At 34.0% G+C, this 230,686-nt stretch carries 205 protein-coding genes and 2 pseudogenes (2 of these 207 only partly in view); 128 read left to right on the top strand and 79 right to left on the bottom strand.

All coding sequences use genetic code 11. From position 1 onward, the window contains the following. The 4 genes from BUR19_RS10295 to BUR19_RS10280 all read right to left on the bottom strand — a co-directional run. On the bottom strand, positions 1-674 hold the 5' portion of the coding sequence (locus BUR19_RS10295; protein ID WP_074235638.1) for a GLPGLI family protein. Its footprint begins 157 nt before the window's first position; the window shows 674 of its 831 coding nt (coding positions 1-674); the start codon lies at positions 672-674; its stop codon lies beyond the left edge, outside the window. Between the two features lie 13 nt (positions 675-687). Then, on the bottom strand, positions 688-1,605 hold the full coding sequence (locus BUR19_RS10290) for an alpha/beta fold hydrolase (RefSeq protein WP_074235240.1): 918 nt from the start codon (positions 1,603-1,605) through the stop codon (positions 688-690). Between the two features lie 96 nt (positions 1,606-1,701). Continuing rightward, the gene (locus tag BUR19_RS10285; protein ID WP_074235239.1) at positions 1,702-3,429 is read right to left on the bottom strand and encodes a PspC domain-containing protein; all 1,728 of its coding nucleotides are present in this window, start codon (positions 3,427-3,429) and stop codon (positions 1,702-1,704) included. A 4-nt stretch (positions 3,430-3,433) separates the two neighbouring features. Then, on the bottom strand, positions 3,434-3,775 hold the full coding sequence (locus tag BUR19_RS10280) for a PadR family transcriptional regulator (protein WP_027382663.1): 342 nt from the start codon (positions 3,773-3,775) through the stop codon (positions 3,434-3,436). A gap of 333 nt (positions 3,776-4,108) precedes the next feature. On the opposite strand from BUR19_RS10280, the gene BUR19_RS10275 reads away from it, so the two are divergent. The 6 genes from BUR19_RS10275 to rpsO all read left to right on the top strand — a co-directional run bounded on the left by BUR19_RS10275 (position 4,109) and on the right by rpsO (position 11,407). Further along, positions 4,109-5,098 carry an SDR family NAD(P)-dependent oxidoreductase gene (locus BUR19_RS10275; protein ID WP_074235238.1) on the top strand — a complete coding sequence of 330 codons (990 nt, stop codon included), beginning with the start codon at positions 4,109-4,111 and terminating at the stop codon, positions 5,096-5,098. 27 nt (positions 5,099-5,125) lie between these two features. Beyond that, a complete protein-coding gene (locus tag BUR19_RS10270) occupies positions 5,126-5,944 on the top strand; it encodes a helix-turn-helix domain-containing protein (RefSeq protein ID WP_074235237.1) in 819 nt (272 codons plus the stop codon). 235 nt (positions 5,945-6,179) lie between these two features. Further along, positions 6,180-8,624 carry a bifunctional aspartate kinase/homoserine dehydrogenase I gene (gene thrA, locus BUR19_RS10265; protein WP_074235236.1) on the top strand — a complete coding sequence of 815 codons (2,445 nt, stop codon included), beginning with the start codon at positions 6,180-6,182 and terminating at the stop codon, positions 8,622-8,624. A 125-nt stretch (positions 8,625-8,749) separates the two neighbouring features. Continuing rightward, positions 8,750-9,679: a homoserine kinase gene (locus BUR19_RS10260; protein ID WP_074235235.1), complete on the top strand. Its 930-nt coding sequence runs from the start codon at positions 8,750-8,752 to the stop codon at positions 9,677-9,679. Between the two features lie 78 nt (positions 9,680-9,757). Then, positions 9,758-11,053, top strand: a complete 1,296-nt coding sequence (gene thrC / locus BUR19_RS10255; RefSeq protein WP_074235637.1) for a threonine synthase — start codon at positions 9,758-9,760, stop codon at positions 11,051-11,053. A gap of 84 nt (positions 11,054-11,137) precedes the next feature. Beyond that, the gene (rpsO, locus tag BUR19_RS10250) at positions 11,138-11,407 is read left to right on the top strand and encodes a 30S ribosomal protein S15 (RefSeq protein WP_072999133.1); all 270 of its coding nucleotides are present in this window, start codon (positions 11,138-11,140) and stop codon (positions 11,405-11,407) included. 61 nt (positions 11,408-11,468) lie between these two features. Here the strand turns inward: rpsO and BUR19_RS10245 are convergent, their stop codons facing one another. From BUR19_RS10245 to BUR19_RS10215, 7 genes are all read right to left on the bottom strand, one after another. Beyond that, complete coding sequence (locus tag BUR19_RS10245) at positions 11,469-11,906, bottom strand: hypothetical protein (protein ID WP_074235234.1); 438 nt, start codon at positions 11,904-11,906, stop codon at positions 11,469-11,471. Positions 11,907-11,983: 77 nt separating this feature from the next. Further along, positions 11,984-14,521: a YfhO family protein gene (locus BUR19_RS10240; protein WP_074235233.1), complete on the bottom strand. Its 2,538-nt coding sequence runs from the start codon at positions 14,519-14,521 to the stop codon at positions 11,984-11,986. A 102-nt stretch (positions 14,522-14,623) separates the two neighbouring features. Further along, entirely contained in the window at positions 14,624-14,857 is a 234-nt protein-coding gene (locus tag BUR19_RS10235) for a hypothetical protein (protein WP_074235232.1), read from the bottom strand. A gap of 18 nt (positions 14,858-14,875) precedes the next feature. After that, complete coding sequence (locus BUR19_RS10230; protein WP_245799055.1) at positions 14,876-15,928, bottom strand: DUF6263 family protein; 1,053 nt, start codon at positions 15,926-15,928, stop codon at positions 14,876-14,878. Positions 15,929-16,087: 159 nt separating this feature from the next. Further along, the gene (gene rlmB, locus BUR19_RS10225; RefSeq protein ID WP_074235231.1) at positions 16,088-16,840 is read right to left on the bottom strand and encodes a 23S rRNA (guanosine(2251)-2'-O)-methyltransferase RlmB; all 753 of its coding nucleotides are present in this window, start codon (positions 16,838-16,840) and stop codon (positions 16,088-16,090) included. Between the two features lie 222 nt (positions 16,841-17,062). Then, a complete protein-coding gene (locus BUR19_RS10220; RefSeq protein ID WP_139297310.1) occupies positions 17,063-17,461 on the bottom strand; it encodes a hypothetical protein in 399 nt (132 codons plus the stop codon). A 52-nt stretch (positions 17,462-17,513) separates the two neighbouring features. Further along, on the bottom strand, positions 17,514-17,990 hold the full coding sequence (locus tag BUR19_RS10215) for a DinB family protein (protein WP_074235229.1): 477 nt from the start codon (positions 17,988-17,990) through the stop codon (positions 17,514-17,516). 188 nt (positions 17,991-18,178) lie between these two features. On the opposite strand from BUR19_RS10215, the gene BUR19_RS10210 reads away from it, so the two are divergent. The 5 genes from BUR19_RS10210 (at position 18,179) to BUR19_RS10190 (ending at position 23,344) form a co-directional block, all read left to right on the top strand. Then, positions 18,179-19,183, top strand: coding sequence for an AAA family ATPase (locus tag BUR19_RS10210; RefSeq protein ID WP_074235228.1), 1,005 nt, complete (start codon positions 18,179-18,181; stop codon positions 19,181-19,183). Positions 19,184-19,448: 265 nt separating this feature from the next. Then, positions 19,449-20,309, top strand: a complete 861-nt coding sequence (locus BUR19_RS10205; protein WP_074235227.1) for a DUF58 domain-containing protein — start codon at positions 19,449-19,451, stop codon at positions 20,307-20,309. 56 nt (positions 20,310-20,365) lie between these two features. After that, positions 20,366-21,310 (top strand): BatD family protein, encoded by a 945-nt coding sequence (locus BUR19_RS10200; RefSeq protein WP_074235226.1) that lies wholly within the window; start codon positions 20,366-20,368, stop codon positions 21,308-21,310. 32 nt (positions 21,311-21,342) lie between these two features. Then, positions 21,343-22,332, top strand: a complete 990-nt coding sequence (locus BUR19_RS10195) for a VWA domain-containing protein (RefSeq protein ID WP_245799054.1) — start codon at positions 21,343-21,345, stop codon at positions 22,330-22,332. Between the two features lie 4 nt (positions 22,333-22,336). Then, entirely contained in the window at positions 22,337-23,344 is a 1,008-nt protein-coding gene (locus tag BUR19_RS10190; RefSeq protein WP_074235224.1) for a VWA domain-containing protein, read from the top strand. A 32-nt stretch (positions 23,345-23,376) separates the two neighbouring features. Here the strand turns inward: BUR19_RS10190 and BUR19_RS10185 are convergent, their stop codons facing one another. Continuing rightward, positions 23,377-25,863, bottom strand: coding sequence for an AsmA family protein (locus BUR19_RS10185; protein ID WP_074235223.1), 2,487 nt, complete (start codon positions 25,861-25,863; stop codon positions 23,377-23,379). 79 nt (positions 25,864-25,942) lie between these two features. Next, entirely contained in the window at positions 25,943-26,377 is a 435-nt protein-coding gene (locus BUR19_RS10180) for a type I restriction enzyme HsdR N-terminal domain-containing protein (protein ID WP_074235222.1), read from the bottom strand. An 8-nt stretch (positions 26,378-26,385) separates the two neighbouring features. Here BUR19_RS10180 and holA point away from each other — a divergent pair, with 8 nt between their 5' ends. From holA to BUR19_RS10155, 5 genes are all read left to right on the top strand, one after another. Continuing rightward, complete coding sequence (gene holA, locus BUR19_RS10175) at positions 26,386-27,423, top strand: DNA polymerase III subunit delta (protein WP_074235221.1); 1,038 nt, start codon at positions 26,386-26,388, stop codon at positions 27,421-27,423. Positions 27,424-27,453: 30 nt separating this feature from the next. Beyond that, positions 27,454-28,149 (top strand): hypothetical protein, encoded by a 696-nt coding sequence (locus BUR19_RS10170; protein ID WP_074235220.1) that lies wholly within the window; start codon positions 27,454-27,456, stop codon positions 28,147-28,149. Positions 28,150-28,313: 164 nt separating this feature from the next. Beyond that, the gene (trxB, locus tag BUR19_RS10165; protein ID WP_074235219.1) at positions 28,314-29,282 is read left to right on the top strand and encodes a thioredoxin-disulfide reductase; all 969 of its coding nucleotides are present in this window, start codon (positions 28,314-28,316) and stop codon (positions 29,280-29,282) included. Positions 29,283-29,418: 136 nt separating this feature from the next. Continuing rightward, on the top strand, positions 29,419-29,733 hold the full coding sequence (locus BUR19_RS10160; protein WP_074235218.1) for a hypothetical protein: 315 nt from the start codon (positions 29,419-29,421) through the stop codon (positions 29,731-29,733). Between the two features lie 133 nt (positions 29,734-29,866). Further along, positions 29,867-30,385, top strand: coding sequence for a hypothetical protein (locus BUR19_RS10155; RefSeq protein ID WP_139297309.1), 519 nt, complete (start codon positions 29,867-29,869; stop codon positions 30,383-30,385). Positions 30,386-30,492: 107 nt separating this feature from the next. Here BUR19_RS10155 and BUR19_RS10150 read toward each other — a convergent pair whose 3' ends face one another. From BUR19_RS10150 to BUR19_RS10130, 5 genes are all read right to left on the bottom strand, one after another. Next, a complete protein-coding gene (locus BUR19_RS10150; protein ID WP_074235216.1) occupies positions 30,493-31,341 on the bottom strand; it encodes a YoaK family protein in 849 nt (282 codons plus the stop codon). Between the two features lie 47 nt (positions 31,342-31,388). Next, positions 31,389-31,880, bottom strand: coding sequence for a hypothetical protein (locus tag BUR19_RS10145; RefSeq protein ID WP_074235215.1), 492 nt, complete (start codon positions 31,878-31,880; stop codon positions 31,389-31,391). Positions 31,881-32,188: 308 nt separating this feature from the next. After that, entirely contained in the window at positions 32,189-33,580 is a 1,392-nt protein-coding gene (locus BUR19_RS10140) for a sensor histidine kinase (protein ID WP_074235214.1), read from the bottom strand. Positions 33,581-33,583: 3 nt separating this feature from the next. Continuing rightward, positions 33,584-34,285: a response regulator transcription factor gene (locus tag BUR19_RS10135; protein WP_074235213.1), complete on the bottom strand. Its 702-nt coding sequence runs from the start codon at positions 34,283-34,285 to the stop codon at positions 33,584-33,586. A 691-nt stretch (positions 34,286-34,976) separates the two neighbouring features. Beyond that, positions 34,977-35,786, bottom strand: coding sequence for a LexA family transcriptional regulator (locus tag BUR19_RS10130; RefSeq protein ID WP_074235212.1), 810 nt, complete (start codon positions 35,784-35,786; stop codon positions 34,977-34,979). 73 nt (positions 35,787-35,859) lie between these two features. Between BUR19_RS10130 and BUR19_RS10125 the strand changes: the two genes are divergently transcribed. The 9 genes from BUR19_RS10125 (at position 35,860) to BUR19_RS10090 (ending at position 41,485) form a co-directional block, all read left to right on the top strand. Then, positions 35,860-36,066, top strand: a complete 207-nt coding sequence (locus tag BUR19_RS10125; protein WP_074235211.1) for a hypothetical protein — start codon at positions 35,860-35,862, stop codon at positions 36,064-36,066. Between the two features lie 145 nt (positions 36,067-36,211). Continuing rightward, on the top strand, positions 36,212-38,266 hold the full coding sequence (locus BUR19_RS10120) for a hypothetical protein (protein WP_139297308.1): 2,055 nt from the start codon (positions 36,212-36,214) through the stop codon (positions 38,264-38,266). Then, positions 38,250-39,200, top strand: a complete 951-nt coding sequence (locus tag BUR19_RS10115; RefSeq protein WP_074235209.1) for an AAA family ATPase — start codon at positions 38,250-38,252, stop codon at positions 39,198-39,200. Before BUR19_RS10120 ends, BUR19_RS10115 begins: the two co-directional genes overlap by 17 nt. Then, the gene (locus BUR19_RS10110) at positions 39,197-39,826 is read left to right on the top strand and encodes a P-loop NTPase family protein (RefSeq protein ID WP_074235208.1); all 630 of its coding nucleotides are present in this window, start codon (positions 39,197-39,199) and stop codon (positions 39,824-39,826) included. Before BUR19_RS10115 ends, BUR19_RS10110 begins: the two co-directional genes overlap by 4 nt. Positions 39,827-39,841: 15 nt before the next feature. Beyond that, positions 39,842-40,132, top strand: a complete 291-nt coding sequence (locus BUR19_RS10105) for a hypothetical protein (RefSeq protein WP_074235207.1) — start codon at positions 39,842-39,844, stop codon at positions 40,130-40,132. Positions 40,133-40,137: 5 nt separating this feature from the next. After that, positions 40,138-40,329, top strand: coding sequence for a hypothetical protein (locus tag BUR19_RS10100; protein WP_074235206.1), 192 nt, complete (start codon positions 40,138-40,140; stop codon positions 40,327-40,329). After that, positions 40,313-40,477 carry a hypothetical protein gene (locus BUR19_RS18960; RefSeq protein WP_175565894.1) on the top strand — a complete coding sequence of 55 codons (165 nt, stop codon included), beginning with the start codon at positions 40,313-40,315 and terminating at the stop codon, positions 40,475-40,477. Before BUR19_RS10100 ends, BUR19_RS18960 begins: the two co-directional genes overlap by 17 nt. Next, positions 40,461-41,126, top strand: coding sequence for a DUF3164 family protein (locus BUR19_RS10095; RefSeq protein WP_074235205.1), 666 nt, complete (start codon positions 40,461-40,463; stop codon positions 41,124-41,126). The genes BUR19_RS18960 and BUR19_RS10095 overlap by 17 nt, the downstream gene beginning before the upstream one ends. Before the next feature lie 140 nt (positions 41,127-41,266). Then, positions 41,267-41,485: a hypothetical protein gene (locus BUR19_RS10090; RefSeq protein WP_139297307.1), complete on the top strand. Its 219-nt coding sequence runs from the start codon at positions 41,267-41,269 to the stop codon at positions 41,483-41,485. A gap of 294 nt (positions 41,486-41,779) precedes the next feature. Here the strand turns inward: BUR19_RS10090 and BUR19_RS10080 are convergent, their stop codons facing one another. After that, on the bottom strand, positions 41,780-42,265 hold the full coding sequence (locus BUR19_RS10080) for a hypothetical protein (RefSeq protein ID WP_139297306.1): 486 nt from the start codon (positions 42,263-42,265) through the stop codon (positions 41,780-41,782). A 13-nt stretch (positions 42,266-42,278) separates the two neighbouring features. Continuing rightward, positions 42,279-42,569, bottom strand: a complete 291-nt coding sequence (locus BUR19_RS10075) for an oxidase (protein WP_074235202.1) — start codon at positions 42,567-42,569, stop codon at positions 42,279-42,281. Positions 42,570-42,927: 358 nt separating this feature from the next. On the opposite strand from BUR19_RS10075, the gene BUR19_RS10070 reads away from it, so the two are divergent. From BUR19_RS10070 to BUR19_RS09970, 21 genes are all read left to right on the top strand, one after another. Further along, the gene (locus BUR19_RS10070) at positions 42,928-43,431 is read left to right on the top strand and encodes a lysozyme (RefSeq protein ID WP_083600737.1); all 504 of its coding nucleotides are present in this window, start codon (positions 42,928-42,930) and stop codon (positions 43,429-43,431) included. A gap of 26 nt (positions 43,432-43,457) precedes the next feature. Continuing rightward, positions 43,458-43,943, top strand: coding sequence for a hypothetical protein (locus tag BUR19_RS10065; protein ID WP_175565893.1), 486 nt, complete (start codon positions 43,458-43,460; stop codon positions 43,941-43,943). Then, positions 43,921-45,093: a DUF2586 family protein gene (locus BUR19_RS10060; RefSeq protein WP_074235200.1), complete on the top strand. Its 1,173-nt coding sequence runs from the start codon at positions 43,921-43,923 to the stop codon at positions 45,091-45,093. The genes BUR19_RS10065 and BUR19_RS10060 overlap by 23 nt, the downstream gene beginning before the upstream one ends. Positions 45,094-45,095: 2 nt before the next feature. Beyond that, the gene (locus BUR19_RS10055) at positions 45,096-45,515 is read left to right on the top strand and encodes a hypothetical protein (protein ID WP_074235199.1); all 420 of its coding nucleotides are present in this window, start codon (positions 45,096-45,098) and stop codon (positions 45,513-45,515) included. A gap of 72 nt (positions 45,516-45,587) precedes the next feature. Beyond that, positions 45,588-46,133: a hypothetical protein gene (locus BUR19_RS10050; RefSeq protein ID WP_074235198.1), complete on the top strand. Its 546-nt coding sequence runs from the start codon at positions 45,588-45,590 to the stop codon at positions 46,131-46,133. 200 nt (positions 46,134-46,333) lie between these two features. After that, positions 46,334-48,202 carry a hypothetical protein gene (locus BUR19_RS10045; protein WP_074235197.1) on the top strand — a complete coding sequence of 623 codons (1,869 nt, stop codon included), beginning with the start codon at positions 46,334-46,336 and terminating at the stop codon, positions 48,200-48,202. Next, positions 48,202-48,825, top strand: a complete 624-nt coding sequence (locus BUR19_RS10040; protein WP_074235196.1) for a DUF6046 domain-containing protein — start codon at positions 48,202-48,204, stop codon at positions 48,823-48,825. The genes BUR19_RS10045 and BUR19_RS10040 overlap by 1 nt, the downstream gene beginning before the upstream one ends. Continuing rightward, on the top strand, positions 48,825-49,796 hold the full coding sequence (locus BUR19_RS10035; protein ID WP_074235195.1) for a late control protein: 972 nt from the start codon (positions 48,825-48,827) through the stop codon (positions 49,794-49,796). Before BUR19_RS10040 ends, BUR19_RS10035 begins: the two co-directional genes overlap by 1 nt. Next, a complete protein-coding gene (locus tag BUR19_RS10030) occupies positions 49,796-50,278 on the top strand; it encodes a hypothetical protein (RefSeq protein WP_074235194.1) in 483 nt (160 codons plus the stop codon). Before BUR19_RS10035 ends, BUR19_RS10030 begins: the two co-directional genes overlap by 1 nt. A 14-nt stretch (positions 50,279-50,292) precedes the next feature. Then, positions 50,293-50,484, top strand: a complete 192-nt coding sequence (locus BUR19_RS10025; protein WP_139297305.1) for a hypothetical protein — start codon at positions 50,293-50,295, stop codon at positions 50,482-50,484. Positions 50,485-50,486: 2 nt separating this feature from the next. Next, on the top strand, positions 50,487-51,035 hold the full coding sequence (locus BUR19_RS10020; protein WP_074235192.1) for a phage holin family protein: 549 nt from the start codon (positions 50,487-50,489) through the stop codon (positions 51,033-51,035). Next, entirely contained in the window at positions 51,004-51,306 is a 303-nt protein-coding gene (locus BUR19_RS10015; protein WP_074235191.1) for a hypothetical protein, read from the top strand. The genes BUR19_RS10020 and BUR19_RS10015 overlap by 32 nt, the downstream gene beginning before the upstream one ends. A gap of 1 nt (position 51,307) precedes the next feature. Further along, positions 51,308-52,195, top strand: coding sequence for a nucleotidyltransferase (locus BUR19_RS10010; protein WP_074235190.1), 888 nt, complete (start codon positions 51,308-51,310; stop codon positions 52,193-52,195). Next, positions 52,185-52,661: a hypothetical protein gene (locus BUR19_RS10005; RefSeq protein WP_074235189.1), complete on the top strand. Its 477-nt coding sequence runs from the start codon at positions 52,185-52,187 to the stop codon at positions 52,659-52,661. The genes BUR19_RS10010 and BUR19_RS10005 overlap by 11 nt, the downstream gene beginning before the upstream one ends. Next, the gene (locus BUR19_RS10000) at positions 52,658-53,536 is read left to right on the top strand and encodes a phage baseplate protein (protein ID WP_074235188.1); all 879 of its coding nucleotides are present in this window, start codon (positions 52,658-52,660) and stop codon (positions 53,534-53,536) included. The genes BUR19_RS10005 and BUR19_RS10000 overlap by 4 nt, the downstream gene beginning before the upstream one ends. 10 nt (positions 53,537-53,546) lie before the next feature. Then, the gene (locus BUR19_RS09995; protein ID WP_074235187.1) at positions 53,547-55,193 is read left to right on the top strand and encodes a hypothetical protein; all 1,647 of its coding nucleotides are present in this window, start codon (positions 53,547-53,549) and stop codon (positions 55,191-55,193) included. A 67-nt stretch (positions 55,194-55,260) separates the two neighbouring features. After that, the gene (locus tag BUR19_RS09990) at positions 55,261-56,886 is read left to right on the top strand and encodes a hypothetical protein (RefSeq protein WP_074235186.1); all 1,626 of its coding nucleotides are present in this window, start codon (positions 55,261-55,263) and stop codon (positions 56,884-56,886) included. Between the two features lie 117 nt (positions 56,887-57,003). Then, positions 57,004-58,518, top strand: a complete 1,515-nt coding sequence (locus tag BUR19_RS09985; protein WP_074235185.1) for a hypothetical protein — start codon at positions 57,004-57,006, stop codon at positions 58,516-58,518. Between the two features lie 2 nt (positions 58,519-58,520). Then, positions 58,521-59,801 carry a leucine-rich repeat domain-containing protein gene (locus BUR19_RS09980; RefSeq protein ID WP_074235184.1) on the top strand — a complete coding sequence of 427 codons (1,281 nt, stop codon included), beginning with the start codon at positions 58,521-58,523 and terminating at the stop codon, positions 59,799-59,801. 754 nt (positions 59,802-60,555) lie between these two features. Then, positions 60,556-62,697: a catalase gene (locus BUR19_RS09975; protein ID WP_074235183.1), complete on the top strand. Its 2,142-nt coding sequence runs from the start codon at positions 60,556-60,558 to the stop codon at positions 62,695-62,697. A gap of 27 nt (positions 62,698-62,724) precedes the next feature. Further along, on the top strand, positions 62,725-63,891 hold the full coding sequence (locus tag BUR19_RS09970; RefSeq protein WP_074235182.1) for a zinc-dependent alcohol dehydrogenase: 1,167 nt from the start codon (positions 62,725-62,727) through the stop codon (positions 63,889-63,891). A 62-nt stretch (positions 63,892-63,953) separates the two neighbouring features. Here the strand turns inward: BUR19_RS09970 and BUR19_RS09965 are convergent, their stop codons facing one another. From BUR19_RS09965 to BUR19_RS09940, 5 genes are all read right to left on the bottom strand, one after another. Beyond that, on the bottom strand, positions 63,954-64,412 hold the full coding sequence (locus BUR19_RS09965) for a PA2169 family four-helix-bundle protein (protein ID WP_074235181.1): 459 nt from the start codon (positions 64,410-64,412) through the stop codon (positions 63,954-63,956). Positions 64,413-64,611: 199 nt separating this feature from the next. Next, complete coding sequence (locus tag BUR19_RS09960; protein ID WP_074235180.1) at positions 64,612-65,271, bottom strand: hypothetical protein; 660 nt, start codon at positions 65,269-65,271, stop codon at positions 64,612-64,614. 119 nt (positions 65,272-65,390) lie between these two features. Continuing rightward, positions 65,391-65,981 carry a helix-turn-helix transcriptional regulator gene (locus BUR19_RS18715; protein WP_083600736.1) on the bottom strand — a complete coding sequence of 197 codons (591 nt, stop codon included), beginning with the start codon at positions 65,979-65,981 and terminating at the stop codon, positions 65,391-65,393. Positions 65,982-67,236: 1,255 nt separating this feature from the next. Beyond that, the gene (locus BUR19_RS18820) at positions 67,237-67,614 is read right to left on the bottom strand and encodes a hypothetical protein (RefSeq protein ID WP_139297304.1); all 378 of its coding nucleotides are present in this window, start codon (positions 67,612-67,614) and stop codon (positions 67,237-67,239) included. A 700-nt stretch (positions 67,615-68,314) separates the two neighbouring features. After that, positions 68,315-69,616, bottom strand: coding sequence for a chloride channel protein (locus BUR19_RS09940; protein WP_074235177.1), 1,302 nt, complete (start codon positions 69,614-69,616; stop codon positions 68,315-68,317). A gap of 357 nt (positions 69,617-69,973) precedes the next feature. Between BUR19_RS09940 and BUR19_RS09935 the strand changes: the two genes are divergently transcribed. The 3 genes from BUR19_RS09935 (at position 69,974) to BUR19_RS09925 (ending at position 72,169) form a co-directional block, all read left to right on the top strand. Further along, complete coding sequence (locus BUR19_RS09935) at positions 69,974-70,849, top strand: AraC family transcriptional regulator (RefSeq protein WP_175565892.1); 876 nt, start codon at positions 69,974-69,976, stop codon at positions 70,847-70,849. A gap of 112 nt (positions 70,850-70,961) precedes the next feature. After that, the gene (locus BUR19_RS09930) at positions 70,962-71,387 is read left to right on the top strand and encodes a YybH family protein (protein ID WP_074235633.1); all 426 of its coding nucleotides are present in this window, start codon (positions 70,962-70,964) and stop codon (positions 71,385-71,387) included. A 29-nt stretch (positions 71,388-71,416) separates the two neighbouring features. Beyond that, positions 71,417-72,169 carry an SDR family oxidoreductase gene (locus BUR19_RS09925; RefSeq protein ID WP_074235175.1) on the top strand — a complete coding sequence of 251 codons (753 nt, stop codon included), beginning with the start codon at positions 71,417-71,419 and terminating at the stop codon, positions 72,167-72,169. Positions 72,170-72,803: 634 nt separating this feature from the next. Here BUR19_RS09925 and BUR19_RS09920 read toward each other — a convergent pair. Beyond that, on the bottom strand, positions 72,804-75,857 hold the full coding sequence (locus BUR19_RS09920; RefSeq protein ID WP_074235174.1) for a DNA polymerase III subunit alpha: 3,054 nt from the start codon (positions 75,855-75,857) through the stop codon (positions 72,804-72,806). Between the two features lie 20 nt (positions 75,858-75,877). Continuing rightward, positions 75,878-77,020: a DNA polymerase IV gene (dinB, locus tag BUR19_RS09915; protein ID WP_074235173.1), complete on the bottom strand. Its 1,143-nt coding sequence runs from the start codon at positions 77,018-77,020 to the stop codon at positions 75,878-75,880. A gap of 61 nt (positions 77,021-77,081) precedes the next feature. Between dinB and BUR19_RS09910 the strand changes: the two genes are divergently transcribed. After that, positions 77,082-77,858, top strand: coding sequence for an XRE family transcriptional regulator (locus BUR19_RS09910; protein WP_074235172.1), 777 nt, complete (start codon positions 77,082-77,084; stop codon positions 77,856-77,858). Positions 77,859-77,974: 116 nt separating this feature from the next. Continuing rightward, positions 77,975-78,586, top strand: a complete 612-nt coding sequence (locus tag BUR19_RS09905) for an alpha-ketoglutarate-dependent dioxygenase AlkB family protein (protein WP_074235171.1) — start codon at positions 77,975-77,977, stop codon at positions 78,584-78,586. A gap of 42 nt (positions 78,587-78,628) precedes the next feature. On the opposite strand, the gene BUR19_RS09900 is transcribed toward BUR19_RS09905, so the two are convergent. The 7 genes from BUR19_RS09900 to BUR19_RS09870 form a co-directional block, all read right to left on the bottom strand. Continuing rightward, the gene (locus tag BUR19_RS09900; RefSeq protein WP_074235170.1) at positions 78,629-79,777 is read right to left on the bottom strand and encodes a cytochrome-c peroxidase; all 1,149 of its coding nucleotides are present in this window, start codon (positions 79,775-79,777) and stop codon (positions 78,629-78,631) included. 3 nt (positions 79,778-79,780) lie between these two features. After that, the gene (locus tag BUR19_RS09895) at positions 79,781-81,298 is read right to left on the bottom strand and encodes a DUF6850 family outer membrane beta-barrel protein (RefSeq protein ID WP_074235169.1); all 1,518 of its coding nucleotides are present in this window, start codon (positions 81,296-81,298) and stop codon (positions 79,781-79,783) included. A 24-nt stretch (positions 81,299-81,322) separates the two neighbouring features. Further along, positions 81,323-82,534 carry a DUF4876 domain-containing protein gene (locus tag BUR19_RS09890; RefSeq protein ID WP_074235168.1) on the bottom strand — a complete coding sequence of 404 codons (1,212 nt, stop codon included), beginning with the start codon at positions 82,532-82,534 and terminating at the stop codon, positions 81,323-81,325. 12 nt (positions 82,535-82,546) lie between these two features. After that, positions 82,547-85,285: a TonB-dependent receptor plug domain-containing protein gene (locus tag BUR19_RS09885; RefSeq protein ID WP_074235167.1), complete on the bottom strand. Its 2,739-nt coding sequence runs from the start codon at positions 85,283-85,285 to the stop codon at positions 82,547-82,549. Between the two features lie 311 nt (positions 85,286-85,596). Then, entirely contained in the window at positions 85,597-87,351 is a 1,755-nt protein-coding gene (locus BUR19_RS09880; protein WP_074235166.1) for an FAD/NAD(P)-binding protein, read from the bottom strand. A 161-nt stretch (positions 87,352-87,512) separates the two neighbouring features. Next, positions 87,513-89,711 carry an ATP-binding protein gene (locus tag BUR19_RS09875; RefSeq protein ID WP_074235165.1) on the bottom strand — a complete coding sequence of 733 codons (2,199 nt, stop codon included), beginning with the start codon at positions 89,709-89,711 and terminating at the stop codon, positions 87,513-87,515. 628 nt (positions 89,712-90,339) lie between these two features. Continuing rightward, positions 90,340-91,167: an alpha/beta fold hydrolase gene (locus BUR19_RS09870; RefSeq protein WP_074235164.1), complete on the bottom strand. Its 828-nt coding sequence runs from the start codon at positions 91,165-91,167 to the stop codon at positions 90,340-90,342. A gap of 314 nt (positions 91,168-91,481) precedes the next feature. Here BUR19_RS09870 and BUR19_RS09865 point away from each other — a divergent pair, with 314 nt between their 5' ends. Beyond that, positions 91,482-92,009: a DUF421 domain-containing protein gene (locus BUR19_RS09865; protein WP_074235163.1), complete on the top strand. Its 528-nt coding sequence runs from the start codon at positions 91,482-91,484 to the stop codon at positions 92,007-92,009. Positions 92,010-92,044: 35 nt separating this feature from the next. Here BUR19_RS09865 and BUR19_RS19275 read toward each other — a convergent pair whose 3' ends face one another. From BUR19_RS19275 to BUR19_RS09840, 4 genes are all read right to left on the bottom strand, one after another. Further along, positions 92,045-92,362: a CPBP family intramembrane glutamic endopeptidase gene (locus BUR19_RS19275; RefSeq protein ID WP_379955526.1), complete on the bottom strand. Its 318-nt coding sequence runs from the start codon at positions 92,360-92,362 to the stop codon at positions 92,045-92,047. Between the two features lie 351 nt (positions 92,363-92,713). Next, entirely contained in the window at positions 92,714-93,199 is a 486-nt protein-coding gene (locus BUR19_RS09855; RefSeq protein ID WP_074235161.1) for a DUF4385 domain-containing protein, read from the bottom strand. Between the two features lie 328 nt (positions 93,200-93,527). Further along, entirely contained in the window at positions 93,528-93,977 is a 450-nt protein-coding gene (locus BUR19_RS09850; protein ID WP_074235160.1) for a ferritin-like domain-containing protein, read from the bottom strand. Between the two features lie 665 nt (positions 93,978-94,642). Further along, positions 94,643-95,071 carry a hypothetical protein gene (locus BUR19_RS09840; protein ID WP_074235158.1) on the bottom strand — a complete coding sequence of 143 codons (429 nt, stop codon included), beginning with the start codon at positions 95,069-95,071 and terminating at the stop codon, positions 94,643-94,645. Positions 95,072-95,393: 322 nt separating this feature from the next. Here BUR19_RS09840 and BUR19_RS09835 point away from each other — a divergent pair, with 322 nt between their 5' ends. Both BUR19_RS09835 and BUR19_RS09830 read left to right on the top strand, forming a co-directional pair. Continuing rightward, complete coding sequence (locus tag BUR19_RS09835) at positions 95,394-95,807, top strand: T9SS type A sorting domain-containing protein (RefSeq protein WP_074235157.1); 414 nt, start codon at positions 95,394-95,396, stop codon at positions 95,805-95,807. 22 nt (positions 95,808-95,829) lie between these two features. After that, positions 95,830-97,653, top strand: coding sequence for a collagen-like domain-containing protein (locus tag BUR19_RS09830; RefSeq protein WP_083600732.1), 1,824 nt, complete (start codon positions 95,830-95,832; stop codon positions 97,651-97,653). A 129-nt stretch (positions 97,654-97,782) separates the two neighbouring features. On the opposite strand, the gene BUR19_RS09825 is transcribed toward BUR19_RS09830, so the two are convergent. From BUR19_RS09825 to BUR19_RS09815, 3 genes are read right to left on the bottom strand one after another with little or no spacing between them, the layout of a single operon-like run. After that, positions 97,783-98,265 carry a cupin domain-containing protein gene (locus tag BUR19_RS09825; RefSeq protein ID WP_074235155.1) on the bottom strand — a complete coding sequence of 161 codons (483 nt, stop codon included), beginning with the start codon at positions 98,263-98,265 and terminating at the stop codon, positions 97,783-97,785. A 24-nt stretch (positions 98,266-98,289) separates the two neighbouring features. Beyond that, positions 98,290-98,709 carry a Dabb family protein gene (locus BUR19_RS09820; RefSeq protein ID WP_074235632.1) on the bottom strand — a complete coding sequence of 140 codons (420 nt, stop codon included), beginning with the start codon at positions 98,707-98,709 and terminating at the stop codon, positions 98,290-98,292. Positions 98,710-98,723: 14 nt separating this feature from the next. Then, positions 98,724-100,052 carry a hypothetical protein gene (locus BUR19_RS09815; protein WP_074235154.1) on the bottom strand — a complete coding sequence of 443 codons (1,329 nt, stop codon included), beginning with the start codon at positions 100,050-100,052 and terminating at the stop codon, positions 98,724-98,726. A gap of 161 nt (positions 100,053-100,213) precedes the next feature. Between BUR19_RS09815 and BUR19_RS09810 the strand changes: the two genes are divergently transcribed. The 7 genes from BUR19_RS09810 to BUR19_RS09780 all read left to right on the top strand — a co-directional run bounded on the left by BUR19_RS09810 (position 100,214) and on the right by BUR19_RS09780 (position 108,521). Then, complete coding sequence (locus tag BUR19_RS09810) at positions 100,214-100,906, top strand: response regulator transcription factor (RefSeq protein ID WP_074235153.1); 693 nt, start codon at positions 100,214-100,216, stop codon at positions 100,904-100,906. Next, positions 100,903-102,288 carry a sensor histidine kinase gene (locus BUR19_RS09805; protein ID WP_074235152.1) on the top strand — a complete coding sequence of 462 codons (1,386 nt, stop codon included), beginning with the start codon at positions 100,903-100,905 and terminating at the stop codon, positions 102,286-102,288. The genes BUR19_RS09810 and BUR19_RS09805 overlap by 4 nt, the downstream gene beginning before the upstream one ends. 376 nt (positions 102,289-102,664) lie before the next feature. Continuing rightward, positions 102,665-103,645, top strand: a complete 981-nt coding sequence (egtD, locus tag BUR19_RS09800; RefSeq protein ID WP_074235151.1) for an L-histidine N(alpha)-methyltransferase — start codon at positions 102,665-102,667, stop codon at positions 103,643-103,645. Between the two features lie 15 nt (positions 103,646-103,660). Beyond that, positions 103,661-104,851, top strand: coding sequence for an ergothioneine biosynthesis protein EgtB (gene egtB / locus BUR19_RS09795; protein ID WP_379955383.1), 1,191 nt, complete (start codon positions 103,661-103,663; stop codon positions 104,849-104,851). A 6-nt stretch (positions 104,852-104,857) separates the two neighbouring features. Further along, complete coding sequence (locus tag BUR19_RS09790) at positions 104,858-105,775, top strand: ABC transporter ATP-binding protein (protein WP_074235150.1); 918 nt, start codon at positions 104,858-104,860, stop codon at positions 105,773-105,775. Continuing rightward, positions 105,772-107,337: an ABC transporter permease/substrate-binding protein gene (locus BUR19_RS09785; protein WP_074235149.1), complete on the top strand. Its 1,566-nt coding sequence runs from the start codon at positions 105,772-105,774 to the stop codon at positions 107,335-107,337. Before BUR19_RS09790 ends, BUR19_RS09785 begins: the two co-directional genes overlap by 4 nt. A gap of 11 nt (positions 107,338-107,348) precedes the next feature. Further along, positions 107,349-108,521, top strand: coding sequence for a MalY/PatB family protein (locus tag BUR19_RS09780; RefSeq protein ID WP_074235148.1), 1,173 nt, complete (start codon positions 107,349-107,351; stop codon positions 108,519-108,521). Between the two features lie 823 nt (positions 108,522-109,344). Here the strand turns inward: BUR19_RS09780 and BUR19_RS19065 are convergent. The 4 genes from BUR19_RS19065 to BUR19_RS09760 form a co-directional block, all read right to left on the bottom strand. Then, a complete protein-coding gene (locus BUR19_RS19065) occupies positions 109,345-109,581 on the bottom strand; it encodes a hypothetical protein (protein ID WP_221407779.1) in 237 nt (78 codons plus the stop codon). A 6-nt stretch (positions 109,582-109,587) separates the two neighbouring features. Further along, positions 109,588-109,986: an SDR family NAD(P)-dependent oxidoreductase gene (locus BUR19_RS19060; protein WP_221407778.1), complete on the bottom strand. Its 399-nt coding sequence runs from the start codon at positions 109,984-109,986 to the stop codon at positions 109,588-109,590. 137 nt (positions 109,987-110,123) lie between these two features. Then, positions 110,124-111,242 carry a DUF4236 domain-containing protein gene (locus BUR19_RS09765; RefSeq protein ID WP_074235147.1) on the bottom strand — a complete coding sequence of 373 codons (1,119 nt, stop codon included), beginning with the start codon at positions 111,240-111,242 and terminating at the stop codon, positions 110,124-110,126. Between the two features lie 204 nt (positions 111,243-111,446). Beyond that, the gene (locus tag BUR19_RS09760; protein WP_074235146.1) at positions 111,447-112,364 is read right to left on the bottom strand and encodes a hypothetical protein; all 918 of its coding nucleotides are present in this window, start codon (positions 112,362-112,364) and stop codon (positions 111,447-111,449) included. Positions 112,365-112,897: 533 nt separating this feature from the next. Between BUR19_RS09760 and BUR19_RS09755 the strand changes: the two genes are divergently transcribed. The 4 genes from BUR19_RS09755 to BUR19_RS09740 all read left to right on the top strand — a co-directional run bounded on the left by BUR19_RS09755 (position 112,898) and on the right by BUR19_RS09740 (position 116,650). After that, positions 112,898-113,257, top strand: coding sequence for a response regulator (locus tag BUR19_RS09755; RefSeq protein ID WP_074235145.1), 360 nt, complete (start codon positions 112,898-112,900; stop codon positions 113,255-113,257). A 31-nt stretch (positions 113,258-113,288) separates the two neighbouring features. Next, positions 113,289-115,496 carry an ATP-binding protein gene (locus tag BUR19_RS09750; RefSeq protein WP_074235144.1) on the top strand — a complete coding sequence of 736 codons (2,208 nt, stop codon included), beginning with the start codon at positions 113,289-113,291 and terminating at the stop codon, positions 115,494-115,496. A gap of 73 nt (positions 115,497-115,569) precedes the next feature. Then, positions 115,570-115,929, top strand: coding sequence for a response regulator transcription factor (locus BUR19_RS09745; RefSeq protein ID WP_074235143.1), 360 nt, complete (start codon positions 115,570-115,572; stop codon positions 115,927-115,929). A gap of 145 nt (positions 115,930-116,074) precedes the next feature. Beyond that, complete coding sequence (locus BUR19_RS09740; protein ID WP_083600729.1) at positions 116,075-116,650, top strand: CinA family protein; 576 nt, start codon at positions 116,075-116,077, stop codon at positions 116,648-116,650. A 116-nt stretch (positions 116,651-116,766) separates the two neighbouring features. Here the strand turns inward: BUR19_RS09740 and BUR19_RS09735 are convergent, their stop codons facing one another. Together BUR19_RS09735 and BUR19_RS09730 are read right to left on the bottom strand one after the other, a co-directional pair. Then, positions 116,767-117,912: a serine hydrolase domain-containing protein gene (locus BUR19_RS09735; RefSeq protein ID WP_074235142.1), complete on the bottom strand. Its 1,146-nt coding sequence runs from the start codon at positions 117,910-117,912 to the stop codon at positions 116,767-116,769. A gap of 71 nt (positions 117,913-117,983) precedes the next feature. Further along, complete coding sequence (locus tag BUR19_RS09730) at positions 117,984-118,184, bottom strand: hypervirulence associated TUDOR domain-containing protein (RefSeq protein WP_074235141.1); 201 nt, start codon at positions 118,182-118,184, stop codon at positions 117,984-117,986. Positions 118,185-118,327: 143 nt separating this feature from the next. Here BUR19_RS09730 and BUR19_RS09725 point away from each other — a divergent pair, with 143 nt between their 5' ends. After that, positions 118,328-119,590, top strand: a complete 1,263-nt coding sequence (locus tag BUR19_RS09725; RefSeq protein ID WP_074235140.1) for an exodeoxyribonuclease VII large subunit — start codon at positions 118,328-118,330, stop codon at positions 119,588-119,590. 55 nt (positions 119,591-119,645) lie between these two features. Here BUR19_RS09725 and BUR19_RS09720 read toward each other — a convergent pair whose 3' ends face one another. Beyond that, on the bottom strand, positions 119,646-119,957 hold the full coding sequence (locus BUR19_RS09720; RefSeq protein ID WP_074235139.1) for a hypothetical protein: 312 nt from the start codon (positions 119,955-119,957) through the stop codon (positions 119,646-119,648). A gap of 840 nt (positions 119,958-120,797) precedes the next feature. On the opposite strand from BUR19_RS09720, the gene BUR19_RS09715 reads away from it, so the two are divergent. The 5 genes from BUR19_RS09715 to BUR19_RS09695 all read left to right on the top strand — a co-directional run bounded on the left by BUR19_RS09715 (position 120,798) and on the right by BUR19_RS09695 (position 132,089). Then, positions 120,798-122,387, top strand: coding sequence for a T9SS type A sorting domain-containing protein (locus BUR19_RS09715; RefSeq protein ID WP_074235138.1), 1,590 nt, complete (start codon positions 120,798-120,800; stop codon positions 122,385-122,387). Positions 122,388-122,391: 4 nt separating this feature from the next. After that, positions 122,392-125,388: a hypothetical protein gene (locus tag BUR19_RS09710; protein ID WP_139297303.1), complete on the top strand. Its 2,997-nt coding sequence runs from the start codon at positions 122,392-122,394 to the stop codon at positions 125,386-125,388. Between the two features lie 127 nt (positions 125,389-125,515). Next, on the top strand, positions 125,516-127,009 hold the full coding sequence (locus BUR19_RS18955; RefSeq protein WP_074235136.1) for a tetratricopeptide repeat protein: 1,494 nt from the start codon (positions 125,516-125,518) through the stop codon (positions 127,007-127,009). A gap of 28 nt (positions 127,010-127,037) precedes the next feature. After that, positions 127,038-131,375, top strand: a complete 4,338-nt coding sequence (locus BUR19_RS09700; protein ID WP_074235135.1) for a DUF6443 domain-containing protein — start codon at positions 127,038-127,040, stop codon at positions 131,373-131,375. A gap of 24 nt (positions 131,376-131,399) precedes the next feature. Further along, positions 131,400-132,089, top strand: a complete 690-nt coding sequence (locus tag BUR19_RS09695) for a hypothetical protein (protein WP_074235134.1) — start codon at positions 131,400-131,402, stop codon at positions 132,087-132,089. A 112-nt stretch (positions 132,090-132,201) separates the two neighbouring features. On the opposite strand, the gene BUR19_RS09690 is transcribed toward BUR19_RS09695, so the two are convergent. Next, complete coding sequence (locus tag BUR19_RS09690) at positions 132,202-132,435, bottom strand: NAD(P)H-dependent oxidoreductase (protein ID WP_083600727.1); 234 nt, start codon at positions 132,433-132,435, stop codon at positions 132,202-132,204. Between the two features lie 85 nt (positions 132,436-132,520). On the opposite strand from BUR19_RS09690, the gene BUR19_RS09685 reads away from it, so the two are divergent. Then, positions 132,521-132,892 carry a winged helix-turn-helix transcriptional regulator gene (locus tag BUR19_RS09685; protein ID WP_074235133.1) on the top strand — a complete coding sequence of 124 codons (372 nt, stop codon included), beginning with the start codon at positions 132,521-132,523 and terminating at the stop codon, positions 132,890-132,892. A 64-nt stretch (positions 132,893-132,956) separates the two neighbouring features. Here BUR19_RS09685 and BUR19_RS09680 read toward each other — a convergent pair whose 3' ends face one another. The 8 genes from BUR19_RS09680 to BUR19_RS09645 form a co-directional block, all read right to left on the bottom strand. Beyond that, positions 132,957-133,391 carry a RidA family protein gene (locus BUR19_RS09680; RefSeq protein ID WP_074235132.1) on the bottom strand — a complete coding sequence of 145 codons (435 nt, stop codon included), beginning with the start codon at positions 133,389-133,391 and terminating at the stop codon, positions 132,957-132,959. A 165-nt stretch (positions 133,392-133,556) separates the two neighbouring features. Further along, on the bottom strand, positions 133,557-134,576 hold the full coding sequence (locus BUR19_RS09675; RefSeq protein WP_074235131.1) for a S41 family peptidase: 1,020 nt from the start codon (positions 134,574-134,576) through the stop codon (positions 133,557-133,559). 109 nt (positions 134,577-134,685) lie between these two features. Beyond that, on the bottom strand, positions 134,686-135,744 hold the full coding sequence (locus tag BUR19_RS09670) for a hypothetical protein (RefSeq protein ID WP_074235130.1): 1,059 nt from the start codon (positions 135,742-135,744) through the stop codon (positions 134,686-134,688). Between the two features lie 818 nt (positions 135,745-136,562). After that, the gene (locus BUR19_RS09665; protein ID WP_221407777.1) at positions 136,563-136,766 is read right to left on the bottom strand and encodes a winged helix-turn-helix transcriptional regulator; all 204 of its coding nucleotides are present in this window, start codon (positions 136,764-136,766) and stop codon (positions 136,563-136,565) included. A 35-nt stretch (positions 136,767-136,801) separates the two neighbouring features. Next, positions 136,802-138,313: an MFS transporter gene (locus tag BUR19_RS09660; RefSeq protein WP_245799069.1), complete on the bottom strand. Its 1,512-nt coding sequence runs from the start codon at positions 138,311-138,313 to the stop codon at positions 136,802-136,804. A gap of 77 nt (positions 138,314-138,390) precedes the next feature. Beyond that, positions 138,391-139,440, bottom strand: coding sequence for an HlyD family secretion protein (locus tag BUR19_RS09655; RefSeq protein ID WP_074235129.1), 1,050 nt, complete (start codon positions 139,438-139,440; stop codon positions 138,391-138,393). A 10-nt stretch (positions 139,441-139,450) separates the two neighbouring features. After that, complete coding sequence (locus BUR19_RS09650; protein WP_074235128.1) at positions 139,451-140,785, bottom strand: TolC family protein; 1,335 nt, start codon at positions 140,783-140,785, stop codon at positions 139,451-139,453. After that, the gene (locus BUR19_RS09645; RefSeq protein ID WP_074235127.1) at positions 140,772-141,032 is read right to left on the bottom strand and encodes a hypothetical protein; all 261 of its coding nucleotides are present in this window, start codon (positions 141,030-141,032) and stop codon (positions 140,772-140,774) included. Before BUR19_RS09645 ends, BUR19_RS09650 begins: the two co-directional genes overlap by 14 nt. 88 nt (positions 141,033-141,120) lie before the next feature. On the opposite strand from BUR19_RS09645, the gene BUR19_RS09640 reads away from it, so the two are divergent. Then, positions 141,121-141,900, top strand: a complete 780-nt coding sequence (locus BUR19_RS09640) for an AraC family transcriptional regulator (protein ID WP_074235126.1) — start codon at positions 141,121-141,123, stop codon at positions 141,898-141,900. Positions 141,901-142,001: 101 nt separating this feature from the next. Here the strand turns inward: BUR19_RS09640 and BUR19_RS09635 are convergent, their stop codons facing one another. Genes BUR19_RS09635 through BUR19_RS09625 form a run of 3 tightly spaced genes read right to left on the bottom strand, consistent with a single transcriptional unit; the run spans position 142,002 to position 143,523 of the window. Beyond that, the gene (locus BUR19_RS09635) at positions 142,002-142,388 is read right to left on the bottom strand and encodes a VOC family protein (RefSeq protein WP_074235125.1); all 387 of its coding nucleotides are present in this window, start codon (positions 142,386-142,388) and stop codon (positions 142,002-142,004) included. 29 nt (positions 142,389-142,417) lie between these two features. Beyond that, positions 142,418-143,182: a helix-turn-helix domain-containing protein gene (locus tag BUR19_RS09630; RefSeq protein ID WP_074235124.1), complete on the bottom strand. Its 765-nt coding sequence runs from the start codon at positions 143,180-143,182 to the stop codon at positions 142,418-142,420. Positions 143,183-143,196: 14 nt separating this feature from the next. Beyond that, positions 143,197-143,523 carry a winged helix-turn-helix transcriptional regulator gene (locus BUR19_RS09625; RefSeq protein ID WP_074235628.1) on the bottom strand — a complete coding sequence of 109 codons (327 nt, stop codon included), beginning with the start codon at positions 143,521-143,523 and terminating at the stop codon, positions 143,197-143,199. 118 nt (positions 143,524-143,641) lie between these two features. Between BUR19_RS09625 and BUR19_RS09620 the strand changes: the two genes are divergently transcribed. Continuing rightward, the gene (locus BUR19_RS09620) at positions 143,642-144,415 is read left to right on the top strand and encodes an SDR family oxidoreductase (RefSeq protein ID WP_074235123.1); all 774 of its coding nucleotides are present in this window, start codon (positions 143,642-143,644) and stop codon (positions 144,413-144,415) included. A 263-nt stretch (positions 144,416-144,678) separates the two neighbouring features. Here the strand turns inward: BUR19_RS09620 and BUR19_RS09615 are convergent, their stop codons facing one another. Next, on the bottom strand, positions 144,679-145,203 hold the full coding sequence (locus BUR19_RS09615) for a GNAT family N-acetyltransferase (protein WP_074235122.1): 525 nt from the start codon (positions 145,201-145,203) through the stop codon (positions 144,679-144,681). 82 nt (positions 145,204-145,285) lie between these two features. Then, positions 145,286-145,849, bottom strand: a complete 564-nt coding sequence (locus BUR19_RS09610) for a Crp/Fnr family transcriptional regulator (protein WP_074235121.1) — start codon at positions 145,847-145,849, stop codon at positions 145,286-145,288. Between the two features lie 421 nt (positions 145,850-146,270). Between BUR19_RS09610 and BUR19_RS09605 the strand changes: the two genes are divergently transcribed. From BUR19_RS09605 to BUR19_RS09540, 14 genes and pseudogenes are all read left to right on the top strand, one after another. Beyond that, positions 146,271-147,974: a T9SS type A sorting domain-containing protein gene (locus tag BUR19_RS09605; protein WP_074235120.1), complete on the top strand. Its 1,704-nt coding sequence runs from the start codon at positions 146,271-146,273 to the stop codon at positions 147,972-147,974. Positions 147,975-147,981: 7 nt separating this feature from the next. Continuing rightward, positions 147,982-151,566, top strand: coding sequence for a DUF5977 domain-containing protein (locus BUR19_RS09600; RefSeq protein WP_139297302.1), 3,585 nt, complete (start codon positions 147,982-147,984; stop codon positions 151,564-151,566). A 24-nt stretch (positions 151,567-151,590) separates the two neighbouring features. Next, a complete protein-coding gene (locus BUR19_RS09595) occupies positions 151,591-155,256 on the top strand; it encodes a DUF5977 domain-containing protein (RefSeq protein WP_074235118.1) in 3,666 nt (1,221 codons plus the stop codon). Positions 155,257-155,264: 8 nt separating this feature from the next. Next, on the top strand, positions 155,265-159,017 hold the full coding sequence (locus BUR19_RS09590) for a DUF6443 domain-containing protein (protein WP_083600723.1): 3,753 nt from the start codon (positions 155,265-155,267) through the stop codon (positions 159,015-159,017). Position 159,018: 1 nt separating this feature from the next. Next, the gene (locus BUR19_RS09585; RefSeq protein WP_074235116.1) at positions 159,019-159,531 is read left to right on the top strand and encodes a hypothetical protein; all 513 of its coding nucleotides are present in this window, start codon (positions 159,019-159,021) and stop codon (positions 159,529-159,531) included. A gap of 67 nt (positions 159,532-159,598) precedes the next feature. Next, the gene (locus BUR19_RS09580; RefSeq protein ID WP_074235115.1) at positions 159,599-160,555 is read left to right on the top strand and encodes an RHS repeat-associated core domain-containing protein; all 957 of its coding nucleotides are present in this window, start codon (positions 159,599-159,601) and stop codon (positions 160,553-160,555) included. 10 nt (positions 160,556-160,565) lie between these two features. Further along, positions 160,566-160,979 (top strand): hypothetical protein, encoded by a 414-nt coding sequence (locus BUR19_RS18810; protein ID WP_139297301.1) that lies wholly within the window; start codon positions 160,566-160,568, stop codon positions 160,977-160,979. A 59-nt stretch (positions 160,980-161,038) separates the two neighbouring features. Beyond that, positions 161,039-161,224: pseudogene (locus tag BUR19_RS19270) on the top strand (RHS repeat-associated core domain-containing protein); the annotation flags it as partial. Positions 161,225-161,910: 686 nt separating this feature from the next. Then, complete coding sequence (locus BUR19_RS09565) at positions 161,911-162,282, top strand: hypothetical protein (protein WP_074235113.1); 372 nt, start codon at positions 161,911-161,913, stop codon at positions 162,280-162,282. After that, a complete protein-coding gene (locus BUR19_RS09560; protein ID WP_074235112.1) occupies positions 162,257-162,454 on the top strand; it encodes a hypothetical protein in 198 nt (65 codons plus the stop codon). The genes BUR19_RS09565 and BUR19_RS09560 overlap by 26 nt, the downstream gene beginning before the upstream one ends. 498 nt (positions 162,455-162,952) lie before the next feature. Further along, entirely contained in the window at positions 162,953-163,936 is a 984-nt protein-coding gene (locus BUR19_RS09555; protein ID WP_074235111.1) for an RHS repeat-associated core domain-containing protein, read from the top strand. A gap of 1 nt (position 163,937) precedes the next feature. Continuing rightward, the gene (locus tag BUR19_RS09550) at positions 163,938-164,441 is read left to right on the top strand and encodes a hypothetical protein (protein ID WP_074235110.1); all 504 of its coding nucleotides are present in this window, start codon (positions 163,938-163,940) and stop codon (positions 164,439-164,441) included. Positions 164,442-164,469: 28 nt separating this feature from the next. Then, a pseudogene (locus BUR19_RS19305) lies at positions 164,470-164,655 on the top strand (RHS repeat-associated core domain-containing protein); the annotation flags it as partial. Between the two features lie 656 nt (positions 164,656-165,311). Then, the gene (locus BUR19_RS09540; RefSeq protein ID WP_074235108.1) at positions 165,312-165,590 is read left to right on the top strand and encodes a hypothetical protein; all 279 of its coding nucleotides are present in this window, start codon (positions 165,312-165,314) and stop codon (positions 165,588-165,590) included. Positions 165,591-165,635: 45 nt separating this feature from the next. Here the strand turns inward: BUR19_RS09540 and BUR19_RS09535 are convergent, their stop codons facing one another. The 4 genes from BUR19_RS09535 to BUR19_RS09520 form a co-directional block, all read right to left on the bottom strand. Continuing rightward, a complete protein-coding gene (locus BUR19_RS09535) occupies positions 165,636-166,040 on the bottom strand; it encodes a hypothetical protein (protein ID WP_139297300.1) in 405 nt (134 codons plus the stop codon). A 524-nt stretch (positions 166,041-166,564) separates the two neighbouring features. Beyond that, positions 166,565-167,473 (bottom strand): hypothetical protein, encoded by a 909-nt coding sequence (locus BUR19_RS09530; RefSeq protein WP_074235106.1) that lies wholly within the window; start codon positions 167,471-167,473, stop codon positions 166,565-166,567. A 10-nt stretch (positions 167,474-167,483) separates the two neighbouring features. Continuing rightward, entirely contained in the window at positions 167,484-167,957 is a 474-nt protein-coding gene (locus BUR19_RS09525) for a hypothetical protein (RefSeq protein WP_074235105.1), read from the bottom strand. A gap of 16 nt (positions 167,958-167,973) precedes the next feature. Beyond that, the gene (locus BUR19_RS09520; RefSeq protein WP_074235104.1) at positions 167,974-168,282 is read right to left on the bottom strand and encodes a hypothetical protein; all 309 of its coding nucleotides are present in this window, start codon (positions 168,280-168,282) and stop codon (positions 167,974-167,976) included. Positions 168,283-168,627: 345 nt separating this feature from the next. Here BUR19_RS09520 and BUR19_RS18800 point away from each other — a divergent pair, with 345 nt between their 5' ends. The 5 genes from BUR19_RS18800 (at position 168,628) to BUR19_RS09500 (ending at position 178,059) form a co-directional block, all read left to right on the top strand. Continuing rightward, a complete protein-coding gene (locus BUR19_RS18800; protein WP_139297299.1) occupies positions 168,628-168,825 on the top strand; it encodes a hypothetical protein in 198 nt (65 codons plus the stop codon). Between the two features lie 347 nt (positions 168,826-169,172). Beyond that, positions 169,173-169,493, top strand: a complete 321-nt coding sequence (locus BUR19_RS09515) for a JAB domain-containing protein (RefSeq protein ID WP_245799051.1) — start codon at positions 169,173-169,175, stop codon at positions 169,491-169,493. Between the two features lie 16 nt (positions 169,494-169,509). After that, entirely contained in the window at positions 169,510-169,587 is a 78-nt protein-coding gene (locus BUR19_RS19140) for a hypothetical protein (RefSeq protein WP_317041450.1), read from the top strand. 706 nt (positions 169,588-170,293) lie between these two features. Then, positions 170,294-171,526: a DUF3945 domain-containing protein gene (locus tag BUR19_RS09510; RefSeq protein ID WP_139297298.1), complete on the top strand. Its 1,233-nt coding sequence runs from the start codon at positions 170,294-170,296 to the stop codon at positions 171,524-171,526. Between the two features lie 461 nt (positions 171,527-171,987). After that, positions 171,988-178,059 (top strand): NACHT domain-containing protein, encoded by a 6,072-nt coding sequence (locus BUR19_RS09500; RefSeq protein WP_074235101.1) that lies wholly within the window; start codon positions 171,988-171,990, stop codon positions 178,057-178,059. 74 nt (positions 178,060-178,133) lie between these two features. Here BUR19_RS09500 and BUR19_RS09495 read toward each other — a convergent pair whose 3' ends face one another. The 5 genes from BUR19_RS09495 to BUR19_RS09475 form a co-directional block, all read right to left on the bottom strand. Then, the gene (locus tag BUR19_RS09495; protein ID WP_074235100.1) at positions 178,134-179,897 is read right to left on the bottom strand and encodes an ATP-binding protein; all 1,764 of its coding nucleotides are present in this window, start codon (positions 179,895-179,897) and stop codon (positions 178,134-178,136) included. After that, positions 179,887-181,173, bottom strand: a complete 1,287-nt coding sequence (locus BUR19_RS09490; protein WP_074235099.1) for an SIR2 family protein — start codon at positions 181,171-181,173, stop codon at positions 179,887-179,889. Before BUR19_RS09490 ends, BUR19_RS09495 begins: the two co-directional genes overlap by 11 nt. Before the next feature lie 71 nt (positions 181,174-181,244). Continuing rightward, positions 181,245-182,393, bottom strand: a complete 1,149-nt coding sequence (locus BUR19_RS09485) for an SIR2 family protein (protein ID WP_074235098.1) — start codon at positions 182,391-182,393, stop codon at positions 181,245-181,247. 60 nt (positions 182,394-182,453) lie between these two features. Next, positions 182,454-183,218 carry a hypothetical protein gene (locus tag BUR19_RS09480; protein WP_074235097.1) on the bottom strand — a complete coding sequence of 255 codons (765 nt, stop codon included), beginning with the start codon at positions 183,216-183,218 and terminating at the stop codon, positions 182,454-182,456. Between the two features lie 293 nt (positions 183,219-183,511). Then, complete coding sequence (locus BUR19_RS09475; protein WP_221407776.1) at positions 183,512-183,844, bottom strand: hypothetical protein; 333 nt, start codon at positions 183,842-183,844, stop codon at positions 183,512-183,514. A 320-nt stretch (positions 183,845-184,164) separates the two neighbouring features. Between BUR19_RS09475 and BUR19_RS09470 the strand changes: the two genes are divergently transcribed. Next, positions 184,165-184,377 (top strand): hypothetical protein, encoded by a 213-nt coding sequence (locus tag BUR19_RS09470; RefSeq protein ID WP_074235096.1) that lies wholly within the window; start codon positions 184,165-184,167, stop codon positions 184,375-184,377. Positions 184,378-184,427: 50 nt separating this feature from the next. Here BUR19_RS09470 and BUR19_RS09465 read toward each other — a convergent pair whose 3' ends face one another. Continuing rightward, positions 184,428-184,742, bottom strand: a complete 315-nt coding sequence (locus tag BUR19_RS09465) for a helix-turn-helix domain-containing protein (protein ID WP_074235095.1) — start codon at positions 184,740-184,742, stop codon at positions 184,428-184,430. A 655-nt stretch (positions 184,743-185,397) separates the two neighbouring features. Here BUR19_RS09465 and BUR19_RS09460 point away from each other — a divergent pair. Genes BUR19_RS09460 through BUR19_RS09450 form a run of 3 tightly spaced genes read left to right on the top strand, consistent with a single transcriptional unit; the run spans position 185,398 to position 192,241 of the window. Next, positions 185,398-188,403, top strand: a complete 3,006-nt coding sequence (locus BUR19_RS09460) for a SusC/RagA family TonB-linked outer membrane protein (RefSeq protein WP_074235094.1) — start codon at positions 185,398-185,400, stop codon at positions 188,401-188,403. Positions 188,404-188,415: 12 nt separating this feature from the next. Then, on the top strand, positions 188,416-189,786 hold the full coding sequence (locus BUR19_RS09455) for a RagB/SusD family nutrient uptake outer membrane protein (protein ID WP_074235093.1): 1,371 nt from the start codon (positions 188,416-188,418) through the stop codon (positions 189,784-189,786). After that, positions 189,773-192,241: an alpha/beta hydrolase family protein gene (locus BUR19_RS09450; protein WP_074235092.1), complete on the top strand. Its 2,469-nt coding sequence runs from the start codon at positions 189,773-189,775 to the stop codon at positions 192,239-192,241. The genes BUR19_RS09455 and BUR19_RS09450 overlap by 14 nt, the downstream gene beginning before the upstream one ends. Before the next feature lie 46 nt (positions 192,242-192,287). Here BUR19_RS09450 and BUR19_RS09445 read toward each other — a convergent pair whose 3' ends face one another. The 3 genes from BUR19_RS09445 to BUR19_RS09435 form a co-directional block, all read right to left on the bottom strand. After that, entirely contained in the window at positions 192,288-192,560 is a 273-nt protein-coding gene (locus BUR19_RS09445; RefSeq protein ID WP_074235091.1) for a DUF6520 family protein, read from the bottom strand. 24 nt (positions 192,561-192,584) lie between these two features. Next, positions 192,585-194,129, bottom strand: coding sequence for a MauE/DoxX family redox-associated membrane protein (locus BUR19_RS09440; protein WP_074235627.1), 1,545 nt, complete (start codon positions 194,127-194,129; stop codon positions 192,585-192,587). Positions 194,130-194,331: 202 nt separating this feature from the next. After that, the gene (locus BUR19_RS09435; RefSeq protein WP_175565890.1) at positions 194,332-194,508 is read right to left on the bottom strand and encodes a hypothetical protein; all 177 of its coding nucleotides are present in this window, start codon (positions 194,506-194,508) and stop codon (positions 194,332-194,334) included. A gap of 440 nt (positions 194,509-194,948) precedes the next feature. Between BUR19_RS09435 and BUR19_RS09430 the strand changes: the two genes are divergently transcribed. The 13 genes from BUR19_RS09430 (at position 194,949) to BUR19_RS19265 (ending at position 205,079) form a co-directional block, all read left to right on the top strand. After that, entirely contained in the window at positions 194,949-196,556 is a 1,608-nt protein-coding gene (locus tag BUR19_RS09430) for a helix-turn-helix domain-containing protein (RefSeq protein WP_175565889.1), read from the top strand. 42 nt (positions 196,557-196,598) lie between these two features. Next, entirely contained in the window at positions 196,599-197,447 is an 849-nt protein-coding gene (locus BUR19_RS09425; protein ID WP_074235088.1) for an RteC domain-containing protein, read from the top strand. A gap of 156 nt (positions 197,448-197,603) precedes the next feature. Continuing rightward, on the top strand, positions 197,604-197,861 hold the full coding sequence (locus tag BUR19_RS09420; RefSeq protein ID WP_074235087.1) for a helix-turn-helix domain-containing protein: 258 nt from the start codon (positions 197,604-197,606) through the stop codon (positions 197,859-197,861). 16 nt (positions 197,862-197,877) lie between these two features. Next, the gene (locus tag BUR19_RS09415; protein ID WP_074235086.1) at positions 197,878-198,408 is read left to right on the top strand and encodes a hypothetical protein; all 531 of its coding nucleotides are present in this window, start codon (positions 197,878-197,880) and stop codon (positions 198,406-198,408) included. A gap of 8 nt (positions 198,409-198,416) precedes the next feature. Next, entirely contained in the window at positions 198,417-198,668 is a 252-nt protein-coding gene (locus BUR19_RS09410; RefSeq protein WP_074235626.1) for a DUF3853 family protein, read from the top strand. 3 nt (positions 198,669-198,671) lie between these two features. Continuing rightward, positions 198,672-199,280 (top strand): hypothetical protein, encoded by a 609-nt coding sequence (locus tag BUR19_RS09405; RefSeq protein ID WP_074235085.1) that lies wholly within the window; start codon positions 198,672-198,674, stop codon positions 199,278-199,280. Between the two features lie 57 nt (positions 199,281-199,337). After that, positions 199,338-200,423, top strand: a complete 1,086-nt coding sequence (locus BUR19_RS09400) for a hypothetical protein (RefSeq protein WP_074235084.1) — start codon at positions 199,338-199,340, stop codon at positions 200,421-200,423. Positions 200,424-200,433: 10 nt separating this feature from the next. Continuing rightward, positions 200,434-201,273 carry a toprim domain-containing protein gene (locus BUR19_RS09395; protein ID WP_074235083.1) on the top strand — a complete coding sequence of 280 codons (840 nt, stop codon included), beginning with the start codon at positions 200,434-200,436 and terminating at the stop codon, positions 201,271-201,273. 420 nt (positions 201,274-201,693) lie between these two features. Beyond that, entirely contained in the window at positions 201,694-201,885 is a 192-nt protein-coding gene (locus BUR19_RS18950) for a hypothetical protein (RefSeq protein WP_074235082.1), read from the top strand. Between the two features lie 594 nt (positions 201,886-202,479). Continuing rightward, positions 202,480-202,875, top strand: a complete 396-nt coding sequence (locus BUR19_RS09380; protein WP_074235080.1) for a single-stranded DNA-binding protein — start codon at positions 202,480-202,482, stop codon at positions 202,873-202,875. A 40-nt stretch (positions 202,876-202,915) separates the two neighbouring features. Then, the gene (locus BUR19_RS09375; protein ID WP_074235079.1) at positions 202,916-203,989 is read left to right on the top strand and encodes a DUF932 domain-containing protein; all 1,074 of its coding nucleotides are present in this window, start codon (positions 202,916-202,918) and stop codon (positions 203,987-203,989) included. Between the two features lie 739 nt (positions 203,990-204,728). Next, positions 204,729-204,908, top strand: coding sequence for a hypothetical protein (locus BUR19_RS09370; RefSeq protein ID WP_074235078.1), 180 nt, complete (start codon positions 204,729-204,731; stop codon positions 204,906-204,908). Positions 204,909-204,926: 18 nt separating this feature from the next. Beyond that, positions 204,927-205,079 carry a hypothetical protein gene (locus BUR19_RS19265; protein ID WP_139297334.1) on the top strand — a complete coding sequence of 51 codons (153 nt, stop codon included), beginning with the start codon at positions 204,927-204,929 and terminating at the stop codon, positions 205,077-205,079. Positions 205,080-205,207: 128 nt separating this feature from the next. On the opposite strand, the gene BUR19_RS09365 is transcribed toward BUR19_RS19265, so the two are convergent. Further along, on the bottom strand, positions 205,208-205,459 hold the full coding sequence (locus BUR19_RS09365; RefSeq protein ID WP_074235077.1) for a hypothetical protein: 252 nt from the start codon (positions 205,457-205,459) through the stop codon (positions 205,208-205,210). 189 nt (positions 205,460-205,648) lie between these two features. On the opposite strand from BUR19_RS09365, the gene BUR19_RS19215 reads away from it, so the two are divergent. Then, a complete protein-coding gene (locus BUR19_RS19215; RefSeq protein ID WP_262494431.1) occupies positions 205,649-205,771 on the top strand; it encodes a hypothetical protein in 123 nt (40 codons plus the stop codon). 360 nt (positions 205,772-206,131) lie between these two features. On the opposite strand, the gene BUR19_RS09360 is transcribed toward BUR19_RS19215, so the two are convergent. Beyond that, complete coding sequence (locus BUR19_RS09360; protein ID WP_074235076.1) at positions 206,132-206,629, bottom strand: hypothetical protein; 498 nt, start codon at positions 206,627-206,629, stop codon at positions 206,132-206,134. Between the two features lie 453 nt (positions 206,630-207,082). Between BUR19_RS09360 and BUR19_RS09355 the strand changes: the two genes are divergently transcribed. The 17 genes from BUR19_RS09355 to BUR19_RS09280 all read left to right on the top strand — a co-directional run bounded on the left by BUR19_RS09355 (position 207,083) and on the right by BUR19_RS09280 (position 228,285). Then, positions 207,083-207,850 (top strand): Fic family protein, encoded by a 768-nt coding sequence (locus tag BUR19_RS09355; RefSeq protein ID WP_074235075.1) that lies wholly within the window; start codon positions 207,083-207,085, stop codon positions 207,848-207,850. 153 nt (positions 207,851-208,003) lie between these two features. Beyond that, the gene (locus tag BUR19_RS09350; RefSeq protein WP_074235074.1) at positions 208,004-211,135 is read left to right on the top strand and encodes a type III restriction-modification system endonuclease; all 3,132 of its coding nucleotides are present in this window, start codon (positions 208,004-208,006) and stop codon (positions 211,133-211,135) included. A gap of 6 nt (positions 211,136-211,141) precedes the next feature. Continuing rightward, the gene (locus tag BUR19_RS09345) at positions 211,142-213,025 is read left to right on the top strand and encodes a site-specific DNA-methyltransferase (RefSeq protein ID WP_074235073.1); all 1,884 of its coding nucleotides are present in this window, start codon (positions 211,142-211,144) and stop codon (positions 213,023-213,025) included. A 16-nt stretch (positions 213,026-213,041) separates the two neighbouring features. Further along, positions 213,042-214,142 (top strand): hypothetical protein, encoded by a 1,101-nt coding sequence (locus BUR19_RS09340; protein WP_074235072.1) that lies wholly within the window; start codon positions 213,042-213,044, stop codon positions 214,140-214,142. Between the two features lie 10 nt (positions 214,143-214,152). Next, positions 214,153-215,364, top strand: a complete 1,212-nt coding sequence (locus tag BUR19_RS09335) for a DGQHR domain-containing protein (RefSeq protein ID WP_074235071.1) — start codon at positions 214,153-214,155, stop codon at positions 215,362-215,364. Between the two features lie 57 nt (positions 215,365-215,421). Continuing rightward, positions 215,422-216,204 carry a hypothetical protein gene (locus BUR19_RS09330; RefSeq protein WP_074235070.1) on the top strand — a complete coding sequence of 261 codons (783 nt, stop codon included), beginning with the start codon at positions 215,422-215,424 and terminating at the stop codon, positions 216,202-216,204. 16 nt (positions 216,205-216,220) lie between these two features. Continuing rightward, positions 216,221-217,654 (top strand): DUF262 domain-containing protein, encoded by a 1,434-nt coding sequence (locus BUR19_RS09325; protein ID WP_074235069.1) that lies wholly within the window; start codon positions 216,221-216,223, stop codon positions 217,652-217,654. After that, positions 217,644-219,482, top strand: a complete 1,839-nt coding sequence (locus BUR19_RS09320; protein ID WP_074235068.1) for a DUF262 domain-containing protein — start codon at positions 217,644-217,646, stop codon at positions 219,480-219,482. The genes BUR19_RS09325 and BUR19_RS09320 overlap by 11 nt, the downstream gene beginning before the upstream one ends. 3 nt (positions 219,483-219,485) lie before the next feature. Beyond that, on the top strand, positions 219,486-222,716 hold the full coding sequence (locus BUR19_RS09315; RefSeq protein ID WP_074235067.1) for a helicase-related protein: 3,231 nt from the start codon (positions 219,486-219,488) through the stop codon (positions 222,714-222,716). Between the two features lie 8 nt (positions 222,717-222,724). Then, a complete protein-coding gene (locus BUR19_RS09310; RefSeq protein WP_074235066.1) occupies positions 222,725-223,369 on the top strand; it encodes a DUF4391 domain-containing protein in 645 nt (214 codons plus the stop codon). Between the two features lie 248 nt (positions 223,370-223,617). Beyond that, positions 223,618-223,974: a hypothetical protein gene (locus BUR19_RS09305; protein WP_074235065.1), complete on the top strand. Its 357-nt coding sequence runs from the start codon at positions 223,618-223,620 to the stop codon at positions 223,972-223,974. 245 nt (positions 223,975-224,219) lie between these two features. Beyond that, entirely contained in the window at positions 224,220-224,348 is a 129-nt protein-coding gene (locus BUR19_RS19210; protein ID WP_262494430.1) for a hypothetical protein, read from the top strand. A 74-nt stretch (positions 224,349-224,422) separates the two neighbouring features. Continuing rightward, complete coding sequence (locus BUR19_RS09300) at positions 224,423-225,724, top strand: hypothetical protein (protein WP_074235064.1); 1,302 nt, start codon at positions 224,423-224,425, stop codon at positions 225,722-225,724. A gap of 43 nt (positions 225,725-225,767) precedes the next feature. Next, the gene (locus tag BUR19_RS09295; protein WP_074235063.1) at positions 225,768-226,460 is read left to right on the top strand and encodes a hypothetical protein; all 693 of its coding nucleotides are present in this window, start codon (positions 225,768-225,770) and stop codon (positions 226,458-226,460) included. Between the two features lie 343 nt (positions 226,461-226,803). Next, positions 226,804-227,016: a helix-turn-helix domain-containing protein gene (locus BUR19_RS09290; protein ID WP_074235062.1), complete on the top strand. Its 213-nt coding sequence runs from the start codon at positions 226,804-226,806 to the stop codon at positions 227,014-227,016. Next, the gene (locus tag BUR19_RS09285; RefSeq protein WP_074235061.1) at positions 227,013-227,348 is read left to right on the top strand and encodes a HipA N-terminal domain-containing protein; all 336 of its coding nucleotides are present in this window, start codon (positions 227,013-227,015) and stop codon (positions 227,346-227,348) included. The genes BUR19_RS09290 and BUR19_RS09285 overlap by 4 nt, the downstream gene beginning before the upstream one ends. Continuing rightward, positions 227,341-228,285, top strand: coding sequence for a HipA domain-containing protein (locus BUR19_RS09280; RefSeq protein ID WP_074235060.1), 945 nt, complete (start codon positions 227,341-227,343; stop codon positions 228,283-228,285). The genes BUR19_RS09285 and BUR19_RS09280 overlap by 8 nt, the downstream gene beginning before the upstream one ends. 97 nt (positions 228,286-228,382) lie before the next feature. On the opposite strand, the gene BUR19_RS09275 is transcribed toward BUR19_RS09280, so the two are convergent. Together BUR19_RS09275 and BUR19_RS09270 are read right to left on the bottom strand one after the other, a co-directional pair. After that, positions 228,383-229,081 (bottom strand): DUF1826 domain-containing protein, encoded by a 699-nt coding sequence (locus BUR19_RS09275; protein WP_074235059.1) that lies wholly within the window; start codon positions 229,079-229,081, stop codon positions 228,383-228,385. Positions 229,082-229,107: 26 nt separating this feature from the next. After that, a protein-coding gene (locus tag BUR19_RS09270; protein ID WP_074235625.1) for a B12-binding domain-containing radical SAM protein crosses the window boundary here: on the bottom strand, positions 229,108-230,686 show its 3' portion. Its footprint extends 614 nt past the window's final position; 1,579 of the gene's 2,193 nt are visible here — the last part of the coding sequence; the start codon falls outside the window, past its right edge; it ends in the stop codon at positions 229,108-229,110.

Here is a 230,686-nt window from a genome sequence, read left to right as displayed (position 1 = left end):
AATTTCTCTCTCAGTTCTTTCATTGGATCATTGTAAAACTGTAGCATCATTTTGTGCATATCAGTAATTTTCAGATTCAGCGGTTTTTTCCCTCCAAAACTTTCCAAAAAGTCTGATGTATCATAGGTTTTTTCTAGTTTTTGACTTCTAACTAACTTGAAAATGAAATTATCATTGTTATCATTCAACTCAAATATTAATCCAGGTAAACCTCGGAATTTATAAGGCCCTTCTGAAATATTAATATCCTTACAAAACCAGGCAGTCCATTCTCTTCCTCCAAAATCCGTAGTTGCTTTTTGCAAAGTATATTGCCCGGAAGTTTTTGTTTCGTTTTTAAGTTTCCAATCCATTTTGTCTGAGGTTTGGTAAGAAAAATAGTCCATCATCATCTCGTAATTGGTGTTTTGATAAGAATTTTTCTTTCTTGTGATGACAGGTGATCCGGTCCAGTTGTAATTTCGTCCCCCTTTTTTGTTGATAGAATCATTCAAAACACTTTCATAATCATAGAACTTTACATCGGTTGGATTGATGTCCAGAGCCATATTCACGTTTCTGTAATTGGTAGAAGAGGAGTCAGGTTTGAATTTGTACTCGTAAATAAAACGATGCGTTTGTGCTTTTGATAGATTGGTGAGGAATATCAAAAGTAAAAAAGTATAGAGTTTCATATTAATATAAATTTTATTTAACATAACTTTTGTAATTCTCCACAATAAGTTTTGCAACTAATTCCGGATTTTGGTAATGTATGCCATGAGAATATTTTGGTAGCAGAATGATTTTGCTGTTATCGTTATCTTTGATCAGGTCAGAAAAATGCTCTATTCTGAGATTATCATATTCTTTCCACCAAGCTTTAAAATTGATTCCCAAATTTAGATTTTTGTTCATCTCTTCATCCGGAGTTTCAATATATTTGTTGTACGAAATGATAACAGTTGTAGCAATCTTTTTATTCAGTGCTGGCAGATCTGTATATTCAATAAAAAATCCCTTAGAATTGGAGTTTAATGCTCTTGCCGCATCGTTTCTGGTTCCCTGGCTAACATTTTTATTCTGTGACAGTGATTTTATTATGATAGTAGAAATTTCCTGATATCCAGTTTTGCTTTCAGATTTTATCTTTGCTCTTTCATCTTCCTCTTTTGTTAACATAAAATCTGTTGGGTCTGATAAAACAAGGCCGGAGACCTCGTTTGGAAACTTTGCTGCAAATAGCCTGATGTAAGGTCCCCCAATAGAATGTCCAACAAGCAGGTATGGAGGTTTTATGTTGAGTGATTGCAACATACTATGCAGTCTTTCTACAACCTGAGAATCTGAGAGGATCTTAGAATCAGCTTCAGAATTTCCAAGTCCATTTCTTTCATATTCTATTCCTCCAATGTTAGCTGGTAGATACGGGAGGATCGGATCGAAGGTGCCACCTCCTAATCCAGCTTCGAACACCAAAATAGGTTCTCCATCTTTTCTGTTTTCAAGATTAAAAGTTTTGTAAGACATTTTTTTACCTTCAACAGATACGAGCTTACTACCGTTATGTTGAGCCGAAGTTGGTAAATAACCAATTATCAAAAGTAAAAAAGGAAAGAGTCTCATATTAAATTTTGTGATTCGATGGTTTTAAAGAACTAGGAGAAAAGCGGAGATCCGAAGATCTTTTGACCCGCTTTTCAACTAATCCACTCTCAATTTTTAATTAGTTTTAATATGGATTTCTTTTTTGCCATCTTTGATATTGATGTTCATATCTTTGATGCTTTTTTTCACCTGCTGGTCAATTTTCATTCTTTCCAGAACGATATCTGCAGAATCTTTGGAGTAGTTTTTACCATTGATTTTTACACTGTCACTTTCATCGGAATTATATTCGATAGTTGTTCCGTTGATTTTGATTTTATTTTCTTCAACAGTGATTCCATTATTGTTATAGTTATCATCTTCGTGGTCATCCTCATTTTGTCCATCATCGCCACGGGTGCTTACTTCATATTCTTTTTCATTAATAACTTTCATTTTAGATGGAATTACCAACTCATAATCTAATCTGTAATCTCTGAATCTGTATTCATAAGGATATTCGAAATAATTTGGAAGAAGAATTCTATTACCTCTGATCTCCACAGGAACTTTCATCTTAAGAGGCTGGTTGTAGCCGTCTGCTTCTTTCTTAATGATGATGTAAGGTGTTTTGATATCTTCTCTTCTTGTAATTTCTACACTTGGCCAATCTCTTTTATAAATTGTTGCTTTATCAGAATAGATTTTACCAAAGTATGCTTTGAAGTTTTCAGGAATTGCCACTTTCTTGCTGTCAAGATAAATCGTGTCGTTTGTAGCAGAGATAGAGATATTTTCATAATCTTCATTTTGTCCACTATATCTGAAGTTGAAACTAGATGCGCTTGCAGCCAAAACTCCGATTAAAATAATCCAGATAATTCCTAATGTTCCAAGCACTGGCCCAACATAATTGAATTTTGATTTTGGAGAGAATAATTTGATTGATAATAATAAGAACGCAACTCCGAAGATAATAGTTGGCAAGGCTGCAATTGCAAGCAACAGATAACCAAGATTGTTTTCTTCCAGATAGAATCCTAGATTATTGTCCATCCCGAATTTGTCAGAACCATATGCAAACATCATTGCGAATAATCCGATGAAACATCCTGCTGCCATCAATGCTAGCAAAATAGCAAGACAATATTTCAGAACTTTCAAGAAAGAATCTCCTGCAGAACCGATTTTCGGACGATTCTCGTTATAGATTTCTCCTGCTCTTGTAGTTGTCTCATTGGCAAACTGTACTATTTTGCTGGATTCTTCCTTTAGGTTATCAAAGTTTAAAGGCTTTCCTTTCATCTTCAAAAAGTCAGAAGCTGATTCTGCTTTTGGTAAAACGGCCCAAAGGATGAAGTACAAAATCACTACCAAGAAAGATGAGCCCGGAGCGACCCAAAGGAACAAAAATGCACCAACCCAAATCAACCTCATCCAAGTGATATCCATTCCAAAATATGATGCTAAACCTGCACAAACTCCTGCAATTTTTTGTTTTTCCGGGTCACGGAACAGTTGTTTCTGAGAATTGCTGCTGTAACTGCTGTAGCTTGTAGAAGACTTTGATTTACTTTGTTTTCCTTCAGAGAAATATGCTTCTTCCTGCTCATCGATTTGTTCAGGTGTTCCGATTTGAGCAATTACTTTTTCTACGTCAGAGTCGTTGATAACTTCTCTTTTAGAAAGTACTTCTTTGAAAATCTCGACCATTCGGATTTCAATATCGTGCATTACTTCGTCTGCTTCCTGAGCGTCTAGAGAATTTCTCAAGGCATTCAGATAATCGCTAAGCTTGATATAAGCGTGTTCATCTATCATAAAAGAGAACCCTGCGAGTGCTATAGATAATGTCTTGTTCATAATATTAGTTTTGAGAGTGAGAGTTTGATGTGATTTGGTTGACGGAATCTGTCAATTCCTGCCAAGTGGTTTGTAATTCTGCTAGGAAGAGACTTCCTTTTTCAGTAATCTGATAATACTTTCTTGGCGGTCCGCTTGTAGATTCTTCCCATCTGTAAGCGAGGAATTCGCCGTTTTTCAATCTTGTAAGGAGAGGATAAAGAGTTCCTTCCACTACATCCAGTTTTCCTTTTTTGAGAGATTCTATCAGGTCGGAAACATACATTTCGCGTTGTTGGATAAGGCTCAAAATACAGAATTCCAGAATTCCTTTACGCATTTGCGCTTTTGTGTTCTCGGTATTCATATTAATTGTTTGGTTAAAATTCAAATAATTATAAAGTTTAATGTTCTTGCTTTCTCATTTTTTAAGTCGGCTTCAAACTCGCTTCTCTAACTTTACATTGCAAAGATATATAAATAGAATGGTATTATGCAATACAAAGTAGTAAATATTTTTTAATTTTATATTTAAGTATTTGATTTTCAGTAATTAAAATTTTAATCCAAAAATTGTTGATTATTAAAATATATCAGATTAATTTTAAAAATGGACTTTTAAACAAAGTCTATTCGGACGTTTAAACAAAATTGATGAAGATTATGTGGTTTAATTTTGCTTTAATAAAATATTTAAACAATGAACAATTATCAAGGCACATTACAAAAGCCGATTAATTCTGGCTTTAATGCAAAATCAACAACAGAAGACGTAATCAAAGGAATTGATCTCGAAGGAAAGATTGCAATTGTAACAGGAGGAAATACAGGAATCGGATTGGAAACTGTTAAAACCTTATCAAAAGCTGGTACAACTGTAATAGTTCCTGCAAGAGATATTGAAAAAGCAAAAAGAAATCTAGCAGGAATTCCTAATGTAGAACTGGAAGAATTAGATTTGGCTAATCCTGATTCGATAGATAAGTTTGCTGAAAAATTCTTAGAATCGGTGAGACCACTTCATTTATTGATTAATAATGCCGGAATTATGTGGGTTCCGCTTCGCAAAGATAGTCGTGGTTTCGAATCTCAATTGGCTGTCAATTATTTGGCTCATTTTCAGTTAACAGCGAGATTGTGGCCCGCATTGAAAAAAGCAAACGGCGCAAGAGTAGTGAATGTATCTTCCGGCGGACATCAATTTTCAGATTTCAATTTCGAAGACCCAAATTTTCTCAATCGAGAATATGAAACATTGTTAGGTTATGGACAATCAAAAACTGCAGTCAATCTTTTCTCGCTGGAATTGGATAATCGTGCAAAAGAATTCAAAGTGAGAAGTTATGCTTTATGCCCGGGCGCAGTCGGAGAAACCGAATTATCGAGAGAAGCGCCTTTGGATTTATTTCAAAAATTAGGTTATGTTGATTCTGAAGGGAATTTATTGCCGGAAGTTAAAGCTTCTCTGAAAACCATTCCCCAAGGTGCTGCAACAACAGTTTGGTGTGCGACAAGTCCTTTGCTTAATGATTTGGGAGGAGTTTATTGTGAAAATGTTGATGTTGCACAATTGAGTTCTGATGTCTCGATTATCGGAGGCATCAAAACTTATTCTTTGGATGAGACCAATTCAAAAAGATTGTGGAAGCTAAGCGAAGAAATGATAGGAATGACATTTGAACTGAGTTGATATTTGTAACTTTGTGTGACAAGCAATATGGATTATCAAGTCAATTATATCAACCCGGAAATTAAACTTTCCTGTTATGAAGGTAAGTTGTTCAAGACAGAAGCAGCATTCGACGACCATTTGCTGGTTTGGCTGATTTCCGGTGAAACAAAAATTATTCAGGCGGATGAGAGTTTTGTGTTTGGAGCAGGAAGTACTTTTTTGATTCCTAGAAATCAGTTGGCAACAATCATCAATTATCCAAAAGATGAATTGCCTCACAAAGCTGTTGCAATGCATTTGTCATCAAAAAGACTTAGAGAATTTTACACAGATAATCCCATAAAATCAAAAATTGTAACAGAAAAAATCATTAGTTTCGAAAAACATCCGTTGTTGGAAAGTTGCCTCGCTTCACTGATTCCGTATTTTGAGATGCAGAATAATTTCCCGGAAAATATTGCGTCGCTGAAAATCAATGAAGCGATTAATATTCTCAGAACAATTAATGGAAATATAGATTCTGTTCTGAATAATTTTGATGAACCCGGAAAAATTGATTTGGTGGCTTTTATGGAAAAGAACTATATGTTCAATATGCCGCTGGAGAAATTCGGATATTTGACTGGCCGTAGTTTAACGACTTTCAAAAGGGATTTTTACAAAGCTTTCAACTCCACACCGCAAAGATGGCTGACGAAAAAACGGCTGGAATTAGCGCATTATGAAATTGCCGAGAAACATAAGAAACCTGTTGATGTCTATTTCGAAACCGGATTTGAAAATCTGTCCCATTTTTCTTTTGCTTTCAAAAAACAGTTTGGATATGCACCGAAAAATTTGGTTAAATCGTTATCGATTCTATGAAAAATCTAAATTAATCTAAAAATAATTGAATAAAAATTGGCAGGTGAGAAATGTTTTCATACTTTCGTTAAAGATTTTACAAGACAATGAATTTCACATTCACAACAACAACGATTTCTACAACAACTACAATTAGTAGTTGCAGAAAGGTGTGTTTGTGATATTGAAAAAAATAAATAATTAACAAAAGCCTTTCTGATTTCAGAAAGGCTTTTTTGTTTTTAAAATATAACTAATGAAAATTTTAAAATTTGGCGGAACTTCAGTCGGAAGTGTGGAGGCTTTACAAAATGTGAAGCTAATTGTAGAAAAAGAATTTAATAAAAAGGAACCTTTAATCCTGGTCTGTTCCGCTTTGTCAGGAATTACGAATGCGCTTTTATCGGCATCAGAAGAAGCTTTGAAACAAAACGATTTCTCAGAAATCCTGAAATCTGCGGAAGAAAAACACTATCAGATTATTTCGGAATTATTGCCAAGAACAGCTCAGAATCCATTGTTGATGATGGTGAAAGTAAGTTTCAATGAGATTGAAGATGTTTTATTCAGCGTTAAAAATCTTGGCGAATTATCAGACAGAATCAAGGATAGACTGCTTTCTTACGGAGAACAGATGTCAAGCAAGATTGTTTCAGCTTTTCTTCAATCTGAAAGTTTCCCTGCGGTTTTCCAAGATTCAAGAGAATTGATTGCAACGGATTCTCACTTCGGAAATGCGAATGTTGATTCTAAAAACACAAATGAAAACCTCAAAAACTGGAAATTAGAAAATCAAATCTATGTTGTTACGGGTTTTATTGCAAAAGATAAAAATGATGATACAACAACTTTGGGAAGAGGAGGTTCTGATTACACTGCTGCAATTCTGGGGTCTGGTTTGAAAGCGGACGAAATCCAGATTTGGACAGATGTTGACGGTTTCTTAACGGCTGACCCAAGATTAGTAAAGAATGCATTTTCTCAGTCAGAACTCAGTTATCAGGAAGCGATGGAAATGTCCTATTTCGGTGCAAAAGTGATTTATCCACCAACAATGATTCCTGCCATTGAAAGTCAGATTCCGATTTACATTAAAAATACTTTTAAGCCGGAAAATGAAGGAACTTTGATTCATCAAAAATCTGAAATTTCAAAAGGTTTAATCAAAGGAATTGTTTCTATCGAGAAAACTTGTCTCATCAATATTACCGGAAACGGAATGATTGGAATGAAGGGTTTAAGTGGGAGATTGTTCAATGTTTTGGCGCGGTATGACGTGAATATTATTCTCATTACGCAGGCAAGTTCGGAACACAGTATTTCGTTTGTGGTTGCTTTTGATGATGAGAAAAAAGCGAAAACAGCAATCTATGAAGAATTTGATTTTGAAATCAATTCCAACAAAATTGATGAACCGCAATTCGATAATGAATTAAGCATTCTTTCTGTCGTTGGCGAGAATATGAAAAAAACGAGAGGAATCAGCGGTAAATTTTTCAGTGCTTTGGGTAAAAACGGAATCAACATTATTGCGATTGCGCAAGGTTCATCTGAGCTCAATATTTCTGCCGTGATTGAAAGAAATGAACTTTCAAAAGCGCTTAATGTTGTTCACGATTCGCTATTGCTTTCACCTGTAAAAACCTTTAATGTTATGTTTGCAGGAACAGGAAATATCGGAAAAGAATTGTTCCGACAATTGGAAAGAGAACAGAAAAATCTCGAAGAAAACCATCAGATTAAAATCAATGTTGTGGGAATCACCAACAGTCGGGAAATGAAAATTTTCGATAATCCGGAATCTAATTTTGATTTCAATAATAACTTTAGTAATGATTTACAAAAATCAAATTTAAAAGAATTTATAAACTACATTTCAGATAAAAATTTACCTAATTTAGTTTTTGTAGACAATACTTCCAGTGAAGATGTTGTTGCAGAATATCCGTTGTTATTTAACAATAATATCTCGATTGTAACTTGCAATAAAAAAGGAAATTCTTCGTCTTACGAGCAATACAGTAAGTTCAAAAGATTGGCAAAAAAGAACAATGTGAGTTTCTTATACGAGACTAATGTTGGAGCCGGACTTCCTATCATCAAAACACTAAATGACCTCTGGATTTCCGGTGATGAAATTCTGAAAATCGAAGCGATTTTGTCAGGAACAATTTCTTATATTTTTAATAATTATGTTGGCGGTAAAACTTTTGCTGAGGTTGTAAGAACTGCTCAGGAATTAGGTTACACAGAACCGGACCCGAGAGATGATTTGAACGGAATGGATTTCTCCAGAAAGATGCTGATTTTGGGAAGAGAAATCGGATTGCCGTTGGAAATGTCTGATGTCAATATCAAAGATTTCCTTCCGGAAGCTTGTCTCAAAGCTGAATCAATTCCTGTATTCTACGAAGAGCTGGAAAAACACGAACCTTACTTTTCATCTTTCAAAAATGAAGCGGAAAGTTCTGGAAGAAAACTGAGATTAATTGGTGTTTTAGAAGACGGAAAAATCAACATCGAAGTTCAGATTGTAGATGCTAATCATCCATTCTTTGGATTGTCCGGAAGTGATAATATCATTTCGTTCACGACTTCAAGATATAAAAATACACCGTTGGTTGTGAAAGGTCCGGGCGCAGGTGCGGAAGTTACAGCAGCTGGTGTTTTTGCAGATTTGGTAAGAGTTACAGCGCAATAATAATTACAGTTATGGCTCGCTGATTATGCAAATTTTGCAGATTCAAGAATTTAATTTAAATATCTGCAAAATCATTTAAATCTACGAGAGAAAAAATTAATTATTCATTTTTAATTATTTATTAGATGAGAGATACTATAAAAGTTTTTGCTCCGGCTACAGTTGCTAATGTAGTTTGCGGTTACGATGTTCTCGGTTTTGCGATACAAGAACCCGGCGATGAAATTATCTTGAAAAAGAACGATTCCAATCAAATCGTCATTACAAAAATCGAAGGCGATAACGGGAAACTTCCGAAAGACCCAAACAAAAATGTGGTTTCACACGTCATCCGATTATTTCTTGAAAAAATAAATTCTAATCAAGGAATTGATATCGAATTATATAAAAAAATGCCACTCAACAGCGGAATGGGTTCCAGTGCAGCGAGCAGTGTTGCTGCTTTGGTTGCAATTAATGAATTGATGGGGAAACCGTTTTCCAAACAAGAATTGTTGCCTCTTGCAATGGAAGGAGAACGAATTGCTTGCGGAAATGCACACGCCGATAATGTTGCTCCGGCACTTTTGGGCGGCTTGGTTTTGGTCAGGAGTTACGAACCATTGGACGCGCTCAAACTGCCTTATCCAAAAGATTTGTCGGTGGTTTCAGTTCATCCGCAAGTAGATGTTCCGACAGGTGAAGCCAGGAAAATTATCAAGGAAAGAATCAGTCTCAAATCTGCTGTTCAGCAGTGGGGAAATGTTGCCGGTTTGGTTGCCGGATTTTGCAACAACGATTTGGATTTGGTAGGTCGAAGTATGGAAGATGTTATTATAGAACCGGTTCGCGCGATGCTGATCCCGTATTTTTACGAGATGAAACAGTTGGCTTTGGATAACGGTGCGATTGGTTTTGGGATTTCCGGTTCCGGTCCGTCGGTTTTTGCGTTGTGTGAAAAGAAGGAAATTGCGGAAGAAATTTCACAAAAAATCAAGGAATTACTCAATCAGAAAAATATAGAAAGCGAAGCATTCGTCACTAAAATCAATGGCGAAGGTGCGAGAGTTATTTAAAAGTCAAAAGTTGGAAGCTGGATGTTAGAAGTTTTTTTAACATCCAGCTTCCAAAACCCAACATCTAACAAAAATAAAATGAAATACATATCAACAAGAAAACAAGAACAAACCAATATAAAAACAGCTATTCTAAAAGGTTTAGCAGATGACGGCGGACTTTTTATGCCGGAATATATTCCACAATTGGATTCTGAATTTTTTGAAAATTTACCCAATTTAACGTTGCAGGAAATTGGTTTTCGAGTGGCAAAAGAATTTCTCGATGAATCCATTTCCGATGACAATTTGAAAGAGATCATCGATGAAGTTTTAAACTTTGAAATTCCTGCAGTGAAAATTTCAGAGGATATTTATTCACTAGAGTTATTTCACGGACCAACAATGGCTTTCAAAGATGTTGGCGCAAGATTTATGGCAAGAATGATGTCTTACTTCTCTGGAGGGAAACCAATGAAAGTGATTGCAGCAACTTCTGGAGATACGGGAAGTGCAGTTGCGTCTGGATTTTTCGAAGTGCAGGGAATCGAGGTTTATATTCTTTATCCGAAAGGAAAAGTAAGTCCGTTGCAAGAAAAACAGCTTACAACTTGGGGTGGAAATATCAAAGCTTTAGAAATCGATGGAACTTTTGATGATTGTCAGGCTCTGGCAAAACAAATTCTGTCCGATGAGGAACTGAATCGAAAATTCACTTTAACATCTGCGAATAGTATTAATATCGCAAGATTGATTCCTCAATCTTTTTATTATTTCTGGGCTTTTGCTCAATTACAAAAATTAGGAAAACCAATTGTTTTCTCTGTTCCGAGTGGGAACTTTGGGAACTTGACAGCGGGGCTTTTTGCCAAGAAAATGGGATTGCCTGTTCATCAATTCATCGCTTCAACAAATTCAAATGATGTCGTTCCAAATTATCTGGAAACCGGAAATTACGAATCAAAACCTTCAAAGCAAACCATCAGCAACGCAATGGACGTTGGCAATCCAAGCAATTTTGAAAGAATGAAAAGTCTTTTCAATAATGATGTTTCAGAATTCAAAAAAGAGATCGAGTCTTATTCTTTTTCAGATGAAGAAACAAAAGATACGATGATTAAAGTTAAGAGTGATTTTGGCTATACTTTGGACCCACATGGCGCAGTTGCTTATCTTGGTTTAGAAAAATATTCTAAGAAATCGAATGAAGATTTTGTTGGTGTTTTATTAGAAACAGCCCATCCTGCAAAGTTTGTAGAAGTTGTAGAAGATGTTCTGAAGGAGGAAGTTACCATTCCAGAGAAATTAGAGGCATTCAATAAAAGAGAAAAGCGATCTGTGGAATTTTCTGTTGATTTTCAACAGGTGAAAAGTTATTTGATAGAAGAGAGGTGATAATTTTTGATTTACAGTTTCTAATCCGAAAATAAATCCTATCTTTGCACCCGAATTACATAATAATCATTAAACAATATTGGAATGTATTTAACAACAGAAAAAAAAGCAGAAATTTTCGCAAAGCACGGTAAATCTGCACAAGACACAGGGACTGCTGAAGGACAAGTTGCTCTATTCACTTTTAGAATCAACCACTTGACTCAGCACTTGAAAGCTAACCACAAAGACTTCAACACAGAAAGATCTCTTGTAAAGTTAGTAGGTAAAAGAAAAGCTCTTTTAGACTATTTGAAGAAAAAAGATATCAACAGATATAGAGCAATCATCGCTGAATTAGGAATCAGAAAATAATTCCAAGCTCACGCAAAAAAAATTAAAGCAACTCAATTTGAGTTGCTTTTTTATTTTGCGATTATTGAGGTGGATTATAATATTTTGTTTTTAAATTCTCAACTTTCAAAATATCGCATCCTAAAATGAAAGTTCTGTAAGCTGGTTTGTCATGATAATAAGAAATTTGATCTTGAAAATATTCAATATTCATCTCAATAAGAATATTTGCTAACCGTTCTGCTTCATTTTTGTCGAATCCAAAACCTATACAATGCGTTTTCGCCCATTTATCCGTATTTAATTGATTGTATATAAACTCAATAATTTCCTGTTCAGTTCGGAAGGTTTTAAGTATGTTTTTTTCTCCTCGTTCAGTATAATACCAATGAAAAATAGATCCGTTTTTTTCGATTCCAAAACCTTCCCAAATAAGACTTTCATTAATAGAGTAATTATTGAAATTATAGCAATTATTCTTCATCCAATTTTCTAGCTCAATTTCGGTTTGTGGAATCATTGATTTAATTTTATAATTCAAATCTAATAAAAAGCAACTCGACTTGAGTTGCTTTTTTATGTTTTTATCTAATATTTTTAGGCTTGAACAACCTCAGACTTCCTAAAATCTTTAAACAGAAAATAACCACCAATCAAACTCAATAAAATAAACAATCCAAAACTTATCAAAGAGAATAATTTCCCTTTTTCGATAACAGCTGGTTCAAATTTCATTTCGATTTTATGTTTTCCTGCAGGAACATAAAGGGCTCTCAAAAGGTAATTTGCTTTGATGTGATCCACTTTGTTTCCGTCCAAATAAACATTCCAGCCGTGTGGATAATAAATCTCTGAAAATACAGCCAATTGAGGCGTTTTAGAAGATGAATCAAATGATAATTCGTTTGGCTGATATGTTTTTAAATCCAAATAAGCGGTTGAATCTTTAACCAAATTTTTTCCGTTGAAATAAGCTTTGTCATCTTTAGAAATCACAGCAATTTTTTTAGTATCAAAATTTCCGGTTTCGTTAATTTCTTCATTTGGATTATTTACAAATTTTACATCAGAAACAAACCACGCATTGCCATTAGCTTCAGGATTGGGTGTGATTTCTGGTTTTTGCTGGTCGCCAACTAAGAAATATTTGGTGTTCAGCATGTTCAGGATTCTAACTGTTTTCACTTGGTCGGTTGTTGAGAAATATTTGTTGATTAAATCATCATAACGTCTCAATTTAACAGCGTGATAACCACCAATTGACGATTTGAAATAAGATGTATTAGTCTCGCTGAAAGTTGAGAGAATATTATTGAAAATTCTGTAATGGTCTTTATCTTTTTCAGCAATCGTTTGTAAAGCTTTATTAACTTCAGTCTGTTGCAAAAGACTTTGAACAAAAGAATCGTTGCCGGCTTTACTCATCAGATATTCCGAATTTTCTGTCTGAAACGGCGAATCAGCAAATGTTTTATCAACAAAATTATCATCGTTCAGATAACGTCTGTTAACTGTCCAAAGGTCAAACAAACTCACGAATCCGATAATTAATAAAACGATATTGACGTTCAGTTTTTTCTTTAATCCTAAAAATAATGCACCTGCTGTAATCAAAACATAAATAATTGCTTTGATTGCATCAGCTTGGAACATTGATGCTCTTTCGCCTACCAAATAATCCAATAAAAATGGTGGAAGATAAGTTTTCTCAGTCGCTGTGTAGAAGCCTAAAATTCCTTTTCCGAAAAGAGTCAGAATCAGTGTGATTCCTAGAACCGTTCCTGAAACATAAATCAAAGTTTTCTTTTTATATTCTTCGGTCAGATTTTCATCAGTAAAGAATTTGTACAATCCAAGAATCGCAATAAGCGGGAACAAAAACTCAACAACCACCAAGATAGAAGACGGTGCACGGAATTTATTATATAAAGGAATATAATCAATGAAAAAATCTGTCAGGATTGCGAAATTACTTCCCCAGGCCAATAAAACGGTCAAAATCGACGCGCCTAAAATCCAATATCTGTACTTTTTTCCGGCAAAGAAAAACCCTAAAATCGCCAAGAAACAAACAACGGCACCTTGGTAGGCTGGTCCAGATGTGCTCGGTTGGTCGCCCCAATAAGTCAGGCTTCCAAAACCTTTCATCATCATTTCGTATTCTTGCTGGGATTTGATATTTTCCTGAGCTAATTCCTGTACGTGTTCCATCATTTTGTCTGAACCTGGTTCCTGACTTCCTCCTCCCATTAATCTCGGAATGAATAAGTTAAGTGTTTCTAATTTTCCGTAGCTCCACATTGTGATGCTTTCTTTGTCCATTCCGGATTTTCCTGCTGTATGGGAACCTGTATTTAGGATTTGTTTTCCACGAACGGTTTCTTTTACATATTCGGCATTGGCCATAATTCTTTGGGAATTCATTCCAACACCAATGATTACTGCTAATCCCACAATTCCGGAGGAAATTAGGAAATGTTTCCATTCAATTTTTCCTTTGATGGCTCTTATCAATTCGGACAGGAATAAGAATCCTAATCCAAGAAACAAATAATAAGTCATTTGTGGGTGATTCGCACAAATCTGCAAACCGGCAAAAAGCGCTGTAACAATGAATCCGAGAATGTATTTTTTTCTAAAATAAACGAGTATAATTCCGGCTAAAAGTGGTGCAAAATAAGCAATGGTATGAACTTTTCCATTGTGTCCGGCGGCGATAATTATATAAAAATAAGTTGATAATCCGAAGAATGTTGCGCCAAGCAAAGAATATTTCCAATTCCTAACGGCAACCATTCCTAAAAAGAAAAACCCTGCAAACAATAAGAACAGATAATTCGCAGGTTTTGGAAGAAACAAAAACAAATCATCAATTTTTTTGATGATATCACCACGGAATTGTGCCCCGGTTTGATAAGTCGGCATTCCGCCAAACATTGCGTCGCTCCAATACGTTTCGTTTTCGTTATTTGCACGGTATTGCAAAAGTTCTTCTGCACCACCTTTGTAAAATACGATGTCGTGCTGCATCAATCGCTTTCCTGAGATAACAGGATTTGCGTAAACCACCGCCAGCAAAATGAATAGAACAAGACTTGCAAGAACGAATATTAGATTTTTATTGTTTTTGAACATACAATGATTGCTTTAAATTTTCGAATTTCAAATTTAATATTAAAAAACCTTTCAGACTCAAAAATCTGAAAGGTTTTGCGTTTATTTTAATTAAGAGTAAAACTAAGTTTTTTTCTCTTCTTTTATTTCCTCATAATCTACAGTTTCTGCATCCCATTTTACCTTTTGGTTAGGCATTTTTTTAGAGTTGCTTTGCTGTTGGTTCTGCTGCTGATTTTTAGGATTCAATGCGGGAAAATTTTTATAAAACGCATTGAAAAACAATCTTTTCAAAATATTCCAAACGAAGAATATAATGATAACTGCTAATATGAATTCAAAAATGTGTTTCAACATTTTAATAATTATTTTAAATTAATTAGCCTCTTTATAAGAAGGATTAATGATAATAGACGTTGTAGAATTTTTTGTCATACTTTGCGTCTGTTTGCCGTCTGATAAAGTCTCTTTCTGATTCGTTTTCACAGAAAGATTCTGATTCAGAAGCCAGCCTGTATTTTCATCGATGATGATTTTTCCACTTTCAGAACCGCCCATACTCATCGTGTGCGTCATTCCGTCTTTGGATTGCTTGTCGGATTTGGAAGGAATTACACCTGTTACGTTGATTTCTGCTTTTCCGTCTTCAACTTTCACCAAAGTGAATGTCAAAGTCTGCTTCAGTTTTCCACTTGGGTCAATATCTTCGGAAGTTGACCATTTTTCTCCAATTTTAGCACCTTTTGAAGGTATCAATTTAAGGTTTTTACCTAATTGCTCCTTCATCATTTCCTCATTGAAACCAGCTTTGAAGTTCTCAATAATGGCGTCTTGTTGTTTTTTGTCTTTGATTGTTCCTGCGATGGCTTTTCTTAGATTATTATGAACAGTTTCAAAACCGGTTACGGATTTGATGTTTCCAAAAGCGTCCATTTTTACATTCAGTTTATTGCCTGCAAGACCTTTGCTGATCATATATTCCATTTTCAAACCTTCCTCTTTTGGAGCAGCTTGTTTGGTGTCAATAACCATTGTTTTTCCGTTGGCTGAACTTGACATTCTTTTCCCAACCATATTAAGAGTCAGGTCGTAAATGTTGTCCTTGAAATCATTGACGGTAATGGACATTTCGTCTGTAGATTCGCTTGTTCCGGATACTGTTTTTCCATCAGGCGAAGTGAGTTGCTGAATTTCTCTCTGGTAAGAAACTAAAGGATAAGTAGTTCCTTTTTCCAAAATGAATTTTTGTTTGTAAATGCCACTGCTGTCAGCAATAGCTTTTGGTTTTGCAGCTTCTTCCGGAGAAACTTCTACAGTTACAGTTTCTGTTTTTCCTGTTTTTGGGTCAACTCTTGTAACGGTTTTTGTTTCTTTTTTACAAGCTACTAATGTTATCGCAATTAGCGCAAGCGCTGTTATTTTTTTCATAATTGATGTTTGATAAAAGATTTTTATTGGAACACTGAATTGCAGCAACCCGACTTGAGCGGAAATCCTTTTTTGCTTGTTCTCAAGTTCTATTGAATTTGAAATTTTCTGCAAAAAATATTTGGAGCGGAAGGCGGATAAGTTGCCCAAATAAATCTTTTAGTTATTAATAATTTTCTGTCTTACGGCTTCATAAAGAATTGCACCACACGCTACAGAGACGTTCAGAGATTGGGTTTTACCTTCTATCGGAAGTTTTATTTTCTCATCCGAATGATGAAGTACTTCTTTCGAAATCCCCGTTTCCTCATTTCCCATCACGATTGCGCACGGTTCTGTGAAGTCTGCATCGTATATCAATTTCTGCGCCTTTTCTGTTGCAGAAAACACTTTGATGCCACTTTGTTGTAAAAAATCCACCGAATGAGCGAGATTTTTTTCTTTACAAATCTTAATGTTATAAATGGCTCCAGCCGAAGTTTTAATCGCGTCTGAGTTGATTGGAGCACCACCTTTTTCAGGAATCAGAATTGCATCGATTCCAACACATTCTGCAGTTCTACAAATGGCTCCAAAGTTTCTGACATCGGTCAATCTGTCAAGAATCAGGATGAAAGGCGTTTTTCCTTCTTCGAAAAGTTGAGGCAGGACATCTTCAATTTTATAAAAAGGAACGTCAGAAATGAAAGCAACCACACCTTGATGGTTTTTTCTTGTAAAACGGTTGAGTTTTTCTACAGGAACATAGTTTGGACGCAGGTTGTGTTTGGCAAGAAGTTGTTTCAGTTCTATATAGATTTCGCCTTGCAAAGCATTTTGGACAAAGATTTTATCCACTGTTTTTCCAGCTTCCAAAGCTTCCATTACAGGTCTTAATCCGAAGATGAAATCATCTTTTTTCTGTTCGTTCATTTATAAAAATTTGTTTTGCAAAAGTAAGGTTTTTGAGATTAGTTTTATCTTAAGAAAATTGTAAAGTTCTGACTAACCACAAAGTTTACAATGATTTTCGCAAAGGTCACAAATAATTATATAGTAAATATAGTTGCGAAGTATAAACCTTGTGACCTTAAAACATTTGAATTTTAAAAAAAACTTTGTGGACTTTGTGTTAAAAATTTTTGTGGTTCTAATTCACTCCAGAACAAAAACCAGAAACTCATCATTCTCAGTTTTGAATTTCAAATCACCGGTTTTTCTTAAATCTTCGAAAAGTGGTGTAGGGAAAGTGTCGTCAAACTGTTTGGTTTTGTAGAATTTTCCTTTTAATGTGAGTGGAATTTTCTTAATCAATTTATCTGTCGTAACCGGAATTTTGAACTTTCTTTTTTCCGGATCTTTGGAATCAACATAAAAACAATATTCAAACAACTCTGCTTTGTCCACATATTTTTGATAATCGGAAACTTTTATAAAGTTTGGAAGAGAAGTATCATCCCAAGTCAGATATAAAACTTCGATTTCCTGAGTCTTACTGATTGGCTGATAATATTTGAATCGCTCATTTTCGGATTTTGAAAATGATAAAATCATTAAAATTAAAATCGGAAAAATATATCGCAGATTCATTGAAATCATCTATCAATTACAAGCTCAAACCTTCTCCAATCAAAGCTCGTTTCTGAGCCAAAATATAACCGTAATGGATACTTTCGTGCATATTATTAAAAATGATCGCATCCTGAATATTCTTTAAATCAATTCCGAAACTTGTGGAATAAGGTGTGTAATCTGGGAAAAAATCATTATCAAAATCTTTCATCAAAATCTTTGAGGTTTCAATTAAGAGATAGGCCAAATCCTCCATTTCAGAAGATTTCACATCCACGTTAGCGAAAGTTCCTTTTTTGTAAGTTTCCACCCAATATTTGTCGATTCGGAATTGGTTTCCGCTCAGATAATAACAAAGCAATTGCTGTTGAGCAATGCAATGCGCAATGTTCCAGTAAATATTATTGTTAAATCCGTCGGGAATCGCCAACAAATCTTTTTCGGATGTGCTTTGTAAAATGTCTAACAAGTTTTTTCTGACTTGTCTATGATTGGCAAAATGATAATTCATTTTTGAATTTTGATATTAATTGATAAATGTAAGAAAAATGTGTGTAACACTATTTTATTAACGTGTTTTTGTGGATTTTTTACATCAATTTGTGTTTTAACAAATATTTAACGCAAGATTAGCAATTATTGTGTTTGCTGTTGCGGGTTTTTATATGAAATTTACCAATTATATTTTTAAGATTTACTATGTCAGAATTGAATCAAGCAGAAGATATCAGACAACTTACCGAAAAAGTAAAAGAACAGAATTACTTTTTTTCTATTTTAAAACAAGAAATCAACCGCGCTATTATTGGTCAGGAATATATGATTGATCGTCTCTTGATAGGACTTTTGGGCAATGGTCACGTTCTTTTGGAAGGTGTTCCAGGATTGGCTAAAACTTTAGCAATCAAAACTTTGTCAGAAGCTGTTGACGGTGAGTTTTCCAGGATTCAGTTCACGCCGGATTTGTTGCCTGCAGATGTTGTGGGAACAATGATTTATAATGTTAAAGATAACGATTTCTCCATAAAAAAAGGACCTGTTTTCGCCAATTTCGTTTTGGCAGATGAGATTAATCGTGCGCCAGCGAAAGTTCAGTCTGCTTTGCTTGAAGTGATGCAGGAAAAGCAAGTGACAATAGGTGATGAGACAATGCTTTTGCCAAAACCATTCTTAGTTTTAGCGACTCAAAACCCAATTGACCAAGAAGGAACTTATCTTTTGCCGGAAGCGCAAACTGATCGTTTTATGCTGAAGTGTAAAATCGATTATCCTGAGTTTGAGGACGAGAGAAAAGTAATGCGAATGATTTCTACGCAGGATATTCCGCAAATCAGAAAAGTGGTGGATTTGAATCAAATTGTTGAAGCCAAGAAACTCATCAATCAAATTTACCTTGATGAAAAAATCGAAAAATATATTCTGGATATGGTTTTTGCAACCCGTTATCCTGAAAAATATGGATTGTCAGACATCAAAAATTATATCAGCTTTGGAGCGTCGCCAAGAGCAAGTATCAATTTGGCAATCGCATCCAGAGCGTATGCTTTCATCAAAGGAAGAGCGTTTGTGATTCCGGAAGATGTGAAAGAAATTGCAAAAGATGTTTTGAGACACAGAATAGGATTGAGCTTTGAAGCTGAAGCTGAGGAAGTTTCTCAAGATGATATCGTCAATAAAATTTTAGGGAAAATACAAGCTCCCTAAATGAGTTGGAGGGTCTGAGAATTTTTGAGTTTGAGAAATAAGAAGTTCCGTAGGAACGAAATGTTTGTAGAGACTATAATTCCTCGAGACGGCTCCGTAGGAGTCGAACTTGGAAATGTAAAAAATAATTTAGGACAAATTTTGTTTTGAAATCTGGTTAATCTGTTGATAGTGGTCACTCGTCGAATTCTTTTATAGATGAGATGTCTGAAAACTATCAACCGATGACCGCCAAAGCATTCCAACTAAAAAATATCAATTTAAATTGCAAATAAAAGACATTGTCAAAAAAGTAAAGCAGATAGAAATCCGAACTCGAAAGAAAACGGAAGCATCGCTTATGGGACAATATCACAGTGCTTTCAAAGGTCAGGGAATGACGTTTTCAGAAGTGCGACAATATCAATTCGGAGACGATACAAGACGAATCGATTGGAACAAAACAGCACGTTTTCGCGAACCATTCGTCAAAGTAATGGAGGAGGAACGCGAACTGACAATGATGTTGGTTGTCGATATTTCCGCATCGATGGATTATGGAACCAAAACCCAGCTGAAAAGAGAATATGTTGCCGAAGTTTGCGCATCTCTAGGATTTTCGGCAGCTGGAAACAACGATAAAGTTGGACTGATTTTATACGCTGACAAAGTTCTGAAAGTAGTTCCGCCACAGAAAGGCAGAAAACACGTTTTGTCGATTATCAGCAATATTTTGTCCGCAGATTATGTTCCTTCAAAATCTAATTTGGATGTCGCTTTCAATTATATGATGAGTGTTTTCAAAAGGAAATCTCTGGTTTTCCTTTTCTCTGATTTCGAAGATGAATTTGACCAAAAAATCCTGAATGTAACTGCCAGAAAGCACCAATTGTTAGGGTTAAGGATTTACGACGAAAAAGATATGGAGATTCCAGACATCGGTTATGCGCTTTTTCGGGACTCAGAAACCGGAAAAGAAATCTGGGCCAATACTTCCAGCGCAAGGTGGCGTTATAATTATGCAGAGCAACAAAAGCAAAAAATGCGACAGGTGAAAGATGAATTCGAGAATTCTTCGGCTCATTTTTTAGATATCAAAACGTCTGATGATTACAGCAAATCTTTGTATCAATATTTTAGGAAATAGATTTTAGAATCAAGTCAAAAAATCAAAACACAAAATACTATCAACTAAAAACAATAATGTTTAAATATCTTCTTTCACTTTTCATTTTCATTTCTACTTTTGGATTTAGTCAGACTTTAACTTCAAGTCTTGATAAAACCACTTTGGCTTTGGGCGAGGTTGCGGTTTTCAAGATTCAGATTTTGGATTTGGATGGGAAGAATGTTCAGATTGCACCACGAAATGAGTTACTGCCTTTTCATTTTGAGATGGTGAATGACAGTATTGCGGTTCAGAAAGATATTTATCTGCGTTCTGTAAAATTTGCAGTTTTTCAGGAAGGTAAATTTACAATTCCGGAAATCGAAATTAAAGTTGGTGATGAAATCCTAAAAACCATTCCATACGAAGTTGAAGTCATTAATACAGCCAAAAAAGGCGACCAGATAAATGACATTATGAAGAACAAAGAAGTGGAACTGAATGTCCAGGATTACTGGGAAATGTATAAATTCTATGTTCTTTTAGCTCTCCTCATTATTGCAATCATTATTTTAATCATCGGTATCGTAAAATGGGGAAGAAAACGCAAAGATAGTCCTGCGGTGACAACCAATCAGACTTTGAAAGATTTAGAAAAACTAAGAAAGAAAAACTATATCGAAAACGAAAATTTCCGTGCTTTCTATGTGGAGTTAATTGAGATTACCAGAGGATTTATCACTAAACAATATCAGATTCCTGCAGATGTTTTGTTGACAGATGATTTGGTGGATTATATGAAAAATACCAATGCGATTTCTCAGGAAAATGAAAAAATAGTGGAAGATATTTTCTTACGAAGTGATTTGGTTAAGTTTGCGAAAACCATTCCTACAAAAGAAATAATGTCAAAAGACTTCACAGAAATCAGAGATTTTGTAAAACGTTCTACCAAAGATGTAGAGGCCGAGAATCTTCGGAATGTTTCTGTTGAAGAACTTTCAGAATCAGATAAATCCAAAATTAGAAAGCTCAAATAAATCATTTATCAACCATCATTTATAATCAATCCGTGAATTTCGAGTTTTACAGTCCGTGGTTTTTATTGCTTTTTATTTTGTTCATTCCTTTGTTGATATTGGATTCTGGCAAGAAAAAGAGTAGAGGAATTGCCGTGCCTTCTGTGAGTAATATGCGACCAAGCGGAAATATTTCGTTGGTGATGAAGTTTCTGAAAGTCTCAAAATATTTCATTCTTACAGCGTTAATTATTGCTTTGGCAAGACCAAGAACTTACACGGTTTCACAGGACAGAGACGAAACCAAGGGAATTGATATTATGCTTTCCGTGGACGTTTCACTCAGTATGTTGTCCAAAGATTTGGATCCGGACAGACTCGAGGCTTTGAAGAAAATCGCCATAGATTTCGTTAATAAAAGAGAAAATGACAGGATTGGATTGGTCGCCTATTCGGGAGAAGCTTATACTAAAGTCCCTTTGACAACCGATCATCAAGTTGTTGTAGATGAATTGAATCAATTAAATCCTCTGGAATTACAGCCTGGAACTGCAATCGGAGAAGGACTTTCTGTAGCTGTGAATCACCTTAAAAAGAGCAAGGCCAAGAGTAAAATCATCATTTTGATGACCGATGGTGTGAATACCGTTATAAATGCAATGCCACCACAAATCGCTGCAGAATTGGCGAAAAATAACAGTATCAAAGTTTATACTGTGGGAATCGGGAGTAATGGATATGCAGCAATGCCAACGGCGACCAACATTTTTGGTGAATTGGTTTTCACGGAAACTAAAACTCAGATTGATGAAAATACGTTGATGGATATCGCACAACTAACTGGCGGAAAATACTTCCGAGCGACTTCTAACAGCAGTTTGCAAACGGTTTATGACGAAATCAACCAATTAGAAAAATCCGAAGTCAAAACTTCCAAATTATATAATTATGAAGAATATTTCAGGATATTTCTTTGGGTAGCATTAGGATTCTTGTTGTTGGATGCGTTATTGAGATGGGTAATTTTTAAAATTTTGAATTAAGCAGATGAATTGGTATTTAGGAAATTACTGGTATCTTTTTTTACTTCTTTTGTTGCCTGTCATTGGTTACTTTATCATCCATTATGTGCGTTGGAAAAACCGAAAGCGTGATCTTTTTGCAGAAGGTAGATTTCAGGATGTTTTGTTTGAAAAAACGTCTTGGTTCGCCAAATTATTTCCGTTGTTGTACTTGCTTGGTTTTTTATTTCTGATATTTTCAATTGTTGACCTTTTAGCTGGGAAAGAAGAAATCAGCGTGAAACAAAATGTAAGCAGTACGATTTTCGTTCTGGATGTCTCCAATTCTATGAATGCCCAAGACGTTCAGCCAAGCCGATTGGAAGAAGCTAAGAATATTATCATCAATTCACTTCAAAAACTCACTAACGATAGAGTAGGAATTATTGTTTTTGCAGGAGATTCTTATTCTGTGATGCCTTTGTCCAGTGATTATTCGGCGGCGGAAAATTATCTTTTGGGAATTGAAACGAGCGTTGTTCAAAACCAAGGAACGGATTTCCTTAAACCAATTCAAATCGCAGCTCAGAAATTTAAAAATATTACAAAAGGTTCCCGAAATATCGTATTAATAAGTGATGGTGAGGATAATGAAGGTCACGAAGATGAAGCGATTAATTTGGCGAAAAAAGAAGGAATAAGAGTGACGACGATTGGTGTCGGAACAGAGGAAGGTGCACCAATTCCAGAGTATTATTTTGGTCAATTGATGGGTTACAAATCCGATATTTATGGCGAAACTGTAGTGTCAAAATTACAAACAAAAGCACTTAAGAATATTGCTTCATCAACCGGAGGAAATTATCTTGACGGGAATAATCTGGACAATGTGATAAGCAATCTGGTAAACGAACTTCACAAATCCACAAGTTCTACTTCTACAACAATTAGTTCGCAGTCTGCGGTTCATTACTACCAATATTTCTTAGCGGTTTCTGTATTCTTTTTCTTTTTGATTTTCCTATTTAATCCGAAGAAAGATTTTAATCTTTAAGTAAATATTTTGTGGGTAAGGTTCAAAAAAAACTAAATCACATACTTCTTCAAGCCTTCCATAATCCCTTGCCAAAGCATATTGAAAAAGCTTCTTTCCGGGTCACGTTTCTTTTCGATATTCACGTGTTCTGGTTCGCCGGTCGATTCGTTTCTTACAAACCAATTGGCAACAGTGGTTAGAACTTTTCGTTCTTTTCCATTTTTTTTGTTGAGGAAATTCACGTACATATCTTTGTATTTAAAATAAAATTTTCCCGCAATTCCTGCGCTAGAACCATAATAATCAAACTTTACATAGTCTATTTTTCCATCCAAAGTCACATTCAGATAAGGTCGTACAAAAAGATTCACGTTATCAGCCGATAACTTCTGAATATTCCCAACAATCGTAAATTTATCATCCAAATCTTTTACATCAAATTTCCAAGTCACAATCGTTGGCGCAGTTCCATAAAATTTGAAATCAGAATCAACCGTGATTAAGGTTGGCAAACCTTTGATTTTTGTATTATTCACATTTTTGATGGTGGCATTGAAGTTGTCAAAAGTCAATTTCCCCGGTTTATTCGCATTTTCAGCGTCTTCTTCATAAGTCAAATCCGAATTTCGAATCTGAATTTGATTCACAAAAAGAGGAAATTTCACATCTCTTAATTTTTTGCTAAACATATATCTCACAGCATTATCATCGGGTGGCGCCAGGTCGTGGTAGATGTTGCAATCCAGATGATTGATGATGATTTTATCCAGATTAATCACCGTATTTTCCCCAATTTTAGAATCTTTGTCCGTAATCGCAATATGTTTTGTTCGGATGGTGTAAAGATCTTCTTCCTTCGCAATCACTTTACTGAAAGCCTTTCTGGAATATTTTGGAAGAAATTCGAAATTCTGTAAATCGGTTTGTTTGCTATGATTTTTAAAAGAAGCCACTTTCAGACGGTAATGTTTTCCCGCATCCAGATTGATGTTTTTTGCTGTAATCAGTCGGCTTTTGATTTCGAACGGAATATCTTGTTTGAGGATGTTTTTATCTGATTTTATTTGATTCAAATTCACGTCAAATTTTGCCACAGACAATTTTTCTTTCCCATCAGAATATTGTCGGAATTGCCCATTGATGATATTGAATTTCCCAATCAAAGCCTGGAAATCTGGTGTTGCTTCTGCTTTCTTTTTTTCAATTGATTTATATTTAGAAGAATGAATTATGATTTCCGGATTCACAACATCGATTCCTGCAAAATTGAGATTCAGTTTTTGACCAATATATTTGGATTGATTTTTTGTGATTAAAATTTTATCGGTTTTGATATCAAGAATATCTTTGTGAATACTTTTCCCCAAAGGAATCATCTGAAATTTATCAATCGTAATATCTTGATTTTCAGACTTGATTTTTTCTATTTGCAAAGCCTGAAATTGGTTCGCTTTAAGATAAATATTTTCTGCTTCGATATTATGATTTGTGAACCTGAACGGGATTTTTTCCTTCACTGTCTTTTTATCAAAAACAATATCACTGAGTTTGAAATTGAAGTTATCAATAGAAGCCGTTTTCTGCAAATCAGATTGTAAAACGAGTATTTTACCTTGATTGAAATTGATGTTTTTCAAGCCGATTTTCAGATTCATTTCTTTTTTCTTATCTGCTTTTTCCTCAACTGTTTTTTTTCCGGTAGAAGTGACTTTCAAGTCAGGTTTCACAAAATCGATTTCATCAACAATCAAAGAATCTTGGTTGATGACAAAATTCTTAGCAGAAAGTTTCTCAGAAGCAAAATCAAAAATATTCTTGGCGTTATAATTTTTAGCATCCTCAATTGGATTAAGATGAAATCCCAGAATCTCCAGCGTTTTATTTTTAGCTGAGATTTTTTCGGCATTGATTTGATAAAAATCGTTAGCTGTGATGATTACATTTTGCGCATCGATTTTGAATTCTTTGAAAGCAATCGGGATTTTAGAATCATCTTCACTTTGCTGAATATCTGTGAGTTTGATATTCACATTTTGTCCGTTGAATAAGGTTTTTCTGTTCTCATTCTGAATTTGTACATTGCCATTTGAAACAATAATATTTTCCAAAGCAATATCCAATTTTTTCTTCTTCTTATTTTTTTTATCCTTTTTCGGAGCGAAAACAATGGCGATATTTGGGTCACTCAAAACCACATCTTGGGCTTTATAAGTTTTACTGAAAATCGCTTTCCAAATACTAAAATCCTCGATTTTCAATTCTTTCACAGTTCCATTAATTTGGGTGACCGTAGAATCTTTAGCGTTTTTATTATTAATGAAAATATTGTTAGCCGTTAAATCACCTGAAAATAAACTCAGATTAAAATTGTCTAATTTTAAGTTGTAAGCAGTTTTATCATTGATGAGGTCAGGTAATTTTCTTTTCAGGTAAAAGTCCAGCGCAAAAGGAAAAATTAACAACATTAAAAGAATAATGCCGGCGATAATCATCAATTTTTTTTTCAGTTTAGATGGTTTGGTAGTTTTTTCAATCATTCTTTTTTGGATTAAGAATTATATGCAAATTAGTCATTATCAATACTTATTCCAAAATTATAAATCATTATTGTTTAGATTATTCCATCTCTTTTCGGAACTTGTAACCGTTTTCAGTATACTCTGCGAAAATATGATGCAAACCGTTGCTAATGATGATTTGTTCCGCTCCAAGCAAACTGTTGTAACGCGCGATTTGCTCAAAATGAATTTGCTTCAAAGGAACATTCGGCGCTTTACATTCGATGAGGATTTTTGGTTTAGTTTTTTCCGTGATGAGAAGGTCAATTCGTTTCGTTGTTCCATTCAGTTCCAGCTTTTGTTCAAGGATTAGTGAGGACAAATTTTTCTTCTTCACAAACCGAAAATAATGCAACCAATGCTGTCTCACCCATTCTTCCGGCGTGAGTACAAGCCAGCTTTTCCGAACCAAATCATAGATAAAAAATGTATCTTTGTCTTGTTTGATTTGAAAATCGAACGTGTTATCAAAATTTAGCTTCGGAACCTGCATACTTTAAGATGAAAGAAATAGATATTATCCTCAAAAATATTAAAAATAAAGAACTCTTACCGGTTTATTTTTTTCAGGGTGACGAGGCTTTTTATATTGATTTGGCAGTCAAGCATTTTGAGCAGGATGTTTTGGAAGAAGACGAGAAAGCCTTCAACCAAACGGTTGCTTACGGTCGTGATACCAACTATCTCGAAGTTCTTTCTCTGGCGAGACAATATCCGATGATGGGAGACAAACAGCTCATCATTGTGAAAGAAGCGCAGGATATGAAGTTGAATGAAGAAGAATCCAAAGCTTTGGAAACTTATCTGGAAAATCCTGTTCCTTCTACCATTTTGGTTTTTGCTCATAAACATAAAAAGTTGGACGCCAGAAAAAAGGCCGCGAAAACTCTGGCTAAATCCGGAATGCTTTTCACCAGCGAGAAGATGAAAGATTATCAACTCCCGACTTGGATTCAAGGGGAAATGACTATAATGGGAATCAAATCTGCTCCCAATATCAGCCACCTTTTGGCAGAATATCTCGGCAACGATCTTTCCAGAATTGCGAACGAACTTAACAAATTAAAAATTGTTCTAAAAGATGGCGCTATTCTGGATGGAAAAATCATCGAAGAACATATCGGAATCAGTAAAGATTTCAACATCTTCGAATTGCAGAAAGCATTAGCAACAAAAGACCAGGCAAAAGCCTTCAGTATTGCTTATTATATGGGAAAGAACAAAAAATCCAATCCTGTGCAAATGGCTTTTGGTGCGCTTTACAACTTCTTTTCCAATATCGTTATTTATCATACTTTATCAGGACAATCGCCTCAAACAATTGCTTCTACGATGGGTGTAAATCCTTATGCAATTAAAGATTATTCGGAAGCGGCAAGATTTTACCCATTGAAGCACGCTACAAGAGTGATTTCCGTTCTTCGTGAGATGGATTTGAAATCCAAAGGTCTTGGCGTAAGACAAATGGAGGATGAAGAAATTTATAAAGAGCTTGTTTACAAAATTATAAAAATTGATGAACTGAAAATGAAGGTTTAAACTAAATTATAAAACTAAAACACAAAACGAATGAAAAACGAAGCATCAAGTAACATCAAATTGTTCGGAAAAATTACAGCAAAATCATTATTTGCTTGGATAAAAGTCGCTTTTATTGGGGTTTTGATTATGATTACCAATATTACAATTGCTGTCATTTTATTTAGTGATAATCCAGGTGGCGGTTTTCCGGCTGCGGGACATGCGGGAATTTTAGGTGCGATTTTAGGATTTTTTTTTCTTTTTATGGTCGAGTTTTGGTCGGCTTTGTTATTAACGGTCGGAATTCTCGCACCAGTTCTGTTTATTATTTTAGCTAATAAAAATGCAATTGCTTCCGCTATTTATAATGTCTGGAAATTCAAAATTGCTGATTTTGTGGAACCTAAAATTGAGTTTTATGTTGATAAAATTCTTCAGAAACAACCAGATTTTCTAAAGAATATTACAGATTGGAGCGTTGTAAAAGTAAAACTGCTGGATACAATTAATAATGATTCGCAAACGCCTAAGCTACAGAAGAGAATAATCAAATTTATTCTGAAAAAAATCAAAATGGATGATGTGGATTTTAAAAATCCGAATACCAATCTGAGCAGTATTTTATCTTTTAAAATAAGACAATTCATAGAAGGTTTTGCAGAACCAGACCTCAAATTAGTTTGGATATTGGTAGCCATTGATATTGTGTTGATTATTCTGGCTTTTGTTTTCAATAAACATTAATTATTTACCATTCATATATTTCACATTGACAGTTTAGATAGGTTCTGAATAATTAATTCCCGAAATTTGTACTCGATTTTTCAAACAAAGAATTATATTTGAAAATTCCAATTTTGAAAGAAAATGGCATTTATTCCTTAAAATAAAATAATTTAATAATAGAAATGGAGAACAATATCTTAGACTGTGTGATTGTAGGTTCTGGACCAGCTGGTTTTACAGCAGCAATTTATGCAGCAAGAGCAAGTCTTAAACCTGAACTTTTTACAGGACTAGAACCCGGAGGACAATTAACAACAACAACGGAAGTAGAAAATTTTCCTGGTTATCCAGATGGAATTACCGGACCGGAAATGATGCTTCACCTTCAAAAACAAGCGGAACGTTTCGAGACTAAGGTTCATTATGAAATGATTTCCAAAGTTGAGTTTTCCAAAGTAAGAGGCGGGATTCATAAATTGAGTACAGGTTCTCGTGAGATTTTGGCGAAAAGTGTGATTATTTCTACAGGTGCAGCTGCAAAATATTTGGGTTTGGCAGATGAGAAAAAATATGCTGGTGGTGGTGTTTCGGCTTGTGCAACTTGTGACGGATTTTTCTACAGAGGAAAAGATGTAATCGTTGTGGGAGCAGGAGATACAGCGGCAGAAGAAGCGACTTATCTTTCCAAAATCTGTAACAAAGTAACTTTGTTGGTAAGAAAAGACCATTTCCGTGCTTCAAAAGTGATGGTGGACAGAGTTCTAAGCACTTCTAACATCGAAGTAAAATATAACCACGAACTCATCGGAATCGAAGGTGAAAACTCCTTGGTTGAAAGAGCTAAAGTGGTTAATAATTTGACAGACGAAATTTCTACAATTGATGTTCACGGAATTTTTATCGCCATTGGTCACAAACCAAACACAGGAATCTTCAAAGGGCAAATCGACTTGGACGAAAACGAATATATCATTACAGAAGGTAAATCTGCAAGAACAAATCTTCCTGGAGTTTTCGCGGCAGGCGATGTTCAGGATCATCATTACAGACAAGCGATTACGGCTGCAGGAAGCGGTTGTATGGCGGCAATGGATGCAGAGAAATATCTTGGTGAATTGGCTGGAGAAAACCATACTTGGGTTGAACAATAATTGTTGAACTTAACATAACATAAAAACATCGGGATACCTCTCGGTGTTTTTTTTGTTATAATATTTAAATTAGAGATGATTCTTATTTGATTAAAAGTAGAATTAACTTAAAATTGTATTCTTAAAAACACAACTAATGAAACTGATTTCAATCTTGTTTACTTTAATAGTAATTCAATTTTGTGAATTCAAAGCGCAAGAAAAAGTAACTAAGCTCCCTAAAGAAGACCAAAAATTAATCACTAAAGCATTGAGTAATGATAAAAATTTTGAATTACAATACATAAAGAAAATAGATTCTTCTCAAAACCGAAATGTAATTTCTCATTATAACAGCGATTTCTTTCTGTCGAGTAAAAGAATTTACTCTTACAACGATAATAAACTACAGCTGGTTCGATATTTTGATTCTTATTTTGAAGATGATACTAAAATTTTTATCATTACGTAGTGAATCAAAATATTCGTATTCAGATGGATATGAAAAAATCGTGTCAACATTTTTGAAAAACGGTAAAGAATCAGGGAATGAATTGGTTGAAAAAAACTTTGATGTACAAGGAAGAATATTTCAAAAAATATCGATGTCCCATAATAAAAATGGTGATTTGAAGATTATTGAAACTTACAAATATAATAAGGATGATGTAATGGTTTGTGTAGAAGAGTATAGTGACACAAGAACTCCAAAATCATTTGAATCTTGTACAACTTATCTCATTGAAAATGGAAAAATCACCAATAAAATACTTGGGATAGAATATGTTTATGATAACAAAAATAGATTGATACAAGAAGTCGCATTCACTGATGATGGCAAACCTAATTTTGAGAATCTGTATATCTATGATGATAAAAAAAATACAATGGAACATCAGCGATATAGATTCAGCGATTCAAGATTTTTGGTTGCAAAAGAGCAAACGTTTTATAATACCGACGGTTTACCACAAAGGATCATTTATTTTGGAATGAGCGAAGATGACAGAATGCTTCCAGAGAGATTATTCCTCATCTTTTACAATGAGAATAAAAAAGAAAAAATACAGGTCGAGCTGAAATCCAAAATCTTTGTTCAAAAACAACCTTCGCCTCCAATGTAATAGAAGTTATATCACAAATCAAAACCGCTGAAGCATTTCTCCGGCGGTTTTTAATAAAGAACTATTACAAAAAATTGATTTATGATGAAGTGTTTTTAGAGGAATAATTACTTGTCGCTAAAGGCCAATTTTGCATTAGTATTAGGTCTACTTACAGTTCTTTTCTCGTCTTTATTGTGAATTTTGTAGTACAGAAATGCGATGAAGGTTGGCTTGTGATAGATTTTATAATATCTATATTCTGTATGGAAATGTCTGAGGTTAATTTTGTAGAAATCATAACCGATTACAACCAAAAGACAAATGCTTATCACATAAAAAACTCGGAATTCCAGATGATAATAGGTCAATCCAGAGAACACAGCACCAAGAACATAAGCCGTCATAATGCTTAGTAAAAGTTTCGCTTTACCCATTAATTCAGGGTTTTTTCTGAATTTTTTCTGAGTAAACATCGATGCCAAAATTCCCAAATCTGTAGTTGTTCCTGTAAGGTGCGTTGTTTTTACAGAGAAGTTCGAGATACTCGCTGTTAAACCGTTTTGCAAACCAGTTGCAAATAACATCAGTGCTACCAAAACTTCGGTTTCTCCCAATGTTTTTTTATAATAAAATTGTCCATAGATTCCCACTGCTAAAAGACAGAGTATTTCTAGTATAATTGGAAAGGCATGAGCGAAATATTTACTTTTCTTATTAAAATTGATAACACTTAAGTTGGCTACAAATCCTCCAAAGAAGAATAGGAAAATCCATCCTGCAACTACAGCAACCTGTGCCCAGTTTCCTTGGCTAATTTCTGCTGCAAAAATCGCATAATGTCCTGTTACGTTGGACGTAAATGAGAGAAATATCAATAGAGATGCTATATTTATAGTCCCTGCAGTGAATGCAGTCAGCGTCCCCAGTCTAATGTTGTCTCCCAACGTTCTGCTGTTACTATAATTCCTTAACATAATTTATTATTTAAAATTGATTTGATGTGTTTTTTGAGTATGTTTTTTTACAAGAAAACTTCAGCCAATCTTCCTTTTTCAGGAACAAATTCTGGCGTTTGAGTTAGAACTTCGATAGCATTGATGTTTTTGCACTTTTTCAGATAAGGCGTCAAATCAAATTGTCCTTTGCTGAGATTTTTACTTTTCACAGAAGAGAAGTAAGCCTCGTCTATCGCAGCAGTTTCGATATAACTGTTGAAAGTTCTCTGGAAGCTTCCTGTGAAAATGTCACAAGTGATTTTGTTGATCAGGTTTGGATATTTGTTGTTGATAATGCTGTAGGCATCGCAAAACTCCTGAGATCTTATTTTTCCAAAAATTGTACTTTTGGTCGTGAACAAAAGATCTCTGATAGAGTCGCCCATATCATATCCCGAAACGAAAAGGATATGATATTGGTTCTCATCATTCTGTTCCGTTTTATTTTTTAAAACTTTTTTCAATACGTCTAGAGACTCTAAAGAAAAATCCGTAGCAATTAAAATGGTTTTGATCATAACTATATAATTTTGTGAGTTGTTATTTTTTGATAATACAAAACTATACTCACCAAATTAAAAAGTCTTTGGAACGAAATTAAAATGTAATTAAAGAGATTAAAATGAGATTAGAATTTTATTTAAGGAAATTAATTTTGGAACAAAATCTAATTTAAATAAATAACTATCTAAGGTAAATAATGATTTGGGCAGCTTTTCCGCCTTCCGCTCCCAATCTTTTTTGCAGAAGCTTTTTCTCTTAATAGAACTTTAGTACAAGCAAAAAAGGATTTCCGCTCAAGTCGGGCTGCGAGTGATTCAACGTTTTATTCCGTGGGAACATAAATAGGAAAACGAATTTGAACCGTGGTGCCAACATTTTCTTTAGAATTCACAATCAGTTCACCATTATGGATTCTGATAATGTTTCTGGCCAAAGGTAAACCAATTCCGTAACCTTCATAGTTTTTCGTATTAGAAGCCCGGAAAAAGGGGTCGTAAATTTTATCCATCTCAGAATCCGGAATCCCGATTCCCTTATCTTTTATAATCACATAAACGTGATCATCTGTTGCACCAAGAGAAACTTTAACCTGTTGAAAATTAGAGTATTTGCAACCATTATTGATGATGTTCGCCATTGCGAGGTGCAGAAGCTGCTCGTTACCTTGGACTTTCAGTTTTTTAGGATTTTCGGGCAACATACTGATATCCATAAAAACATTATTCTTAGAATTAATTCTTGTCGCAGTTTCGATAACATCCCAAAGCAACTGATCCATCCTTACTTTATCCATTTTCTGGATTTTACCATCAAAACCCGTTTGGGCTATCATCAGTAAAGCCTTGATTTTCTTATCCAGTTTTTCGGCTTCATTCAGAATAATCTGAAGTGTTTCCTGATAATGTTCCTCCGATCTTCTGATTGAAAGTGCAACATCCGCTTCACCCATAATCGAGGTCAAAGGTGTTCTCAATTCGTGAGAAACATTCCCAATCAAGTGGTTTTGTGTTTCAAAAGACGTTTCAATTCTATTCAACATATCATTGAAGGTATCAACCAATTCATTCAGTTCAGTATTTCCTGGCTGAGGCTCCAGTCTAAGATGCAGATTTTCTGAACTTATTTCTTTTACTTTACCCGTAATTTTAAGAATCGGGCGGAATAAAGTCTTCGATAAATAGAAAGAGAAGATCATCGAAAAGAATAATGCTAAAACCATACAAGTAATCAAAGTCCTTTTCAGGTAGCCCAAATAATAAACTACATAATGGTTTTGCGCAGAGGCTATTGCTATGTAAGTTTTGTTGTTTGAGGTGAAAGATTGTCCTATATAATAGAACTCTTTATCGTTAAAATTAGCTTCACCTTTTTTTACAATGCTTTTGAAAAAAGTATCAGGAATATGAATTTGATTCGAAATCTGGCTGTAATTAGAATCCTTCGGAACCTCGAAAACATAATCTTTTTCCATCGGGAGTTCTTCGTCATTCAAGCTATTCAGAATATGATTTTCAGGAATATCAAGATGTTCTTTACTTTTCTCAATTTGGACAATTGTTGTAGCTCTGATTTTCAGTAATTCGTAAAACCGTTGATGCGAAAAATTAACAATGGAAAAATATACCAATCCACTGAACAGCAGAATTACAACTGTAAAAACCAGCATAAGAAGAAGCATTGTTTTCGTTTGGTTGGTAGGATTTCCTTTCAGCATTTTTTAAGATTTTTTTAGAACATAGCCCATTCCTATGACAGTGTGGATCAATTTGTCATCATCCTGATTATCGAGTTTTTTTCTGAGATAATTAACGTAAACATCCACAACATTGGTTCCCAGTTCATAGTTCACTCCCCAAACTGCTTCCAGTATTTCTGCTCTGGAAATTACTTTTTCCGGATTATTCAGAAAATAGAGTAGAAGCTTATATTCTGTTGAGGTTAATGAAATTTCTGCTCCAGCGCGGGTTACTTTTTTGGTGTAATCGTTAACGGTTAAATCTGAAAATTGATAAGTATTTTCATCATCGATTTCGTTAGATTCAGTTCCGTTGCTATGTCCACTTCTTCTTAAGAGAGATTTGATTCTTGCCACCAATTCTATGAATTTGAAAGGCTTCACAAGGTAATCATCGCCACCACTTTCTAGTCCAAGAACAATATTCTCGGAAGAATCCAAAGCGGTTAAAAATAGAATAGGAACGGTTTTATTCTTTTTTCGGATTTCTTTACAGACTTCCAAGCCGTTGATATCAGGCAACATAATATCCAAAATGATCAGATCAAAATCGTTGTCTTCGACCAATTTGATACCTGTGGAGCCGTCCAAAGCTACGGAAATCTCATAATCCAATTCTTGCAGTCCTTTTTTGATAAAGGAAACAACACTGGATTCGTCTTCTATCAGAATAATTTTTTTCATAACTAATTCTACAAAAATATAAAATTACGGTTATTAGAAAAACTTTGCTGGAGTATAATTAATCTCTTCTGTTGGATGTTGATAAAAGTGCAAGGCCTAAAACAACAATAGCTAATAAACCAAAGTAGTTGGAAGATGTATCGTGCTTTGCATCTAATAGAAAAAATAATAATCTACCCAATTTATTGATATCTCTTTTTAAGGTTAAGAAATAACAGAATTAGATTAATTATTACAAGCGAAATAATAATATAATTGTCGTAGTCGCCAAACATAAATACTTTTTAGTGTGGCAAAACTAGTTTTAAAGGGGGAATTGGGATTCAGTATTAATACTTAAATAGTTTTAGTTTATATGATTAAAAACAAAAAGTCGAATAATAAGATGTTTAAAATGGTGATTTTTAGTTTGTTTTAATTTCTGATAAAATAACTAAATGTCAAATTTTTATGAGTTCAAAAGAAAACAAATACTCTATATGTATCTGTCACGGAGATATAATTGATAGCATAATGGATTTACGCATCCCTTTAGATAGACCTTAAGACTTACTTTTATTAATTTAAATAATATATTCTAGTATACGTATACTGATTATATAATTAACAAAATGGTACTAAATTTATAAACTGAACCCCCTATTTATTTTTATAGTGCTTCACTAATTAGTTGAGTTTTAGTTAAATGATGTTATTTGAGTAAGTTTCTTTTAAGTTGTTCCATTTCTGCCTCAAGATCATCTAATCGACTAAATAAATTAGATGGATCCGGAAATTCAAATGTAAAAGCACCTTTTAGCTCCCATACTTCTTTTATATATATAGGATTAAGATTAATATTGGGGTAACTAACTCTATCTATATTATCAGACTTACAGAGTAAATTGTTGTATTTTGAAATTCTATTTAAACATCTTTTAATAAGAACACCGTCTTCAGATTCTTCCCAGTCGTCATGAACGATAATATATATTCTTCCATCTCTTATATCGTCTTTCCAGTTTTCCACCCATTCTCCAACTGCAATACTTCTATTGGGTAATGTTGGGTGCATAGAATTTCCTTTATTCTCAAACATACGAAATGTGCCATTATTTAATCCAGGTACTCTGTATGTAGGTAATGTTCGCATAAATTTTGGTTTATAATAACCGTCTAGATATCCAGCTCTTGCTTTAACAGGAACTAGCGGGATGTTTTCATCATTATTTGAGTCTACTACAATGACTTGAGGTAAATGGTTGTTTTTATTAGTTCCTTTCTTCGCTTCAAAAGCTGAATTTACCTTCAACATAGGTTCTTCTCCAGATATAATGAAATTACCATCTATATCTTCACATTTTGTGAATATTCTTTCTGGGTCAAATGTGTTTCTAATGTACCAATTGGATAAAGTATTAGGTTTGATATCGAGAAATCGTGCAAAATCGGCATCGGTATTAAAACCGTAATGTGATTTTATTTTATTGAGTATTAGTATTTTATCAATTTTAGACTCCATATCTTTTATTTTTTTTGAATATATTCACAAATTGTGTTTATATTTGTTCACACAATAGGAACAAATTGAACAGATGAACAAAATTACACAAAAAAGGAACAAGTATAATACTGCTGTTCTGAATGAGATAGGCAAAAAGTATGCAATAACTCCTAGATATGTACGGCAATGCATTACTGGAGACAGAGTAGGAATTTTTCCAGATAAAATAAAAGCAGAATATAAAGCTATCGAATTGAAAATGAGAACAACTTTAGAAAACGAAATAAATAAACAATGACATGAGAAAGTTTATCCATTATTTTTTTTGTTACAAAAAAATAGATGTTATAGATCCAAAAACGGGTAACAAGCAACAAGCAAAATACATTCTGTTTTTTGGACTGCCTTATAAAATAATTTATAAATGATATCAACGCTTAACTATGTATCAATTCTATAATAATATTTTAACAATACCAGGACGTGCTTTGTATGATGGTTTGAATATTATGACTAAGTCTAATTATGATAAACATTGTCGTTTGAATAAGTTCAATCGGGTGAGAATGGGAAAAGGTTTGAATAATACTGCTTTAATAGAATTCGAAAGTATACCAGAAAAATTCAGAACAAAAATTATTAAAAAGATAGGTTATCCGAGTAAACCTAAAGTTAAAAATCAAATTTTTAATTATTACAAAGATGATTATGATGCCCAAGAGTTTTTTACCAATTATTTATTAGATGATTATAAATCATTATCAAAAGAAAAACAGGATGAATATTCAATAAATGCTCAAATGTTAAATGCTTTGGATATCTATATTTTAGAAATGATAACATTCCGAAAAAGCAGAGGCGGGAAAGCAATGTTAACAATGGTTTGGCAAGATGCAGCAAAAGCTAGTGAAGATGTGAAAAATGAAATAGGACATACATTACCAAAATCGATAAGACGATTAAAAGAAAAACTGGATGTTTATAAGGTTGAAGGTTATAAAAGCTTGGTTTCAGAAAATTTTGGAAATAAAAAAGCTGCTAAAATAAAAGATCATAAACAAGAAGCTGTTTTAAGACAATTACTTAGGGATCATAGGAACTTAGATAATGAACAGATTGTGACTATTTATAATTCGGTTGCCAAAATCCAAGATTGGGCAGAGCTTTCTGCGAGTACAATTGGTAATTATAGAACGAAATGGAGTCTTTTAACTTTTGCAGCAACCAACGGTGAAAAAAGATTTGATAACAAAATATCAATGCAGGTAAAACGAGAGACACCATCCCTGCCCCTTATTTATTGGACTATCGATGGATGGAATGCTGAACTTCTTTATCAGAAGACAGGAAATGGATTAAGAGGCCAGTCTGTTACAACATATCATAATAGATTAACAATGGTTGTTGTGCTAGATCCCTTTATCAAATATCCTGTGGGTTATGCAATTGGAACACAAGAAAATGCAACATTAATAAAAGCAGCTTTGAGAAATGCCGTACAACACACAGAAGAACTATTTGGAGAAAAACACAAAGTTCTACAAATACAGGCAGATAACTACGCAAAAAAAGAAATGACATCTTTTTATGAAATAGTCTCAGAAAAATTTACGCCTGCAAAAGTGGGTAATGCAAAGTCGAAAGTTATTGAACCTTGGTTTAAATATTTTAATAAAACATATTGTCAATTATCCCCAAACTGGAGCGGTCAAGGAATAAAGTCAAGAACTCAACCTAATGGCGAATATTTAAATAAAATACGTCACTCATTTCCAAGTCAAAATGAGTGTGAGAAACAGCTAATCCAAATGATAGAAACCGATAGAAACAAACTCAGAGAAAAATATTTAGAAGGATATGGCAGATTACCTGAAAATGCAAAAAGGCTATTTAACAAAAAGGAATATCTAATGCATTTTGGTGAGACAACAGGATTTACAAATAAGGTTAGTCACAATGGTCTTCATATATCTATTAATGGTAGAAAGAGAGAATATGACAGTTTTGATATCAATTTTAGAATGCACTCTCATCTGGATTGGATAATCAAATTTGACTCAAATGATTTAAGTGAAGTGTTAGCGTACAATGAGGATCAAAACTTAAACTTTATTCTTTTACAAAAACATATACAGCCTATGGCTTTGTATGATCGTAAAAAAGGAGACACTGAGGAATTAAATAAAATTAACCAGTTCAACAGAAACACAAAAAACTTCATTTTGGAAAATCAACTTAAGGATTACAACACAGTTAATCAGTTATTTATTAGTAATCCTAATCTGGACAACACATTAGCGAAAATGCTGATTATGGACAGCAAGGGACAACATAAGAACAGGTTAAATGAAGAAAAAATACTAAATGCCAGAAAAAAATTGGAAACCCAAAATAAAGTGATTGAAAAGAAAAAAGACAAAACGTGGCAAAATGATCAAAAGGATTATTGGTCTAACAAAGTAGATATCAACAAATACATTAATGAAGAAAATGAATAAAGATTTAAAGTTAAATATAACAGAAAAACTTGAAGATTATTTGAAAAAAAATGAGATGTCTGCCAATGAGTTTTCCGATTCTTACAATATTCCTTCAAATTATATCAGCCAAATAAGAAATGGGAAAGATTTTGTGATGGCAGGTGAAGATAAAAAAGTGATGATACACCCCAAATATTACCGACAAATCGCAAAAAGCATAGGCTTTAAAATGGAAAAAGAATATTGGAGAACAAAGGTTACACCTCAGTTTAATCAAATTTTAGGAGTCTTGGAAGATGCTAAAGAATTCGGATATACAAATATCATTATCGGAGAAACCGGATGTGGAAAGAGCTATTTGTCTGATCTTTTTGTGAAGAGCTATATCAAAGATGCCTTCAAAATAACAGTAGGATCTATGGATACTATTTCTGATTTGTTAGATAAGATTTGTGAATCATTAAAAATCCAATCAGGAACAAGTAAATCAAAAAGAATTAAGGATATCATCAAAAAGCTTACGAGTCTAAAACTTGAAGGATATGAACCTATTTTAATTTTTGATGAAGCAGAATATCTAAAACAATCCACACTTTGTAATATGAAAGAACTACACGATCATCTAAATCAACACTGTGGGCTTATTCTAATTGGAACCGATCAATTAATCAAAAAATTAGAACAATTAAGGAAAAAAAATAAGGATGGGATGCCGCAATTTTATAGCCGAATCAAATTCGGGATTAGATATTTGAAATCAATTGATACCAATTTTTCAGAATTTGTTGGCGGTTTTCAAGATAAAGACTTAGTCAAATTTCTTCAGAATTATTGCACAAGTTATAGAGAGTTGCATGATGTTTTAGTTCCGGCTATGCGAGAAGCAGATAGGCTGCGAGAACCATTAACAGAGAACCTGGTAAGAAAAGTTTTAAATCTTCCACCATTATGAAAAAAGCATTATCATCAACAGATATCCTTACAAAAAAATATAATCTGATAAAATGGGACGGCAGCTGGTACGACAATTTTAAACACCCAGAGTCTAGAGGGGTATGGTTTATTTCAGGTAATTCGGGTAATGGTAAAACGGCTTTTATGTTACAATTAGCAAAAGCTTTATCAAAATACGGACGAGTCTTGTATAATTCTTTGGAAGAAGGCAATTCTCTTACAATGCAGGAAGCCTGGAAACAACAAAATGTAGCAGAATGCGGCAGAAGAATTCAATTGATTAATGAAAGTATATCGGAGCTTGAAATAAGATTGGATAAAAGACAAAGCCCGGATATTATTATCATAGACAGCTGGCAATATACAGACCTCAACTGGGAAAGATACCTCCTACTAAAAAGAAAATACCATAATAAGCTTTTCATTTTCAATAGTCAGATGGATGGTAGCAAGCCAATGGGGAAAACAGCTCTCAGAGTGCAATACGACGCAGACTTGAAAATCTGGGTAGAAGGGTTCAAAGCATTTTCAAAAGGACGTTATCTGGGACCAGAATGGGAAAAAGGATATATCATATGGAAAGAAGGTGCAATAAAATACTGGGGACAATCAACAAACAATTAAAATATCAAATACAACATGAACAAAGACGTACTTTTCAAAGTATTACAGCTAGACAGCATTTTTGAAGTTCTGGATTGGGCGGAACGAGTAGCAATCCATATTTACATTGCCGGAAAAGAAAAAAGTACCACTTCTAAGATTTTTGACATCTATGAGTGGATTCTTACAAACAATTGGGAATCACCAACAATGAAATATGGAGATGACAGATTACAGTATTTCTTAAAAAATGAAATATGGGAACCTCTGGAAAACTATAAAAAATATAATCCCGAGATTGAAAAAGCATTAAATCAATTAAAATAAATAACATGAGTGAAGACGGAAGAAAATTAACAACCAATGAACAGAAACAAATAGAACTGAATAGAGCAATAGATACTCTAGCTATAGCAAAGAAACAACAATCACAGAAAATTGGTAAATATGTATATGACCCAAGATTGAATGCTTATTTTTTCAAAGAACATAAAATCATCAATAAAAATGAAACCGAATATTGAGATAGAAGCCGAGTTGAAAGAAACAGTAGTAAATCTGGAAAGCAAAATAGAAGAATGTGATGATAATGAAGAGAGAAACTTATTAATGATAGACTTATATAAAATAAAAAGAAAATTAAAAAACATACAAAATGGAAACAGTAATTGATATCAAATCTTTATCAGCAGAAGAACGCAAAAAAATAATTCAGGATGCTAGAGAATTAGATAAAATAGAGAGAGAAAACAGAAGTAAGAATATACAGACTTATAAAGAACTTTCTTCCGAGTTTGTAAACAGTAATATTGATGATTTGGTTTTACATCATAATATCACGGATAGTTTAATAAAAAAACTATGGAACGATTATAAACCTCTACAAGCTTTGAAAGCTTCTGTTTATGGTACAAAAGTACATCAACAAGACAGCCATACATCAACATTAGAAGATGGCAGTGCAAGTATTACCATTGGATACAACGTTACTATAGGATTTGATGGTACAGAAAGCCAAGGTGTCGAGAAAATAAAAGAGTTTATCAACTCCTTATCAACAGGTGATGATAATAATAAGAAATTATCTGCTGCAGTTAATACTTTCCTGAAACCTAATTTTAAAACAGGAATGCTAAATCCAGCCAAGATTATTGAGTTATCCAAATTAAAAGATCAGTTTAATGACAAAAGATTTGATGAAGGGCTGAAGATTATCTTTGATGCACAACAGAGAAGACAAAACAGTATGTATATCAGTGGCTGGAAGTTTATAGAGATAGATTCGGTGCCAAGAAAATTGGAATTTAGATTTACAATATGATGACAAATTCACAATTAGATATAGTTGTTTTGATATCAGGTGTTTGTTTCATCTTTGGAGTTTCTGTAGGTATAATTGTTTACAATATAACAATCAGAAAACCGTAAGACTGTACCAGCTATATTCTAACAAATAAAAAGATGATGAAAATTAATTCATATTGGTACTCACTTGATGAGCTCAAATCTGCATTAGAAAAAAAGGGCTATACCATTTTGACTTTGGAGATTAGCACAAGTGCTAGAGATTATCCTCTTTACGAGACATATGCGCTTAAGGATTATGAAGATGCCAATTGCTTGAACACAATAAAAAGCGTTGCTCTAAAAGAGTTTGATGTTAAACCAAAATTAGTTTAAAGAGTTAGTATGAAAACCCAACTTGTGAAAAAGAAAATAACTTTTTATTTTTGTATTAATGTCTGATAATCATAGATTTTTAAAGCGTAATGTAAAAGTAAGAACATTCTTTACTGAGTTGGAGAAAAAAAATCCACAATGGAGGATTAGTGCCCTAGAAAAAGAAACAGCTGATCATTTTTTTATTAGTGAAAGGACAGTTAGAGCAATCATAAAAGGTACAGGTATCTATTCTTCCGAAACTTAATCTTAACAAAAAGACCAAAATATAAATTATTTTGGTCTTTTTTATTATTAATTAATATTCTTTAAACTCTGATACTGATATCTCTGTTTTAATTGATGATAAATAGTTGTACTGAATAATTGATGATACGCAACAACCGACTCTGTAAGTTTTATTTCGGTGTTATCCCAAGACTCATCTTCAATACCTTCTCTCAATAATTGGATTGGTTTAAATTGAATACCTTTTAAAAACTGCAACTTTTCTGCAATAGCATCCAATAAATCAATTTCCATAAGTTCATTATTATATTGCTCGATCCATCCTTCTTTACAATATAGAATCACATCCAATTTTACTTCTCCTTCCAGAAATTGTTCTGTCATAGTTTCATATTCAATAGAACGAAATCTGATAAGCGCAGAAGTCCAATAATTTAATACCGTCTCATTTGGATAATTAAACTGTTTTCGAAAAATGTCAACATACTCTATTCCCTCAATGCCGTTTAGTGCATCTTTTACTGCTAAAAATAATTCTTTTCTAGGTGTCATAATTTCTATCTTGTTAATTATTTTTTTTGTAATTCCCATCAATAACCAACCTTCCCTCATCTGTGAAATAGATGTTCTTCACATCCACACCATCATACTGAAGGTTTTTCTTCGCTTCAATCAATACCGGAGTAATGTCATCGTCTTTTAACATTTGCTCTATGCCCACACCTAGTTCAGGTGATTGCTTGTATTCTCCCTTGTAAGCTACTAAAATGTGTTTCTGATGTTGGTTGTCGGAATAATCAACAGCAAAATCACCATTTTTAATAACTAAATCGTCTGTAAATAAAAAGTCTTTCATTGACACAAAATTCGTTTCTCTACAATTTGTATGAAACCTTTGAAACGCTCATTTCCAAAAACTGAACTGCTTTTTCCAGAATATTGGCAACCATTGTTTGGCGATTTCTTTTCGATAATAAAATCCGGCAATTTTGTATCGAAGATTTAGGCAGTAGAATATGAAATCATAGTCACCGGTGACGAAGTTATCAGTTATTCTTCTAAAACTTTTAATAGATAATGTGATATCAGACAAAAGAATGGTAAACATTTTTTGAATGGCAATTATTCTGTCAATGGTTATTTATTTATAAAAAGGACGAATGCTTATAAACATGATTTGGTTGCCTATTTAAACATCAAATTAAAGCTTAAAAATGATTGTAAACAACTTTGGTATTCAACTAATTCAAGAAGAGGAAAGTAAAAAAATGTTTGATTTATCAGGCCAGAAATTTCTTTCCGATTTAGAAGGCGTTAGATATACCTCTTACAAAGACACAGGAGGAGTTTGGACGATTGGACGAGGAATCATCAGGTATGAAGACGGAAAAAAAGTACAGCCCGGCGATACAATTACAAAAGAAAGAGAGCAAAAACTCTTTATGAATACGCTGCAGGGATATGTCGATAACGTCAATAAAAATGTAAAAATTAGCCTTAAGCAAAATCAGTTCAACGCTTTGGTGTCTTTTTGTTACAATGTAGGAATAGGCGCGTTTAACAAATCTACACTCTTGAAGAAGGTCAATATTAATCCGAACGATAAGGAAATAAGAGCCCAATTTATGAGATGGATTTACGATAACGGAAAACCAATTCTCGGTCTCAAAAACCGTAGAAAAAAAGAAGCCGATTTATATTTTTTAAACACAATATGAAAATATATAGTACCATATCTTGTCTCATGATGTTACTTGTTTTGAGTGCCTGCCGTACCAATCGGCAGGTAACCCAAACCAGCGAAATTGTAACAGGAACTAGTTCTGTTAAGATTACAAAATATCGTGATACAATCTTGTTTACTCCTAAGGCTTCAACAAGTTTACAAATCCCTTTAAATGCTATTTCAAAATGTGAAGATGGAGATGTTATTACTAGAATGTCTAACACTATGATCCAAAAAAATGGAAATGCGAAGGTCGTTTTGAAGATACTTCACGACACCATACGAGTAAGTGCAGAGTGTGACAGTTTAGCCTTGACAGCAAACATCAGACAGGATTTTGAAAGCCAAAAAACGGATACTAAAATCAATAATAAAAATGTAACAACCGATACTGGCTATACATTTTGGGATTTAGTAAAAGCTTTTGGACTAGGTATATTGGTTTGTTTTATCATTTTATTAATTATAAAATTTTTTTTAAATGTTACCATACATAAAGTTTAATATTTCAACAAATGGACTTGGCCAAAGTCAGGCCGACATCCAAAAAACACCAGGACTACTTGTTACAGGTGTAACTGTAACTGGAGATGATAAAGTATTTGCTGGTGAATCATACCAAATTTTTTCTTTGCAAGAAGCTAAAGATTTAGGTATCGAAGCATCAGGAGTAAATTCATTTGCTTACAAGCATATCAAAGCATTTTATGACTATGCGGGAGAAAATGCAGAGTTATGGTTTATGCTGATTACATCTACTATGAAAGATGCCTTGGACAAGGACATAGAGCCAAATTTTGCAAAAAAATTAATTTCTGATGCAGCCGGCAAAATACGCGTACTAGGTGTTGTCAAGAAATTTGAAGGAACAGTAACTCCCTTAGAAAGTTTAGATAAAGATGTTATTGATGCGGTGGAAAAAGCGCAGGAATTAGCTGATTATTTTACAGGTAAGTATATGCCATTCAGAGTTGTGCTTTCCGGAAATGCTTTTACAGGTAATTTCACGACTCTTAAAAATTATTCTTTATCTAATTACAATCGTGTTTCTATCTTGTTAAGTAATACAGATGGCCAAAAAGATGCTTCTGTTGGTTTAGCTCTAGGTAGGTTGGCAAGTACGCCTGTTCAGAGAAACATCGGACGTGTAAGAGATGGTGCTGTAGAAAATAACTCTGCTTATTTTACAGATGGTAGCAAAGTAGAATCTCTATCAACTCAATGGAGTTCTATCGACGGAAAAGGCTATATTTTCTTGCAAAATTATGCAGGAAGAAGCGGATTCTATTTTTCTGATGATGTTACTCTTACCAAACCAACAGATGATTTTAAATCTTTAGCAAATGGTTTTGTTATGGATAAAGCAATGCTTATTGCTTATGATATGTTGTTGGAGTTTTTAAAAGACGAGGTTCCTGTAAATACAGACGGAACTATTCACCCTTCTATTATTAAGTCTTGGCAATCTGCAGTAGATACTCAAATTAGATCTTTAATGGTTGAACCTGGTAATCTAAGTGATGTTAATGTAAATATTAACCCTAATCAAAATGTAGTTTCAACAGGTGAAGTTGTAATGCAGGTTGCACTATTGCCAGTCGGATACGCAAAATATATAACCGTAAATATTGGATTTACAACTAACGCTGAATAATTATGCCAAATACTTTTGATTCAAAACAATACAGTTGGTCTGATCTCTCTATCGTAATGGGTGGGAGAATCGTAACAGGAGCAACAGCCGTAGAATACACAAAAAAACAAGAGAAAGAATTGTTATACGGTAGAGGAAACACGCCACATAAAATTACCCGTGGTAATAGATCTTGCGAAGGAAAGCTGACTCTATGGCAATCTGAGCTAGAAGCTATGATCAGAGATGCTAAAGATAAGGATATCTTGAAACTGAACTTTGATCTAGTGGTTTCTTATGTACCAGAGGATGGAGGACAAACGGTTGTTGATATCTTGAAAGGATGTGAATTTACCGAGGTGAAAAAAGGAATGGCTCAAGGAGACAAAAATATGTCGGTTGAATTGCCAATCATCTTCCTTGATGTGAAACCACAATCCTAACTCTATATAAATTCTAACTCGAATAAAGACCTGTCACAAGGCGGGTCTTTATTTAAAAAAACAAACAAAACAATGACAGTAACAGCAGAACAAATTCAAGAATGGAAAGAAAAATACGGAGGTGTGTATGAACTACCTATTGAGGACAAATCTGTATTTCTAAGAGAACCGAGAATGCCAGATTTTAAAAGAGCTTTTACAGCCATGCAAAAAGGTGGCGATATTGCTTTTGGAGAAGATATGCTTAATACTTTGTGGTTGGAAGGTGATGAAGAAATTCGTAAAAATGACGAGTACTTCTTGCCGGCTCGTAAAGAATTAGTAGACTTTTTTAACTATCCCGATGCCGTAACTAAAACAGTGAAAAATGGCACCGAAATCACTGTGGAAGATTCCAAATGTACTGTGAGAGTGATTACAAGGGAAGATATCAGAATGGCTGAAAAAAGAAACCCATCTGGCAAACCTTTCCAGACACAAGAAGCATTATTTGATCAAATTGTTTTATCAAAAGATGCTGCTTACAATGATAAGGATAATCCACAAATCAGATTTCCTCTATACCAAGCAATTGAGAAGTTGCAAAACAAAAAAATTGCAAGCTTAAAAAAGCTTTAAACGATGCGGTTATCGATACAGATGACGCATCGGCAAGAGATTATTCTCAGATCATAGATCTTAGGCTCTACAATGCCTATATCAATTACTACCTGCATATTCCTAATCCTGATTTATTGAGTGATGAAGAGTGGGCAGAAAAAATACAAGACCTGCACTTTATACGCCAGCAGGAAAAGAAAGCATCAGAAACTAAATAAATGAACGCATTCAATTTTATAGCAACACTTAAGGATCAAGCCAGCTCTCAACTAAAAAAGGTTGCAGATCTTTTTGGTGTAGTTACAACCAAAGCGAAAGGTTTTACCGATAAATTAAAAAATATAGTATTAAGTGACAAAGTTTCTTCTAAGCTGATAAGTATGGGAGAAAAATTGGACGCAAATATTCAAAAAATAAGCAATTTTCGAAAGAAAGCCGGTGAAATTGCAGGTGTTGGTTTTGAAAAATTAACAGGAATAACATCAATGTCCGATTTTATAGATAAGGCAATTGAGGCTCGAAACGAATATAAAAAAATGAGTAATGAGCTTAATAACGCTTTAGGAGATAAAATTGGTTCGGGGGCTATGGCTATGCTCACAGATTTTGCAAAAAATACGCCTTATCAGTTGAACGATGTCGTGGGAAGTTTTACAAATCTTACCAAAAATGGAATATATCCTACTTATGATGAAATGATGAAGTTAGGTGATTTGGCAACCTCACAAGGCAAATCCTTTGATGATTTATCAGGAGCTATTCTAGGTGCGCAAGGAGGACAGTTCGAAGGTCTGAAAGCATTGGGTATCGACGCTTCTAAACAAGGTGATAAAATCAGAATGACTTTCAAAGGCGTTACCAAAGAAGTTGCAAATAATGGACAGGCAATTAAAGATGCTGTAGCAAGTTATGGCGCAATGGATGGTGTGTCTGGCTCTATGGAAAAATTTTCCCAAACTTCTGCAGGTCAGATTGCGAATATTAAAGAAGAATGGTGGAATTTTCTAGTAACAATTGGAGGTTATTTTGAAGTCTTCGGTGCTTTGGCTATGCAATATTTATCACCAGTTATTGATTCAATAAAAGAGTTTATTGATGTAGCATTTGGAAATGGTATTGGAGAACCAACAGATCTTTTCGGAGGTATGCTTTCAGGTTTGCTCGTAGTTATTGATTTGTTTTCAACAGGTTTAAGTGCTGTTATAGAATTCTTAAAACCATTGGCGCCTTATATTTTGGATGCTGCAATTGCTTTTGGGATTTTCAACTTGGTTATGGCAATTAGTCCAATAACCTGGATTATTATAGGAATTGTTGCATTGATATCAGTAATAGGGTTGTTAATTAAATATACAGATGGTTGGGGAGCAACTTTTACAGCGCTTGGGAGTTTGATCAAACTTTGGTGGCAACAGGTGAAAGCAGATTTCACAATGGGAATTGATATTGCAATTTATTTATTCAATAAGTTACGGTACACCGCTTTTGAAATATTTGATAAGATTGGTCAGAAAATAAGCAATGTAGGAGAAGCGGTCAAGAAGGCTTTAAGTTTTGATTTTAAAGGAGCTTATGAATCATTAAATAAAGAAGTTACATCTGAGTTTACAGCCAAACTTCAGGAAAATGAAAAATCTCTTCAAAAAAATGGGAAAACATACGTCCAAGGTACTTTAAATCGTGGTCACGATGCAGCAAAAGCAGTTGGGCAAATGGGATTAAGTATTAATGGAAAAAAAATATTAAATGATTTCAACAATACGCTCGAAGCTTTTAAAGGATCTACTGGTGATAAAAAAGGTAATGCAAAAGATTATAATGATGGAATAAAAGATCTGTTAGGTAATGGTGATAAAAAATTATCCAAAACTCCTGCAAATCAAGTTGCAAAAAACAGAGCGCAAGGAGATGGTATTACAGAAGGGGGTAACAAACAGACCAATATTGTAATCAATATAGGCAAGCTACAAGACCAGACGGTAATACAAGTTAATAAGACAGAACAAGGGCTGTCTAACTTAGGAGATAAAGTACAAGAAATACTGTTAAGAGCAGTAAATAGTGTTAACCAAATGCAAATAGGATAATGGCAGAATTTGATTTTAAAGAGTTGGTTGCAAGAGCACATTTTGATTATGTAGGTCCGGCATTTCCGAGCTGGTGGCTTACAAACAAAACTAAATTTGTTTTTCCATCACTTAATAATATAGGAAAGGATCTTCTTTTAGGTGGACGGTATTTTACAACTTTAAAAGTTGCTGATAAAAAAGGAAATCAATTCGTCTTTCCAAATGAACCGTTGATCTCCCTGCAACGTGATAAAAAGATTGTTGAAACTACAACGGTAGGTAAAGAACGAAAAGGATCTGTGAAAGAATATATATCGTCTGAAGATTATAAAATCAGTATAAAAGGTGTTTGCGTTAATGAAAATGATTGGGACTCTTATCCTACAGAACAGGTTCGTGAACTGAAGAATATGTTTGATCTGAGCGAAGCTTTAGAAGTTATTTCGAATCCTTTTCTGGAACTCTTCGAGATTCGAAATATGGTTTTGACAGATATCAAGTTTGATGAGATGTCAGGAGAAGCAGGAATGCAGAGATACAGTATTAGTGCAGTGAGTGATCAGGATTTTTATGCTGATTTGAAAGACAGATCTAAAATAATAGATACAGTAAGTAATCTTAATCTAGCAACTCTTATCTAATGTATACTCTCTCTGCAAAAATAGAAATTGGAAATTTTGTCTTTGATTCGGTTAATGATGTGGAGATAACAAAATCGGTAGAAGAATTATCAGATACAGCAGTTATCAAAGTTCCCACAAAGTTCAAAATCAAAGATAATAATGAGGAAAAATATATTGAAGAAGTTATCAAGGTTGAGGATTCTGTAAAGATAATATTAGCCTATGACGGAAAATATGAAGGAGTTGAGTTTGTTGGATATGTAAGCAAAATTAATCCAAAGACACCTATTGTTGAGATTCATTGTGAAGATGCAATGTGGTTGTTGAGAAGAAAAAGTGTTAAGGGTAATTGGGGTAAAACAACCTTAAAAACAATTTTAGAAACAATTGTTTCCGGCACAAAAATCCAGTTATCCACAAAAATCCCGAATTATGAGATTACAAAATATACCGTCAAAAATAAGAATGGCGCGCAGGCTCTGCAAGAACTGAAAGCAAATGTTAGTCTCTCGGTATTTATAGATGATGATTACAGTCTGTATTGCGGATTAGAGCAGGCAACCAATATTGGAGAGAGAGTAATATATGATCTTAACTATAATCTGGTTGAAAATAATCTGCAGTTTATATCTAACGAAGACAAAAAAATAAAGATTGTAAGGACTTGGATAGACAAAAAAACCAATAAAAGAAAAACATATACTACCGGTGATAAAGATGGAGAAGAGAATACAATGAATATAGATGGTGTTGTGAGTGAAGCGGTTATAAAAGAGATGGCGGAGAAAGCTTTCAAAGACGCTAAAAATGGTGGATTCACAGGTGATTTAACCTCTTTTTTGATTCCTTTTGCAACAAGAGGTATGGCAGCTGAAATTATAGATACTGAACACAAAAACAGAGAAGGAAACTACTTTATAAAAAAAGTAGTGACCACATTTGGAACCAGTGGAGCCAGAAGAAAAGTAACATTAGGAAATAAATTATAATGAACGATTTACAAAAGGCATTTGCAGCACTCAAAGCCAGGTCCATTTCTACTTTTCCTGCAGAGGTTATAAGTGTAGACAAAGAATCAGGCACTTGTACGGTAGATGATGGAGAAATCCAATATGAAGATGTACAGCTTTCTTCTATCGTTGATGGAAAAAAAAATCAATTATTCATTTTTCCACTTGTTGGCTCATCGGTTTTGGTATCGCCTATAGAAGAAGATATTAATTGGTTGTATGTAGAAGTGTATAGTGAAGTAGAAGCAGTTGATTGGAAGATTGATAATGTTAATTTCAATATTGATAAAGATGGCTTTTTGCTCAAAAAAGAAAATGAAACGCTGAAAAAACTGATGGTTGATTTGATTACAGCTATTCGTCAGATGAAATTCACGACCAATACAGGGAGTACAATAACACTAGTTAATGATCTTCAGTTTGAAAGTGTTGAAAATAGATTTAAAAACTTTTTAAAATAGGTTTAAATATGCCAATGTCCGAACAAATACTAGCAGATAAAATTGAAAATGTAATGTTAGAATGTGCTGATGAAACAGACAATCCCGAATCATCAAGAAAGAACTTTTCATCAAAATTAGCAGCCGCAATTATAAATGAAGTGAAAAAAATGACAATTATGGCAACTGCGCCTAATGGTCCAGTTACAGTTACAAGTATTGAATAATAATGAAAGAATTTATAATTTATAAACAACATCTTGTAGCAATTCTGGCGACTATCAAAAAGCCTTCGGTATTGATTCCTGCTGTTGGAGTAGTAAGCTTATCCAATTTTGAAAAAGCATTTTTTCTCTTATTGATTTTGATGCTTGCAGATTATGTCACAGGAATAATGGCTTCCTGGAACCAATGGGAAAAATCAGACAAGACAACAAAGTTTTGGAACACAGGATTTACCAGCGAAAAAACAAGACTTTCAATAATAAAGAGTGTTACTTATTTCCTTTTTATCATTCTTACTTACGGGATAGAGATTATTTTCAAAATCAAATCTTTTGGGAGTAACCAATATACAGAACACGAGGTAACTCTTACTTTGGTTGCAATTGCAATCAGTTGTGCGATAGAGTTTTATTCAATCTTTTTTGAGAATCTCCCCAAAGCAGGATTTGATATCTGGAATTATTTAAAAAAAATGACCGGCAAAGCAAAAAAAACGGTTACAACTGTAAAAGAAATTACCAATGGCAACAACGACAATAGCAGTTCTACATAATCAATCACTTTTAGACTTTGCTATACAGCATACGGGAAACGTTTTGAACGCATTCGATTTATCAATCGCAAACGGAATAAGCATCACAGATGATCTAACTGTAGGAATGTCTCTTCTGATTCCGGAAACAATAGTAAAAGATCAGGAAATATTAGATTTTTATACTGCAAAAAACATAAAACCTGCAACTGCATTGACAGTTGATCCGGAAGAAGAAATATTAGAAGGTATCGGTTACTGGTACATATATTATGATTTTAAAATAAGTTAAAATGGCAAGAACATTACAGCAGATCCAGGACTCGATCTTAAGCGCTAAAGAAACTCAAACCGAATTATCAGGCTTAACGGACTCGTTAACAACCAATAGCAAAACATCAATTTGGAAACTTTTTATTTATGTTGTTGCTTATGCGATTTGGGTGTTAGAAACTCTGTTTGATACTCATAAAGCTGAGGTTTTAGATGCATTAACTCAATTAAAACCTCATACTGCGAGATGGTATAGGAATAAAGCTTTGGCATTTCAATATGGTGTAGGCTTGGATTTTAAATTAATTGAGGATACAGACCAATTCAATAATGCAACTTACACTGCGGAGCAGATTGCAGCTTCAAAAATTATTAAATATGCGGCTGTTACAGAAAGTTCGATTGAAAGTCGATTGATTGTAAAGATTGCCACTGAAAAAAATGGACTCTTGGAACCAATTGGTGAAGATGAAAAGTTCAGTTTCGATGCATACATTAATGAGATTAAAGATGCCGGTGTGAAAATTACAGTTCTCAATTATGTGCCAGATCGACTTCAGTTAAAACTAACAATTAAAATTGATCCCATGGTACTAAACAGAAATGGGATGAAGATTCTAAAATCAGATGGTGGAGAATTCCCAGTAGTTGAAGCTATTTCTGCCTATATGAAAGAGTTACCATTTAATGGGATGTTAGTTCTCAATCACCTTGTAGATAAACTACAGGCTGTAGAAGGTGTATTGGACCCACGATTAGAATATGCAAAAACTTCTTGGATTGATACAGCTTCTAATGGTTACGGAAGTTTGAAAGATATCAAAGGAGAAACCCTGCCGGTAAGTGGATATTTTACCTGGTCGCTCTCAAATGAAGAATATAAAACAATTATAGAATATGTGGTATAATATAGATATTGATAAACTGGCTTTGCTGCTATTACCAACTTTTCTTAGAGGTAAAAAGATGAAAGCTTATCTCAAATCATTGATCTTTCCAATTTCTAAATTATATGACTCCTTTATAATTAATCGTGAGGACAATTTATTCAACGTCAACCATAATGGACAAAAATGCTACTTAAGAGCGGTACTGAATGAGGAATACGATCGACAACTTAGAAGAATAGAAATAGATGATGGGAATCTGCATGATCGCATTTACATCTATCCGGAAGTGCAAATCATCGGTCAATTAGATCTTATTAAGAATCTTGGGACATTATATATTTATAGTGATGATGATTATGGTGATACTGGAGTGGATTTTTATGTTAGAGTTCCATCAGCTGTCGAATATGATGCTTACAAAATAAAATACTTAATAGATTTTTACAAATTAGCGACAAAACGCTACAAAATAATTACGATATGAATTATATCAATTTTAATCAAACAGGTGGTTTTCCACTCTCTACTAATATTCTAGACGCCTTACAAACTTCATATAATCTTTTTAATCAATTAGGAAATTTGGCTGGTGATTTTGCTATTATTTCTGGATGTCAGGTTAATGGATCTTCAGTTACAGATGGTACAGTATTTTTAAATGGTGAACTATTACCGTTTCAGGCAGGTAATTTATCAGATACGGTTATTATTACTGTAGAACCTGTTAAAGCAACTTTCCAGGATGCAGAACAAAGAGATGTTATTTACAAAAGGCAAGTAAGATTTGGAACAGCAGGCCCAGAAGATACTTATGCTTGGTCACGTTTTAAAAGAATTTTTAAGACAACAGAAATTGAGGCTTTTAAACTAAGCCATGATAATAGTATTGCTAATCACAGCACAAGTCTTTCTAATCACGAAGCGAGAATCGCTAGTCTTGAGGCAAAAGTTGCAGCATTAGAAATTAAACCATCTGCAATACCAATTGGCATGATTGCTATCTGGAATAAGCCTTCAACAGTTGCTATTCCTAAGGATTGGCAAGAATGTACAGATTTAAAAGGACGTGTACCTGTAGGTTGGTTGCCAAACGATAGTGATTTCGGTTCTATTGATAATTACAAAGTAGAAGGTGGAGAAAGAACTCATATATTATCAAAAGATGAAATGCCAAGACACAGCCATAGATTTTTATATGGTTCGTACACAAGAGGGACAGGTAGTTCCAATACTCCCATAGCAGTAAATGGTACAGCCGGAACATCATACACAACTGAAGAAGGTAGCGGTCTACCACATAATAACTTACAACCTTACAGGGTAGTTAGATTTATAGAATATATCGGTCCGACAAACTAAAATAACAATTATGGCACTAGATACTGGTAATAATCCCGATCAATTAATAATAATTCCTCTTACAACACTTAAAAGTTGGTTTGTGACAGGTGCAAAGCCTACGCAATCTCAATTCCACGGCTTGCTGAACAGCTATTATCATAAGAGTTCACAAATACCAATGAGTGGTATTAGTGGTCTGTCTACAGTGTTGGGTAACAAAGCAGATGCTTCACAATTGCAATATTATGCAAAAACAGATGCGTCTAATATCAATGCTCAAGCTTGGAAAGATGCTCTTAATGTTGGAGAGTTGCCGCCCAATGTAGGAACTATAGATTATGTAGATGAAAATGGGTTTACTCATAATGGTAATGCCTATAAAAAAGTAGATAATCCGGATAATGGAGAAAGGGGAACTTATGTTTTAGGGATAGATGGAAGAGCGGTTGCAATAGATGATTTTGGAAAAAACGTAACTAATTCCGATAATACAACAGATGGCAGTTATGTCCAAACCCAAAGTGATGGAGACTCCTGGACTTGGGAAACGAACGGTAATCCTTGGTTTTTGAAAAATTTGCCGGATAAATCAAATGATACTTTATTCACAGATTTTGTAGGAAAGAATACAGCAGGACAATTCGGGAAAATAGGATTTCAAGCATTTAAAGCCACTGCTCTAACTTGGTCTCAGGCAGAAGCATTGGAATTTGGTCAGATACTCAATGGGGGAGCAGGAAGTGCAGGTATGATGTCGGTAAATACTATTTCGCCTCCTTTGTTTGAGAGAGAAGACAATGATGTGTACCTGGTTTTGAGAGGGGCTAATTTGTATCTTAATGCAGATTCTATGTCTATAGAAATATTAAGAGCCTCGGATAATGTAGTTCTAGCAACTGTACCCAATTCTCAAATTAGTTTATATGCTGATGGATTATCTTTGGTTTTCTATTATAACTATAATGCTCTATCCATAGGAGACTATAAATTGAGGCTTAAAAGTGGTGCAAAAATATTAACGACTTCTTTACAATTTAAGATAGTTTCCTCAGTAGAGAATATCGATATTTCTTCAATTACTTGGAACAAGTTGGTTGATAGTACCTATATTACAAATGATATGAGTACAGGAGCAGGCGCACAGGTTAATATGATTGAAAATAAAGTAAATCAAGTAACGGCAACGCCAGTAATATCTTTTCTATCTTCAAAAATGTTTGATCAAGGTGATGACTGGTATGTAGAATTACAAGTTACAACAGGTGCTATACCTATAGACAGTAGCATTGGAGTCTACACGGCGGTAGAAATTTTAAGAATAGGTGTATGTTATTCTAACGTACAAAATTCTTTATCTTTTATACCTATTCATTTTTGGAGATATTTAAAAACTTGGGCTGGAGGTACATTGTCAACCAACATTAATCCTAATACGGGGAATACTGATTATTCGGGTCAGAGTACCATTTCTAAAACAATAGTTTTAAGTATTACTAAATTAGGCAACTTGCTTACTATTACTGATGGTTCTCAAGTGGGTTTCATTACTATATCTAACAATTCAGGGTATGCTTTATCGGCACAATTAAAAGGTATAGGAAGTAATAATACAGAAAGCCCAAATCAGGCAGAAGCTCCAACATTAATTATAACTAAGGCATTTAAAATTATATAATAAATATTTAATAACAGTGACTAAGAATTCTATTAATTTAAAATTACTAGTCATTTAAAAACAAAACATGGCACTTGACAACAATAATACACCTATGGAATCGGAAGTAGTAGAGCTTTCGAGACTTAAGAGCTGGTTTGTAACAGGCGCAAAACCTACGCAATCTCAGTTCCACGGCTTGCTGAGCAGCTATTATCATAAGAGTTCGCAAATACCAATGAGTGGTATTAGTGGTCTGTCTACAGTGTTGGGTAACAAAGCAGATGCTTCACAATTGCAGTACTATGCAAAAGTAGATGCATCCAACATCAATACACAAGCTTGGAAAGATGCTCTTAATGTTGGAGAGTTACCAGCTAATATCGCGACCATAGATTATGTAGATGAGAATGGGTTTACACAAAATGGTAATGCTTATAAAAAAGTTGATAATCCGGATAATGGAAAAAGGGGGACTTATGTTTTAGGGATAGACGGAAGAGCGGTTGCAATAGATGATTTTGGAAAAAACGTAACTAATTCTAATAATACGACAAATGGCAGTTATGTCCAAACCCAAAGTGAAGGTGATACTTGGGTGTGGAATACTAATGGAGAACCATATTCCATTACAGAATTACCAAATAAAAGTGATGATAGTCTATTCACAGATTTCTTAGGGAAGAACTCTGATGGACAAATAGCAAAAGTTGGATTTTCAGCTTTTAAAGATACAGCAAACAGTTGGACGAATGCTCAGAGGTTAGAATTTGTAAGAATATTGAATGATAACGCATCGCAAGAAGCCATGTCTATTGGTGCAATATACCCTTCAGTAATGCCTCTGGAAAATTATGATACTACATTTATTATTACAGGAGCAAATTTGAATTTATCCCAGGTTAGTAGAAAAGTTGAGATTTTAGATTTAAATTATAATGTTTTACTCACAGTTGAAGGAGATAAAATAACTGTGATTTCTCCAACTGAATTAACCTTTACTAAAAATATCTACGAATTAGGAGAAGGTGAATATAAAATAAAAGTGTGGAGTGGAGTGGCAAATACTACTTCTGAAATGTCTCTTCAAGTTTTAGTTGGATTATCGCGCAAAGATTTATCTGGTTTAAGTTGGAACATCCTTACTAATTCTAATTATAGTAATACATTATCTGTAGGTGCTGGCGTAACGGGTATTATAAAACAAGAAAATGTTTCTTCGGTTCCCAGTTTATCTACTTTTATTTCGATGAAATCTTCTCCGGCGTTTCTAGCTGGTGAAGACTGGTATGTTGAAATCCAATTGACGGATGCTATTTCGACAGATGCCGGTATGAGAGGATATAATAGTACATTAAAAAATACTTTTGGGGTAATGTATAATTCAACTGCGAATAATTTACTTCCATTAGGCTTAGTGTATTATGGGCAATCATTTCTTTACTATGCGGGAGGAACGGTTGTAGCGTATAATTTTACTCTAAATAACAATCAGTTTAAAATGACCACTGGTTATTCTACAACTGTAGATTCTACTATTGTTATTTTAAAACAGGGCAATGTTTTGAAAATTACAGGTGAGGGTAAAACGTCTACTACTATTATAAGTAATAATGAAGATTATTCATTTGTAACTCAGTTGATATCACACTCGTCTGGGGTTTCAAATAAACAATTGTCTTGGAATATTATAAAGGCATACAAATTAAATTAAAACTTTATATCATTTCAAAAATTTGGTTTCTTAGTAAAGAACACTTAAATAATTCACTAGATACATAAAATTTAAATATCCACCACAAATGGATTTAACATATAAAACCAAAAATAAATGGCAAACAACACTAATATACCTATGGAATTGGAAGTAGTAGAACTTTCAAGACTTAAAAGTTGGTTTGTGACAGGTGCCAAGCCTACACAATCTCAGTTTCACGGCTTGCTGAACAGTTATTATCATAAGAGTTCACCGATACCTATGAGTGGGATTGATGGTTTATCAATAGCATTATCAAAAAAGGCAGATTTGGTCAATGGTTTGATTCCAGAATCTCAACTTCCTTTCACAGTCAATTCCAATGAAGTTCTCTCTATCGGAAATATTTCCATTAACAGTGGAAATGTTACTATCGGAGTTAACGCAGAATTTGGAATTAACAAAGTCAGAATCAATGGTCAAATCTTAACAAATAATTTTCCTACAACTTTGTCATTTATGCCAGTTTCTGGTGGCAATAAGTTCCTTCGTATTGTTGCAAGAAATGAACCTGGTTTATTTTTTCTAAAAGAAGGTAACGAAGGAGATGATCCTCAGGAGCCCGCGCTTGCTCCTGGAGAACTGCATGTAAGATTAATTTTGCTGACCCCAGAAGGACCTGTTGTTGATCCTGAAACATTGAATGGTTTTAAAGACAAGGCAGAAGACAATTGGAAAAAAATTACCTATATAAGTGGCTCGATATTTAATATCCAATATACAGATAAGAGGCAAAATTTTTATTTAACCCCTGGATCAAAAGTATTAAATGGGACAACTTATTTGGCAGGAATTCAGTTTGTAGAAGAAACTACGAGGGACTTAGAGTTTCTGATTTTTAATAATTCGATTTCTTCAATAGAAATTTCAGCAAATCTCAGCAGAAGATTAATAAAAGGATTTTCTCAGCCATTTACAATAAAATCCAAGGAGCATGTCTTGGTGAAATATGATCATTCGCTTGATTGTTTAGATGTAATCAAACTAGGAGGAAATGTTTCTGATATTGTTATAGACAGAACCTTGCAGGGAGATTCTACCTCTGGTTTCCCATTAGGCTTATCTGCCGAAAAGAATGATGAGATTGCGGGCAAAATTACGAAACCAATTGATATTGTAAGTTTACCGACGTTGGATTATTTTTATATTCCATTGTTGAGTAAAGATGGCGACTCTGTTCAGATGGATGTCACGGCTTATATGAATAACAATTACTATACAAAAACACAAATTGCAGCATTAGGATACGTCACTACAGCGGCTATGAATACTGCGTTATCCAATAAATTGGATAAGGTTTCAGGAACAGGAATTGGTTTAGCTCAGATTAATAATAATGGATCATTATCTCGAGTGTCTGTTACGACAAATCCCATTAGTAAAGTTATTGGTAAAGATACTTTAGGTAATATAACTGAGAATAATGCAAAAAGTTATAGCAGTATTAGTATTCTATCATCAATACCTCCATATAATGAACTAGAAGCATTTGGAACGGATGAAGTTCAAGCTCAAAATTTAAATGGTTTTTTTAAAAAAGTTGGTTTACACTGGCATTTTTATCAAGCAACAACAGTTATAACGGAATAATTATGTTAAAAGATCTTTATGGAAACATTATGACAAATACATCTGGAGAAGTTTTAAAATCCCCAGATTTACCTGTTATAGAATTTGATCATAATCAAAGTGTTTTTCCTCCTATCCAAGGGATGGCTAGTCCTGTATTTCAATTATCATCTAAGCCAGGTACTAATAATACGGTTAATTTTGATTACGGTGATGGTAGCGCAATAGCATCATATAATTTTACCACAAATACATCTATTCCCACATATACTTATCCCGCAGGTGCTGCTAAAAGAACTGTAAAAATGTGGTTTTCTAATCCTAATAATATATATTCTATAACAATTTCTAGACAAAGATTAATCGGGAAATTTCCAGAGAATTTATTGTTTTATAGATTTTCTAGTGCTGTTAGTATTTCATCAGTATATTTTGAAGAGTTCCCAACTGGGTTGGGAGGTGGGTACTTTCAAACGCTTAACCTTAATTCGATAACACCTAATTCTATTAGTTTTATTCCAACTTGGATAACTAACTCAAGGATTTTTCAATTAGCATTATCTGGACTTAATTTGTCAAATAAGCTAAATAATAATTTGGATAAAATTATTAGAATAAAAGGTATAACTAATTTGTCATTAGGAAGTTGTTCAATTAATACCTCTTCAATACCATCTAATTTTAAAGATATTTCTACTTTAAGGACTTTAGCTTTTGCTGCTAATCCAGTTCAAAATATATCTCAAGAAATAAATGATATGAAACAAATAACACATTTGTCTTTTGGTTATAGACATCAAGTAAATTGGACAAATGGTATGGGTAATGGAGCTCTGACGTCTTGGGGGGTTGGAATCGGTGGTATGAATTTGAATCAATTATCAATTGTGTTTGCTGCATCTGGTCAACTTTTACCTTTAACACCACCTACGGGAATAGAGCTATGCCCTGCTTTAAAAACAATCGACTATAGAAGCGCATATAAAGGAAATCAAACAAGGATGGATACATTAGTAACTAACTTTTATAACATTGTTGTTGCTAAGGCTATAATATCAAACTCGTCAACAATAGAAGGGCTTCTTAGAAAAGTTAATTGGCTAATATCTTGGGTAAATTTTTACGCAGGTGCTAATGATAGACCTTCTGGTATATTTCAAGCTCCTTTAGTTGGATTCAACCTTGGAGTAGATAATGGAAAGCCAGAATCTCCAATGGAGATGTTATATGTGCTTTGTAAAAATTATAGATGGACCGTCGAAGTAATGAATGAAACACTAACTGATATACAAACTTTATCATAGAACATCCAGAAACAAATAATAATTTTACTCCCTCAAGATTATGTAATTAGGATTTTAGTATTATAAGATTGTGCTGGTGGCAAACAAACTAGTATATCAATCCACTGCTTTCTGAATGTTTATATATCATAGAAACTTCCTGATGTGGACTAAAGACTATTGATGGTTTTCAATATTGTCAAAAGATGTAAATATGAAAAGCTTCAATTGAGGACATTGTGATAATTCACAGGACTTAATTATGGTAAAGATAAAAATCTATATCAGCGAAAAGCTAATACTTTAAAGGAAATATGGTTGTTACTTTATTTGACACTAATTTATAAAATCATAGTGTATTCTTAAATTTTTTTGTCATTTTGTTTTATTTTTAAAGACATTATGATTTGCAGATTATAGCAATTATACTATACATCGAGAATTGCAATTTATTTTTCAGTGTAAAAATAAGTCTGGTTCATTTAAGTATATAGTAACCTTATTTATTCTATTCGGCCTATGAAAAATAATCTTTGTCCACTTTTCGAAAATTATGATAAATGAAAAGTAAAAAAGTGCGATAAATTTTTAAGGAGATTCAAGCTTCTCAGATATTATAGGTGATCAGAGATTTTAAATAATTTTTCTTAAACTCGATAAAATAAATTTTCTGTCATAAATAATTATTTTTATCAATTACAAACTGTTTTTAATCATTTTACAGGTATGCTTTTTGTTTATTAACTAAAAAATAATCAAATCCAAATTGTATATTATGAAAAAAAACAAACTATCTGACATCAAACTGGAGCAATTGAAAGAGCATGAGACTGACAACTCTGATCAGGCACTTACAACTAATCAAGGTCTAAAAATAAGTAATAATCAGGACTCTCTGAAATCGGGAGAAAGAGGACCAAGTTTATTGGAAGATTTTATCTTGAGAGAAAAAATCACTCATTTTGACCACGAGAGAATACCTGAAAGAATTGTTCACGCGCGTGGCTCCGGAGCACACGGCACATTTAAAATCAATAAAAGTCTGGCAAAATACACCAAAGCAAAATTCTTATCAGAAGAAGGAAAAGAAACACCTGTTTTTGTGCGCTTTTCTACCGTTGCAGGAAGTGCGGGAAGTACAGATCTTGCGCGAGATGTACGAGGTTTTGCCATCAAATTTTACACTGAAGAGGGAAATTATGATCTGGTAGGGAATAATATTCCAGTGTTTTTTATTCAAGATGCAATGAAGTTTCCTGATCTGGTTCACGCTGTAAAACCTGAACCCGATAATGCCATTCCGCAGGCTGCATCTGCACACGATACATTTTGGGATTTTATTTCCTTAATGCCGGAAAGTATGCATATGATTATGTGGGCAATGAGTGACAGGGCGATTCCAAGAAGTTACCGAATGATGGAAGGTTTTGGAGTTCATACTTTCAAATTTATTAATGAGGAAGGGAAAATACATTTTGTGAAATTTCATTTTAAACCGAAGTTAGGTGTTCATTCCGTAGCTTGGGATGAAGCGACTAAAATTTCGGGAAAAGATTCAGATTTTCACAGGCGAGATCTTTGGGAGGCCATAGAAAACGGTGCTTTTCCGGAATGGGATTTTGGAGTACAAATTATTCCTGAAGAGGATGAACATAAATTCAATTTCGATCTGCTCGATCCTACAAAGCTGATTCCTGAAGAAGAAGTTCCTGTTGAATTGGTCGGAACTTTAACGCTTAACAGAAATCCCGATAATTTCTTTGCGGAGACTGAACAGATAGCTTTCCACCCTGGCCATTTGGTCCCAGGAATTGATTTTACCAATGATCCTCTGTTGCAGGGAAGATTGTTTTCTTACACTGATACGCAGTTGTCAAGATTGGGTTCGTCGAATTTTCACGAGATCCCTATTAACAGATCCATTAATACTGTTCATAATAATCAGCGTGACGGACATATGCGCCAACAGATCGTTAAAGGAAAAGTAAGCTATGAGCCAAACTCTATCGGCGGCGGCTGTCCTTTTCAGGCGATGTGGAAAGATGGTGGTTTTACATCACAAGAGGAAAGAGTTGATGGAAAGAAAATACGAGCGAGAAGTCAAAGTTTTGTAGATCATTATTCCCAAGCAAAATTATTTTATAATAGCCAATCGGAACCTGAAAAGATGCACCTTCAAAATGCATTGATTTTTGAATTGTCAAAAGTTACAATTCCTGCAATCCGTGAAAAAGTGGTTGGGCAATTGGCTTTTATCAATAAAGATTTAGCGGCGTTGGTTGCTAAAAAAGTGGGTGTTGATGTTACTAAACTAAAACAACCCAATGGAAGTATTCCTGCAGATGCCGATTCGAAAACCTTACAAAGCCCTGAAAAAGAACCTTCAACAAAAAGTTCTGATGCTTTAAGTATGAAAAATACGGTTAAAAATACTATAAAAAGCCGTGTTATCGGTTTTATTATGGAAAATGGTGTAAATGCAAAAGATGTAAACACTCTGAAATCGAAACTTGAAAAAGAAGGAGCTGTAATACAGGTCATTGCGGGAAGTCTTGCGCCTGTAAAAGCGGATGACGGAACGACTTTTGAGCCGAAACATTCTCTTACAAGTACAGCAAGTGTCTGCTTCGATGCTCTGTATATTTCCAGTGGTAAAAAGTCTGCAGAAACCTTGTTGAATGAAGATAACAAACCGGGAGCACTTTTATTTGTAAATGAGGCTTATAAGCATTGTAAAGCAATCTACTTCGGAAAAGAAACTGATGAAATTTATAATGCAAGCAACGTTAAAAGTAAAAAACACGAAGATCCGGCAATTATTACCTCAGACAATAATAATTCTGATTATGCCTTTATTAAAGCTGTAGCCAATCACCGCGTTTGGGAACTAGAGAAGGATAGAAATAACCCGGCATAAGACATCTAATCACAAAATATTAAAGTTATGAAAGCAGCAGTTTTTCACGCACCGGGTAAAATTACCTGTGACACAGTTGAAGATCCGAAAATTGAAGATCAAAAAGACATTATACTCAAAGTAACATCGACGGCGATTTGCGGCAGCGATCTCCATATGTATTCCGGAGGAATGCCACAATTAAAACCAATGGTTATGGGGCATGAATTTATGGGAATAATAGAAGATGTCGGGAAGAATATTACCCATCTAAAAGTGGGAGATAGGGTCGTAGTACCTTTTCCAATAGCTTGCGGTGGGTGTTATTTTTGTGAGCATGATCTTCCGGGAGCCTGTGAAAACAGCAATCCCGACCATTATGGTCCGGAAGGTGGAATCTTGACGGAAAAAGGTGGCGGAATGTTTGGATACACCGATCTGTATGGTGGTTATAGCGGGGGACAAGCTCAATATGTGAGAGTTCCATATGCTAATTTTGGCCCTAGGAAAGTCCCTGAAAATTTAACTGATGAACAGGTGTTATTCTTGACGGATATTTTCCCAACCGGTTATACAGGAGTAATGTGGGGAGATCTGAAAGGAGGAGAAACTGTTGCTGTCTTTGGAGCGGGACCAGTAGGATCGATGTCCGTTAAAAGTGCGATCCTTCACAATGCCAGGAAAGTCATTGTAATTGACACATTACAGTATAGGCTCGATCAGATCAAAAGACTAACTGGCTGCGAAACGATTCTATGGGAAAGCGCAGAGCAGACGGTTGAAGAAATCAGAAATCTGACGGATGGCAGAGGTGCAGATCTATGTATTGATGCCGTCGGTTTTGAACCAGAGCGGAACCTATTAGATAAAGCGAAAGCAGTTTTAAATTTTGAAAAAGGCTCCATTAAAGTTTTAGAAGCTTGCATGAGTGGTGTTCGAAGAGGAGGCTTTGTTTCTGTGTTAGGAGTTTATCCTGTGAGTTATGATAATTTCAAGTTGGGTCAGATCTTTGATAAGGGAATAACTATCAAGGCCGGACAATCGCCAGTTCATTCTATTATAGATAAACTACTAAAATATGTGGAAACAGGTCAGGTAAAATTGGATGATATTATTACACATAAGTTAAGTTTGGACGATGTAGCCAAAGGTTATGAAATTTTCCATAAAAAAGAAGATGGATGTGTTAAAGTAGTCCTGGATCCATGGATTTAAAAAAATTAGAAAGACCATCACAATGATGGTCTTTCTAATTATAGTATCAATTTTAAATTGAATTACGAATTAATATTATCATATATTCCTTGGAATTGATGACTTGAATCTTTGATTTTTTTGAGTTGTTCAGAAATGACTTCAGAACTTTCAGGATCAAGATCACCGCTGTCCAATGCCTCCTGATACGATTGTATGGCAGCCTTCTCACCGAAGATAACATTCTGTAATGTCGATTCTTCTAAATGACTGACAATGACTGAATTTTTAATATCAATCCAAGCTCTGTGAAGGCTTCCGGACAAAGAAACTGAATCACTGGGATTACCACCTAAAGAAGTAATCAGATTAATGATCTCATTCTTCATTATTTTACTTTGGGTAGTAATATGCTCATATTGATCCTTAAGTTGATGGTTCTTCTCCCACACCTTGCCTTCAACGTTTTCAAAACCCTCCAAACGGTCATTAATGATATGAAGAAGATCATTTAAAATTGAAATTGTTTTTGAATTTTCCATTATATATTGATTATTTCAAATATTGAAATAACAATTATAATGCCCAATTTTTTAATTTTTAATTTTTTAAATTATTGATATGCTAGGTTTTAACCATAAAAAAGATTCAACTGATAAAAACCTATTTGGCTTAAAAATGGTTAAATAGATTTTATCAACTTTAAACTATTTCTAATGCAGAATGACAACAATATTATCATCATAGGAGGTGGATTTGCTGGTGTAGAACTGGCAGAACGTATGGCGGAGGACGGATGCTGTGAAAATTTGATATGGACCGAATCAGTGTTAAAGTACTATTTTGGTTAGCTGCGGTTTTACCACCAAAATCAATTGCAAACTGAACCGTGTTAATTTGTAGAACAGATGACAGTTTATCACAATTAGGATTGCTTGGCGCGACAGGTGTCAGAAAATGGTTCGTAAGAAGTGTAAATTTATCACTGTTACTACTAGTTTTAAAAACAATTTTCAGATTGACCCCTTCAGCTTTGGAGTTAGCAACCTTTTTACCCTTCTTGGATATTACCTGTTTTAAGCTTTTCTCCAGATGTTTATATCTTAAATCAGCAAAATGTATTTTTGACTTAGTATTTTCTCGTAATCCTGTGATTGTAGTCCCGTCTAAAACATAGATGTTATCGGAACAGCCGGAATCATGAAGGTGATTTTCAGAGATTATTTTTGTCCCCTTTGTAATGTAGATACCGTTATTTTCCCTTTGATAAATCTGGGATTGACCCGGAAAGTAGATGAGAAAGAACAGAAAAATATATACAGCACAAGTTCTCTCAATTTTAATTGCATCAAATAAGAATAACTGGTGTCTGTAATTTTTAAAATCGTCCTGATGTATCAATTTCTAAATCTTTTATTTTGATAAAGATTGATACAAAAGTATTTTAGGGCAGAATAAAAAGAGGTCCTGGAACCCTCTCGGTCACGCTTGCGAGTGAAAACGAGGGGGATGTCTTGTTTTTAAATATTTGAAAACCAATCCTTTGAATTTTCGTCAATTTGTATTGCTAATTTTTTTCTCAATCTGTATTTTTTACTTTCCACCGATTTTATAGATGAGTTTGTATAGATAGCAATCTGTTTTGTAGTGAAACCAAGTTTTAGCATACCACAGTATTTTAAATCAGAAAGAGTTAAAGGAGCGGAAGAAGTATTGTTTATTTTATTATAAAAATCCGGAAAGAACTTATTGAACTTTTCGACAAAAAGCGCATCATTTATTTGAGCCGATTCTACAAGATGCTTGAGACTTTCCTCAGTAATGTCATCTGCACTAATTAATTCCTGTACGCGAAGCAGCTCATTTTTCAAATTCTCAATTTCTTCCTGCTTGTAGAGATTCCTATTAGATGTAAAATAGTATTCTTCTCTTTTGACATGAAAAAAATAAGAATTCAGCATCAGTATAGATAGCATACAACTAATGTTGAGAAGTAATAAAGTATTTCTGAAAGCAAAATATTTTTCACTGTTTCTTATCAATGTAAAGTTGCTTCCTGCAGAGAGATACAGGTTGGAAAGAATAAATAAAAGGATAAAGATAACAAACATTTTGTTTTCCTTTATGGATAAAAAGATAAATACGGCAGACAGCATAGGGAAATAGAAAAGGAAGATTCCGCTTTCTATTCCGCATAAAGAAGAATAGTAGTTCGTAATACTGCACAGCAATAAAAATATAAACGAGATTACATATTTATTAGTTCTTAGTGATTTGAAAAAAGTAAAAAACATATAAAACAGAGAGGATACCGCGAGAAGAATGTATGTAGTTATACCAAAACCTATGAACAGAAAACTGAAAAAGCTTTGGACTGAATAAATAATGGCAAGCAGGAAGAGGTACTGGTTGGTCAATATGATTTAATCCCTGTTTTTAAGAGATAATCCCGATTCCTCTAGTCCCCAATATGAAACTCGGTCATAAACGAAGAAAAATTTTATTCATTGGTCAATTATTTAATTTATACGAAAAATCACAAAAAAAACGTGGCAAATTCACCACTTGTTACAGAAGCCCTACCAAAGGCAATAACACAAAGAGAAAGGGACGCCCAATAATACCGCAGGCACTTCAACTTTTCTTCCAGTTTTACATTGAAAAATTTGATCGTATTCCGTAACAGAATTTAAAGTGAAGTGCTAGATTTTAAATGATTTTATTCAAATTACTATATAAATTTAAGTGTTGCAAAGATAACTATTTACATTATGAATAAAATTTATTAAAGATTTATAGGTTAGGGTTTTCCGTAATTATCTAGTGACGATTATGAATTAATACTAATATTCATAACTAAATTATTATTTTATGGAATCAACTAAAGCTATTAAGCCAGATTCAAAAGCCTAACAAACCAGATTGAACTCCATACAAAATACTAAGAGTTACCCTTGAAACAAAACCGAAAGATCCGGATTTATAATCTCATAAGCCCGGAGATTCTAAATAGGTTTTGCTCGTAAAATCCCAATGAGAAATTTGTATTTTTTGTTGTTAAAAAGATAGAAAAATTCAGTGAAAATACTGAATGGAAAATTTTTGCTGATTTTTATTGTTTACGGAAATCCACAAGAAGAGAGATTTGTCAATTAGTAAATTTGGAAATAAATAAATAAATAAATAAATACGAATCTCAGGAAGCTATTTTAGGGATTACATGCTTTAGCACAAAATCTAAGAAACAATGTTGCCTGCTTAGAGCAAGTTCTTATATTTTTCAAAATAACGAAGATTTTAATAAATAGAAAAATCCGCCTCAAATTTTTGTGAGACGGATTTTTTAGATTATCATTAAATTTTTTATCATGGTTTCCAGAAAGACCAGACTTTACCATTGTAGATCGCGAGCTGTTTGGTGGTGGTATCATATGCCATTGTACCAGGCTCGGGATTGATAATATTGAGGTGCGGACTTGGCACTTTTGGTAATACCATTGCCTTTGTTGTATCCTCCAAGACTAAAATACCCGGTACGCTGGATGGCGTCCCAATACTCATTTTAGCCGTTGCAATCTCTGTAGTTGGCGTCTGGAGACTGGTATTGACAACACCTGTGGTATCGAAGTTGGCAGTACCATCTACTGTGGTAGTTTCATTTTTTGATAAATTAAACCAAGTGGTAGCGCTGTTTTTGTACTTCAATATCTTATCGGTAACGTCGTAAATAATTGTACCTGTCACCGAACCTGTGGTGCCCGCGGCTGAGGTGACCCAAGGGACTACAATGCCTCTGCCATTAGGCGCAACATAATCTCCGAACTCCAATGAGATGGATGGATTGGGTGTGCTGGTAGCGGGAATAACAGAAATCGTGGCTTTCCCAATTGCTACCTGTGCCATTGCAAAGCTTCCAAAAAAGAGCAGTGCAAACTTTATTATTTTTTTCATTTTTTGATATAGGTTAAACAAAATGATCAGAAAAAATTATAGTTTGGATCAAATTTCAGCCGATATCTTTAAGTGAACAGAGAGGTAATGTATCCTAGTAGATTAAGAATTGGGATTTGGAAACTAATCCCGCTGATATATCAGTTTTTATGTCATAAGTTAACTGATCCCTTAAGTTCTATATAAAAGTATGAGTACTTTAAAGAAACAACAATCTGCATTATTTTGGAATCAAAATCAAAAAAAATGGCTCAATTTGGAGCCTTTGGGTCGATTGTGATCAAGACGAGCGTATCTTCAAACACTTTTATCGATGATTTACTTCGTTTGAGCCAAATCAAAAAGGAATTAGTAACCCCGATTTTAATATTTAATCACTTGTAGTTGTAGAGTTTTTGCAAATTACTTTTTTAGTAAATGTAATAATCCAATATAAACAAAGAAGGTGTTATTGATATGATTGTTGTATTTAAATATCGTACGGTACTTTTAATCAATTTATTACGTTCCGGCTGCTTGAAAATTCTTTGTAAGTATACACATTGTAAGGATAGATTTTCTTTGCCAGAATTTTAGAAATAACACTACTGATGAACAAAGGAAACAGCAATAGATATCCAGACGGTACTATACTGGAAATAATAAACGTGGCAGTAAGAGGGGCGTGAATAGCTGCGGAAAGCATGGCAGCTGCTCCAAATAACGCAAAATTAATAATCACAAGATGGGTACCTAAATAATGGTTGCAGAATTGGGCAAAAAATACCCCTAAAAACGCACCTGTAACAATACTCGGGGCAAATACACCGCCGTCACCGCCTGCACCGAGAGTGAGGGAAGCCGCCAATGGCTTTATGAAGATAAGCAAAACCAGAGGAATTAAATATGCGAGATTAACGATGTCGTACGAACTAAATTCGAGGATTTTACCAAGTCCGTGATAACTATCACCATATAAAGCCGGAAGAAAAAAGATAAATACCCCAACAGTTATGGCACCTAAATTTACACGGATGAAATTGTTGTTAATCCCACCAAAAAATGTTTTTGCGTAGATGACAATTTTCGTAAAATAAAGCGCAAATATACCTCCGATTAAACTTAGTATCATAGCAAAAGGTATGGATTGCCAACGCCAGTCCTGTACCTTAAATGTAAATAGTGGATTTGAGTCATAAAAATGTACAAATAGATGAGCTACAATCATCGAACTTATTCCACTGATCAGTAAGGTTTTATTGTATTTACGTGCAATAACTTCAAATGCAAATAAAAAACCGCCCAGCGAACTTCCAAAGAGTACGGTTACACCCGCTATAATACCTGCACATATCAGTTCCGTCTTGTAGGCCCAAGCACTATGCAAATGTTTGTAGGCCTGATTACCAACTGTTGCGGTGGCAACTACTGTTGACACTTCTACTCCTGTAGATCCTCCGAAAATCACTGTTAAAAAGCCATTAACACAATGAGAAGGTATTTTAAAAAAAGGAAGATGATCTTTTCTTGTTTCCAGGGTTGTATATATTTCTTTAATTCCTTTATTTTTTCTGTTCTGAAAGAAATATTTACGTAGGAAGTAGATTGTTGTAATACCTACACTTGGTAAAAAGATTAACAATTTGTTTTCCGTGGCTATAATTTGTTCAAAGAGGTATTCTTGTACCTGTCCTGTTAAATGTTTTAAAGTATAAGATATAAGACAACAGATAATACTAACGATAATAGATATCCCGATTAATTTGACATAGCTGGATCTGATTATTTTCTTTCTGTACGCTGTATTGCCTTGCATAACTATTTTAGTTTTAAAGAAGATGTAAAGGTAACAGTTATTTTTTGAAATAGTAAAAGTTGCTTGTTACTACATACTACCTGTTTTTATTTAAACAATTCAAATGAAGTTTAAATAATTCATTGATTCATAAACTGAAAGTCCAACTGATCAAGGCAACGATATACTTAATTTTTTTACTTATAAATTCTGTCTTTTTGCAACATTGGAATTTTAGATAACTGTTAAAAATAGATGTTTTTTAATTTTGTGACGGATGAAAAAATTGCACATTTCGTCAGCTTCTTTAATTTTAGTATTGAATAATATAAACTATTAAATAAAGAAAAACTAAATTAGATGTGCAAAGAGGTTGATATGCAAAAAAACGATTTAGTTATATTAAATAGAATGGATTACAGCAGTGGAATTGCTGTTGGGAATTGGAACGGGTCCACCCCTGGTATTATAAAAGCACTTAGCCCGCACAGACATGATCACTATACTTGTATGTTAATTGAATCTGGGAAACTTGAAGTTGTATTTGATTTTAAGCATTTGACAATGCCTGCAGGGACACTTTTTATCTCTCCTCCCGGACAGATACATCAGATTCTCAGTACTTTTGGTGCAACAGGTTATTATCTGTCTTTTGAAAGCCGTCATATTAATAAATCGGCATACACAAGTTTAGATAATTTGTTAGATGATACCATGCTAATTACTCTCTCAAATCATGAGTATGAGTGGTTTAGAACTATCCTTGATTCAATAATCAAATTACAAGACCTAAATGATAGTGTTTGCAGCCAAGTTGAAGAACCATTGCTTTCAGCTGCCATCGAGCAGGCCATACTATGCTATGAGCGTAGTACATTTATTATTAAGGAAAATTTGAGTCTACGCTCAGTTAGTATCTCAAAGGAATTCAAGAATCTCGTAAAATCTCATTTCCGGACTCTTAAACGCCCGTACGAATACGCAGAAAAGCTTAATATTACTGTTGGACACCTTAGTGACACGGTTAAAAAAGTGACTGGATTATCCGCTTCCGAGTTGATTCAGAAGGAAGTGATGAGCGAAGCACAAAGATTGCTTTATTATACGGAGGTAAGCATCAAGGAAATTTCCTATCATCTGGGATATCAAGACACAAAATATTTCATCAGACTTTTCAGTAAAAAGGCCGGTTTCTCTCCAAGTGAATATCGGAAGAAATACACTAAAAAATTGGACCACATACAAGATCAGTAATATTTTCCTTCTTTTGTCCACCTTTTACCTTAATTTATGAATTGTGCTGCATACTCAAATTGCTCAATTTTGTAAGACAAAAAAATTTACTTCTAAAGAAAATTTAAGTCTTATGACTGCACAAAATTTTTTACAAAGCTCAGTTTGTTCGTTGTCAAAAACTCCAGAGGGAATTGTCGATTCTTTTCTGGCTCATATGAACTCTTTCAACACTGAGACTATGCTCGGTTTCTATGAAGAAGATGCAATCTTTATCAATGACAATGGCGAGCCTCGGAGAGGAAAAATGGAGATCGCAGGAGAATTGGAATACTTCTTTAAATTCGGATTGCCTATGAAAATTACTACAAAGAATATTTATGTGGATGGTAATCTGGCCTCTCTAATCTTGGACTGGAGTATCACGGGTGTTGCGAATAACGGTGAAAAAGTATGTGTGCGAGGAACATCTAATGATTATGCAAGAAGAGGAATCGACGGATATTGGAGATATTGGTTTGAGAATCCCTTTGGTGTTAAGGTGCGCAGTTTATTTTAATCAACTTTATAATATCAAATAAATCAAATATGAAAATTTTAGTAATAGGTGGAACAGGTCTTACAGGAAGACTCGTAACGAAAAAATTAGAAAAACTTGGTCATGAGGTAGTTATTGGTTCACCGTCCCAAGGTGTAAATATACTCACTGGTGAAGGGCTAAAGGAAGCATTGTACGGAACCGAAATAGTAATAGATCTGTCAAACTCATCTTCCCCAGATGAAGAAAATGCACTTCGATTTTTTGAAACTGCAGGAAAAAATCTTGTCAAAGCAGAATTGAATACTACTGTAAAGCATCATATCGTCCTATCGATTGTAGGAACAGATGATGCATTGGAAATTGGTTATCTGAGGGCAAAGAAACTTCAGGAGGACACCATTAAAAACTCCGGAATACCTTATACGATAATTAGGTCAACACAATTTCATCAGCATGTGGAAGCAATCATACAGGTGCAGGGAGAAGGGGATGAGGTTTTTGTTTCTGATCTGGACTATCAGCCTATCGCTCTTGAAGATGTTGCTGATTTCATCGTACAATTTTCCTTGGAAGCACCTAAAAATGGCACTATTGAAATTGCGGGACCAAGACGTGGAAAAATGAAGGATTTTGTGTCTAAATACATTGAAATTACAGGTCAGGATAAAAAAGTGATCTCAGACAATGAAAATAAGTATATGCATTTTGTTGTTCCTCCTTCACTACTTGTTCCGGCTGGTCAATTCAGTCCTGGTACAATCCTTTTTGAGGATTGGGCGCTTGCTACAATGAAAGGTTAGCCTTCTTAAGTACTTACTAATTTCTTCGAATAATTCTATAAATAAAATGCAGGCATAAAGTGATCTGCATTTTATTTATATTATGTGTTAGCTAAACTTTAGTGAAAACATGCTCTTAAGAAACTTTTAAGTGTATAAAAAAAGTTGTGTTAAGCCAAAGTAAAAGTTTTGCCTTTAAAATGCAGAAAATCGTTTAATTACAAGTTATAAATTTATTTCTCTTTACAAAGACGGCTCAAAGTTTACTTAAGATGCAATGAGGGCTGTGGAAGTCTCTATAAAAATGAAGGGTTAGTTTTAAAAATATTATTGTAACTTTAGAAAGGCTAATGGCATTGTTGACAATGTTTTGCAGCACTATGCCATATTTCATATCCAAAGCTTTTGTCAATTCGTTTAAGTCGGTATAGTTGTTATTTATTGTCTCTCTGATGCTGATCTAACTTACTTAGAGATTCCGCAACTTTTTGGACATGGTCTAATTCCCATAACCTGTATATTTAATTAATGTACACATTGTCATCCACTCATATTTAATTTCAATTACAAATCAAAATTAAGCATCTCAATTGTAGAATGATATAAGTATGTTATTACCATTGTTTATCCTGATTGTTTATCCTTTAAATAATTATCATCGCATCCTTTGCCTTGGTAGACCAATCTCCTGTTCCTGCGGATAAGGTTTTCTTTGCGTCATACTCACATCTTCCTGCAATAGCCTTGCTGTCTCCAATGATCGATATTGATCCATTGAATATCTGGGATCCGGAATGAACGGCATTTTAGCCATTTTGTGAATGGTGATTGTGGGGAAATGGAAATCAACTTCGACCGTTCCCAACAAGAGATAACAGCCGCCGCCCTGAAAAGGATATTCTTCCAGGCAATTCGGAAAATGGGCCGTATCAAAATACTCACCTCCCGCGTCGATCCAGGTCCCGAAAAACATAGTCCCCCGTTTAGTAGGAACATGCTTTCTGGAAATCAGATAGGCCAACATCTTCACCTGTTTTTTGTGGAATTTTGTGAGGTCTTTGGCCATAATGGTTCCCCTATATCTGGTCTGTAACAGATCAAATGGACTGAACGATACGGGAAAGCCAAGGATCTCTATTTCGTCGAAGGCATCTTCAAACGGATCCCTTTGTATGTTAGGCAGCTGATATTCTTTTTTGGGTTCTTCAAGTAAAGTCAGCTGCCTATTGTCAGGTCTGTTTCCTGCCATCAGAAACCTGGCCTCTATGAGCAGTTCATGTTTTTGTTTTCCGGTAAAACGGAAAGCTCCGATGAATATCAGGATCTGCATTGTTTCAATACCGATGGGGATCCTTTTTACAAAATTTTCCAATGAAGTATAATCACCGTTATTTTTCTTTTCTTCAGGGATCATCTGTGCGATCCTTCCTTCCAGTTTTTCAATATGCATCAATCCCAGATAAACGTCGGTCCCATAGACCGTGGTCTGTAATTCACTAAGGTTGACACAAGGGTTTTTGATAGTTGCACCTGACATCCTGGCCTCATGGACATACACCTCTGTCCTGTAGAATCCGCCACCGTTATTGATGGCACAGACCATAAACTCAATGGGGTAGTATACTTTCAGGTATAAACTCTGATAGCTTTCCACAGCGTATGAGGCCGAGTGCGCCTTGCAAAATGAATAGCCTGCGAACGATTCGATCTGCCTGTAGACTTCTTTGGACAATTGTTCCGGATGCCCCAATTCCTTACACGATTCAAAGAAATGGTCCTTCACTTTTTGAAGAGCCGACAGAGAACGACCTTTACCGCTCATTGCTCTTCTGAGAACATCACCATCAGGGGCGGACAAACCACCGAAGTGCAAGGCAATTTTGATGACGTCTTCCTGATAGACCATGATACCATAAGTTTCCCCCAGTTCTTTTTCAAAGACCTCGTGGAAATACTCGAACTTATCAGGATTATTGTGCCTGAAGATATATTCCCGCATCATGCCGCTCTGTGCCACACCCGGACGGATAATAGAGGAGGCTGCGACAAGAACCTTATAGTTCTCGCATTTCAGTCTTCTCAATAATCCGCGCATGGCCGGGCTCTCGATGTAAAAGCATCCTATAGTTTTGCCGATGCTCAGGAATTCATTGCACCTGGCCTCATTTTTCGACAGGGTAGTGTCCCTGATATCTACTGTGATGCCTCTTTTTTCCTTAATGAGGTCGACCGTATCTTTGATCGTTCCCAGACCTCTCTGGGATAAGATGTCAAATTTTTCCAAACCGATGGCCTCCGCCGTATGCATGTCAAACTGCACGATGGGAAAGCCTTTGGGCGGCATTTCCAATGCAGAATAATTGGTGATAGGTTCCTCTGAGATCAGGATTCCGCAGGAATGCATGCTTCTCTGATTAGGATATTTCTCCAGCATTTTCCCGTAATGATGCACCAATCTGAATACAGAGTTATCATCATGTTGATCCATTGGTCTTCCTGCCAGAATATCCAATTCCTCCTTTGGTAGTCCGAATGCCTTTCCAACCTCCCTGAATATAGATTTGTATTTGAATTCTACATTAGTACCACAGAAGGCCACATGGTCTTTGCCGTATCTTTGGAAGATATACTCAAGGATGGTATCCCGGGTCTGCCAGCTCCAGTCTATGTCAAAGTCGGGTGGAGTCTTCCGGTTAAGATTCAGGAACCTTTCAAAATAGAGATCCAGTTCCAAAGGGCATATGTCCGTAATTCCAATACAGTAACTGACAATGGAATTGGCACCACTTCCACGCCCGACGTGCATAAATCCCATCCGGTTGCTGTATTGGATGATGTCCCAGGTAATCAGAAAATACCCGCAGAAATTCAATTGATCAATAACGCCCAATTCTTTTTCAACCCTTGCCTTGGCATCAGCATCACCGTCAGGATATCTTCTTTCAAGACCTTCATAAGCTAATTCTTTCAACAGCTTAAAATCATTTTCCCTGCTGTCTGTAAAATGCTTCTTATTCTTAGGCGTGGAAAAGTCAAAATCAAAACTGCAGCTGTTGACCAGATATTTTGTGTTCTCAATGATCTGGGGATAAAGTTTATAAGCACTTAAAAGCTTTTTCTTATCAACAAATATCTCGGTATTTTGACAATGGTCATTGTCTGAGAGCTTGCTGATCAAAGTGTTTCCATCGATCGCCCTTAAGATCTTGTGCAGCTCATATTCCTCAGTCCCATTAAAGGTTACCGGATGGAGAATGACCATCTTGTCAATCAATTTTTTCAGCTCAGGTCTTACCAAGAGGTTCAATTCATTCTCTCTTATACCGATGAACTCATGTTCCAATAAACACTCAGGAATATTCTCCAAAGGATAGATGACAAAAGTATTTTCAAGGGAAGGATTCGTTTTAGGGATCTCAATTCCTTCACAGTTATGATCTGTCAAAAGCCGGTTCGTCTCCGCAATACCTTTAGCATTTTTAGCGAGACAAATGTAATATTGTTCATTTTCAACACGGACATCAACTCCTACAATTGGCTTGATATGATTCTCCTCACAGAGCTTATAAAAATCATAGATCCCGGTCACCGTATTGATGTCTGTCAAGGCCAGTGTTCTGATATTCAGATCCACAGCCTTCCGTACCAGATCCTCAATGGAAATGGTGCCGTAACGAAGGCTGTGATAAGAATGGCAATTGAGAAACATAGCAGATGGTATATTTTGATTTATTTTAAAAACCCTGATGCCCTTCCGACGCTGGAAGTCCCGAATCTGTTCTTGATCCTGTCCATGGTCTGATAAAGGGAGATCAATTCTTCGGTATCTTCGAAAAGATCCATCTGATGACTCCCGTGCACAAGACCGGTGAAGCGGATGCCTATCAGACGGATCCGCATTCTACGGGTGTACACTTTATGAAACAATTCAAGAACAGCCCTGAGCAGAGTATGGTCGGCAGAAGTGTATGGAACTTTGCACTGTTTGGTCTCTGTATCGAAGTTGGAATACCTGATCTTGACGGTGACGGTAGAGGTCAACCATTTTTCCTGCCTTAGCTGATAGGCCAGCTTTTCGACCATTCCCGACAAAATGCTTCTGATCTGATGAACATCGATCGTATCCTCAGAAAATGTATCTTCAGTGGATATTGATTTCCTTTCAGAATAGGGCACTACGGGTGTATCATCGATGCCATGGGCTTTTTTCCAAAGTACCGTCCCATTTTTTCCGATCAGTTGATGAAGGACCTCTACAGGCATTTCAGATAGGGTTTGTATCGTCTTAACGCCTAGCCTGGAGAACAGATTGAAGGTCTCTGTGCCGACCATCGGGATCTTTTTGATGGATAGGGGATTTAAAAAATTCTGGATATGGGGAGCCCTGACTTCAAGTCTGCCTGTCGGTTTTGATTCACAGGTCCCGATCTTGGATACCGTCTTATTGGTGGAAAGGGCAAAGCTGATCGGCAGACCTGTATTTTTTTGAACAGCATCCGCTATCTCATTGGTCCATTGAAAGCATCCGAAGAACTGGTCCATTCCTGAGAGATCAAGATAAAATTCATCGATGCTCGCTTTCTCCAGCACCGGTACTTTTTCCTGAATGACCTCGGTCACCAGATGCGACATATTGGAATAATATTCCATATCTCCTTTGATGACCTTTGCCTCAGGGCATAGCCTCAATGCCATTTTTATCGGCATCGCCGAACGAACTCCAAACTTACGAACCTCATAGGAGCATGATGCCACCACACCACGGTCTCCACCGCCTATGATCACAGGCTGTTTCTCCAGGACGGAGTTTTTCAGCCGCTCACAGGAGACAAAGAATGTGTCCAGGTCCATATGTGCAATTGCTCTTTCCATTGTACAAACTTAGTTGCATTTTGAAACAAATTTTGTATTTTTGTTGTCTAAAATTGTAACAATGTCAAAATTCTCTGATAACATCACGTTTTTGAGAGGGAAGAAAAATATGACCCAGCAAGAGCTGGCAGATTTGTTAATTCTTACCCGATCCAGATATGTTGCGTATGAATATGGAAGATCAGAACCTCCGAATGAAATATTGATTAGAATTTCAAAATTCTATAACATCAGCATTGACCTTTTGTTGACTGTAGATGTTAGAAAGTTTTCGGTCGATGAGATTATGGAACTTCCAGATAATAGAATCGTTCTTCCTATCAGGGTAGATCAGGATGGAAACGATCAGATCGAGATCATTCCACAAAAAGCTTCTATGGGCTACTTGAACGGCTATGGAGATCCGGAATACATAGAAAGTCTGGAGACCATATCCTTACCCTTCTTAAAAGGAGGTAAGTTCAGAGCATTTCCAGCTGACGGCGACTCTATGCCGCCCTATAAAAATGGAACCTACATTGTAGGAAAATATGTTGAAAATCTTTCGGATTTGAAAACAGACAGAACTTATGTTTTCATCACAACCAATGATGGTATCAGTTACAAAAGGTTTCAGTTTCACGAAGCAGATGGTATTTGGGTTAAAGCTGACAATCAATTTTATGAGCCTTATAAAATTCCATTGCCTGAAATTAAAGAAATCTGGGAGTTTGCATGCAGTATTAACACAAAAGAATACGAACCAGATGAATTTTCAGAACATCATATTCACAATTTCATTACAGAGATTAAAACAGATATAAAGCAGATCAAAGAAAAAATTGGAGATAAGAATTGAACTTATTTTGAATAACTTATTTAAAACTTCGTTAGTCCGAATTTTCCTGAGGAGACGTAAGAAAACTTTCTGGTAGAGAGTTTTTTAAATACATAAATAAAAACTAATTGTAGATTATGCATCAGTTAAGTTTATTTGAAGCAGAAGAATTTTATGAATTTCCAAAAGACCTTTTGGAATACAAAGAAAATTTTCTGAGTAGGGAAGAGGCTGATCTTTTGAAAGATATGCTGCTTAACTCTGCACCTTGGGAGCAGCGTACTCAGAAAATGTATGACAAAATGGTGCTGACTCCACGTCTTACTGCGTGGTATGGTGATTCAAAATATAATGAATCAGCTGATAATAATATTATTAAACGTAATGAATGGACTCCACAACTGTATGCTTTAAAAGAAAGGATTGAAAAAGAGTTTGGGTATCATTTTAATGGTGTTCTATTAAATCTTTATCGGGATAACAATGATTCCGTAGCATGGCATCGAGACAAAGAAAGCAGATATGGAAAAAGACCTGTCATTGCATCTATCAGTTTAGGGCAAACGCGAAACTTTGATTTCAGAAAGATGGACCATCACCAAAGCAAATACAGCCTGCCACTTCCTCACGGCTCTTTATTAATTATGAAAGGTGACCTTCAGGAGCATTGGGAACATAGAATTGCCAAATCAACTATTCCGATGAAAGAGAGAATTAATCTGACATTTCGATTGGTTAATAGTATTTAATATGGTTCATCGCCTTTTAAAAATCACTTACTCTAACTGAATTTATTTAATTGGAAACTCTGGTCTTCTCATTTTGTATTTTGTTCCGTTGAGAGATTCTAAAAATGATATGAGCGCAGACTTTTCGTCTTTAGTTAATTTTAATGGTTGCATCATAGAATCGGTAACCGGATAATTTGGGTCTTTCTGCTTTTGTTCTGGTTTCGGATCTATCATATGCATTCCGCTGTTGTAAACATTCACAATACCTTCCAAATCATCAAACAAACCATTGTGCATCCAAGGTCTCGTAAGATTAAGGTCTCTCAATTGCGGCGTTCTGAATTTGCCGACATCTTCAGGTTTTTTGGTAACATTGTAAAGTCCCAAATCTTCGTATTCTCTTTTGTAGTAAGTTAAACCGATGTTGTGGAAAGATTCGTCAGTTAGGTTTTGTCCATTATGACAATTCATACAACGGGCTTTTGTACGGAAAATATGCATTCCATAGATTTCTTTATCAGATAGCGCATTGTATTTTCCATCAATGAACTGATCAAATCGGCTCGGTTGGCTTTTTATCGTTTTCTGGAATTCGGCTAATGCTTTTACAATTCTATCATAAGTTATTTTTTCATCGCCATAAGCATTTTGGAAATAAACTTTGTAACCTTTTATTTTTTGTAATTTTTTAGGAAGAATTTTTACATCCATTGCCATCTCGTGGTGTGCTCCCAATGGTCCGGAAGCTTGTTCTTCTAAAGACTGAGCTCGACCGTCCCAGAAAAAAGATTTTCTGTCGGCAATATTGTAGAGAGAAATTGTATTTCGGTTTCCCATAAGATGATCGTTGCCCAATGCGACACGTCTTTTGTCTGTCCATCCCATCTCCGGATCGTGGCAGGAACTGCAGGATATTTGGTCGGATTTGGATAATTTGGGATCAAAAAATAACATTTTTCCAAGAATAACTTCAGGTCTGTCTTGCTTAACAAAATAGAGTGAATCTCTTTTGATGGATGAAAATTCTTTCCAAGAAACACCGTAATTGATATTCGGCTTTGGCCATTCGGTAATAGCTTTTTTGTAGCTTTTTACAATTTCTTCGATAGTAGGATCAGGATTATCCATCAGATCTTGTCCGACTTTTGGAGTAAAACTGAATAAAATGAAAATAAAAATGCCAAAAATTGCAAGAAAAACCTTCTTCATTATTTAAAATGTTATGCCTAAACTTAAAGCTCCAAAATTATTGTTTTTTTCTTTAATAGTCATTGTTATCCATTGTCCGCTTATAAAGAATGAAGGAAGTTTATGAATCGTAAAATCATAGCGAATGATTGCTCCCATTGTGAAAACATCACTTGTAAGTATAGAATAATCCTGATTAATCCAATCGATAAGAGCAGGTCTCAAATTGGTGTCTAAGGCATTAATCGCTTTATTGATATTACGATATGAGTAACTAGGTTTGAAGCTTAAGACTTGATTTTTTTTGATTTCTACTTTTAAATCCACATCTAATCCCAAAGTGTAAGCATCGTATTTTTGTCCGGAAAAAGGATAAATTCTACGTTCTGTGATTTCCTGATAAAGGAAAAATGGAACTGCAGTGAAAATATATTTTTCCTGCGTTAGTTGATAGAAAGCTTTGAAGCTTGTAGTGTACTGTTCTTTTTTGTAAGCTTTTCTTTTAAAAATCAATTCTCTATTGTCTGAATTGCTGGTGTAACCATATTCTTTTCCGGTTCGGATGGTGGAATTATAATTAAAGATCAAACCAATCCGATTGTTTTTCAAAGAGAAAAATTTTGCTGCTTCGATTTGAGATATTTTGTTTTCCAAGTCACTTGTGTCATAATAACGGTTTCCAACTCTTGGCTCAATTCCTTTGATGTTGTTTGAACTTGATAGAACCCCTGTAATATAGAAATCTTTCCAATCTTTGCTGGAGATTTGTCCACCAATTTTATATCCTAATTCTTCGTATTGAGTCTTAGAATCATTGTTGAAAAGATAGTTGGTGTAGCCAAATCCTACGGATTGATAAATAATTGGATAACTGACTTCGTTCACAAAATTGACTGAGCCATTTTGAGTATATTTATTAAATTCACCAAATACTCCAATTTCATAATCTTGATAAACTTTATAATTAATTCCGGCAGAGATTATCAAATCAGAAGTGGTGTTTTTAACCCGAGGATCTCGCGATCTGTAAGCCATCTGCGCATCGTAACTTCCGAAAAGTCCAAAAGAAAACCGATTCATTTTCTTGGCATAACCTCCTGCGAAATGATAAGTTTCAAGATTCAAATTACCGCCAACGGAATCTTGTGTTACATAAGGCGCAATTCTTTCAAAGTCCAAATTCTCATTATAACTGAGATTTTTTTTCGTCATATTACTGTAGCCTGCGTTTCCCCAAACTGCACTATTTGATTTTAATTTTTTGAATGAATTGGTTTTAAGGCTCAATCCAGTGTCTCCAGAACCTAACTGTCTTAGGTAAGTTTTTTGATTGTCAGATTGATAATTGAGACTAAACTCTGACATCGAAGAAGAACTATAATCCGACATACTTGCCGGATTATAGTAAAAGTTTTGGATTTGTATTCTTTCCTCGTTGTATTGGTTGTTGATTTTTGTAAGCAGGCGTAAACTATCCTGTCCGAAAACAAAACTGAATCCGATACAAATAAAAAATACGATGACAAATTTTGATTGATTCATTATTAAAATGATAATTTCAAAATGTTATTTAACAATACCGTTTTTCAGACTTGGTTCAGAGTTACGAACAAAATCTGCTGTTGAGTTATTGGTGTCTTTGTAAAGGTTTTTACCATTGGACATTGTTCCTAATACTTTTCTTCTAACAGTTTTTCCATTATATCCAGGAGATGCTGTTGTCCATCCTGCATCAATTGATGGTGCTGTAAGGATTTGAAGGAAGTCATCGTCACGACTCGTGTTAAGGGCATCTACAATCCAGGTATTTGGGATTTTGTAAACACTCTTATTGGTTACGCCTCCAGCTGAATTTGTATAAGAATAATCATATTTGTTTTCAGCCAAGAATGTATCAGCAGTTTGTCCCTCAGGAAGTCTAGCCAATGCGTATCCTTGCTGACTTGTTGTGTAAAGGAAAATCATATTATAAGTCATCTGAGTATAAGCGATGTTCATATTCGGCACACTTGGATTATCAACCTGTCCTAAACTTGGGTTGGTAGAAGGGAATTCAAAATCCGCTTTTGTCAGATCAAAACCGTTAGAAGTGGTGTGATTAATCGCATTATCAGCAATAACGATGAAACTTCCTGGTTGGACTGGATGTTCTTTTCCTGTTCCCGGAACAATCATAACTGCACTAATAGGAAAAGCCTGATCCACAATGTAAGGAGTAACTGTTCTTGCAACTGTAGTGAAAAATTCTGAAGTGGCAATCATTAAACGGTCTGCATAAAGAACTTCATCCGTATTATTAGTGATTTTAAAATAGCGGGAATTATTATAGTTTTTACCTTCATTTGTTTTTACACCTGCAAAGAAAACTTCTTCTATGATGAAATCATTGTTGAATTGTTTAATCACTAATGGTAAAGATAAATTAACTACGCCACTGTTGATATCCTGCTCTGCAGAAGCTCCCACTTGTACTTCTTCATTATCTTTTGTGATAACGGTTCCGTTTGCTGAGATTTTGTAAGATCCATAAGGCAATTCAAAAGAATATGCACTTACATTCTCCAATGTTTTTTTTGTAATTGCTCCAGTATTTGTTTCAAGAATTTCTATGTCAAGAGTTTTGTAAGTCGCAATATTGTCACCTTTTAAAGTTACAGTAAGAACACTTTTCTGTGAAACTTCTGTCCCAAAATCATCATCATCTTTAGAACAAGAAACAATGACTGCTGAAGAAGCGAGTATGGCCATAAAACCGATTGCTAAAAATCTTTTTTTCATAATATATTTATTTTAAAAATTATAATTAAGTTCCATTCCGAAATAAGGGTTGTTACCAGCTTGTCTTTCAATTTTATTCCCTAAAAAATAATAGGGATGCTCGTAGCTGAATAACCTGTTGACAAACATCGATGTTTTAAGGTTTTTGTAAATAATTTTGGTGACTTTGAAATTAGCTCGGATCACATAAGTTTCCCTTCTGGGCCTATCATCGGATGTAACAGATCGTACCAGCCAGCGTCTATAAGTGTCTGTTCTATCTGCATCTGTAAAAGTATGGGTAACACCATCCAGATCCACATAAGAAATAGGTTGCGGAATTCTTTGATCGTATTTTTGGTAATTATAGAGAGAACCTTGTATAGACGCAGAAACGATTAATCCTAAGCTGGGAATGAAAGTGTCTAGCATCAGATTATAATTCAGATTCTCATTAACATAACCGAGGTCATTTTTATAAATTCCATAGTATTGATAGTTACTTCCTGCCAAAGAAATTGAAGGACGTTCCAAGACAGGAACAGTATTTCTGTATTGTGTCCTGAACCAAGCTCCTGTGAGCGTGAATTTGGTATTAATACCTTTAATTCTTGGAGATGTATAGCCAAATTCAACCCCGTCTTTTAAAGTGGCACTTCCGTTTTCTGTAATAGAGTAATTTCCAAATTCGCGTACAGTCTCATAAGGTACATTAGTCAAATCAGGACCATTTTCTCCCCATTGTGACAAGTCGATGTAATTGGAATCGTATTTTTTGTACGATATAATCTGAGTTTGTAATGTGCTTCTAAAACCGTTTTTAAGATTTTCATTAAAATAAGTAATAAAGAATTCATGATTTCTGTAACTCAAATCCAAACGTATCTCCTTCTTAATATTTTTAGCTGCCGTCAAATTTTTGTTTTCAAGATTCTGAACAAAAGTCATAAAATTGACATAACGGTAATTCTCATCATCGTGATAATAATTCAGTTGTGCATAATCTGTAAATCTTTGGTTAGGATATAACATTAGCAGAGTCGGTTGTTTATACAAAATCCCGTAGCCGAGAGTCACATCTGTCTTCAGCGGATAATTTCCAACCATTACAATTGGAAGGTTGTACTGGAAATTGACTCTTGGTTCTGCAAATGTTTTTTTACTGATGGCATAGGAATGATCAATACCTAAAAGCTTGGAGACACGCAAACCTGTATATAAAGAAAATTTGTGTTGATTCAGATTGTAAGACATTTGATTACCAGCAAAAACGGCCAAGTTCTTCCAGGCAGGGATATCTTTGAAAGCTCTAGGCCTTGCTCCAATAGTAGCAGAAGGTGGCGTTTCTAAATCCCACTGTTGTCCATCCCCATTGTTTTTAGAGTACTTCCAATCAAAACCTGCTTCATATTGATTATTAAATTTGCCAACTTTTCTCGAGCCTGTTGTTTGTAGGAATAATGATAAATCCAAAGGCTTTCCGTCTGTTGATGATTCTGCAATATATCTTGTGTTGGGATATATGCCCACATTTTCTCCAGCAGTTGTTGCTAATGATAAAGCTCTTGGACCTGATAATTGAACCAATTTAACCTGTTCAATTTTTTCGATTCCTTGTCGGATCGCTGTGTTTACAACAATCTTATTAAAGAAAGATTTTGAATCAAGATTGTAGGTGAAATTATTAGTAAAACTGATTCTTTGATTCGAGTTTTTATAAGAGTCGGTTAAGGCGTATCCTGTATCTGGATCGTATTTTATTTTATCAAGATTATTAGAGAAATCGATATTGGATCGCCATTCCAAATCTTTTTGCCAGAGTTTTGTTTTTAGCCTTGATCTTATCGAAGCTGTTATACGCTGGTAATTTTGAAATTCGTCCGTAGGATTTTGTCTGGAATCCAACAAGTCCATATTCACATTCAGATTCCAGTTTTTATTCAGAACAAGACCTTTTCCGACATAATACTGTTTGCTAAAACCATCCGCTTTGAATCTGGCTTCCAGTGGCGAATAACCTATTTTTCTCTCAATTTTAATTAACCCAGAGGTGAGATCGCCATAAGCAGCAGAAGGTATTCCTCGGATAACTTCCACTTTTTCTATGTCGTTGGTAGATATAGTTCGCGTATCGGTTCCAATGCCCGTTGTATTTCTATATTTTGCGGCTTCACCCATCTGTGATTCATCGATTGATGTTTGCAAATTGGCATTAGTATTCCAAACATTGTCATCAATCATAAATTGTACACCAAGAGATGTGGTCGTGTATGAAGAAGGACCTCCGGTATTTTCACGCAACAAAACTCTATTTGCGGTACTTAAGTTTGGGTCTCGTGCCAATCCTCCGGGAAGAAGTTCCATTAGGTCTGCAAAACTGGATGGTTGCAGGTGCTGCATCGCTTGCCTGTCAATAACGGACTTGCTGGTAAGGCCTTTTCCTTCTTTTGCTGTTATTACAACTTCCTCAATTTTAACTTCTTTTTTTAAAGACACAATGTAAGTCTGTTGATTCTCTACGTGGAGATGGAATTCCTTTTCGTCAAAACGTTCGTGAGAGATGAGTAGGATGTGCTTTCCTTTTGACAATAGGATTGTTGCATTTCCGTCCGAATTTGTAGGGATCTCTTTTCCTTGATCTTTTATGACAGCATCAGATAGCGGTTTCTGCAAATCATCAAAAACCTGAATTGTGATAGGCAGTTTATCGGATTGTGCTTTAATACTAATAAAAGCAAAACTGAAAAAGAAAAAATAAAAATACTTGAACACTCCGGTTATTTTAAAAAGTGGACTGCAAAAGTATAGATTTGATTAAAAGAATCAAATTTTATTTAGACTTATTTAAAATAACGAATATGATTTTTGTTGGCTCTAAGGTTTTATTTCTGTGAAATTAAATCAGTATGTGATAACCGATGAAAGAAAAAATTAATCTGATATTCCGATTATTTAATATATCCTAAGTTTTGTTGAAAAAAAAAAGACTGCATAGCAGTCTTCCTTCAGAAATTCAATATGTAAAAACAATAAAATTCTAATCGATATTTCTTTAAATTTTAAATTAACTTTTAATAATAATATTAACTGGCTACATTTTTAATATCAGACATTTCGCTGCTGATATCAGTAATCTTAAGTGAGGCTACAATTCTCTCAGCTGCAGTATCACAAAAGTCCAATCCCGAATAGTCGGGGTTAAGTCCGCCTATAAAAGGCACCGCCATTATATAAAGACTATCGATAATCTGACCATAAGGATTTAAAGCCTGGAAAAAATCGTTGATTTTCAATCCGGGTAATTTCAGATAATAGTTATTATTGTATCCTTGGTAAACTTGTGCTTCGCCTTCTTTGATTAATTCTAATGCCTTCTGATTATCCCTGAAATCAAGATACGCTGAAGTAATTAATTCAGTCTGCTTCAATCCTTCGAAAGGAAAGTCATTAAGGTTAAAGGACTGTTGCCCTATAGCATCAACAAACATAGGATAATGTTCTTCCCTTTGCTCGTTATCAACTGAGGTATAATGGTAAACTGCTCCCGAATTAGCGTTAGGAACTACCTGACTTTCTTTATCCACCTGAACCAGATCCAGCAAACCTGCTTCATATAACGATATCAGTTCTTTATATGATGCCTGTGGCAATGAGGCAATAATGACAGAGATAAGTGGCATCATTGTTTTTCTCAAACGAAGCATATCCTCTGCTGAAAAATGTTTAGCAGGATAATTCATAGCGTAGCTAAAGGCTGCCAGAGTTTCTTTCCAGCTGATTGATTCTCTGCGTTTAATGGATTTTTCTGCCTCCCTGTATTCTGCTTTGATGAGATCAAAACTGTCAAGTTCTTTTCGAAGTTTCATCATTTCTTCTACAAAAGTTTCCATATCCATAGCCTTAATCCTCTCGTAGAATTCAGGGTCTTTAGCTTTCAGCGGCTGTTTAAAATTAAGATCAAAAACATAATCCAGATCCACAAATCCAGCATTGTTACTTTTGTATTCGTAAATATCCTGCAGTGACATCACCCATGAACTCGAATACGCTTCACCATCTGAATGAAAACGCAGGGCGGGCAAAAATCCGCCTGTTGAAAATAAAGTGATTTTAAACTGATCAGACTCCGGATTAAGATGGTAGATCAGCCTGCCATCCTGATCAGCCTCATAAGTTCCATTAAGACGGGCTAGTGTCTTAACAGCATCAACAGCCGTTAGGGAAGTGCCTCTTATGGCAACCGGACCATTAAATGGTGACGTGAACTTGGAAGGCGGGTATGGAGAGTCATACCATCCACTGACAGCATCTTCATAAGTTTTAGGCCAGTGATGTCCCGTGCATAAGACTATAATATCGGCTGAAAAGCATTTCTCGTTTTCAGTTATAATCTTATAAGATTGATCGGCAGTTGATTCAATATCAATGACTCTGCAATTGGTTTTGAAGACCACTTCAATATTTTTCTTTCTTAGAGTTTTAATATAATAGTCGAAAAGATATTCCATATAATTTCCCAGGAGAAGTCTTGGAATTACTTGGTTAGGTTTGAAGCTGCCTTTGTCAAAGTAATCAGGATGCTCATTGGTTGGATGCTTGGTGATATAATCTTCAAAACTTATCGCAAAGCTGGGTAGTTCAGCAGCAGAAACATTAGCAACATGTTCGTTGTTCGAGCCGCCTCTGCCATAAGGCATGCCTACACCGAGGCGTTCATTCTTTTCAAATATGAGTACTCCAGAAACCGGGCTATGATTCTCAGAAAGATGTTTCATCATCATTAGTGCAGCAGGTCCACCGCCAATAAGCGCGATTGTTTTAGGATATATATTTTGCATCTAATTTTATTTCAAAGCAGATATTCAAAATATATTCCACAATTAATTATCATCCAACTCATCTTAGACTTTGTAAAAAATAGGTAGACTTATTTCGGTGTCTAAACTAATGAAATGTATCAGACGTCTTATCAATGATTTAGTGAATTACGGAATAAAACTTAAGAGCCAGGAAATTTAAGATAAAAAGTTGTGCCTGAGTCAACTACACTTTCAAAATCCACACTGCCTCCAAGCTTTTTCATAATATTATCGACAATGGATAATCCGACACCATTTCCGAAAAAAGATTTGGAGTTAGTCATACGGTTAAAAACCTTGAAAACATCGTGCTTTGATTCATAGGGTATGCCAATGCCATTATCCTGGATTTCATAAATAATCCAATCACCTTCAACAGCTGATCTAATGCTTACTTGTGGTGTTTCCTTCTGAGAAGAATATTTTACAGCATTGGTAATAACATTTTGAAAGACTTGCTGAATAAGGCTTTTTTCACCAATAACAGGATAAATTGATCCAATATGGATCTCAACATCTTCATTGTAGGTCAATTTAGAATCGAGACAGACTTTATTGATGATGTCTGCAGGATCGATGCTCTGAAAGTTGTACTCCGAATGTTTAAGGCGGCTCAGTCTCAGAACATTATTCATCATTTCTGACATATTATCGATTTCGTTGAGTACATTATGAATTTTATCAATAGTCGGCTGATCTGTATTATATTTTGCCATCAGCTGCATATTCAGCTTCATCACAGTCAGTGGTGTTGCCAGGTCATGTGATATGGTGTGAGAATAACTGTCTAATTCTTCATTCACTCTTTTAAGCTCTTCATTGAGAAAATTCAGATCCTTGTTGGCTCTCTCTGTTTTATAAAGAAATTCCTGCGCAGTCTGGTCAACAACTTCTTTTATTTTCTGTAGTCTTTGAATATCTTTTTTTCTCCAAGGCCGTGATTTATTAACCACTTCTTCGCAGTAGATTGCAAAGGACTGTCTAGGGGAATAAGTCAGTTTTTCTTCCTTGTAAAAGTTTAGCATGGCAATTTCTTTTTCTGGTCTACCAGCCCAATTGATATGGTCTTTGTATTCACGCCGGAACCATATCATAAGATCTCCCTGAGCTTCATTTAAAAAGCAGGAAGCAATACCACAACAATTTTTATCCAGTCCAAGTTCGGTACTAAATTCATTGTAAAATGAGTGATTAAAGTAAAAGCCTTTGTGAGATTGGGATTGCAACCAATGTGCTATGCTACTAATAAGTTTGTTGTCCGGTGTATCGCCAATGCTTATAATCTGACCATCAATCAGGGCTGCAAAACCATCTGTTTCGGATAACATATGAATAAGGGCTGAATGTTCAAAAATCGAATCTTTGAAATTATTTTTAGACAGCAGTTGAAGCTTAAGTTCAAAGCAGCTCTTACTCAACTGCTTATCATAGCTAAGCGCAAGAGAAGCTTTGTATGAGCTGTATGAATTCGCTGCTATAAATGTGGCTATTTCAGATAATATCCTGCCATCAAGATCAATATGTCGAGCTGTTGAATGATGGCAGGTAACCATACCCCAAAGCTCATTATTAATAATAATTGAAATACTGAAGCTTGAGGCAATCCGACCATTTTTAAGATACTGAAGATGAACCGGGGAGATCGCTCTGATCCCAGATAAACTTAAATCGATGTCAGGTATAGCACTAATAATCGGAACTGGTTGTGACTCGACGTCTGAGATAATACGTTTATAGTTTTTCAAATATAGTTGTCGCGCCTGCTTTGGAATATCGCTTTCAGGATAGTGTACATTGAGAAAACTTTCCAAATCAGTGTTTTTTTCTTCAGCAATAACACGTCCTGTTGCATCGGCATTAAACTTATATATCATTACCCTTTCGTAGCCAGTAATATTTGCGATATCCTTTACAAGTGTATTCCATATCTGGTTGCCATCTTTAGTTGATATGAGATTCTTAACATTTTTAAGAGCTTTCTGTTCAGCATTATCGGCTAAAATAACTTGTTCCAATTCAATATAGAGAAAATGATCATATGTATAAACGACAATATGATATTCTTGGTGATTTAATGTAATACGTCCGCTATTTTTAACCTTATCCGAATGACCTGTGATAGCCTCTCTATATAGCGGGTGCTCAGCAATACTGTTAAAACAATTAATGCTGTTAAGACTTTGATTGATAATATTTGAATTAAAACCAAATATATCTGCTAAGTTTTGGCTGTAAAAAGCGATTGATAAATTTTGTGTATTAATTCCCAGCAGATAACCAAAGTTTTGTATATAGCCAGGTGTATTGATAACAATGTTATGACATTGGGTTAATTCCATTCCTTAAAAACTGCAGGTTTCGAAGCTGGCTAAAAATTTTTAATGCCGCATGGACAGAAGAAAGACCTTATAAGCTACATGCAGAATGCACAGGTATGAAAAGATGATGCCAGAACTATCAACTTTGATATTTGTCCTGCAATTAACAATATGTAGACTATATTAAATCTTTTTCCAATGGCCACCTTTTACTTAAAATTGTGGTACATACTTTAGATGAACTGGTAGATGAATACCTCATAAAGAAGCCGATATAGTTAAGCAGGACTTAGCCCTAGTGGGATCAGGCGATAGGTTATTCTGGAAAAAAATGATCATAAATCTAACGAAGTAGAGCAGGCGATTAAAGACTGTCTGGATTTATATTGGACCATATCTCTTAGACATCTTTACCAATGACAATGCTCTGGCTTTACAAACCAGAATTAAATTGGAACAGCTGCTGGAAATGTTGAAATCGATAGAGCATTTGATAATATTAGTAAAACTTGATAAGTGGTGGATATTATCAAACGTAATTAAATAGATATTAAAAATATCCTTTAGATTTTACTAAGCATTAACAAAAATAAAGAGCAACATCAATTCACGTTGCTCCTTGTTAATATATAACAGTTTTTGGAATATCTTACTGTTTTAAGAATTCTATAAGAATTGGATTCAATTCTTCGGCATGAGTAATATTTAGTCCGTGTGGAGCACCTGAAATAACATGATACTGACTATGACCTATCAGTTGCGCTGCCTGATCTCCTGCAGTTTTAATAGGAACAACTTTATCATCATCTCCGTGAACAATTAAGACAGGAACAGTCACTGCACCTACTTCAGATCTGAAATCCGTATTAGCCCAGCTTTCCGCTGCTTTAATTGTTACAATGGGTGAAGCCTGTGAAGCAATGTTCCAGTCGTAATCAAGCTGTTTTTGGCTCACAGATTTTGATAGAATACCATAGTTGTAGAAATCCATGTGAAAACTCTCCAAAAAGTTGAGGCGATCATCTTTGAGGTTGTTTATAATCTCATCAAGTTTTTCCTGCGGAACACCGTCCGGATTATCGTCCTTCTTTTTAACGAGTGGGATGATGGAAGCTACAAGCGCAATTTTTGAGATATTATCACTTCCGTAATTGGTGATGTATCGGATCACTTCACCACCACCCATTGAAAAACCAACAAGTGCTGGTTTTCTAAGTTCCAATTGGGATATCAACTGGTGAAGATCTTCAGCTAATGTGTTGTAATCATAACTTTCGCTGCTTACAAATGACTGACCAAATCCTCTTCTGTCATAAGTTATCACGCGATGTCCTGCATCCAAGAGCGCCTGAATCTGAAGTTCCCAGGATTTTCCGCTTAAGGGCCATCCGTGAATTAAAATAACAGGCTCTCCCTGCCCCAAGTCTTCGTAGTAGATGCTGTATTGTGCATCTTGATCTTTTGTAATGTACGGCATATATTTCTATTTGATTAATAATGTTTTCATATAACCAAACATCAGACCATCAAAATAGTAATGAGTATAGTTAACAGTCATTTTGATATAATGTATAGACCCTGTTTATTAAAAATATTTAAATTATAAATTAAACCTTGATGCCAATATTGGACGCATACAGTATTTTTGCACCCGGATCTCATGCATATATGAGTTTTCATGGTTATTAGTTTTTATCCTCGCCTGGCGGGGATTTTTTTTAGCAGTACATATTTCTCACAGCATTAATTTTCTGGCATTATTTTATCAATTAAAAACTAAATGTAAAAAAAATGAAAGAACTGCTTTTTGAGAATTGGGAAAAACTCGGACAGGTGGCACTAATGACCGTTATTTCATTTGTTATTCTTTTTCTGTTAATAAGAATATCGGGGAAGCGAACCCTGGCCAAATTTAACGCCTTTGACTTCGTGGTAACAGTGGCATTAGGTTCAACTTTAGCTTATATGATGCTGGCCATGGTTCCTTTAGCAGAAGGTGTAATGGTTTTACTGTTAATTATAGCGATGCAGTATTTCTTCGCTAAACTTGCTAGTACTTCAGACAAAATGGAACATTTAATTAATTCGTCACCACGTCTACTTTTCTATAAAGGAGCATACCTCAAAGAAAATATGAGAACTGAAGCAATTACTGTGGATGAAATTTATGCTGTCGTCCGTCAGGCAGGTATAGAAAAATTAGATGAAGTTTTAGCTGTAGTTATTGAACTTAATGGTGAGATCAGTGTGATTAAAAAATCAGATATCATAAGCGGTTCAAGTTCCTTGCAAGATATTAACATTCCTGGCAAGCATTAGGTATTTTAAAATTTATTATTCTAAATATTACGCTCCTAAATAACAAAAGAACCAATAGTGAATAGATTCCACACAAAGTGGGACAGGATGACCCATCTCAAGCTGTTGGTTTTTTGATAGGTTATGCACCATATTATGCTCGTAATGAAGATAAATAATATCATTTCCCACGTAGTAGATTGTCTAAAACTTGCCTGCAAAACAACATAATTAAAAGTAAACAGGAGGTTTGAATATAAAGTAGAGGCAGTCGCATTCCAATGCGGTGTTATATCGGTCAGAAGCCCGCGCCAGTAAAACTCCTCAAAAAAGGGATTGAGTACTGCAATTAAAATATAGGATGTAACTAACATCCAACTACCACAGAAGTTTTTGATGTTGGAAAAGATGTTGGGGTATAGCAAAACGATCAGTAACGAAACTATAGACAATAGCCAATTTTTAGAAGGTCTTTTTAACCATAATGTCACAAGATCAGTTCCACCATTCATTGAGATGAAAAAGATGATCATCATCCATTCTATCATCGTAATCGGAATAAATGACCATTCTATTACCTCATATTTAAATACGAAAGAGCTGCATATATTAAAAACGATAATTATAATAGGAGAAATTATAGTGAGTAAGTCAGAATGTCTTTTCACAATATATTATTTTCATCAATAAACAAATATGTTTAAATTATAGACATAAAACAATAGTTATCCCCTTGTTTTTTTCCATGCGGTTTTCAGAGCTGCGTACTGCTTATTATTTTCTGCTGCTCTCCATTTCTGGTAGAATATTTCTGCAGATTTAGCTTTCTCGGGGTCACCAGTTCCTTTTTTTAATTGGTTGTAATCATTTCCTGTGTCATATTTTTGCCCACCTTTATAATTAAAATAGCGCCGTGCTCTTGTAAATCCCATCTGTAGGTATTTTCTCGCCATATCAGCACCTACAAAATCATTATTTTTCAGGTACTCTAAAAATAATAAGTAAATCTTTTGTGAACTCTCTTTTGCAATTAATTCGGTTTTAAAACGCCAGTAAGGACCGATTTCAGACTTGTAGGGTTCGCATATTAAAACGCCCTGTTCGCCTTTTCCCACTTTATACAATTCAGGATACTTCCTGTAGTCAACATCAGGCTTCCAAGGATAATCTTTCGATTTAAAATTTAAATAGCTGGGTTTATTCTGATTCATAGTTATGATTTTACAAAATAAATGCCCTCAGCTCAAGCAGCGATAATCAAAATTGCAGATAGATACTGAGTGTACAATTCGGATGCTAAATTTAGCGCCAAGAGATAATATTTCTGCAAATTGGCTATGTCTCCTTTTTTATCCCTCAAGCATTTAAGCTAGTAAAGAACTGTAAAAGATGATGGATGTTTTATGAAAATTAGCGTCATTGAATCAATTTAAGTTTCATTGTAACTTAATATAGTAATAAAAAAGGTCTAAAAAGGGATAATATTAGTGTATGGCTTTTATCCCCTTTTAATCATCATCAAATGTAATCCTCAATAATTTAGCTTATTTTTTCAAGCACTTTAAATTTATTATAGGAAACACTAAGCTGCTGTAAATGTTTACCAATTACTGCCTCGCTCTCGCGGCAAAGCTCACCGCTATTGAGCGCATTCTGGAAGGCGTCTATAGCCGCTTTCTCTCCAAAAACTACATTTTCAAGCGTGGATTCAGCTTTATCAGAAGCGAATGTATCCTTAATATCAATCCAGGCTCTGTGGAATGCACCGGAAATGCTGGTTTGATCATCAGGATTTCCACCTTTGCTTTGAATCAGGTCGATCAATTCCTCTTTCATATCCCATGCTTCTGCCACCATATCATCATACGCAGGTCGAAGATCGTTGTAGTTTTCCCATGCCTTTCCGGCGACTTTTGCAAATCCAGCGATTCTGTCATTCGTGATATTAAGCAAATCGTTTAATATCGAAATTGTTTTGTCATTGTTCATAATAATACGTTTTAGTGTACTAGCACATTTGCAAGAATGGTGCCTGTAAAATAAGCAATAACAATTTTAAGATGTATTGAATTCTGATGTTGGAGACTGATTCGCAACCGATAATTTAAAGAAGGATTACTTTGGCGCTTTTTTTTAAAAAATTGACTCTATATGTATAGATGTAAATTTCAACAAATCGTAATATTTTTATTAGAAAAATTTAATATAAATATGTAGACTGAACTGTGCTTGAACATAAAATTAATGTGATATATTTGAGCTGCTAAATGATAAAACTACAAAACTTTTTCATTTTGTGACAGGCCTTAAAGCTTCTCCTTCAACTGCAGGTCTGCGGTCTAAAATAGTGGTTACATTATGGATGATTCCAGTCCCGTTTTTTTGTAGTCTTATTGTCTTCAATGATTCAAATGATATGTTTCCGCTGGGGGATTGTTGATCCTTTAAGATCTTTAGGTTTAATACCTTCATATATGAAATCGATGTCATCATGTCAAATAATGTTGGAGATAGCTATTGTAGCTCCTCTATTTGAAGAATGTGCTTTTCGAGGACCCTTACAAAATAACGTAAAATGGTTTAGGTTGGCTCTGGTTGCATTATTAAATACTGCCGCTTGGCAATAGCCGGTGTAAGTGTAGAATTAATTTTAATTATTCAATATTGCCTTTATATTTTTCAGCACCGTTAATATAGAGTATTGATTTGTTGGAATCATACTTATAATTTGAGTAGCCGTAAGTATTCTTGTCAACCTTCTTAAGTATCATCTGATCAGAACCATTAGGCAGAAAGAGTTCTATTTTTGAGTGATCGTCATTGTAAATGATGAATGCACTGATAACCTCTTGGTCTTTGCCGATTTCAATTGGGTTCAATCTAAAACCCTGGTTAAATACCTGTATGCAGTCCTGTTTTAGTTCGCTCCAACTTTGTCCTGCAGAAGACAAGCACCCGTGATTATCCTTTTTTCCCCCTAAGATAGGTCCATTGTCATTGTGTGAATCTTGAGGGGCGTCAGCAGATTTATTGCAAGCAAGTATTGTAGCAGCACAAAATATGCTGAGTGTAAATCTTTTCATAGAAGTTTGATTAATAATTCTTTACTAACAATACAAATGCCAATAATCTCAAAAAAAACAATGCAAACGCGAAATTGGACTTTTATCTATTTTAAAAGCTTATGAGCGGGCAGTATAACGGGTGCTACTATGCCTAGAGTGCCACCTTAAAACAATTGATTTTCTTTTGTCATAATTTAATATGATTATTGTAATATAAATGTATATTTGCGAAAATACTTAAAACTAATAATTATATCCAATATATGATATGAAAACTACAATTTTAACGTGCGTTATATTTAGTCTCTGTTTTTCATACGAAATTTCTGCGCAAGAATCTTTGACTACAGCCGGTATAACAGCTTCAAATATCTCAGGAAGCGTCAGCGCTACAATAGGACAGACTTTTAATGATACTGCAATATCTTCAGCAGGAAGTGCTGCACCAGGTGTACAACAGGCCTACGAAATTACCGAGAGCCTTGGTATTAATATCACTGAAATAACCTTAAATGTAAGTATCTATCCAAATCCGACAACAGATTACCTCAATCTAACGGTTGGACTTTCAGACTTCAATAAGTACCGTTATGAACTGGTTGACAACAGCGGAAAATTATTAAAAGCAAAGTCCATCGGCCAGTCGAAGACTTCTATAGCGATGTCATCTTATCCAGCTGCAATCTATTACTTAAAAGTATCTAAAGGCGGCAGAGCTATTAAGATATTTAAGGTTCTTAAAACAGATAAATAACATAAAATAAAATTAATTACCTATGAAAAAGCTCTACTTTTTAGCGGCTTCACTGGCTGCTGTCATGGCATTTTCTCAAGTTCAGGATGCGATGAGTTATCAGGCTATCATCAGAAATTCAAACAACGAACTGGTTAAGAGCCAGAATGTCGGGATGCGGTTTTCAATCTTAAAAGGTTCAGCAACAGGACCTGTCGTTTACTCAGAAATTCAGTCTCAACCCACTAATGGTAATGGTCTCGTTACAGTTAAAATTGGATCCGGTAATTTACTTAGTGGTTCGTTTTCAAGTATTGACTGGGGTTCTGATACCTATTTTATTAAGATTGAGACAGATCCTACGGGTTCTAGTAACTACACAATAACCGGAACCTCTCAGCTTTTGAGCGTTCCCTATGCTTTATATGCTAAAAATTCAGGAAGTTCAATCCCTGGTCCCAAAGGAGATACAGGTGCTACTGGCGCAGCTGGTCCTCAGGGTATTCAGGGACTGCCGGGGGTGACCGGAGCAACAGGTGCACAAGGTCCACAAGGAGAAACTGGTGCTCAAGGAGTAACCGGTCCTCAAGGAATTCAGGGTATTCAAGGTGTTACTGGTGCTGCAGGATCAAAAGGAGAAACTGGTGCTCAAGGTATAACAGGCCCTCAGGGGATTCCAGGCGCTACCGGCGCAGCAGGATCAAAAGGTGAAACTGGTGCTCAAGGTATAACAGGTCCTCAGGGAATCCAGGGAATTCCAGGCGTTACCGGCGCTACAGGATCAAAAGGTGAAACTGGTGCTCAAGGTATAGCGGGTCCTCAGGGAATCCAGGGAATTCCAGGCGTTACCGGCGCTACAGGATCAAAAGGAGAAACTGGTGCTCAAGGTATAACAGGTCCTCAGGGGATTCCAGGCGCTACAGGATCAAAAGGAGAAACTGGTGCTCAAGGATTAACCGGTCCTCAAGGAATTCAGGGAATTCAGGGTGTACAAGGTGCTACAGGTCCTCAAGGAGTTCCGGGAATTATCGGTGCCACAGGTTCAAAAGGAGACACGGGCGCGACTGGTCCTCAGGGTCCTCAAGGAATTCAGGGAATCCCAGGTCCTCAGGGATCAGTAGGAAACACAGGTCCTGTTGGTCCTACAGGAGCTGCTGGAGCAGGAGCTATTAATGGATCTGCAGGCGGACAAATCTATCTGACGAATGCTACAGCACCATATTCTGCAGGAAATCCAGTAACTATGACAGGCAATGTTACAATAGATGCAACCGGTGCAACCACAATATCATCAAATGTTGTCAGCAACGCTATGGTAATGGCTAACGCAATAACCACTTCTAAAGTGGCCAATGGTACAGTAACGACCAGTAAGATGGCAGATGGTGCCATTACAACATTGAAAATGGCTATGGATTCAAATGTTCCTGCGAATTCTGTACTTATGAGTGCTACAGCAACAGGACAGTATCCAAGCAGTGCATGGCAGGCCGGAGTGGCATGGACTCCCATAACAGTTAATAAAATAACAACTACATCAGGTACGCCAAGTGCAAGCACTTTCCTAAGGGGAGACGGTACGTGGGCCTCTCCGGGAAGTGGAGGTGGAAGCGGCTTGTCTATGATTACAACCACAACAACCCAAACTTTGCCTTCAGCTGCACCTATTCAGTATGCTGTTGCTCTAACTGGCGCCAATGTAGGAGATACTGTTGTTATCAATCCTCTGACGACTATTAATGCAGGACAATATCTTCCTGTATTTTACGGTACTGTAACTGCTGCTGACAGCGTCCGTATTTACGTGTATGATGTTGGTGATTTTGGTAATAAAACATTCACATTTAAAGTTTCGGTCATACGATAATAAATATAATAAAGCACCTTATTTCAAGGTGCTTTGTTTTTTCCTATGGTATTTATCTAATGTGGATTTCATTTAACTACCATTAATCTGCATTATAAAATTCCCAGATAGAATTAATTTTTTATGTTATCAGTCATTCTTGACAAAATTGTCATCTGCATTTTCATCAATTGGGATGTAAAGTCTTTCCCATGATTTACTTTTTACCATATCCCAGCTGTGACCCTTTCCTTTAAGATCTTCTGCCAAAAGTACTGTTCCGGGTTTAATAATAAAGGTTGAGCCATCTGTCACTTTAAATCGAATATTTCCCTTCAGAGTAATAACATATTGCCTTCTTGGGGCTGGATGTGCATTTTTTTCCCAGTCTTCGGTCTTATTGCTCATCCAGAATGTTGTAGTATTTAGATGCTTCAGAGTCGGTATCCTTCCTTTCTCGAATGTACAAGAACCATCCGGATTATTGATAAGTCTTACTGCGGGAATATAATCTTTTGATTCCTCCTTATTGACTTTGATGCTAAGGTTTTTATTCTCTTTGTTTTGTGCATTCATTATTCCAAATGAGCTTAAGGCTAGGACAAAGCTAAGACCTTTAATGATGTTTTTCATTGTAAAATTGATGTTATTTTAGGATTAATTATAGACGGTATCATAAACCAGCATTTTCTCAAACATTGGTTTGTATTTTTTAACTAGGGCAAGGTGATCAGGAAGTTTTCCATAAGCTTCAAGCTCTTCCAGACTTTCAAATTCCATTGAACAATTATAAGTATAACTACTGTCTAAGACAGCTCTCGGACTTGAGCCTGCTGGTTTCCCGTAACGTAAATTTTTCTGATAAGGTAATTTTTTAAGGCCTTCAAAAAAGTTTTCAAAGTCCTTCACTTCCGCTGCGGAAAGGTCTTTTCTAAGCCAAAAGAATAAATTATGTGTGTACACTTTTTTAGGTTTTATGGTATTGGTATTAGGTAAAACTGATGCGAGCATACTTCCAGAAATTAACATAAGGACAGAAGCCTGTAACGATCTGAATAAGAATTTTCTTCTTTCCATTTTCTTCATTTTTTTTAATTAAAATCAATTCTATATTTAAGGACAAATTGCCACTGTCTGTCAGAAACAATACCTTTGTTTAAAGCATCTCCAGTGAATATTGGTCGGTTTTGAGCATCGAATGTCAATCGGGACGACATTCCGTTCATCAGTAATGAAATTCCTGCATCATAAACAATTACATTGTCCTGAAGTCCTTTAAGGTTAGATAGTTGCATTCCCACTGCGGGCTGTAATTGCAGATTCTTTTTATCTTTATTAAAATAAGGCAGTGTTCCTCCAACTTGTACATAATAGGTATTTCCGGTTCCGATCACGGGCATTGCATTTCCAGCCCCATTCAGACTTGCTTGCGAAGCATTAACGGAAGTTGCGGGATTATTGGTTCCAACATATCGTACGTAATTGGGGCCATAATCATTGTACATAGCCATCCCATAAGCGCTGACTGAGCTTCCTCTGTCTTTGTTAATTGGTGCGTCATAGAACAGATCGACTGCATAATTCTGCATATCATCATTCTGAACATTATTATTAAAGTCTTTATGCCAGGTTGCATTATGAATGTAATCGAATCCTGCATCTAGACTCAAAACGTTCTTTTTGCCACCATATGTTCCAGAATTGAAAGGTGTGGAGATATTTTCTTTATCCAAAAAGGCATAACGGAAATAACCTGAGAAATCCTTACCCGGAGAATTTTTACTGAAGGTAGCTACATTCACTTTTGGTTCTGCAGTTGCCATTGTGTAAGGGTCTGCCACAACTAAGCGGTAATCTAATCTTCCTAATTGTCCTTTAGCATAAACACTTAATTCTCTAACAGTGTAATCTGTTGCTCCGGCATTTGAAGTGGCGTAAGCTGGCAAATCGTATAGCAAAGTATTCAAAGGTCCTGTTGTGAATCTCGATAATCCTCTCCAGGTTGAACGTCCGGCTCCAACGGCTATCTTATCATTAAATGCATATTCCGCGTATGCATCCAAGAGGTCGATATAATTACTTGCTTTCGCATTCATATTGACATTGGTAGTTCCAGCCTGCAAAACGAACATTAGTTTTTCTGTTGGTTTATATGTCATTTTCACCCTTACTCTTCTAAGAGACAAATCTGAAACATCCGATTTCGATTGATCATTGATGAGACTTCCCGGATTTAGTTGTGTATATCTTGCCCATAATTCAGCATAGCCACTAAAAGAAACGTAACGCGTATGTTCGTCATTAAGATAATGGGTGAGTCCTGGATTATTAAAGTCATTTTTTTTCTGAGCCTCCATTTTAACTGACATCCCCAATATGGTAAGTAATGTCAGGCCGGCTTTGATAGATTTTTTGTTCATAATATTAATTGTCCTCTTTTTGTTGATTTCAACGGGACAAAATTACTTTCTGAATTCTCGGATCGCCGTTAGAAAACTATTAGAAAATCTTTAGAATTTCATTAAAAGACTTTAAAAATGAAAATATGAGATACCTTTGTGTAAGATTTAAAGATTAACCGATGAAGGTTTTAATTATAGAAGATAATGTCCGTGTATCTGCACTTTTGAAAAGAGGTCTGGAAAGTCAGGGTTATCAGATTTACATTTCGGAAGATGCAGAAGATGCATTAGTGATGATAGATAGAATTGAGTTTGACCTCGTAATAACAGATATTATGCTTCCCAAAATGAACGGAATCGAATTGAGTAGATTGATCAAGAAAAAAAATCAAGAACTCCCTATAATTATGTTAACAGCTTTGGGAGCTATTGATGAAAAGATTGAAGGTTTTGATGCAGGGGCAGATGATTATATGGTGAAGCCATTTGAAATCAGAGAACTTTATGCCAGAATAAAAGCTATACTTGTAAGAAAGTCTTCCTCACAATTGAAAAATGAAGATTCTAATTATATCGAATATCACAATCTTCTAATTGATAAAAATACCAATCGCGTTTTTAGAAACCGGAAGGAGATCAATCTCACACCGAAGGAATTCAAGCTTTTGGTTTTTCTGATGAGTAATGCGGAACGTATTTTAACTCGAGATGAAATCGGTGAAAATGTGTGGGGAAATCATTTTGATACAGGAACTAATTACATTGATGTCTATATTGCTTATCTCAGAAAAAAAATTGATAAAGATTTTGACGATAAACTAATTCATACAAAACCGGCGATGGGATTTATTTTCACAAATCAATTAAAATGAAAATAGCCACAAGAACAGCGCTCATTTACGCTTTACTGACTGCTGGAATACTTTTCGTTTTTGCATATGTGCTTTATTTTGTTTCCGAGAAAAATAGGGAAGATGAGTTTAACGATCGATTGGGTTACAAGATTATTTGGAGATCAGAATTTATCTTCGATGCTAAAATTGATAATTTAAAAATTAAGGAGCTTCACGAACGCAACAAAAAAATGCTAAATGAAGCTGATATCAGTGTTTACAACAGCAAAAAAGAATTAATTTTTACTGATATCAATCCTTCTTCTAAAAACCACTATTATCTAAATCAACTGATAAAATCAAAAGAAAATCAAATCACCTGGCATAGAAAGGAACGTCAATATATGGCTTTTAAATATAGGTTTGGTGATAATGAGTTTTACATTATCGGCAGCGCAATAGATGTTACGGGAATCGCACATATTAAGGAATTTAAAAAAGATGTTATTGTCATTTATTTTATCTCTATCGCCGTTATTTTCATTATTGGTTTTTTGTTTTCTTATTATACTTTAAAACCTTTGAAAGATATCATTCTTCAGATAAGAGATATTTCTGAACATAACCTCCACAAAAGATTGGTTGTACCAAAGGCTAAAGATGAAATCTATGAATTGACGGAAACATTTAATTCGACCTTCAACCGTTTAGAAAAATCTTTCAATAACCACAAGCAATTTGTAACGACTATTTCCCATGAATTCCGAACACCACTTTCAATACTTATAACAGAACTGGAATTAGCTAAGGAATTAAATACAACCTTAGAAGATTATAAAAACTCAGTTGATAATGCTTTGCAGGATGCGCAACAGGCTTCGGAGCTTTCATCCGCTCTGTTAGATTTTGCAAGAGCCAGTTATGATGTATCACAAATAAGTTTTGTAAATCTACGGCTGGATGAGGTTTTAGCAGAGGCTAAAATTGCGTTACTACAGAAAAATCCGGATTACAGGGTGGGGATTAATTATGTCAATGGATTGGCTGATAATCAAGAAAACAGTTATGATTTTTGGGGAAATCCATACCTGTTACAAATTGCATTTCTAAATTTAATGGAAAATGCCTGCAAATATTCTTCAAATCAATATTGTCTGGTAGAAATTGAAGTGGTAAACGGAAATTTAAAAATTAATTTTATAGATCAGGGCATTGGAATCTCAGTGGAAGATCAGTCAAAAGTCTTTGATTTGTTTTACAGAGGCGATAATAAAAATTATCAAAAAGGAAATGGCATTGGATTATCCATCGTATCCCGAATTATTGAAGTACATCAAGGAGAAATATCATTAAAGTCCGTCCGTTCAGAAGGAACGGTTTTTATTGTCGATTTTAAATCTTACAAAAAATTCCAAGTCTAGATTAATCTTGAATTATTAAATAAGGTTTCTGGAATTCTATCAATTTTACCCTCTAATGTTTTGCAGTATTGCCGACCAGTGAGGTGATGGTGTTTAAAAGATTAATATCATGAGCTTATGGATTATCTTAATAAACTTCATATCGACGTTTCTTCCGAACTTAAATAACCTTTAAGTCTGTTTCAGCTTTACTTCAATTACATGCAGACAACTGTTGTTTGTGTGAGCTATTTAGTGGGTTAATTAATGACAATTACAAAAAGGTATTTGTAAATTTTTTTGTGATAAGATAAATGCTGTTAGATGAACAGGCATTAGCATTCGCTGTTGCGGCAAGATAGTTGTATTTAGCTAAAAACCAAACAAAATATAAACTATGATTGTAAAGTTACAAAAGGAACTTAAGTGTAAAAGTAAGCATTCTGATAGCTTTCGTTCGGAGGTTCTGGAAGGTCTGTCTAGTAATCCCAAAAGATTAGCTTCAAAATATTTTTACGATGAAACTGGTGACCGTCTATTTCAACAAATTATGGCAATGCCGGAGTATTACCTCACCAATTGCGAATTAGATATTTTTCAGAATAAAACTGACGAACTTATCAAAGCCATATCCAATATTAATGAATCTTTTGACCTGATTGAATTAGGGGCTGGGGATGCAATGAAATCATCTTTTCTTCTTAAAGATCTTGTGGCAAAATCAACAGATTTTACGTACATGCCTATCGATATTTCAGGAAATATTCTAAGTGTATTGCAGGAAAATATGAATCGAACAATTCCCGAACTAAAAATTATTCCTTTAGAGGGTCAATATTTTGATATGTTGGACGAAGCAACTTATATTTCAAACAGAAAAAAGGTTGTATTATTTTTAGGAGGAAATATCGGTAATATGGATATTGAAGAAGCCCGTCGTTTTTGTAGTGAAGTAAGAAGAAAGCTCAATCCCGGCGATTTGTTTTTGATAGGTTTTGATTTTAAAAAAAATCCCCATACGATTCTTGCAGCATATAATGATTCTGCAGGAATTACGGCGTCATTCAACCTTAATCTCCTCACAAGAATCAATCGTGAACTCCATGCCGATTTTGACGTGGAACAGTTTCAGCATTATCAGACTTATGACCCCATTTCAGGAGCTTGCAAAAGTTTTCTCGTAAGTCTTTGTGACCAAAAAGTCAAGATTAACAATCATTCAATTTATTTTAAAGCAAATGAATTGATCGATATGGAAATCTCACAGAAATTTTCAGAACAGGATGTTAAAGATTTGGCAAAAGATTCAGGATTTCACATTCTTACAGAAATTAATGATTCTAAAAACTGGTTCGTAGATTCTATTTGGATGGTGTAATTTAAATTGGTTATTATGAGAACAGATCAACTACCAAAGAAAACAATGCCCGTAAGAAACTGGGCAGAAAAATATACACAAATCCGAAACCAGTCCATTGAAATCTGCAGACCTCTTGAAATAGAAGACTATGTTGTTCAGCCTATTGTTGATGTGAGTCCGCCCAAGTGGCATTTGGGTCATACAACCTGGTTTTTTGAAACCTTTATCCTGAAACCTAATTTTCCGGGTTATGAGGTTTTTGATTCGCAATATAATTTCGTTTTCAACAGCTATTATGAAACGGTAGGCGCACACGTTATCCGTACAGACCGAGGTAATCTCAGCCGCCCATCCGTTTCAGATGTTTATCGGTACCGTGATTATGTTGATGAAAAAATGATCGAATTCCTACAAGGCGATTATTTAACAGAATCTTTGCAGTCATTATTGGAATTAGGGCTAAACCACGAACAGCAGCACCAGGAATTATTACTTACAGATATTAAATATATTTTAGGCCACAATCCCTTATTCCCTGCTTATAAGAACGACCTAATCTCTCCAAGTATAAAAATTAATACAAGTGAATTCATTAGTTTTTCAGAAGGTGTCTATGAAATTGGCTTCCAGGGAGAAGGTTTTTGTTTTGATAACGAACTGGGAAGGCATAAAGTTTATCTTAATGATTTTGAAATGGCCAGCCAGCTGGTTACCAACCGGGAGTATTTGGAATTTATCGAAGCAAATGGCTATCAAGATTTCCGTTACTGGCATGCTGAAGGTTGGGATTGGGTCAAACAAAATGAAACAAAATCCCCATTATATTGGCATTTTATCGATGGGAAATGGATGAATTACACTTTAAACGGGTTGCAGGAAATTAATCTTGATGAACCGCTTTGTCATATCAATTTCTTTGAAGCGTCTGCTTTCGCATCCTGGAAAGAAATGCGTCTGCCTACTGAAGCAGAATGGGAGGTGGCAAGTAACCATTTTGAATGGGGAAAACGCTGGGAATGGACAAATAGTGCCTATTTACCATATCCGGGATTTAAAAAAGAAGCTGGCGCAGTGGGCGAATACAATGGAAAATTTATGGTGAACCAAACTGTTTTGCGCGGTGCTTCTGTGGCGACACCGATTGGGCACAGCAGAAATACCTACCGTAATTTTTTTTCGACCCATTTACAGTGGCAATTTACAGGGATTCGTTTGGCTAAATAGTGTTAGATGATTACAGTAGAATCGGTTTCTAAATTATTTGAAGGAATACCCGCAGTCGATGATATTTCTTTTCAGGCTAATGACAAGGAGATATTGGTGCTGTTAGGAACGAGCGGCTGTGGGAAAACCACCACGCTGAAGATGCTTAACCGCCTTATCGATGCTGATGCCGGAACCATTCACATCAATGGAAAAAATATCCGTGAGCAGAAAGTGGAAGACTTACGAATGGGTATGGGTTTTGTCATGCAACATTCCGGTCTGTTTCCCCATTATACCATTCAGAAAAATATTGCTGTAGTTCCTGATTTATTAAAATGGGATAAAAAAAAGACGGCAACCAGAACTGAAGAACTACTTCACAAACTACATCTAACACTAGATATTCTCGATAAATTTCCCAATGAGCTAAGCGGAGGGCAGCAACAAAGAGTGGGGATTGCCAGAGCTTTGATCGCCAATCCGCCAATTCTGCTGATGGATGAACCGTTTGGAGCATTGGATAATATCACAAAAGCCGATATTCATGAAGAGTTTAAATCGTTAGAAGAACTAAAAAATAAGACCATTGTTTTGGTCACCCACGATGTTCAGGAAGCTTTTGAACTGGGACACCGGATATGTCTGATGAACCAGGGAAAAATTATTCAGACAGGAACACCTAAAGAAATGCTGTACCAAGCTAAAAACGATTTCGTGACAAATTTCTTTTCAGAAAACCGGTTGCTTCTCGAGTATAAAACAACACTCTACAGCGATTTAAAATCTTTAACCAATTTCAACAATGACACAAACTTCCAGTTCTCAGATGATACAGATATATGGACCATCCTGCAGAAGCTAAGTTCAGATCATTCTCTGAATGAAGATTACGAAACGCTTGTAAGAGCATTTAACCAGTACAGAAAACTCCAGATGTTATGACACAGCAAAGTCTTTGGCAGTTTATCTCGGATCAGCATGACAAATTACTGATCCAAATCACACAGCATCTGGGACTGACCTTTTTATCTTTGCTATTAGCCATTGCCATCGGCCTGCCTGTGGGAATTCTAATTGCAAAAAAAAGAAAGCTGGCCAGTCCTGTATTAGGATTTGCCGGAATACTGCAGACCATTCCAAGCATTGCTTTATTAGGCTTTATGATCCCAGCCTTCGGAATTGGTGCCGCGCCAGCCATTGTGGCTTTACTGATTTATGCCCTGTTACCAATTATAAGAAATACCTATACAGGAATTACCGAAGTCAATCCAACAGTTATAGAAGCGGCTAAAGCCATGGGAATGAACCGGAAACAAATGCTTTTAAAAGTAGAACTTCCGTTGGCAATGCCTGTGATTATAGCAGGCATCAGGACGGCAGCGGTGATCAATGTCGGCGTGGCAACTTTAGCTTCCTTTGTTGCGGCAGGAGGTCTGGGTGAATTTATTTTTGGTGGCATTTCCCTGAACAATACCAATATGATTTTGGCAGGTGCCATACCTGCAGCTTTACTGGCTATTATTCTGGATCAGACAATTGCACTGTTGCAAAAAGCAGGTTACCGCTATCTGAAGAGATTAAAATATTGGATTCCTGTTATTGTACTTATTTTTGCTGTCATTTATTATAGTAACTCAAACTCAGACAATCACTTAAAAGCAGGTTTCACACCAGAGTTTATGGGCAGGCAGGATGGCGACTTGGGACTGCGATCTGTGTACCATCTCGATTTCAATCCCGTAGTTGTAAGTGATGCGATAATGTACAAGGCAATCTACGAAAAAGAACTCGATCTGATCAGCGGCTATTCAACGGACGGAAGAATCAAAGCCTTTGATCTCTATGTCCTGAAAGATGATAAAACCATTTTTCCACCATACTTTGCAGCGCCGATCATTAAAAAAAAAACTTTACAGAAATTTCCTGAACTCAAAGAAACTTTGAATATGTTAAGCGGAAAATTGAATGATTCGATTATGACAGATCTGAATTATAAATCAGATTACCTCCATCAGACACCTGAAAAAATTGCCAGAGATTTCCTTATAAAAAATAATCTGTACAAAACACCACAAAAAGGCAACTCTGGAACATTAAGAATTGGCTCCAAAATCTTCGGTGAACAATACATCCTCGTGGAAATGTACAAAATGCTTATCGAAGGCTACACCAATAACAAAGTCGAAACAAAGACAGGTCTGGGCGGCACTAAAATCTGCTTCGATGCCCTGATGAATGATGCCATTGATTTTTACCCTGAATACACCGGAACTGGACTTTTGGTTCTTCTCAAACCATCGGAATCTATTTTAAAACATGTCACGCAAAGTCCTGAAAAGACATACGATTATGTCCAGTCGGAATTTAAAAAGCAATATGGCATGGAATGGCTCCAGCCCCTTGGCTTCAATAATGCCTATGCTCTGATGATGAGGAGAAAGCAGGCCGAACAACTGAAGATTAAAACCATCTCCGATTTAAAGAACTATCTGGATTCACAGTAATAAATTTTAAAATGAAATACAATTTCGATGAGATTATAGAAAGAAGAGGGACGCACTCTATTAAGTGGGACGCTGTGGATGAAGCTATTTTGCCAATGTGGGTTGCCGATATGGATTTTAAAACTGCACCTGAAATCACAGATGCCCTTTCAAAAAAGATAGCACAAGGTATTTTTGGTTACAGCAGCATACCCGCTGAGTTTTATGATGCTGTTATAGATTGGTGGAAATCAGTTCACCGGTATCCCATCAAAAAAAATCATATACTGCCCGGTCCCGGAATGATCCCGACATTATCAGCTATTTTAAGAACATTTATCAAATCCGGAGACACCATCATTATCCAGCCTCCCGTTTACAACCATTTTTATCATTTTATAGAAAACTGCGGATTCGGGATGTCAGAGAATAATCTGGTCTACAAAGACGGTCATTACCAAATCGATTTCGATGACCTAGAACTCATAGCATCAGATCCTAAAAGCAAGCTGTTACTTTTGTGCAATCCTCACAATCCTGTAGGAAGAGTCTGGAAAAGAAGTGAACTGGAACGCATCGCTGAAATCTGCTCCAGACATCAGGTGATGGTCATTTCAGATGAGATGCATGCCGATATTGTATATGAAGGGCATCAGCATATACCGTTCATATCGGTTGCTGAACGATATAATCTGAAGGCAGTGACTTGCGGCTCACCATGCAAAACTTTTAACCTGGCAGGTTTGCCTATTTCATATGTCATTTCTAAGAATGAAGAAATTCTAAGTAAAATCCAAAGAACATTCGAAATTCAGGAGTCGGGTTATCCCAATTCTATTGCCGTAACAGCATTAATCGCTGCCTATAAAAACGGAGCCGGGTGGATGGAAGCAATGAAAGACTATTTATATCAGAATTTACAATATCTGAAAAACTACATCGATAACAATGTGCCTGATATCAAAGTCATTCCCTTAGAAGCCACTTATCTCGTATGGCTGGACTGTCATTCCTTAAATACAAGTTCTGAAGTATTATACAAAATCTTGCTTGAGGAAGAAAAACTTTGGGTCAATCCCGGTACAATGTACGGCGAAGCAGGTGAAGGTTTTCTACGAATCAATATCGGATGCCCAAGAGAAATACTGTCAGATGGATTAAACAGACTAAAAAATGCAGTCAGTAAGATTAAAAACGCATATTGATATGCTATTATGCCGACTTCTACTATCTAGTTTGAAATGACCATCTGGATATTGATGTATATCATCGTTAATCAATCATTTCCAAAATTTTGTCAAGAGATGATTTTTTATGATTTATAATGATGAGTTGGCTTTTATCGTCTAAAAAGAACTTTTGGACAAATTCTTGGTCTGAAGGATACTTCCATTTTTCCAGCTCTGTGAACTTGGATTTTATCAAACTGAGTTTCTGTGCACTGTCCTTTGATATAATAACAACCTTAGTAAGCGGTGTTTTTTCATATTATCAATACTGGCAGAAGATATCTCTGATTCATTTTCCTCCATAGAGCGAAAACGAAACTTTCGGCGTATTGTTTTGAAATCATTTTTGTTTTCAGATATTATGTATCTGTAAGTCATTAGGTTTTGAGATTCATTGATCCTGCCATATTTGAGTCTTCCTTTATTTTTTGTAATAAAAGAGATCTTATAAAAACTCAGGACATCGTAGATTGGTGACATTGCCGTATTAAAAGGATTATCCTTATTAAAATGGACTAGACTGATGAGTGGATGCTGCGGTGCGGGCAGGCCAAAAGCCTGATGGCTTTCAGATATCGAGATGAAGCGGACCAATTTGTCTTCTTTGGGTTTCATACTATAAATGTATGAAAAACCTATGACCAAAGATCATAGGTTATACTAAAAACTACCAGGGAAGAATATTATCTTTCCCACTGAAATCGGCAGGGCCTGTAAAGCTCCCGGTCGGAAGGTCTTCCGACAAAGCTACCCGGATCGGTTCCTTCGAACCTTCCTCTACAGAGTCCGTTCCCTGGAATTATTGAGCGCCGTAGTTGTAAATCCCGGACTTACCAGATGCACCTTGATGCCGGTGTTCTCCAAGTCGATAGCAAGTGAAAGAAAATATTCCGTTAAGCGCCGTTTTCGAAGCGCCATATACAGCATCAAAATTAGAACGGTAAGGATTTTCCGGATTGGCATTGGCCGTAAGCGATTCCAAGGCACTTGAAACCGTCACGATCCTTGCATTATCTGCTTGATGTAACAGGGGCAACAAGGCCTATGTTAACGCTAATGTTCCGAATACATTCGTATCCCAAACTGTTTTAAGCTCATCAATAGGTGCTATACTGGCACGCTGTGCACCCATAATCTCTTCCAAAGTGCGTCCGGGAATACCAGCATGGGAGATCGCTGCATTATTGACCAATAAGGTCAGATAACCGTATTCTTTTTCAACGATCTCTACTGCGGAACGAATAGACCCTGAATCCGTAATATCCAGCTGAATTGCTTTTGCCGATCCGCCCAGCTCCTGAACAGCAGCTTCACCCTTTACAAGGTCACGAGAGCCTACATAAACGGTGTAGCTATTCTCTACAAGCGCTTTAGCAATCTGAAATCCTACACCAGTGTTGGCACCCGATACCAGGGCTACTTTATTTTCATTATTCTGCATAATTTTAATATTTTTAACTGATGAAGCAAAGTTGCCAATAAAAATAACAACGGATGTATCTCAATCAAAACTAGTTGAAGCCCAATCAAAGATTACAATATGCAGTATAGTTTACTTATAGATTATAAGAGTTATCTTTACAAAACCTTACATGCGCTTCTGTACTCTAGAAAAGCATTGCCAAAAGCTTCCGTAGCCTCAAAATTACTGATTTGATATTCTTCATTTAAACCTGTTGAATTAGAAAATTTAAGTCTTCCATATTGCACGACAGGGATTTGATAATTGCTTTTAAATCGCTTATCAGGCGTTCCGTTTTTATTCACTTTAGCCCAGGTTTTCCGGATGATTTTCGAATCTCTTGGGACACTGCTGGTTTCAGTAAAACTGACAGACGAAAATATCAGGCTGAGTTCGTCAATCCCTACAAGGGCAAAGTTCTGATTATTGGTATACATTAGGACAAAGGTGGGGTAGAAGTATAGGTCAGCACCATTTATATTTTGAAAGTAGAGTGCCTCATAGTTAGATTTGATAATGGGAAGAGATCGAAATCCGAACTTAGCATCCCTTCTGTTGACAACGGTACTGGCACTGGAGCGGGTAGCTACCCGATCTTGATAGTGCGCGCCGGTAATATCCCATATCCGATGGGATGCACTCAAATTTTTAAAAGCGTTATACAGCCGATCAAATTTCTTTTTCGTGGGATCATCAAACTGGATATCGATATTGACGGCTGAATTATCAATCACGATTTGTGTTTCCTTGATGGCTTCTTTTTGAGCATTGATGTCTTCATTTATTTTCGGGACAACGGTTTTGTTGATCAGGCCGTAGATAAAAAGATAGCTGGCTATTTTCTTGGTTTTGCTATAGCCTAGTGCAGTTTTCATTTTCCTTAAATCAGCCTGCAGTTCTGCTTTTTGCTGTTGGGCAACCAAAATAGATTCTTTGATTCCCATCATATTTTGCGAGGTGATTTCATGCAGATCTGCACTGAAGATATTATCTGATAACTCTTTGTAAGTAGGTTGTGGATTAGGATAAGATTGAGGATGCCGTCTTTGTGAAGATCGTCCTGAGAGATCGTATGAATTTGAAAATCCCAAAACATTGGTGTTTAGTCTGGTTCCCGAAGATTTGAAATTGAGACTTGCACCTTTCACGCCAATACTTGTAGAGATACCGCTTTTGCTGAAATTCAAATGCACACCTGGGATTATTTTGATTCTTTTTCTATATGACCAAGCCATGATATAATTTTAATAGTGTTTGTAAGTACAAATCTAAATCACGGCCGTTCGGATTTTTTACGGAAAACCATACTTTGCTAATAATTGTTCATAAATCCTTTCATTGTCAAATCTTATAAGATTGAAAATTCAAAACTTGAAAATGATCTCATTTAACTACCATTAAATCGATTATTTTAATTTTTACACCGATTATTATCCCGCCTAGAATTGTTGTTCCCCACACGATAGGCAAATTCCTTCCATATTCATAACGTTACCTTTGCAATCACCAACATAGCAATCAATTCTTTCGACCTCATTATCATGATTACAATTTATACAATAAACTGTACTTGAGAACTTATCATTAGGCGCTAGAAAAGCCCATTTACTTTTCATATAATCATTTTTTCTTGTCATCTCAAATAAACAAGTAGGGCAAATGTATCTTCTTCCTACAATATCAAAAGAAAGAAAAGACTTCAATTTGGTGACACCTATCGTTGCTTCAAGAAAATCTAGATATTTATAAGATTGGATACTCTCAAAATCCCAATCATAATATCCAAAAAGAGGATTTTTTTGTCTACCTTCCTTCAAATCAACAAACCAACTTGCTTTTCCGAAAAATAGAGTATAAGCCTTTAGTATATCTAATATAATTTCTTCAGCAGAGTTAATATATACACCACTACCATGGATTGCTAAATTTCTTTTTTTGCGAACGCCTTCAATAAAATCTATTGTTTTTTGATCTAGTTGAATGTCGTCGCACACTGCACAGAATGTGTGTAATAGATTTTCACCAGCTATTGTAAATAAACTATCGTAGCTTTTATGATGGCTGTTGGGTAGTGTTGGCCAGTCAGACCTTTTTTGTTCGAGGAGTAAATAAGGCGAACTTTTAACAATTACTCCTTTCATATAAGTTTCAATACCTTGATGTAATAAAATAATTGCTGTTCTTGATATTGGTAGATTATGCTCCCAAATTATATTCAAAGGTACTTCTTCATATATATTTTCATCATCGTATTCCTTATAATTGCTGTAGATTGTAAAGAATGATTCAATAGCCTGAAGAAAACATTCTTTTGCAACTTTTTCGAAGTCATTATGACTTGGTAAATTAGTAATCATTGCTAAGTTTTATTTTCGTGGGATTGGTAAAGTGCAGAGATATCAACTACTTTATAAAAATAAAGATTTATATCATAAGTTCACGAAGTATTTAAATCAAAACAAATTCTTTTTGATCACAGACGCACCACCACAAAATGCGGAGGAGCATAAATTCTTAGAAGAGATGAAAGATGTCCCATCTTACGAGAAATTACCTTATCGGACTTTTTATCGGACTTTTAATTAATATTAGGAACTGAAAATCAGATTGTCTTAACAATGCTTATGAAGCTGCAACTTCATATAATCCTTTGCCAATAATAATGAGCTGTTGTTTAAGTTCGTTACTGAATGTAATAATGAGCTAAGCATAATTGGTAATGAGAGAGAGGCTTGTATAATGTATATGAATTTGATAATCATAAATTTTTATTTTAATATTATCTGCATAATAATTAAATTATTTGGTAATTATCTTTCTCAAAAAAGGATATATTTGTTATAAATAAATAAGCCGACACAAAAGGGATAAATTTAAATAAGGTGGTATTATGGCAAAAAGAATTTTGATTTTTGATGATGATGAAGCGATTCTTGATGTGTTGCAACTCGTGCTTTCGGGTGTGGGCTACGATATTGTGGTATCCAATACATCCAATCAGGTTATCAAGGATGTTACCGACTTTCTCCCAGATCTTATTCTAATGGACCATCATATTCCCAATATCGGCGGATTGGAAGCTGTAAAATTATTGAGAGAACACGATCGATTCAGGAATATTCCGATTTTGTATGTCAGCGCAAGCAATGAAATCAAAAAATACAAGGAGCATTCTGGGGCTGATGATTATATTAAGAAGCCATTTGATATTGAGTATCTGGAGAAAAAAATTGCCCGATATTTAGCCTAAGAATTCGAAACTCACGATATAATTTTTGAACATGATTAATTTTTTTTCTGCTTTAGGCACCGATGCATTGTTCGAGATCCTTAAACAATCGAATGATGCTACCGCTATTTATACAGGTGAGGAAATCAATATACAGTTTGCTAACGATGCTATGCTGGAAATCTGGGGTAAAGATGAATCTGTTCGCGGAAAAAGGTTTGAAGATGCTTTGCCTGAAATGGAAGGGCAGCCATTTACACAGCTTCTCAAAAATGTATGGCGTACAGGCGAAGTGTACGAAGCGCACAACACAGCTGCCACTTTAGAAATCAATGGCAAAATGATTACCTCCTTCTTTGATTTTACTTATAAGCCTATTAAAAATAAAGAGGGTGAAGTGTACTGCATACTACATACGGCCACCAATGTTACAGAGAGACAGAAAGCCTGGGAACTCGTTCAGGATCGAGAAGATCAATTGAGGGTTGCCAGTGAAGGTCTCAATTCCTTAAATGAAGAGTTGCGATCCAGCAATGAGGATTTAGCAACCATTAACAAAGAATATGTTGCAACGAACAAACAGCTTGACAATGCTAACCGGCAGATTTATTTTCTTAATGATCAGTTGAAGCAGGAAAACTTTCATCTGTTACTTGATAAAAAGGTACAAGAAAATGATATTTCCGATCTTAGCCTGAAAAACAAAAGTCTAAGCGGCATCAATAATGATCTTCAAAATCTGAACGACACCATTGTTAAACTGAACGAAAAGCTTACCACCAGTGAGATGAGTTTTCGGGATCTGATTATGCAGGCTCCTGTAGCGATGATGCTGGTAAAGGGTGATGATTATATTGTCACAATGATTAACGTAACGATGCTGGAGCTAATTGGCAAGGATGTATCTATTGTTGGTAAACCGCTTTTCGAAGAACTTCCAGAACTCAAAGGCCAGAGAGCTGCGAATATGCTAGTTGATACCTATGAAAAAGGCTTAAGACATTCGGATGAAGCTAATCCCGTAACCCTTAATAGAAATGGTCAGCTTGAACAAGGTTACTTTAACTTCAGTTATACACCTTATGTTGAGAACGGTGTCGTTACAGGTGTGATAGATATGGCGCTTGAAGTCACAACACAGATTGTAGCTAATCAAAAGCTGGAGAATACCATTAGGGAAAAGATTAAATTGGAGGAAAGTCTCCGTAATAGCGAACAGCGCTTAAGAGCAATACTGGAAACCATGGCAGAAGGTGTTGGCGTAACTGATGCGACCGGACAGATGGTTTATGCTAATCCTATGGCTCAGCAGATATTGGGGCTTAAGGAAAGTGAGATCAAAAAACGAACTTACTATGACGCTCTATGGCAGAATCTTCGTATTGACGGCACGCCATTACCTCCGGAAGAGCATCCTATGGCTATTATGATGACTACAAAAAAGCCGGTATTTGATTATGAAATTGCTGTTCAGCCGCCTGACAGGGATAAATTCTATCTTTCTATTAATGCGGCGCCAATGTTTGACAGTGCAGGTAATTTGATAGGTGGCATTGGAACTTTTATGGATGTTACAGCGAGGCGATTGGCCTCACAGGGAAAAGACGATTTTATCAGCATTGCCAGCCACGAGCTGAAGACACCGGTGACTGCTCTGAAAGCTTCTTTGCAGCTACTTCAAAGAGCTACGACTTCACTATCTGCAGATACCAGAGCAAGACTTCTTGAGCAGTCCGTTAAAAGTCTTGATAAGCTTACAAAGCTGATTGATGGTTTATTGGATACAAGCAGAATGGATCATGGCCAACTGAAGCTTAATAAGCAGTCATTTATTATTTCAGAGCTTTTTGAAGACTGTTGTTCAAACTTCGCTCAGAATACGGATCAAAAAATCACTTTTGAAGGCGATGTGGATCAGGAGGTGATTGCAGATCATCAGCAAATCGGTCAGGTCATGGTTAATTTTATCAATAATGCCATCAAATATGCTCCAGAATCCGATATATTGATCAAAGCTGAGGTATTGCATAAAAAAGAAGTGAAGTTTAGTGTAAGAGATCAGGGACCGGGTATCCCGGAAGATAAAATAGGACATCTCTTTGAACGTTATTACAGAACCAATTACCAAGGACAGAAATTCTCCGGCCTGGGTTTAGGTTTATATATCTGTGCTGACATCATTAAAAATCACGGTGGCAAAATAGGTGTAGAAAGCGAAGTAGGAAAGGGAACAACGTTTTGGTTTATTCTTCCATTGTAAACCCATTGATAGTAATTAGATAATTTAAACTTTGTAAAGCATCTTCTGGTGTTATTATTGATAGACAGCCTTTATGAAAAAAATCTATGTGGTTGAAGATGACCAGGGAATCAGAGAAGTACTTGAAGTATTTCTTGGTCTTGAAAACTTTGAAGTGCAGTCCTTTGCCTCAGTTTCAGAATTTAAAAAACGAGATACTGCTTCTCATCCGGATCTGTATCTTTTTGATGTACGGTTGCCTGACGGATCAGGAACCGACTTATGCCAGCATGTTAAATCTATCCGCGGCAGCAAAAGTATTCCTGTCATTATGATGAGTGCCCACGCATCCGTACAGGATATTTCTCTCCGCTGTTCTCCCGATGATATTATACCCAAGCCTTTTGATATCGTCGTCCTTCTTGAGAGAATCCGTGCTGTGCTGAAGACCTAATTACAGCTTTTGATTATCATTTGATAGACTCTAAAGTAATATTCGGTTTTTTCGTACTGTCTTATGAATTACAAAAATAGTCTCTTGGGGAGTATGGTTTAGATATTGTAATGCTTCGTTAACATTAATAAATAAACCAGGACAAATGATTGTAAAACCTTCTCAATTTGGAGTGAATGCCGATGAACTTTCAGTCCGGTCATTAATCTATTTTATCATTGAGCTTGATAAACTGCTAAAGTATATAGGCAAGAGGCTTTTATCCTCTGGAGAAACAATTGCAATAGCAGAAAGCGTCACTTCTGGATTTCTGCAATTTTCATTTTCCCAGATGAAAGATGCTTCCCAATTTTACAAGGGTGGAATGACCGCTTATACACTTGAAGAAAAAGTTAATTTGTTAGATGTCAATCAGGAGCAAGCTTTAAATTGTAATAGTGTTTCAGCGGGTATTGCTGAGACAATGGCATTGAACGTTTCCAGATTATACAATTCAGATTGGTCCATTGCGGTAACTGGTTATGCATCACCGGTTGAAGAATCTAACGGAAAACTATATTGTTATTTTGCGATCAGTTACAGAGGAGAGAAGATCCTATCTGAAAAATTGGATTTGCATTCCAGAACTAAATCTGTTAATGCGCAGTTATACTATTCAGAATTTATATTAGGCTGTTTTAAAATAGAATTGGACAAACAGCAGGAAAGTAGGGCGTCATAGCGACATTGAAGGAATTACGTGATTGACGTGAGAAGTGATAATTTTGAAATCACAATACCATCCAGATTTAAATCCAATATTGTATAGTACAAATCAAGTGATGAGACTATAACAATTTACGATTCTTGTTCAGTAACCAACTTTGTAATTTCTTCAACCAAAATTTTAACCTGCAAGGGTCTCTTTTTTTCATCAACGTCCAGTCTGTTATAAAAACCAGTTTTGACAATGACTAGATCTTTCTCAGGAACTACTATTATAAATTGACCAAGAAAACCATAAAAAAATCTGTATTTCATCGGACTTTCATCATCTAACCATAGTGTATATCCAAACGCATCATTATGTTTTGTAGGTGCCAGCATTTCATCATAGAAATCTTTAGTGATAAGTTGCTGATCTTTCCATTTACCTTCCTGCAATACAAGTTGTCCAATTTTCGCAAAATCACGTGGTGTCGCATGAATGCAACAAAAAGCTTTTTCCATTCCGTTATTATCAACACTCCACTTGGCTGGATATTCCATTTCTAAAGGTTTCCACAACTTAAGCGAAAGATATTGAGCGAGAGATTTTCCAACAGCTCTTTTTAGTACAATTCCCAAGACCTGAGCCGCTACACTTTGATACTCATACTCTTGTCCCGGCATTTGTTTAAATTTCACATTAAGTGCCTGCTCTGTCAGATCTTCAACAAAATACTGCTTGGAATTTTCAGCGAAAGGATGATTATACTCTTCTATCCAATCATAGCCAGCCTGCATAGTCATCAGGTTGCAAATCGTAAGATGTTCTCCATAACGGTCACTTTTATATTCGGGAATAAAATCAGATACCAATTGTTTCTCTGATTTAATGTAACCATCTTTGATGGCGCAACCAACCAACAGAGACAAGATTCCTTTAGCCATAGAAAAAGAGTTCATCATTGATGATTGTTGATGGTCTTTCCAGTATTGCTCGAAAATCAGTTGCTTATCTTTGATAATCAGCAGAGAAGAAGCCCTTGTCTTTCTCAGTTCTTTCGTTAAAGTGTCTGGTAATAAGAAAGAATTATAAAGTCGATGTGTCTGCCAAGGTTTTGATGCAGCATTAGAAACGAGATGGGAAGGGAATTTCTCTTCATCATCGCTAGATGGCGTAATGGGGCCAGGTGCGATGTTTTTGCCAATAGCTTTAAAAATATAATGATATCCTGACAGGTAAATTACAGTTGCTACAGCGCCAGCTGTTGCAAAAAATGCTGCTAAAGTTTTTTTCAAAGTCGCATAATTTAAGTTTAATAATTTCCTTTTAAAAATTATACCAATTGATAAGATAGTATTAAAGAAACTTATATTTTTTTCAATGCAGATGCTTTATGAACCGCTTTTTTGCCTGTCTTTTCACTCATTACTTCGTATTGTGGATTATCCTCTGAAGCTCTTCTTTGCCTGTTCATAAAAACAAAGTCCTTGGTGTGAATATTAATAATAATTCCATTTGTATCTCCATTTCGGAATTTCCATTTTACCGCGTCACCCTTTTTTAACATAAGTTTTCTTTTTACCAGCTGTTTCTATTTGAAAATAATATAAGAGTGTATTTTTTATTAAACAAATATTATACTAATTGAGCAAGTCACAAAAAATAAAAGAAATTAAATATTTATAACTTTGTTGACAGCTATCAGATATAATGAACAATAATGCTATTGAATCTTCTTTTCAGATTTACTCGCCATCGCTGGTTTTAGGGTTATTCAATAATGCCATTAAATTAAATGCTACAGTTAATATCATTTACTTAAAGGGTAGATATGTTTTTGGTAATGGTAAATCCTACGGAAGCTATTATTATGATCAGCTGTTTTCAGAATCTGACAATATTTCCTTAGGTGTTAAAATTTCATCTTTATTACGTTCAAAGATTCAGAATAATGAGATTTATCTTCTGAAAGGATTCATAGAAAAAAGTATTAAAAGTTCTTCTATAGAACTTCGTTTTGTTGTTGACGAGATTATACAGCAGGAGGAACGGGCTATTTCAGAAGAAGATGTCGTTCGATATTCCCTAATCCAAAAGAAACTTGAGAACGGTTCTAGAGATCTTGAGAATTTAATCCGAACGAAGATCCTGCAAAATCAACCAATAAGAATAGCTAATATATATGGTAATAATGCTATAGTTCAACACGACTTTAAGGAGGGACTGGATGTTTCCCGAAAATATTTTGATATCACAGACCATAGCTGCAATATCACTTCTTCGACATCATTGGTCACCAAACTTCAGGAGCTTTCCAAAAACCAATACGATATTATTGCTTTAGTTAGAGGCGGAGGTGACCGTCAAAGCATGGAAACCTTCAATGACATAACGCTTTCTAAATTATTTATTGATCTTGATGCAGTAACCGTAACTGCAATCGGACATACAGTGGATGAAAGTTTATTGGATAAATTAGCGGATAAAAGATTTCATCTGCCACACGATTATGGTGCGGGTCTGCATTCTATTGTTGAAAAATTATCTAATGAAAAATCCAATTCAAGAGCATTATTAATTGACGAGGTTAAAAAAGATGTTTCAAAGCAATATTCTGAACAGATTAAAACTTTAGCAGAACAGCTGGCGAAGAGAACAGAAGAATTCCAGAAACTTCAGGAGAATTCTGCCAAGCAGCTGTTGGATACTAATAAAACTTTTACGGAGCAACAGAAACAAAGACAGGAAGAACTGGAAATTTACAAAAAAGAAATTGCTGTCCTACACGACAAGAATATATTGGCTGTTGTTAATGAAAAGACTGCATCTTTAAACATCGATCTGGAAATGATCAAAAAAGAAAATATCAGGTTAAATCAGCAAATGCAAAGTACCAAGACTGATTATGTAAAAATTATAATCGCTTTTGTATTGGCACTGATGATAGGATTTATCTTGGCAAAGCTGGTTTAGATCAATCTTTAATTTTTTTAGTCAAAGCATAATTGGCTTTTTACTTTTTGGAATTTTATGAAGCATAGATTTTTGTAATAACGCCCTGGCCGATAATAATCGAATTGAGAAGTAAATCGAAATCGATTCCTTCATAAATTTGTTCTAGTGCATCCTTTGCTTCTAATAGATTTATGTTCGCACTGACTGTATCTCCGGAATAAATTATCTCCGTTTCAATGAAGCTGTGATTGGCTAGGAATTCTTTGCTGTCAAAAGGGAATCTGACGGTTGTTCTGAATCCTGATGAAACAGGTGTTGAAATACCCCCATTATCTTCAGGAAGAAAGGTTAATAAGGCTTTGAAGTGAGGCTTTTTTTTACTCATGTTAAGTATCTCTTTTTACTTTGTATTATTATTTATTGATCACTCCTCGAATCTACCAATAATTCAATTTCTTTGTTGTTTTCACTGTCACAAATTTATATCATTGATTAAAATGATGGGTAAAGAAAGCACTATTACAAAAAATAATTAAACATTTTATAATGCTTTTGATATCAACTCATTTATATCTATTTGCAATTAAGTACAGTCTTGTGCGGACTGATAATGAACTAGAAATGTGAAAATTTTCAAATGCAATTCAAGCTTTAATTGATATCAAACATATTACCGACCCATTCCGTGATTAATTTTAGAGTCATAGTGCAATAGGTAATCCTAAGTTTCATTAACAGGTATTATTTTGAAAAATTTCCAGTTATAGTAAGATTATAAATTAAAGAAGAAAAGGGATCAATTAAATACAATTCCTTTTACTAAAAAGTCTACTTTGAAAGTTTTTACATTATGAAAAGATTGATTTATGAATAATTAAGATGTAAGATGTGTTTCGAATTTCGATACTGTTAGTCATATTAGATTTAATGGAGTAATTATCTATAATGTTTATGTTTTTATTGTTTTTTTTGTGTTAATTTTTTATAATATTTTTTTTTATTGGAAAAAGTTGATATATTAGTAAAATAAAAAAATAACCAATGAAATACTTAATTATTAATTACGATTTTCTCAAGTCAGTGCTTCACACACATTTCTGCATACATCCTATTCGGAATCTTTAATAAAAGAATAGATTTTACTTTAAAAAATATAAAGATCATTTCTTGTGATTTTTATCTCTCAGTACGTTTGTAAGATTTACTTTTTAATTTGTTATAAATTATGAAACTTAGAAAAATATTTTTTTTAGGATTATTTACTATGCCTTTACTCAATGTATTCGCCCAAAAGATTATTTGGCAGAAAAATTATGGTGGGGATCAAAGTGACTATCTAAGAAGAATTGTACCAACTCCTGATTATGGATTCCTTGTTGCGGGTAGCAGTTTATCAAAAATAGCTGGCTCAAACAATGGAGGTTTAGATTATACGCTTACAAAAATGAATGAGGATGGGGATGTGGAGTGGGAAAAAAGTTTTGGAGGTCATGGTAATGATATGCTTAGTACTGTGCACTTGACGATGGACGGAGGAATGATATTGGGAGGGGATTCGAATTCAGGAATTGGCGGATTGAAATCACAGGATAATATTGGATTTTCTGATTTATGGATTTTAAAACTTAATGCAAGTGGTGATGTAGAATGGGAGAAGACATTTGGAGGGATAGGAACTGAAAAGTTAGTAAGTATTATGCAAACCAAAGATAAAGGATATATTATTGGTGCAGTCTCTGATTCAGAACCTGTTGAAATTAATTCAAAGTTAGTTGGTCATAAAAGTGAAAAAAGTTTTGGCGGATTTGACTTTTGGATTGTAAAGATTAATTCCAGTGGGGATGTTGAATGGGAAAAAACTATTGGTGGAAACGGATATGATTATTTAGTTAATTGTTTTGAAACAAATCTAGGGCATTTTTTAATAGGTGGGTATTCAAATTCTCCACTATCAGGAAATAAATCTGTCAAACTTAAGGGCGAAGGAGATTATCTTTTGGTAGAGTTAGATAAAAATGGAACTATTATAGACGAAAGAAATTTTGGAGGAAAAGGGAATAATGAATTAACATCATTCTCTAAAAGTAATGGAGGTTATATATTTGGAGGACGTTCCAACTCAAAGAAATCAGAAGATAAAAGTACAGACAGTAAAGATTACGATTTTTGGATTGTAAAAACAGATGAGCTGGGTAAGATACTTTGGGATAGGACTTTTGATATTGGAAAGTTTGATGTTTTACTTGATGCTATTGAAGATAAAAACGGGGATATTGTGGTTTCGGGGTATGCACAGACTGAGTCACAAGATAATGTTGAAGATAAAGATAAGATTAACAATTACTCTTTAATTTATTTAGATAATAAAGGAAATGAAAAATTGAGAAAGGATATAGGTGGTAGCAAAACAGATATCCTTAATAATACAATACTTACCAGAGATCAAAGTATAATTATGGCAGGTACTTCTAATTCAAATAAAGGAGGAGATAAAACCATAAATTCTAACGGGAGAAACGATTTCTGGATTTTGAAGATAGGTAATCCAATAATTAATAGCAGTGAAGAACGGCATAAAATTGAAATTTATCCTAATCCTACAGAAAGATTTGTAAACGTTATTTCAGATAACGAGTTAAAAGGTTCCGACATCAATGTTATTAGCGTTGGTGGACAGTTACTACAGAATTTTCAAATTAAAAGTACTACTGCTGTAATAGATTTAGCTGGATACCCGCAAGGTATTTATTTAATCTCGATAATAAGTGATAGTGGTGTTATTACAAAAAAGATACTAAAAACTGGAGCTAAATAAGAATATGAAAATAAAAATTACTATTTGTACTTTAATACTTTGTTTTAGTCTAATGAATTCTCAGTTCCGTTCAGCAGCAGATCCTACAGTTCAAACTGTTTCAAATGATAATGGAACTTCTCAGATATCTTATAATCTATACACAATAGAAAACGGAAATATCAATCTACCAATCAATCTTTATTACTCTGGGGGTAGAGGAATCAAGGTAAATGAAATAGCATCATGGGTTGGATTGGGCTGGGATCTTTCCATCGGAAATATTTCTCGAATAGTTCAAGGTTATCCAGATGATGAATATAAAGGCCAGGACAATAAAGAAGGTATCTTATTTAACAGTGTTTTGTCAACAATTGAAGGAACCAATTTTTTGTCGGCCTCAAAAGATCACGTCAATAATATTTTGAAAAAAGATTATGAACCCGATATTTTTTTTATTAATCTATCTCATTTCAAAACTCTTTTTTTCTTCGATAAAGAAAGGAAAATTCAATGTTTAAATAAAGATGTTCTCATATCATATAATCAAGAATCAGGCGGAAGAATCTCATCATTTACAGTTATTAATCAAGATGGCACAAAATATACATTTGGGGCTATTTCATCAGTAACTGAGAGAACTAATTTTGAGAAAGGAAAGGTTGAAATCGAAGATGAAAATGAAATAACAAGAACATATTACAGTAATTGGCATTTAACCAATATTACTGATATTTTTGGTAACGCAGTTAATGTCGATTACAGTAATGAAAGTATCTCATCTCAAATATCTAAATTAGAGAGAAAAAATATTCAAAAACCTGGATATCTCACAGCTAATGATTATGATTATGTTGCCAGCACAGATTTTACAAAGAATTCTAAATTAATTTCAAAAATCACAGCTTCTAATGGGTTAATTATAAATTTTAACGTGTCATCAAGGTCAGATATAAATGGTGGGAAAAAATTAGATAAGATGGATATTAATAATGGCAATTTGCAGTTTGCATTTTTACATGACTATTTTAAACCAGCATCTTCAACTAATTCAGATGAATATCGACTAAAATTGAATAGAATTAATCTTAATAATAAATTTTACTTAGCTTTTACTTATGACGCTAAATTGCTTCCTAATAGAAAATCTAAAGAACAAGATTTTTGGGGATTTTACAATAAAAATAATGCTCAATCGCTACTACCGAAAATATATATTGATGAGTCATCACCAAAAAGCAAATCATTTGTTAACTATGGTTATGAAAATTTTAATGAGAATCTATATATAAAACTTGATGGAGCAGATAGGCGCTCCAATATGAACTCTGAAGCCTGTATTTTAAAAACAGTAACCAATAAATGGGGTGGCTCACAAACATATAACTATGAATTGAATGATTTTATGTATGATGGTAAGAAAGTTACAGGTAACGGGTTAAGGGTAAGTTCAGTTGAGTATAATGATAATAATAGTAACATATATAAAACTTTCTATAATTACAGTAAGAATTCTATTTCTACAGGTAGTGTCATAAATATGCCTGTATTCTCATATGTTAATCCAAATATGGGAGTAACTTACATGGATGGAGGCAAAGTACATATAGAATATGCTTGGGCAAAATATAGATATGGCTGGGGTGTCACAGTTACTGGGATTCCTTATCCAATAGAAGAGCACTTAGGCTCTAGCAATTGGTCTTCTTATGATAAATATTTTTATACCACTCAAGTATTTGCTTTTCCTCTAAATAATGTTGCAGGAGATTTTACTGTTAACTATAGTCAGATAACCGAAACTAGTACGATGTACGATGGAAAAAAAGAATATACTTTTTTAGCACCTATTACTAATAACACGGTTTCGGATAATGTGTACTTCAGATTGGTAGGAGGTGACCCATATCTAGACAATAATAATACTGATTTTGGGAATTTTCCCTTTAAGCCATCTACCTTGAGCAATGGAAACAATACTTTCCTTGTCAATACAAAAATTTTTGATAAAGAATCAAAAATTATAAGTGAATCTAATAAGGAGTATATTGATGTTGTAAAATCGGGACAAATTACAACTATCAAATCTGAAGGTTTAAGAGCTAATTATCCATTATATCCTGTTTATAGTTCAAATCCTTTTAAAGATTCTGCTGTCAAAATAACAAAATATAACATACTCGAAAATCGTGAAAAAGTAGCTAACAAAATAACGGAGACAGAACGATTTCAGGACAAACCTTATGAGAATATTAAATCTTTAGAATACAATTCTAGGAATTACATCATTAAAGAAAGCTGGAACGATAGTGAAGGTAATAATTATGAAAAAAGAATAAAATATTCATCTGATTTTTCTGCAGCAGGTACTCCTGTCGTGGGTAGTCAATCAGAAGCTTTAAAATTTATGAATGATAATAATATTTTATCAAGGCCTATAGAGTCTGTTGTATTCAGAAATAATAAAGTAATTTCTGGCGAGCTCAATATATACAAAAGAGTTGGTAATTCCGTTTTTCTTTCTGAACTTAAAACTTTGCTAATTGACAATCTTGATATTTCATATCAGTTTTCAATTAATAATGGTTCAAGCTTTACTCAAGATTCGAGATATATGACTGTACAATATTTTGATATCTATGATTCCAGAGGCAATCTTTTACAGAAGCATACTAATGATGGGATTTATACTACTCAATTGTACGGTTATAATGGAAAATATATTGTTGCAACACTTGAAAATGTACAGTATAACTCGATACCTGTCAATATAGTTAATACCATACAAAATAATTCTGAACATCATACTTTATCTTATCAATTAACCCTTCTAAGACAACAATTCCCAAATTCAAAAATCAGAACTACAATGTATAAGGATTTTATTGGAAAATTAAATGAAGTTGATGAAAAAGGAATTACTAATTTTTTCCAATATGACATTATGAATAGATTAATAAGGATTACTGATGTAGATGGAAAAATTTTGAAAGAAATGAAATATAAATTTGCCTTTGATTAAAAAAAATGTATAAATTTGTGGAACAAGATAGGAGAAGCATCGATTATAACAACGGCAAGGCCGGAGCGTGAGAGGTGGCATTGAATACCTTCCTTCTCCTTCTTTTTCCGCTATTAATTTTTTCTTTATGAACAAAAATTTTAATAGACGGAAATTCTTAGAAATTTCATCTCTTTGTTTTGCAGGTACAGTTATTCCTGTAAATTTTCTATTTTCTTCTAATAGAAATTCTAAAGTATTCTCGCATTCTATTTACGATTCTTTAAGAGAAGCGAAAATATCTATAAGAAAAAAAGAATACAGTAAAGCTGAAGAGATATATTCTAATTGTATCGCAGAAAATTCCAATTATTTGTCGGCATATGATGGATTACAAAATTTGTATAGTATAACTAAGAAATCTGATGAAGATATCATAGCATTATACATGACAGGTTTGAAGAAAAATCCAAAAAACCCCTATTTCTATGAACGTATAGGTAAGTGGTACATGAGATTAGAAATAGGTAATAAAAAACAAGCTAGACTATATCAGCAGAAATATGGTTTCAAATCTTTACTGGAAGAATCTTTACGATATATTTTAAGAGCTAATGAATTGAAAAATCGAAAGGATAGCACTGTTGATTATTTTTTGATTAGTCTTGAAAAAATAAATAGAATAATTGAATTTAATTCTATCGAGCCAAAAAAACAGATGTTTGAGCGATTTAAATCTTATAAGGCTGAAAACAGACAAAAGTATAAATCCAGATACCAAAATTGGAGTAGAGAAGAATTATTAAGGCAATTTGATGACATCGGTAAACGTAATTCTTTGTCTCTTTATTCTGAAGAAGATATACAAAGAAGAAAGGCAAATATTTCAAAGGAAAAATTATCTGTGCTAAATCACTTGATAAATAAAAGAGAGAATAATAATATTGATGAAAACCTAATTAATATTACAAAAGAAATTTATTATTCGGATTCTTCAAATACGCAAACTTTAGGTCTTCTAAAAAAAGTATTAGATATCAATAAATCCTATCATGCATTAATATCTATTCAAGAAGAAAATTTTAACAATAATTCAAAAATAAACATTTGGAATAAACTTGCTTATATAAGAACATTTAGAAAAGCATATAAAGAAGATAGGTCTGTATCTTTGGATGGGGTCATTAGGCTTAATGAAGAACTATATGAATTGGATGTTATTCCTTTATTAAAACTTCCTATTATTGATTCTCTGTCGTCTCTTCATTGTTTACTTAAAGACTTTGAAAAAGCTAGAGATGTGTGCTATAGATTTACAGATGAAAATACAGCTGGTAGTACTTACGGACATTTGATTTTGTATATATCGAGATCTTATTTTGACCAAGGCGATTATTTTTATTGTATTGAATTACTAAATTCTATGCTTAATAAAATACCTTCAAAACTAAAAGAGAAAGACGAGATACTTATTGTCAATTATTCTAAGTTATTTAATGGTAAGATTGATAGAGGAGTGTACTATCTCTTGGGGAAATCCTACGAGGCTATAAATGATAATAAAGGATTAGATAATGTTGTAAAATTACTTAGTCGTCTAGATCCAAAAGATTCTTTTGTAAGAAAAAGAATGAAAATTTAAATTGATTTCAAATTTATAAAATCGATGTATGAAAAAGATAGTTCTATTATTTTTATTTATATTCTTATTTATTTTTAGTGTTAAAGGCCAAAACTTTGGAGATGTTATTATTTCGGAAGTTTACTTCGATACACCTTATGAAGAAAACATTGCAGATTCTGATACTGAGCTAACACATATTGGCGAATTTATAGAGTTGTTTAATTCTAGTACCATTGATATTGACTTGTCTAATTGGAAAATTATTGATGGTAGCCGCCTTCATATAACAATTCCTTATGGGAAAAAAATAAAATCAGGAGAGACGTTTGTTATTGCCTATAATCCCGCTTTGGCTTTTAGAGCTGACAGTAATAATAGTGATTATTTTAAAATATTATTTCCTTATGAATCTAATAATGAGCCTGATTATCCGAACAAATTGTTTTATCACAATTCAATATTATTGTATAATAAATTTGAATCAATTAGACTTTTCGATAGTGATGGAAATGAAAGATCTAAAATTAAGTATAAAACTGTTAATCATTATAGTGAAGCTAATACAAGCCCTGGTACAAATGTAGATCAGGAAGTAAACGAGTTTCCTTTTTCAAGTATTCGTAATAAAGATAACAATATTTATTTCACCGGAATTAATCCGCAAGGTAAGAGATATTTCTTATTGAATAATCTATCTGCTATTCCGTCTGAAACTAAAAAATCTATTCAAATAACAAATCCACAATTATTTAATAGTAGCAGTACTTTCAATAACATAGTTTGGGAAGAACTTGAAGCTACACCATTTGGTCTTCCGGCAGGCGTAAATGTTCCAATCCTTCCTCCAAGCCAAAACTTTACAAATACTGCTGGCACCAACTATCTATATACTATTGAACCAACTATTGAGACCTATAGCGTTGGCTATAATACCCCAAAAATACATAATATAACATATTACGATGGTTTAGAAAGGGAAATACAGAATATACAAATCAATGCAAGCACTGATGTAAAAGATATTATTAAGCATATAGAATATGATTCATATGGCAGAAAAAGTAAGGATTTCTTACCATTTGTAAGTACAAGCAATGGTGGGGCTCTAATCAACTCTTCAACAGCTATAGCAGAAAGCAATATTTTTTATAAGAACAAGTTTCCTTCGGATTTTATTAACACAGTTAATCCATATTCTGAAAATGTTTTTGAGAGTAATCCTAATCCAATGATTTTGGAAAGCGCATCCTCTGGTGAAGATTGGAAATTTGATATTTCAAATGTTTCCAGCTTATCAGGATTAAGAGTCTCTTCCAATCATACTAAAAAGTTTAATTACCTACTTAATCAGTCCTCCGATAATATTATTAAATATGAAGTTGGATATACTAATGGTGATCGATTACTACCTTATTTAATCACTGGAACTTATACTGAAAATGTTCTTATAAAGACAATTGCTTACGGTGAGAATTGGTATCCCAGCCAACCCTATCTTAAAGATAACACTACAGAAGAATTTAGAAATAAATCCGGAAATATTATTTTAAATAGGGCATACGTAGAGAATGTCAGCTATGATACATACTACGTTTATGATTTATTTGATAATTTAGTATTTGTAATACCACCTAAGGCAAGTCAAAATCCTTCATTAACAAGTGAGATCTTAAATGGATTTTGCTATCAGTATAAATATGATAGTAAAAACAGATTGGTTGAAAAAAGGTTGCCTGATCAGGATGATTGGACTTCAATGATTTATGATAAACAAGATAGATTAGTGGCTATTCAGGATCCTAAACAAAAATTGTTTAATCATTGGAAATTTAAAAAATACGACGTATACGGTAGAGAAATATATTCAGGAATCTATACAAATTCTGCGACAAGACAAACGCTTCAAAATAATTTAAATTCTCTTGGGGAAAACAACGATTCTATTGTTAGTGGAGGTTCTATTTTTGGATATTCCAATAATGCTTTCCCTGTTAATGTAAGTTTAAATGATGTATACGAAATAAATTATTTTGATCAATATCCAGTCGGAACACCATTTCCGCCCTCGAATCAGGTTGAGAATCAGCAGATCTTAGTTAATATTAATGGTTTAGCATCTTTGACAAAAAAGAGAACTGTTGGGGAAACTGGAGAAGATTCATGGTCAGATACTTATTTTTTTTACGATAAATATGCACGACTTATAAGAAACCACCTTGTTAATTATTTAGGAGGGTTTACTATTAAAGACCACTCTTTAAATTTTAGAGGCAAAACTCTTTACACAAGGACAAGTCATCAGAAAAATTCTTCAGCGAGTATGTTTTCTATATTAGATACATATTCATACGATTCTCAGGAAAGAGTTCTATCGCATAAACAATCAATAAATAATCAAGCTGATATCAGGATAAACGAGAATATCCTTGGAAAGCTCGGTGAAGTTTCTACCAAAAAAGTTGGAGGACAATTTGACTTGGCTCCTCTTCAGGAACTAACAATTAAATATAATGTTAGAGGATGGCCTACAGCTATAAATGATATTAATAATCTGGGGACAAACCTTTTTGCATATCAATTACATTATAATAGAACTAATACGACTTATATTTCTAATGCTCAATATAATGGGAATGTTTCTCAAAATTGGTCAAAAACGGCAGGAGATAATAATCTTAGAGGATATTCGTACGATTATGACGCTCTAGGTCGTCTGCAAAATGCTTATTCATATAAAAACGGTCTTATGGACACGGCGAGCGAAAAAAATATTACCTATGACAAAGGAGGCAATATTCAGTCATTGTACCGTTCTGGAGGAGATGATTATATGGCGTTAGATATGGATTTGTTAAGCTATGATTATTATAATAATTCAAACAGATTAAAAGCAGTAACAGATAACATTAATAATCCGGCTGGTTTTAAAGATGTGGTTGGAGCTACTGACTATGAATACGATCGTAATGGCAATCTAATAGTTGATAAGAATAAAGCAATAGCGCTTATAGAGTATAACTTTATGGATTTGCCTAGCACTATAAATTTTCAAAACGGAAACTGGATAAAATATAAATATGATTCAGCGGGCAATAAGCTTTCAAAAATTGTTAAAAATGGAAATAGTACTTCATCAACAGATTATCTTTCTGGTTTTCATTACATAGATGGACAGTTTCAATATTATCCAAATGAAGAAGGTTATCTCGTTAATGATAATGGTAACTTTAATTATGTCTTCAATTATACAGACCATTTAGGGAATGTAAGAGTATCTTACCAGGATAAAAATGGAGATAATACTATTTCACCTACGGAAATTATTGAACAAAATTCCTACTACCCGTTTGGTTTAAAGCAATTAGGGTTTAGCACGCAGATATACTCTCCCGCAGATAAATATAAAGTTAAATTTTCGGGCAAAGAATACCAAGATGAACTTGGGTTGAATGTTTATGATTTTGGTGCACGAAATTATTCTGCAGAAATAGGAAGGTGGTTTAGTAAAGATCCACTAGCTTCTGATTTTGAGAACTGGTCTCCTTATGCTTATGCTTTTAATAATCCTATTAATTTTATTGATCCCGATGGTTTAGCGCCAGTAAACTCTAAAAGTAATTTTTGGGAAAGTTTTTTAAATTCCCTTGTAGATGGTGTTACTGGAACAATAAAATACATTGCAAATAATCCCAATCACGCAGGTTATGGTTATTCCAATCATATGAAAACTCCTACTGTAGAAAGTTTTGAACCATACCAGATAAATTGGGGTAACCAGCTTGATCCTTATTGGCAAATCCAAAATTATACTTATAACACGGTCTATGGAATCTATAATTTTGGTGGGGGGATTATGTCTGGTGATGGTCGAAGAACAGCACAAGCTATACCATTACTCATGAGCTCTTATGCAACAACTTCTGTAGTAAGTAGAGGAATAGTAGCTGGGGGAGCTGGAAAAAATTACAACGCAATAATTTCGCAGAATAATGCGAAACTAGCAAAGACATCTAAAGATATTTTAGCAAAGAATGTCAAAGTTACAGCTCCGGATCCTATTAAAATAGATCCAATTAAGTTGACTACATCATCAATTAAGAATAATCCAAGTGTTACATACACTATTTATGATCAGTTACAGGATGTTCATAAGTTTGGTGTTTCTGATGCAGGCTTAAATAGATTAAATGCTGTAATGTCTAAGTTACCTGGCACCTATACTTATAAAATTTCTCCAGTTGTACCAAAACATCAAGCGCATATATATGAAAAATATTTACGAAGTTTGCATTACAACAGTACAGGACAGTATAATTTGCCTAGTATGAAAGTTCCCTATCCTGTAAATTTTGAAACAGGTAAGAGGGTTAAACTCTTGGATTAATGAAAATGAAATATAGTTAGACTTATGAAAATAGAACGGGTATTATTTTGGTTTCGCGACGGACAAGAAAAATTAATTAACTTAAATAATGATTTCTTTGGATTAAGCGTATTATGTACCAGATTGCTTAATAAAAATTACAGTGGAAAGAAAATTGGTTTTATTAATATAGATTTCATGACGGATAATACATATGATTATTACCCAATTTTAAAGAGAGAATCGGTAGAGATACTCGATAAGGACTTAAGATATTTCGGAACTTTTGATAATGCAGATTTTAATACGCTTGATAAAGTAGACAAGCAACTATACATTTGGGATAAGGGGCACAAATATTTGTTTGAGATGGCGGTTGTTTCTAATAATATAGAACTGCAACAAGCGGTGGAATATTCCTATCAAGAGGGATTAAATTTAAAATTAATTCCTGATTACGAAACTATTTATACAGAATTTCATTATAATAGTAAACCATATAAAGCTTCAATTTGGATTTGTTTTGCCGATGATTATATGTATTCTAAGCTAATTGTAGAAAATAGTGGCAGAAAAATATTTGAAAAAGAAATAGCTCGTACCAATCTTGGTGTTGAATTTTTTTTAGTTATATATAAGAAAATAACTGTTGAAAACGATTGTTTGATAATTCGAGGTCCAAAAGATGTTGATCATTTACCTTTTAGAATTGCTTTAAAAGATATTATTTTTTAATTCTAGATTTATTCTTTATTAAGAAAGAAAATAATTACTTCAAAAATTCAAAACTGGCTCCAGGTAAAGATCAATTGCAGGCCTTTCTGAAAGAGAATGGATCAGTGAGAAATTATAAGCATAAAATTCCAGGCATATTATACCAGTAAAAGGGATATTGAAATACGATGGTTTGATGTCTTAAAAGCGCATCTTGTTCAGCTTTTACATCAATTTTATAATCCGGATACAGGTCATGGATATCTCTGATTTCGATATCTGTACTGCTGTTCCGGAGTTCATTCGCAACTGTTTTGTTAGCAACCGATCTTTCAAACTTTGGATGTGCTAAGATAATTAATGCCATACTATAATAATTATAGTTACAAAGGTATTTTTAGTATATTACATCTGCAATAACTATCCAAAAAGATAGGTTAAATAAAACCGTTATGAAGACAGAATGTTTAGCCAATATGGTGGAGGTCAACGAAAAAATATATCCATGCACAGTTAGTCTTACAATGGATCTGATAGGTGGTAAATGGAAAGCAGTTATACTTTACCATCTAAAAGATAAAGAGAAAAGATACAGTGAGCTCCGAAGGGAAATGCCGTCTGTCACTGAAATGACTTTGAGTATTCAGTTAAAACAATTGGAGAAAGACGGCTTTGTCACGAGAAAGGTCTATGGCGAAAAGCCACCGGTTAAGGTGGTGTACAGTCTCACTCAATTTGGTGAAAGTTTTGTTCCTGTCCTGGAAGCGATAACCGAGTGGGGAAACAAAGTCGTTATTGAAAAAGGCAAATTTATCACTAGCTGAATGTGCAAAGAAATCTTCTGCATTCAGCCTGACTTTAATTCATCTGTCATCGCAAAATTATCATTTATTGTTTTGGCAGATGCGCTATCAACTCCACTTCGAGCTTGGATTCCGGCATATACAGCCTTTGAACCTGTACCCATGTGGCAGCGGGAAAATCATTATTGTAAAATTTCTTTCTAACATCATTATGTTTTTTCATAGCTTCAATGTCCGTGGTGTAGAGATTTTCCTTCACCACGTTGTCAAATGTAGCACCGTAGTTTGAAAGAGCTGTTTTTAAATTATTATAAACAGAAGTAATTCCTTCGGGTGTAATATTATTGGTCACCACTCCTGAAATATAAATAATATTATCAATCTTTATAGCCTGAGCATAGCCCGCAGTACTATCCTGTGTCTTATTATTCCAATGCCATTTTTCTTTTTGAATGTTTGTTTTCTGAGAAAATGAATTAGTAAAAATCAGGAATGAACTGAAAATAAGGAGTTGTCGCATAGATTTAAATAGTTTAAAAATTATTAGCTTTGAAACCCGGAGGATACGGGCGTTACATTATCACCGTCCCGTGTATTTAGATAGGTTAGCTGTGGATTAAAATGAGGTCGTTTTTCCATTATTTTATTTTTTACAAGAAGTTTTTTCCCTGAAAAATTAATAAGACTATTTAGTACTGCTTCTCAAAACTTCCAGCGCCTTTCTGATCTTCTTATCCATCATCAGATCTTCCAGGTTATCACCTCCTATAACTTCAATGTCAGGTTGGATATGACTTTTATAGACTTTTGAGTTCCTGTCTACCACATAATCTGTAGACAGGTTCAGCCCGGCATCTGCATTGATCCTAAAACCCTGCACAGCCGTTGTATAGTCAGCCGTTGGTTCTCCCACAATCAATGTGTTCCTCCTTCCAATCAGAGATATTGCCGTCATTTCACCTGCACTGGCGGTGTAGCAACTGGTTAGGACAACGATTGGGATGTCTTTTTTAATTGGCATTCTCAACGATACCTGTCTTACCAGCTCAATACCGTCGATCAACATCTTCCCGTCTTTAATTTCCCATTGTCCTGACGATTCGCCTTTAGAATTTCTAAACCCGCCAAAAACAACATTATCGCTTCCGATAAACTCCTTCAAGCCTAATAATATCGGATACATATTACCGCCGGTATTCATTCTCAAATCTATGATCCAAGCCTTGATTTTTGCCGAATTAATTTCATTAATATGAGTGCTAATATCATTGGCGATGCTATCCACTTTCTTAAATACAAAATCATTATTTCCAGGGATTCTGATGTAGCCTGTGTTCTTGCCGAGTACCTGACTTTTTACCACTGTCTCAGACTTCAGCCGCACTTTCAGATAAGCATTGTCCGCACCCTGAGCTTTGTTCCATCCATAGGTTTTGCCTTTATATTTCAGACCCCCATGATAATCTCCCAGTAGTTCAAACACTTCTGTATACAATGGAGGCAGCTCGGATACTTGATCCAGATTCTGACCTTTGCTGTACAAGCTACTTTTGATGCTCTCTATCTTAGACGTATCAACCGCATTATTTTGTATCAGATCAATAGATTGATCCACAAAAAGTTTAACACTGTCGTTTTTAAAATTCTGAGAAAAGAATGAAACGGAAAGGAATAAAGAGATAAATAGGAAACAATATTTATACATGGATAGTGTTATAAGCTACTTTAATTCTCAAATATAATTAATTGTTTACAAACAATTTGCTAATAGAGCTTTCGATCTCTTTTATTTGGTTATTGAATTGTATAGTGCATCAAATTTCTTCCACAATCACATTTTTCATCTGTACGCCGATTTTTTCTGTCATCTTCATTAGGATCTTTTCGTTAAGTCCAAATTCACCTGCGTGAGGAATTAGTACTTCCCAGATTAGCTTTAACAACTGTTCCAATACTTTAAGTTCACTAATTTTTAAATAATCTCCATTGTAATATTGTGCCTGAGTACCATTTCCATCAGGGGAACGATGGTCAACATCAATGGATTCTCTCCAGCGCTTGGCATGGGCACGCCATTCTGCCTGATCTACTATCTCAGGTGTATTAAACCATACATTCCAAGATAATATATTCCCTTTTTCCAGCATATTACCGGAAAGTATATTAAAAATACCGAGTACAATGTCGTTGAATTTATTGACTGTATTATTGCCGGAATCTTTTATATTATCGATCTGAACATCTATATGTCCAACCCCAAAAGCCTTATCCTTATGCTTTGCAAAATCAGGGCTATCAAAACGTGTCGTTGAATCTCTCTGTAAAGTGAAAATTGAACTGGTATTGCCTATATTGGATGTTTCCACCTGGATTGCATGAGCCTTGTCAAAAGGTAGGTCAAGGTCATTACAAGCTGAAAATAATAATTTTAGTAATGGATGATCATTGTTTGGAGAGAACCAAATTTTTCCTGTTACAGTCATATCAGCGGCCAATAATGATGGGGAATCTTCATCTACCCATCCTCTTTGACCGGTTACAGTAACTTCAACATTTAAGTTGATTCCAACACTTTTAAGATATGCGCCTTGTTGTGGACACATTATAGAATAGATTCTTCCTTCTGCGGTATAACCTACTCTCGAAATATCAGGTGCAAACATTTGAAAACATCTTGAATCTTTATCTTTTAACTGTGTCAACCAGCTGAATTCCGGCCATAATATTTTCATCTGTCTTTCAAGTTTGTCAATATTATCCATATTATCCAGCATATCAAGGCTGGTTAGATCTGGATGTGGATAAGCAAAGGCAGGATTTGATTCTGCAAATCCTCCGATCCAAGATTTAGATTGTTTGTTTGGTGAGCTCATTGGTTTTATGGTTTTATTGTTAATGACTCAAAGTAACAAAAAGATAGAATGAAGCTTTTAAGGGAAAATACTTAAGTCAAATTTTACGTATTAGTACTAATGATTTAATTTACAGGATGTTTCGTTATCCTTGTATTAGAGGTTTCTTATGAAAAATGTAAAGGTCTTAGTGATATGATTGTAATAGAAATCGATTTATGCAATCTTCAGATTATTAATAAAGAATGTTGTTCTATTAGGCGTGAAATCTAGCTTTAATACGTTTCCCAATATCCTCTTATATTGTTAAGTGATCAACTAAACGTGATGATTAATAATCAAATATAATGATTACGATTCCTTATAAGGTCACCTGATTTTCTATAGCAAATGTATTCCGTTGTCCCAGCTGAAAAAAATCTTTTTGGGTATCCGGAATCAGAGATTCCGAACCCTCCGCAAAAATATTTCAAGCTTTCATCAATTGTCTTTCTTATTGTTTTCAAGGAATTGATTGCAGTTTTCATTGTGCCTGCCTGAATGGGTAATCCGCATAGAAAAGTCAGAAACCTCACAAGGTGCAAATGCAGTTCATTGAAATTTTGATCTCTATTTATTCGCTTTAAATAAATATTCTTTAATTGAATGGACGAAACCAAGCGCTGCTTCATAAGCAAAAGTAGTCCCTCAGAACTTCTCACGATAAAATATAAGCTTTTAGATACAGCATCTTCTTATTGATTTAACTACAATTTTAACATAAGAACCATCTTGAAAATGAAGTTTTTTTATGTCGGTCACAAATGTTTGTGTAAGAGAAATATATCTTAACACGAGTATTAAGCCAGAATGCTAATTAATATATTCCAGTCCCATTGATAAAGATCATTAATGATAGGCTCCAGTTTTCTTTCTTTAGCATATAAATTATATTTAACGGTCGGCGGAACTGTTGCAAAGGCTTCACGATTTACAATGCCGTTTTCTTCGTTATTCTTTAGCTCTCTCACAAGCATTCTTGTCTTGATCATAAATTCATCCATAAAAAAAAGCTTTAAATACATTCAAAATATGATTTTCAATAAGGCATATTACCTTTTCTTAATCTCAAAACTACGTCTTGAATTTGAGGGAATAAGAGTAAAATAACAATTACAAAAATCACTGCTGTTAACATCAAATCGTAATAATCTCTGGTGGCACGAGCTAATATCTGATGACCTACCATTTGATTAAAATAGCCTGTGGATACTGCTTTTGAAGTATAGATATCGCTTCCTACGTTCATATATTGATTTTGAATGTCCAGTAAAGTAGCCTGCAGTTGAGGGTTGGTTTCCGTAAGTGATTCCCGGATCTTTTCCCGTACTCCTGATTTTGCAAATAATTGAAGTTCGTTGCTAAATGCCAAGCTGGCGGTAAAACCTGTGAACCTTGCCAATATACCGACCAGTGATGCATTGATCGCAATTTTTGGAGGCGCCGATGAAGCGGTAAATGATACAATCGGAACAAATAAGACTCCTGTTGCCACACCATAAATAAACATTGGTAGAATGAAATCAATTGTTTCACCCTGTACAGAAACAAATAGTATCATATAAGCATAATAGATCGCCATTATTCCAAAGCCAACAATAATCATCCTTATCAGGTTGTACCCCATCAGGATAAATCTGGAAGTAACGAACATACTCAATGTAGTTCCAAAAATTACAGCCGTCCATATAGGAATGGTGTTCAGTGGGTCATTTCCTAAAATCACTTCAAGATAGCCATAGGCAAGTCCTGTACTTCCTTTAAAAATATAAAATGTAAAAAGTAGTAATAGCCCAATGACAAAATTCTTTGTCTTGAAAATCTGCAAGTTGATCAATGGTCGTTTAAGCTTCAATTCTCTAATGATGAAAAGGGAAAGAATAATTAGATCAACGACACTAAGAGTAGTGATTAATGAACTACCGAACCATTCCAATTGTCGCCCGTAGACAAGGATGTATCCTAAGATAAAGATAAAAGACACGTAAAACAGATAGCCTATCCAATCCACCTGATAAAGCGGAATCTTTTGGGTAAATCGAGCTTTACCGTTCATTGTTAGCAAAACAGTAATTGTTAGAATGATGAGAATGATTATAAATCCGTAGAATAGCCAGTTAAAATCAAAGAAATGAATAACAATGCTGGTAAAAATAGAATAAAAAGGAACGGCAATCTGTATGCTGCCATACAGTATACTAAAAGCGATCACACGGGCACGTACAGACTGTAACCTTGGAAAAATAAGTTGTAAGACGATGCCTGACATTAATGCACAGGTAATCCCCTGAAAAAACTGGCAAATAACAAACAATGTCCAATCTTTGAAATGAAAACATATTACAGAACATATTGCATTAACGGCAAGGGCAACTAATAAATATTTCCTAGGTGCAAAATATTTTATGATCCGAAAATCAAGTGCCAGGAAAGCTACTGTAGAGCCATAGATAACGACCATGCCATATTGTACATCGGTAGCCTGTATGCCGTAAAAGCCCAGCGTTGCAACTGGAATGCTGTAAAAAGCGAAACTAAATAGACATGTCATCAGAATGGCAAATATGACGGATCTCGCCACCCATTCGGATACCCAGGATTTGAAGATCGGTATTTTATGTGCTTGCATCATTTCTTTTTTAAAACATAAACATTGGCATTCATTCCGGCAGAAAGTTTTCGTAATTTTTCAGGCATATCGATCAGTTTAATTCTTACAGGAATCCGTTGGATGATCTTCACAAAATTACCTGTAGCATTATCTGGAGGTAACAATGAGTAACGTGAACCTGTGGTCGGCGAAAGTGATTCGATAGTACCATTGAATTTTTCATTCGGAAAGGCATCAACTTCTATGGATACTGCTTGTCCGATCTTGAATTTGCCAATCTGTGTTTCTTTAAAATTAGCAATCACCCATTTTTCCTCGGCTTTGTTCACCAAAAAAGCCAATGTTTGCCCGGGTTGTATCAGTTGACCCTCCTGAATTGTCTTTTTACCAATTTGTCCGTCAAAAGGTGCAGTGATAAACGTATATCTGATGTCCAATTCCTGTCTTTGAACAAGTGTTTCTTTAATTTTTATCTCTGCCTTTATAGCATTATTTTGAGCTCTAAAATCATTAAGTTTAGATTCTGCTACTTGTAAAGAAGCTTTCGCCTGATCATAATCTGACTGTGCAATGGATAAAGAAGCACTAATGTTGTCGAATTTTTGTTGTGTGGTAGATTCATCTGACAGTAGATTTTTATAACGGTCAAATTCTTTTTGCTGTTGATTCAATCTCGCTTTAGCTCCTTCCAATTGTGCTTTTATAACCTCAATACTTTTAAGTTGCGTTTCTTCGTTCGCCGTCAAAATCGGTAATTTGGCGTGTGAACTCATGAGTTCCGCTGATGCAGCATCTTTTTTCAGTCCATACTCGTCCAATTCAATTACCACAAGTGTATCACCTTTTTTAACAAGTTGATTGTCCTTGTAGTATATTTTGCTGATATAGCCGCCCACTTTTGCATTTATCGGTGAGAGATAAGCATCTACCTGTGCATCATTAGTCTGTTCAAAGTGATATCCATTTAAGAAATAGGTAGCTCCCCAAATAATGATCCCTACGAATAATGCAATTCCCAACCATTTGGTTAGGTTTACAATAATTTTATCTGTTTTATTTTTGTTCATAATAGTTGTATTAAAGAATTCCTATGATTGCTAATAGTCTGATATGGGTTACTTTTACATTTGTTTGCGCTGTTGTCAGATTGAATTTTGCTTCCAATAAAGCGTTTTCTGCTTCCAAAAGGTCGGTCAGTAGTGATTCCTGATTTAGGTAGCTGCTTCTGATAACACGAACTGTTTCGGTAGTTTTAATGATATTATGCTCTGCCGTTTCCACACTCTCCAAAGCCTGCTGTTGCTGTAAATAAACTTCTCTTACCTGAAGATAGATTTCGTCCTTCTTCATTTCAGCTTTTTCTTTAGCCTGACTGCTGACAACTTGGGCACGAGCAATGGTATGTTTGCTTTTGTACAAATTATCGATAGAATATTGGACTTTAATTCCTGTCTGACCAAATCCCCACAAATCGTTTGAGTACGGATAAAAGGAAATTTGAGGATAGTTGTAATTATAATTAGAGTACAAAGAAACTTTAGGCAATATCGTAGCTTTCATTTGTTTTACGTTCAGTTCACTCCATTTGATGTCACTAATGGCTATTTTGTATTCTGGAGATTTGTTGAAAGCGATGTCTACATAATCATTATAGTCACCGTCTGTGATAGCGTTTAATTCAATTATATCTTCGGGTTGTATTGTTAATTCAGCATCATTTTTACGCCCCATCAGTATATTGAGCCGTTGTTTAGCGATCTCAATCTTCTTCTTAACGTCGGAAAGACTAAGTTCCAGTTGAGACAATTTCACAGAGATTCTCAGTACATCACTCTTTAGTACGGTGCCGTTTTTATGCAGACTTTCTATTAATCTCAATTGCTTTTTTTCTGCTTCAGTCTCTGCATTAAGAAAATCATAGAAATGTAAAAATTTGTATAAATCAAAATAAGCAATTGCGACATCATATTTTACGCTATGCTTTTGGAGATCCAGTTCATATTGTTTTCGTGTTTCTTCTTCCTTTTTGATGACGATGCTCCTTTTGTCTTTACCGCCATTGTAAAGATTAAAATTTAAGTTGTAGCCTACGCCGTACCCATAGCCTTTTACAGCCACATCCTGTGGAGAAGAGAATAATCCATTGTCATAGATCAGAAATTTAGAATTGAGTTTTAGGTCTGCTCCTACCGAAAGTTCCGGTAACAAACGGTCTTTGGCTTCCAATATTTCTATTGTACTTTGCTGATGATTTAGGTCGTATAGTTTCAGTTGTCGATTATTCATTTCTGCAACTTTCCATATTTCTTCCAAACTTAAAGATTGGACTTTTTCTGTATGTTGAGCATAAATAGAGGGTGCAAATAACAGCATCAGTATGCTCAAAATCGAAACTGTTTTATATTGTTTCATTGGTTTTGTTTTTATAAATGATTGGTTTCTTTCTTTTTATTAACCATTGTTTTAGCATCTTTTTCAACTCATCAAAAGCAAAACTTAAATCTATCATTGGCATAAAGAGGCTGGAATAAGCACAAGACAGCCAGTAAATGTTGGCTTTATCAATTTCTTTATTTGGACGAGGTAATTGATGTTCAGATTTTTTCACTTGTGTTTCATGTTCAAAATCTTTGTCGGGTTTTATGATTTTATGTCTCATGATATGGTACTATTAATACAGCAAAATTATTCAACACAGCTAGCTTAAATTTTATATAATTAGCCTAATATTTACTAAATTTGGCCACATGGAGATACTTAGTCAATTAATAAGTAGTGTGGATCACAATCCCGATTCAATCCTCGTGATGCGACAACAGATGGAACAGCGTCTACCTGCTCATCAGCACGATAAGGCTCAGTTATTATTGGTTTATGGTGGAATTGCTTACTTGCAAACAGACGAAAAGGATTTCTATATCCCATCTAACCATTACATATGGATACCAAAAAATTATCCGCACAATCTGATGTTTAATACACAGGATTTGTACATTATCAATATTTACTTTCCAGAAGGAAAGGCGAGTGGATTTTATGATGAACTGGGTATCTATCCCGTGAGTAAGCTTCTGGCAGAGATGCTCTTATTTAGTGAGAAATGGCAAGGTGATTATTACAAAGGTTCGTGGGAATTTGAATTTCTATCCACGCTTAAGAATGTATTATCAAAGGAAAACCTCAAAAAATTCTCCATTCAACTTCCTACAACGGACGATCAAAGGCTCAATGCCATAATCGACAGTTTTAGAAATCGGTTAAATGAAAATCTAAGTTTAGATAGTATTGCTCAGCAATCAGGAATGAGTGTGAGAAGTCTGACCAGATTATTCCAAACGAAATTGCATATCACTTTTGTTCAATACTTAAAGATGCTGCGTATTATCAGAGCGATGGAATTGATAAAAGATACAGATCTTAACATGACCGAGATAGCCTATGAAATCGGTTATTCGAACATATCTGCTTTTAGCAATAATTTTCAGCAACTGACAAATATGAGACCTACTGAATTTAAAACCAAATAAGAAGGACAAACGTAGTCGTCCTGTCTATCCCTAAAATAGAGGTAGTGATTCTTATTTACGTGATCTTAAATTCAGTGGTCTACAGGCGGCTGCTAGCTATGTTATGCAATATTATCCTTAAATGGATTAACACTTATTTCTATGATCAACTTCTCAAAAAAGAAATAGAAACCGAACGTACTCCTGATTTTCTTAGGTTCACTTTCAAATTGTAAGTCAGCTTCTGTTTTTAACTTTTCATAGATATCCCAAACTGCTTGCTCATCATTCTGATAAAATCCAATGTGGAAATTCTCCGGATATTCAGGCATATTTTCCTTATGGTTTAATTCCTGTCCCCAAACAACTAATGCAAAATTATGGTCGTTTTCCAGAACTGCCATTTTGTTGTTTCGATTGACAATTAAACTAAAACCTAAATGTTTTGTAAATAAATTTACAGCTTTATTTACATTTTGTACAACGATGTTGATGTGGTTTAAATTCATTTTGTTCTTGTTTTAGTTATAGAGCAAAATTACTTGTCAGGCATCAGGCTAAATTGGATAAATCGGTCGTTTTCGTTTTTATTTAAGATAATTGGTTTTACTCCTGCAAACTTTTTCACTTCCCTTATAAAATGAGATTGGTCAGCATAATCTAGTTGAGGGTAGAAATCCCCATTTTTTAGTTGTTTTAATGAGTTGGAGAAACGAATAATATTTAGATATGTTTTAAGCGTTACGCCTAACCATTTATGGAAATAACGGTTCATTTGTCTGCTACTCCAAAAAACATTTTCTTCAAGTTCTTTTACAGTAATTTCTCCTTTAGAAGCATGAATGAGTTTAAATAATTTCTTTTTTCTGTCGTCTATTTCTTTAGATAATAACGAAGAAATGATCTTAAAAGTTTTATGGTAAAATTGGTTGAAATCGTTCAGATCATCTCTTGAAAATCCCCAGTAATCTGTCGGAAATGTTTTCTTCATGTTATTTAAATCCGCAAAAGATTGTTTGAAAATATATTCGGCAGCGATGGGATAAAAGCTGATTGCAAACATTGTAGATTTGGGAAATGGAGGTTTAGTGATGGGAGCAGAACATAATCCGGAAACGAAAATTTCAAAATTTCCATTTTCATCGGCTAACAGAAATAAATCTATTTTTCCATCGGGAACTATAATTCCTTCTTTTTCTTCATCAGAATGGTTTTTTACCATCCAGATACTTTCCACAATATTTGTTAGTGGTTCATCGGGTTGAATACAGATATATTCTAATTTATTTATTGGGAAATACATTTTTAATCAGCATGCTAATTGATATATTCCAATCCCCATTGATAAAGATCATTAATGATAGGATCCAGTTTCTTTCCTTTAGCAGTTAAATTATATTCAACAGTTGGTGGAACAGTGGCAAAAGCTGTACGGGTTACAATGCCGTTTTCTTCCATATTCTTCAGTTCCTTGACAAGCATCCTTGTACTTATTCCGGGTATTATTCTTTCCAATTCTTTGAAACGTCTCTTTTCAGGGATCAGCGCATAAATAATTGACATCGACCATTTTCCTCCGATAATGTCCAGGATTTTCTGAAGCTCACATTTATTTTCCGGTTTTTCAATTTTTTCTTTGTTCATAAATAATTGATTGTCAATTAAAGTGACAGCGATGTCTATAGTATACAATCGTGTAACTACTTGCAAAAGTAAAGTAATGGAAATAGATTTGCAACTTAATCTTAAAATATGATCTATTATGTATGATTCTTTAAAAGGAAAAGTAGCACTGGTCACAGGTGGTACTAAAGGAATAGGCAAATCTATTGCTGACAAATTGGGTGCAAGCGGAGCGATAGTCGTAACAACTGCGCGTACAGAAGCAAAAGACCAATCTGATGACCACCATTTTATTGCCGCTGACCTTACCAAGGCTGATAGTGCGGAAAATATTGCCAAGGAGATATTGGAAAAGTATGGAAGAATAGACATTATTGTTAATAATGCCGGAGCCAATCTAGGTCCCGGAGGTGGTTTCAGCATATTAGAAGATGAGGATTGGTTCAAGGACTGGGAACTGAATTTTATGTCCGTTGTTCGTGTCAATAAAGCGCTATTACCCACCATGCTTCAGCAAAAAGAAGGGTCGATAATCAATATCTCCACAGGCGCTGCAAAGCAACCGATCTGGGACATGACGATGTCCTATTCATCTGCTAAGGCTGCCTTGAATGCTTACAGCAAAGCATTGGCTAATGAATTAGGATCCAAAGGAATCAGAGTGAACATTGTTTCTCCTGGTGTTGTCAGAACACCATTGATGAATGAGTTCGTAGAAAATATTGCTCAGAAGTCAGGATCGAGTTTTGAGGAAATTTTTCAAAGTATTATTGATACCGTTGGGGTTCCGTTAGGAAGAATGTCAGAACCTGAGGAGATAGCCAACACAGTTGCATTTCTTGCCTCTTCGGAAGCTCAATATATTACTGGAGCTAATATTTCTGTAGATGGTGGTGCAGCACCAACTGTGTGATTTAGGTTATTACAAATTATCAGCGATACCTTCGGGTTTATAGCATTTAACTTAGGGAAGCATTGATTAGACTACAATGTCAGATCAATGCTTTTTATTTATAGCCGCCAATAACTGAAGTGAAAAAATTGATTAATATATTCTTGCTTTGATTTGTTAGCCTTCTTTGAAAAAGGGTCAACTACTCTTTAAAATGATTATTACCTATGGCAAGTTTGCTGGTGGCTTGAATTTATGAGCTATCTTTATTACTGCATTAGCCACTAATTTTTCAGCACCAGTTTCATCATAATGTCAGTTTGCTCGTCGTTTCCTAATCTGAATATATGTTTGTCAAATGCTTTAAATCCATTTTTTTCATAGAAACGAATTGCTCTTGGGTTTTGTTCCCAAACACCCAGCCATACAAAATCTACATTGATGGCCTTAGCCAGTTCAATGGCTTTTTCATAAAGTATTTGCCCGACCGTTTTTCCATGAAACTCTCTCAATACGTAGATTCTTTCAATTTCAAGTGCTTTGTTACTTTTGATCTCAGTTTGTGAATCTCCGTAGTTGACTTTTAAGTAACCGATGATTTCATTTTCAGTCTCTGCAAAATAAAATTCTGAATTTTCATCTGATAGTTCGCCTTTGACTTTCTCTGTTGAGAATGCAGTTTCAAGATATGATTTCAAATTTTCTTCGCTGTTGTCCGAAGAAAATGTTTCGGAAAATGTAAGCTTTCCAATTTTTTGTAGGCTGATAAGATCTTTGTTTTCTGCTTTTCTTAGTTGTATATCCTGCATTTTGTCTGTTCTTATGATTTTCTGCAGACAAAACTCCCCATTCTTTATCAGTAATAATTTAACAAATGATAAAAAAATAGTACTATTTTATGTTAGCTCTGATTCGGCTTAAGCTCACTTGTGTGATCCCTAAATAAGAGGCAATATATCCTAGCTGAACTCTTTGTAATAAGTTGGGAAAGTTTTTTAGCAACAGTTCATACCGGTCTGCAGCATTTCCAAAATGTCTTGCCAGCAATCTGTCTTCTGCCCTTAAAAGCAAATTTTCCGCAAACTTGATTCCCCAATTGGCGATTTCTATGTTTTCACTGTATAACTTTCGCAGGTTTTGTGTATTGAGTTTGTAAACTGTACAATCTTCCAGCAGTTCAACACTCTCATAGCCATTCTCATTGGCAATATAACTTTTGAAAGAAATGATGGTATCTCCTTCTTTCCCAAAGGAAAATGTAGTTTCATCACCATCATTTTGAATATATGTTCTGGCGATTCCATTTTTGATAAAGTAAAAATTTTTTTCACTTTTATCCTGTTGGATGATCACATGATTTTTAGGAAAATTGAGTTCAGTGATGTGGCTTTTGAGTATCTGCTTAGAAGATTCTGACAAGGGATAGATTCTGTCAAGTATTTGTTCGATATCCATTACGATTATTAAGTGGATGTAGGTTTACCAATATTCAAAGATACAAATTTATGATGCCTTGTAATCTTCAGTTTGTGGATCTCCGATAAGCAGATCATTTTTAAACTGTTATGATTTCTTATAAGGCTAACAGATTTTCCATAGCAAATCTATTCCGTTGTCACTGCTGAAAAAAATCTTTTTGGGTATCCAGAATCAGAGATCCCGGAGCCTCCGCAAAAAGTTTTCAAGCTTTCATCAATCTGCTTTTTTATTGTTTTCAAGGAATTGATTGCCATTTTCCTTGTGCCTGCCTGAATGGATAATCCGCATAGAAAATCTTGTTATTAGTAGTTTACTTCTATTTAACATAATAAAAAACATTTAGAAATATTTTAAAGTTTGTTAAAATGTTACTAATTTAACAACGAAAAATTAACCAATGAAAAAACTCTGCATAAGTGTGGGAATCCTTGCAATTGGATTACTACATGCCCAAAAAGTAAGCTGGCAAAAAAATGTTGAATCAGGTAATCAGGATTTCCTATCTGGACTTGCAGTTACTCTAGACGGACAATACTTAGTTTCTGGTTCCTCCATCCAAAAGAATCAAAGTCCAGCAGGCAACAATCAAAACAAAGGCTACGATTATCATATTCTCAAATTAGATCAGCAAGGTCAAAAAGTCTGGGAAAAATATTTCTCAGGTAATCAGCACGACTATCTCAGTTCCACCGTTTCCACAAGGGAAGGTGGATTTTTACTAGCAGGAACTTCTTATTCTTCATTGGCATTGGATAAAAAAGATAAATCCAACGGTTCTTCTGATATCTGGATCATTAAGATTGATGAGAACGGTGAAGAAGAATGGCAGAAGACCATCGGAACCAGATACAGCGAAGAAGCCAGAAGTGTAACCCAGACAACAGACGAAGGTTATGTTGTTGCAGGGTCAACCAATCATCCCAAATTAGGATATGGATCTAAAGATGTTTTTGTAACAAAGCTGGATAAAACAGGAAAGATTATCAGCCAGCTTATTTTGGGCGGCAATGGTCTGGATGAAGTGGAAAAAGTGATTCCTACAAAAGATGGAGGTGTGTTGATGGGCATCTATTCCAGAAGCGGTATTTATGAAGGTCCATCAAAATCTAAAATCAATTCTAAAGATCTGAGTACATCATTAACACAAAACAGTAATTCTGAATCTTCCTCAAATAATCCGTCCAATAATGCTGAATCGAATTCAGATAAACAAAATTCAGAATCCTATGATGTTAATTTTTATGGCAAGACAGATAGGAATTATGGAGAAGGGGACTATTGGATTGTAAAGCTGGATAAGAATGGAGTCGTTCAGTGGGAGAAGAACTTCGGTGGAAGTGAAGATGATCATATCCGGACAATGGCATTAAGTGATTCAGGTTACATTATTGGAGGAGAAAGCAGATCACAAACATCCGGTAACAAGAGAGCGAAGCTGGAGGAAGGAACAGACCTGTGGGTACTTACATTGGATGAAGATGGGAATGAGCAGTGGCAGCAGTCTTATAACTTCAAAAATAGAGATGTTTTGATGTCCATAAACACCATCAAAGAAACAACAAGTAATAATCAGGAGACAACGAAAGGTTTTTTGATTGGAGGTTTTACACAGGCTGAGGGTAAAGTTCAAAGTAATGACGAGACATTCTGGATGTTATACATCGATAAGAATGGTAAAGAAGTCTGGAGAAAGTATGTAGAAGGCAAGGACAAAAAGAAAGAGGAGAGGCTAACAAGTGCAATACTGAACAGAGACGGCTCTTATATTTTGGCAGGGACGAGTGCAGAGGAAATGGGCAAGGAGAGTTGGAAAGTTGTGAAGCTGTTGGATGGGGATGTGGAGAATCTGATGGAGCAGAAGGATATCCAGATTTATCCGAATCCTGTAAAAGACTACTGTTATGTAGAAATCGGATTGGACTTTGACAGTGCAGATATCTATTTGTATGATATGGCTGGCAAGGTTATCCAGCAGCTACACACGAAGAACAAGGTAACGAAGGTAAACACTGCAAAATTACCACAGGGTGTTTACATCATCAAAGCTAATATCCCAACACAGCCAAACAAAAAACTAACTACTAAAATCGTGAAAGAGTAAAAATACTATGAAAACAAAAAATACTTATGTAAAGCTTTTCTCACTCTCAATATTTATATCTTTTACTTTATTTTATGGACAGGCGAATTATTCAAATTATTATTTTCCTGAGCCTCCCAAATCTCCGTCAAGTGAGATGTTTTTAAAATATGGAAATGTACAGAATAGTGAATATTCTGGTGCTAATAGCCCAAGTATAAATTTATTCAATTTGAAATCAGGACAGTTAAGTGTTCCTATAAACTTAAATTATATATCTGGGAATGGAATAAAAGTAACTGACGAAGCAGGATACGTAGGGTTGGGATGGTTAATATCTTTTCCAACAATTGTTCAAAGTATATATGGCTATGATGATTTTTCTAACGCTAAAAGATATCGACTGGATTTTGCAAAATCTACATTATCATATCCAAGTAATTTTCCGTTAGAGAATGGCCCAACCAATTTTAATCAATTCCCATCATTTGATACATATGGATACTTTATGGCAACTAATAATAATGTTCCTAGAAACGGAAGCTTTACAAGTCTCTATTCAGATTTTAATTATGTTGATATGCAACAGGATGTTTTCATTTTAAATCTCTTTGGTGAAAAAGTAGAATTTGTAATCTCAAATTTCGATAATTACACTTTTAATAATTATGATTCAATCTATTTTACATCATTAAATAAAAAAGGTTATAGTATAAAGAAAACCTCCGAAGGATTTACAATAAAAGATTCAAAAGGTTTTATTTACAGATTTAATGATATAGAAGATATTGGGCAATATACTAACGGAAGTCTCATAAAAGCTAATGGAAGAAATTTTTTATTAAGTGAAATTAAAGATATAAATAATAATATAATCTCATTTACTTATAATAGTACAGATATAGTCACAAATCAATATTCAAATTCTTGGTTTTTAAATTATACAACTAATCTTAATCAAAATTACTGTAATCAAGGAACTTCGGGAGATTTAGAAGCTTTTGCTGTTAATGATCCAGCTCCAGTTCCTAATCCAAATAGATTTGGAGGATTAAATACTTTTTCTAATAATAGTATTAGTAATGCAACTTCGCAACAGAGATATTTGTACCCAACATCTATCACGGGAAATAATGGAAAATTGATATTGACTTATTCTGATAGAACTGATTTCGCAACAAAAAAATTAGACAAAATCACTTTATTAACTAATAATAATATCATAATTGATGAATGCCAATTTAATTATGATTATTTTCTTCCGCAAACAGTTGATGCAACTAACCTTATTAATAATTCCTATAACCAGGAAAGGAACAAAAGACTTAAGCTAATATCTTTACAAAAGAAAAACGAAGAAAAATATATTTTCTCATACAATGAGACCTTATTACCTCCAAAGTATTCTTTTGCAACGGATTATTGGGGCTACTCGAATGGAGGATTTAATAATAAAACAGCTCATTTAAATCCGAGTGATTTCAATTATAGTATTTCTATTCCTATTACTGAAATAAATAATAATAAGAAAAATTCTGATCTCAATTATACTAAAAGTGCTATTTTGGAAAAGATACAATATCCTACTAAGGGTTATTCAAAATTTATTTATGAGCTCAATGAGGCATCTAATTTATTTTATCAGTTTAATAATTATAAATATAATAAAGGGAATGGACTAAGATTATCGGAACAAAAGAATTTTGATATTAATAACAATCCATTAGGTAGTATTCGTTTTGAATATGAGGGAGGACTTACCCCTAATCCTATTCATAATATAAGACAGGATAAAGCCGAAGAATTTGTGGCAATTGGTGATTGTGCCGGCCGGCCGGTAGTAAAAACATTACAAGCCCAGTTTGTAGCAATGTACTCGAGTTCAATTAATAATACTTTTTCTTTATCATCGGGAAGTGGAGTTGGCTATCAAAAAGTTATAAAAAGAGAAGTAGATATTAATAATAATGTAAAAGGTAAGACGGAAACCACTTACTCTAACAATGAAGACATTCATTATAGTACATCAAGCTACACTAGACCAATTTTTTTACCTTCAGTAAAAGGTAATAAACTTGAAAATGGTACAATATTGAATATTAGTACTTTTGATAATTTTATTAAAATACGAGAAGAGAAATACAGTTATTCGTTACAAAATTCACAATTTTTTTATGGTGTCACAATGATTCACCCAATGTTTAACTATTATAAACTAAATTCATTTGGACAGAACGGAGATCCTGCTTATTTTACACTTTACAGATCGGCAATCGGTTATTACCCTATTTATTCAACAGAAACAATTTTAAAAGATAAAGAGACCATAGAATATATAAACGGAGATTCTTTATCTACAAAAACAGACTACACTTATGATAATTATAATTTAATTAGTAGTAAAACAACAAATTATCCGACCACTGAGAAGGTAATTGAAGGATATAAATACTCACATCAAAATTCAAGGTTTTACAATGCTAATATTCTTTCCACTATTGTTGAAAAAAGTATTACTAAAGTGCCGAGGCTAGTGTTTAAGCAAGTTGATCAATATAATGATTCTAACCACTTTAATCCTACATCAAGTTTATTTGAAAGTTTAATCTCAGGATCTGCTGGAAATGATGATGTCACATATGATAGATATGACTCTAACGGTAATTTGTTGCAGTATACTAAAAAAGGTGTTACAGCAACAATTATATGGGGCTATAACAAGACTCAGCCAATTGCATTTGTAGAGGGAGCAACTTATCCAGATCCAAACAATACTAAATCAACAGATGTTCCTCAGAGTTTGATCACTACTATTGTTGATGCTTCAAATATTGATGCATCAAAGGCTTCGGGTACAGATGAGACTGAATTATTAACAGCCCTAGATAATTTTAGAAAAGATCCTTTAACAGCAAATTTCAAAATTACCACATATACTTATGACCCTTTGATTGGAGTAAGAAGTATTACATCTGCTGCGGGATTGAAAGAATTTTATAAATACGATACCAATACAAATAAACTGGAAAAAATATTTGATCAAAAAAATAATATAGTAAAAGAGTATAGATATAAATATGCTCCAATCATTTATTATAATTCGACGAAAAGTCAATCTTTTATCAGAAATAATTGTGGCTCTAGTTATATTGGTGGTAGTTATATATATACAGTTCCTGAAAATAAATATTCCTCTTATGATAGTCAAGCAGCAGCAGACCAACAAGCTCAGGCAGAAGTAAATAACTTCGGACAGAGCACTGCAAATATATATGGATCTTGTACATATATCAATTGCAGTATATCTATGATGAATAATATTACCGGAGGAGGTAGTGTTTCTGTCGTGAATACAGACTATCGGGTTCAGTTAAGTTTTTCATCCGGTGTTGGAAGACCATGGACCACCGATGGAGTAATTGTTGGAAAAATAAATGGATCTTGTATTCCTTCTACTCCAATAACTAAAACTTCTTACAATGGCGGTTTTATATGGAGCATATCAGTTAAAGCCAACGGTGAGCTTCTTGTAAAAAAATTAGAAGGTTTAGGTGTAAGTGGTGTTCCTAATAATACAACTTACAATATTGAGATCAGCTATCCTTTAAATTAAATAATGCTATACCAAATAATAATAATGAGAATAATTATATTAATAATAATAACAATTGGTATCCAAAATCTTAAGGGTCAGAATAAAGATTTTAACTATTATTATGATAACCAACCAAAGTCGCCGACTAGTTATATTTTCGAAAAATTTGGATCTGTTCAGAACTCGGAGTATACGGGTTCAAATAATCCATCTATTCCATTAATAAATATTAAGGATGGAGATATAGATATTCCTATAAATTTACAATATATTGCAGGAAACGGTGTTAGGGCAAGAGATGAGGCGTCAAATGTAGGGTTGGGATGGGTGATAGGATTACCAACAATTTCACAGACCATATTGGGAGGCTATGATGATTTAAATTCATATTACAAGTTAAAACTGAGTTTTATGTATGATAGTACCCCACCATCTCAGAGAAATCCTATAAAGTTATGCGAAAATGATATTCCTATAAATTTACAATCTGTAGGTAGAGATAAGTTTACTTATTTCAAAACCATAAAAAATATGCTTCCTGTTGATGGTAAGATGAAGATGTTTAATTCTGATTTCAGCGAATATGATACTTCGCCCGATCTATTTGTTTGCAACTTATTTGGAGAGAAAATTTATTTTGTAACATCTAATTTTCAGACTGTTAGTCAGATGCCATATACTTTTTCGCCAACTTTTAAAAGTCTGAATAAAAAAGGATATTTAATTTCGTACGATAATCAGAATAAATTTAAGATTATTGATCCAAAAGGTATCGAATACTATTTTAGTAAATTCACAGAATATGGATTATCAACGAGTTTTAGCGGAAGAGATTTTTATCTGACCTCAATTACTGACAAAAACAATAATCTTGTGAACTTTAGCTATGATGAAAATACAGATGTTGTGAATATTCCCACATATACACAAAGCTTGAATTACACTAGTTATCTATCTTCAACAACTTCCTATGATTTTGAGTTAGCTGACGGGTATTTGAGTGGACCAATAGCTAGTTGCCATTACAGGGTTTATAAACATGATTATTTTAAATTTAGTCCAGTGCCATTTACCGCTCCCTATTATGGTAATGCCCTAAGCCAACCATTTACTGTTCCTAACTCATCAAATACTAACTTATATCAATCGAAAATTTTAAATCTAAAGCAAATCGAAGGCAATTTTGGAAAACTGGTTTTTAGTAATTCTTCTCGGGTTGATTATCCATCTTCTAAGAAGTTGGATGAAATGACATTGACTTTTAAAAATAATATAGTCAAAAACATTAAGTTTGACTATAGTTATTTTGATTCAAAAGGTAGTATTACAGTAAAGGATAGAGCTCAACTCCTAGGGGTTGGTTTTGATTATAATAATATTACAAATGATCAGCTTTCAAAAAGATTGAAACTTAACTCTATACTAATCAATAATTCTGATTCCTACAATTTTGTTTACGATGAAACTTTTTTAGTAAACAAAGATTCATTTGCGGTTGATTACTGGGGTAATTTCAATGGTCAAACATCCAATAATACTTTATTTGCAAAACCTACAGACTTTAATGTCAATGTTCCTATCAACAATGACTATAATAATAATGTTAAAACCAGTAGCTTAGTAAATGCCAAGTCAGGAGTTCTAACCAAAATCATTTATCCTACCAAAGGCTATAGTACTTATGAATATGAATTGAATTCAGCGGATAATCTTTTTGAAAACACTTCTTCAATTACCCAAGGGCAGGGTCTCAGACTAAAAAAACAATCTACTTATGGTAACGATGCTTCATTATTGGGCTCTACAGTGTTTGATTACGAAGGGGGCAAATCAATTAACCCGTTAGATTTATTCAAAGATTACCGATATATGACTGCTTCGACCCTTGTACTGTTGCAAGGGATTTTTAACGTATATTCATATCAAATAAAATCTACTTTAGCCAATTCCGATAATAATGTATCGCCTTTATCATCTGGTAATATTTTAGGATATTCCAAGGTGACAAAGAGAGAAGTTGACGAAAATGGTAGCACAAAGGGTAAAATAGTTACTACTTATTTTAATAACGAAGATATCAGAAAAGAATTAATGGATGACAATATTCCTGTATTTATACCTACTATAAAGAATAATAATTTCCAAGATAATGGCACTGTCAAAGAAGTGGAATATTATACAGGTGATGATGTTTTAATAAAAAAAGACTCCCTAATTTATGAGAATGTATTCCCTGATAATTATGAATTTTATGGTAGTTCTTTAGCTCTAAATCACAATATTTTTTATAATGTTTATGGTGATAACAGTACGGGTTATTATTTAGCTCCTACCCCGATAAGTTCTTTTAGTTATTTTCCGTTGTACTATAAAGAGAGCAGATTATTATCTAAGAAGACCACAGAATATATACAGAATAAAGAGCTTACAAGTACTACAAATTATACTTATAATAATCTTAATCTATTAAGTTTAAAATCCACCAGTATGATATCTGGGGATAATATTTCAGAGGGTTATGTATATACTTCAGATATTGCCAATTTATATAACAATAATATTCTATCAATACCATATCAAACTATTATTACTAAAAATGGCAAATTTATCTCCAGACAATCTACCTCATACGAAAATTCACAAAACTTCAAGCCAACATCTATTTTAGACTACAATATCTTAAATAATAGTTTTCAAAATAAAGTTGTGTTTGAAAAGTATGATTTTAAGGGTAATCTTCTTCAATACAGAACAAAAGAGGGAGTTTCAAATATAATCATATGGGGGTATAGTGATACACAGCCAATAGCTAAGGTTGTTGGTGGTACATATCCGGATCCTAACAGTAATAATCCATTGCCTACAGATGTCCCTCAAGACTTAATTGACAGTATTGTTAATGCGTCTACTGATGATGGTACGCAAGTGCCTGGAAATGATGAGTCATCATTATTGAGTATTCTTGATAATTTCAGAAAAGATCCGCGCAACGCCAATTTTCAGATTACTACTTATACCTATGACCCTTTGATAGGAGTGAGAAGTATAACCCCGCCAAGCGGTGTAAGGGAAGTTTATCTCTATGATAATCAAGGAAGATTAAAAGAAATCAGAGAGCGAGATAAAAACGGAAATATTATTAAGGAGTTTAATTATAATTATGCACCAAGGAAATTTTATAATTCAAGAAGAGAGCAGTCGTTTACGAGGAACAACTGTGGTTCTAATTCGGTCGGAGGCAGCTATACGTATGTAGTTCCGGCTAATACATATTCATCTTATGAAAGCCAGGGACATGCCGATGCACTAGCTCAAGCCGATATTAATGCCAATGGTCAGAATGCAGCTAATATCTATGGAACTTGTAGTACCGTCATAGATTGTGGCTTTATACAAAACTCTATAATCCCAAGTGGTAATGTTTTGACTAAATCGATAAAGATGAATGAAAATAATGTGGACTTTCAGTTAACATTTTCCCCTCAGAATATCAATGTTAATTGGTCAAATTTCACACTAATAGGAAGAATTCCAAATCCAACCTGTAGACCTTTAACCGAAATTAATAGAGTCTACTCTTTAGCGGGAAAATCGTGGGATATTATCTGTAAAACAGATGGGGATGTCTTAATAAAATTAACCTCGGGTACGGTTAATCCTAGTACATTTATTCCCCCTATTACAATTATATTTAATTATACAAAATAACTATAACTATGAAAAAGCTAAACATATTAATAGGGTTAATACTTTATTGCCATTTTTATTGTCAGGTGGTTTTGCCATCAGGAGTATCTGATAAAGAGAATTATACATACAGCAGACAGTATCTCGACGAAACAACAACAAGTAGTACTTCTGTTAAACAGACTCAAGGGATTACTTATTTTGACGGATTGGGTCGTCCAAAGCAGACGATATCGATTAAAGGTAATCCTCAGGGGAATGATGTTGCTACTCACATCGAATATGACGGCTTTGGGAGACAGGTTAGGGATTACCTTCCGGTACCCCAGACCTTTTCTGCTAATGGTAGTATTTTTACTGCGCCATTGGATAATGCTAGCAACCCCGCCGTGTATGGCTCGGAGAAGATTTACTCAGAGAAAGTTTTGGAGAATTCCCCATTGGACAGGATAGAGCAGCAGATCCAGCCTGGAAATGACTGGCAGAGCCATCCTGTCAATTATGCTTATCAGACGAATAGCAGCGTTGATGTCCTAAAGTTTTCAACGACGACTTCAACTTCCGGAGGAGCATTTTACACAAGTGCTTTAAGTGTGAATGGTTTTTATGCAGCTTCCACACTTTACAGGAATAAAGTATCAGATGAGGATGGAAATACGACCTATGAATTTAAGAATGGGGAAGGACAGGTGCTAATGGTCAGAAAAGTGATTGGGGGATTAAGTGTTGCCGAACCAGCGGATATGGGAGCTTTAGCAGCACCGCAGCCGGCCGGACAGAATGTTGACACATATTATGTATACAATGAGTATAATCAGCTGGCATTTGTAATCTCACCATTGGCATCGGCTGATTTTCGAGCCAACTCAGTTCAGACGATCATCAACCCGGGTGATGGTAATAATGCCATCGTTACCAATCTCTGCTATCAGTATAATTATGATGGTCAGAACAGGTTGGTGGAGAAGAAGCTCCCAGGTAAAGGATGGGAGTATATGGTTTATGATAAAGCTGACCGTTTGATAATGACTCAGGACTCCGAGATGAGAAAACCTGAGAACGGAGCCAAATGGTTGATCACCAAATACGACAAATTCGGGAGAGTTATCTGTACCGGCTTTCATCCTTATGGCAACAGGGCTCAAGCTCAGGATCTGATAAAGGATATGGTCATCACCGAGGAAAGGAATGATACCGGATACACAAAGAATGGTCTGCAGATCTATTACAGCCGGAACTATTTCTATGACATGGAGTCCTACCTTTCCGTCAATTATTACGATACATATCCGTCAGGGACACCTTATCCTATCAATAATAAAATCCAGAATGAACAAATACTTTTGGCAGCTTATGACGGCTTAGGACGATCGACCAAATCCCTTCCGCTAGCAACAATGGTGAAGAATATCAATGATGATAAGTGGACGAAGAACTACAGCTACTACGATGACAGGGGCAGGGTGATTGGGACTACCAGTATCAATCATCTGAACGGAAAAACAAGGGTTGAGATGAAGCTTGATTTTGCAGGTGTGGTAACCCATTCCGAGACCTGGCATAATAAGAAGACTGGAGAGCAGCCTATTCATATTATAGAGGACTTTGTGTATGACCACCAGAACCGTCTCAAAAAACACTACCACGAAGTGGAAGGAAAATCGCCAAAAGAATTACTGGCAGACAATACTTATGACGCGTTGGGCAGACTTGACACTAAAAAAGTAGGCGCAAGGTCTGATGCTAATTTTACAGAAGTCCTGCCACCGTTGCAAACCATCAAGTACAGCTACAACATCAGAGGCTGGATGACGGGAATCAATCTGACTAATGACGGGAAGCTGGATACGGGGAAATTGTTTTCATATAAGCTCAAGTATAATGATCCTGCCAATACCACGATTAAAAAGTACAACGGGAATATCTCTGAGGTTGACTGGACCTATGGTGCAAACAATTATCAGCGTTACGAATATACGTATGATGACCTGAACAGACTGAGAAAAGGCAACTACAAAACCTTCAATGAAACAACAACAACCGATTCCAAGTTTTTTAATGAAGAGCTGACGTACGACATCAACGGGAACATCAAAAGCCTTAAGCGTAATGCGAGACCAAAAACAGGGACAGCTTTTAATCCGGTTGATAACCTGAAATATTATTACGAAAATAATGAGTTAAGCAACAGGCTTCAGAAGATCACCGATAATGAAGGAGGCGTTGCCAATTCGAGCGGGTATCCCGGAGGTGGCGGCATCAACACCTATGACAGTAATGGTAATATGCTGACAATGCCGGACAGAGGAATTACGCAGAATATCACTTACAACTACCTTAACCTTCCTCAGGTTATTGTTAAGAACAATCAGCCTGTGACCTACACTTACAGGGCGGATGGTGTTAAGGTTCACAAGAACTTTGAGGTGAATGGTTTCAATATTGAAACGTGGTATCTGGATGGCTTTGTCTATACGACACCTTATTCACCAGATATAATAATGGCACTTCAGGAAACACCGGCTGCGGAAGAGATGTCTGTGGCAGGTCAGAGAGAAGCATTTGAACTGGCGGATAAGGTAATCGTGGATCCGGGAGGACCAGTTGAGATGGTTGAAACAAAACCCAACTTTTTTGCCACGGCGGAAGGGTTTTACGATTTTGATAATTTTAGGTATATTTACCAGTACAAGGATCATTTGGGCAATACCCGCCAGAATTTTGGGAGGGATGCCAACAATGATCTATTTATGGAGGACAGGAATGACTACTATCCGTTTGGGTTGAACTTTATCAATCCTGTTGGCAGTGTGTCATCAGTTTTCAACCCGAGTGCAACTTACAGAAACTACAAGTACAACGGGAAGGAGTTGCAAGAGACGGGGATGTATGATTACGGCGCGAGGATGTATATGGCTGATATTGGAAGATGGGGAGTGGTCGATCCGTTGGCGGAAACTTCAAGACGTTGGTCTACCTATACCTATGCTTACAATAATCCGATAATGTTTATAGACCCTGATGGGATGCAGAATGAGGGTTGGATTCCTCAATTAATCGATGGAAAACAAACTGTTACTTATGATCCAAATGTTAACACAACTCAAGAGGCTATTGCTTCTGGCAAATATGAACACCTTAACGGTGGTGTAAGTGTGACAGGCGAGATTAATAACGTAAATCCTCTTACTGGAGAATCATCTTTGGCATATTCATTAAATGCAGATGGTTCTGTAACTGATGCAAATGGTGGCTCTGTAGCTGGAGATTTTACAACACCAGGAGGAATTGCCGTAAGCGGAACTACAGGAGGCGGTTGGTTTAGTTCTATTAAGGATTTCTTTACAAGTAAGAGTGATAATTTTCCTCAATTAGATGGAGGAAGTTTTCAACCAGGAAATAATCAGTTTTTTAGGAGAGGAAAAGACACTTCGTCAAGTACGGGAGGATATTTTGCAGGAATGCTCAATAGTTTAGCTTTTGGTAAATTAGATTTAAATATGTCGTTTGCGGATAAATTATTAGGGGCAGAAGTAAACGCAGCTGGTTTTGCTTCACTCTTTGGTGGTTCATCAACTACAAAAGCACTAGACAGCCTTGTTCCAATAACATTCCCAATTGGGTCAAAACTAGAAAATGGATATTTTAGGTCGCAAGATACTACGATGATGATGAAGATACCTACAAATATTGATGCTGGCTACAGCAGTCATTTTTATAACAATAATAATCCGTTTGCAAGAACGAAAATAGATAGTATTAAAAACTCTTGGAAAAAATAATATGAAAAAAATAATTACGTTTTTTTGTTTTCTTTCACTTCTATCCTGTACGAAAGAGAATTATATAGAAACAAAAAAAGAGGGAGATTTGGTTCAAAAAATCACATATTCTAAGGGGATTGTTACAAACTCTAAAACATATAATTCAGGAAAATTAGAAACAGAGTTTATATATGTGAATGGCACAATCAATAAAGTTTATCAATATTATCCTTCTAAAAAAGTACATTCGTTTTCATATCTATTAAAAAAACCAAATCATTTTTTCACAAAAATTTACTTTGAAAATGGGAAAACTGTGAGTGAAGGAGAAGGAGATTACTTTATGAATAAAAAAATTTTTTTAAGACGTGGAGGATGGATATTTTATAATAAAAGCGGAACGGCTTATTCTATTTTAGAATTTGTAAATGATGGAGAAAAAGAATATCTGCAGCAAGAAACTATTTATGATACATTAAAAAAGAAAATAATAAAGGATGTAAAATATGAGAATCCAATATTGGTAAAATGAAAAAAATAATCTATTCCCCGCTGTTGCTACAGTCTCACTCATATCTATACAATCCAAACCTAACATTTTGCTCCAGCAGAGGACTATTATAGATTACCGGAACAATCAGTACAAATTCCAGGAACAAGAGCTTCAAGAGACTGGTTTTTACTCGTTTAAGTGGAGGAATTATATGCCGGATGTGGGAAGGTTTTTTAATGTAGACCCGCTTTCTGAAAAATATGCATATCAGTCGCATTATAACTTCTCTGAAAATAAAGTTGTATCACATAGAGAGTTGGAAGGACTTGAGGCTATACCAGCAGGCAACTTTAATAAAAACCAAACATCATTAGTTGTACTTGGATTAGGAAGAGCTAATGGAAGAGCAGGAGACGGTGTTGGTGATGGAACAAATACTTTATATTCTAATTTACCCAAAAGCCTTCAAACAGATGGAGCTTTATCAAGTCTTCAAAATAGTCTAGGCAGTAATATTGCTGTAGCTGCTTATACTGGAACAGATAGTGGATTAGCTTCTACTCATATGGTTGAAACTATATCGAATTATAGAAGCGTTAATCCTGATGGAAATGTCATAATGATTGGACATAGCGCAGGAGGGAAAGATATTTTAAATGCTGCCAATTCTACATCAGAATCAATAAATTTAGTTTTCACTATGGAGCCTGTTTCTGTAGATGCGGGAGGAGGAACCGCATACAGCTCTGACCCTTATTCTGTAACTTTGGGAAGTAATGTTCAAAATATGATTAACTTAAGTGCTGAAAATAATATGTTTACTGGTGGTGGTGGATTAAGGTCAAGTAATGACCAGAAATCATATTCAGGTCAATTGAAAGGAACTTCACACGTTAATATAGATGATTCTGTAACTCCATATTTAAAGCCATTGATACAAAGAACTAATCAAGGCGTAAATCCAGTCGATTGGTTCAAAAAAGCAAATTTTAATAATTTTCAGGTTAAACCTAATGTCAGAACAGGAAACGAAGAGAATAAAGGAACAGGATCAGGTTCATAAATAAATCAATATGAAAAAGAAATATATAATTATAATTATAGCGCTTCTGGTAGTGATAGGATTTTTAAATATTAAAATTGCTTATAATTTTTCCCCTGCATATCCTTTATATCAATTTATTTTAGATGTATTTAAATCAGAATCTATAAGTTTTGATATTAGTAATTATCCAAATAATTTTTTCATTATAGATATGGAAATAGTGTTATCTATAATGATATTCATTCTTTCGATTTTTATTAGAAACTTCAAATATGTATTATATTCTTCAATACTTTTATTAAGTGTTTGGCTTAAGAATATGATTTTATTCAAAGGCATTATCGAAGTTGATATATATTTAAATTCATCAACATTATTTTTAGTCAGTCTAGTAATATTGAATATTTTGAACATTAATTACACTAGAAAATCCGCTATTTAATAGGGTTTTGTTATCATATTAGTATAGTTAATAACCTATTTTTTTGGAAGTATAAGAATTACAAGTATAACGGTAAGGAACTTCAGGAGACTGGAATGTATGATTACGGAGCGAGGATGTATATGGCGGATATCGGAAGATGGGGCGTGGTGGATCCGCTGGCGGAAAAGATGACCCGTCATAGCCCTTATAATTATGCGTTCAATAATCCACTTAGATTTATTGATCCGGATGGAAGGCAAGGTACAGACTGGATAAAAACGATAGATCCTAAAACTAGCCAAACTACTATGACGTATGATCCAAATGTAAAAACTGTAGCTCAAGCAAAAGAGGCGGGTTATGAAAATGTTGATAGTGTGGGAGCAACAGGTACAATAAAAGTAGATGGTAACATTACACATACTTTGAACGAGAATGGTTCTGTAACACAAGTAGCAGATAAAAGTACATCATACGGCAGTTCTAACATTAGTGGAATTGAAGTTAATGCATTAGAAACGCCTATAAGTGGTATGGCTTCGCAAGTTTCTTTAAATTGGGCTTTTGGAGGCGGATTAAATTTAGCATTTGGATTTGTTAAAGATTCATACGGAGATTCTTCTTTTTATTATTCAATCGGGGGTAATCTAGGTCTAGGAGCAGGCCTAAGTCTTGATTTTATTCCAATAACAGCAACTAATCCTGATAGGAATTTTCACGTAAGTGATTATGAAGGTTATGGGAATTCATATAATTTAGGCGTTGGTCCAGTTTCAGGATCTTATGGTGGATCTACTAATGAACGTAATTTAACCCGTTCACAAAATTTCAACTACAATAAATGGGGTCAGAACGTTAATGGATATACAACAAAAGGAGGAGGTTATGGTATTGGAGTTGAAGCCGGAGCTATGTGGACAAGATCTAAAACTACTTTAATTGGGAGATAATGGAAAATTCTAAAAAAATATTTTATTTTGGTATTCTAGTAACTGTATTGATTTTTGCATCTATTCAAATCTATTTTCATTTGTTTCCATCTAATGATGAAAATGATTTACTATTTAAAAAAGTTAGAAGCAAAACGATAAGATCTATTATTCAGAGAAAATCAATAGATTATTCTAATCACGGAGCAACATATATTATATATGGAAATGACAGTTTACCCACACATACAGGTTGGAATGAGAAAATTCAAATTGGAGATTCTATTATAAAAGCGAAAGGAGCATTAAAACTTATAATAAAGAATAATTGGAAGATAGACACTTTAGATTATGAATCCAATGTAGATGAAGTCTTGTCTACTAATTTTTAAACCTTTTGGGCAGGTCTCTTTATATGACCCGATGGCGATACCTTACAAGTACAACGGGAAAGAACTGCAGGAGACAAGAATGTATGATTACGGAGCAAGGATGTATATGGGTAATGTTCCAAAGTTAGTGACGGATATGGTTTTTAATATTAAATTACTGATAATCAATTAAAATAATAATTTATAAATTTAAAAATGAGAGTAGGATAAACCTACTGTCATTTATTTTTGGAGAAAAAACAGATTGCAAATGATTGAGAGTCATTATAGATGTACTAGAGTTAGTGATATGATAAAATTATAATATACACTTACCGTGCAGATGGTGTTCACAAGAAGTTTTGAGGTCAACAGTCAGAATATTGAAACCTGATATCTGGATGGCTTTGTTTATACTACACCCTATAATCAGGATATTGAGATTGCCCTACGAGAAAAGCCTGCAGCAGAAGAGATGTCAGCGGCAGGACAGAGAGAGTCGTTTGAATTGGAGGATAAGGTAATTGTGGATCCAAGTGGATCCATTGAGATGGTTGAAACAAAGCCCAACTTTTTTGCCACGGCGGAAGGGTTTTATGATTTTGGATAATTTAGGTATATTTACCAGTACAAGGATCATTTGGGCAATACCCGACAGAATTTTGGGAGGGATGCCAACAATGATCTGTTTATGGAGGACAGGAACGACTACTATCCGTTTGGGTTGAACTTTATCAATCCTGTTGGCAGTGTGTCTTCGGTTTTCAACCCGAGTGCCACGTACAGGAATTACAAGTACAACGGTAAGGAGCTGCAAGAAACTGGTATGTATGATTATGGCGCAAGGATGTATATGGCTGACGTAGGGCGTTGGTTCAATGTTGACCCATTGACGGAAATGGATAGAAGATGGAGCCCTTATCGATATGCTTATGATAATCCTATTAGGTTTATTGATTCTGATGGAAGATTAGAAGGGGATTTTATAAATGAGAAGGGAGAATATCTTGGCAATGATGGAATAAACGATGGTAAGGTTTATGTTGTAAAAACAACAAAATCAAGTTTTGACTCTGGTGCTCCTTCAGCAGGCATTTCAAATAGTGATAGAAGAGCTACAGAAAGTTTTATTACAAGTAATTCAGGAAATACTTCTGCTTTTGCATCTAATGGTATAGCATACAATAATAGCGTTGAAATTGCTGGAAGTGCAGATACTCGCCAAGGAATGGTAGATATTGTTAATCAAGACGATGGAAGAGGAGGAACTTCGGATGCAAATAATAGAGAGTATGGAGGTCGTATTAAAAATGATGGAACTGTTGTAGAATCTCCAGCAGGACCTGTACGAGACCCTGCAACTGATCCAAATGCTAATATTTCTATTACTACATATGGGAATCAATCTAAATTTCATTCGCATCCTAGTGGAAGTAAAACAGAATCAACGGCAGGAGGTAATAATAATTTCGGATCTTCTACAACTTTAGGGGGAACAACTACGACGAGTAGTTGGGGAAATGCGCCATCTAATGTGGGAGGAGATATTCAAAATAGTGGAACAGCGACTAATTATGTTTTTTCTAGATCAAATGGAACGGTATATATTTACAATAATACTGGAGTAATGGCAACAGTTCCTCAAAGATATTTCGTTACCCCTAAAACAAGATAAAATGAAAAAAATAATATTTTTAATTATATGCTTTCTATTTTGTTCTTCAATATTTAAGGCTCAAATTTTAGAAGATGAATATAAAATTTTAAGAGATTTAGTAATAGTAAATAATGCTAATGATTTTTTTGATTTTTATAACAAAGAGTTGAGTAAAGATATTCAGACTGAAAACTGGAAAACATATTCAAAACAGCTTTCTAATAAAATCAATAATTTATATTTACTTGATGAGAATAACAAAAATCTTAGAGTAAATAATACTTCTAAAATAACATTTAAAGAAATTGATATTTATAACAAAAAAAATATAAACCTCTTAAAAAAAGGAATAAATGCTTGGAAAGTTATTCAGATATTGGAGGGAAATAGGATAATTATTAAAATTATAGATTTTATAATAAACTACGAAAATAAAAACTATCAATTTACAAATGTTGGAGGGTCAACGACAATTTATGAATACTCTTGTGAAGAAAAAAAATGGAAAATGAAAGGTAAGTAGGTAATGTCTTATTACGACATACAAAAACTACAAGTACAACGGCAAGGAGTTGCAGGAGACCGGGATGTATGATTATGGTGCGAGAATGTATATGGCGGATATTGGGAGATGGGGTGTAATAGATGATTTAAGTGAACTACAATTTCCTTATAGTCCTTATTCCTATGCTTATAATAATCCTATTTTCTTTAATGACCCAACAGGAATGATTGGTGAAGGCTTTGGAGGTGGAGATGACCCGAAAAAGTCTGGAGTGACTGAAATAGAAGAAGTTGTTATCACTAAATACAGAGCCGTAAAATCTAAAGCTGTTGAAATAATTTCTAGTATTGATATTAATAAAACATTATCGTCAATAGATAAAACACTAAGGTTAATTGCTCCTATAGTTCCTAATACTCCTGAAGAAAATGCAGCATTGAATGCAAGATATGGTAAATGTGGACATAATGATATTGGATGTGAATTTAAAAAAATGTGGGCTGCGATGAAGGATGTTCCAGGAGATTTTAAAAATGGAATTGAATCTATTGGAGAAAGTGAGGATACTGCAGAAATGGTAGTTGCAACAGCTATTTTACTTGTAAATATGAGAAAAGGTAATATGGGTAATGTTGCTAGAATGGGAAATTTTGGAGGCAAATTTATGAAACTAGCTAAGGCTCTTAAATTAAACATAAATAGTCCTACTACAATGAGCATATTAGAAAACGCAGATAAAACGGTACAAGAATTTATATTAACACATAGACAAGGGAGTATAAAATCAGTTTTTCCAGCAGAACATTTAAATAGTACGGTAAAAGAAGCATTGCAAAGTGGTAATACAACTGTACGTAAATTATTAACAGATAGTAGATTTTTGAAATAATGATAGATAATAAAAGTTCAGAAATAATTCGTTTGATAAAGACTTTAGAAACTGAAAATATAACGGGGCTTGAGGTAGTAGATTTTTGGGATTCCGATATTACAGCAATAGGATTGCGATTTGATGAAAAGTTACTTTATATATCTTCATATAACTATTTTGATACAAAAAATTACAATGTAATTATTGAAAATTTTGACACAGGCGAAATAATAGAACCTGAAAAAGATGTAGATTTTTACGGGGTTATAGCTAAGATTAAAGAACTTTCTAAATAATTTAAACCATAAAATCCAACTCAATTGAGTTGGATTTTTGTTGTTTTATGAGTAAGCTTTTTTCGCTTTATAATCTCGTATTGTTAGGTCTAGGAATCTTGTTATCATCGCCCTGTCCTCTTCGTTCATTTCCTGTATTACCTCGAACTTTTTGAGAAGTTCTTTGTCTTTAATAGATACTGTTTCATCATTCAGTAAAGCATCGCTTGAAATCCCCAAAGCATCCGCAATATTTTTAAGTGCATCCGCACGCGGAATACCAGAGGTATAATTTTTTCCAGCCGGTAATTCAAAGGTGTTGAGTTCAGTGTCCAGCAAAAATTTGTTGGATTGTGCAAAGAACAAATTAGATAAGCTGACAATGAAAAAGAATGAAAGAGATAGTGTTCTAACCATAGAGATGTTATTAGTGCTGCAAAGATAATTGTTTTTGGCAACTATATTTTTCATTGTACCAAATCAAAAAACAAAATTCTAAATGACAAAATTCAATATTTCTGTTATCTTAAAGTATATTATTATCCAATTAAACATATTCAAAGATCAGATTGACAGAAAAGAAGTTGTTTAATCTGTCCAGATCCAAATTGTTATTTCTTAGCTGTAAAAATTCATTTTCCTTAAAATACTTAAACCTAAATCGTAGAAATCTTATTGCCGCTATGTGTTGTGAATGGCCTCATCAATTTTCATTTTACTTTAATAACTGTTAAAGCAGGATTTCATTTCAATTACTCTTGATGCCCGTGAGGGTATGCGATTTTCTATAGCAAATCTATTCCGTTGTCACTGCTGAAAAAAATCTTTTTGGGTATCCGGAATCAGAGATCCCAGACCCTCCGCAAAAATATTTCAAGCTTTCTTCAATTGTCTTTCTTATTGTTTTCAAGGAATTGATTGCAGTTTTCATTGTGCCTGCCTGAATGGTGAATCCGCATAGAAAAGTCAGAAACCTCACCAGGTGCAAATGCAGTTCATTGAAATGATATCAATGATTTTAAATCTTCAGACAAATAATAACCAATGGGTTGTCCTACAAATTTGCAAAATCGATCCTCATAAATTGAAAGCTCCAATTTTTTATCTTTAAAATAAATGAATATTTGTTTAGATACTATCCCTAATATTTCGCCTTCGATGGAAATACCTTCTGTATAAAATACTCTATCTAAAAATAAAAAATATGACTCTTGATCTATCTCTATGATTTTTTTATTATTATCAATAACCTCAATCTTATGTACTTCTGAAAAGTTAATGACTACTAAGATATTACCATCAAAATACTCAAAACTTTTCATTGGATTTCTGTAATTCAAGAATTGGTGTGGAGTGTCAATTGGTTCAGGTGGCTCAATCATATCATAATGTGCTCTTTGCCAAGTGGCACCCTTTTCTGTTTCGAACCAATATTTATTTCCTTGACGAACTGCATAAAGTAAACCAGTTCGGGCAATGACCTGTTTTTCTGCATGTTTAGCAATTAGCCATAATAAATGTGCACCACTTCTATTAGCACCAGTACTACAACTATAAATAACAAATTCATTAAATCTTTCATTAAAAAATCTTTCTAATTGATCAGCCCATAAACTTTGATTCCCTGCGTAAATGTATTGATTCTCATCTGAAGATCCGGAAGGTCCTGCTCCTGTCTCAACAAACCCTGGAGCTCCATGTCCACCAATTCCTAATACTCTCTTTAAACCATTGCTTCCATTCCTAAGGTTATTAACCGCTTCTTGTGTCGTCAAATGTCTTCTAGCTCTTAGGTATATTGCACTATGATTGGATGCATTATCATTGTGAGATGAAACCGAGTATACTTCTTTATTAAAATCTGGATCAGGAAGTCTTTCAAAAAATAATTCTTTTGCTAACATAATATTTCATTTACCAATTAACTTGAAAGCTGGTAAGCTCATTTGAAATAAGCTCTAAGTCTTTAATTATCTCTTTATTATTTCCAAAGCCATCGTAAAAATGAATTGAAGCTTTTGAATTCTCATTAGGATTGTATTTGCATATGTTTCTGATATGTAAGTAGTGCCCTTTCTTGAAAAAAGGTACATTTATTATAAGTTCGATATCAAATCTAGGTTGCCTGTAATTTAAAAGTTCACCAATGTTTGAAATTCCAAAACTTTTATAATATTGATTTTCTGTTATGTTCGAGCCTATAAGTAGATATTTATAGTCACCTAATGGGCTAAGTTTTATATTTTCAATAAAATAGTAATAGGATTTTGAATTGATATTACTATCGTATCCAAATTTAATTTCAAAATAATTGGTCTTCTTGACAGCAATTTTAAATACACAATTTTCGCCAGAAATAATTTCTTCATTCAGTTTAATTTCTTCCATGTTTGATAGTTTTAAATTAATTTCCCCATTTTACAATCTCAGGAACAAAAAAAAATCTTTGTCTGGTAGGGCCAGGTACATCACATCCAATTTCACTAGAGGAATTAGCACCGACGATAATCGGATTCATAAGATAACTTATCCTTTGACCTGTCACATCGTCATTAGGAGGATCTGAAGTTACTCTCAATTGTACAGAAATTGATCTCGAAGGATGAGTGTTTTTTAAAATTTTAATATATCCGGCATAAATATTATGACAGATAGCTCCATCAATTACTTGGATGAATTGGTGTAGAGACTCACTCTCGTGTTGTTTTTCCATAATTATAATTTTTTAATATTGGTATTATAAATATACATTTAAATATTTAATTGTGAGATGATTATGTTTTTTTTAATAGGTGATTGCTAGTTTTATTGTTTTAACGGATTTTGCGCTGCGATGTCGAAAATTTTGTCTGTCAGTGAAGGCTTTCAGAGTTTCAAAATATATCTAAGGACTTTCTTCTAATCATCATTCTTTCTTATTTTATCAAAAGTTTGTTATTTCTTTAGTAATTATCGCTCTTTTCTAATAAATTTTACTGAACCAAGCTCTCCACAGACCAAACCTCAATGTACATTCTGCATCTGAGGTTATCTCATTTTCTATAGCAAATCTATTCCGTTGTCACGGCTGAAAAAAAATCTTTTTGGGTATCCGGAATCGGCGATTCCAAACCCTCCGCAAAAAGATTTCAAGCTTTCATCAATTGTCTTTCTTATTGTTTTCAAGGAATTGATTGCAGTTTTCCTTGTGCCTGCCCGAATGGTAATCCGCATAGAAAAGTCAGAAACCTCACAAGGTGCAAATGCAGTTCATTGAAATTTTGATTCTTATTTATTTTATTAGTATAGATCATTTGATATGATGTTATAAAAAGATAATTATTTCACGGTATTGATCAATTAGTTTGTCCGAATGGATTAGAGATTAATTCATCAAATTGAATTAGAAATCAATTCAACTAATCGAATTATAAATGTTTTGTACGATCAAATTGTAAATCAGTCTTATGGATTACAATCAAGTAAAGAATAGAAAAAGTCAAGATTTCCTTCAAGCTGCAATTACAGAATCTAGTGGTTTTTTAATAGTAGGTGCGGGAAATACAGGTCTCCGCCGCACTCGGAGCAATTCAGATGAAATTCAATATTGTAAACGAAATTTAATTGAGCTATTCAAGAAAAGGAAATTGTGAAAGGCTAATCTCATCATCAAGAGATGCAGTGCAAATTTTTAGAGAGCATTTTGATTCTGATGAAATGGATTATCGGGAATCTTTCTTTGCATTGTATCTGAACCAGGCTAACAAGGTTTTAGGAATTAAGAAAATATCAGAGTGTGGGATTTCTTCAACATTGGTCGATGTCAGAATTGTATTGCAGGCTGGTCTTCTTTGTAATGCTTCGGGGATTATCGTGGCTCATAATCATCCTTCGGGAAATCTTAAACCTTCAAGTGCTGATATTAAAATGACGGCTCAGATTTAAAGAGGCGTGTAAGGTGATGAGTATGTCTTTACTGGATCACGTGATTTTGACTTCGGATTCGCATTATTCTTTTGCGGATGATGGGATGATATGAGGTTTTTAAAATTATTAGGCTTCTTGTAATTGCTTTTGATAGTTAATACTGGTGAAGTGATGTGAAGTGATGTGAGATGAGATGAGATGAGATGAGATGAGATGAGATGAGGTGAGGTGAAGTGAGGTGAAGTGAGGTGAAGTGAGGTGAAGTGATGTGATGTGATGTGATGTGATGTGATGTGATGTGATGTGATGTGATGTGAGGTGAAGTGAGGTGAAGTGAAGTGAAGTGAAGTGAAGTGAAGTGAAGTGAAGTGAAGTGAAGTGAAGTGAAGTGAAGTGAAGTGAAGTGAAGTGAAGTGAAGTGAAGGTGTAAGTTGATGAGAATTGAAGCGAAGAGAGGAGAATTGAGACGTGATAAAGCCTTAAATTTTTTTAGAAGATAGCCATAATTAAACAGCTAAAAATTACAGTATACTCCAATAAGTCATAGCTACCAATACTCAATTGTTATCGTGAACAAAATCGAAATCTGATTAAAGCAGGGAGGATAAATTTAAAACTAACTAAGAAATCATCATTGTAATTAGCATCGGAAATATGATTAAACCAATAAGATTAAAAACAGATTGACTGAAAGATTTATATCAATGAAGGCATCAAAAAAGTGTATTAAAAAATAGGATTAACCACAAACTAATTAACAAATCATCATTATTAATAGCATCGGAAATCATACAGCAGTTTCAGAAAACAGTACCTTATTGGTACTTCGCCACAGTACTAATTCTGTGGGGATTGTAAAGAATGTCAATGAGCAGGGAAATCTTATAGACATTCAGCCCGACGGGACTGGAATTGATACCATGCTAAGTATTAATTCGTCGGCAGTATCTTTTTTAGATTTTTATACAAATTTTTATTATCAGCTTAAAGATCCTGCTGATTATTCATTTTTTAAAGTGAAAAAATATCAAGCGAGAGAAACTGCAATTGGTTTGCAGAAGTATTTGGAATCTTCTTCGGATAGAGAGAAAATGGATTTGATTGACTACGCAGTTTCTATCGAGAAAGTAGAATCCATCAGAAATCAAACAAACACTGGGAGAGATTCTTCTAAAATAAAGAATGGTCTTTATCAAAAGCCTTCTGAAATCAACTCTTTACAATACCGCTTTCAGATGGAAGATGTACCATGGGAACGATTGGCAGAGATAGGTCTTGATAGGGAAATGTTAGAGCGATCGGAAGTGTTAGATTGTTTGCTGAAAGGATATAAAACGCCCAAGTTGATTCGTGTATCATTGAAAAATGGAAAATCAGGAGTTAAAACTAATGCAAGATTGCAGTTGAGATTGAATAATGATGGGGAAGTAGTAGTTTGTATTCATAGAGTACAAGACAGATCGAATTTTAACCAGTTGTTTTTTGGTTATAGGTTTAGCCAAGAGGATGAATTTAATCTGTTGAATTCGGGAAATATGGGCAGAGTTGTGGAGCTTATTGATGAAGTGACCGGAGAATTGATACCTTCTTTAATCAGTATGGATAGGCTAACCAATGAATTGTTTTATTTGAGATTGGATTTTGTCAGAATTCCTGTGGTGGTTTGTGGTGTTCAGCTTGATAGGGCACAGCAGAGAATTCTGAAAGAAGGTAAGGCTTTGTTTGTTGAGGGGATGATTTCAAGAAATGGTAAAGAGTTTTCGGCTAATCTTCAGTTTAATGCTGAAAAACAATGTGTTGAGTTTTTGTTTGAGAGTGATGTGAAAATTTCTGAGTCGAAGATTTATAAAGATGAGGCTTTGGTTGAGATTCCGAAGATGTTTAGAGGGAAAAGGCTGTTTAATTGGCAGATGAATAAGTTGGAAAAAGGGGAGTGGGCTTATATTAATGGATTGGTTAGTAAAGGAGGAAAGAACTATCAAGGATATATTCGTTTTGATGAACTGTCTAAGAGGATTGTGTTTTCGTTTAAGAATCCAAATAAAATGTAGTTTACATGTCATAATGATTGTTGGCTAATCTATGGATGATAGAGGTGAAAACCTCCAAAGGATTTAGACTTTAGAGGTTTATTTGTTTATGTTGCTGTTTCGATATTGTTTTTGATTTTCGACTGATAGATTTGAAAGTCGAAGCTTTTTTTACTTGCTGAGGTAGCTTACAGGAGTTATATAATTTGGTGTCCTGGAGAAAATCGGGGGCAAAAATGCAATTCCTTCCTGCTGGCGGAAACGCATTTTTGCATAGTTTTAAAGCAAACATATTTCAAAAATATGGTAATGTTTGGATTTGGGATGTTTTTGAAAAAAACTTGCTGAACATTATTAAGATTTTGTTGATTTTTAAAATCTCCAAAGAGAAATCTAGGATTCTTAAAAGAGAACAAATCGTTAGTCTCAATAAAACTTCTATATTAGTTATAAATAGTTAATTTTGTTATAAACTAATTTCAATGGATAATAAATTGATTTCTGCAAAAGGAGAACGAGCTGCTATAGGAGGATATTTACCTCAATTTGATGAATTTGCATGGTTTGTTTATCTTAATTTAATTAATAAAAGTCTTTCTTGGATAAAAGTTGCAGACCCGGAAGCCGAAAAGCTCGATGATATCCAATATTCTACATCTTCAGAAGTTCATGCGTATCAAGTTAAATGGACAATTGCTGAGGCAGATATATCATATACTAATTTTATCAGCCTTTTACCCGTAATTGTATCAAGCTGGAAAAATTTGAAAAGAATTAATGTAAGTAAAAAGGTTATCCCACATTTGATTACAAATAAAAAATTATCTACGAGTGACACTATAAAAATCGGAAATGATAAGATAGGAAGCTTTAATGATTTTATAAATGAAGTTTGGAAAAAGCTACGTAACAAGTATGTAATTAATGATAAGTGGAATCCGGTCATTGAAGATTTAAAAAAAACACTTAATGTAGAAGAGGAAGAATTTAACGAATTTGTTGAAGTTTTTGATTTTCACCATGCCTACAAACAAAGAGAATTTAGTGTTACAAATTCAAAGTACTTAAGAGAGGATAATGATCTACAAGACTTGAGCCGATTTATTATAGAAAAAGTAGCAAGTCCAATACGACTCGTAGAATTCTCACGACTTCAGATAATCCAAGAACTAGGCTGGGAAAGCCGCTTTAAAACAACATTCAATCACGATATAGTAATAGATAGGAAGAAGTATCAGCCTATAACAAGTAGTTTAGACTTATTAAGTTCTAAGGTTAATCATCTAGAATCAGGCTATGTTTTTCTATCGGGAGGACCGGGCTCAGGTAAATCTACCTTGCTGAACCAATGGTCTAAAGCATCCACTGAAAGAATTATTAAATACTATGCTTTTGATTTTGCAAATCCATCATCACATTTAAATTATTATGAAAGAGGGAATGCAATTCATTTATTTTTTGATTTAGTTTTCCAAATAAAAGAAGAAGGTATATATAAAAGAGATATTTTACCTTATAAGGATCTTGTTTTTTTAAAAGATGTATTTTACGAACAAATAAAATACATTGGTGAAGAATATAATGAGTCTCAACAAAAAACTATAATCATTATTGACGGGTTAGACCATGTTCCAAGAGAATATAAATCAGCTTCAACCAATTTTCTTAGAGAACTTCCATTACCTGCAACATTACCAAGTGGTGTTATTATTATTTTAGGTAGTCAGTCTTACGATTTAAGCGACATTCCTCAAGAAGTTAAAAGTGAACAACAGAATTCCGAAAGAACTATAAAAATTGATTCTTTAAGAAAAGAAGACGTTTACAATTATATAGATAACGTAGATTTCATTGCCAAAGTAACCATTGGTATAAAATCAAAAATATATGAGAAGTCGCAAGGGCATCCCTTATATTTATCATATTTGGTAGAAAAATTATCAGGAATAGAGAGCTTAGAGGAAGTGATTGACTCCCTTCCAACAATTGAAGGAGATATAGATAACTATTATAAAAAGATTTGGGAACCAATTAATCAAGAGGAAAATTTAGTTAGTTTTTTAGGTTTGATTGCTAGAATAAAAGGCTTAATAAATATCGGTTTTTTACAAGAATGGTCTTTTGAAAGGGCAACACACAAATCATTTAACGAGAAAGCAAAAATTTTATTTAATGAAGAGAATAAAGCATTGTCTTTTTTTCATAATTCATTTAAACAATTTTTGTTAACTCAAACAGCCATAAATTATTTAAATAACGATTTTGATTTCATTTTGCATCGTAACTATCACAAACAGTTAGCGGAATATTATGAGAAATCTACTATCGAGCAACGATGGAATCAGAATTATCATTTGTTTGAATCAGAAGATTATGATAAATTTTTATCGGTTGCAACTCCGGAAGATTTCACGGCTCAGTTATTAAATTTTAGACCTACAGATGAAATTAAGAAAGATATAAATTTGGGTATTGAAATCAGTAGAAAGCAAAATAATTTAATCGTTCTCCTAAAATATTTGTTTTGTTCTGCTGAGATTGAAAGCAGGTTATTTAATATTAATCCTGCATCTCTTACAGAAGAACTCTTAGAAATAAACAAATTTAGCGAAGCTGTAGGATACTTAAGATCGGGAAATGTACTGCACTGCTCAGAATCTTATGCCTTAAAAGCATCTAGGATTTTTTTAAATTTTGGCTACAAGTCAGAAGCTGAGTTATTGTACAATTTAGCTTATCCTGAAATCATCATTAATCAAAAAATATTAATTGAAAATTCACATAATTATAGAGATACAAAAGATTCCTTGCAAGAATGGGTAACAACTGCTGCGTATTTTGAATCGATAGACAACATTTTATTAGTTGTTAATAGTATTGAATTTTCTAATGATACTGAAAATAATAGATTTGAAGAAAAAGAATCGGATTTACGTGTTCAAATATTAGAAAGTCTTGGTTATAGTATTATTCAGCAAAATAAATGGGATGATTTCAGTAAAATTTTAAGCAAAGTCAATACTAACACTAAAAAAGGTAAGAATGTAATATTTCATCTTTTCCAAAATGCAATTGAAGAATGCATTGATAGGAATGATAATAATCGTGCAATTGAATTTATATCTTCTATAAAAAGACATTTCACAATAGAGAATACGTCACCAATTGGAAGAATATTTATTGCCGATTTAATTTTCAAGGTCACTCAGGATATCATTGAAGTTTGTGAGTGGATTGAGAATATTAAACACCCTTCAAAAACCACAACAAAAGAAGTAGATTTGGGATATAGTGATTCTTTGGATCCATTTATTCCATTAATAAAGTTTAATAAATTACTGAATCTTTGCAATAAAGGAGTACCTATTACTGTTGCTATCCCTTCTGTTGCTTCTGGAAGTGATGAAGAAGTATTAGTTGAATTTGAAAGAATGTTATGTTTAATTTCTCAGGTAGTAAGTGAGGGAATAATGGGAAGTTTCTCGGGAGAAATTACTCAAAGGATGATTCCGGTTGTCAAATTTTATTATAAAGAAATTTCTCCGCGCAATAGTTATTGGTATAAAATACAACAGTGCAAAGAGGAGTATTTTAATCTCCTAATTTACGCTGTATCATTGACCGGAAAAGAAAATATAAATAAAATAGCTCATCAGCTTTTTTTAGAATTTGATAATAATAAAAAATACTGGAGCAGTAAAGTTCAGCGAAAGATAGTTTCATCTCTCATAGAAGAAAAATATTCAAAAGATATTTGTGTAGAACGATTGCAGGCAATTGAAAGTTTCATGTTGGATAATCACGATATTGATGGGCGTGTGCGAGAATGTATTGATCAGGCAAATATTTACTTTCAAATTAATGAGAATAGCGCAAGTGAAAAATGGTTAAAGCAGGCAATACAAGAATCAATAGGAATTGGCTACCGTAAAGACTATCAGTTTACTACTTGGATAAGGTGGTTGCGAGAAATAAATAAAGTTAATCCCGTGGGTGCTTCTGATAGAATCGTATGGTTCTTATCACACCTTAATCACATAAAAGAGACTACAGAGGGAAGAGCATATTGGGACGCTTCAGAAGATTTACTGGAGGTAGCTTATGAAAATAATTTAAGTGATGGAGTACTACAGTCTAATTGGCAAATAAAAAATGGACTGATAGATTTTAATGAGGCTTTGGCTCTTTTTATAAAGTATTTTACTAAACAGATAAATGCAGAACAAAATTATAATAATGCTGTTAACCTATATTGTGATTTATATTTACTCTTATCAGAATCCACGAGTATAAAATTACTTAAAGAAATCCTTAAAAAAGGATTTGAAATATGTGGTGAAAATATTTTCAAAAACCAACTTTCATATATTTTAAACAGTATAAATATAAATGCATTTGAGGCAGACAGGATGTATCTTTTAAAAGAGATAGACAATTTTTTTGTAACCCAAAATTTGAATACGATAGATCATTTTCCGGACTTTATTCTTCCAAATGATAAAGAAAATACTGATTCTTCCTCGAATGAATTGGTCTTAAAACCTGATTACAAAAGGTTATCTGAAAATCAAGTTCTTGAACAAATAAAAAGTTATGATGATTTTAAAGAAATGCTGCAAAATGAAGATAAGGGGAACTCATATTTTAACTGGTCAAAAGTTATAGATAAATTAGAACCAATAATTTCTCTCGATAATATCAAAGATATTAATGGCTTTGCAAAAATTACAAAAAGAGAATCAATATTTTATTCGAAAATGAGTGAAATAGCTTTGAATAAAGGAGATTCCGATTTAGCAAGAGATTTGGCCGAGAAAAGTATTGAATTGTCGAGCGAATCGGGATGGGTAAAACATTATGATGGAGGCTCTAGGATAGAAGCTTTTACTGCTTTAAAAAAAATTGATTCCTCAGCAGCAACAAAAAAAGCTTTTGAAGTTTTCTCATACAATGTAATAGAAACAGGTTATCCGAGTTCATATTTCTATGATTTAAGAAATATAATAGGGTTATTAACAGAAAGTTACCCAGAAGTAGAAATCTGGAATGAAGTTTTTAAATATCTCCAAAGGCTAATGTCTAATAGTAAACCTTTAGCGGACTTACCTTTATTAAACTCATTGGATATTCCACTTGAAAAGGTCTATGTTGATTATTTGGTTGAACTTTTAAAATCGCCAGTAAATATAATAAGAGAAAAAGCAATTATATTATTTGCAAAGTCTATTGAAGCTAATAATAAATACGCAAGCGATTATCTTACAAAACGAAAACTTAATGATTACTCTATTATTGAAATCATAGCTTCCTTATTTCATCTTAACCCAGAACAGACAATTAATTTTGTTCCACTAATTGAAGAATATGCTGTTTCTAAAGATTTTGAGATTAGGAGAGATTCTATCGAAATTCTTAATTTTTTAGGAAGAGATATTCCGCAGATTCAGTTTACAATTCTACCTGCTATTTATTCATTAAAGATTCCAGACATAAAATCACTAAAATCGGGTAGAGATTATGATCCCTATTTCCCAACTTTAGATGTTGAAAATCCTAATGATTTAATAAGACCATTTGGTTATATTATTAACTACATATCAAAAATATCGGGAGTAGATAGGTCTAATCTTTTAATAAGAACACAATCTTTAATGAAAGAGTTAGGCAATGAAAATGAATGGAGTGTTGATTTTGAAAAAGAAATAAGAAGTCATCTCGAAGACATTAATTTAAAATATTCATTTCATAGACCTCGAGTTATCGCAGCATTAAGAGCAATTAATCAATTAGCATCCGACTTAATAGATGCTAATTTCTGCTTCTCTGAAGAACTTAGTGAAATACTAAAAGACAAAGATAGAAACGTATCTTTTTTTTCCGTCATTAAAAAGCCAGCTTTCATTCCAAAAATTGAAAAAGATGAATTTGTAAGAAAAGATTGGGTTGATAAAATTGATGATAATGTAAGATTGCAGGAAAATAATTTTATTAATTATGATAATGGTTTTAAAATTATAGGTGAATATAATATTATTAAGAATCTAGATTGGGGAAGTCCAACTGAAGAATTTTCATCTCAAATTGCCATTATTAATAAAATAGACAATTCGGAACCATATATCTTTGGTTCAGTTTTTCATGAATCCAGCGATAATTATCACAAACTAAATGGAGGTGGTCATTTTATAATTGTTCATAGGGATCATAGATTTGGTCAGTTTGATGTTAAATCAAAGTGGATAGCAATAAATCCTGTTTTAGCAAGACATCTAAGTTGGATTCCGGAACCCAAAAAATTATTTGCATGGAAAAACAAAGCAGGAGAATTAATGGTAGAATCTATTTTTTGGGCAAGTGGTAATATGAATATGACTCCTAGAAAAGATGGTGAAGTGGGAGAGGGATGGTTTGTCATTGCATCTGATAAAGCTATAGAAGAAATAAAAAATATTGAAAAGAAGCTGTTTTTTCAAAAAAAATTAGTTAGATCAATATTTGAAGATGGTGAATTAATTGAAAATGAAAAATTGTTACATATGAATCTTAGAGATTAAAATTAATAGTTATCTTAACACATGAATACGTGACATTTATTTTAAATTTCAAAAAAAAAACTTATCCAGCAAATTTAAAATAGAGGGGTTTCAGAATTTGGTTTGATTTGAGGGCTTTCAATTTTTAACATTACAGCCATTGGAAAATCTACCCCCATGAGTAAAGCCTCGCCAGAACCTAATACCGGCAAGAAAGCCAAGGTATCTTTATTTGCTGAAGAACAAGCATTAGCAATAGCTTCTTTATCTTGATAATTTATTAACCTATGTGTTATGAACGTACCAATTTGACTTAATGTGCCATTAGGAATGTCTCGAGGCATCTGAGTAGCTAAACAAAGAAATAGTCCATATTTTCGACATTCTTTAGCTATGCTATCGAATGCACTTAAATCTGTAGATTCAAAATATTCATCTTTTACTTTTTTGTTTAGATATTGATGTGCTTCATCTATGAATAAAACTAATGGCTTCTTTTTAAATTTTTGATTTCGTGCTAAACCTAGTAAAAATTTCCCCACTGCATTTGCTAGTATTTCTCTAGCTTGAAAATCGAAGCTAACATCCTCAAAGCTTATTCTAAGTAAATTTAGTTCGTTGTCTATAAATGTATTAATACCATTTATAAGTTCATTATCGTCGCTTTTGAGTTTGCTAAATCCAAATACTTTATTAAATTCTGGATTATTTATCAAATTATTTATTCGTAATATTAGGCTTACGCAGTTATTTAAATGACCTTCATTATGACCTCCCCATTTTTTGCTGTCATTTCTGTCAATATCGTAGATGCATTCCTTTGTAATTTGTAACCCAAGATTTCTAATGTCAAAATTTGAACTAATACTTTCAATCTCTTTAATGAATGTATTATAGATTCTATTGAAGGGTTTTATAGAATTTCCAGCTTTTACAATATTCTTATCTTTAACATAAATATTCTCACGTACTTGATCCTTGATTTTTATGGAGTATGTATTTTCATCAGATTTGATAATTAAATCGTTATCTATATTGTTTTCCAATATTCTTAAAACCTTTAAAGATTTTATTGCCTCCATTAATTTAGGAGCTTGAACTTGTCCCGATGGCTTTAAGAGTACAAATAAATCTGCTACTGTCAAGTTGGAATAATGAAAGAAAGAATCTTTTGAAAGTATTAATGGCGTGCTGGATTTACCTTCCAAACTATCAAAATTAGAATATTCGCCCGTTGGATCGATAATTATAGCCTTATTTTTATTCTCTATTATTCCTTGCAATAGTCGACTAACAGTGTAGCTTTTACCACCGCCAGTCGTTCCGACGATAGCACAGTGCCTTCCAAATAAAGCTTGTTGTGATAATTCGACAACGGTAGATTTATCGTAAGTTAAATGTCCTACGTTAATGGTTGGAGGAGTTCCAATATAGCCGTCTTTAACTCCAAAATTTTTAAAATAACCTTTAATAAATTCGGATGAACATATAAATACCTTAGATCCAATCATTGGGAGTGAATTCAAACCTTTATCAATTTTAGTAGGATTGAACAATTCGAATGATAACAATATTTCTATTTTACCAGTTGGATGGAAGTCTTTAGTACTAAAAGATTTTTCGCTTAATTCCAACCGCTCCTTTTCAGGTAAACTTAGTTCAAGTATTTTACCTAAAAATCCATATTTTTCACCTTCAATGACTACATAATTTCCTACTAATCCGCCCTTTAATTCTTCACCATAAAAAGTGAATGATTTCATTAAAACTGATGACGGAAAATGGACTTTCACATATTGTGGTAATACTTGGTTTATATAGCCTATGAAATGACTATGATTAAAGGGATTATTGCTCATCTGGATCTGAATTTATGTTGAGAATAACCTTTTTTACATCTTCCTGATTGTATGATTTAAGATCTGGATAATTATCTGCGAAATCTTTGAATAATTCTGAAATCAGGGCAATGTTATTGTGCTTTTGTGCGGCTTCGAAAAAAGGTTTAAATGTCTGAGACGTTTCATCAATACTTTTATTGACAACCACTAATTGGAAGCTAGGATTTTGTTCTAATGCTTCTATGATAGCAGTCACTAAATGTTTGTCATTGAAGCTAAAACCAATGCAAACTAGTAAGACATTCTCATTTCTTAAATTTTGCTGGAATCGAGACATCATCTCAAAGTAAGGTTGTTCATATGAACTCTCGTATTTGCTATCTTTTGGAAATATCATTAAAGGATTTTCAATATTTTCTCTTTGTATTATTTCACTGTTTTCTTTTGTCCAATCTACAGAACCATGTGGTTTGTAAAGATGAAAAACTTTCTGAACAAAGTTATCTTCTTCTTTAACTCTGCTTGAATTTCTTGAAACAATATCTAAGTCAAAATTTCTTCCGCTGAAAGTACGAGGATGCGAAAACGAAAATCCGTCTATAATTGTGAAATTCTTCTTTCTGCCTGCTTGCTCAAATAACGTATCATAGTTCAGTGTAAATATCTTTACTCTTGGTAATGTTACCTTTCGTTTAGTTATTTTTTCGACAAATACCAAGTGCGGAGCATCCTCAGGAAGTTTTAATGTGCAGTTTAATTTAATAAGCTGTTCAATGGTTTTGATCGTTTCCTCTATATTAATCTTTTTTATTTCATCAGTCTCCTCTGTTGTATCGATTACAAAATTTTTAGCAATGTTAGCAAGAGAAAGTAATTTTTCAAGGTTTTTATCATATTCTCTAACTTCTTTATCAAGTTTAAACTCTGTATAAGTTACTAAATCACAAAATCTTTGTAATACAGGAGTAGTAAGTTTAGCTTCAACACTATCCCATAATTGAGACATTATCTTACCCTTTCTTTCTACCTCAATCTCCAATTCTTCATCTATTATGTTTTGCCCTATGTCCACTGAAGATCCTGCACCAGATAAGATAACAAAATTTTCAAACTGATTATTAAGAAATTCTGCATACTTTTTTCGCTTTGCGGTATTGGCGTAATCTAATTTATTAAGTTTTTCGTCTTTGTCAAAGTCTTGTTGCACTCCGTCAATGAAGACGGCACTAACATCATCACCATTTAACTCGATAGCTACTGATTTTTGACCATTTAAATAGAGGTAATTCTTCATTTGCAAAATTTATAAAATGTTGTTAATTAGTATTTGCTAAGAAATAGGGTAAGAAATTAGTAACTATAATTCTACAATGATGAAACATAGTCTGGAACAGTTTTAAAAATTATATTATCATCTGATTTTATCCTTTTACCAAAAAAGGTTTTGTACCATTTTATATCTTTTGCTTTATCAAATTCAGATTTTTCATTACCATTACTATCTTTGGGATAGCAGAGGACTTCAACTTCCGCATGATTTGGGATACATCGAGATAATAGTTGTCTAATTTCAAAATCTGCTTGAGGCAGGGAATATCCAATAAATACAACTTTTGACGCTTCAGAAAGTTCAATTCCCGCATTCTGCCAAACCAATTGAATTTGAATATTACTTAAATCTTTTAGAAAAGTTGGGAGTAGTAGATTACTTTTAAGTTTAATTGCATTATCGGTTTTCGGAATTTTCATATTTGTAAAACAATGATTGCAAGGTGGAGGAGGACTTAACATAGTCTTTTCTCCAAATTTCACATACATGCGTTGACAACTTGGACAGTGCAACCAGTTCATGGATCCATGGAGTTTCAGATATTTTATATTGTAGCCATCTCGTCCTAAAGCTAATAAGCCGGGCTTAATTAAATCATCATGTTTATCTAAAGAACTGATATAGCAACAATAGTCTACTACAGCTAATTTTTTACTTTTCTTTTGCTCTTCTTGTTGTGAATATTCTTTTACCAATTCATTCAAAGAGTTATCTAATATAATATCCCAGTTTGTAGTAATTATTGCAATCTGATCTTTTTGATCAATTAATCTTTCTTTTGCGATTTTATTGATGTAAACAGCGAAATTATCTATATACTCGCTATTTTTTTTCCGATAATCAACACCATATTTTATAGCGGCTCCCATCAGTAAGTGAAATTTTTCTCTTTTATTTGATAACTCTTTTACATCAAAATTCTTAAAAGATTTTCCATTAGATAACGAACGATCAATAGGAGTGAAAATGTCTTCCAAAGCTATAGAATCCCACAGCTTTTTGTCAATCTGTAAAGTATCTTTTATAAATAAAATAAATTCTTCCTTAGCTTGAAGAATGTCTTCTCTATCTATAAATTTGATTGTAAAATCCTCATCTAAGATGAATTGAATAATTTGATTTTGAATAGGTCCACCAGCATCGGCGGAAAACCCAGCTCCCAAAAAGTAAACTGTTTTTTTCATGATTATAAGTTAGTTAGTTTTGTTTGATTTTACTTGAATAATAATATAGTATTAGTTTACTCAATTAAAATTGTATCTTCTAAAAGGTTCATCTATATTTTTTAACTCCTCCCATTCAAAATCGTAAAAGTCCGATTGAACCCATGAATGGGGAAATTTTATTCCAAAAAGGCTTTCCTGTACTATGAAAAAACCATCATCATCATTTGAACCAAACATATTTCTTTGAAATTGATGAAATGCATTACTATGAAACTGTGCAGCCAGTAGTGAAAATAATCCAGTTATTGATTTTGTTAAATTTTTTAGGGATGCCAAATGAAAATATTCACTCCTATTATGTTTAACTTGATTGTAATCTCGATACCAGCCTAGCGGTGTAAATTCGTTGGCGTTTTGCCAATCTTTAAACGGCTCAGTGATTAAAGGTTGAGGTGACCATATGCTAATTTTTACTTGGTACTCATCTAGCTTCATTGCTTTATTTAATTTAAAATAGTCTTGAATTGTTAGACTCCTTGTGGTATTGTAATTATTAGCTTTCAAAATACCTTTGCAATTATTTTCAAATTCAGTGCATGTCCTCAAATATAATTCATAAATTCTATGTGAAAATATATCCTTATTAGCGTCATGGAATTCTATATAGTCAAAAAGTTTTTTGAAGTCATTTATTATAATATAGAAAGAATGTAATAAAGAATGTTTTTCAGCACAATAACGATTATCAAAATAATGCTCTGTGTGATAATTAAAGCTTAAGCCATCTGGATTGGCAAAACGAGGTCTAATGATTCTGTAATATGGGGAAATTATATTATCCATTTTCCATCTTAATTTTTTTAAATTTACAAAAATCAAAAATATAAAGCAGTATAATGTTACAAGATTTAGTACGATAGTAGCAAAAAAATAGCAAATATTCTTCGTGCAATTACATCAAACATACCATAAAATAGTAAAATCATGTAAGAAATAATTTGGAATTAACTAGTAATTGTCGTGCTCTCAAATTCAATAAAAGTAAACTATGTGTATTCATAAAAGTTCAATACAAATTAAAACACCTTCTGTGTAGCTATATCCATAGCCAAATCCATAGCTTCCACCACCACCACTTACTTTTCTGTCTCAGAAAAAACTCTTCGTGAACTTGATATTCCTTCAGAGCTATATTGATAGTTATAGCGACCAGAAGAGACAGGAACAATTGAAATTACTCTAACATTTTGAGAAGATAATTTCTCAAGTTCATCTGTAATATCTTTAGATAATCTTTTTCCGTCAACTTCTGAATCTGACCATCCAACAATTTTTGGGGATACTATCCTTCTAGTAATTTGTTTTTCTTGTCCTAACCAGTTCTTTTTAGTTTCTCCGGTAGGTACATTATCAGCTACATTTTGTATTATTGGTTTGAAATGTGCTGGAATAAATATAGTTTTTATCATTTCATTATTTTAGGAAAGACTCGCTTTGATATAGTATCAAAACATTTGATTATTACAATCTTCAATTTACGAAATTATATGCTCTTATAATCTTTTTGTGTGAATAAAATGATTGAAGATCAATTCTACTTCTAATGTAAAATAAAGTATTTTCTTATATATTTACACAGTTTCAGATTTTTGTAACGAAGGCAAAGTAATGTTATAAACAATTATAGTTAGTAGCCTTTTAGTATTGATATAATTTAAAAATATATCTGTCAAAAAATATTTGATAAAACGATATTTAAAAGATAAAGAAGGCAAATAACGAAAGAAAATTGAAAAAAGAATTATCATTTTACAATTACACGCAACTTAATAAAGAAGACCAGTATGATTTGGTTTTTAGAGAAGGTGAATTTATTGATTCATCTTTGAAAAATGATGTGAAATTTGTTTTGTATAAGCTATATGATTTTTATGTTGAAATAGTTTATGATTTCGAAGAAAACAAAATTTTAAATCTTACGAGCTTTTTAAAATCTGAATAAAATTGAGAAAATGATATCAGCTCTAGAATTTTTTAATAGGGAATTCTTAATTACTTATTAGTTTTTCTTTTGTTATGATTTTTAAATTCTTTTTCTAGGCGTTCAATTTCGATATCAATTTTATTTATTTCATTTTCAGTTAGTTTGGAGAATATAAATAAAATATCTAGATTAAAGAAATTACAAAATTTAATGAGACTTTCTATGGTTGGATTTGTTTCAGCTCTTTCAATTCTGCCAATTTGATTACCAGAAAGATTTATTTCATTTCCAAGTTGTAATTGTGAAAGTTTTTTTGAAAGTCTATAAAATCTGAACAACTTTCCAATTTGAAATTTCAATTCCTCTATATCCCATATATACATTTAGTAAATTTTGGATTTTCTCAACTTTTTCATCAACACATATATGTGTTTTTATTTGATTTTTTATTATATTTGTACAATAGGTTACAATAAGTGTAACTTTGCGATACTTCAATAAAATAATAGAAGCTATTGCTTAGAATCTCAATTCGAAAACTGGTAATTTTAGTATACGAGATGGTAAGCAAGAAGCTCACGACCTAGGCGTGGGCTCTCTTATCTGTATACAAGGTATACCAGTACCCCGAATTGGATAATGTAGAGTCCCATGCCGTTTTTCTTTTTATGCAGTTCTGCATTCTACATTGTTTAGTTATATTCTAAGACGCTTACAACATAGAGTATCTGTTGGATACAATAGGGTGTACAACCTATTGCGGCTGTTTTAGGCTTACTTGGGAAACGTTATTTTTTATTCATATTAATTCAAGATGTGTTATGGCAGGAGGCTGTTGCCAGGTCCTTGGTTTGCTTCCTGCTTGGCATGTCGAGAATTGTTTTTATTTTTTGTCAATATGAGTTAAGGGTAATAGAGCGTAACGTATAACGTAACCATTGGAAAACAAAAGAGCCCTCCTTGCATTTGGGTTTAATGGAATTGACACAGTGCAGGGGAGAGCCTTAGAATTTAACGAATTAAATCTATTTCAAAAGTATGAAAAAAAACTTTTGCAGCCTAAGTCATCTTCAAATGACACTTGGCTTCACAGTGCTGTGTTCTAGTATAGCAATTGCGCAGATGCGCACTGTTACAGGAACTGTAACGGACAATAATAAACCTATATCTGCTGTGTCGGTCTATCAAGAGGGTAGTGATATAGTAATACTCTCTGATTCTTCCGGGAAGTATTTTGTTCAGGTATCAGGTGATAATCCAATATTGGTATTTAAACATCCTGATTATCCTTTACAGAAATTAACCATTGGGAACAGAAGTGTGATCTCTATGAATTTGAGTGGTGAGGAGAATCAGATAGAGGAGGTGATTCTTAATGCCGGATACTATCAGGTACAGGAAAGGGAAAATACTGGTAGTATTGCTAAGGTGACTGCTAAGGATATTGCCAATCAACCGGTGACGAATGTGATGTCTTCATTGCAGGGGCGAATGGCTGGGGTGAATATTACTCAGAACTCGGGAACTGCTGGTGGTGGTTTTGATGTGCAGATCAGAGGTAGAAATAGTCTGCGTAGTCTTTTGAACAGTTCGGTTGATGGCAGTCAGCCATTATATGTGATTGATGGTGTGCCTTTGGGGGCAGCACTGTCTTCTAAATATTCGCTTACTGTTTTGCCTTTGCAGAATATCAGTCCTTTGAATGCTATCAATCCTAATGATATCGAGAGTATCGAAATTTTAAAGGATGCGGATGCGACTGCCATCTATGGCAGTAGAGGGGCGAATGGAGTTATCTTGATCTCTACTAAGAAGGGAAGGGGTAAGACACTTTCGCTTCAGCTGAATACGCAGTATGGTTTAAGTAATCCGACTTGTACAATGAAGATGATGTCTACACCGCAGTATCTGGATATGAGGAGACAGGCTTATGCTAATGCGGGGATCAGTACGATTCCTACAACTGCTTATGATGTGAATGGGGTGTGGAGTGCTGACAGGGATACGAACTGGCAGGATGAACTAATAGGGAAATGGGCGGAGAGTAATAATGTACAGCTATCCATCAGTGGTGGTACTAAACTGAGCAGCTTTTTAATCAGTGCGTCTCATTCTGAACAGGGGACTGTGTTTCCCGGGGATTTTAAGTACAAGACGAATATTCTGAATTCCAACTATAACTATACTTCTGAGGATGGCAGGTTTAAGTTGGATATGTCGAATATCTTCTCTGATCTTAAGAATAATGTGGTTAATACGGATCTGTTTACAAGGGCATTGACCTTAAGTCCGAATGCGCCTGCTTTATATGATGCTTCCGGGAATATCAATTGGCAAAATAACACGTTTGCGAATCCAATCGCTTCCCTTAATGGAACGTATAATAACAGCATCTATCAGATCAATCAGAACTTAGGCATGTCCTATCGTTTCTTATCTGATTTTCATTTTAAGCTGAATACAGGGATTAATTATCAGAACCTTGAGGAGTTTTCTCTACAGCCTCATACGATGTATAATCCTTCATTTGGGATGACTTCGAGAGATTCTTCGACATCGAAAAGTAACAACTCTGTGTTTACTTATCTGGCAGAGCCACAGGTGGGATGGGAAAAGTCTTTCGGAAATCATCAGGTGAATGTCTTGCTGGGCGGTTCATTTCAGCAGACTACGACTAAAACAACTTCAATTGTTGGGGTAGGTTTTTCAAGTAATTCATTGATGGAGAATTTAGCAGCGGCGACCACGAAAACCTTGTCACCGGACATTAAGAATGAGTATAAATATGTATCTGCTTTTGCACGGTTGAATTATCAGTTTAAAAGTAAGTACATCCTTAACTTAACGGGAAGGCGTGATGGGTCAAGCCGATTTGGTATTAATAACCGTTTCGCCAACTTTGGTGCTTTAGGAGCTGCCTGGCTGTTTTCAAAGGAACAGTTTTTAGATGATATCGGATGGCTGAGCTTCGGAAAGCTGAGAGCGAGTTATGGTATTACCGGAAGCGACTTTATAGGGGATTATCAATATCTGGATTCTTATACGATCTCTGGTAATATTTATAATACGAATGCCGGGCTTTATCCTTCTAGGCTATATAATCCTGATTTTAGTTGGGAACAGACTAAGAAACTGGAGACAGCATTGGAATTGGGATTGTTTAAGAATGCGCTGAACTTCTCTGTGGCTTATTACCGAAATGTGTCATCAGGCCAGTTGGTGGGACTGACGCTTCCGGCGACAACAGGTTTCAGTTCTGTTCAGGCCAACTTAAATGCTGAGGTTGAAAACAAAGGATGGGAATTGGAGTTGTCTTCAACACCAATCAATACGGATGCGTGGCAATGGCGCTCTTCTTTTAATATCAGTTATCCTGAAAATAAACTATTGTCTTTTCCGAATCTGGAATCTTCTACTTATGCGACAAGATATGTGGTGGGAATGCCGATATCTATTGTCAAGCTGTTTGATTATACTGGTATTAATGATCAGGGGCAATATACTTTTACAGATTATAATGGCGATGGTAAAATTTCTTCTCCTGATGATGCGCTAGCGATCAGGAATATTGGCGTTAAGTATTTTGGAGGATGGCAGAATGAACTACGATATGGGAATTTTACCTTTTCATTTCTGTGGCAGTTTGTTAAGCAAACAAACTGGAATTTTTACAGAACGATGACAACGCCCGGCAATATGAACAATCAGCCTGTGGAACTGCTAAATGTATGGTCTCCTGAAAATCCGAATGGTGTTATTATGCCGTATTCTCCGGGAACGGTAGCACAGGTTAATACGCTGGTGGGAAATTTTAGAAATAGTACGGCTGCGGTTGGTGATGCCTCGTTTATTCGCTTGAAGAATGTACAGATCAATTACAAAATTCCTGTGTTGTCCAAATGGTTAAAGGATGTAGTTGTCTATGCGCAGGGACAGAACTTATGGACCATTACTGATTATTTCGGTGTTGATCCTGAGTTTGTAACGACAGGCTTTATTCCTCCTCTAAAAACTTATTCTTTAGGTTTTCAAGTCAAATTTTAATTTAGTACAATTATGAAACAATATATTTTATTTTCTTCTGCTTATGTCCTGCTCAGCCTGCTGTTGTGTTGTGATAAGATGATCGAAGTAGATTCTCCTATCAATCAGATGACGACTGATGAGGTTTATCAGGATACCAACACGGCTTATGCGGCTTTGGATTATTTATATACAGAACTGCAGACTAATTCTGTCCTTGCGGGCGGTTCTTCCGGATTTGGAGTGCTATTAGGATCTTATACGGATGATCTGGATATATATACCGCACCCGGAACTTCTGATAATGTAGATGTCTATCTGAATCAGGTATTACCGACAAACAGTGTTGTAAAAGCGACCTGGACGAATGCTTATAAAGAGATTTATATGGCTAACGCCATCATTGCGGGTGTTGATCAGTCGACGGTATTAAATGCTCGTGATAAGGCTAAAATTAAGGGTGAAGCTATTTTGATAAGGTCTATTCTTTACTTTAATTTAACGCAGATATTTGGAAATATTCCCTACACGACTTCGACAGATTATAAAGTCAATCAGAGTTTAGGAAAGAAGACAGAAGCTGAAATATTGAGCTTACTGAAGGCAGATACCCAAATAGCCATTGAACTTTTGACGGATGAATACCGACAGTCTGAACGGATATTTGTGAATAGGAAAGTGGGACAAATTTTATTGGCGAACATCTTTTTGCTGGAAAAGAATTGGAATGGGGCAGAGCAGCTGTCAAAAGAGATCATTCAAAATTCTCTTTATGCTTTTGAAAATGACCTGAATAAAGTTTTCAAGAAAGGTGGAAAGCACATCCTATTTCAGCTGAAAACATTAACTGCAGGTACGGCTGTACCTGAAACCAAGGTTTTTTATTTTACGGCTGTTCCGCCGCCGGTTTACGCCGTCAGCTACAATCTTATCAATGATTTTGATATGGGTGATCTTCGTAAAAATGTTTGGATCACTTCCATAGGCAGTGGGACTGGCTACTTTCGTAATGACAAGTATAAGAACATAACGGTCAATAATGATGAGTATTCGGTAGTTTACCGATTGGAACAGGTTTACTTTATTTTGGCAGAAGCCTTAATAAGACAGAATAAATCTGCGGAAGCGGCCGGTTGGATTAATAAAACAAGACAGCGTGCAGGGATTAGTAATTTGCCTACCACTCTTGATCCTTCAATGGTGATGAATGAACTGGTTTTGGAAAAGAGACGGGAATTTTTTGGCGAGCAGGGTCAACGCTTTTTTGATCTTAAGAGATGGGACAAACTGGATATTCTGAAATTTAAAAAAGTCAACTGGAAAGACTCCCATCAATTATGGCCTCTTCCGGTATCGGAGATTTTGCTGAATGCTAACTTAAATCCACAAAATGAAGGCTATTGAAGGTATGATTGTCAGGTGGTGTTTTATTCTGTTGATTGTTTGTATTGGTTTTGTTTCTGGACAGGAGAGAGATTCATTATTTCTGAATCATCATTATAATATTGAACAGCACGAAGTGTCTCCCAACGGAAAATTCGTCAGTTTTAAGAAAGCGTATGAAATATCAAGAGATACGTTAGTCGTGATAAAGTCTGATAAGCCCAACAAGGAGGTATTTACAATGAGTGGTGTCAATCGTTCGTTTTTCACCAATCGAAATGTTTTGTTTGCTGTTAAAGGAAGAGAAATTGATATTATTAGTTGCGAGAGTTTAAAGATAGTGTCAATTCAGGATGTGTTGCAGGTGGAGTATATCAAAGATAAAGATCAGGTTTTGATTTTTCTTGAGCGTAATGGTAGTAAACTTCTGCAGATTTTGGATGGCAGTGGCAAGTTGTTAACTGAAATACCGGATATTGAAAGTATTCAGGTGTATAAAAGTCGTGATGTGTTTTTTACGAAATATTCAGCAGATCACTATAGCTTATATCTATTGAATAACTTGATGCCCAAGCTGTTGTTCAACTCACCGGAAAAAGTAAGATCCATTTATTATGCTGATTCAAAAAAGCTTGGCTTTACAACGCCATCACAAGTCAAAGGTCGTTATCGTTTAGGGTTTTGGGATGGCATTACTAAAGATTTTTACTATTTGGATAATGTATATCAAGAAAATATATATCAATTTAAAGCGTACAATACCATCAATCCTGATGAGATATACATTCAGGGATTTATTGAAAAAAAGGTTTCTACTTCTAAAGAAGCAGATATCTGGTACACGAATGATAACAGCTTGCAAAAGAAGATGATGTCACTGGATGAGGAACAGGTTTTTTTATTGTGGAAACCCAAAAGCAAGGATGTTAAAGTTCTTAAATCAAAAGAAGATCATGAGGTCGCCTATATTGGACATCCAAGGTATTACATCTCTATAAACCTCTATGAAATGCAGGACTATTCAAATTACAATCCTCCTTTGTTTTTGTACCGATACGATATTCAGACAGGTAAGATGGAGCCATTAGGAGTGGGTGCTTCCCGTAATTCTGTAAGTCCTAATGGAAATTACATTGTATCGTTCAAAGATACTCACTGGGTATTATTTGACGTCATCAACTTAACAAGTCAAAAAATTAATTTGCCCTACTCTGAAAATGTTTATTTTTCGAAGAATGGGGACTGTTTCTATCTGGAGCAGAAGGGTGGGATTGCTCGATACAACATAAAAACATCTGGTATTGAATTTATTCCAACATTGAAAGGCTATGATAATTCTATACTGGTAGCAGAAAAGGAAGCGCTTTTGCCAAAATCAAGACTGTATAGATGTACTGTTGATGACGATGTTTTCTTTTTAAAATTATTTCAAGAGAAATCTAACTCAAGCGCATTGGTTAAACTAGAGAAACGAAAAATGATTGTTTTACAAAATCCTACAGATGAGCGAATTTCAACTATTTCCTTTAACAGAAATCAAATGGTATCTTTTGTTAAGGAGAATTTATCGCGACCTCCATCACTTAATATGGTAAATAAATCTAAAACAACTTTAGTTTACAACAGCAACAAAAGTGATACAAAGATTAGTGGTTTGAAGTATAACAGATTTAATTACCATAATGATGACGGCAGACATCTTTCAAGCGTTTTAATCTATCCTTTAGACTATGACAAATCAAAAAAATATCCAATGATTGTTAATATCTACGAAACGCAGTCAAGACTGGGCAACTTTTTTTTGAGAGATGGCTATTTTTCTACTGCCGAGGGCTTCAATATCAGGCATTATATAGAGAATGGATATTTTGTTTATCTTCCTGATATTGTCTATGGAGAAGAGGGTGCTGGAATTGCAGCGTTAAAATGTGTAGATCTTGCTTTGGAAGTGATTGCTGGTGAGCCTGCAGTTGACTTTAAAAAGATTGGATTGATTGGTCATTCCCACGGCGCTTATGAAACGAATTTTGTAGCAACCCATTCCGATAAGTTTGCAGCCTATGTTTCGGGTAACGGCAATAGTGATCTGGTAAGTGCTTATTTTTCAATAAGTAAAATGTTTAAAAGTCCCTATTACTGGCAATTTGAAAATGGCCAATACAGGATGCCAAAACCTTTCTTTGAAATTAGTCCTCAATATTTGAGTAATAGCCCGATACTGGCTGCCAATAAAGTATCTGCTCCGATTCTAATTTGGGCAGGAAAAAAAGATCTTAACATCAGCTGGACACAATCTATGGAGTTTTATCTTGCTCTGAAACGAAGCAATAAAACAGCAGTGGCTCTCTTCTATGAAAATGAAGGGCATACAATTACAGATCCGGATTCTGCTAAAGATTTGTTTACAAAGATTGCGCAGTGGTTTGATTATTATTTAAAAGGTAAAAAGTCAGATTGGATAGTGAAACTTAATTAAATAAATAAAATATAGGGTGCTTTTAGGCACCCTATGTTAAAAAAATTTACGGGATACGGTGAAGTGTAGTAGGACAAGAACTTCCGGAAAGCTCTCTTAAGTTTTCGCTTCCCATTCCCACATCGGCTGTACATATTGGACCATCTTCTGTACTGCATTTAATAAAGGTGTTTTGACAGACCTGTTCCTCATTTGGTCTTAATACATAGCCATCAAGTATTGTTGCATTGCTCTTTTTTGAAAGTCCTGTAGCGAATGCACTGCCTGCTGAAATTAAAACTAAGACAGCAGGTAAAATGATTGTTCGTAGATTTTTCATTGTTTTGAAATTTTAATTATTTGCCTACTCTTGTAAGGGTTTTCGGCTGCTCCCATTCTGAGTAAAAAGATCAGTAATAGACTGCGCAAATCTGAATCTGATCAATTGGTTGCCGGTCAGCACAAATATGAACTGATCCGTGACAAGCATCTGGGAAATTTTCTTTTCCTTCAAATCTGGAATGTAAAAACTTCCCCAGTATCCCACGGGATTGGTTTTATAAACATCTATCACGATGTTCTTATGCCATAATTTTTTTGATTCATAACGGCCGATTAAAGTAGAATGGTTAAATAACACACCTTTGTAAACAGCTGACGTTTTATTAATGACTACCGAAGGTTTACTAACTTTAATACTGCCGTCTTGCAAGCGTTTGGTTTCGGATTCAGCTGGTTTAGTACCATCAATTGTTTTGATGATGTTCTTTGGTGTGTGCGTTTCTTGAAGGTGAATATATTCGCTGTGATAAAACGGCATGTAATAGACCTGTCTCTGAGGAATGTCAAATATCAAATTTCCATCATTGGTGAATACCGACTTGTAATCATTATTGATTTGATATTGGTTAAACTGCACTTTAGGAAAGGTGTTGAGATTAATTTTTCCAAACATTGCCCTGCCTTCTTTATTTTGACTTTTAATTAAAAATCCTGTGCTGTCAATAGGAATAAGCTGTTCAAAATACGCATCATTTTCACTGATTTTTTTTAATACACCAGTTGAATCATTAACATTGCCTTTGTAAATTACAGGGATGCTGCCGTCAAAGAAAAAATAATGATGATCTAGAGTTTTTATCTGTGAACGTCGGAAGCGTATGGTACTGTCTGGTTTTAATCGTATTAACTGTTTTCTATTAAAAGAAGTATCTATTTTCGTGATCAGAAATGGTGATGTTGAATTGCCTAAGATTATTTCGGAATTATTTATCCCAGCAAAATAATAGGAGTTAACTTTTAGGTCATAATTCTTATCTTCAGAAATAGGGTGGTGTGGAAAACGCCGTATAAAATTATTCTCTTTTTTTATAATATGTTCTGAAGAAAAGAACAATGCAATAACAATAGTTGATCCGATAAAAATGGCGACGAATAATTTTGCGAGTAATTTTAAATTTGTTCTCGAACTTTTTTGTGATGATAAACTTTTAATATTATATTTCTCATTAATGATGATCGCTGTAATTGCTAGCAAAACACACAAGAGATTAAAATACAGATGCGTTCGCCAGTCCATTTTTTCTAATATGCCACCGCAAGAACAAGGTACAAAATCGCTGAATTTAAGAATGAGATAGATGTAGATGGTGAAAGCACTCATCAATAATAAAGATGAATATAGACCGATATTACGATAGTTCTTTGTTAGTAATGCAGAAGAAATTACGAGTTCAGTTAGAATTACGGCATATGAAACATATCCAGCATAAGCACTCAATAAAGGTGATTGGGCGATTTGTATCTGGAAATTTTCGAAATCTATTATTTTACTTACACTGGCGTAAATAAATAATAAAACAAAAAAATAGGCGATCGATGTAACCGTAATATCTTTTAAATTTTTCATAGTTCTGTTTTTTAGCAGGCCATAATTAATCTCCATTTTATCTTCTCTCCGCAATAGTCTGGCATCTTAGTTCCTTTTGAGATGGGACAGGTAGTTTTAAAATTCCCCATACTCTCCCATATACCACTTTTAGGACATGGTAGGTCTGTTTTGGATATAATGTTTGAGGCCAGGGGAATCATTTGAAAGTAAATTTTATGGATTAATTATTTCTTGTATCTGTTTTCCAATCCTGAGTATCTTTTATGGGAGGATCAGGATCAATAGTTGATGTTGATTTTCTATCTGCTGAATCACTTTCTCTCAAGTACAGACTCGTTTTATCTTGATTTTGAATGCTTGATTCAGCTAATTCTGCAGTTTCTCTGCAGCTAATCATCGTTTGGGTACTTATAAGACCCATTAATAGGAACGTTAACTTCATAATAATTCAGATTTAAAGTTTGTTCCGACGTCGGAGGTATTAAGTAGAATTCTTGATTCAAAGATATTGGTGTATTGCACCAATAAAAAAGCTTGAGAAGGAGGGATTTAAAAATATGGACGTCAAAATTTATAAATTTTGACAAAGAAACTTAGCGGAAAAATTGTTTGGTAATTAGGTTTTTCTAAAATTGGCAGGCGATAATTAATCACGCTGCTAAAATCAAGGGTTGTATAAAATCTTATTACTAAATTTGAAGTGATACCCCTGCAATTTTCAAGTTGATGAAGAATATCAAACTAATAAACCTTTTTTTATATCTCTTTTTTACAAATTGTTTCGCCCATTCCAATTCAAATTCTCCTTACGTCGCTTTAAGAAAAAAATATGAAGACTTGAAAAAGAATGATGAACGGGCATTGCCATATGTTCATCAGTATATTGCTGAGGCTAAAAAACAAAATGACTTTAAATATCTTGCCCAAGGATTTAAAGATGCTATTTTTTATTCTGCCGATGAACAGGTAAAATTGATGTATGCGGATAGTACGATTATTGCGGCTTTGAAAACCAAGGACAATGACTTGATAAGTAACGCCTATCTTGGAAAAGGAATCATTTACTATTTTAACTTTAAACAGTTTGAACAGGCTTTAAACGAATATCTAAAAGCATATCAATATATTGAAAAATCAAATGACCTCTATCAAATCAATAAAGTAAAATACCATTTGGGAGTGGTCAAAAGCTATTTAGGATTTTTCGATGAGGCGCTTGACCTTTTTACAGATTGCAATATTTATTTTAAAGAACAGTTAAGAACTAAAAAGCATCTCAACTTGAGGTACAATGATGAAAAAGGCTATCTCAACAGTCTTCATCAAATGATTATTTGTTACAGAAACCTGAAAAAGAATGAAACTGCAGATTCATTAATTGATGATGGTCTAAGGTTTATCAATGATCGAAAGACTTTTAGCTTGGAACAAAGTTATCTTTTGAAATGTAAGGGAATTTCTGAGTTTTATAAATCTAATTATACAGGTGCTAAAATTTCTTTAAAGAAAGCCCTTCCACAAATTATAAAGGCTAAAGATTTTTCTTGGGAAGCTGTAATCTACTATTATCTAGGTAAAACATATTCTGCCGGCAGAAGTGATGTAAAAGCAGTCAGGTATTTTGAGAAAGTGGACTCTATTTTTACGAAAACTTCTTTTATACTTCCGGAACTGCGTATCTGTTACGAAGACCTAATTAATTACAATCATAGGCAAAAAGATTTTAGGAATGAATTGTACTATACCAAACAGCTTTTAAAAGTCGACAGCATCCTTGGTAAAAACTTTTCATACTTATCACCTAAAATCCATAGACAATATGATAAGCAAAGCTTATTAAAAATGAAAGAGGAATTAGAGCAGAAAGCAAATAACAGAACTGTCATAGCCTTGTTAACTGTACTGCTATCCTTCTCTATTATTTTGATTTTAGTTCTAAAGTACAGAAAGGAAAAATTTATTGCTTCAAAGTACCGTCTTCTATACGAAAAGTTAAATCGTGGAGAATCTGAAAAGCAGATCAAGCATCTTGAAAAACCAGAAATAGGAGAGCATAAAAAAAGCATTCTTAAACCAGAGCTCTTAGATGTTATCGCTGAAAAAATTCAATTTTTTGAACAACACAAAATATTTCTACAGAAGGGCATAACATTAAGTGTATTAGCTCAAAAACTCGATACAAATACTTATTACCTGTCCAGCTTCATTAATGAAACATTCAATATGAACTTCAGTCAGTATCTGAATCATTTAAGAATCAACTATATTACAGAACTGTTATTTAATGATAAGCGTTTTTTAAATTATACTGTTGAGGCATTGGCAGAAGAATGTGGGATGGCATCAAGACAAAGTTTTTCCGATATTTTTTTCGAAATCAACGGAATCAGGCCTGCAGACTTTATCAAAAACCGGCTTCAGCAACTGAAAAGCGATACCCTTTAACTTTTAAAATTGATAATCTTCGTAATTTTCTAAAAAAAGGACATGGTAACAAAAACATTTTTTAGAAAAGTTGCGCTTTTGCAGCAGGAGTTAGACATTGAAATCAAAAAGCTATTGGAGATTGAGGAAGAAAAAGTGGTCATTTATCAAAGGATACTTTTGCAAATTGACTTAAGTATCAGGGCACTCAAAAAACTGAGGAAAAGTTTCTCGTTTGAATCGATCGCTGACGAAGTTACTTTTTTTAAGATTTACAAGCCTTACTTTATTTCGCAATACATTTTTCATTCAAAAGCATTGCAGCTAGAAATTTCAAAGCCCACAGGTGGCGATAAGATTCTGAAGAAATATTTTCAGACAGAATTAAAAATACTAGAAGAACAAATCTCGGAAGATGGCCATTTTTATGATTATTACCGTAGAAAAGCCACTTATTTGGATCACAAGTATTTTACTACAAATTCGAATGATCTGAAAATGAAAATGTCGTTTCATTTATATGACTTCGATGAAGAATTTACAACGACTAACGATTACAAACTGGCCTTAATAAAAGCGAATGAGTTAGTTAGTAACTATCTGGTTAGTGAGATCGAGCATTTAGGTACTGGAAGTCGGACTTCGACAGATGGCAATACAAAAGTTTCCTGGACTTCCTCGAAAGTTTCTTTAATTGAAATTCTTTATTCTCTTCATTTATCACAATGCTTTAATGGCGGAAATATAGAATTTAAAGAAGTTGTTCGTGAAACTGAAAAGAATCTTGGTATTGATTTAGGCAATTTTTATAAAACTATCGGAGAAATCAAAAATAAAAAGTATAACAGAACAAAATTCTTACAACTTTTGACAGATAATCTAAATAAAGCCATTGATTTTAACGATATATGATTAGAAAGTCTAAATTCAGCTGTTTTGGGTTTGAAGATTCTATTTGCTTTCCTAATAGAGTTAGTACAAAACTCAGAATCGTTCGGTAGGTACGAAGACCTACCGAACTTTTCTTTTGACTTTTTCTAAACTTTGCCAAAGAAATATTCAACTACTATGGCATTTTCAATTCTTACCAAAGAAGATCTTCAGGAGTTCAAAATTGAATTACTGGAGGCTATTGAAAAATTAATCTTAGGCAATGTGACCGAACAGAAATTATGGTTACGTTCCTCTGAGGTTAAAGAATTATTAACTATTTCTTCTGGGACACTCCAGACTTTAAGAAATAACGGAACGATTTCTTTCAATAAAATCGGTGGTATTATATACTACAACTATAAGGATATCGAAAAGTTAATCAATAGACGCTAATCTTCAATTGAGTAATATGAATACCAATGTATCAACTTTTAAGCTTGTTACTCATATTGTAGAAGATCATAGATTTTATCCAACTCATATTGCACTCTATATAGTTTTGCTAAGATACTGGCAAATGAACCATTGTCAGAATTCATTTCGTATTTACAGAGAAGAAGTGATGAAACTAAGTAAAATCAAATCAATCGCTACATATCACAAATGTATCAAGGACTTGAATGACGCAGGATTTATCGTTTATTCTCCTAGCTTTAATACTTATAGAGGTACTTTGGTAGATATTGTATTACCAGATAAAATTAAAGAATCACTTTTCAGCAGAACAGAAACAACATCTCTAATTGATAATGCTCCAAAGTTTTTAGTTCCATCATTTTTTGAAGTAGAACTTTATTTCAATGAAAGAAATTTCTCTTCACTTGAAGCTAAAGAGTTTTATAATTTCTATGATTTGAGAGAATGGCGAAGAATTAATGATAAATTGATGATAAGCTGGCAGGCTGCCGCCAGAAATTGGATTATTAATTTAAAAAAATGATAGCACAAATGAGTAATATAGATCCTCAAACACCACTTTGGAAATTGACTGTTAAGGAGTTTTTAGAAGTAGCACGTAACATTAGTTCTGAAAAAAAATATGAGTATGGGCTTAAAGGTTTAGCGAAAATTCTGGGTTGCTCAGTTTCAAAAGCTTCCGAAGTTAAATCATCGGGAATTCTGAATGATGCAATTATTCAAAATGGCAATATTATAATTATTGATAAAGAAAAAGCGCTGGAACTTTTTGGAAAGAAATAATATATGTACTACCTAGAGCTTATACAAAGGTTTTGGATGTTCAATCAAAATAATCCTATTGGTGCTACTGCTGTCTCAATGTATTTGTATCTGCTGAAAACAGGATATGAAACTGATAGCTATGATTTTAAAATCTCGGATATAATGGTTGGTAATGAGCTTAAAATTACCAGAAAAACTGTAAAAATTGTAAAGCTTAAGCTAAAAGATTCTGGATTAATTGATTTTTCTACTAAAAATGGTACAGCCTGTATATATAAGCTTTTGCTTAATTATCCTACTGAAGCCATTCAGTACAAACAAAACAAAGTAATGAGTATTGAGGATGGTGAGTGTATAATTGATGATCACCGTCTTAGATATAAAGAAATTCCAACATTGTCAGAATTTTTAACTTATGTGAGAACATTAAAGCCATATCAATCTCAAATTGAAACTAAAGTGATTATAAAGTATAATCATTGGCTGCAAAACAATTGGTGTAGTGATAATACCAATAGACCGATTAATAATTGGAAAGCAACTATCAAAAGTATTTTGCCCTATCTGAAAGATATGGATGGCACTAATGAAATGGTTCTCAGTGATATTCCTAAAATTAACAGACCATAAGACGATGTCATTTTCAAATGTCGAATTATATTGAAGCACAGATTGATTTTTGAAACTATGTTAGAAAAAAATTTAAGATTAGTTAAGAGAGAGTTTGATAATGAAAACAATCACGACAGAATTAGGATAGGTAATCAGTTTGTTGATGATTTTATCTTTGAAAATCAAATTGCTGCCGATATCCCAATTAATGCCCTTCGAGTCATCTTCAACATTATATCAATCATCAGTTCTGAACAATTCCGTCCTGAAGATCGACCTCATCAGCTTTCGTTATTCGACAAAGAATTTGAAACAGAAAATAATACGTTTGCCTTAATGAAAATCAGGAACAGTAAAATATCACCAAGCGGATCAACAAAACAGGTTGTTGAAGCCTATGAGTTTTTAGCAAAATTTAAAATGGGATGGTATTCAGCAGAGAATTCCATTGGAAAAGAAATTAAAACTTTTGGAGGACTTATTGTTGCTCCGAGTTACGATATCAGAGGATATACCTCATTTCTCATAAGCAGCTACTGGCTGAAAAAGCTTGTTGTGATACCCGAGTACAATTATATCCTGTATCATTTAGTATATAATGTTAAAAATAATAAACATATCATCTTTGCAATTTGGCTTGCGAAAATTCCAATTACCGGAACAATGGCGAAACTCGCTACTTTAAATAGAAAATTCGGATTAAACTACAAATCATCTAATGACTTTTGTTTTAAATTTTTAAAGTTGGTAAGAATCAATCTGAATCGTTTTGGCAGCTTATCTTTTAATTTTAAATACAATAAGGATAGTATTACAATAATACCATACGAAACGAAAAAAATAGCTAAAGAAAGTCTTGGGGTTAATGCAAATGAGAATCTCGAAATCACATACCGATTAAACTACTTTAGAAAGAGATATCACATAGAACAACAGGAATTTACTCAGTTTTCGTATCAGTACAGAAACATTCCGCAGACGAGAGAATTAATTGAGAAATCCTATCGTCATTTTATTAAAAGAAACCGACTGAAAAGGCTTGCATCCAACCTTTTTATCGGTCAGGATTTTCTGAAAGAGATTCAATCAATCATCATTGAATTTTACAAAAGTACAAGGATGGGCATTCTTCTTCCTAATGGCTATCCCGTAATTATTTAATTGTTGTTAAATGAATTGTGACGAAATAAAAAATAGAGTTGGAATAAGAGCTGTTTTAGAATCTTTTAATCTATTTCCTGTTAAAGATAATCCGCGAAGTGCTTTTTACTTTGCTGTAGATCGTTTGGAAAGAACAGCCAGTTTATCTGTTAATTTTGTAAAGAACGTAGCTTTTGATTTTGGTACTAGAAAAAGCTATGATATCATCTCAATCGTACAGACAGTCAAAAAATGTAATGTTTCTGAAGCTTTGAAATATTTATCCGCTCTTGATAATTCTGTAAATGTAGACCAAAATAATTCTTTTTCCGATATCTGTAAAAAGTATCAAATTACCAATGTTTCAGATATAAAGCATCCTTCATTGGTTAAGTATTTAAAGAGTAGAAAAGTGTATGAACAGAAACACTTGGTTAAAGAGTTACATTATACTTTCAGTCATAAAAAGTATTTTGGTATTGGTTTTAAAAATAACTCTGGTGGATTTGAAATACGAAATCAATATTCTAAAATATGTTTGGGAAGCAAGGATGTCACTACTATTATCAGTCAGTCAACTTCCTATAATGAAATTTTGGTCTTCGAAGGTTTTTTTGATTTTTTATCATTCAAAGCTATTGGTTATGAAATTAGTGATGTGGACTTTCTGATTTTGAATTCGACATCAATGTATTTTAAAGCTGAAAGAAAATTGCTAGACTACAAAAAAATTTCGTTATTCCTGGATAACGATACAAACGGCATCGCCTTGAAATCGAAATTTCAACAACAGTTTGACAATGTGGAAGATTGTTCAATGTTATATAGAGATTTTAATGACTTAAATGAGTGGCTGTGTAATTACAGATAATTAAATTGATGTATCTGTTTATTTAATTTTAATAGAGTTTTATTTTGTCTCTTTGCTTTGTAATTAATTAGGTTTTTTACAATTTTTTTTAGCAGTAGCGAAATTTGTACCGATTCTCAATTTACTTGAGTTTTCATGGTTATTGGTTTAATCCTCAATTTTGGGGATTTTTTTGTGCCAAGAAAACAGATTTGGTTAAGTTTTACAATGACTTCAATTTTCTTAAGCTCCAATTCTTAAAGAATTAATATCTGTTTAGTCATATTACTAGTTGATTGTGCAGTTCTTTTTTCGGAAAAATACTCATTTGCTCTCGGAAAAACGCTCATTCATAAATCGGAAAACCACTCATTAGAGTAAAAAATTAGTCTGTTAAGTTTTTCAATTACTTATCTTTTCGGAAAATCACTCTCTTAAACTGTGAATACTTTTATTTACCTCAAGAGTTATATCAATTTTCAAAATATTTTCGGAATTGAACTTATTTCTAATTACGCTTGTTTACGGAATTCTGCTCATCTGTATTTCGGAAAACTGCTGATTACTAATTCGAAATTACACTCATCTCAACCTTGGATGATTCTTTTTATTGGTGGGAGAAACGCTGCATAAATAAAAGTATCATTGAAAAGATTATGAAAGTTTTTTTTATTTAAACGGAATAAGGGAAATTTTGCTTTTTAAGGAAAAAAAATACTCTTATTAAATTTCTTAAAAACCGTTTTTTCAATGCTTATTTATAGGTTTTTGGTTCGATAAAACCTTGTGTTGTACCAATTCTTACCGATGTTTTGCTTTTCTAGTTGCAAATGTAGAATAGTATCATTCACTCAAAAAAATCTTTTTGGGTTTCTACAAAAATTCCTTCCACTTCATTCCTGAAATTTTTCCAGACACTCCTTAATCCTTTGGACAAAAAGATTTCAAGCCCTCTTCAAACTTTGTTTCAAGAGGGTTTTGTGTGCCCAATACTTTTCTATTATCATCGGCAAAGAAAAAGCCGGAACCTCAGTTATACGAATCAATTCAACTTTAGAAGCTCTTTGACATCGACGAAAAAACAAAATTACATCAAGATAGAAGACAGCTTTTCCAATTAGGAAAAGATAAAGAGAAGCCGAGTGTCCTCGATACCAAATCAATTCACTCGATATCAGTAACGAAATAATAAACAAATCAAGTATTAACATTTTAAAACGAAACATTATGAACATCGTAGGCAGAATTACAAAAAATGCAGAAATCACAGTCTTGAAAAATCAAAAGAAAGTGGTCAACTTTTCAGTAGCAATCAATGACAGCTATAAAAACAAACATGGGGAAAAGGTAGAACAGACAACCTACTATAATTGTGCTTATTGGATTAGTCCAAACGTAGCAAAATCATTAACCAAAGGTACATTGGTAGAATTGACAGGTAGAGTAAGCTCAAACGCCTGGATAGGAAAAGACGGGGAACTTAAATCGGGGCTCAATTTCCATACTTCCAATATCAGATTTCACGGAGGTGGAACAAAATCGCAAATAGAAAAAAAACAAACTGAAACTTCGCAAAGTTCAAATCAACTTATTAATGATGAGAAAGACGACCTACCATTTTAATTCTTAAGCAAATAGTACTTATAATCTAAAAACAAACATTATGTCGCATAATATCAATTTTAATCAGAGAACTGGAAACTATTCTTTTTTTAGTGTAAAACAAAAAGCGTGGCACGGTCTAGGGCTAATCGTGGATCATTATCCAACAAGCGAAGAAGCCATTAAATATGCAGGCTTGGATTATGAGGTGGTAAAATCTCCCTTATTGACAAAAGCTTCAAGTCTTATTGAAACAGAAGAGGGCATTACAATTGGTTCAAGTGATTTAGATGTTCCTAATTATTTTGCCAACATTCGTACGGATAACAATATAGTCTTAGGTGTTGTTGGTAAGGAATACCAAATTGTACAGAATAGAGAAGCATTTAATTTCTTTGATTCTATAGTAGGGAGTAATAAAGGGATTAAATACGAAACTGCTGGAGCATTGGGGAATGGGGAGCGCATTTTTATTACAGCAAAATTACCCGACTATATCAGAGTGGGAAATGGGGATGATATAACAGAAAAATATATTTTCCTCACCACTTCACACGATGGAAGCGGAAGCATTACCGCCGCTTTTACACCTGTAAGAATTGTTTGTCAGAATACACTCAATGCTTCACTAAAGAATATGACCAATGTTGTAAGAATTAAACATACTTCTGGAGCAAAACAACGTATAGAAACAGCTCATAAAGTAATGGGGTTAGCCAACTTACTTAGTAACAGATTGGAGGACGTATTTAATGATTGGACGAAAGTTAAAGTTTCAGATGATGAAGTGAAGAAACTGATTCAAATATCACTTTGTCCAAACAAGAAAACTTTGGATTTATTGAAGAAAGGCGAGGAAGATGAAATTTCTACAGTGTTTAAAAATACTGTAGAAAATGCTTTTGCTTATGCGATGATGAGCGACACTCAGCAAATGGAAACGACAAAAGGCAACTTGTTCGGAGCTTACAATGCCGTAACGGGTTACTTTCAAAATGTCCGTAAGTATAAAGACAACGAAACGAAATTACAAAGTATTGTAATGGGAGGAACAGCACAATTAAAGTCTCAAAAAGCATTCGAATTGTGTACAGCTTTTGCTAAGGACGGAGCTGAAATATTCAATTTGAATTAATTAATCGATGGTTGACATTGTTGAAATGTCAGCCATTTTTTTGTGGCAAAAATGCAATTCCTCCCTGTGGTCGAAAACACATTTTTGCAAAATCAGAAGCAACCCATTCAAAAACATTGCCTTGCATCGCCATCAAATGCTTTTGAAAAAGGTTGCCGCTTTTTATAAGTTTTAAAAGCAAATAGAAAACTTACCTACTAAACAAATTTCATAACAGTTATTATTTAAAATTGATGGTTAATAGTTAATTATCGGAATATGTTTAAAGATGTTGGAGTTTGTTCAGATTTTGATTTCTAATGTTCTTCAAATACAAATAATGTTTCTCGCAATAGGTTTCTGATGTTTTGATTTGAGTGTACAATCTTTGTACACTCAAATCAAAAACCTGTAGAAGAAATGTACACCGAAAATTAAAACGGATACAAAATTTATACAGTCTGCTTGCAAACTTGTATAAAATAGATACACTTTAATCTTTAACCTTCATACAAAATATGCAGGTTGAAGATTTGTTCTTTTCCATTCTTTTTTATTTCTAAAGCAAAAAATCTTAAAACATACTGATCATCAATATTTAAAATAATTATTTCAGAGTTCTGAAAAACCAAAGTATTAGTACGGCAAGATGTGCTTTTGTAGTGACAACACTTCAAAAAACTCTTTGCTTTTTTACAAAAAGATTTAAAAACACTACGGAACTTTGTGGTTTTTTTTAAAAATAATTAATCAATGTTTTATGAAAAATAAATTTATTCAAATAAGAGTTAGTGAATCAGAAAAAGAAAAACTAAATGAGATTTGTAATAAACTAGATTGTAGTTATACACATTATTTTATTTCAAAAATAAATGGAGATTTAGATTTTGGTTCACATAAAATGATTTTTGATTTTGTGAATAAAGACGATTATTTTTAAAGTAAAGTTGAAACAAATATCAATCAGATTGCAAGAATTATTAATACTGAAAAACAAATCTCTAATGAATTGCTTGAGGACTATAATCGCTTACTTAGCGAGCTGGCTTCTATCTCGAATGAGAAGCTTCAAATAACAAAAAAGATTTATGATTTTTTAGCAAATTATTAATAACTGAATTGATTTTGTTTGAAATTTACTTTTAATTTTAGGACAAAAAAATATAAAAGCCTCACGCAAACTTTCATTTTTTTTTGGAAAATAAATCTTTCAAAATGATTATTACAATTACAATGCAGCTACAGTTTTTCTTTTATATTTTTTTCTAATTCTGATTCTAAAAGTACTGGATGTTTTTTAATTGCTTCTAAAATGTTTTCGAGATTTTCTCTTAAAGATTCGATGTTTTCAAAACCACCTAAATCAATCGGGTCTTCTGTCCAACTTACGACTTTTTTGTTAGCAGTGCTTCGGAAAACTTCGTGAATTCCTAAAGATGGTTCACTTTCAGTTCCTGTATTAATAATTTGATAGTGCCAATAGTCTCCCATAATTTTAATGTTTTAATATTAATTTATCCAATTGATTTTTAATTCTAATAATGAAATTGAAGTTTTATAGACAGAGAAAACATCTTATCCTATTCCCAAGTTACCGGAATATTTTCAAATATGGCTGAATAAGGGCTGTCCATATGATTTTTTGCGTAAACCTTAAGTGTCAAAATTTTTATAGTTGGGATGGTTGTGTCGATTGGGATGCTTGGGTTGGTTGTTTTGAATGTGATGCTTGCTTTGGTTGGGATGCTTGGGAGTATTTTTTCTGCTCTTATCCCATTGTTTGGTGCAATGAATACATCATAGGTTTGAAATTGATTTCCCTGTGGGTAAACTAGAAACGCTTGTTCGCACTGAAAGAAGCTTCTTGTTTCAGAATCTTTATTTTAATAAACAAAAGTGATAGACAAACTTTTATCTTTCCTAGAACCGACAATTTTAGTGATATTTAATTCCATACCATCAACACCAACCGTTCGTATTGGTTTCAAAAGATTCAAAGTTTCTTTGTAGTACTCAATTTCCTTATTGAGTTTTGTGATTTGTGTTTTGCTGATTTGAAGTTCATTTTTAACATCGGATCAATCAGAGTTTTGAGAATATCCTAACATTGGGATAGCTACGAATAGAAATGGAAATAGATTTTTCATTGGAATATGTTTTTTTTTAGACTGTGTAAGAATAATGTTTGACCATTTTTTTGTATTTACTCATTGGTATTTCTAACGTTATAAAATCGATTTCCATAAATGCACTTGCAAAATTTTTCTTAATGAAGAGTATCATTTCTTTGGATAATACTTTTTTCGATATGAACTTTTCTTTTTCATTAGAATCTTTTAAAATGAAAGTCAGGGGATTCATATCATTTTTAATGTAAAAATCATAAAAATTTTTGCGGTCGCTTTCTGAAAGTATAGTGGCAAATTTTTTAGACTTGATTTCAAATAATTTATGAAGTAATTTTTTAGCTTCTTGATTCTGACCTTCTTCAGTATCATATTTTGCCACTTTATAAACTAAATCGTTTAAGCTCTTGCCAATGGGTAGATTTTCTAGATTTTTTAAATGCTCAATTGATGGTTCATCAAATAGAAAGTAATTTAGAAACATCTCGCCAGTAACAGATTGATGGAGGTGCTGAATTTTTGTTTTTGTTTTCATTGGTCTACAGTTTTGTAGAAGCACAGTCCAATACTTCGGATTAGAAATGAGAAAGCGTGGTACTGAAGCTTATCCGTACAAGTGGTACCGCTAAGAACCCGATAACCAGATAGAACTTACAGCCCACGCCATAATATGACACGGGCGTAAGCCTATCGAATTTGGTTATCTAAGAAGATTAGCGGTTTTCTTGTACCAATACGATAGCTTACGGTTTACGTTGATTTAATTTTTTCTAAAACAAAGATAGTTAAAAGCTTCTATTTAAAGTCTTGTGATAGCCTACTTTCATCAAAAAATCTTTTTAAATTTGGAAGAACTTTCATTTTTATCTATGTTAGTGATTATAAAAAACTTGATTAGAAATTCGGTGAAAAATATGAATAGCTTGTAAGTCATATCTTTAAATCAATGTAAAAATGTAAGAGAACATTATTTAAGTGAATTAACATAATGGATATTTTCATACTACTTGATAAATATAAATCACAAAATATTGTTCTCAACTTAGAACAGGAAAGGGATTTGCTTGCCCAATATATCTATTCCACAAATAGACTAGAAGGAAATAATTTAACTTTAGTTCAAACACAGTCCATCATTGATAATGACACGATATCTGGAGATAAGATTAAAGTAAAAGATATTCTTGAGCAAAAAGGAACTTACAAAGCTCTAATTAAGATGTTGAAAGCAGTTATAAATAAGGAAAGTTTATCAATTGAATTAATCAAGGAACTTAATTGGCTCATAGTTGGAAATCTTTTCCAAGATGATTACTACTTTAGCTATAAAGAAAGAGGTCAAAAATATGGTGATTTTAAAGTAAAAAACAATCGTATAATGATTACTTCTTCTAAAAGTAAATCAGAGTTTATTGAGCCTTATAGCAGTCCAGAAAATGTCATAAAAAATATACAATTGCTAATCAATCAGTTTGAGAACAGTGACAAGAATGTGATTGAAAAGGCTTCGTTTTTAGCACAAGGAATTTGGCTTAATCAACCCTTTATTGATGGGAATAAAAGAACAGCGAGGTTACTAATTAATTTTATGACTATGAGCAAAGGATTTCCTCTTTTTACATATGAAAGCAAAGGTGCTTTATTTAATGAAATGCTTGTTAGTCAATATACTGAATGTCAATCGGGATTAATAAAAAATTTGATTACTGAATGTTTACAAGTCCGAATAAAAGAACTTTTAGATTTGAATAATTAATGTAAATTTTTTGAACGAACTTGATTTTTCATATAAAGAATTTAAAGTATCAAAATTTTTTTATTTAAGGTGAGTTTTTTTTGTGTTTTACGGTTTTCTATTTTTTCTTTTGTCGTCCTTTAGTTATATTTATCGATTAATTATAATTGATTAATGAAGTTACAATTCAAAGAACAAGATTTTCAAATACAGGCTGTAGATGCAGTTGTAAGATGTTTTGAAGGTCAGACTCTGAAAACCAATAGATTTACACTGGAGAAAACAGCTGAAATTTTACGAAAAGCACGTGAACAAGCAAAGGGAGTTGCTACATTGGAGTATGAGGTTGACGAACTGATTGGTTATAGGAATAGCACCATACAAATTACCGAATCTCAAATTTTTGATAATATTGTTGGTGTACAGCGTGAGCATTACCTGATAGAAAATCAAAAAATTGATATTGTAAAAGGAGCAAATATTGGCTACAATTTTACGATTGAGATGGAAACAGGTACGGGTAAAACCTATACCTATATCCGTACAATGTATGAGCTGAATAAAAAATATGGCTGGAGCAAGTTTATCATCATTGTTCCAAGTATTGCTATCAGAGAAGGGGTTTTTAAAACCTTTGAATTAACACAGGATCATTTTCAGGAAATCTATGGACATAAAATCAGTCCGTTTATTTATAATTCTTCCCGACCACAGGATATTGAGAGTTTTGCTTCGGATGGGAGAATCAGCGTAATGGTAATTAATACTCAGGCTTTTGCTGCCAAAGGTGCTGATGCAAGGCGAATTCATCAGGAGTTAGATCATTTTGGCTCGCGACGACCAATTGACATAATTGCGCAAACAAAACCGATTATTATTATTGACGAACCACAATCTGTTGGTAAAGAAGGTTCGATTACGCTGAAAAGTATGGAAGATTTTCATCCTCTTTTCACTTTAAGATATTCTGCAACGCATCTGGAAGAATACAATAAAATTTTCCGTTTAGATGCCTTAGATGCGTATAATAAAAAGCTGGTAAAGAAGATTCAGGTAAAAGGGATTAATTTGAAAGGATCTTCTGGGACTACGGGATATTTATATCTTGAATACATTAGTCTTAGCGCAAACAAACCTCCTTTAGCTTATCTGGAATATGAGCAACGAAGTGGAAATGGTGTAAAACGGGTTCGTGAAAAAATTGCACAGGGAACAGATTTATATGAAGTTTCGGGCGGTTTACCAGCTTACAAAAATTGTTTGGTAGCGGAAATCAACGGTTATCTCAACAAAATTGTAGTTAATGGGCGGGATATTTATCCCGGAGATATTATTAATGACAAAGACGAGTTGGCTTTCCGTAGAATTCAAATCAGGGAAACAATTCTGTCGCATTTACAGAAAGAAAAGATACTTTTTGAGAAAGGAATTAAGGTTTTGTCTCTATTCTTTATTGACTCTGTTGAGAAATACCGAAAGTATAATGAGATGGGCGAAGAAGAATTGGGCGAATATGCTCAGATATTTGAAGAGGAATACAAGAATGCTATTAATCAATTTATTGATTTATTCCGTCAGGATTATACCGATTATGTGATTGAAACCGATGTAAATAAAACTTCAAAAGTGTATGCACCTGGAAGTTACTTACATTATTTGCAGCGTGATGACGCAGACCGAGTACATAACGGTTATTTTTCCATTGATAAAAAAGGAAAACCTGTTGACCCAACCATCAAAAGAGGGAGTGAAGACTCTGATGATGTTTCTGCGTACGATTTGATTATGAAAGATAAAGAAGGGCTGCTGAGTTTTGAGGAACCTACACGTTTTATCTTTTCGCATTCGGCTTTGAAAGAAGGTTGGGATAATCCTAATGTATTTCAAATCTGTGCCTTGAAAAATGTAGATAGTGGAAGCCAAACTAGAAGAAGACAGGAAGTCGGTCGTGGAATGCGTTTAGCAGTTGACAAAAGAGGTGTTCGTCAGGATTTTGAACTTGTTGGCGAACAGGTTCACGACATTAATGTATTGACAGTTATAGCTTCTGAAAGTTATGAAGAGTTTGCCAGAGGTTTGCAGAATGAAATTGCAAAATCGCTGAAAGACCGTCCGGTAAAAGCAGATACCAAATTCTTTGTTGGAAAAGTTTTGACCAATGAATTGGGCGAAACTTTACGTCTTACAGATGAAGATGCTAAAAAACTAAATAAGTTTTTGTATAAACACGACATTTTGGACGAGGACGATAAAATAACTTCAGAAGGAAAAGAGCTAATTGAAAAAAATGAAGTTCCTGTACCGGAACATTTAGCTGCTTATGCTTCTGCCATTAGCCAATTGCTACAATCTGTTTACAATGGAGAAGGTATTAAGCCTGAAAATGCCAGTGACACCGTTCCGTTAACCATCAATAATAACTTTGCTAAAAAAGAGTTTCAGGAGCTTTGGAAAAAGATCAGTCTGAAAACGGTGTATGAAGTGAAATTTGATACCGATAAACTGATTGATGACAGCAGAATCCGTATTGATGCAGATTTGCATATCTCAGAACGCAAATACGAAATCAAGACCGGAGAAATGCGTGAGGTTTCCAAAGAAGATCTGAAAGAAGGAACGGCTATTAATGTCACAAAAACAGATTCTAAAAAATTATCTTCCGACCTTTATACCGAAGTGGCTTATGATATTGTTGGTGAAATAGAAGCGTTGACCAATCTGAAGCGCCTTACTATTGTTTCTATTCTGAAAAAAATCAGTCCGAATACTTTCGCGCTTTTGAGAAAGAATCCGGAAGAATTTATTGCTAAATGTGCTAAGCTCATCAACGAAACTAAAGCTTCGCTCATTATTAACAATATTGCATACCACAAAACAGAAGAATCGTTTGATGCAAAAACTGTTTTTACCAATGGAAAAAATGTATTGCGTACCGAAGAAATCCTTCAAAAACATATTTACGATTTCTTAGAGACAGATTCTAAAATAGAAAGAGAATTTACCAAAAATCTGGAGCAGGCTACAGAAGTTGTAGTCTATGCTAAATTACCTAAAGGATTTTACATTGCCACACCTGTTGCTAGTTATAGTCCCGACTGGGCAATCGTTTTAGACAGTGAAAAAGTGAAGTACATCTACTTTGTAGCTGAAACAAAAGGTTCTGAAAATGTAAACGACCTGAGAGGAATTGAACAATTAAAAATACATTGTGCAAAGGAACACTTTAAAACCATCAGTAATGGCGAAGTGAAGTTTGATGTCATTACCACTTATGACAAATTAAGAGATATTGCGCAATTAAAATAAACCGAGATGAACGATAAATTAGACCTACAATCTACCGATATAACAGCTATGAACATTGATAAAATAGCTGTTCTTTTTCCCAACTGCGTTACCGAAACGGCAGAAGGCAAAAAGATAGATTTTGATTTGCTGAAACAGGAACTCTCTACCGAAATAGTAGAAGGAAACAAAGAACGCTACCGACTGGAATGGCCCGGAAAACGCGAAGCTATTGTAACCGCCAATATCCCAACTACTAAAACCTTGCGACCAGTGAGGGAAGATTCTGTTGATTTTGATACCACCGAAAACATTTACATAGAAGGTGATAACCTGGAAGTGCTGAAACTTTTACAGGAAAGTTATCTGAACAAAATAAAAATGATCTACATAGACCCGCCTTACAACACGGGAAATGACTTTGTATATAAAGATAATTTTGCTAAATCGGGAGGGGAAGAGTTATTTGAAAGTGGACAAATAGACGAAGAAAATAGAAAGCTTAGTCCAAATCCTAAAACAGATGGAAGGTATCACTCAGATTGGCTTAGTAATATTTATCCAGTTTTAAAACTTTCAAGAAATTTGTTGAAAGATGATGGTGTCATTTTTATTTCCATCGATGATAATGAAGTACATAATCTTCGTAAAATCTGTGACGAAATCTTTGGAGAAAGTAATTTTATAGGATGTATCACTTGGAAACATACTCAGCAGAGCAAGAATGATGAAAGATTTTTATCTAGACAATCAAATTATAATTTGGTTTACAGTAAAAATATTTTAATCACAAAAAACTTCAAATTTAATAGAACCGAAGAAGATAACAAGAATTACTCTAATCCTGATGATGATCCCAAAGGATTTTGGAGAAGTGGAGATGTTAGAAGTCCAAATCTAAGGCAAACTTTGAAATTTCAAATAATTGCACCTAATGGAAACATTATTAATCCTCCTGATAACGGATGGCGATGGTCGGAAGAAGTATTGAAAAATAAAATTCAATCTAAAGAAATCATATTTAAGAATGATAACTCTGGGATAATAAGGAAAATATACTTGTCAGAACAAGAAGGAAGAACTCCTGAAAACCTTTGGGATGGAAATGTTTTTGGAACTACAAGAATCGCAAATTCAGAGTTAAAAGAACTTTTTGGTGATAATGTACCTTTTGATACACCTAAACCTACTGGCTTGATTCAAAAAATGGCAGAGCTTTTCAGAACAGAGAATGATTTTACGGTAGTGGATTTCTATTCGGGCTCTGCTACTACAGCACACGCTGTTATGAAACTAAATGCAGAAGATGATGGTAATAGAAAGTACATAATGGTACAACTTCCTGAAGCTAGTGATGAAAAAACGGAAGCCTACAAAGCTGGTTACAAAAACATTTGTGAAATAGGCAAAGAAAGAATTCGCCGTGCTTCCAATAAAATAAAAGAAGAAAAAATAGATAAAGCCAAAAAAGATGGTTTGTTTTCAGAATTTAAAGATGAGCAGGATTATGGTTTCCGTGTGTACCGTTTAGATTCCTCCAATATGCAAGATGTGTACTATAAACCGCAGGATTATAACCAAGGTACGCTAGACCTTTTTGCAGACAATGTAAAAGAAGGTCGTACAGCAGAAGATTTGCTTACTCAGATAATGCTCGATTGGGGATTACCACTTTCGCTGCCTATTGAACGCAAAACCATTTCGGGCAAAGAAGTCTATTCCGTAGCCGGAGATTCACTGTACTGCTGTTTTGATGATGGTATTGATGAAGCTTTTGCCAAGGAAATCGCTAAGGAAAAACCATTGCGTATTGTTTTTCGAGATAAAGGTTTTAAAGATGATACGGCGAAAGAGAATGTGAAGCAGTTGTTGAAGCAGTTGAGTGCGGGGAGTGAGATGAAGGTTTTATAATTTTAATAGTTCAAATATGTCAGAAACTAATAAACCAAAAACTAAATTAGATTGGCTAATCATTGGTGCCAATTGGGCAGCGATTTTAATTGTAACAATTGCAACTGGTGCATTAATTTGGGTAGTCTCAAGTTTGATAAGAAAAGAACCTGAAAATATAGCTCCAAAAGAAATTGTCGTTAAATATGAAATATCTGTGGATACTTCCTTGATCAAAAATGATAAAGATTCTGCAACTATAAAAAGTATCAAAAACCTTGATGAAAACAACAAAAAGATTTTAAGTGAAATTAATTCTTCTGTTGATGCTCAATATAAACGTATGGAATCTATATTATCAGTGCAAGAAGATAGGAGCAAACTATTTTCCTATGGTGCAGGTTTTTTAGCAATATTAGTTGCTATTGCTACATTTTTTGGTTTTAAGTCAATTAATGAAATGAAGAAGGGCACCATAGACACGGCCGAATATGAAGCGAGAAAAATTGCTGAGGAAGAGGCAAAAAAAGTAGCAGAAGAAATAGCAAAAGAAGTAGCTGAAGTCAAAGCAAAAGAAGTTGCTACTGAAACTGCAAAAGAAGTAGCTGAGATTAAAGCAAAAGAAATTGCTACTGAAACTTCAAAGACGATAGCTGAAAAAGAAGCAAAAGAAATTGCTACTGAAACTTCAAAGACAATAGCTGAAAAAGAAGCAAAAACTGAAGTGAGAGATAGATTAAAAGATATTAAAAAACAATTAAAAAGTAATTTAGAAAGAGATTTTAAAGATAAATTTGAAGAAAGAGAACTTAAAGTTTCGGATGAATGGGCAAATAATTTGAAAGGAGAGATAGAAGTAAATCTAAAGAAGATATTGGAAGATTTGGAATCTATTGAAGAACGTGTACAACAAATTGAAAGTCTTCATTCAGAACCTTTCACTAAGACAGAAGATCATACTTCGAAAGAAGAGGTAGAAGAAGAAAGTCAAATTCAAAAAGTAAATATTGATACAGCTAAGACTAACGCAGATGATAATAAAGATGTAGTTAATGAAAAAATTGATGTACCAAATGAATCACAAATAAAGAATGATTCTGAAACTGATTTATTTAACGATGACGACCTAACTAAATAATTTTATAAGAATGAAAGCTATTGAATTATACAGTAATAAAGATCATATGATTTTGGTTACAGCTATTAGGTTTAAAGATTTAAAAGATATTGTAAAGTTTACGCAGAGAACAACGTCAAATTGGTCTGATAACTCTGAAAATGATGAAAGATCTAAATTTTATCAACGTCAAACTAATGAAATTAGAGTCGGGAACATAAAAAGATATATTTCCAATACGTTGTTTGAAAATAACGATTCTGATATATTATTTCCTTCATCTATGATTTTGAGCATTAGCTCAGATTCAATTGAATTTACAAAAGACCTTTTTAATGTTGTAAATTTCGAACTACCTATCGAAAAACAGAGTTGCCTGATTGTTGATGGTCAACATCGTATGAAAGCAATGTTTTCGTTATACAGAGATATTGAAAGCCAGTTTTTTTCTGAAAAAAAACTTGCGAAAATTTTAAATTACAAATTTAATTGTACCATCTTGGTTGATTACGACATTTGGGAACAGGCAAAAATATTTGCAGATGTTAATTTTAATCAGAAACCTGTAGATAGATCATTGTATTATGATATTTTTGGTGAAGCACCAAAATTTGGAAAAGATGAAAAGCTAAGTGACTTATATGTTGCACACGAATTAGGTAAGTTTCTTAATTCTTCCACTAAATCTCCTTTAAAAGGATTTGTTAAGAATTTTAATTCAAATGATGGATTTATTTCACAAGCTTTTTTAACACAACAAATTTTACGGTTGTTGGGCTCTAGAGGAGGATGGAATGACGTGGTAGAGGATTTTAAAAAGGATGATCAAAACAGACTTGATCTACATAAAAAACTTCCTAAGGTCTTTGTTGCCTACTTTAATACCATAAAAAATGAACTGTCAGATTATTGGCCAAAATCTATAGAGAAAAGTGACTCTACAATTCTTTCTAAAACAACAAGTTTAGGTGCATTTCTTAGATTGTTAGGTAGAATAAATGAACTTTTTAAGCTAGGACTATTTCCGAATTATGATAAAAAAGATTTGAAAGATCTAACTATTGAAGAATTAGAGAAAATTTTTAATGATATTTTTAAGCCGTTCAATAAAAAAACGTTAGAAGGAAAAGAATTATCAGAAAGATATTTTGGAGAAAATAGCAGGTATAGAGGTGGTGGTTCAGCAGGACTGCAAAGTCTATTGTTTAAAGAATTAGCTAAAGAGATCGGGATTTCTAATTAATGACATAAAATTAGATAAGCAAATCTATATTATTAACTGCCCAAATACAAAATATTTATGTCTGCATATTTTGAAGGAACATTAGAAGAATTTTATAAATTTTTGGGACCAAGAACAAGTGATATAGTCACTGAAATATCCAGACCTTATCGTAAAAAACAGAAATCTTGTAAAGACGAGGATAAGGATGAGAATGGGAAAAAGAAAGTTTGCGGAAAGTGGAAAAGCTTAGATGCTGCCCATTTGAAAGACAGAACGAGAAAAATATTGATTCGAGAAATACTTGAAGAATTTGGTACTGAGAGTGGTAAAGGAATTTACAAGATCAATATTGATGAATTTGAAGAAGAATTCCGGAATAAACATAAAGACTTTTTTAAAGTTATCCAGTTTAGATGCAGAAAGCATCATCGGGCTTATGATAAGAAGTACAAAGTAGTAGATATAGAAGATGATATTGCACTTGAAACTGAAGAAACTTATCAACCTAATTTTGAATTAGATTTCAATACAACATCTGTTATAATTAAGAAATTTATCATCTCCAATATTTCTTACTTAAACGAAAATAATTGCAGGATTGCCAAGGTATCTACAGATAACTGGAATTTTAATCTTAAGAGAGATGAGTTGAAAAAGGATTTTTATTTACTGTGCTACAACCAAACAGATTTTTCCGTTGCTGTTCTAAAAATTCTTAGCAATTCACTAAAAATAAATTCTAAAACATCTGATCAAAAGAAAATCAGTTTGAATATCCCATATTCTGAATCTCTATTTATAGAAAAGAAGACTTGTAAAACTTTAGAACTTGTTGAATCATTCGAACTAAAACCATAAAACAAAAACTAATAACTTGGAAAAAATAACTGCTGAAATCAAAAAGGTCATCAAAGTATTGGATGACCAAATGGAAATCCCAAACTACCAAAGACCTTATCGCTGGACAGAAAACAATGTACGTTTATTACTAGAGGATATTACCCATAGCTGGAAAGAAGGAAAAAGTTCTTACAGAATTGGCAGTGTCATTCTTAATAACAAAGACTCAAAACTAAATATTGTTGATGGTCAACAGCGCATTACCACTATTTTACTCATTCTAAAATCATTAGGAAGTCCAATCGGTTCCGCTTTAAGAAAGTCACTGCAATACAAGCATCAAGATTCATTAAACGCAATTATTAACAATAAGCGTTTTATTGATTCTTGGTTACAAGAAAATTTTGGAAACGATGCCAATAGTTTCGCAAAGTATATTTTAGAATATTGTGAGTTTGTAGAGATTAGGGTAAGGGATCTGTCTGAAGCATTTCAAATGTTTGATTCTCAAAACGGACGTGGAAAAGAGTTAGAAGCTTATAATCTTTTAAAAGCATATCATATTCGTGCGATGGAAAGTAATACGTTTGAAGAAAAAATTGCTTGTGACAAAACCTGGGAAGGCGCTGCAAGATATCAATCGAATAAGGAAAGCAAGCAAGTTTCAGATTTACTTAGACAACTTATTAATGAACAGCTTTATAGAACACGATTGTGGAGCCGAAAGGAAACAGCATCAGAATTTAGTAAAAAAGAAATTAAAGAGTTTAAAGGAATTAATGTTAGTAAGAATCATCCTATTGATTTTCCATATCAAAATAAAGCATTGTTGCAGTACGTAGTGCAACATTATTTAAACTCACTGGGTATAACTGTAAATGGTGTTAAGTCACGATTCAAGCAATCTTCACCTGAAAATATCAGTCCATTTGCTTTACTCAACCAAAATATTGTTAATGGAAAAGATTTTTTTGATTATACAGAAACCTACGTTGAAATTTACAAGAGGATTTTTCATTCTGAGTATAATGAAATGATAGAGTTCAAGAAGTTTATTGAAAGGAATTGTAAATATTTAGGTTCGCATCGTGATGGAGATCAATATCTATTTGAACTTTATAAATCATTGATAATGCTGATGTTTGATAAGTTTGGAGAAGAAGGTGTTGAGAAATATCATAAGATTTTATATCTCTTGGTTTACAGACTTCGTCTTGAAAGGGAACAAGTAAGATACGCAAGTGTTGCAGATTATCCTGTTCACAACAAAGTATTCAATATCATAGAAAATGCTCAAACCTATTCTGATTTAATTCATTTGGAAAAAATTGCAAATAAGAAAGTAGTTTGTAAAAAAGGTGTTAAAAGAGTGATTGAGTTTTTTGATGAACAACAAATAAAGTTGGAATCTTTTGATTCAAATAAAGTAAAATTAACTGATTTCAATTTAGTATATAATGTCAACTAAAAATCTAAATAAAAGCTTAAAACAAATTTTTCAAAGTAAATATATAGTTCCTCTTTATCAGAGAAATTATGCTTGGGGGCAAGATGAAATAGAACAGTTGCTTCAGGACTTGTATGAGAATTTTAAAAAGTCTAAAACCAATCCAATTTTAAATTACTTTATTGGGAGTTTAGTGGTTCTCAAAAGGAATGACGGATTATATGAGGTAATTGATGGGCAACAGCGTTTGACTACCTTATCTCTATTACTAAAAATATTGAATCTTGTAAAAGAGCCAAAGCTCTTTTACGAATCTAGACCGGAAGTAGAGTCTTTTTTTGATTCTTATTATAGAAATGGAAAAACAACGGAAGTTACTTTTGATTACAAAGTCTCTCATTTGATTAATGCTGTAGATTTGCTACAGCAATCTATTGTAAATCCTGATGAGGATATAGAGAAAAGACTTTATGATATAGAGGGTTTGGAGCAGTTCAGAAAGTTTGTTTTTGAAAATGTAGTTCTTGTCCGTATAGAAATTCCACAAGATACAGATGTTGCTAATTACTTTGAAATAATGAATAATCGTGGCGAACAATTGCAGAAACACGAAATTCTAAAATCTTATCTTATAGAAACTTTGAAAGATAAGGATGGCAATTATTTTGAGAAACAACAAGATGAATTTTCTAAAATATGGGATGCCTGTTCACAGATGGATACTCATATTCAGAAATTATTTTCATCTGAAGAAAGACGGAAATACTTTGGAGAAAATTATGATCATATAAGAAAAGTAGATTTTGAGGACGAAGAATCTTATTTTAAGAGCGGATTTTCAATCAATCAAGCATTGGAAAATACGACTAAGAAACTTACTTCAGTTGAGATTGAAGATATTGATGACTCCGGAAAAGACCAATCGATTATTGATTTTCCAAATTTCTTAATGCATATTTTTAAAGTAAAATATCAAACTTATTATGATAATGGAAATGAAACAGAAATCCCTTTGAATGAGAAAGACCTCATTACTGTGTATGAGAGTTTGAAAAATATAATAGATGCAAAAGACTTTGTTAATGATTTACTTTACTATCGTACTGTTTTTGACAGGTTTATTGTAAAGTCTACAGACGATGATAGGGATGAAGAAAGTTATAAATGGACACTAAAGAAGCCTACTCGTTATGATTACTCCAAAGTAGAAAATAAAATTTCTACTAGCTTAAAGTATAAAAATTCTTATAACGACCAAGAAAGACTTATCAAATCAATTTCACTTTTACAAGTTACATTCAGAAACAGAAAATATAAAAATTGGTTACAGGAAATACTGAATTTCTTTTCCGATAGAGAAAGGTTTAATATTGAAAATATCAAACTTCAGTCTTTTGTTGATAAAATTATATTGAACCATTTTGATGGAAAAATAGATTCTGCGAAATTTGATGAAGGAGTGAAAGTCCCGCATTTTTTATTCAATTTTATTGATTATTTGTATTGGGTTCAAAGTCCTTCTGATTTTAAATTTACTTATCGTAATTCAGTTGAACATCATCTTCCTCAGTCTTATAAGAACGAAATTAATGAAAGTTTGCTTGATAACCTGGGTAATCTTTGTTTGGTAAGCAAAAGTTCCAATTCTAAAATGAATAATGAGCATCCCACTGGGAAAGCTGCCATTGATGGTAAGTATTACAAGACAAATCTACCTCCAAAACAGAAAATAATTTACGATATTACAAATCGACACAAGCAATGGGGTAATGAAGAAATTTCAAATCATAGAATTGAAGTAGCAGATTTGTTAGAAAACAGAGAGAGAATTTTAATCATTTCAAATTAAGTAATGAAACTAATCGACAACATCAACACCCGCCTTGTAGATGATCTCAAAGAGAACATCAAAAAGAAAAGCAAACTTGCCATTGCAGCATCATCATTTTCGATTTATGCCTTTGAAGCACTGCGAAAAGAACTGCAAGGAGTTGATGAGTTGCGGTTTATCTTTACATCTCCCAGTTTTCTGCAAGAGAATTTGAAGAAAGAAGTTCCAAAATTTTTCATTCCACATCTTTTTAAAGAAGCAGATCTTTGTGGTGGCGAATTTGAATTGAGATTGAGAAATCAACTCACGCAGCGTGCCATTGCTCAAGAGTGTAGTCAATGGGTAAAAGATAAGGTTACTTTTAAATCTAATAAGCAGACCAACTATCCAATGCAGGGAATGATTCATTCATCAGATAAAGAGGAGTCTTCGCTTGCCTGGAATGGTATCAACAGTTTCACAACCGCAGATTTGGGAATCACACCTATAAAAGGGTTTCCTACGTTGATCCAAAAAACAGAATTCCCTAACAGTAAAGCATACTTGGATTGGTTTAATCAGGTTTGGGAAGATGATGAGAATCTGGAAGAAGTTACTGAAAAAGTACAGCATTATTTTGAGAAAGCTTTTAAGGATAACAGTCCAGAGTTTATCTATTTTATTACGTTGTATAATATTTTCAATAACTTCTTGGATGACCTAAGTATTGATAATCTCCCTGATGATAAAGTTGGTTTTAAAGATACTGTAGTCTGGAATAAGCTTTTTAATTTCCAAAAAGATGCTGTGATTGGTGCCATCAATAAACTGGAAAAATACAAAGGCTGTATTTTGGCAGACAGCGTTGGTTTAGGGAAAACTTTTTCAGCTTTGGGAATCATCAAATATTATGAAATGCGTAATAAAGATGTTTTGGTACTTTGTCCAAAAAAACTGGAAGCCAACTGGAATACCTACCGCCATAATGATAAAACCAATATTTTAGCTAAAGACCGCTTTAATTATGATTTGCTGTTCCATACCGATTTGTCGAGAGATAAAGGAATGAGTAATGGAAGAAATTTAGAGAATGTCAATTGGGGAAATTACGGTTTGGTGGTGATTGATGAATCACATAATTTCAGAAATGCGGGCTTAACTTATTCAGAAAAAGAAAACCGTTATCAGGCGTTATTGAGAAAGGTAATGCGTGAAGGTATTGAAACGAAAGTATTGATGCTTTCTGCAACGCCCGTAAACAATAAATTCAATGACCTTAAAAATCAATTGGCATTAGCTTATGAAGGTAATTCAGAAATTATTGATGAGAAGTTAGACACAGAACTAGGTATTGACAGTATTTTCAAAAGAACTCAGAAAGCATTTAACGTTTGGACAAAACTAGATTTATCTGAAAGAACTACAGAAAAGCTTTTGGATATGTTAGATTTTGATTTTTTTGAGATATTGGATTCTCTTACCATTGCCCGATCCAGAAAACATATTACAACTTATTATGATACTAGTGATATAGGTAAATTCCCAAAGCGAAACATACCAGTTTCTATAGAAAGTCCTCTAACGGAAAATCATTCTTTAACCTATGTGGAAATAGCTGAATTATTAGGACAGTTGAATCTTTCCGTATATACACCATTGAAATATATTTTGCCAAGTCAGGTTTCCAAGTATGCGGAACTTTATGATAAGCAAACTAAAGGTGGAAAGCTGACGCAGGTAGACAGAGAAAAAAGCTTGAAGATTCTGATGCGAATTAATCTACTGAAACGAATTGAAAGTTCCATAGATTCATTCAGAATTACAACTAATGGGATTGTTTCTCAAATAGAACAAACTATAGGAGCTTTGTCAAAAGATGGTTTGGAGGATTTGTTCAGTCCTCAGTTTGATACAGAAGATGAAAACTTTGACTGGGACGCTAATTGGGGAGATGAAGAAAATGTTTTTGGAAAAAAAGTAAAAGTTCATCTTGCGGATATTGACCGGATGCAATGGAAAGAGGATTTGGAAGAAGATTTGAGTACCTTGAATGAACTTCTAAAGAAAGTTAATATAGTAACTCCATCAGTAGATTACAAACTTCAGAAACTTATTTCGGCAATTAAGAATAAAGTAGAAAATCCGCTTAATGCTAATAATAAGAAGGTTATTATTTTTACGGCATTTGCTGACACTGCAGATTACCTGTATAAAAATATAGGTAAGGTTTTTAAAGATGAATTTCAAATTAATACAACTTTAATTACGGGATCACGAAGAGTTACAACTGCTAAAACTATACCTACGGAACTTAATGCATTATTGACTTGTTTTTCTCCTAAGTCTAAAGGTAAAGACTTGATCTTTCCAACAATTAATGAAGAAATTGATATTCTCATAGCTACGGACTGTATTTCTGAGGGGCAAAATTTACAGGATTGTGATTATCTGATTAATTATGATATTCACTGGAATCCAGTTCGTATTATTCAACGTTTTGGAAGGATAGATAGAATTGGCTCGACCAACGAAACGATTACCTTGGTCAACTTTTGGCCCGATATCACATTAGATAATTATATTAATTTAAAACAAAGAGTCGAAGATAGGATGCTTATTTCAGATATGGCAAGTACAGCTGATGATAATATTCTGAAAGAGAATCAAAAAGATTTGGAATACCGTAAAATTCAGTTGAAAAAACTACAAGATGAAGTTACAGACTTGGAAGATTTACGAGAAGGAATTGATATAACAGATTTAGGACTAAATGATTTTAGAATCGATTTATCCAATTTCATTAAGGAATATAGAGAACTAGTTGATATCCCAGAAGGAATACACGCAGTTATTCGTTCTACAGAAATTTTGAAACCTGGAGTGATATACGTTTTGAAGAACATTAACGAAAGCATCAATATCAATAAGCTAAATCGATTACATCCTTTTTATTTAGTTTATATCAGTGATGAGGGGAAGTTATTGTTTAATCATATTGATTCTAAGAAAATCTTGGATGCTATTCGGATGTTATGTAAAGGAGTAAAAGAACCTATTACTGCATTGTGTGAGGAACTTAACAAAGAAACTGAAGAGTATCATAATATGTCAGTTTATTCAAAATTATTAAAGAAATCCATCGCTACTATTTTAGAAACTGAAGATGAAAAAGAAGTTTTGAGTTTATTCAAATCTGGCGGTACCAACGTGATGAAAGAAAAGTTTAAGGGTATTGAGGATTTTAAATTAATCTCGTTTTTAATTGTAAAATAAATTACTGAATGTTTGATCTACCCAAATCGACTGTTGTAAAAAAAGTAATTCCAAAAAATGCTTTTGATACTTACACCAACTCGAAGCAGAAAAAGATAATTAGCGAAAAGATTTTAAGAATAACCTGGGCTAATAAATTATCTCAAGATACCATAAACCTTGCAGGAAAAGATATACAAGAAATACAAATTTTCGAAATTGAGTTAAAAGAAAAGCTTTACATTAAGGATTTACTTCTAATTATTGATAAAGCAATTCCGTATCAAATTATTTTCAATGTTAGATTTAATAATGAATTTTATATCTCAACCTCTGCTAAACATTCCCACCCAACCAATGATGACAATTCAGTAATTGACTATACATTTTCTACAGATTGGAATGATGAAAACGAATTATCACCTTGTGTTGAACTTAAAAATAATTTGGATTGGGTTTACAAAAATTTTTGTTCTCAATTTGTAAGTGATACTAGTGCTTCAAAAAATCTTCAGGAAATTATTGAGATAGAAAAAAATATAGATAGTATTAAGAAAGAGATTGAAAAAATTAAATCAGAAATTTTAAGGTGTAAACAATTTAATAAAAAAGTGGAATTGAATTTACGGTTGAAATTATTGATGGGTGAAATGACGAGCAGTATAAAAAGTTAAAGTGATCTATAGTTTTAGTTTTTTTAAAAGAAGTGTCAAATGATACTAACTAAATGAATTCGAAAAATACGCAATAGCTAATCGGAAAAAAAATATTTTCAAATACACTAGTCAAGGACACAAATAAAAAAAATATAAACATTTCCACAATAAGTATTAAAAAATTGATAATTGTTAGTAAGTTGATAAATTAAAATACAAGTGTCTTGTAAAAAACTGTATATTTGTCTAAATTAATTTATTAGGTTATGCAATTGAAGATAATAAAACCTAAAGAACCAAATGCGATAGCAAAAATTACAGTGCATAAGACAGGTAAATTGGGCTTCTCAAAGGGGGCGATGGAAATCTTGGGATTAGAGCAAAATAAATTTGCAAAGTTTGGTTATGATGAAGAGGAAAATTTCTTTATTGTAATGTGTAAGTATTCTGATGAAGAAACTTTTAATGTAGCTAAAGCAGGAGATTACTATTATATAACTGCTAAAAGCTTACTAGAGGATTTAGAGATAGATTATAAGTCGGATAATACAACAATCTTTGATATACGAAAAACAGAAAAGGAAAATATTTACAAGCTAAATAAGCGAGTTATAATAAAATAAAAAAGAAGTCCTAAACTTCCTACGGTTCCTGGGACTTCTTGGTTTTGTACAAAGAGATAATTTGGTATTTGAAGATGCCAACTATCCTGCTTTGTTGCGCAAATGTACAAATTGTGTATTAAAATGATTCATTATTGAAACACTTTAACATTTTAAATTTTGTCTATTGCTTTCAAAGTATGCCAATTTCTTCACTGTTCCAATTACTTACAGTAATAAAGTGATTCATTAGAAAAAAAATGATAATGGCAAAAAAAGCAACCTCACTAAAAGTTGCCAAAATAGCTTCAAAAATCTTGAGAGACGGAAGAACATCCAAAGCATCAAAAACAGTTGCCGCAAGTGCTCTAAGTCAAAGAGAAAAGAAGAAGTAGTTGGCAAAAAGGTTTCCAAGTGCTTCCGTATAAAAAGCACTTTTTAATATGACAAAATTAAAAAGAATAAGTAAATGGAAATTTTTAAGAAACCCTTTGTACAGGTTACTGTTCCACCTTTCGAAAAACAGAATTCTCAAAATAAAATTAAAGCAGAAAAACTTTTAAGCTTAATAGAGGACGAAAAAATTAAAAATGCTATTATTAATCATCACGGCTTAAGTTCTTTAGATTTTTATATTCAAATCGATAATGTTGATTTATGTTATATGTATGTTGAATATATAACTTCCAAATACGAATATTTAAATCTTAAATCCGTTAATAATCAAGTGACTACTTTTGTTGCTCACTCTCAAGAATTTGATAAGAAGCAAGAATTATTTTTTGATTTTGACACATTATTTGATGAAGATGGTGTGGTATATTCTGCATTACGAGCAAAAGCAGAATATGATTCTGTTTCTATGTTTTATAAGGATAGAGAACTTTCAAAGTATATTAACTATTTGAAATCAAGTAATGCGAGAAGTATTGGAAATCTTAAAGATCGTAACATTCTTATTGAAGATGTTAATAATTCTTGGAAGAAACAATATGAAAGGAATCCATTATCGCAAAGTGAACGAAAATTTCGCTTTCTTAAAGATAAGAATGAAAATTACTTTCTTAGAAGTATAACTTCTGATAGTTATTATGAATATGGAATTGCTTTTAGTTTTGTAATTTCTATTCTATCTCTGCATAAAATGATGGTTAAGGAGAAAGGTGTAAACTTTTCTATAAGTTCATTATCGTTAAATGAATCCAAATTTGATATGGTGATTTCAACTGGTAATCCTGTATACATTGATGATATAGACAATTTTATCACTTCTTCTATTTTAATAAAAAATAATGATTTAGGGGACAGATCACTTTCATTTACTCATTCTCTAAAACTTACACCCTTGCAAAATGATGAACGTAAAATTCTTCTATTTCCAAAATTTAATGACAATGAGATTAAATATAAAATGTCCGCTAGTCATAGTACCGGAATTGAGAAGGTCTTGAAGACTTTTGATAACATAGAATCTGTTATATATTTAGTAGATGATTATGTAAAGGATTTTAAAGGGTTTGTCAAAACTAAATCACCCGACGAATTACGTGCGAAAATAGAAGAAAAAGTTATTAGTAATAATAGTCCATTTAAAGGAATTACAGAGTTGAAAAAATTATTTGAAAGAAGTGCTTCTCAGCACATTGATAACTTAGCAAAGTTGCTTGAAATTTGTCAAAAGGCTGAAATGATAGATATGGATTATGATTTAAAATTTAAACTTAGATATATCATTTCTAATACGCTTTTGTATGGTAAGAACAATTATTAATAATAATTGAATATTAATTAAGATTTAGAATGTTTTATAAAAGATGAAAGATATTAGAGTTAAGGATTTAGTAACGTTTAAACGTCTGACCGAGAGAAGGAAAAGTACTTTCCTTATCAATTTACAAAAAGAAAAAATTGTAAAAGAAAATGATGAAAGTTCAGGTGGTGACTATTGGGTTCGGAGCATCAGTGCTTTAAATAATGCTTTCAGAGAAAATGATAACCGTTTTATTTCTGACAAAATTACCGATATAATAAATGATTATTCACCCAAATTAAACAAAGGAACAAGGGATAAGTACGATAGGAATTTACAGATTTTATATAATTATGAGGATTTTGATTTTAGAAGTATAACGCCTACAGAAGAAATTAAAATTCTTTCAAAAGCAAGAAAAAGCGGAGTAATTGAAATAGCAGCTTTAAGCTTAAAAGTAGAGATACATCACATCTATACTTTTACTGTTGATGACAAAGAATATTTAGGAGCATTGTTATTTGCTGCGCAAAAAGATGGTTATCAACAGTCGGAGCTGGGTGTTTTTGCAGAAGCTATTTTTAATTTCTTAACAGCTAATTATAGTTCAAAATACATTATACATCCGTCTTTCATAAAAGTTGTTGGTGTTATGACTCGAGTAATTGTTGATTATCAAATGGTTTTGGATGACTTGTTACCATCAATCATTTTACCAATTATAGAAAATATTAAAACTTTTAATAATATTAGATAATTAAATATTTCCTAGTCATTTTTGATAAAATTCAGAGATATTTTGTATGAAATTTAAAATGTTTATTAAATAGCTAACAAGAAAAATTTCCCTTTTATAAAATTTGTGAAGCGAATGTACTAATTATCTTTACATCTGCTTAAAATATAGTAGTTTAAAAGATGGACAAAGTAGTACGATTGTATATTTCCAAAAATATTCGATTACTAAACAAAATTGTATACAAGTTTTAATTTTTAAATTATATGTTTTTAAATATAATTTATCTATTTGTTCTTGTTTTATATCTATTTGCATATATTTTTATACTTTTGCATAGTAATCGATGTAAAAGCATATAATTATGTATACCAATTTGTCAAATTTTGTAAAGCAAAAACGTAAAGAAGCTAATTTGACTCAAGAAGAATTTGCTGATAAAACAGGAGTTGCTCTTACTGTAGTTCGTAAAATAGAACAAGGAAAAGATAATTTGAGTCTAGCAAAGGTCAATCAGGTTCTTTTGATGTTTGGTAGTAAGCTTATTCCAATGAATGCTAAAGAAGTTGAAGAATGAGACAAGGAAAAGTTTTTTACAATGATATTTTTGCAGGAATCATTACAGAAACTAATGATGGCGAATATACATTCGCCTATGAATCTTCTTATATTAAAGAATATCCTAAACAGTTTCTGACATTTTCTATGCCTGTAACTGACAAAGTGTACAAAGACAAAAGATTATTTCCTTTTTTTGAAGGACTTATTCCTGAAGGGTGGCTTTTGGATATTGCCTCTGATAACTGGAAAATTAATAAGAATGATCGGATGGGCTTACTTTTAGCTTGTTGTAAAAATTGTATCGGGTCAGTGAGTGTTGAACCTTTAGATTTATCTACTGATGAGTAAGTGTCTTTTTTGTTATCAGCTTTTGAAAGACAACGAGATTGACTTTCATAAAAAATGCAGTAAAAAAATATTTGGAACAGAAACAGCTCCACTGCTTAATTACACTCTGAGCGAAATGGAACTTTTAGCTAAGGAAGTCATAGAAATATCTATCTCTGTACCGGGTGTACAACCCAAATTGTCTTTGAGTTTTATAAAAGAAAAATTAGAAGATGGAACTAGAGGAAGATTGACGGTTCTAGAAGCTTTAGGTGGAAATTACATCTTGAAACCTCAGAATATAATTTTCCCCCAAATGCCGGAAAACGAGCATTTGACAATGAAATTGGCAGAATTATTAGGAATCCAAACTGTAACCTCTTCATTGATAAGATTGAAATCAGGGGAACTTTCTTACATAACCAAAAGAATTGATAGAGCATCCTCTAATAGGAAAATTCATATGCTGGATATGTTTCAGATAACAGAAGCGTTTGATAAGTATAAAAGCTCTATGGAGAAAGTGGGTAAAGCTTTGAATGAGTATTCTTCTAATACCTTACTTGATGTTGTACGACTTTATGAAGTAACTGTTTTTAGTTACCTCACTGGAAATAATGATATGCACCTCAAGAATTTTTCTATGATTTTGAAAGGTGAAGATTGGGTGTTTTCGCCCGCTTATGATTTACTTAATGTCCAACTTCATTTACCGGAAGATAAAGAAGAAACAGCATTGACAATTGGAGGGAAGAAGAGCCGATTAACAAAAGCTGACTTTATCAATTTAGGTTTGAAATTCGGTTTATCTGAAAGACAGATAAAAAATATTTTTGAAAGATTTATAAAGGCGGAAGAAAAGATGATGGAATTAATAAGTATTTCTTTCCTTGATCAAGAAAAGAAAAAAATATATAAAGATTTATTACAGCAAAGGATACAATTGTTTAAAGTTTAAATGAAATTTTATGTACCACTTTTGTACATCTTAAGCTTCGTAAAGTACCATTGATAAAGACTTCTTTACATTCTGTATCGGAAAGTAATTTAGCTTTTTAACAAATCAAAAGCAACCGATATTCGTCCTTGTTTTCTACAGGTGCACGGTGGACACACGGTGGCACTGTCTGTTCCGGATGATCTACGGACAAACGCCAGAGATTTCCCAAACCGAGATTGATGGGATGCACATTGGCTTTCGGCTGATAATGTAAATCAAAATAATACTCCTTCAAAAAAGCCTCAAAATCTTCCTCTTTGCCATCGTGTAGCTCTTTTAGTTTTTCACGGATTTCAGGAACTAGAATTTTTTGGATTGCCTGATCATTAGGTAAAATGTCACTTGCTGCACCAAAATAAGTGCAAAGAAATGTACTGGTAGCGATAGGTGAGCGGTCTACGTGATAAGAATAGACATCTGTTGAGATGAAATTGAACTCATCATCACGCTCGTAATTTTTAAGTAAATTAAGTGACGGCGAAGCGCCAAAATCAGTTAATAATTGTAAATCATTGATGATGATTTCTCTGGCAAGCTGACCATTTTCTGAAAGTGTAAGACTTTCTAAATCTTCAACAGAAACTTCTGTAATGTTTTCTTTCAGTTCAAGTTTGGAAACAATTTCTCCAAAATCTCCAACCAGATTTCTTTGCCAGCAGATAGCATTGTTGTTACCTTGAAACTCTGTTTCTACAAGTTCCTTGAAAGTTGAAACGGTCTTGATTTGATGATGGTCAGAAAATGTATCAGACATATTAATAGTATAAAATGAACGTATAATTACAAACTCAGAATAATCCCGTTCTCTTTCAACTGCTGTATCGGTTTTGAAAACCAGAATAACTCGAAGTCCTCCAAATGTTCTTCATATTGATTTTTGAGTTGCTGAAGCGTGATTTTCTTTGCGTTTTCTATAGAATTGTCCTGCAAAACAGAGATAAGCCAATCGGCTTTTTCTTTTTCCAATTCTATCTTCAGAATGTTGGTTTTCAGGTGAAAAGTGATTCTCGTTAAGTTGTAGGAATTGCCTTTTTTGGTTTTGACAAAATCTTCAGCAATCACATTTCTGTCCAGAAAAATAATTTTGGAATTTGGTTTGAAGGCGAAGTTTTCTTCCTCCAAAAGACTGTCGTGGATATAATCCGGATGAATCGTAGTTCTCGGAATTTTGAAATCAAACCAATCCTGCAAAGGCATTTCGAAGTTAATCCCGTGCATATAGTTGAACAAAGATTTCTTCAGTCCAAAACTGAATTTACTATGATCGATGCCTGTTTTATCAACAAAATCGATATCGTTGTTGGCAAACAAAATCTCTTGCTTGATAGGTGTAACACCAAACTCTTCTGGATTTTGTCCCACTGGAGAATGCGCGGTCATCGCAAACTGATGCCAAAAACCACTTTGCAAAATCCCCATCTCAAACAATTGTCGAACCATCTCGAGAGAATCCACCGTTTCCTGAACGGTCTGAGTCGGGTAGCCATACATCAGATAAGCGTGAACCATAATCCCAGCTTCGGTGAAGTTTCTTGTCACTTTTGCCACCTGATCTACGGAAACACCTTTGTCTATTAGTTTTAATAATCGGTCACTCGCCACTTCCAATCCGCCAGAGATCGCAACACAACCTGAAATCTTCAACAAAAAACAAAGATCCTGTGTGAAGCTTTTTTCAAATCGAATGTTCGTCCACCAAGTCACGACGAGATTTCTTCTTAGAATTTCCAGAGCTACTTCTCGCATCAAGGCTGGAGGCGCTGCTTCGTCCACAAAATGGAAACCGGTTTCACCTGTCGTTTGGATGAGTTCTTCCATTCTGTCCACCAAAATTTTGGCAGAAATAGGTTCATAAATTCTGATATAATCCAAAGAAATATCACAGAATGTACATTTCCCCCAATAACAGCCGTGTGCCATTGTGAGCTTGTTCCATCGGCCATCGCTCCACAAGCTGTGCATCGGATTGGCAACTTCTATCACAGAAATATAATGGTCTAATTGCAAATCAGAATAGTCTGGTGTTCCAACTTCGGCTTGTTTGTAATCGTGTTTTTTTGAATTGTTTTTATAAGTAACTTCTCCGTTTTCTAGAAGGAATGTTCTTTTATATTCGGCTTCTAGATTCTCAGTCTGACAAACATTCTGGTAAACCAATTCAAGTGGCAATTCGCCGTCGTCTAATGTGATAAAGTCTATTAATTCAAAAACTCTTTTATCTTTGATATCTCTTAATTCAGTATTTGGGAAACCGCCACCCATTGCGGTTTTGATGTGAGGATAGTTTTCTTTAATCAACTTGGCACATCGGAAAGCAGAATACAAATTTCCAGGAAAAGGAACAGAAAAACAAACCAAT

The sequence above is a fragment of the Epilithonimonas zeae genome (assembly GCF_900141765.1).
Lineage (GTDB): Bacteria > Bacteroidota > Bacteroidia > Flavobacteriales > Weeksellaceae > Epilithonimonas > Epilithonimonas zeae.
This window is presented reverse-complemented; position numbering and strand designations above follow the sequence as displayed.

Bases quoted from the DNA above. Each gene is read 5' to 3' on its own strand.
- BUR19_RS09970 (WP_074235182.1), top strand. From the start codon at position 62,725: ATGAAAGCAGCAGTTTTTCACGCACCGGGTAAAATTACCTGTGACACA.
- BUR19_RS10050 (WP_074235198.1), top strand. From the start codon at position 45,588: ATGACAGTAACAGCAGAACAAATTCAAGAATGGAAAGAAAAATACGGA.
- egtD (WP_074235151.1), top strand. From the start codon at position 102,665: ATGATTGTAAAGTTACAAAAGGAACTTAAGTGTAAAAGTAAGCATTCT.
- BUR19_RS09525 (WP_074235105.1), bottom strand. From the start codon at position 167,957: ATGGAAGAAATTAAACTGAATGAAGAAATTATTTCTGGCGAAAATTGT.
- BUR19_RS10275 (WP_074235238.1), top strand. From the start codon at position 4,109: ATGAACAATTATCAAGGCACATTACAAAAGCCGATTAATTCTGGCTTT.
- BUR19_RS09465 (WP_074235095.1), bottom strand. From the start codon at position 184,742: ATGTATATATGGGATATAGAGGAATTGAAATTTCAAATTGGAAAGTTG.
- BUR19_RS09440 (WP_074235627.1), bottom strand. From the start codon at position 194,129: ATGAAAAATTTAAAAGATATTACGGTTACATCGATCGCCTATTTTTTT.
- thrC (WP_074235637.1), top strand. From the start codon at position 9,758: ATGAAATACATATCAACAAGAAAACAAGAACAAACCAATATAAAAACA.
- BUR19_RS09975 (WP_074235183.1), top strand. From the start codon at position 60,556: ATGAAAAAAAACAAACTATCTGACATCAAACTGGAGCAATTGAAAGAG.
- BUR19_RS09395 (WP_074235083.1), top strand. From the start codon at position 200,434: ATGAATTGTGACGAAATAAAAAATAGAGTTGGAATAAGAGCTGTTTTA.
- BUR19_RS09695 (WP_074235134.1), top strand. From the start codon at position 131,400: ATGAAAATAGAACGGGTATTATTTTGGTTTCGCGACGGACAAGAAAAA.
- BUR19_RS18960 (WP_175565894.1), top strand. From the start codon at position 40,313: ATGAAACCGAATATTGAGATAGAAGCCGAGTTGAAAGAAACAGTAGTA.
- BUR19_RS10065 (WP_175565893.1), top strand. From the start codon at position 43,458: ATGATGTTACTTGTTTTGAGTGCCTGCCGTACCAATCGGCAGGTAACC.
- BUR19_RS10115 (WP_074235209.1), top strand. From the start codon at position 38,250: ATGAAGAAAATGAATAAAGATTTAAAGTTAAATATAACAGAAAAACTT.
- BUR19_RS10290 (WP_074235240.1), bottom strand. From the start codon at position 1,605: ATGAGACTCTTTCCTTTTTTACTTTTGATAATTGGTTATTTACCAACT.
- BUR19_RS10150 (WP_074235216.1), bottom strand. From the start codon at position 31,341: ATGTTAAGGAATTATAGTAACAGCAGAACGTTGGGAGACAACATTAGA.
- BUR19_RS09840 (WP_074235158.1), bottom strand. From the start codon at position 95,071: ATGAAAAGATTTACACTCAGCATATTTTGTGCTGCTACAATACTTGCT.
- BUR19_RS09370 (WP_074235078.1), top strand. From the start codon at position 204,729: ATGAAAAATAAATTTATTCAAATAAGAGTTAGTGAATCAGAAAAAGAA.
- BUR19_RS09900 (WP_074235170.1), bottom strand. From the start codon at position 79,777: ATGAAGAAGGTTTTTCTTGCAATTTTTGGCATTTTTATTTTCATTTTA.
- BUR19_RS09605 (WP_074235120.1), top strand. From the start codon at position 146,271: ATGAAAAAACTCTGCATAAGTGTGGGAATCCTTGCAATTGGATTACTA.
- BUR19_RS09805 (WP_074235152.1), top strand. From the start codon at position 100,903: ATGAAAATAGCCACAAGAACAGCGCTCATTTACGCTTTACTGACTGCT.
- BUR19_RS09290 (WP_074235062.1), top strand. From the start codon at position 226,804: ATGTATACCAATTTGTCAAATTTTGTAAAGCAAAAACGTAAAGAAGCT.
- BUR19_RS09655 (WP_074235129.1), bottom strand. From the start codon at position 139,440: ATGAACAAAAATAAAACAGATAAAATTATTGTAAACCTAACCAAATGG.
- BUR19_RS10105 (WP_074235207.1), top strand. From the start codon at position 39,842: ATGAACAAAGACGTACTTTTCAAAGTATTACAGCTAGACAGCATTTTT.
- BUR19_RS09660 (WP_245799069.1), bottom strand. From the start codon at position 138,313: ATGACATGTCTATTTAGTTTCGCTTTTTACAGCATTCCAGTTGCAACG.
- BUR19_RS09330 (WP_074235070.1), top strand. From the start codon at position 215,422: ATGTCTGCATATTTTGAAGGAACATTAGAAGAATTTTATAAATTTTTG.
- BUR19_RS10035 (WP_074235195.1), top strand. From the start codon at position 48,825: ATGTATACTCTCTCTGCAAAAATAGAAATTGGAAATTTTGTCTTTGAT.
- BUR19_RS09405 (WP_074235085.1), top strand. From the start codon at position 198,672: ATGTACTACCTAGAGCTTATACAAAGGTTTTGGATGTTCAATCAAAAT.
- BUR19_RS09450 (WP_074235092.1), top strand. From the start codon at position 189,773: ATGAAGGCTATTGAAGGTATGATTGTCAGGTGGTGTTTTATTCTGTTG.
- BUR19_RS09355 (WP_074235075.1), top strand. From the start codon at position 207,083: ATGGATATTTTCATACTACTTGATAAATATAAATCACAAAATATTGTT.
- BUR19_RS19210 (WP_262494430.1), top strand. From the start codon at position 224,220: ATGGCAAAAAAAGCAACCTCACTAAAAGTTGCCAAAATAGCTTCAAAA.
- BUR19_RS09275 (WP_074235059.1), bottom strand. From the start codon at position 229,081: ATGTCTGATACATTTTCTGACCATCATCAAATCAAGACCGTTTCAACT.
- BUR19_RS09700 (WP_074235135.1), top strand. From the start codon at position 127,038: ATGAAAAAGATAGTTCTATTATTTTTATTTATATTCTTATTTATTTTT.
- BUR19_RS09755 (WP_074235145.1), top strand. From the start codon at position 112,898: ATGGCAAAAAGAATTTTGATTTTTGATGATGATGAAGCGATTCTTGAT.
- BUR19_RS10020 (WP_074235192.1), top strand. From the start codon at position 50,487: ATGAAAGAATTTATAATTTATAAACAACATCTTGTAGCAATTCTGGCG.
- BUR19_RS09320 (WP_074235068.1), top strand. From the start codon at position 217,644: ATGTCAACTAAAAATCTAAATAAAAGCTTAAAACAAATTTTTCAAAGT.
- BUR19_RS10100 (WP_074235206.1), top strand. From the start codon at position 40,138: ATGAGTGAAGACGGAAGAAAATTAACAACCAATGAACAGAAACAAATA.
- BUR19_RS09415 (WP_074235086.1), top strand. From the start codon at position 197,878: ATGAATACCAATGTATCAACTTTTAAGCTTGTTACTCATATTGTAGAA.
- BUR19_RS10270 (WP_074235237.1), top strand. From the start codon at position 5,126: ATGGATTATCAAGTCAATTATATCAACCCGGAAATTAAACTTTCCTGT.
- BUR19_RS09335 (WP_074235071.1), top strand. From the start codon at position 214,153: ATGAAAGCTATTGAATTATACAGTAATAAAGATCATATGATTTTGGTT.
- BUR19_RS09715 (WP_074235138.1), top strand. From the start codon at position 120,798: ATGAAACTTAGAAAAATATTTTTTTTAGGATTATTTACTATGCCTTTA.
- BUR19_RS09685 (WP_074235133.1), top strand. From the start codon at position 132,521: ATGAAGACAGAATGTTTAGCCAATATGGTGGAGGTCAACGAAAAAATA.
- BUR19_RS10145 (WP_074235215.1), bottom strand. From the start codon at position 31,880: ATGATCAAAACCATTTTAATTGCTACGGATTTTTCTTTAGAGTCTCTA.
- BUR19_RS09905 (WP_074235171.1), top strand. From the start codon at position 77,975: ATGCATCAGTTAAGTTTATTTGAAGCAGAAGAATTTTATGAATTTCCA.
- BUR19_RS10170 (WP_074235220.1), top strand. From the start codon at position 27,454: ATGAAAAACGAAGCATCAAGTAACATCAAATTGTTCGGAAAAATTACA.
- BUR19_RS09675 (WP_074235131.1), bottom strand. From the start codon at position 134,576: ATGTATAAATATTGTTTCCTATTTATCTCTTTATTCCTTTCCGTTTCA.
- BUR19_RS09315 (WP_074235067.1), top strand. From the start codon at position 219,486: ATGAAACTAATCGACAACATCAACACCCGCCTTGTAGATGATCTCAAA.
- BUR19_RS09420 (WP_074235087.1), top strand. From the start codon at position 197,604: ATGGCATTTTCAATTCTTACCAAAGAAGATCTTCAGGAGTTCAAAATT.
- BUR19_RS09645 (WP_074235127.1), bottom strand. From the start codon at position 141,032: ATGAGACATAAAATCATAAAACCCGACAAAGATTTTGAACATGAAACA.
- BUR19_RS09475 (WP_221407776.1), bottom strand. From the start codon at position 183,844: ATGATAAAAACTATATTTATTCCAGCACATTTCAAACCAATAATACAA.
- BUR19_RS09635 (WP_074235125.1), bottom strand. From the start codon at position 142,388: ATGAATTTAAACCACATCAACATCGTTGTACAAAATGTAAATAAAGCT.
- rpsO (WP_072999133.1), top strand. From the start codon at position 11,138: ATGTATTTAACAACAGAAAAAAAAGCAGAAATTTTCGCAAAGCACGGT.
- BUR19_RS10080 (WP_139297306.1), bottom strand. From the start codon at position 42,265: ATGACACCTAGAAAAGAATTATTTTTAGCAGTAAAAGATGCACTAAAC.
- BUR19_RS09285 (WP_074235061.1), top strand. From the start codon at position 227,013: ATGAGACAAGGAAAAGTTTTTTACAATGATATTTTTGCAGGAATCATT.
- BUR19_RS18715 (WP_083600736.1), bottom strand. From the start codon at position 65,981: ATGTTTGTTATCTTTATCCTTTTATTTATTCTTTCCAACCTGTATCTC.
- BUR19_RS09625 (WP_074235628.1), bottom strand. From the start codon at position 143,523: ATGAACAAAGAAAAAATTGAAAAACCGGAAAATAAATGTGAGCTTCAG.
- BUR19_RS09985 (WP_074235185.1), top strand. From the start codon at position 57,004: ATGGCAAACAACACTAATATACCTATGGAATTGGAAGTAGTAGAACTT.
- BUR19_RS09365 (WP_074235077.1), bottom strand. From the start codon at position 205,459: ATGGGAGACTATTGGCACTATCAAATTATTAATACAGGAACTGAAAGT.
- BUR19_RS10055 (WP_074235199.1), top strand. From the start codon at position 45,096: ATGCCAAATACTTTTGATTCAAAACAATACAGTTGGTCTGATCTCTCT.
- BUR19_RS09745 (WP_074235143.1), top strand. From the start codon at position 115,570: ATGAAAAAAATCTATGTGGTTGAAGATGACCAGGGAATCAGAGAAGTA.
- BUR19_RS18810 (WP_139297301.1), top strand. From the start codon at position 160,566: ATGAAAAAGAAATATATAATTATAATTATAGCGCTTCTGGTAGTGATA.
- BUR19_RS10060 (WP_074235200.1), top strand. From the start codon at position 43,921: ATGTTACCATACATAAAGTTTAATATTTCAACAAATGGACTTGGCCAA.
- BUR19_RS09790 (WP_074235150.1), top strand. From the start codon at position 104,858: ATGATTACAGTAGAATCGGTTTCTAAATTATTTGAAGGAATACCCGCA.
- BUR19_RS09400 (WP_074235084.1), top strand. From the start codon at position 199,338: ATGTTAGAAAAAAATTTAAGATTAGTTAAGAGAGAGTTTGATAATGAA.
- BUR19_RS09995 (WP_074235187.1), top strand. From the start codon at position 53,547: ATGGCACTAGATACTGGTAATAATCCCGATCAATTAATAATAATTCCT.
- BUR19_RS09340 (WP_074235072.1), top strand. From the start codon at position 213,042: ATGTCAGAAACTAATAAACCAAAAACTAAATTAGATTGGCTAATCATT.
- BUR19_RS10280 (WP_027382663.1), bottom strand. From the start codon at position 3,775: ATGAATACCGAGAACACAAAAGCGCAAATGCGTAAAGGAATTCTGGAA.
- BUR19_RS10230 (WP_245799055.1), bottom strand. From the start codon at position 15,928: ATGAAAAAAATAACAGCGCTTGCGCTAATTGCGATAACATTAGTAGCT.
- BUR19_RS09965 (WP_074235181.1), bottom strand. From the start codon at position 64,412: ATGGAAAATTCAAAAACAATTTCAATTTTAAATGATCTTCTTCATATC.
- BUR19_RS09725 (WP_074235140.1), top strand. From the start codon at position 118,328: ATGAACAATAATGCTATTGAATCTTCTTTTCAGATTTACTCGCCATCG.
- BUR19_RS09495 (WP_074235100.1), bottom strand. From the start codon at position 179,897: ATGAGCAATAATCCCTTTAATCATAGTCATTTCATAGGCTATATAAAC.
- BUR19_RS09425 (WP_074235088.1), top strand. From the start codon at position 196,599: ATGGTAACAAAAACATTTTTTAGAAAAGTTGCGCTTTTGCAGCAGGAG.
- BUR19_RS10130 (WP_074235212.1), bottom strand. From the start codon at position 35,786: ATGGAGTCTAAAATTGATAAAATACTAATACTCAATAAAATAAAATCA.
- egtB (WP_379955383.1), top strand. From the start codon at position 103,661: ATGAGAACAGATCAACTACCAAAGAAAACAATGCCCGTAAGAAACTGG.
- BUR19_RS09865 (WP_074235163.1), top strand. From the start codon at position 91,482: ATGAAAGAACTGCTTTTTGAGAATTGGGAAAAACTCGGACAGGTGGCA.
- BUR19_RS19215 (WP_262494431.1), top strand. From the start codon at position 205,649: ATGGTTGTGTCGATTGGGATGCTTGGGTTGGTTGTTTTGAATGTGATG.
- BUR19_RS10260 (WP_074235235.1), top strand. From the start codon at position 8,750: ATGAGAGATACTATAAAAGTTTTTGCTCCGGCTACAGTTGCTAATGTA.
- BUR19_RS10285 (WP_074235239.1), bottom strand. From the start codon at position 3,429: ATGAACAAGACATTATCTATAGCACTCGCAGGGTTCTCTTTTATGATA.
- BUR19_RS09350 (WP_074235074.1), top strand. From the start codon at position 208,004: ATGAAGTTACAATTCAAAGAACAAGATTTTCAAATACAGGCTGTAGAT.
- BUR19_RS10110 (WP_074235208.1), top strand. From the start codon at position 39,197: ATGAAAAAAGCATTATCATCAACAGATATCCTTACAAAAAAATATAAT.
- BUR19_RS09480 (WP_074235097.1), bottom strand. From the start codon at position 183,218: ATGGATAATATAATTTCCCCATATTACAGAATCATTAGACCTCGTTTT.
- BUR19_RS09530 (WP_074235106.1), bottom strand. From the start codon at position 167,473: ATGTTAGCAAAAGAATTATTTTTTGAAAGACTTCCTGATCCAGATTTT.
- BUR19_RS09785 (WP_074235149.1), top strand. From the start codon at position 105,772: ATGACACAGCAAAGTCTTTGGCAGTTTATCTCGGATCAGCATGACAAA.
- holA (WP_074235221.1), top strand. From the start codon at position 26,386: ATGAAAGAAATAGATATTATCCTCAAAAATATTAAAAATAAAGAACTC.
- BUR19_RS09925 (WP_074235175.1), top strand. From the start codon at position 71,417: ATGAAAATTTTAGTAATAGGTGGAACAGGTCTTACAGGAAGACTCGTA.
- BUR19_RS09460 (WP_074235094.1), top strand. From the start codon at position 185,398: ATGAAAAAAAACTTTTGCAGCCTAAGTCATCTTCAAATGACACTTGGC.
- BUR19_RS09585 (WP_074235116.1), top strand. From the start codon at position 159,019: ATGAAAAAAATAATTACGTTTTTTTGTTTTCTTTCACTTCTATCCTGT.
- BUR19_RS09360 (WP_074235076.1), bottom strand. From the start codon at position 206,629: ATGAAAACAAAAACAAAAATTCAGCACCTCCATCAATCTGTTACTGGC.
- BUR19_RS10075 (WP_074235202.1), bottom strand. From the start codon at position 42,569: ATGAAAGACTTTTTATTTACAGACGATTTAGTTATTAAAAATGGTGAT.
- BUR19_RS09565 (WP_074235113.1), top strand. From the start codon at position 161,911: ATGGAAAATTCTAAAAAAATATTTTATTTTGGTATTCTAGTAACTGTA.
- BUR19_RS19140 (WP_317041450.1), top strand. From the start codon at position 169,510: ATGAGTATGTCTTTACTGGATCACGTGATTTTGACTTCGGATTCGCAT.
- BUR19_RS09560 (WP_074235112.1), top strand. From the start codon at position 162,257: ATGAAGTCTTGTCTACTAATTTTTAAACCTTTTGGGCAGGTCTCTTTA.
- BUR19_RS09650 (WP_074235128.1), bottom strand. From the start codon at position 140,785: ATGAAACAATATAAAACAGTTTCGATTTTGAGCATACTGATGCTGTTA.
- BUR19_RS09910 (WP_074235172.1), top strand. From the start codon at position 77,082: ATGTCAAAATTCTCTGATAACATCACGTTTTTGAGAGGGAAGAAAAAT.
- BUR19_RS09750 (WP_074235144.1), top strand. From the start codon at position 113,289: ATGATTAATTTTTTTTCTGCTTTAGGCACCGATGCATTGTTCGAGATC.
- BUR19_RS09280 (WP_074235060.1), top strand. From the start codon at position 227,341: ATGAGTAAGTGTCTTTTTTGTTATCAGCTTTTGAAAGACAACGAGATT.
- BUR19_RS10200 (WP_074235226.1), top strand. From the start codon at position 20,366: ATGTTTAAATATCTTCTTTCACTTTTCATTTTCATTTCTACTTTTGGA.
- BUR19_RS10185 (WP_074235223.1), bottom strand. From the start codon at position 25,863: ATGATTGAAAAAACTACCAAACCATCTAAACTGAAAAAAAAATTGATG.
- BUR19_RS10220 (WP_139297310.1), bottom strand. From the start codon at position 17,461: ATGATTTTATCATTTTCAAAATCCGAAAATGAGCGATTCAAATATTAT.
- BUR19_RS09630 (WP_074235124.1), bottom strand. From the start codon at position 143,182: ATGTATTTCCCAATAAATAAATTAGAATATATCTGTATTCAACCCGAT.
- BUR19_RS10180 (WP_074235222.1), bottom strand. From the start codon at position 26,377: ATGCAGGTTCCGAAGCTAAATTTTGATAACACGTTCGATTTTCAAATC.
- BUR19_RS09870 (WP_074235164.1), bottom strand. From the start codon at position 91,167: ATGCCGTACATTACAAAAGATCAAGATGCACAATACAGCATCTACTAC.
- BUR19_RS10125 (WP_074235211.1), top strand. From the start codon at position 35,860: ATGAACAAAATTACACAAAAAAGGAACAAGTATAATACTGCTGTTCTG.
- trxB (WP_074235219.1), top strand. From the start codon at position 28,314: ATGGAGAACAATATCTTAGACTGTGTGATTGTAGGTTCTGGACCAGCT.
- BUR19_RS09920 (WP_074235174.1), bottom strand. From the start codon at position 75,857: ATGTTTCTCAATTGCCATTCTTATCACAGCCTTCGTTACGGCACCATT.
- BUR19_RS09825 (WP_074235155.1), bottom strand. From the start codon at position 98,265: ATGAAAAACATCATTAAAGGTCTTAGCTTTGTCCTAGCCTTAAGCTCA.
- BUR19_RS09555 (WP_074235111.1), top strand. From the start codon at position 162,953: ATGGAGGACAGGAACGACTACTATCCGTTTGGGTTGAACTTTATCAAT.
- BUR19_RS10045 (WP_074235197.1), top strand. From the start codon at position 46,334: ATGAACGCATTCAATTTTATAGCAACACTTAAGGATCAAGCCAGCTCT.
- BUR19_RS10190 (WP_074235224.1), top strand. From the start codon at position 22,337: ATGAATTGGTATTTAGGAAATTACTGGTATCTTTTTTTACTTCTTTTG.
- BUR19_RS09890 (WP_074235168.1), bottom strand. From the start codon at position 82,534: ATGAAAAAAAGATTTTTAGCAATCGGTTTTATGGCCATACTCGCTTCT.
- BUR19_RS09765 (WP_074235147.1), bottom strand. From the start codon at position 111,242: ATGGCTTGGTCATATAGAAAAAGAATCAAAATAATCCCAGGTGTGCAT.
- BUR19_RS09485 (WP_074235098.1), bottom strand. From the start codon at position 182,393: ATGAAAAAAACAGTTTACTTTTTGGGAGCTGGGTTTTCCGCCGATGCT.
- BUR19_RS10215 (WP_074235229.1), bottom strand. From the start codon at position 17,990: ATGAATTATCATTTTGCCAATCATAGACAAGTCAGAAAAAACTTGTTA.
- BUR19_RS19275 (WP_379955526.1), bottom strand. From the start codon at position 92,362: ATGTTAGTTACATCCTATATTTTAATTGCAGTACTCAATCCCTTTTTT.
- BUR19_RS09410 (WP_074235626.1), top strand. From the start codon at position 198,417: ATGAGTAATATAGATCCTCAAACACCACTTTGGAAATTGACTGTTAAG.
- BUR19_RS09680 (WP_074235132.1), bottom strand. From the start codon at position 133,391: ATGCGACAACTCCTTATTTTCAGTTCATTCCTGATTTTTACTAATTCA.
- BUR19_RS09720 (WP_074235139.1), bottom strand. From the start codon at position 119,957: ATGAGTAAAAAAAAGCCTCACTTCAAAGCCTTATTAACCTTTCTTCCT.
- BUR19_RS10155 (WP_139297309.1), top strand. From the start codon at position 29,867: ATGTCCCATAATAAAAATGGTGATTTGAAGATTATTGAAACTTACAAA.
- BUR19_RS09490 (WP_074235099.1), bottom strand. From the start codon at position 181,173: ATGAAGAATTACCTCTATTTAAATGGTCAAAAATCAGTAGCTATCGAG.
- BUR19_RS09780 (WP_074235148.1), top strand. From the start codon at position 107,349: ATGAAATACAATTTCGATGAGATTATAGAAAGAAGAGGGACGCACTCT.
- BUR19_RS09620 (WP_074235123.1), top strand. From the start codon at position 143,642: ATGTATGATTCTTTAAAAGGAAAAGTAGCACTGGTCACAGGTGGTACT.
- BUR19_RS09980 (WP_074235184.1), top strand. From the start codon at position 58,521: ATGTTAAAAGATCTTTATGGAAACATTATGACAAATACATCTGGAGAA.
- BUR19_RS10245 (WP_074235234.1), bottom strand. From the start codon at position 11,906: ATGATTCCACAAACCGAAATTGAGCTAGAAAATTGGATGAAGAATAAT.
- BUR19_RS09345 (WP_074235073.1), top strand. From the start codon at position 211,142: ATGAACGATAAATTAGACCTACAATCTACCGATATAACAGCTATGAAC.
- BUR19_RS09550 (WP_074235110.1), top strand. From the start codon at position 163,938: ATGAAAAAAATAATATTTTTAATTATATGCTTTCTATTTTGTTCTTCA.
- BUR19_RS19060 (WP_221407778.1), bottom strand. From the start codon at position 109,986: ATGCAGAATAATGAAAATAAAGTAGCCCTGGTATCGGGTGCCAACACT.
- BUR19_RS10120 (WP_139297308.1), top strand. From the start codon at position 36,212: ATGTATCAATTCTATAATAATATTTTAACAATACCAGGACGTGCTTTG.
- BUR19_RS09610 (WP_074235121.1), bottom strand. From the start codon at position 145,849: ATGGATATCGAACAAATACTTGACAGAATCTATCCCTTGTCAGAATCT.
- BUR19_RS09935 (WP_175565892.1), top strand. From the start codon at position 69,974: ATGCAAAAAAACGATTTAGTTATATTAAATAGAATGGATTACAGCAGT.
- BUR19_RS10025 (WP_139297305.1), top strand. From the start codon at position 50,293: ATGTCCGAACAAATACTAGCAGATAAAATTGAAAATGTAATGTTAGAA.
- BUR19_RS09850 (WP_074235160.1), bottom strand. From the start codon at position 93,977: ATGAACAATGACAAAACAATTTCGATATTAAACGATTTGCTTAATATC.
- BUR19_RS09540 (WP_074235108.1), top strand. From the start codon at position 165,312: ATGATAGATAATAAAAGTTCAGAAATAATTCGTTTGATAAAGACTTTA.
- BUR19_RS09855 (WP_074235161.1), bottom strand. From the start codon at position 93,199: ATGAATCAGAATAAACCCAGCTATTTAAATTTTAAATCGAAAGATTAT.
- BUR19_RS09880 (WP_074235166.1), bottom strand. From the start codon at position 87,351: ATGCAAAATATATATCCTAAAACAATCGCGCTTATTGGCGGTGGACCT.
- BUR19_RS09990 (WP_074235186.1), top strand. From the start codon at position 55,261: ATGGCACTTGACAACAATAATACACCTATGGAATCGGAAGTAGTAGAG.
- BUR19_RS09730 (WP_074235141.1), bottom strand. From the start codon at position 118,184: ATGTTAAAAAAGGGTGACGCGGTAAAATGGAAATTCCGAAATGGAGAT.
- BUR19_RS10140 (WP_074235214.1), bottom strand. From the start codon at position 33,580: ATGCTGAAAGGAAATCCTACCAACCAAACGAAAACAATGCTTCTTCTT.
- BUR19_RS09615 (WP_074235122.1), bottom strand. From the start codon at position 145,203: ATGCAGGATATACAACTAAGAAAAGCAGAAAACAAAGATCTTATCAGC.
- BUR19_RS09295 (WP_074235063.1), top strand. From the start codon at position 225,768: ATGAAAGATATTAGAGTTAAGGATTTAGTAACGTTTAAACGTCTGACC.
- BUR19_RS09640 (WP_074235126.1), top strand. From the start codon at position 141,121: ATGGAGATACTTAGTCAATTAATAAGTAGTGTGGATCACAATCCCGAT.
- BUR19_RS10070 (WP_083600737.1), top strand. From the start codon at position 42,928: ATGATTGTAAACAACTTTGGTATTCAACTAATTCAAGAAGAGGAAAGT.
- BUR19_RS10160 (WP_074235218.1), top strand. From the start codon at position 29,419: ATGAAACTGATTTCAATCTTGTTTACTTTAATAGTAATTCAATTTTGT.
- BUR19_RS10005 (WP_074235189.1), top strand. From the start codon at position 52,185: ATGTGGTATAATATAGATATTGATAAACTGGCTTTGCTGCTATTACCA.
- BUR19_RS09590 (WP_083600723.1), top strand. From the start codon at position 155,265: ATGAAAAAGCTAAACATATTAATAGGGTTAATACTTTATTGCCATTTT.
- BUR19_RS09500 (WP_074235101.1), top strand. From the start codon at position 171,988: ATGGATAATAAATTGATTTCTGCAAAAGGAGAACGAGCTGCTATAGGA.
- BUR19_RS09740 (WP_083600729.1), top strand. From the start codon at position 116,075: ATGATTGTAAAACCTTCTCAATTTGGAGTGAATGCCGATGAACTTTCA.
- BUR19_RS09310 (WP_074235066.1), top strand. From the start codon at position 222,725: ATGTTTGATCTACCCAAATCGACTGTTGTAAAAAAAGTAATTCCAAAA.
- BUR19_RS09380 (WP_074235080.1), top strand. From the start codon at position 202,480: ATGAACATCGTAGGCAGAATTACAAAAAATGCAGAAATCACAGTCTTG.
- BUR19_RS09595 (WP_074235118.1), top strand. From the start codon at position 151,591: ATGAGAATAATTATATTAATAATAATAACAATTGGTATCCAAAATCTT.
- BUR19_RS09760 (WP_074235146.1), bottom strand. From the start codon at position 112,364: ATGATTACTAATTTACCAAGTCATAATGACTTCGAAAAAGTTGCAAAA.
- BUR19_RS09305 (WP_074235065.1), top strand. From the start codon at position 223,618: ATGCAATTGAAGATAATAAAACCTAAAGAACCAAATGCGATAGCAAAA.
- BUR19_RS18955 (WP_074235136.1), top strand. From the start codon at position 125,516: ATGAACAAAAATTTTAATAGACGGAAATTCTTAGAAATTTCATCTCTT.
- BUR19_RS09930 (WP_074235633.1), top strand. From the start codon at position 70,962: ATGACTGCACAAAATTTTTTACAAAGCTCAGTTTGTTCGTTGTCAAAA.
- BUR19_RS09820 (WP_074235632.1), bottom strand. From the start codon at position 98,709: ATGGAAAGAAGAAAATTCTTATTCAGATCGTTACAGGCTTCTGTCCTT.
- BUR19_RS10090 (WP_139297307.1), top strand. From the start codon at position 41,267: ATGATGAAAATTAATTCATATTGGTACTCACTTGATGAGCTCAAATCT.
- BUR19_RS09535 (WP_139297300.1), bottom strand. From the start codon at position 166,040: ATGAAAAATATAGTTGCCAAAAACAATTATCTTTGCAGCACTAATAAC.
- BUR19_RS09810 (WP_074235153.1), top strand. From the start codon at position 100,214: ATGAAGGTTTTAATTATAGAAGATAATGTCCGTGTATCTGCACTTTTG.
- thrA (WP_074235236.1), top strand. From the start codon at position 6,180: ATGAAAATTTTAAAATTTGGCGGAACTTCAGTCGGAAGTGTGGAGGCT.
- BUR19_RS10040 (WP_074235196.1), top strand. From the start codon at position 48,202: ATGGCAGAATTTGATTTTAAAGAGTTGGTTGCAAGAGCACATTTTGAT.
- BUR19_RS09895 (WP_074235169.1), bottom strand. From the start codon at position 81,298: ATGAATCAATCAAAATTTGTCATCGTATTTTTTATTTGTATCGGATTC.
- rlmB (WP_074235231.1), bottom strand. From the start codon at position 16,840: ATGAACGAACAGAAAAAAGATGATTTCATCTTCGGATTAAGACCTGTA.
- BUR19_RS09520 (WP_074235104.1), bottom strand. From the start codon at position 168,282: ATGGAAAAACAACACGAGAGTGAGTCTCTACACCAATTCATCCAAGTA.
- BUR19_RS09445 (WP_074235091.1), bottom strand. From the start codon at position 192,560: ATGAAAAATCTACGAACAATCATTTTACCTGCTGTCTTAGTTTTAATT.
- BUR19_RS10135 (WP_074235213.1), bottom strand. From the start codon at position 34,285: ATGAAAAAAATTATTCTGATAGAAGACGAATCCAGTGTTGTTTCCTTT.
- BUR19_RS09435 (WP_175565890.1), bottom strand. From the start codon at position 194,508: ATGATTAGCTGCAGAGAAACTGCAGAATTAGCTGAATCAAGCATTCAA.
- BUR19_RS09665 (WP_221407777.1), bottom strand. From the start codon at position 136,766: ATGGATGAATTTATGATCAAGACAAGAATGCTTGTGAGAGAGCTAAAG.
- BUR19_RS10210 (WP_074235228.1), top strand. From the start codon at position 18,179: ATGTCAGAATTGAATCAAGCAGAAGATATCAGACAACTTACCGAAAAA.
- BUR19_RS10095 (WP_074235205.1), top strand. From the start codon at position 40,461: ATGGAAACAGTAATTGATATCAAATCTTTATCAGCAGAAGAACGCAAA.
- BUR19_RS09670 (WP_074235130.1), bottom strand. From the start codon at position 135,744: ATGAGCTCACCAAACAAACAATCTAAATCTTGGATCGGAGGATTTGCA.
- BUR19_RS09300 (WP_074235064.1), top strand. From the start codon at position 224,423: ATGGAAATTTTTAAGAAACCCTTTGTACAGGTTACTGTTCCACCTTTC.
- BUR19_RS09875 (WP_074235165.1), bottom strand. From the start codon at position 89,711: ATGGAATTAACCCAATGTCATAACATTGTTATCAATACACCTGGCTAT.
- BUR19_RS09600 (WP_139297302.1), top strand. From the start codon at position 147,982: ATGAAAACAAAAAATACTTATGTAAAGCTTTTCTCACTCTCAATATTT.
- BUR19_RS10235 (WP_074235232.1), bottom strand. From the start codon at position 14,857: ATGTTGAAACACATTTTTGAATTCATATTAGCAGTTATCATTATATTC.
- BUR19_RS10240 (WP_074235233.1), bottom strand. From the start codon at position 14,521: ATGTTCAAAAACAATAAAAATCTAATATTCGTTCTTGCAAGTCTTGTT.
- BUR19_RS09375 (WP_074235079.1), top strand. From the start codon at position 202,916: ATGTCGCATAATATCAATTTTAATCAGAGAACTGGAAACTATTCTTTT.
- BUR19_RS10015 (WP_074235191.1), top strand. From the start codon at position 51,004: ATGGCAACAACGACAATAGCAGTTCTACATAATCAATCACTTTTAGAC.
- dinB (WP_074235173.1), bottom strand. From the start codon at position 77,020: ATGGAAAGAGCAATTGCACATATGGACCTGGACACATTCTTTGTCTCC.
- BUR19_RS09690 (WP_083600727.1), bottom strand. From the start codon at position 132,435: ATGGCATTAATTATCTTAGCACATCCAAAGTTTGAAAGATCGGTTGCT.
- BUR19_RS09940 (WP_074235177.1), bottom strand. From the start codon at position 69,616: ATGCAAGGCAATACAGCGTACAGAAAGAAAATAATCAGATCCAGCTAT.
- BUR19_RS09815 (WP_074235154.1), bottom strand. From the start codon at position 100,052: ATGAACAAAAAATCTATCAAAGCCGGCCTGACATTACTTACCATATTG.
- BUR19_RS10000 (WP_074235188.1), top strand. From the start codon at position 52,658: ATGAATTATATCAATTTTAATCAAACAGGTGGTTTTCCACTCTCTACT.
- BUR19_RS09830 (WP_083600732.1), top strand. From the start codon at position 95,830: ATGAAAAAGCTCTACTTTTTAGCGGCTTCACTGGCTGCTGTCATGGCA.
- BUR19_RS10030 (WP_074235194.1), top strand. From the start codon at position 49,796: ATGAACGATTTACAAAAGGCATTTGCAGCACTCAAAGCCAGGTCCATT.
- BUR19_RS09455 (WP_074235093.1), top strand. From the start codon at position 188,416: ATGAAACAATATATTTTATTTTCTTCTGCTTATGTCCTGCTCAGCCTG.
- BUR19_RS10010 (WP_074235190.1), top strand. From the start codon at position 51,308: ATGGCAAGAACATTACAGCAGATCCAGGACTCGATCTTAAGCGCTAAA.
- BUR19_RS09710 (WP_139297303.1), top strand. From the start codon at position 122,392: ATGAAAATAAAAATTACTATTTGTACTTTAATACTTTGTTTTAGTCTA.